Annotated in this window: 206 protein-coding genes, 5 tRNA genes, 1 other RNA gene and 2 pseudogenes (2 of these 214 running past the window's edge); 94 read left to right on the top strand and 120 right to left on the bottom strand. The window is 72.7% G+C overall.

Going from position 1 to position 226,119, the window contains the following annotated elements:
* On the bottom strand, positions 1-832 hold the 5' portion of the coding sequence (locus tag V6U79_RS01590; RefSeq protein WP_334519142.1) for an ROK family transcriptional regulator. The gene continues 344 nt to the left of window position 1, outside the view; 832 of the gene's 1,176 nt are visible here — the first part of the coding sequence; it begins with the start codon at positions 830-832; its stop codon lies beyond the left edge, outside the window.
* A 153-nt stretch (positions 833-985) separates the two neighbouring features.
* On the opposite strand from V6U79_RS01590, the gene V6U79_RS01585 reads away from it, so the two are divergent.
* Positions 986-2,440: a glycoside hydrolase family 3 N-terminal domain-containing protein gene (locus V6U79_RS01585; protein ID WP_334613207.1), complete on the top strand. Its 1,455-nt coding sequence runs from the start codon at positions 986-988 to the stop codon at positions 2,438-2,440.
* A 334-nt stretch (positions 2,441-2,774) separates the two neighbouring features.
* Here the strand turns inward: V6U79_RS01585 and V6U79_RS01580 are convergent, their stop codons facing one another.
* On the bottom strand, positions 2,775-3,437 hold the full coding sequence (locus V6U79_RS01580; protein ID WP_334519148.1) for a GNAT family N-acetyltransferase: 663 nt from the start codon (positions 3,435-3,437) through the stop codon (positions 2,775-2,777).
* A gap of 206 nt (positions 3,438-3,643) precedes the next feature.
* Between V6U79_RS01580 and V6U79_RS01575 the strand changes: the two genes are divergently transcribed.
* Positions 3,644-3,844, top strand: coding sequence for a DNA repair protein (locus V6U79_RS01575; protein WP_334613206.1), 201 nt, complete (start codon positions 3,644-3,646; stop codon positions 3,842-3,844).
* Positions 3,845-4,001: 157 nt separating this feature from the next.
* Entirely contained in the window at positions 4,002-4,520 is a 519-nt protein-coding gene (locus V6U79_RS01570; RefSeq protein WP_334519154.1) for a hypothetical protein, read from the top strand.
* A gap of 49 nt (positions 4,521-4,569) precedes the next feature.
* On the opposite strand, the gene V6U79_RS01565 is transcribed toward V6U79_RS01570, so the two are convergent.
* Positions 4,570-5,310, bottom strand: coding sequence for a Clp protease N-terminal domain-containing protein (locus V6U79_RS01565; protein WP_334519157.1), 741 nt, complete (start codon positions 5,308-5,310; stop codon positions 4,570-4,572).
* A gap of 162 nt (positions 5,311-5,472) precedes the next feature.
* On the opposite strand from V6U79_RS01565, the gene V6U79_RS01560 reads away from it, so the two are divergent.
* Positions 5,473-6,324 (top strand): DUF72 domain-containing protein, encoded by an 852-nt coding sequence (locus V6U79_RS01560; protein WP_503629754.1) that lies wholly within the window; start codon positions 5,473-5,475, stop codon positions 6,322-6,324.
* Here the strand turns inward: V6U79_RS01560 and V6U79_RS01555 are convergent.
* The 5 genes from V6U79_RS01555 to V6U79_RS01535 form a co-directional block, all read right to left on the bottom strand.
* Complete coding sequence (locus V6U79_RS01555; protein WP_334613205.1) at positions 6,295-7,095, bottom strand: FkbM family methyltransferase; 801 nt, start codon at positions 7,093-7,095, stop codon at positions 6,295-6,297. The genes V6U79_RS01560 and V6U79_RS01555 overlap by 30 nt on opposite strands.
* 39 nt (positions 7,096-7,134) lie before the next feature.
* The gene (locus V6U79_RS01550) at positions 7,135-8,868 is read right to left on the bottom strand and encodes an alkaline phosphatase family protein (RefSeq protein ID WP_442933732.1); all 1,734 of its coding nucleotides are present in this window, start codon (positions 8,866-8,868) and stop codon (positions 7,135-7,137) included.
* Positions 8,869-8,918: 50 nt separating this feature from the next.
* Complete coding sequence (locus tag V6U79_RS01545; RefSeq protein WP_442933731.1) at positions 8,919-9,818, bottom strand: CDP-alcohol phosphatidyltransferase family protein; 900 nt, start codon at positions 9,816-9,818, stop codon at positions 8,919-8,921.
* 185 nt (positions 9,819-10,003) lie between these two features.
* Complete coding sequence (locus tag V6U79_RS01540) at positions 10,004-10,411, bottom strand: MmcQ/YjbR family DNA-binding protein (RefSeq protein WP_334613204.1); 408 nt, start codon at positions 10,409-10,411, stop codon at positions 10,004-10,006.
* Positions 10,412-10,466: 55 nt separating this feature from the next.
* Positions 10,467-11,717 carry an MFS transporter gene (locus tag V6U79_RS01535; RefSeq protein WP_334613203.1) on the bottom strand — a complete coding sequence of 417 codons (1,251 nt, stop codon included), beginning with the start codon at positions 11,715-11,717 and terminating at the stop codon, positions 10,467-10,469.
* 67 nt (positions 11,718-11,784) lie between these two features.
* Between V6U79_RS01535 and V6U79_RS01530 the strand changes: the two genes are divergently transcribed.
* Positions 11,785-12,819 carry a DUF5937 family protein gene (locus V6U79_RS01530; protein WP_334613201.1) on the top strand — a complete coding sequence of 345 codons (1,035 nt, stop codon included), beginning with the start codon at positions 11,785-11,787 and terminating at the stop codon, positions 12,817-12,819.
* A 172-nt stretch (positions 12,820-12,991) separates the two neighbouring features.
* Here V6U79_RS01530 and V6U79_RS01525 read toward each other — a convergent pair.
* The 3 genes from V6U79_RS01525 to V6U79_RS01515 form a co-directional block, all read right to left on the bottom strand.
* Positions 12,992-13,067: transfer RNA gene (locus V6U79_RS01525), tRNA-Lys, on the bottom strand.
* 272 nt (positions 13,068-13,339) lie between these two features.
* On the bottom strand, positions 13,340-14,176 hold the full coding sequence (locus V6U79_RS01520) for an alpha/beta fold hydrolase (RefSeq protein ID WP_334613199.1): 837 nt from the start codon (positions 14,174-14,176) through the stop codon (positions 13,340-13,342).
* Positions 14,177-14,541: 365 nt separating this feature from the next.
* A tRNA-Lys gene (locus V6U79_RS01515) sits at positions 14,542-14,614 on the bottom strand.
* A 185-nt stretch (positions 14,615-14,799) separates the two neighbouring features.
* Between V6U79_RS01515 and V6U79_RS01510 the strand changes: the two genes are divergently transcribed.
* Positions 14,800-16,062, top strand: coding sequence for a L,D-transpeptidase (locus V6U79_RS01510; RefSeq protein WP_334613197.1), 1,263 nt, complete (start codon positions 14,800-14,802; stop codon positions 16,060-16,062).
* 223 nt (positions 16,063-16,285) lie between these two features.
* Positions 16,286-17,572: a L,D-transpeptidase gene (locus V6U79_RS01505; protein WP_334519178.1), complete on the top strand. Its 1,287-nt coding sequence runs from the start codon at positions 16,286-16,288 to the stop codon at positions 17,570-17,572.
* A 53-nt stretch (positions 17,573-17,625) separates the two neighbouring features.
* Here V6U79_RS01505 and V6U79_RS01500 read toward each other — a convergent pair.
* Both V6U79_RS01500 and orn read right to left on the bottom strand, forming a co-directional pair.
* Positions 17,626-17,701, bottom strand: a tRNA-His gene (locus V6U79_RS01500).
* 114 nt (positions 17,702-17,815) lie between these two features.
* Positions 17,816-18,406 (bottom strand): oligoribonuclease, encoded by a 591-nt coding sequence (gene orn / locus V6U79_RS01495; protein WP_334613195.1) that lies wholly within the window; start codon positions 18,404-18,406, stop codon positions 17,816-17,818.
* Positions 18,407-18,480: 74 nt separating this feature from the next.
* Here orn and V6U79_RS01490 point away from each other — a divergent pair, with 74 nt between their 5' ends.
* Positions 18,481-19,725 carry a glycosyltransferase 87 family protein gene (locus V6U79_RS01490; RefSeq protein WP_334613194.1) on the top strand — a complete coding sequence of 415 codons (1,245 nt, stop codon included), beginning with the start codon at positions 18,481-18,483 and terminating at the stop codon, positions 19,723-19,725.
* 147 nt (positions 19,726-19,872) lie between these two features.
* Here V6U79_RS01490 and V6U79_RS29730 read toward each other — a convergent pair whose 3' ends face one another.
* From V6U79_RS29730 to V6U79_RS01470, 4 genes are all read right to left on the bottom strand, one after another.
* Positions 19,873-20,802, bottom strand: coding sequence for a hypothetical protein (locus V6U79_RS29730; RefSeq protein ID WP_442933730.1), 930 nt, complete (start codon positions 20,800-20,802; stop codon positions 19,873-19,875).
* 172 nt (positions 20,803-20,974) lie between these two features.
* Positions 20,975-21,703, bottom strand: coding sequence for a YcnI family copper-binding membrane protein (locus tag V6U79_RS01480; protein WP_334613193.1), 729 nt, complete (start codon positions 21,701-21,703; stop codon positions 20,975-20,977).
* A gap of 17 nt (positions 21,704-21,720) precedes the next feature.
* A complete protein-coding gene (locus V6U79_RS01475) occupies positions 21,721-23,385 on the bottom strand; it encodes a copper resistance CopC/CopD family protein (protein WP_334613192.1) in 1,665 nt (554 codons plus the stop codon).
* Positions 23,386-23,471: 86 nt separating this feature from the next.
* Complete coding sequence (locus tag V6U79_RS01470; RefSeq protein WP_334519195.1) at positions 23,472-24,116, bottom strand: zf-HC2 domain-containing protein; 645 nt, start codon at positions 24,114-24,116, stop codon at positions 23,472-23,474.
* Between the two features lie 108 nt (positions 24,117-24,224).
* Between V6U79_RS01470 and V6U79_RS01465 the strand changes: the two genes are divergently transcribed.
* From V6U79_RS01465 to V6U79_RS01450, 4 genes are read left to right on the top strand one after another with little or no spacing between them, the layout of a single operon-like run.
* Positions 24,225-24,815 (top strand): sigma-70 family RNA polymerase sigma factor, encoded by a 591-nt coding sequence (locus tag V6U79_RS01465; RefSeq protein WP_334613190.1) that lies wholly within the window; start codon positions 24,225-24,227, stop codon positions 24,813-24,815.
* A gap of 33 nt (positions 24,816-24,848) precedes the next feature.
* Positions 24,849-25,373, top strand: coding sequence for a MauE/DoxX family redox-associated membrane protein (locus tag V6U79_RS01460; RefSeq protein WP_334613189.1), 525 nt, complete (start codon positions 24,849-24,851; stop codon positions 25,371-25,373).
* Entirely contained in the window at positions 25,366-26,082 is a 717-nt protein-coding gene (locus V6U79_RS01455) for a DsbA family protein (RefSeq protein WP_334613187.1), read from the top strand. Before V6U79_RS01460 ends, V6U79_RS01455 begins: the two co-directional genes overlap by 8 nt.
* Entirely contained in the window at positions 26,079-27,176 is a 1,098-nt protein-coding gene (locus V6U79_RS01450; protein ID WP_442933729.1) for a hypothetical protein, read from the top strand. The genes V6U79_RS01455 and V6U79_RS01450 overlap by 4 nt, the downstream gene beginning before the upstream one ends.
* Positions 27,177-27,206: 30 nt before the next feature.
* Here the strand turns inward: V6U79_RS01450 and V6U79_RS01445 are convergent, their stop codons facing one another.
* Genes V6U79_RS01445 through V6U79_RS01430 form a run of 4 tightly spaced genes read right to left on the bottom strand, consistent with a single transcriptional unit; the run spans position 27,207 to position 29,862 of the window.
* Positions 27,207-27,977 carry an energy-coupling factor ABC transporter ATP-binding protein gene (locus V6U79_RS01445; protein ID WP_334519206.1) on the bottom strand — a complete coding sequence of 257 codons (771 nt, stop codon included), beginning with the start codon at positions 27,975-27,977 and terminating at the stop codon, positions 27,207-27,209.
* A complete protein-coding gene (gene cbiQ / locus V6U79_RS01440) occupies positions 27,974-28,744 on the bottom strand; it encodes a cobalt ECF transporter T component CbiQ (RefSeq protein WP_334519209.1) in 771 nt (256 codons plus the stop codon). Before cbiQ ends, V6U79_RS01445 begins: the two co-directional genes overlap by 4 nt.
* 15 nt (positions 28,745-28,759) lie before the next feature.
* Positions 28,760-29,149, bottom strand: a complete 390-nt coding sequence (locus V6U79_RS01435; RefSeq protein ID WP_334613186.1) for a PDGLE domain-containing protein — start codon at positions 29,147-29,149, stop codon at positions 28,760-28,762.
* Complete coding sequence (locus tag V6U79_RS01430; RefSeq protein WP_334519215.1) at positions 29,146-29,862, bottom strand: energy-coupling factor ABC transporter permease; 717 nt, start codon at positions 29,860-29,862, stop codon at positions 29,146-29,148. The genes V6U79_RS01435 and V6U79_RS01430 overlap by 4 nt, the downstream gene beginning before the upstream one ends.
* 123 nt (positions 29,863-29,985) lie before the next feature.
* Here V6U79_RS01430 and bcp point away from each other — a divergent pair, with 123 nt between their 5' ends.
* The 3 genes from bcp to V6U79_RS01415 all read left to right on the top strand — a co-directional run bounded on the left by bcp (position 29,986) and on the right by V6U79_RS01415 (position 31,219).
* Positions 29,986-30,462 (top strand): thioredoxin-dependent thiol peroxidase, encoded by a 477-nt coding sequence (gene bcp, locus V6U79_RS01425; RefSeq protein WP_334519218.1) that lies wholly within the window; start codon positions 29,986-29,988, stop codon positions 30,460-30,462.
* A gap of 87 nt (positions 30,463-30,549) precedes the next feature.
* A tRNA-Leu gene (locus V6U79_RS01420) sits at positions 30,550-30,635 on the top strand.
* A gap of 56 nt (positions 30,636-30,691) precedes the next feature.
* Entirely contained in the window at positions 30,692-31,219 is a 528-nt protein-coding gene (locus V6U79_RS01415) for a GNAT family N-acetyltransferase (protein WP_442933728.1), read from the top strand.
* Between the two features lie 56 nt (positions 31,220-31,275).
* Here V6U79_RS01415 and V6U79_RS01410 read toward each other — a convergent pair whose 3' ends face one another.
* The 3 genes from V6U79_RS01410 to V6U79_RS01400 all read right to left on the bottom strand — a co-directional run bounded on the left by V6U79_RS01410 (position 31,276) and on the right by V6U79_RS01400 (position 33,303).
* Entirely contained in the window at positions 31,276-31,587 is a 312-nt protein-coding gene (locus V6U79_RS01410; protein WP_334519221.1) for a hypothetical protein, read from the bottom strand.
* Between the two features lie 70 nt (positions 31,588-31,657).
* Entirely contained in the window at positions 31,658-32,473 is an 816-nt protein-coding gene (locus V6U79_RS01405; protein ID WP_334613184.1) for an MOSC domain-containing protein, read from the bottom strand.
* Positions 32,470-33,303: a class I SAM-dependent methyltransferase gene (locus tag V6U79_RS01400; RefSeq protein WP_334519227.1), complete on the bottom strand. Its 834-nt coding sequence runs from the start codon at positions 33,301-33,303 to the stop codon at positions 32,470-32,472. The genes V6U79_RS01405 and V6U79_RS01400 overlap by 4 nt, the downstream gene beginning before the upstream one ends.
* Positions 33,304-33,429: 126 nt before the next feature.
* Here V6U79_RS01400 and V6U79_RS01395 point away from each other — a divergent pair, with 126 nt between their 5' ends.
* From V6U79_RS01395 to V6U79_RS01345, 11 genes are all read left to right on the top strand, one after another.
* Entirely contained in the window at positions 33,430-34,506 is a 1,077-nt protein-coding gene (locus V6U79_RS01395; protein ID WP_334613182.1) for an LCP family protein, read from the top strand.
* A 112-nt stretch (positions 34,507-34,618) separates the two neighbouring features.
* Complete coding sequence (locus V6U79_RS01390; protein ID WP_334613180.1) at positions 34,619-36,061, top strand: sugar transferase; 1,443 nt, start codon at positions 34,619-34,621, stop codon at positions 36,059-36,061.
* Positions 36,062-36,120: 59 nt separating this feature from the next.
* Positions 36,121-37,254: a glycosyltransferase gene (locus V6U79_RS01385; RefSeq protein WP_334613178.1), complete on the top strand. Its 1,134-nt coding sequence runs from the start codon at positions 36,121-36,123 to the stop codon at positions 37,252-37,254.
* Positions 37,241-38,140, top strand: coding sequence for a glycosyltransferase family 2 protein (locus tag V6U79_RS01380; protein WP_334613177.1), 900 nt, complete (start codon positions 37,241-37,243; stop codon positions 38,138-38,140). The genes V6U79_RS01385 and V6U79_RS01380 overlap by 14 nt, the downstream gene beginning before the upstream one ends.
* Positions 38,137-39,378 (top strand): polysaccharide biosynthesis protein, encoded by a 1,242-nt coding sequence (locus tag V6U79_RS01375; RefSeq protein ID WP_334613175.1) that lies wholly within the window; start codon positions 38,137-38,139, stop codon positions 39,376-39,378. Before V6U79_RS01380 ends, V6U79_RS01375 begins: the two co-directional genes overlap by 4 nt.
* Positions 39,371-40,267 (top strand): glycosyltransferase family 2 protein, encoded by an 897-nt coding sequence (locus V6U79_RS01370; RefSeq protein WP_334613173.1) that lies wholly within the window; start codon positions 39,371-39,373, stop codon positions 40,265-40,267. The genes V6U79_RS01375 and V6U79_RS01370 overlap by 8 nt, the downstream gene beginning before the upstream one ends.
* 1 nt (position 40,268) lies before the next feature.
* A complete protein-coding gene (locus V6U79_RS01365; protein ID WP_334613172.1) occupies positions 40,269-41,414 on the top strand; it encodes a glycosyltransferase family 4 protein in 1,146 nt (381 codons plus the stop codon).
* Positions 41,411-42,781, top strand: a complete 1,371-nt coding sequence (locus V6U79_RS01360; RefSeq protein WP_334613170.1) for an O-antigen ligase family protein — start codon at positions 41,411-41,413, stop codon at positions 42,779-42,781. Before V6U79_RS01365 ends, V6U79_RS01360 begins: the two co-directional genes overlap by 4 nt.
* Positions 42,782-42,890: 109 nt before the next feature.
* Positions 42,891-44,324, top strand: coding sequence for a tyrosine-protein kinase domain-containing protein (locus V6U79_RS01355; protein ID WP_334519247.1), 1,434 nt, complete (start codon positions 42,891-42,893; stop codon positions 44,322-44,324).
* Positions 44,325-44,508: 184 nt separating this feature from the next.
* Entirely contained in the window at positions 44,509-45,780 is a 1,272-nt protein-coding gene (locus V6U79_RS01350) for a DUF1800 domain-containing protein (protein ID WP_334519250.1), read from the top strand.
* A 1-nt stretch (position 45,781) separates the two neighbouring features.
* Entirely contained in the window at positions 45,782-47,035 is a 1,254-nt protein-coding gene (locus V6U79_RS01345) for a DUF1501 domain-containing protein (RefSeq protein WP_334519253.1), read from the top strand.
* A gap of 42 nt (positions 47,036-47,077) precedes the next feature.
* Here V6U79_RS01345 and V6U79_RS01340 read toward each other — a convergent pair whose 3' ends face one another.
* The 3 genes from V6U79_RS01340 to V6U79_RS01330 all read right to left on the bottom strand — a co-directional run bounded on the left by V6U79_RS01340 (position 47,078) and on the right by V6U79_RS01330 (position 50,890).
* Positions 47,078-48,817, bottom strand: a complete 1,740-nt coding sequence (locus V6U79_RS01340) for a S1 family peptidase (protein WP_334519256.1) — start codon at positions 48,815-48,817, stop codon at positions 47,078-47,080.
* Between the two features lie 286 nt (positions 48,818-49,103).
* Positions 49,104-49,847, bottom strand: coding sequence for an SDR family NAD(P)-dependent oxidoreductase (locus tag V6U79_RS01335; protein WP_334519259.1), 744 nt, complete (start codon positions 49,845-49,847; stop codon positions 49,104-49,106).
* A 206-nt stretch (positions 49,848-50,053) separates the two neighbouring features.
* Positions 50,054-50,890 (bottom strand): LLM class flavin-dependent oxidoreductase, encoded by an 837-nt coding sequence (locus V6U79_RS01330; RefSeq protein ID WP_334519262.1) that lies wholly within the window; start codon positions 50,888-50,890, stop codon positions 50,054-50,056.
* A gap of 361 nt (positions 50,891-51,251) precedes the next feature.
* On the opposite strand from V6U79_RS01330, the gene V6U79_RS01325 reads away from it, so the two are divergent.
* The 7 genes from V6U79_RS01325 to V6U79_RS01295 all read left to right on the top strand — a co-directional run bounded on the left by V6U79_RS01325 (position 51,252) and on the right by V6U79_RS01295 (position 60,355).
* Positions 51,252-52,100 carry a MurR/RpiR family transcriptional regulator gene (locus tag V6U79_RS01325; RefSeq protein ID WP_334519265.1) on the top strand — a complete coding sequence of 283 codons (849 nt, stop codon included), beginning with the start codon at positions 51,252-51,254 and terminating at the stop codon, positions 52,098-52,100.
* Positions 52,101-52,112: 12 nt separating this feature from the next.
* Complete coding sequence (hutU, locus tag V6U79_RS01320) at positions 52,113-53,771, top strand: urocanate hydratase (RefSeq protein WP_334519267.1); 1,659 nt, start codon at positions 52,113-52,115, stop codon at positions 53,769-53,771.
* Positions 53,764-54,963, top strand: a complete 1,200-nt coding sequence (locus V6U79_RS01315) for an allantoate amidohydrolase (RefSeq protein ID WP_334519270.1) — start codon at positions 53,764-53,766, stop codon at positions 54,961-54,963. Before hutU ends, V6U79_RS01315 begins: the two co-directional genes overlap by 8 nt.
* Positions 54,960-56,312 (top strand): formimidoylglutamate deiminase, encoded by a 1,353-nt coding sequence (locus tag V6U79_RS01310; protein WP_334519291.1) that lies wholly within the window; start codon positions 54,960-54,962, stop codon positions 56,310-56,312. Before V6U79_RS01315 ends, V6U79_RS01310 begins: the two co-directional genes overlap by 4 nt.
* A 14-nt stretch (positions 56,313-56,326) precedes the next feature.
* Positions 56,327-57,514 (top strand): imidazolonepropionase, encoded by a 1,188-nt coding sequence (gene hutI / locus V6U79_RS01305; protein ID WP_334519294.1) that lies wholly within the window; start codon positions 56,327-56,329, stop codon positions 57,512-57,514.
* The gene (gene hutH / locus V6U79_RS01300; protein ID WP_334519272.1) at positions 57,502-59,040 is read left to right on the top strand and encodes a histidine ammonia-lyase; all 1,539 of its coding nucleotides are present in this window, start codon (positions 57,502-57,504) and stop codon (positions 59,038-59,040) included. The genes hutI and hutH overlap by 13 nt, the downstream gene beginning before the upstream one ends.
* 67 nt (positions 59,041-59,107) lie before the next feature.
* A complete protein-coding gene (locus V6U79_RS01295) occupies positions 59,108-60,355 on the top strand; it encodes a DUF6891 domain-containing protein (protein ID WP_334613169.1) in 1,248 nt (415 codons plus the stop codon).
* 33 nt (positions 60,356-60,388) lie between these two features.
* Here the strand turns inward: V6U79_RS01295 and rdgB are convergent, their stop codons facing one another.
* The 10 genes from rdgB to V6U79_RS01245 form a co-directional block, all read right to left on the bottom strand.
* A complete protein-coding gene (gene rdgB, locus V6U79_RS01290) occupies positions 60,389-61,003 on the bottom strand; it encodes an RdgB/HAM1 family non-canonical purine NTP pyrophosphatase (RefSeq protein WP_334519278.1) in 615 nt (204 codons plus the stop codon).
* Entirely contained in the window at positions 61,000-61,728 is a 729-nt protein-coding gene (gene rph, locus V6U79_RS01285) for a ribonuclease PH (RefSeq protein WP_334519281.1), read from the bottom strand. The genes rdgB and rph overlap by 4 nt, the downstream gene beginning before the upstream one ends.
* A 91-nt stretch (positions 61,729-61,819) precedes the next feature.
* Positions 61,820-62,626 carry a hypothetical protein gene (locus V6U79_RS01280; protein ID WP_334519284.1) on the bottom strand — a complete coding sequence of 269 codons (807 nt, stop codon included), beginning with the start codon at positions 62,624-62,626 and terminating at the stop codon, positions 61,820-61,822.
* A 42-nt stretch (positions 62,627-62,668) separates the two neighbouring features.
* Positions 62,669-63,415 (bottom strand): MBL fold metallo-hydrolase, encoded by a 747-nt coding sequence (locus V6U79_RS01275; protein WP_334519286.1) that lies wholly within the window; start codon positions 63,413-63,415, stop codon positions 62,669-62,671.
* 195 nt (positions 63,416-63,610) lie between these two features.
* Complete coding sequence (locus V6U79_RS01270) at positions 63,611-64,576, bottom strand: PLP-dependent cysteine synthase family protein (protein WP_334613168.1); 966 nt, start codon at positions 64,574-64,576, stop codon at positions 63,611-63,613.
* Positions 64,577-64,588: 12 nt separating this feature from the next.
* Entirely contained in the window at positions 64,589-64,933 is a 345-nt protein-coding gene (locus V6U79_RS01265) for a MoaD family protein (RefSeq protein ID WP_334519302.1), read from the bottom strand.
* 64 nt (positions 64,934-64,997) lie between these two features.
* Positions 64,998-65,486: a M67 family metallopeptidase gene (locus V6U79_RS01260; RefSeq protein WP_334519305.1), complete on the bottom strand. Its 489-nt coding sequence runs from the start codon at positions 65,484-65,486 to the stop codon at positions 64,998-65,000.
* Positions 65,487-65,540: 54 nt separating this feature from the next.
* Complete coding sequence (locus tag V6U79_RS01255; RefSeq protein ID WP_334519679.1) at positions 65,541-66,035, bottom strand: DUF2017 domain-containing protein; 495 nt, start codon at positions 66,033-66,035, stop codon at positions 65,541-65,543.
* Between the two features lie 121 nt (positions 66,036-66,156).
* Positions 66,157-66,447, bottom strand: coding sequence for an ATP-dependent Clp protease adapter ClpS (gene clpS, locus V6U79_RS01250; RefSeq protein WP_089010866.1), 291 nt, complete (start codon positions 66,445-66,447; stop codon positions 66,157-66,159).
* A 115-nt stretch (positions 66,448-66,562) separates the two neighbouring features.
* Complete coding sequence (locus tag V6U79_RS01245; RefSeq protein ID WP_334519312.1) at positions 66,563-68,125, bottom strand: P-loop NTPase family protein; 1,563 nt, start codon at positions 68,123-68,125, stop codon at positions 66,563-66,565.
* Between the two features lie 197 nt (positions 68,126-68,322).
* Between V6U79_RS01245 and V6U79_RS01240 the strand changes: the two genes are divergently transcribed.
* The 4 genes from V6U79_RS01240 to V6U79_RS01225 all read left to right on the top strand — a co-directional run bounded on the left by V6U79_RS01240 (position 68,323) and on the right by V6U79_RS01225 (position 74,222).
* Positions 68,323-71,001, top strand: a complete 2,679-nt coding sequence (locus tag V6U79_RS01240) for an ATP-binding protein (RefSeq protein WP_334519314.1) — start codon at positions 68,323-68,325, stop codon at positions 70,999-71,001.
* Between the two features lie 16 nt (positions 71,002-71,017).
* On the top strand, positions 71,018-72,304 hold the full coding sequence (locus V6U79_RS01235) for a nicotinate phosphoribosyltransferase (protein ID WP_334519317.1): 1,287 nt from the start codon (positions 71,018-71,020) through the stop codon (positions 72,302-72,304).
* Positions 72,305-72,326: 22 nt separating this feature from the next.
* Positions 72,327-72,893, top strand: a complete 567-nt coding sequence (locus tag V6U79_RS01230; RefSeq protein ID WP_334519320.1) for an isochorismatase family protein — start codon at positions 72,327-72,329, stop codon at positions 72,891-72,893.
* A 78-nt stretch (positions 72,894-72,971) separates the two neighbouring features.
* On the top strand, positions 72,972-74,222 hold the full coding sequence (locus V6U79_RS01225) for an MFS transporter (protein WP_334613166.1): 1,251 nt from the start codon (positions 72,972-72,974) through the stop codon (positions 74,220-74,222).
* A gap of 636 nt (positions 74,223-74,858) precedes the next feature.
* Here the strand turns inward: V6U79_RS01225 and ctaD are convergent.
* Both ctaD and V6U79_RS01215 read right to left on the bottom strand, forming a co-directional pair.
* Positions 74,859-76,616 (bottom strand): aa3-type cytochrome oxidase subunit I, encoded by a 1,758-nt coding sequence (ctaD, locus tag V6U79_RS01220; RefSeq protein ID WP_334519326.1) that lies wholly within the window; start codon positions 76,614-76,616, stop codon positions 74,859-74,861.
* Between the two features lie 129 nt (positions 76,617-76,745).
* On the bottom strand, positions 76,746-77,852 hold the full coding sequence (locus tag V6U79_RS01215) for an FAD-dependent monooxygenase (protein WP_334519329.1): 1,107 nt from the start codon (positions 77,850-77,852) through the stop codon (positions 76,746-76,748).
* 406 nt (positions 77,853-78,258) lie between these two features.
* On the opposite strand from V6U79_RS01215, the gene V6U79_RS01210 reads away from it, so the two are divergent.
* Entirely contained in the window at positions 78,259-79,386 is a 1,128-nt protein-coding gene (locus V6U79_RS01210) for a glycoside hydrolase family 12 protein (RefSeq protein ID WP_334519332.1), read from the top strand.
* 54 nt (positions 79,387-79,440) lie between these two features.
* Here V6U79_RS01210 and V6U79_RS01205 read toward each other — a convergent pair whose 3' ends face one another.
* From V6U79_RS01205 to V6U79_RS01195, 3 genes are all read right to left on the bottom strand, one after another.
* The gene (locus V6U79_RS01205; RefSeq protein ID WP_334519335.1) at positions 79,441-80,403 is read right to left on the bottom strand and encodes a golvesin C-terminal-like domain-containing protein; all 963 of its coding nucleotides are present in this window, start codon (positions 80,401-80,403) and stop codon (positions 79,441-79,443) included.
* Positions 80,403-80,558, bottom strand: coding sequence for a hypothetical protein (locus tag V6U79_RS01200; RefSeq protein WP_334519338.1), 156 nt, complete (start codon positions 80,556-80,558; stop codon positions 80,403-80,405). The genes V6U79_RS01205 and V6U79_RS01200 overlap by 1 nt, the downstream gene beginning before the upstream one ends.
* Positions 80,559-80,682: 124 nt before the next feature.
* Complete coding sequence (locus V6U79_RS01195; protein WP_334519341.1) at positions 80,683-81,471, bottom strand: aldo/keto reductase; 789 nt, start codon at positions 81,469-81,471, stop codon at positions 80,683-80,685.
* 86 nt (positions 81,472-81,557) lie between these two features.
* On the opposite strand from V6U79_RS01195, the gene V6U79_RS01190 reads away from it, so the two are divergent.
* Together V6U79_RS01190 and V6U79_RS01185 are read left to right on the top strand one after the other, a co-directional pair.
* Entirely contained in the window at positions 81,558-82,595 is a 1,038-nt protein-coding gene (locus tag V6U79_RS01190) for a DNA polymerase ligase N-terminal domain-containing protein (RefSeq protein ID WP_334519344.1), read from the top strand.
* 14 nt (positions 82,596-82,609) lie between these two features.
* On the top strand, positions 82,610-83,797 hold the full coding sequence (locus V6U79_RS01185; RefSeq protein ID WP_334519347.1) for a threonine synthase: 1,188 nt from the start codon (positions 82,610-82,612) through the stop codon (positions 83,795-83,797).
* A 39-nt stretch (positions 83,798-83,836) separates the two neighbouring features.
* Here V6U79_RS01185 and V6U79_RS01180 read toward each other — a convergent pair whose 3' ends face one another.
* From V6U79_RS01180 to V6U79_RS01170, 3 genes are all read right to left on the bottom strand, one after another.
* Positions 83,837-85,624, bottom strand: a complete 1,788-nt coding sequence (locus tag V6U79_RS01180) for a glycoside hydrolase family 15 protein (RefSeq protein ID WP_334519350.1) — start codon at positions 85,622-85,624, stop codon at positions 83,837-83,839.
* A gap of 58 nt (positions 85,625-85,682) precedes the next feature.
* A complete protein-coding gene (locus tag V6U79_RS01175; RefSeq protein WP_334519353.1) occupies positions 85,683-86,075 on the bottom strand; it encodes a cupin domain-containing protein in 393 nt (130 codons plus the stop codon).
* Positions 86,076-86,331: 256 nt separating this feature from the next.
* Positions 86,332-86,739 (bottom strand): hypothetical protein, encoded by a 408-nt coding sequence (locus V6U79_RS01170; RefSeq protein WP_334613164.1) that lies wholly within the window; start codon positions 86,737-86,739, stop codon positions 86,332-86,334.
* Between the two features lie 294 nt (positions 86,740-87,033).
* Here V6U79_RS01170 and V6U79_RS01165 point away from each other — a divergent pair, with 294 nt between their 5' ends.
* Positions 87,034-88,128 (top strand): beta family protein, encoded by a 1,095-nt coding sequence (locus tag V6U79_RS01165; RefSeq protein ID WP_334613162.1) that lies wholly within the window; start codon positions 87,034-87,036, stop codon positions 88,126-88,128.
* 1 nt (position 88,129) lies between these two features.
* Here the strand turns inward: V6U79_RS01165 and V6U79_RS01160 are convergent, their stop codons facing one another.
* On the bottom strand, positions 88,130-88,411 hold the full coding sequence (locus V6U79_RS01160; protein ID WP_334519361.1) for an iron-sulfur cluster assembly accessory protein: 282 nt from the start codon (positions 88,409-88,411) through the stop codon (positions 88,130-88,132).
* Positions 88,412-88,782: 371 nt separating this feature from the next.
* Between V6U79_RS01160 and dacB the strand changes: the two genes are divergently transcribed.
* A complete protein-coding gene (gene dacB, locus V6U79_RS01155) occupies positions 88,783-90,366 on the top strand; it encodes a D-alanyl-D-alanine carboxypeptidase/D-alanyl-D-alanine endopeptidase (RefSeq protein ID WP_334613160.1) in 1,584 nt (527 codons plus the stop codon).
* A 106-nt stretch (positions 90,367-90,472) separates the two neighbouring features.
* Here the strand turns inward: dacB and V6U79_RS01150 are convergent, their stop codons facing one another.
* The 4 genes from V6U79_RS01150 to V6U79_RS01135 all read right to left on the bottom strand — a co-directional run bounded on the left by V6U79_RS01150 (position 90,473) and on the right by V6U79_RS01135 (position 93,199).
* Positions 90,473-90,820, bottom strand: a complete 348-nt coding sequence (locus V6U79_RS01150) for a DUF1330 domain-containing protein (protein ID WP_334519367.1) — start codon at positions 90,818-90,820, stop codon at positions 90,473-90,475.
* 96 nt (positions 90,821-90,916) lie between these two features.
* Positions 90,917-91,354 (bottom strand): nitroreductase family deazaflavin-dependent oxidoreductase, encoded by a 438-nt coding sequence (locus tag V6U79_RS01145; protein WP_334519370.1) that lies wholly within the window; start codon positions 91,352-91,354, stop codon positions 90,917-90,919.
* 76 nt (positions 91,355-91,430) lie between these two features.
* Complete coding sequence (locus V6U79_RS01140) at positions 91,431-92,348, bottom strand: hypothetical protein (protein ID WP_334613159.1); 918 nt, start codon at positions 92,346-92,348, stop codon at positions 91,431-91,433.
* A gap of 257 nt (positions 92,349-92,605) precedes the next feature.
* The gene (locus tag V6U79_RS01135; RefSeq protein ID WP_334613158.1) at positions 92,606-93,199 is read right to left on the bottom strand and encodes a pentapeptide repeat-containing protein; all 594 of its coding nucleotides are present in this window, start codon (positions 93,197-93,199) and stop codon (positions 92,606-92,608) included.
* A gap of 79 nt (positions 93,200-93,278) precedes the next feature.
* On the opposite strand from V6U79_RS01135, the gene V6U79_RS01130 reads away from it, so the two are divergent.
* Complete coding sequence (locus V6U79_RS01130) at positions 93,279-94,511, top strand: serine hydrolase domain-containing protein (RefSeq protein WP_334613156.1); 1,233 nt, start codon at positions 93,279-93,281, stop codon at positions 94,509-94,511.
* A gap of 126 nt (positions 94,512-94,637) precedes the next feature.
* The gene (locus V6U79_RS01125; RefSeq protein ID WP_334613155.1) at positions 94,638-95,279 is read left to right on the top strand and encodes an NAD(P)-dependent oxidoreductase; all 642 of its coding nucleotides are present in this window, start codon (positions 94,638-94,640) and stop codon (positions 95,277-95,279) included.
* Positions 95,280-95,295: 16 nt separating this feature from the next.
* Here V6U79_RS01125 and V6U79_RS01120 read toward each other — a convergent pair whose 3' ends face one another.
* The gene (locus V6U79_RS01120; RefSeq protein WP_334613154.1) at positions 95,296-95,760 is read right to left on the bottom strand and encodes a PPOX class F420-dependent oxidoreductase; all 465 of its coding nucleotides are present in this window, start codon (positions 95,758-95,760) and stop codon (positions 95,296-95,298) included.
* 34 nt (positions 95,761-95,794) lie between these two features.
* Positions 95,795-96,433 carry a DUF6642 family protein gene (locus V6U79_RS01115; protein ID WP_334613153.1) on the bottom strand — a complete coding sequence of 213 codons (639 nt, stop codon included), beginning with the start codon at positions 96,431-96,433 and terminating at the stop codon, positions 95,795-95,797.
* A 319-nt stretch (positions 96,434-96,752) separates the two neighbouring features.
* On the opposite strand from V6U79_RS01115, the gene V6U79_RS01110 reads away from it, so the two are divergent.
* Complete coding sequence (locus V6U79_RS01110) at positions 96,753-97,538, top strand: D-Ala-D-Ala carboxypeptidase family metallohydrolase (protein ID WP_334613151.1); 786 nt, start codon at positions 96,753-96,755, stop codon at positions 97,536-97,538.
* Between the two features lie 97 nt (positions 97,539-97,635).
* Here the strand turns inward: V6U79_RS01110 and V6U79_RS01105 are convergent, their stop codons facing one another.
* From V6U79_RS01105 to V6U79_RS01090, 4 genes are all read right to left on the bottom strand, one after another.
* On the bottom strand, positions 97,636-98,031 hold the full coding sequence (locus V6U79_RS01105) for a hypothetical protein (protein ID WP_334613150.1): 396 nt from the start codon (positions 98,029-98,031) through the stop codon (positions 97,636-97,638).
* A gap of 143 nt (positions 98,032-98,174) precedes the next feature.
* The gene (locus V6U79_RS01100) at positions 98,175-98,441 is read right to left on the bottom strand and encodes a hypothetical protein (protein ID WP_334613149.1); all 267 of its coding nucleotides are present in this window, start codon (positions 98,439-98,441) and stop codon (positions 98,175-98,177) included.
* Positions 98,442-98,524: 83 nt separating this feature from the next.
* Positions 98,525-99,208 carry a response regulator gene (locus V6U79_RS01095; RefSeq protein WP_334613148.1) on the bottom strand — a complete coding sequence of 228 codons (684 nt, stop codon included), beginning with the start codon at positions 99,206-99,208 and terminating at the stop codon, positions 98,525-98,527.
* Entirely contained in the window at positions 99,205-100,446 is a 1,242-nt protein-coding gene (locus V6U79_RS01090) for a sensor histidine kinase (protein WP_334613146.1), read from the bottom strand. Before V6U79_RS01090 ends, V6U79_RS01095 begins: the two co-directional genes overlap by 4 nt.
* Before the next feature lie 132 nt (positions 100,447-100,578).
* Here V6U79_RS01090 and V6U79_RS01085 point away from each other — a divergent pair, with 132 nt between their 5' ends.
* The 7 genes from V6U79_RS01085 (at position 100,579) to V6U79_RS01055 (ending at position 106,670) form a co-directional block, all read left to right on the top strand.
* Positions 100,579-101,478 (top strand): ABC transporter ATP-binding protein, encoded by a 900-nt coding sequence (locus tag V6U79_RS01085; RefSeq protein WP_334519392.1) that lies wholly within the window; start codon positions 100,579-100,581, stop codon positions 101,476-101,478.
* Entirely contained in the window at positions 101,475-102,263 is a 789-nt protein-coding gene (locus V6U79_RS01080; RefSeq protein ID WP_334613145.1) for an ABC transporter permease, read from the top strand. Before V6U79_RS01085 ends, V6U79_RS01080 begins: the two co-directional genes overlap by 4 nt.
* Position 102,264: 1 nt before the next feature.
* Positions 102,265-102,990 carry a YqeB family protein gene (locus V6U79_RS01075; RefSeq protein ID WP_334613144.1) on the top strand — a complete coding sequence of 242 codons (726 nt, stop codon included), beginning with the start codon at positions 102,265-102,267 and terminating at the stop codon, positions 102,988-102,990.
* Positions 102,991-103,031: 41 nt separating this feature from the next.
* Positions 103,032-103,595, top strand: a complete 564-nt coding sequence (locus V6U79_RS01070; protein WP_334613143.1) for an SOUL family heme-binding protein — start codon at positions 103,032-103,034, stop codon at positions 103,593-103,595.
* A gap of 12 nt (positions 103,596-103,607) precedes the next feature.
* The gene (locus tag V6U79_RS01065; protein ID WP_334613142.1) at positions 103,608-105,086 is read left to right on the top strand and encodes an amino acid permease; all 1,479 of its coding nucleotides are present in this window, start codon (positions 103,608-103,610) and stop codon (positions 105,084-105,086) included.
* Positions 105,087-105,466: 380 nt separating this feature from the next.
* Positions 105,467-105,691 (top strand): TM2 domain-containing protein, encoded by a 225-nt coding sequence (locus tag V6U79_RS01060; RefSeq protein WP_334519405.1) that lies wholly within the window; start codon positions 105,467-105,469, stop codon positions 105,689-105,691.
* A gap of 127 nt (positions 105,692-105,818) precedes the next feature.
* On the top strand, positions 105,819-106,670 hold the full coding sequence (locus V6U79_RS01055) for an aldo/keto reductase (protein WP_334613140.1): 852 nt from the start codon (positions 105,819-105,821) through the stop codon (positions 106,668-106,670).
* A 68-nt stretch (positions 106,671-106,738) separates the two neighbouring features.
* On the opposite strand, the gene V6U79_RS01050 is transcribed toward V6U79_RS01055, so the two are convergent.
* Entirely contained in the window at positions 106,739-107,998 is a 1,260-nt protein-coding gene (locus V6U79_RS01050) for a hypothetical protein (RefSeq protein ID WP_334613138.1), read from the bottom strand.
* A 217-nt stretch (positions 107,999-108,215) separates the two neighbouring features.
* Here V6U79_RS01050 and V6U79_RS01045 point away from each other — a divergent pair, with 217 nt between their 5' ends.
* Both V6U79_RS01045 and V6U79_RS01040 read left to right on the top strand, forming a co-directional pair.
* The gene (locus V6U79_RS01045) at positions 108,216-109,805 is read left to right on the top strand and encodes an NAD(P)/FAD-dependent oxidoreductase (RefSeq protein ID WP_334613137.1); all 1,590 of its coding nucleotides are present in this window, start codon (positions 108,216-108,218) and stop codon (positions 109,803-109,805) included.
* A gap of 90 nt (positions 109,806-109,895) precedes the next feature.
* Positions 109,896-110,882 carry an aldo/keto reductase gene (locus tag V6U79_RS01040; RefSeq protein ID WP_334613136.1) on the top strand — a complete coding sequence of 329 codons (987 nt, stop codon included), beginning with the start codon at positions 109,896-109,898 and terminating at the stop codon, positions 110,880-110,882.
* Positions 110,883-110,892: 10 nt separating this feature from the next.
* Here the strand turns inward: V6U79_RS01040 and V6U79_RS01035 are convergent, their stop codons facing one another.
* Entirely contained in the window at positions 110,893-111,393 is a 501-nt protein-coding gene (locus tag V6U79_RS01035; protein ID WP_334613135.1) for a GNAT family N-acetyltransferase, read from the bottom strand.
* Between the two features lie 149 nt (positions 111,394-111,542).
* Here V6U79_RS01035 and V6U79_RS01030 point away from each other — a divergent pair, with 149 nt between their 5' ends.
* The 4 genes from V6U79_RS01030 (at position 111,543) to V6U79_RS01015 (ending at position 116,462) form a co-directional block, all read left to right on the top strand.
* Positions 111,543-112,196, top strand: coding sequence for an ankyrin repeat domain-containing protein (locus V6U79_RS01030; RefSeq protein ID WP_334613134.1), 654 nt, complete (start codon positions 111,543-111,545; stop codon positions 112,194-112,196).
* Positions 112,193-112,630: a hypothetical protein gene (locus V6U79_RS01025; protein ID WP_334613133.1), complete on the top strand. Its 438-nt coding sequence runs from the start codon at positions 112,193-112,195 to the stop codon at positions 112,628-112,630. The genes V6U79_RS01030 and V6U79_RS01025 overlap by 4 nt, the downstream gene beginning before the upstream one ends.
* Before the next feature lie 93 nt (positions 112,631-112,723).
* Positions 112,724-113,044, top strand: a complete 321-nt coding sequence (locus V6U79_RS01020) for a GYD domain-containing protein (protein ID WP_334613132.1) — start codon at positions 112,724-112,726, stop codon at positions 113,042-113,044.
* 274 nt (positions 113,045-113,318) lie between these two features.
* Positions 113,319-116,462: an NACHT domain-containing protein gene (locus V6U79_RS01015; protein ID WP_334613131.1), complete on the top strand. Its 3,144-nt coding sequence runs from the start codon at positions 113,319-113,321 to the stop codon at positions 116,460-116,462.
* Between the two features lie 137 nt (positions 116,463-116,599).
* On the opposite strand, the gene V6U79_RS01010 is transcribed toward V6U79_RS01015, so the two are convergent.
* Together V6U79_RS01010 and V6U79_RS01005 are read right to left on the bottom strand one after the other, a co-directional pair.
* Positions 116,600-116,725 carry a hypothetical protein gene (locus V6U79_RS01010; protein WP_334613129.1) on the bottom strand — a complete coding sequence of 42 codons (126 nt, stop codon included), beginning with the start codon at positions 116,723-116,725 and terminating at the stop codon, positions 116,600-116,602.
* 107 nt (positions 116,726-116,832) lie between these two features.
* The gene (locus tag V6U79_RS01005) at positions 116,833-118,569 is read right to left on the bottom strand and encodes an HNH endonuclease (protein ID WP_334613127.1); all 1,737 of its coding nucleotides are present in this window, start codon (positions 118,567-118,569) and stop codon (positions 116,833-116,835) included.
* A gap of 207 nt (positions 118,570-118,776) precedes the next feature.
* Here V6U79_RS01005 and V6U79_RS01000 point away from each other — a divergent pair, with 207 nt between their 5' ends.
* Positions 118,777-119,124 carry a VOC family protein gene (locus V6U79_RS01000; RefSeq protein WP_334613126.1) on the top strand — a complete coding sequence of 116 codons (348 nt, stop codon included), beginning with the start codon at positions 118,777-118,779 and terminating at the stop codon, positions 119,122-119,124.
* A 165-nt stretch (positions 119,125-119,289) separates the two neighbouring features.
* Here the strand turns inward: V6U79_RS01000 and V6U79_RS00995 are convergent, their stop codons facing one another.
* The gene (locus V6U79_RS00995; RefSeq protein ID WP_334613125.1) at positions 119,290-119,676 is read right to left on the bottom strand and encodes a GIY-YIG nuclease family protein; all 387 of its coding nucleotides are present in this window, start codon (positions 119,674-119,676) and stop codon (positions 119,290-119,292) included.
* 91 nt (positions 119,677-119,767) lie between these two features.
* Positions 119,768-120,325: pseudogene (locus V6U79_RS00990) on the bottom strand (AAA domain-containing protein); the annotation flags it as partial.
* A 119-nt stretch (positions 120,326-120,444) separates the two neighbouring features.
* On the opposite strand from V6U79_RS00990, the gene V6U79_RS00985 reads away from it, so the two are divergent.
* Entirely contained in the window at positions 120,445-122,826 is a 2,382-nt protein-coding gene (locus V6U79_RS00985) for a HelD family protein (protein ID WP_334613124.1), read from the top strand.
* Between the two features lie 73 nt (positions 122,827-122,899).
* Here V6U79_RS00985 and V6U79_RS29725 read toward each other — a convergent pair whose 3' ends face one another.
* Positions 122,900-123,160: an HNH endonuclease gene (locus tag V6U79_RS29725; RefSeq protein ID WP_442933727.1), complete on the bottom strand. Its 261-nt coding sequence runs from the start codon at positions 123,158-123,160 to the stop codon at positions 122,900-122,902.
* A 525-nt stretch (positions 123,161-123,685) separates the two neighbouring features.
* On the opposite strand from V6U79_RS29725, the gene V6U79_RS00980 reads away from it, so the two are divergent.
* Both V6U79_RS00980 and V6U79_RS00975 read left to right on the top strand, forming a co-directional pair.
* Entirely contained in the window at positions 123,686-124,612 is a 927-nt protein-coding gene (locus tag V6U79_RS00980; protein ID WP_334613123.1) for a ParA family protein, read from the top strand.
* Positions 124,613-125,008: a hypothetical protein gene (locus tag V6U79_RS00975; protein ID WP_334613122.1), complete on the top strand. Its 396-nt coding sequence runs from the start codon at positions 124,613-124,615 to the stop codon at positions 125,006-125,008.
* Between the two features lie 143 nt (positions 125,009-125,151).
* Here V6U79_RS00975 and V6U79_RS00970 read toward each other — a convergent pair whose 3' ends face one another.
* Positions 125,152-125,553 (bottom strand): hypothetical protein, encoded by a 402-nt coding sequence (locus tag V6U79_RS00970; RefSeq protein ID WP_334613121.1) that lies wholly within the window; start codon positions 125,551-125,553, stop codon positions 125,152-125,154.
* 295 nt (positions 125,554-125,848) lie between these two features.
* On the opposite strand from V6U79_RS00970, the gene V6U79_RS00965 reads away from it, so the two are divergent.
* Positions 125,849-126,415, top strand: coding sequence for a hypothetical protein (locus tag V6U79_RS00965; RefSeq protein WP_334613120.1), 567 nt, complete (start codon positions 125,849-125,851; stop codon positions 126,413-126,415).
* A 171-nt stretch (positions 126,416-126,586) separates the two neighbouring features.
* On the opposite strand, the gene V6U79_RS00960 is transcribed toward V6U79_RS00965, so the two are convergent.
* The 5 genes from V6U79_RS00960 to V6U79_RS00940 all read right to left on the bottom strand — a co-directional run bounded on the left by V6U79_RS00960 (position 126,587) and on the right by V6U79_RS00940 (position 131,117).
* Positions 126,587-127,216: a hypothetical protein gene (locus V6U79_RS00960; RefSeq protein WP_334613118.1), complete on the bottom strand. Its 630-nt coding sequence runs from the start codon at positions 127,214-127,216 to the stop codon at positions 126,587-126,589.
* Positions 127,217-128,052: 836 nt separating this feature from the next.
* On the bottom strand, positions 128,053-129,366 hold the full coding sequence (locus tag V6U79_RS00955) for an AAA domain-containing protein (RefSeq protein WP_334613115.1): 1,314 nt from the start codon (positions 129,364-129,366) through the stop codon (positions 128,053-128,055).
* A 34-nt stretch (positions 129,367-129,400) separates the two neighbouring features.
* A complete protein-coding gene (locus V6U79_RS00950; RefSeq protein WP_334613113.1) occupies positions 129,401-129,670 on the bottom strand; it encodes a hypothetical protein in 270 nt (89 codons plus the stop codon).
* Positions 129,667-130,908 carry an FAD-binding oxidoreductase gene (locus V6U79_RS00945; RefSeq protein ID WP_334613111.1) on the bottom strand — a complete coding sequence of 414 codons (1,242 nt, stop codon included), beginning with the start codon at positions 130,906-130,908 and terminating at the stop codon, positions 129,667-129,669. Before V6U79_RS00945 ends, V6U79_RS00950 begins: the two co-directional genes overlap by 4 nt.
* The gene (locus tag V6U79_RS00940) at positions 130,905-131,117 is read right to left on the bottom strand and encodes a hypothetical protein (protein WP_334613110.1); all 213 of its coding nucleotides are present in this window, start codon (positions 131,115-131,117) and stop codon (positions 130,905-130,907) included. Before V6U79_RS00940 ends, V6U79_RS00945 begins: the two co-directional genes overlap by 4 nt.
* Before the next feature lie 203 nt (positions 131,118-131,320).
* Here V6U79_RS00940 and V6U79_RS00935 point away from each other — a divergent pair, with 203 nt between their 5' ends.
* Positions 131,321-132,373, top strand: coding sequence for a DUF5919 domain-containing protein (locus V6U79_RS00935; protein ID WP_334613108.1), 1,053 nt, complete (start codon positions 131,321-131,323; stop codon positions 132,371-132,373).
* Positions 132,370-133,185: an inositol monophosphatase family protein gene (locus tag V6U79_RS00930; RefSeq protein ID WP_334613107.1), complete on the top strand. Its 816-nt coding sequence runs from the start codon at positions 132,370-132,372 to the stop codon at positions 133,183-133,185. The genes V6U79_RS00935 and V6U79_RS00930 overlap by 4 nt, the downstream gene beginning before the upstream one ends.
* A 193-nt stretch (positions 133,186-133,378) precedes the next feature.
* On the opposite strand, the gene V6U79_RS00925 is transcribed toward V6U79_RS00930, so the two are convergent.
* The gene (locus V6U79_RS00925) at positions 133,379-135,673 is read right to left on the bottom strand and encodes an NACHT domain-containing protein (protein ID WP_334613106.1); all 2,295 of its coding nucleotides are present in this window, start codon (positions 135,671-135,673) and stop codon (positions 133,379-133,381) included.
* Between the two features lie 755 nt (positions 135,674-136,428).
* On the opposite strand from V6U79_RS00925, the gene V6U79_RS00920 reads away from it, so the two are divergent.
* Positions 136,429-138,027, top strand: a complete 1,599-nt coding sequence (locus V6U79_RS00920) for a restriction endonuclease (RefSeq protein ID WP_334613105.1) — start codon at positions 136,429-136,431, stop codon at positions 138,025-138,027.
* Between the two features lie 3 nt (positions 138,028-138,030).
* Positions 138,031-141,105, top strand: a complete 3,075-nt coding sequence (locus V6U79_RS00915) for a DEAD/DEAH box helicase (protein ID WP_334613104.1) — start codon at positions 138,031-138,033, stop codon at positions 141,103-141,105.
* A gap of 1,031 nt (positions 141,106-142,136) precedes the next feature.
* Here the strand turns inward: V6U79_RS00915 and V6U79_RS00910 are convergent.
* On the bottom strand, positions 142,137-148,076 hold the full coding sequence (locus V6U79_RS00910; RefSeq protein WP_334613103.1) for a PDDEXK-like endonuclease domain-containing protein: 5,940 nt from the start codon (positions 148,074-148,076) through the stop codon (positions 142,137-142,139).
* A 345-nt stretch (positions 148,077-148,421) separates the two neighbouring features.
* Positions 148,422-149,753: a nicotinate phosphoribosyltransferase gene (locus V6U79_RS00905; RefSeq protein WP_334613102.1), complete on the bottom strand. Its 1,332-nt coding sequence runs from the start codon at positions 149,751-149,753 to the stop codon at positions 148,422-148,424.
* Between the two features lie 434 nt (positions 149,754-150,187).
* Between V6U79_RS00905 and V6U79_RS00900 the strand changes: the two genes are divergently transcribed.
* Positions 150,188-151,717, top strand: coding sequence for a SagB family peptide dehydrogenase (locus V6U79_RS00900; RefSeq protein ID WP_334613100.1), 1,530 nt, complete (start codon positions 150,188-150,190; stop codon positions 151,715-151,717).
* Here V6U79_RS00900 and V6U79_RS00895 read toward each other — a convergent pair.
* Positions 151,655-152,002: an MMPL family transporter gene (locus V6U79_RS00895; protein ID WP_334613099.1), complete on the bottom strand. Its 348-nt coding sequence runs from the start codon at positions 152,000-152,002 to the stop codon at positions 151,655-151,657. The genes V6U79_RS00900 and V6U79_RS00895 overlap by 63 nt on opposite strands.
* Here V6U79_RS00895 and V6U79_RS00890 point away from each other — a divergent pair.
* The gene (locus V6U79_RS00890; RefSeq protein WP_334613098.1) at positions 151,964-152,374 is read left to right on the top strand and encodes a hypothetical protein; all 411 of its coding nucleotides are present in this window, start codon (positions 151,964-151,966) and stop codon (positions 152,372-152,374) included. The two genes, V6U79_RS00895 and V6U79_RS00890, sit on opposite strands and share 39 nt — an antisense overlap.
* Positions 152,375-152,471: 97 nt before the next feature.
* Positions 152,472-152,840 carry a VOC family protein gene (locus tag V6U79_RS00885; protein WP_334613386.1) on the top strand — a complete coding sequence of 123 codons (369 nt, stop codon included), beginning with the start codon at positions 152,472-152,474 and terminating at the stop codon, positions 152,838-152,840.
* Positions 152,841-152,996: 156 nt separating this feature from the next.
* On the opposite strand, the gene V6U79_RS00880 is transcribed toward V6U79_RS00885, so the two are convergent.
* The 3 genes from V6U79_RS00880 to yidD all read right to left on the bottom strand — a co-directional run bounded on the left by V6U79_RS00880 (position 152,997) and on the right by yidD (position 155,092).
* The gene (locus tag V6U79_RS00880) at positions 152,997-153,296 is read right to left on the bottom strand and encodes a helix-turn-helix domain-containing protein (protein ID WP_334519514.1); all 300 of its coding nucleotides are present in this window, start codon (positions 153,294-153,296) and stop codon (positions 152,997-152,999) included.
* A 178-nt stretch (positions 153,297-153,474) separates the two neighbouring features.
* Positions 153,475-154,665, bottom strand: coding sequence for an aminoglycoside phosphotransferase family protein (locus V6U79_RS00875; RefSeq protein WP_334613097.1), 1,191 nt, complete (start codon positions 154,663-154,665; stop codon positions 153,475-153,477).
* A gap of 40 nt (positions 154,666-154,705) precedes the next feature.
* Positions 154,706-155,092 carry a membrane protein insertion efficiency factor YidD gene (gene yidD, locus V6U79_RS00870; protein ID WP_334613096.1) on the bottom strand — a complete coding sequence of 129 codons (387 nt, stop codon included), beginning with the start codon at positions 155,090-155,092 and terminating at the stop codon, positions 154,706-154,708.
* A 143-nt stretch (positions 155,093-155,235) separates the two neighbouring features.
* Here yidD and V6U79_RS00865 point away from each other — a divergent pair, with 143 nt between their 5' ends.
* On the top strand, positions 155,236-155,808 hold the full coding sequence (locus V6U79_RS00865) for a hypothetical protein (protein WP_334613095.1): 573 nt from the start codon (positions 155,236-155,238) through the stop codon (positions 155,806-155,808).
* A 59-nt stretch (positions 155,809-155,867) separates the two neighbouring features.
* Complete coding sequence (locus V6U79_RS00860; protein ID WP_334613094.1) at positions 155,868-156,290, top strand: VOC family protein; 423 nt, start codon at positions 155,868-155,870, stop codon at positions 156,288-156,290.
* Between the two features lies 1 nt (position 156,291).
* Here the strand turns inward: V6U79_RS00860 and V6U79_RS00855 are convergent, their stop codons facing one another.
* Positions 156,292-157,467 (bottom strand): hypothetical protein, encoded by a 1,176-nt coding sequence (locus V6U79_RS00855; protein ID WP_334613093.1) that lies wholly within the window; start codon positions 157,465-157,467, stop codon positions 156,292-156,294.
* A gap of 267 nt (positions 157,468-157,734) precedes the next feature.
* Here V6U79_RS00855 and V6U79_RS00850 point away from each other — a divergent pair, with 267 nt between their 5' ends.
* Together V6U79_RS00850 and V6U79_RS00845 are read left to right on the top strand one after the other, a co-directional pair.
* Entirely contained in the window at positions 157,735-159,273 is a 1,539-nt protein-coding gene (locus V6U79_RS00850) for a gluconokinase (RefSeq protein WP_334613092.1), read from the top strand.
* Between the two features lie 45 nt (positions 159,274-159,318).
* A complete protein-coding gene (locus V6U79_RS00845) occupies positions 159,319-160,842 on the top strand; it encodes a GntP family permease (RefSeq protein ID WP_334613091.1) in 1,524 nt (507 codons plus the stop codon).
* 19 nt (positions 160,843-160,861) lie between these two features.
* Here V6U79_RS00845 and V6U79_RS00840 read toward each other — a convergent pair whose 3' ends face one another.
* The 11 genes from V6U79_RS00840 to V6U79_RS00790 all read right to left on the bottom strand — a co-directional run bounded on the left by V6U79_RS00840 (position 160,862) and on the right by V6U79_RS00790 (position 173,164).
* A complete protein-coding gene (locus V6U79_RS00840) occupies positions 160,862-161,629 on the bottom strand; it encodes a hypothetical protein (protein WP_334613090.1) in 768 nt (255 codons plus the stop codon).
* Between the two features lie 116 nt (positions 161,630-161,745).
* Entirely contained in the window at positions 161,746-162,030 is a 285-nt protein-coding gene (locus V6U79_RS00835; RefSeq protein WP_334613089.1) for a putative quinol monooxygenase, read from the bottom strand.
* 73 nt (positions 162,031-162,103) lie between these two features.
* The gene (locus V6U79_RS00830) at positions 162,104-162,862 is read right to left on the bottom strand and encodes a MerR family transcriptional regulator (protein ID WP_334519545.1); all 759 of its coding nucleotides are present in this window, start codon (positions 162,860-162,862) and stop codon (positions 162,104-162,106) included.
* Positions 162,863-162,981: 119 nt separating this feature from the next.
* Positions 162,982-165,258 (bottom strand): putative bifunctional diguanylate cyclase/phosphodiesterase, encoded by a 2,277-nt coding sequence (locus V6U79_RS00825; RefSeq protein ID WP_334613088.1) that lies wholly within the window; start codon positions 165,256-165,258, stop codon positions 162,982-162,984.
* A gap of 119 nt (positions 165,259-165,377) precedes the next feature.
* Complete coding sequence (locus tag V6U79_RS00820; RefSeq protein ID WP_334613087.1) at positions 165,378-166,895, bottom strand: hypothetical protein; 1,518 nt, start codon at positions 166,893-166,895, stop codon at positions 165,378-165,380.
* 52 nt (positions 166,896-166,947) lie between these two features.
* On the bottom strand, positions 166,948-168,036 hold the full coding sequence (locus V6U79_RS00815; RefSeq protein ID WP_334613086.1) for a hypothetical protein: 1,089 nt from the start codon (positions 168,034-168,036) through the stop codon (positions 166,948-166,950).
* Positions 168,037-168,318: 282 nt separating this feature from the next.
* Positions 168,319-168,552, bottom strand: coding sequence for a zinc-ribbon domain-containing protein (locus V6U79_RS00810; protein WP_334519557.1), 234 nt, complete (start codon positions 168,550-168,552; stop codon positions 168,319-168,321).
* A 387-nt stretch (positions 168,553-168,939) separates the two neighbouring features.
* Entirely contained in the window at positions 168,940-169,794 is an 855-nt protein-coding gene (locus tag V6U79_RS00805) for an SRPBCC family protein (RefSeq protein WP_334613085.1), read from the bottom strand.
* The gene (locus tag V6U79_RS00800) at positions 169,787-170,347 is read right to left on the bottom strand and encodes a helix-turn-helix domain-containing protein (RefSeq protein ID WP_334519561.1); all 561 of its coding nucleotides are present in this window, start codon (positions 170,345-170,347) and stop codon (positions 169,787-169,789) included. Before V6U79_RS00800 ends, V6U79_RS00805 begins: the two co-directional genes overlap by 8 nt.
* 94 nt (positions 170,348-170,441) lie before the next feature.
* On the bottom strand, positions 170,442-171,785 hold the full coding sequence (locus tag V6U79_RS00795) for a class I SAM-dependent methyltransferase (RefSeq protein ID WP_334613084.1): 1,344 nt from the start codon (positions 171,783-171,785) through the stop codon (positions 170,442-170,444).
* Positions 171,782-173,164, bottom strand: a complete 1,383-nt coding sequence (locus V6U79_RS00790; protein WP_334613083.1) for an FAD-binding oxidoreductase — start codon at positions 173,162-173,164, stop codon at positions 171,782-171,784. Before V6U79_RS00790 ends, V6U79_RS00795 begins: the two co-directional genes overlap by 4 nt.
* Positions 173,165-173,258: 94 nt before the next feature.
* Here V6U79_RS00790 and V6U79_RS00785 point away from each other — a divergent pair, with 94 nt between their 5' ends.
* Genes V6U79_RS00785 through V6U79_RS00775 form a run of 3 tightly spaced genes read left to right on the top strand, consistent with a single transcriptional unit; the run spans position 173,259 to position 174,841 of the window.
* Positions 173,259-173,729: an aminoacyl-tRNA deacylase gene (locus V6U79_RS00785; protein WP_334613082.1), complete on the top strand. Its 471-nt coding sequence runs from the start codon at positions 173,259-173,261 to the stop codon at positions 173,727-173,729.
* Positions 173,730-173,781: 52 nt separating this feature from the next.
* Positions 173,782-174,066, top strand: coding sequence for a DUF427 domain-containing protein (locus V6U79_RS00780; protein WP_334613081.1), 285 nt, complete (start codon positions 173,782-173,784; stop codon positions 174,064-174,066).
* Between the two features lie 58 nt (positions 174,067-174,124).
* Positions 174,125-174,841, top strand: coding sequence for an RICIN domain-containing protein (locus V6U79_RS00775; protein ID WP_334613080.1), 717 nt, complete (start codon positions 174,125-174,127; stop codon positions 174,839-174,841).
* Positions 174,842-175,010: 169 nt separating this feature from the next.
* On the opposite strand, the gene V6U79_RS00770 is transcribed toward V6U79_RS00775, so the two are convergent.
* Positions 175,011-176,222 carry an MFS transporter gene (locus V6U79_RS00770; protein WP_334613079.1) on the bottom strand — a complete coding sequence of 404 codons (1,212 nt, stop codon included), beginning with the start codon at positions 176,220-176,222 and terminating at the stop codon, positions 175,011-175,013.
* A 55-nt stretch (positions 176,223-176,277) separates the two neighbouring features.
* Between V6U79_RS00770 and V6U79_RS00765 the strand changes: the two genes are divergently transcribed.
* On the top strand, positions 176,278-177,087 hold the full coding sequence (locus V6U79_RS00765) for an AraC family transcriptional regulator (protein WP_334613078.1): 810 nt from the start codon (positions 176,278-176,280) through the stop codon (positions 177,085-177,087).
* A gap of 18 nt (positions 177,088-177,105) precedes the next feature.
* On the opposite strand, the gene V6U79_RS00760 is transcribed toward V6U79_RS00765, so the two are convergent.
* From V6U79_RS00760 to V6U79_RS00735, 6 genes are all read right to left on the bottom strand, one after another.
* Complete coding sequence (locus V6U79_RS00760; RefSeq protein ID WP_334613077.1) at positions 177,106-178,182, bottom strand: FUSC family protein; 1,077 nt, start codon at positions 178,180-178,182, stop codon at positions 177,106-177,108.
* A gap of 12 nt (positions 178,183-178,194) precedes the next feature.
* Positions 178,195-178,707, bottom strand: a complete 513-nt coding sequence (locus V6U79_RS00755; RefSeq protein ID WP_334613076.1) for a hypothetical protein — start codon at positions 178,705-178,707, stop codon at positions 178,195-178,197.
* Between the two features lie 103 nt (positions 178,708-178,810).
* Positions 178,811-180,760, bottom strand: a complete 1,950-nt coding sequence (locus V6U79_RS00750) for a VWA domain-containing protein (protein WP_334613075.1) — start codon at positions 180,758-180,760, stop codon at positions 178,811-178,813.
* A gap of 2 nt (positions 180,761-180,762) precedes the next feature.
* Positions 180,763-182,247, bottom strand: a complete 1,485-nt coding sequence (locus tag V6U79_RS00745) for a magnesium chelatase ATPase subunit I (RefSeq protein ID WP_334519592.1) — start codon at positions 182,245-182,247, stop codon at positions 180,763-180,765.
* A 12-nt stretch (positions 182,248-182,259) separates the two neighbouring features.
* Complete coding sequence (locus V6U79_RS00740; protein WP_334613074.1) at positions 182,260-182,766, bottom strand: hemerythrin domain-containing protein; 507 nt, start codon at positions 182,764-182,766, stop codon at positions 182,260-182,262.
* A gap of 4 nt (positions 182,767-182,770) precedes the next feature.
* Positions 182,771-183,739, bottom strand: coding sequence for an aldo/keto reductase (locus tag V6U79_RS00735; protein ID WP_334519598.1), 969 nt, complete (start codon positions 183,737-183,739; stop codon positions 182,771-182,773).
* Positions 183,740-183,803: 64 nt separating this feature from the next.
* Between V6U79_RS00735 and mgrA the strand changes: the two genes are divergently transcribed.
* The gene (mgrA, locus tag V6U79_RS00730) at positions 183,804-184,799 is read left to right on the top strand and encodes an L-glyceraldehyde 3-phosphate reductase (RefSeq protein WP_334519601.1); all 996 of its coding nucleotides are present in this window, start codon (positions 183,804-183,806) and stop codon (positions 184,797-184,799) included.
* A 347-nt stretch (positions 184,800-185,146) separates the two neighbouring features.
* Here the strand turns inward: mgrA and V6U79_RS00725 are convergent.
* The 4 genes and pseudogenes from V6U79_RS00725 to V6U79_RS00710 all read right to left on the bottom strand — a co-directional run.
* A pseudogene (locus tag V6U79_RS00725) lies at positions 185,147-185,740 on the bottom strand (lytic polysaccharide monooxygenase); the annotation flags it as partial.
* Positions 185,741-185,880: 140 nt separating this feature from the next.
* Positions 185,881-186,663 (bottom strand): META domain-containing protein, encoded by a 783-nt coding sequence (locus V6U79_RS00720; protein WP_334613073.1) that lies wholly within the window; start codon positions 186,661-186,663, stop codon positions 185,881-185,883.
* Between the two features lie 421 nt (positions 186,664-187,084).
* Positions 187,085-187,157: transfer RNA gene (locus tag V6U79_RS00715), tRNA-Ala, on the bottom strand.
* 89 nt (positions 187,158-187,246) lie between these two features.
* Positions 187,247-187,837, bottom strand: a complete 591-nt coding sequence (locus V6U79_RS00710; protein WP_334613072.1) for a YqgE/AlgH family protein — start codon at positions 187,835-187,837, stop codon at positions 187,247-187,249.
* Between the two features lie 150 nt (positions 187,838-187,987).
* On the opposite strand from V6U79_RS00710, the gene V6U79_RS00705 reads away from it, so the two are divergent.
* Together V6U79_RS00705 and mdlC are read left to right on the top strand one after the other, a co-directional pair.
* Entirely contained in the window at positions 187,988-188,791 is an 804-nt protein-coding gene (locus V6U79_RS00705) for an S-methyl-5'-thioadenosine phosphorylase (protein WP_334613071.1), read from the top strand.
* 136 nt (positions 188,792-188,927) lie between these two features.
* Entirely contained in the window at positions 188,928-190,523 is a 1,596-nt protein-coding gene (gene mdlC / locus V6U79_RS00700; RefSeq protein ID WP_334613070.1) for a benzoylformate decarboxylase, read from the top strand.
* 3 nt (positions 190,524-190,526) lie between these two features.
* Here the strand turns inward: mdlC and V6U79_RS00695 are convergent, their stop codons facing one another.
* The 9 genes from V6U79_RS00695 to pruA form a co-directional block, all read right to left on the bottom strand.
* Positions 190,527-191,480, bottom strand: coding sequence for a hypothetical protein (locus tag V6U79_RS00695; RefSeq protein WP_334613069.1), 954 nt, complete (start codon positions 191,478-191,480; stop codon positions 190,527-190,529).
* 41 nt (positions 191,481-191,521) lie between these two features.
* A complete protein-coding gene (locus tag V6U79_RS00690) occupies positions 191,522-191,986 on the bottom strand; it encodes a hypothetical protein (protein WP_334613068.1) in 465 nt (154 codons plus the stop codon).
* Between the two features lie 191 nt (positions 191,987-192,177).
* Positions 192,178-192,553: a transfer-messenger RNA gene (ssrA, locus tag V6U79_RS00685) on the bottom strand.
* Between the two features lie 103 nt (positions 192,554-192,656).
* On the bottom strand, positions 192,657-193,136 hold the full coding sequence (gene smpB / locus V6U79_RS00680) for an SsrA-binding protein SmpB (protein ID WP_132233612.1): 480 nt from the start codon (positions 193,134-193,136) through the stop codon (positions 192,657-192,659).
* Positions 193,137-193,271: 135 nt separating this feature from the next.
* Positions 193,272-194,147, bottom strand: coding sequence for a permease-like cell division protein FtsX (ftsX, locus tag V6U79_RS00675; protein WP_334519619.1), 876 nt, complete (start codon positions 194,145-194,147; stop codon positions 193,272-193,274).
* Positions 194,148-194,214: 67 nt separating this feature from the next.
* On the bottom strand, positions 194,215-194,895 hold the full coding sequence (gene ftsE, locus V6U79_RS00670; RefSeq protein WP_109802316.1) for a cell division ATP-binding protein FtsE: 681 nt from the start codon (positions 194,893-194,895) through the stop codon (positions 194,215-194,217).
* 118 nt (positions 194,896-195,013) lie between these two features.
* Positions 195,014-196,135 carry a peptide chain release factor 2 gene (gene prfB / locus V6U79_RS00665; RefSeq protein WP_334519626.1) on the bottom strand — a complete coding sequence of 374 codons (1,122 nt, stop codon included), beginning with the start codon at positions 196,133-196,135 and terminating at the stop codon, positions 195,014-195,016.
* A gap of 138 nt (positions 196,136-196,273) precedes the next feature.
* Positions 196,274-196,789: a PadR family transcriptional regulator gene (locus V6U79_RS00660; protein ID WP_334519629.1), complete on the bottom strand. Its 516-nt coding sequence runs from the start codon at positions 196,787-196,789 to the stop codon at positions 196,274-196,276.
* A gap of 258 nt (positions 196,790-197,047) precedes the next feature.
* The gene (gene pruA / locus V6U79_RS00655; RefSeq protein WP_334519632.1) at positions 197,048-198,676 is read right to left on the bottom strand and encodes an L-glutamate gamma-semialdehyde dehydrogenase; all 1,629 of its coding nucleotides are present in this window, start codon (positions 198,674-198,676) and stop codon (positions 197,048-197,050) included.
* Positions 198,677-199,015: 339 nt separating this feature from the next.
* Here pruA and V6U79_RS00650 point away from each other — a divergent pair, with 339 nt between their 5' ends.
* Positions 199,016-200,041 (top strand): hypothetical protein, encoded by a 1,026-nt coding sequence (locus V6U79_RS00650; RefSeq protein WP_334519635.1) that lies wholly within the window; start codon positions 199,016-199,018, stop codon positions 200,039-200,041.
* A gap of 23 nt (positions 200,042-200,064) precedes the next feature.
* On the opposite strand, the gene V6U79_RS00645 is transcribed toward V6U79_RS00650, so the two are convergent.
* Complete coding sequence (locus tag V6U79_RS00645; protein ID WP_334519638.1) at positions 200,065-200,574, bottom strand: DUF6912 family protein; 510 nt, start codon at positions 200,572-200,574, stop codon at positions 200,065-200,067.
* Positions 200,575-200,756: 182 nt separating this feature from the next.
* On the opposite strand from V6U79_RS00645, the gene V6U79_RS00640 reads away from it, so the two are divergent.
* Together V6U79_RS00640 and V6U79_RS00635 are read left to right on the top strand one after the other, a co-directional pair.
* Complete coding sequence (locus V6U79_RS00640; RefSeq protein WP_334519641.1) at positions 200,757-200,984, top strand: helix-turn-helix domain-containing protein; 228 nt, start codon at positions 200,757-200,759, stop codon at positions 200,982-200,984.
* Between the two features lie 102 nt (positions 200,985-201,086).
* Positions 201,087-201,680, top strand: a complete 594-nt coding sequence (locus V6U79_RS00635) for an Rv3235 family protein (RefSeq protein WP_334613067.1) — start codon at positions 201,087-201,089, stop codon at positions 201,678-201,680.
* Between the two features lie 96 nt (positions 201,681-201,776).
* On the opposite strand, the gene secA is transcribed toward V6U79_RS00635, so the two are convergent.
* Positions 201,777-204,689, bottom strand: a complete 2,913-nt coding sequence (secA, locus tag V6U79_RS00630) for a preprotein translocase subunit SecA (protein WP_334613066.1) — start codon at positions 204,687-204,689, stop codon at positions 201,777-201,779.
* A 168-nt stretch (positions 204,690-204,857) separates the two neighbouring features.
* On the opposite strand from secA, the gene V6U79_RS00625 reads away from it, so the two are divergent.
* Positions 204,858-206,060 carry a GNAT family N-acetyltransferase gene (locus V6U79_RS00625; protein WP_334613065.1) on the top strand — a complete coding sequence of 401 codons (1,203 nt, stop codon included), beginning with the start codon at positions 204,858-204,860 and terminating at the stop codon, positions 206,058-206,060.
* Between the two features lie 120 nt (positions 206,061-206,180).
* Here the strand turns inward: V6U79_RS00625 and hpf are convergent, their stop codons facing one another.
* From hpf to mtrA, 5 genes are all read right to left on the bottom strand, one after another.
* Positions 206,181-206,819, bottom strand: a complete 639-nt coding sequence (gene hpf, locus V6U79_RS00620; protein ID WP_334519652.1) for a ribosome hibernation-promoting factor, HPF/YfiA family — start codon at positions 206,817-206,819, stop codon at positions 206,181-206,183.
* Between the two features lie 249 nt (positions 206,820-207,068).
* Positions 207,069-207,731: a ComF family protein gene (locus tag V6U79_RS00615; RefSeq protein ID WP_334519687.1), complete on the bottom strand. Its 663-nt coding sequence runs from the start codon at positions 207,729-207,731 to the stop codon at positions 207,069-207,071.
* Between the two features lie 49 nt (positions 207,732-207,780).
* The gene (locus tag V6U79_RS00610; RefSeq protein ID WP_334613064.1) at positions 207,781-209,604 is read right to left on the bottom strand and encodes an LpqB family beta-propeller domain-containing protein; all 1,824 of its coding nucleotides are present in this window, start codon (positions 209,602-209,604) and stop codon (positions 207,781-207,783) included.
* Positions 209,601-211,286, bottom strand: a complete 1,686-nt coding sequence (gene mtrB, locus V6U79_RS00605; protein WP_442933252.1) for an MtrAB system histidine kinase MtrB — start codon at positions 211,284-211,286, stop codon at positions 209,601-209,603. The genes V6U79_RS00610 and mtrB overlap by 4 nt, the downstream gene beginning before the upstream one ends.
* Before the next feature lie 84 nt (positions 211,287-211,370).
* Positions 211,371-212,060: an MtrAB system response regulator MtrA gene (gene mtrA / locus V6U79_RS00600; RefSeq protein ID WP_334519657.1), complete on the bottom strand. Its 690-nt coding sequence runs from the start codon at positions 212,058-212,060 to the stop codon at positions 211,371-211,373.
* Between the two features lie 220 nt (positions 212,061-212,280).
* Here mtrA and V6U79_RS00595 point away from each other — a divergent pair, with 220 nt between their 5' ends.
* The 5 genes from V6U79_RS00595 to V6U79_RS00575 are packed head-to-tail and all read left to right on the top strand — an operon-like array spanning position 212,281 to position 217,502.
* Positions 212,281-213,132: a hypothetical protein gene (locus V6U79_RS00595; protein WP_334613062.1), complete on the top strand. Its 852-nt coding sequence runs from the start codon at positions 212,281-212,283 to the stop codon at positions 213,130-213,132.
* Between the two features lie 2 nt (positions 213,133-213,134).
* Positions 213,135-213,821, top strand: coding sequence for a DUF4129 domain-containing protein (locus tag V6U79_RS00590; RefSeq protein ID WP_334613061.1), 687 nt, complete (start codon positions 213,135-213,137; stop codon positions 213,819-213,821).
* On the top strand, positions 213,818-215,212 hold the full coding sequence (locus V6U79_RS00585) for a DUF4350 domain-containing protein (RefSeq protein ID WP_334613060.1): 1,395 nt from the start codon (positions 213,818-213,820) through the stop codon (positions 215,210-215,212). The genes V6U79_RS00590 and V6U79_RS00585 overlap by 4 nt, the downstream gene beginning before the upstream one ends.
* 56 nt (positions 215,213-215,268) lie before the next feature.
* Positions 215,269-216,198 carry an AAA family ATPase gene (locus V6U79_RS00580; RefSeq protein WP_442933253.1) on the top strand — a complete coding sequence of 310 codons (930 nt, stop codon included), beginning with the start codon at positions 215,269-215,271 and terminating at the stop codon, positions 216,196-216,198.
* Positions 216,195-217,502, top strand: coding sequence for a DUF58 domain-containing protein (locus V6U79_RS00575; protein ID WP_334613059.1), 1,308 nt, complete (start codon positions 216,195-216,197; stop codon positions 217,500-217,502). The genes V6U79_RS00580 and V6U79_RS00575 overlap by 4 nt, the downstream gene beginning before the upstream one ends.
* Here V6U79_RS00575 and V6U79_RS00570 read toward each other — a convergent pair.
* Complete coding sequence (locus V6U79_RS00570; RefSeq protein ID WP_334613058.1) at positions 217,469-218,560, bottom strand: stage II sporulation protein M; 1,092 nt, start codon at positions 218,558-218,560, stop codon at positions 217,469-217,471. The two genes, V6U79_RS00575 and V6U79_RS00570, sit on opposite strands and share 34 nt — an antisense overlap.
* A 41-nt stretch (positions 218,561-218,601) precedes the next feature.
* On the opposite strand from V6U79_RS00570, the gene V6U79_RS00565 reads away from it, so the two are divergent.
* Together V6U79_RS00565 and V6U79_RS00560 are read left to right on the top strand one after the other, a co-directional pair.
* Positions 218,602-219,600, top strand: a complete 999-nt coding sequence (locus tag V6U79_RS00565) for an RDD family protein (RefSeq protein ID WP_334613057.1) — start codon at positions 218,602-218,604, stop codon at positions 219,598-219,600.
* A 314-nt stretch (positions 219,601-219,914) separates the two neighbouring features.
* Positions 219,915-220,067, top strand: coding sequence for a hypothetical protein (locus tag V6U79_RS00560; RefSeq protein WP_334519698.1), 153 nt, complete (start codon positions 219,915-219,917; stop codon positions 220,065-220,067).
* Positions 220,068-220,217: 150 nt separating this feature from the next.
* On the opposite strand, the gene V6U79_RS00555 is transcribed toward V6U79_RS00560, so the two are convergent.
* Together V6U79_RS00555 and V6U79_RS00550 are read right to left on the bottom strand one after the other, a co-directional pair.
* Positions 220,218-220,733 carry an allene oxide cyclase barrel-like domain-containing protein gene (locus tag V6U79_RS00555; protein WP_334519701.1) on the bottom strand — a complete coding sequence of 172 codons (516 nt, stop codon included), beginning with the start codon at positions 220,731-220,733 and terminating at the stop codon, positions 220,218-220,220.
* Between the two features lie 66 nt (positions 220,734-220,799).
* Positions 220,800-221,855 carry an alpha/beta fold hydrolase gene (locus tag V6U79_RS00550; RefSeq protein WP_334613056.1) on the bottom strand — a complete coding sequence of 352 codons (1,056 nt, stop codon included), beginning with the start codon at positions 221,853-221,855 and terminating at the stop codon, positions 220,800-220,802.
* Between the two features lie 266 nt (positions 221,856-222,121).
* Between V6U79_RS00550 and V6U79_RS00545 the strand changes: the two genes are divergently transcribed.
* On the top strand, positions 222,122-222,757 hold the full coding sequence (locus V6U79_RS00545) for a response regulator (protein WP_334519707.1): 636 nt from the start codon (positions 222,122-222,124) through the stop codon (positions 222,755-222,757).
* Entirely contained in the window at positions 222,754-223,908 is a 1,155-nt protein-coding gene (locus V6U79_RS00540; protein ID WP_334613055.1) for a sensor histidine kinase, read from the top strand. Before V6U79_RS00545 ends, V6U79_RS00540 begins: the two co-directional genes overlap by 4 nt.
* A 182-nt stretch (positions 223,909-224,090) precedes the next feature.
* Here V6U79_RS00540 and ahcY read toward each other — a convergent pair whose 3' ends face one another.
* Both ahcY and manA read right to left on the bottom strand, forming a co-directional pair.
* Complete coding sequence (gene ahcY, locus V6U79_RS00535; RefSeq protein ID WP_334519713.1) at positions 224,091-225,578, bottom strand: adenosylhomocysteinase; 1,488 nt, start codon at positions 225,576-225,578, stop codon at positions 224,091-224,093.
* Between the two features lie 313 nt (positions 225,579-225,891).
* Positions 225,892-226,119 carry the end of a mannose-6-phosphate isomerase, class I gene (manA, locus tag V6U79_RS00530; protein WP_334613054.1) on the bottom strand. The gene runs 951 nt beyond the window's last position, so only the last 228 of its 1,179 coding nucleotides appear in the window; the start codon falls outside the window, past its right edge; its stop codon occupies positions 225,892-225,894.

Raw genomic sequence — 226,119 nt, 5'->3', positions numbered from 1 at the left:
CGCGGGCCACCGCGCGGACCGCGTCCGCCCCGGCGAGCTGCTGGAAGGCCGGCTTGGCCCGGCGCGAGACGTCGCGGGGGATCGGCACGCCGGGCACCGGCAGGTAGCCGATCTCGCCGGCCGCGCCGCTGCTGCCGTGGTGCAGCCGGCCGCCCAGCATGATCGCCAGACCGACGCCGGCACCCACCCACACCAGCACGAAGTCCGTCATCCCCTGCGCCGCGCCGGACTGCGCCTCGGCGACCGCGGCCAGGTTGACGTCGTTCTCGAAGACGACCGGGGTGTGCAGGTCCTCGCGGAGGGCGGCGAGCAGGCCCCGGTGCCAGCGGGGCAGGTTGAAGGCGAAGGTGATGTCGCCGGTGCCCGGGTCCACCAGGCCCGGGGTGCCCAGCACCACCCGCCGTACGCTGTCAAGCCGCGCGCCGGCGCTGCTGGCGGCCTGCACCACCGCGTTGTGCACCACGCCGACCGGGTCGTCGGTGTCCCGGGTCGACTGCTCGACCCGACCGATGACCGCACCGGTGATGTCGGCGCAGGCGGCCACCACCCGTTCGGCGCCGACGTCGACGCCGACCACGTGCGCGCTGCCCGGCCGGACCGCGTAGAGCTGGGCGTTCGGGCCCCGCCCGCCGGCCTGCTCACCGACCCGGGTGACCAGCCCGCGCTCCTCCAGCCGCTCGACCAGCTGCGAGGCGGTGACCTTGGACAGGCCGGTCAGCTCACCGAGCCGGGCCCGGGTCAGCGGGCCGCGCTCCAGCAGCAGCTCCAGGGCCGCGCGGTCGTTGAGCGCCCGCAACAGGCGGGGGGTGCCGGGCAACCGGGTCGCACTCATGCCACGTCCTTAGTTTCCATCAACTTCGCCAACCGCAATCGACCTGCAGACGGGTGCCCGTAGCGTATCGGCCACCCTGCCCGGCGGAACTCGGACGACCCGGCCGCCGTGGTGCGACACTCGTGCCGTCCGGCACCGAAGGGGGAAATCATCGTGGGGCTGGATCCAGGACTGCGCCGCTTGGCGCTGGGCACGCTGCTCGCCGCGTACCCGGGGCCGGTGCCGCCGGGCTGGGCCGTCGACCTGGTCGCCGAGGGGCTGGCCGGGCACACCCTGTTCGGCACCAACGTGCACGACCCCGCCCAGGTGGCGGCGAGCACCGCCGCGCTGCGGGCCGGCCGGTCGGACGTGCTGGTCGCCATCGACGAGGAGGGTGGTGACGTCACCCGGCTGGCGCACGCCACCGGCAGCCCGTACCCGGGCAACGCCGCGCTCGGCGCGGTCGACGACCGGTCGCTCACCCGCCGGGTGTACGCGGCCATCGGCGCCGAGCTGGCCGCCCTGGGCATCACCGTCAACCTGGCCCCGACCGTGGACGTCAACACCGCCGACGAGAACCCGGTGATCGGGACCCGTTCGTTCGGCGCGGACCCCGTCCGGGTGGCCGCGCACTCCGCCGCCGCCGTCGAGGGCCTCCAGGCGGTCGGCGTCGCCGCCTGCGCGAAGCACTTCCCCGGCCACGGCGCCACCGTCGCCGACTCGCACCATGAGCTGCCGACCGTGGACGTCGCGCCGGAGCTGCTCCGGGAGCGCGACCTGCCGCCCTTCGCCGCGGTGATCGCCGCGGGCGCGCGAGCGATCATGACCGCGCACATCCGGGTCCCCGCGCTCACCGGGGACGGTCCGGCCACCTTCAGCCGGGCCGTCCTGGTCGACCTGCTCCGCCGGGAGTACGGCTTCACCGGCACGGTGATCACCGACGCGCTGGAGATGAAGGGCGCGGCGCTCGCCGCGGGCGGGGTCGGCCCGGCCGCCGTGCGGGCCCTGGCCGCCGGGGCGGACCTGCTCTGCATCGGCGCGAAGGTCGACGCCGGCCTGGTCGAGCACGTGGTCGCCGAGATCGTCGGCGCGATCACCGACGGCCGGCTCGACCGCGCCCGGGTCGAGGAGGCCGCCGGCCGCACCGCCGCGCTGGCCGCCTGGGTCCGACCCGCCGGCTCGCCGTCGGCCACCCTTTCCGACGCCCTCGGGTACGACGCCGCCCGCCTGGCGGTCCGCATCGAGGGCGACCTGATCGGCCTGGAGCGGCCGCTGGTGGTGCAGCTGCACGCCGCCTCCACCATCGCCGAGGGCCGGGTGCCGTGGGGTCTCGGTCCGCACCTCGACGGCCTGGAGGAGGTACGGATCGTCGCCACCGAGACCGATCCGGCGGCGCTGGGCCGGCTCGCCGAGGGCCGGCCGATCGTGGTGGTCGGGCGGCACCTGCACCGGCTGCCCGGCGGCGCGGCGCTGGTCGACGCGCTGGCCGCCGCGTACCCGGTGACCGTGGTGGAGATGGGCTGGCCGGGGCGGTGGCGGCCGACCGGGGTGCGGGCCTGGGTGACGACCTTCGGCGCGAGCCACGCCAACGGCCGCGCGGCGGCGGAGGCGCTCGGCCTGATCCGCTGAGTCGACGGGGGTCGGCTGCGGCGCGGTCAGCGCAGCCGACCCGCCCCGCTGGCGGCGGTCCCGTCCACGTCGGCTTCGGGAGCCAGGCTTGACCCGCACGCTGTGTCACCGACCGTCCTGGGCAGCCCTGGGCCGTTCCGCCGCAGCTCAAGTCCCCTTACGGACACTCCGAACCGGACGAACGCCTCTTGCCCTGCCGCCGATCCGTACGTAGCGTCACCGATATCGGGGTTCGCCGGCGCAGCGCCGGCCACGGAGGGACCTGGGGGAAGGCTGCGGACCGTGGATCCGGCCCGGGATCCACGGTCCGCGCCCTGCCGCACGGCGGCGGCGGTCAGGGCGGGTACACCCCGTACGAGCGCCAGCCGCGGTCCGGGAAGCCGGCCGCCTCCGCGACCCGGGCGGACGCCACGTTCGCCGGATCGTGCCGGTACGTCGGGACCGCGCCCTCGTCGAGCACGCGGCGGGCCGCCCGGGCGACCAGCGCCCGGGCCAGGCCCCGTCCCCGGGCCCGGGGCGCCGTCCCGACGGCCAGCTCGTGCCCGTGGGCGTCGTGCCGCTTGATCCCCACGCCGGCCAGGTAGCCACCGTCGGCGTCCCGGACCACCAGCACGGACCGGTCGAACAGGTGCAGCCAGGAGGGCAGCGCGGGGTCGGTCGGGTCGGTCCACTCCCCCACCTCGGGCAGCGGCGCCGGCGCCAGGCACCAGCGGAAGGTGTCGTCGAGGACGACCCAGTCCGGCTGGCCGACCGCGGCGGGCAGCGCCGCGAGCAGCGCCGCCTCCGGCCCCCGAGCCAACGCCCGGATGGCCTCGACCCGCTCCGGCGGCACCGAGAGGACGGTGCTGCCGCCGGCCTGCACGGCGATCGCCGGCCGCAGCCGCCCGTCCCACGCCGGTCGCCCACGCCGCCGCGAAGCGACCACGTGCAGGCCCGGGCCGGCCGGCCACTGGCCGAGCCAGGTGGCCAGATGCAGGTGGAGCCGGCGGTCGAGCACCGGGTCACCTCCCTCACCGCACGGGTACCGTCACCCCGACGTGATCACGGTACGCCGCAGCGGTCGGCGCGGCGCCCGGTTCGGTTCGAACCCGGCACGGGAGGGTAGACGTACCGAAGAGCGCCGATGTCACGGGAACCCGAGGCATCGACCGTGCGTCATATCTATTTCCATACATGTACAACTTTCTTTGGGACGGTATGGTCATGCCGAATCAGCCGAATGACCGGTACCAGCAGGACACCGAGCGGGCCTGGCAGGCGGCCGCAGCCGCCGAGCGGTTCCCCGCCCAGCCGCCGTACCGGGAGGCACGGACCGGACGCGACACGAACGCCGCGCTGTCGTGGAGCGACCTCAACAGCCTGCCGGCCGGCAGCACCTCCCGGCGCGGCCTCAAGGCCCGCTGACGCCGGGCGCCGACCGGCGCGCAGGGCCGGCACCGCCGTCGACCAGCTCCGGAGGAGGCGCCGACACACCCGGGGCGTCCAGCCGGGGCGTTCGCACAGGTGTCGGGTAGCTTCTTCTGGTCTGAAAACAGGCCGACGACAGGGGGAAGCTCCGCGCATGGGCAAGAAGACGATCCACGTCTCCGACTTCAGCGGCACGATCCTGGGAGCCGACGACGAGGTGGTCAAGGTCGTCGTACTGGAGCACCCGGACCTGGTGGCCGGGCCCGTGCAGCTGGACGCCACCGCGGTCGAGGTGGAGAACATCGACGACGCAGCGCTCGACGTGGCGGTGGTCGAGATCCACGACCGGCACGGCGGCGGCGAGCCGCGCCGGGTGGTGCTGACCGCGAGCGAGTTCGACGAGATGGCCACCGACGTGCCGATGGCGCAGTTGCTGAGGACGGCGGAGCGGGTGCGCCCGCCGAAGGCGCGCAAGAGCGCCGAGAAGATCGACTACGGCACGATCGAGCACGCCGGCAAGCCGCACCGGGGCCGGGTCACCGAGGAGGAGGCCCGGCTGGTGCGCGAGCAGCTCGACGAGGTCAACAAGCGCCTCGCCGACGCGGGCGTACGCCAGGTCGACCCGACCGACCCGGAGCACGCCGCCCGGTACGGCTTCCCCGCCGCGCCCTGACGGCCGGCACTTCCGAGGCCGTCGGCGCGGCACCGTCGCGCCGGCGGCCTCAGTCCTTCTCCACCCTCGCCCGGACTGCGGCCTGGATGGCCGCGGCGATCGCCGCCTCGGCGGCGTCCTTGTCGACACCGAGTCCGGTGAGCACCCCACCACCGTCCTCGTGCTCCAGCAGGGCCAGCAGGATGTGCTCGGTGCCGATGTAGTTGTGGCCCAGGCGCAACGCCTCCCGGAAGGTCAGCTCCAGCACCTTCTTCGCCGACGCGTCGTACGGGATCAGGGCCGGCACCTCGGCGCCGGACGACGGCGGCAGCGCATCCGTGGCGGCCTCCCGCACCCGCTCCAGCGACACGCCCGCCGCCACGATCACCCGCGCGGCGATCGCCTCCGGTTCGGCGAGCAGGCCCAGCAGGATGTGCTCGGGGCGGATCTCGCTGTGCCCGCCCGCGCGCGCCTCCTCCTGAGAGGCCATCACCACGTTGCGGGCCGGCAGGGTGAACCGGGCGAAGCCCTGCTGCGGGTCCAGCGGCGCGTCGGTGGACCGGGGGACGAAGCGCTTCTGCGCGGCCTGCTTGCTCACCCCCATGCTGCGGCCGATCTCGGTCCAGGAGGCGCCGGAGCGCCGGGCCTGGTCGACGAAGTGACCGATCAGGTGGTCGGCGACGTCGCCGAGGTGCTCGCCGACGACGACCGCGTCGGCGAGTTGGTCCAGGACGTCCGGGCGGGCCTTCTTGATGCCCTGGATCAGGTCGTCGAGGCGTACCGGGTTGCTCATCTGCGTGGGTTCCGTCATGCGTCAACCATAGGTTGACGAAGTCACCGCGTCAACCAACGGTTGACGGGACGCGACGGATGCCGGATCGGCGTCCGCCCCGTCCGGTACGGTCGGCGACCGAGGGTGGATCGGGCGCTCCTGGCGGGTGCGGCTCGTCCGGAGGGAGGAGGATCGGGGGTCATGCGCCTGCACGTCGGATGTGCGATGTGGACCCACCGGTCGTGGCAGGGCCGCCTGCTGGCCCATCCGCTCGCGGCTCACGAGCGCCTGCGGCACTACGCCGGCTGGTGCAACGCGGTGGAGGGGAACACGACCTTCTACGCCACCCCGGCCCGCGACACGGTGGCCTCCTGGGCGGAGCAGACCGACCCCGACTTCCGGTTCGTCCTCAAGCTGCCCAAGCTGATCACGCACGAACACCGTCTCGCCGACACCGGCGAGGCGCTCGGCACGTTCCTGGCCGCGATCGAGCCCCTCGGCCCCCGGGTGCACGCCCTCTGGATCCAGCTGCCGGGGTCGTTCGGTCCGGCCGACGTCGGCTCGCTCGCCCGTTTCCTCGGCCGGCTCCCCCGGTCCCACCGGTACGCCGTCGAGGTCCGCCACCCCGCCTTCTTCGACGACGGGCCCTCGGCACGGCTGCTCGAAGCGGCCCTCGCCACCGTTACCGCCGAGTGGGTCCCCTTCGACACCACGGCGTTCTTCGCCAACCCGCCGACCAGCGACGCGGAGCGGGAGGCCTGGACCAGGAAGCCGCGCATGCCGCTCCGGTCGGCCGCGCTGACCGACTGGCCGATCGTCCGCTACCTCGGCCGCGACGACACGGCGCGCACGGTCGAGGGCTGGCGGCACTGGGTCGACGTGGTCGTCGGGTGGCTGCGTGAGGGGCGCTCGCCGACGGTGTTCGTGCATACCCCGGACAACGCCGACGCGCCCGTGCTCGCCCGCCGGTTCCACGACGAGGTACGCGCGCGCGTGCCCCACCTCCAGCCGCTGCCCGAACCGCTACCGACCGAACCCCTGACCCTGTTCTGAGGCGGACACGCAGTACACGTCGCCGGAGTTGGCCTCGTGCGGCAGCGTACGCAGGTGGGCCGCCACGTCGGCCGCGGACATCCAGCGCTGGAACGTCATCGTCTTGTCGTCGCCCAACGCGACGTCGAAGCCGTCGAAGCCCAGCGCGGTCAGGCGATCGAGACACCGCTGGGCGACCGGGCGCGCGATCGTGGTGAACTCGAACGACAGGGCGGGCAACGGGCGGCTCAGGCCGGCCAGCACCGCGTCCTCGAACCCCTCCACGTCGATCTTGGCGAAGGCCGGCACGCCGTACCGCTTTACCAGCGCGTCGAAGGTGACGACCGGGACCTCGATCTCCGCGTCCCACACCTGACGCTCCCACCCGCCCGCGCCCTGCGCCGCCCGCACGAAGTGCGGGGAGGCGGTCGACACGGTGGGGTTGGCGGAGTTGACGTGGAACCGCACGCTTCCGGCGACCGCGCCGCAGGCCGCCTCGACCAGCGTCACCCGGTCGTCACCGGCGTAGATCGCGCGCAGGGCGCGCAGGCAGAGCGGCTGCGGCTCCACGGCGACGACCCGCGCCCCGAGGCGGCGGAAGCTGCCGATGTGGTCACCGATGTGGGAGCCGATGTCGAAGACGAGATCGCCGCTGGAGACGAAGCGGGAGTAGAAGGCGTCCATCCGCGCGTCGCGCTCGGGGTCGCCGTAGTAGACGTCCAGCGACCGGCGCAGGAGGGACAGGGCCGGATCGTTCCTGAGCGCCGCGATCCGGGTGCCGACAGTGTCCATGTCATCCAGTTCGTGAGGAGGGTGGGCGGTGGGTCGGGCTCACGGTCCGAAGGCGGTCAGGAACCGGTCCCGGAAGGCGTCCATCCGCCAGACCGGGGCCTGCGGGCCGGGCTTCAACCCGTCCTGCCAGCCCCACCCGGAGATCCGGTCCAGCACCGCCCGGTCCCGGGTGACGATCGTGACGGGTACGTCGCGGCTGGCGTTGTCGCCGGTGACGACCGGGGCGGGCTGGTGGTCGCCGAGGAAGACGAGGACCAGGTCGTCGTCGCCGTAGTTCTCCACGTAGGAGATCAGCGTGCTCAGCGTGTACTCGATGGACTTCCGGTAGTCCGCCCGGATCCGGCTGGTGCTGCGTCGCTTCTCACCCTTCGAGCGGCTGGCGGAGGCGTCGTCGTGGAAGACCGCGCCGTCACCGACGTCGGCCCAGTCGACCAACCGTGGCACGGGCGTCCAGGGTGAGTGGCTCGACACCAGCGCGATCTCCGACATCACCGCGCCGCCGTCCCGCCGCGCCCGCTCCCGGCGCTGCCAGCTGGACAGGGTGTACTGGTCGGGCGGCGTGCCGAAGCTGAACTTCGGGCCCCGGTACGCGAGCGCGCCGGCGTCGTAGAACCGGTCGTAGCCGTAGAAGGCCCCCTCCGGCCACGCCCTGGTGACGGCGGGCATCACGCCCACGGTCTGCCAGTCCGCCCGCCGGAAGGCGCCGCCCAGCGTCATCCGGTCGCTGGCCAGCAGGCTGCGGTGGCGCTGGTCGTTGTCGATCCAGAGGCCGGAGAGGAGCGTGGCGTGGGCCAGCCAGCTGCCGCCGCCGAAGGTCGGCGAGGTGAGGAAGCCGCTGCGCGCGGCGAAGCCGGCCGTGCGCAACCGGCTGGTCCCGTCGTCGAGGACCGCACCGACCTGCGGCGCGAACTCGGGGTCCTCGACCGCGTCCCGGCCGTAGCTCTCCACGAAGGCGATGACCACGTCCTTGCCGCGCAGCGCGGTCAACAGTTGGTCGCCCGGGGTGTCGCGGAACGGGTCGGCGCCGATCGCGGCGGCGAACTTCTTCCGGTCGGTGAGGCGCAGGCGCACCTGGAACCCGTGGCCGTTGGCCAGGGTCGTCGCCGACGTGTCGGCGACCGGCACGCCCGGAACCACCCGCACCCCGAACGCGGCGCAGACCACCCAGACCACCACCAGCGCCGCCACGAACCGGGTGGTGCCGGTGTGGTGCCGCACCACCAGGCGGCCCAGCCGCAGCACCGAGAGCGTGACCAGGACGGGCACGGCCACCGCGACCAGCGCCAGGGCGACCGCGGCACCGATCGCGCCGGACCGTCCGTACGACTCGGAGACGAAACCGAACGCCTCGTCGAGCAGCGCCCAGTCGAGCACCAGGTCGAACGCCCGACCGAGCGAGGCGGAGAACCCCAGGTCGAGCAGCTTCAGCACGCCCAGCAGGCCGAGGGCCACCCCGGCGAGCGTCGCGACCGCCCGCCGCCCGCGGGGTGGCAGGGCGAGGAGCAGGGCGACCAGCAGCAGCGCCTCCAGCGGGATCCGCACGAACGCCGCCGGCGTGAGCCGGGCGAAGTCGTACGGCGCGGTGAGCACGAGCAGCACGAGCAGCGCCGCCAGGACGGTCGTCAGCCCGGCCCAACCGGAGCGCCTGGTCCGGCCCGCGGCGCCGCTGTCGTCGTCGGGGGCATCGGCCGAGCCCCCGCCCGTCGGCAGGTCGTCCCGGACCGCCCGCCGTCCCTGGGTCGGTAGCCGACGTACCCGCGTCAAGAGCGACAACCTGAATTCCTTCCGGGTGATCCTGGGTGGTGCGGCTGGCGGGCGGCGGCTCAGTGCCGAGCCGCGGCGACCTTCGGGCGCTCGTGCCACGGCGGCTGCCCACCCGTCGATCCCGCGGCAATCCCGCCCCGCGCGGAGTCGGCACCGTGGCCGGCCAGCCTGCCCGGGTGCGTGCGGGGGTGGGACGTCGTGCCGGGATTTCTCGGGACGTGCGGTGTTCCCGGCTGGGCCGGGATGACCGGGCCGGCCGGGGCGAGGCGGGCGCGGCGGGTCGTCCACAGCCACCCGACGTCACGACCGAACGACTCGACGAGCAGCGCCAGCGCCACCACCAGCACGACGATCGTCAGCGGCCCGCCCAGCACATCCGCCATCGCGACCGTCAGCAGCACACCCTGGGTCGCCGCGACGACCTTACGCCAGTAGCGCGGTGGCAACGACCCACGCATCCACGCCAGCACCCAGCTCGCGGCGACGAAGGCGTACCGCATACCGCCGATGGCGAGCACCCAGCCGCCCGCCGACGGGGCCACGTGGACGCAGAGCACCAGCACGAGGAAGGAGTCGACCTCCATGTCGAAACGGGCGCCCAGCTCGCTGCTGGTTCCGGTACGCCGGGCCGTGTACCCGTCCACCCCGTCGAGCGCCAGCGCCACGGCGGTGAGGGCGACCATCAGCGCGATCGGCGCCGCCCGGTCGAACGACTCCACCACCAGCGCCGTCACGCCGCCGACGAGGATCGCCCGGCCGAGGGTCACCCGGTCGGCCGGGCTGAGACCGCGCGCACCCGACCGGGACAGGCCCCGGGCGAGCAGGGCGCACAGGACGATCCCGTACCCCAGCCCCGCCAACCACCCCGCCGGGCCGAGGCCGACCGTCGCGGCGAGCACCGCCAGTAGGACGGCCTGCACGAGCAGTCCGACGACCGGACCAGTTCGAACCGTGGGCATCGTGCCTCCGTGACTCTGATTGGCGACCCTGACAGTCAACACGGGAATTACGGCCGAAAGGTTCGTCCTGGACGCAGGTGAACCGGAGACGGATGGCTCGGGCAACACCCGGGCGAGCCGGAAGTCACCCCACTCCGGAGAGCCGACACCCATCTTCGGAGGTCGTCGGTGCTGGTCTCCTCGACCTACTGATCGACGCTGCTCAGCTCCGGGCTCACCGGACCGGTGCCTTCGTCGAGGTCGCCGAGGAGCGAGTCCGGGGCGCGCATGCGCCAGGCGTCGGTGACGAGTTCCGTCAGGCGACCGACGTCGACCTGGGCCAGCCGCAACATGACCAGGGGCACCCCGTCGTACGCGGGCGTGGTGAAGAAGACCTCGGGTTCGCCGAGGAGCAGCGCCTGCTTCTCCGCTTCGTCGCCGACGTACAGCACGGCGATGTCGGTCCGGATCAGGCGCGCCGCACCGGGCCTGCGCTCGGGGTAGGACCAGACGAATCCCTTGTCGGCGACCCGGAAGTCGAAGCCGTCACTGTCGATCTCGACCACGTGCGGCAGCGCCAGCGCCAGGCGGCGGACATCGTCGACGTCAGCCATGACGCCTGCTCCAGGACACCGCCACCCGCATACGCACAGGCTAACCGCTACCGATTCACCGTGGCGCGGCGGCGACCGGTGCCGGCTCTGCCGGGCCGGCCGGCAGCGCCACCATCGTCCGCAGCGGCGAGAAGAAGATCGGCACCCACGCCACGGCCATGCCGACGGTGCCGCACCACAGCGCGGCGCGCAGCGACACGTACTCTCCGACGAAACCGGCGAGCACCGAACCGATCGGCAGCGCGCCGGAGAGCACGAAACGCATGGTGGCGTTCATCCGGCCCAGCATCCGATCCGGGGTGATGGTCTGCCGGAAGCTGACCAGCAGCACGTTGTCGATCGAAGCCTTCGCCATCATCAACAGGTATGCCACCGCCGCGGCCCACAGCAAGACGCCCCGGTCGGCGAAGGGCAGCAGCAGGTAGGTGGGCGCCACGGCCGTCGCGGCGACCGCGAGGGTCCGGCCGTAGCCGAAGCGCAGGGAGAGTCGCCGGGCGGCCATTGTGCCCAGGACCGCGCCCACCCCGCCCACGGCGAAGAAGACGCCCACCAGTCCCTCCGGCAGGCGCAGTTCGCGGACGATCAGCAGCGGAACGATCACGACGATGATCGTGGAGGCCAGGTTGACCAGCGCCCCCGATGCGGCGACGGCGCGCAGGGCGGGCTGTCCGACGACGTAACGCAGGCCCTCACCGATCTCCCGCCAGAGGTGCCGCGGCCCGTCAGGTAGGGCGGGTGCCGGCTCCGGGCGGCGGATCAGGCACAGGCAGAGGAACGACCACAGGTACGTGACGGCGGTGGCGGCGATGGCGACCGGCGCCGTCAGCGCCTGTACGAGCGCACCGCCGGCACCCCGGCCGATGATCCGGGAGACCGCCTCGGTGCCAGCGAGGCGGGCGTTACCGGCCACCAGACGCTCGCGCCCGACCACCGTGGGCAGATAGCTCTGCGCCGCCACGTCCGAGAAGACCCGGCCCACGCCCACCAGGAAGGCGACGACGAAGAGCTGGGTCATCGTCAGCGCTTCCCACCACCATGCCAGCGGCACCCAGGCCAGCAGCAGGAACCGCGCGAGGTCGGCGCTGAGCAGGACGGGACGCCGACGCGCGCGGTCGACCCACACGCCGGCGGGCAGGCCGATCAGCAGGAAGGCCACGGTGGTGGCGGCGTTCAGCAGGCCGACCTGCTCCGGGCTGGCGTCCAGGACCACGATCGCCGCCAGCGGGAAAGCGATGTAGCTGATCTCGCTGCCGAGCCGACTCACCGCCGTGCTCGCGAAGAGCAGTTCGAAGTCTCGGTTCGCCATGCCGAGAGCTTGGTGCGACCGGCCGAACGGCTCGATAGATTCAGCGTGGGCTAAATCCAGGAGTGCGATGCTCACCATCGGGTTCTCGGCGTACGACCTCGCGGTCATGCGGTTCGCGTTCTCGCCGATGCAGGAGATCGTCGCGAGCGTCCGGGTGCTGAAGGATCCGGCGGCGCACGCCCTGCACGTGCCGTGGGTCAACCGGGTCGCGCCCCGGGTGGCCGCGGCGGCGGGGGCGTTCGACCTGCTCTTCGCCCTGGTGCCGGTGCCGAGCTGGTACATACCCGATTTCGTCACGCCCCCTCCGACGACGCCGGTTCCCGACCTGGAGACCGAGCTCGCGGATCTGCGCCGCACCGCGCCGGAGCGGGTGCGCGCCGACCTGGACCGGCTGGCGACGCTGCGCGATCCGGCGCGGCCGAGCGCGCCGGTCGCGCGGGACGTTCAGGTGCGGACGGACAATGCCGAGCTGCGCGCCTTGCGGGCCGACCCGAAGGCGGGCCTCGGTCGCCTTGCCGCTCAGATGAGCGACTACTGGGAGTTGGCCGTCAGCGAGCACTGGCCGCGGCTGCGCAGTCTGCTGGAGGGCGACGTGGTGCACCGGGCCCGGCGTCTGGCCGACGGTGGCCCCGCCGCCCTCTTCGCCGACCTCGCGCCGTCCGTGAGCTGGCGCGACGACCGGCTCTCGATCGCCCATCCGCGCTTCGTCGGCCACCGTCAGCTGGACGGCGAGGGTCTGCTGCTGGTCCCGTCGGCGTTCGTGTGGCCGACCGTCTTCTCCAGTACGTTGCCGCCCTGGCAGCCGACCCTGACCTACCCGGCACGCGGCGTCGCGACATTGTGGGAGAGGCGGGCCACCGCGGCCGCCCCGGCGCTGGAGCGGGTGATCGGGCGGTCGCGTACCCGGCTGCTGCTCGAGCTGGAGGCGCCCGCCTCCACCACGGAGCTGGCCTTCCGCACCGGGCTGACGCCGGGGGCGGTGTCGCAGCACCTGGGCCTGCTGCGCTCGGCCGGTCTGGTCGGCGCCGCACGCAGTGGTCGGCTGGTGCTGTACTTCAGAACGGAAGCGAGCGCCGTGCTGTTGACCGGAGTCCGGGTGTGACGCCGACCATGAGCCCGCATCGGGGCTGTCCGTGACAGCAGCACCGCCAGCCACCGACCACCGGTAGCCGAAGTCGCATCGCTCCCGAGCACTCGACGCGCACCGAGCCATCGCCACGGACGAAAAAGGGCTCTGGCCAGGTGGAAAACCACCAGGCCAGAGCCCTTGTTGCTGGTGCGCCGCCAGGGACTTGAACCCCGAACCCGCGGATTAAGAGTCCGCTGCTCTGCCAATTGAGCTAGCGGCGCTCGCTGACAACGGAGAGCACCATACCGAGCCCGCCACCCGGGCCTGCAACGGGGTCACCACCCGCCCGGGGGCAGCGCCTCCGGCATGGCGACCTCGGCACCGAACTGCCACATGACCATGCCCTTGCGCCCCGTGACCTGCCAGCTCGCACCAGGACCCAGTTGCTGATCAGTTGTCCGGAAACGGCGACGGCAGGGCGCTTCACCGCCCTGCCGTCGCAAACTGATCCGACAATCGAATTCGCGGCCCGCCAGTCGCGGCCGGTCTGCCGTTACGACTGAGCGGCGTCGCGGATCACCTTGGCCACCTGCTGAGGGTGGGAGATCATGACGACGTGCGACGCGCCGTCGACCGAGACAGTCTCCTTGGCGCCGGCGCGTTGTGCCATGAAGGCGTGGGTCTGGGCGGGAATGTTCTTGTCCAGGGTGCCGTAGATGAACCACGACGGCTTCGACTTCCATGCCGGCTCCGCCTGGAGCTTGTCGTTGATCGCCGCCTCGGTGACCGGGCGTTGGGTCGCCGCCATGATCTTGGCCTCTTCCTCGGAGACGTCAGCGGCGAACTGCTCCCGGAACTTGTCCTGCCTGATGTAGAGGTCCTTGCCTCCGCCGGGCAGCGGAGCGGGTGGCGCCAGGGCCTCCAGCAGCGTGCTGCCCGGGAACTTGCCGGACAGGGTCGCCGCGCTGTCGCCCTTCTCCGGCGCGAATCCGGCTACGTAGACCAGCGCTTTGACGTTCTGGTTGCCGGTGGCGGCGGCAGTGATGACCTGGCCGCCGTAGGAGTGTCCGACCAGCACGATCGGGCCCGGGATCGTCTTGAGCACGCTGGCGGTGTAGTCCGCGTCGCTCTTCACACCCCGCAAGGGGTTCGCGACCGCGACCACCGGGTAGCCGTCGTCCTTCAGTTGGTCGATGACCGGACTCCAGCTGGACGAGTCGGCGAAGGCTCCGTGCACCAGCACGACCGTGGGTTTGTCCTGCGGTCCTGCCGGCTGAGCGGCGTTCGCCGATGCGGTTTCGATCCCCACGGTGGAGGTCAGTGCCAGTACGGCCAGCACCGCCCAGAACAGTTGTCGAAAGGCGCGGTTCTGCTGCCTGCTTTTACGCATGCGACCACTCCTGAATTTCGCGCGACGGGCCGCCTCAGCCTCCCTGCTCCGCGTGCGGCTGTCGCTCGCACGGTGCTGTGGCCCGGCGGGGCGTCTGCCCCTGATTCACGTTACGCTCGCCAGCCTCGCTACGGGCCGTGACGGCGTACGTCCCCGACCGGTGCGGCGTAGCGGCCCTCGATCACCTCCACGTGCCGCCGATCTGCGAAGCACGTGGGGCTGGCGCAGGGGCCGGTCGTCGAGGCCACCGACCGGACGCACCTCGACCGGCGCCGCCGGCTGCACCCGCGCCGCCCACCACCGTCATGGACACGAAAAAGGCTCCGGCCGGTGGAGAACCACCAGGCCGGAGCCTTGATCACCTGTGCGCCGCCAGGGACTCGAACCCCGAACCCGCGGATTAAGAGTCCGCTGCTCTGCCAGTTGAGCTAGCGGCGCTCGTCGGCAACGGAGAGAACATTAGCACGGCCGCCGAGGGGCGTTCCAATCCGATACCCCCTCCCCTCTTCGGCCCCGCTTAAGGGACGAAAGCCCCAAAAAGCCACGCCGCCGGTCCGACGGGACCGATGCGGCCGCGGCCATGCGGCACGATGTCCGCCAGGCACGCGAGAGCAGAGGTGGGAATGGGCAGGTTCGCACGGGGCGGGGCGATGGTGGGCGTCCTGGCTCTGGTGGGGTCGCTGGCACTGAGCGGGTGCGGCGAGGGCAGGAAGAAGGCCGAGTTCGTCGGCGGTGGGGCGACCGCGGGCACCAGCGCGCCGCCGGCGTCCCCGTCGGGCGAACCGTCGCAGGCGGCGACCGCCGGGCTGACGGTCAGCCCGGCCGACGGCGCGAAGGGCAGGCCGGTCAGCACCGAGATCAGCGCGAAACTCCCCGACGGGGGGACGGTCTCCTCGGTCACCCTCACCGCCGACGGCGGCGACCGGGTCGAGGGCCGGATGCGGCGGGACGGCTCCTCGTGGGTGCCGTCGGCCCCGCTGAAGTACGACACCCGCTACACCGCCACGGTGACCGGCACCGGCTCCGGCGGGGAGACCCGCGCGGGCACCAGCACGTTCACCACGATGGCGAAGCCCAAGTCGATGATCAATTCTGGGCTCTACCTCTTCGACGACAAGTCGTACGGCGTGGCCATGCCGGTCGTCGTCGAGTTCCACCCGGGCATCCCGAAGAAGGACCGGGCCGCGGTGCAGAAGCGGATGTTCGTCCAGACCGACCCGCCGCAGCCGGGCGCCTGGCACTGGGTCTACAACGGCACCCAGGCCTACTACCGGGCCCCGCAGTACTGGAAGCCGGGCACCACGCTCGACGTCCGGATCGCGCTGGCCGGCATCCCGCTGAGCAACGGCCGCTACGGCAACGTCGACCGGTCCGCGACCGCGAAGATCGGCCGGTCCTTCGAGATGAAGGTCGACAACGCCACCAAGAAGATGGAGGTGCTCCAGGACGGCCGCCTGATCCGCACCCTGCCGGTCAGCCTGGGTAAGAAGAAGACCCCCTCCTCGAGCGGCACCCTGGTCGTGATGGAGAAGAAGGAGAAGACGGTCTTCGACACGATGGACTCGCCGGATCCGGAGAACCGGTACCGGGTGGACATCGACTTCGCCCAGCGGATTACCTGGGGCGGCGAGTACATCCACGCGGCCCCCTGGTCGGAGGGGCAGCAGGGCCGGCGGAACGTCTCGCACGGCTGCGTCAACGTCTCGATGGCGGCCGGCCGGTGGCTCTTCGAGCAGACCCGGGTCGGTGACCCGATCACCATCAAGGGCACCGAACGCAAGATCGCGCCGGGCAACGGCTGGACGGCGTGGAGCCTCACCTGGTCCGAGTTCGTCAAGGGCAGCGCCCTGCCGGTGCCCCCGGGCGGCTCCGGTCCACTGATCTGACGCCCCTCCGGGCCGGCGGTCACGTCGGCCCGGAGGTCGGCCGGATCTCGACCACGTCGCCGAGGCGCGACACCGGACCCGAGATCACCTCACAAAAGCCGCATTTTAGCGGCCGTCCCGCCGCATCGGGCGGGTGTCGCGGCTCACCTGTCGCAACCTGCCGGCGTGTCTGTGCGTCAGTGAGAGACGATGGGCCATCGGGGACCACGACTGTGAGGGAATCATGCGAGTTGTCCAGGACTGGTCGGGCCGGCGCATCGGTCGGCGTCGGGCGCTCGCGGCGGGCCTGCTCGCCGCGACGCTGGCCCTGACCGCCGCCTGCACCGGCTCCGACGGGAAGAAGCCGTCGGGTGGCCAGCCGGGCGGCGGCGAGAAGGGCCCGAAGGCCGTGGCCAGCATCACCGAGCCCGCCGCGGACGCCACCGACGTCCCGGCGTCCACCGGCATCACCTTCACCACGAAGGACGCCGAGAAGACCACCGTCGAGCTCAGGGACTCCGCGGGCGGGCCCGTCGAGGGTGCGCTCGCCGCGGACGGCGGGAGCTGGCTGCCCGCCGGGGCCCTGAAGTACGGCGAGAAGTACACCGCGACCGTGACGGCGACCGGCGACGACGGCAAGGTGGCCACGGCGACCAGCGCCTTCACCGTGATGGCGAAGCCGGGCAAGCAGGTGCGGGTCACCAGCTTCCTCGGCGACGGCCAGGTGGTGGGCGTGGGCATGCCGCTGATCGTGAAGTTCGACCGGGCCATCCCGAAGGACCACCGCGCCGACCTCCAGCGCCGGATGACGGTCACCTCCACCCCGGCCCAGGAGGGGATCTGGCACTGGGTCAGCCCCACCGAGGTCCGCTACCGGCCGAAGGAGTTCTGGCAGGCGGGCAGCACGGTGTCGTACAAGGTCCAAGCCGGCGGGCTGCCGCTGGGGGACGGCTGGTACGGCCGTTCCGACCTGACCGTGGACGTGAAGATCGGTCCGTCGCTGCTGATGACGGTCGACAACAGGACCAAGCGAATGACCGTGACGAAGGACGGTCGGCCGGTCAAGACGATCCCGGTCAGCCTGGGCAAGAAGAGCACCCCCTCGTCCAGCGGGACCATGGTGGTGATCGAGAAGCTGCGCAAGACGGTCTTCGACACCATGGAGGAGCTGGGCCCCGAGGAGGGGTACCGGACGAAGATCGACTATGCCCAGCGGCTCACCTGGGGCGGCGAGTTCATCCACGCCGCGCCCTGGTCCGAGGGGCAGCAGGGCAGCGTGAACGTCTCGCACGGCTGCGTGAACGTCTCGATGGCGGACGGGAAGTGGCTCTTCGAGAACACCCGGCTGGGCGACCCGGTCACCGTCAAGGGCACCGAGCGCAAGCTCCAGAACGGCAACGGCTGGACCGACTGGAACATGAGCTGGGAGGAGTACGTGAAGGGCAGCGCCCTGCCGTACGAGCCGCCGGCCGAGCCGAGCGCGGAGGCGACTCCCGGCAACGCCTCCCCCAGCGTCGAGCCCACCCCCTGACCGAGGCGGAAACGACGGAAGCCCCCTCCGCGAGGAGGGGGCTTCCGTCTGTCTGGGGTGACTGATGGGAATTGAACCCACGACAACCGGGACCACAACCCGGTGCTCTGCCAACTGAGCTACAGCCACCATGCCTTCCGCGCCGGTTACCCGGCCCGGGTGCGGACTAATAATAGCCACATCCCCGCCGGGCCCGTCCAGCGGGTTCCGCACCGCCCCACCGGGCGGGTGGCCGCCGCCGGGCTACAGCTGCGCGGCGATCGCCTTGGCCGCCTCCACGTCCGGCCCCGGCAGGGGTACGAACAGCGTGCGGCGGTAGTACTCCAGCTCCCGGATGCTCTCCCGGATGTCGGCCAGCGCCCGGTGGGCCAGCCCCTTCTGCGGCTGCCCGAAGTACACCCGGGGGTACCAGCGGCGGCAGAGTTCCTTGATCGAGGAGACGTCGATCATGCGGTAGTGCAGGTGCGCGTCGAGCCGCGGCATGTCCCGGGCGAGGAAGCCCCGGTCGGTGGCGATCGAGTTGCCGCACAGCGGCGCCGAGCGGGGGTCCTTGACGTGGCTGGTCACGTACTCCAGCACCCGGTCCTCGGCCTCGGCCAGGGTGACCGTGGAGCGCCGGACCTCCTCGGTCAGCCCGGACTTGCCGTGCATCGTGCGGACGATCTCCGGCATCGCCGCCAGGGCCGCCTCGTCGGCGTGGATGACCACGTCGACCCCCTCGCCGAGCACGTTGAGGTCGGGGTCGGTGACGAGCGCGGCGACCTCTATCAGCGCGTCCCGCCCGAGATCCAAGCCGGTCATCTCACAGTCGATCCAGACGAGAAGGTCAGCCACCGGGACAGACTACGCGCAGCCCCGGTGCTCGCGCCTCGGCACCGACGGCGGGGCGGACCGCTAGGGTTTCCTGCGTGCCAGCCGAATCCGTCGCGCCACCTGCCGTCGCCACCGACGACCAGCGGGGCCGTCTGGTCCGCCGGGTCGTGACGGTGCTGGCGCTGGCCGCCGTGCTGCCGGTGCTCTACCTGCCCGGCCTGAACCACAACTTCCTCGACCTCAAGATCTACATGAGTGCGATGGACTGGTGGCGGGCCGGCCATCCGCTCTACGACTACGTGCAGCCCGACCGCGTGCAGGGCGAGCTCTACTTCACCTATCCGCCCTTCAGCGCGCTGCTGCTGTGGCCGTTCGGGCTGCTGAAGCTCGGCGCCACCGTGGCGATCTTCACCCTGCTCACCGTGCTCGCCCTGGTGGTGACCACCCGCTGGCTGGTCGAGCCGGTGATCGCCCGTCACGGGCTGCCGCGGGTCTTCACGCTCACCGTGGCGGTGCTGCTGGTCTTCGCCGTGGAGAGCACCCGGGAGACCATCACCTTCGGCCAGATCAACATGCTGCTGGTGGTGCTGATCCTGGCCGACCTGCTCTTCGCCGTACCCGGCGGGAAGCGCTGGGGCGGCGTGGGCGTGGGCCTGGCGACGGCGCTCAAGCTCTTTCCCGGCATCTTCATCGTCTACCTGCTGGTGACCCGGCAGTGGCGGGCGGCGGTGGTGGCGAGCGTGACCGCGGCCGCCGCGACGCTGCTCGCGGCGGCGGTCGCCCCGCGGGCCTCCTGGCGGTTCTGGACCCATGAGCTGTGGGCCACCGACCGGGTCGGCCGGCCCGACTACACCGGCAACCAGTCGCTGTTCGGGCTGCTCAACCGGCTCACCGTGCCAGAGGAGCCGAGCCGGCTGCTCTGGCTGGCGCTGGTCGCCCTGGTCGCCGGGTACGGCCTCTGGCGGGCCGCCCGCGCCGCGCGGTCCGGCGACGCGCTCACCGGCCTGGCCCTCACCGGCCTGGTCGGCAGCCTGGTCAGCCCGATCACCTGGACCCACCACATCTACTGGTTCATCCCCGCCGTGGTGGTGCTGGTGGACGCGGCCCTGGACGCCGGCCGCGGCACCGCCGAGGAGCGTCGACTGCGCTGGTGGCTGTTCGTGCTCGCCGCCGTCACCACGGCCGCGGTCAGCTACGGCGTGCTGTCCTTCCAGGACTGGGGCGTGGCGCCAGTGCGTACCGACTCCCCGGCCGAGTTCCTGTTCCGCAACGAGTACGTGCTGCTCGCGCTGCTGCTGGTGGTGACGCTGCCGGTGCGACGGGCACCGCTGCGCGGATAAGTTGCGCCAAATGGACAGATGTTCCCGTCCGCGACGTACCGCGCTAATCTGGTCTCAACTACCTCGGGTGTCTCCTCTGGTAGCAGCACCGATCCCCCGGTGAGGACGGCCCTCCACGTCGGCAGCGTGGAGGGCCGTCCGCCGCGTTCAGTCCCCCGACTCCGGGCGGACCGGACGGGGTGTCTCCGGCGGATTCCGCGGCGGCCAGGGCGGCAGGTCGGCGAGGGTGGCCGGCCGGGTCGACGGTGCCGCGTCGATCGCGGCCCGGGACGGTTCGGCGCCCACCGACACCAGCTGCCGCTGCGACGGTGGCGAACGGCGCTCCCGCGCATCGACGCCCAGGCCGCTCAGCGAGCTGACCCCGAGCCGGCCGGCGAGCACCGGCACCTGGTCCGGCTCCACCACGAAGACCACCTCGCGCGGGCGCACCGGACGTAGCAGCACCAGTCCCGCCAGGGCGACCAGCAGCAGCCCACCGGCCAGCAGGCCCCAGCCGGCCGCGCGGAAGCCGTCGACGCGCAGCCCGGCACGCAGGTCCACGGCCAGCTCGCCCCGGCCGTCCGGACGCATCACCACCAGGCTCAACCCCCGCCCGGCCAGCTCGTCGGGGCTCCACTCCAGCGCGCCGATCCCCTCCCGTACCCAGAAGGGCTGGTCGACCGGGACGGTGCCGGCGGGCCCGGGGGCGGCGGTGGGCCCGGCGTCGGCCAGGCGGACCGGCAGCGGGCCCCGGGTCAACGCGACCCGGTCGACCGTGGTGTGCGGGACCGACGCGAGCCAGCGGCGCACCTCGTCGGCCGGGGCCAGGCCGACGAAGGCCGGACCGTCCGGGGTGCGGGCGGCCAGGCGCAGCCGCGCCGGGCCCACCCGCGCGAAGGGCGCGTCCGCGCGCAGCAGCGCGTCGACGTCGGGCACCACGACCGCCCGGCCGGCGGTGCGGACCGGCTCGACGCGGGCGCCGAAGGTGCCGTCGGCGTCCGCGTGCCGGGCGACCATCCAGAGGCCGCCCCCGGCCAGCAACGCCGGAATCCCGACGACCAAGAGCAGCATTCCGGCGAGCGCCCGCACGAACCGCATCCGTTCCGTCTCCTTCGGTGACCGGGTACCCGGCAGACCTTACCGACGGGACCGCCATGATCTGCGGATATCGGTGCGACCGGGGTGAGACGGCCGCCGGCCCGCCGGAGGTGGGTCCGTCGGGCCGGCGGGGCGGCGCGGGCCGGGCGGGCCGGGCCCACCGGCGTGCCGGTCAGTCCTTCGCGGCCGGATCCCGGCGGGTCCGGGCGAAGGCCAGCCCGCCGAGGAGCAGACCGGCCAGCCCGGCCACCAGACCGGCGATCGCCAGCCCGGTGGCGGCGCCGTCGGAGTCGTCGTCATCGTCGTCGGCCTCGACCTGGGCGCCCGGCGACGCCGCCGGGGTGGCGGAGGCCGGCCCGGCGGTGAGGGCCAGCACCGGGGCCGGGTTCTCCGGCTCCTCGCCGCCTCCGGTGGGCTCCTCGATCCAGCGCTGGATGTTGCCGTCGGAGTACGTCTGCAACGTCTTGAAGACCATCGTGTCGACCTTCGGCAGCGGTCCCATCGAGACCGGGAACTCCTGGAACTGGCCCGGCTTGACCGCGGCGTCGCCGGTGGCCGTCCAGGTCAGCTTCGACACCGCCTCGGTGAGCTGGCTGCCGTGCACCTCGATCGGCGGGTCGACCTTGCGCTTCTCCACCGCCACCGTCCACCCGGGCACCGGCATGGTGGACACCGAGCCGACCGGGGCGTTCTCCGGCAGCACCACCTCGACCTTGGTGGTCGACGCGGTGTCGCTCTCGTTCGGCACCCGGAAGGCGAAGCGACCGTAGCCGCCCTGCGTCGCGTCCTTCGGATTGACCGTGACGTGCGCCGAGGCGGGCCCGGCGAAGCCGAGCACGGCCGTGCTGACGGCGGTGAGGGCGAGGGCGGCGACGGTCGCGGAGCGCCGGAGACGGGTCATGTGCGGGAGAGCCCTTCTTATCTGATCGGCACGGTGGCGGTCACCGTGGCCTGGTCGATCTCGGAGATGCGGACGGTGAAGCGCAGCTGCCACTCCCCCGCCGCCGGAAGGTTGATCTCCCCGGTGGCGTGGTTGTCGGTCAGCGCCAGCAACGGGATCTCGATCGGTTCGATCCCCGCCGACGGCAGCGCCGCGGTGGCCTTCCACTCGGCCACCGGCTGCGGCCGGTTGTCCGTCGTGTACGCGTACATGTGCAGCGTGTTGTTGCCCCGCTCGGCCGGGTCCAGCTCGACCTGCAGGGAGTAGATCGGGCTGGTCAGCGTCGACGAGTAGTAGCCGCCGGTCGTGTCGGCCGCGGTGGCGGCGACGGTGCGGGCCGGCGGGGTCTGCACCAGGACCGACGTGACGCCCAGCACGATGGCGGTGATGGCCAGCTCGGCCCAGATGGCCCGGCGCACCGGCACCGGCCGCTGGGCGGCGGTCCGCCGCCGCACCAGCGCCCGGGAGTACGCGGCCACCGCGATCACCAGCGCGAAGAGCCCGATCTTGGCGAGCAGCAGCCGGCCGTAGGTGGTCTGCACCAGCGCGGGCACGCTGCCCACCTCGACCAGCCCCTGCACGGTGCCGGCCAGCAGCAGCGCCGCCACGGCCAGCGCCGCCCAGCGCGACCAGACCGGCAGGATCGCGCCCAGCTCCCGCTCGTCGGCGCGGCGCAGCAGGAAGACCGCGAGCATCACCAGCCCGCCCAGCCAGACCGCCATGCCGCCCAGGTGCACCGCGTCGACCACCACCGACACCGCCGGGGCGGGCGAGGCGGCCGGGTGGCCGGCCAGCGGCCAGGTGAACAGCGCCGCCCCGCCGAGGAGGGCCAGGATGAGCGCGTCGGTGCGGCCGACCGGCCCGGCGGTCAGCGGGCGGAGCAGGAACGCGACCGCCGCCAGCAGGCCCAGCCGGACCAGGTGCGCGGTGCCGTACGAGCTGCCGAAGACCTCACCGAAGCCCTCCCCGGTGACGTCGAACAACCCGCCACCCGCCGTGTACGGCACCTGCAACCACAGCTCGGCCAGGGTGGCGGCGGCCAGCAGGCCCAGACCGGCCCAGGCCAGCCGCGCCGGACCGCGCCGGGAGAGCCGCCGCGGCCAGAGGGCGGCGAGCACCAGCGCCGGCCCGACCACCAGCAGCAGCCCCACGTAGCCCAGGGACCGGGCCACCTTCATCGCGGTGTCCACCACGGGGTCGGCGCGGCTGTCCGAGCCGGAGTCGGTCGGCGGCGTCGACGGCGCGCCGACGGAGTACGTGAACGCGCCGGAGACCGGGTGGCTGTCGGCGGAGATCACCCGGTAGCTGACCAGGTAGGTGCCGCGCGGTCCGGCCGGGTCCACCGCGAGGGTCACCACGCCGCCCTCGAAGGTCGGTTCGCCCCGGTCGGCCCGGGAGCCGTCCGGCGCGATCACCCGGATCTTGCCGGGCACCTTGCGGACCGACTCGCTGAAGGTCAGCACCACCTCGGCCGGCCCGCTCGGCACCACGGCGGAGGCCTGCGGGCTGCTGCTGACCAGCACGGCGTGGGCACTGGCCGGGGTCGCCGGGGCGAGCAGCAGGGCGACCAGGGTGACCAGCAGGCCGGCCGCGGCGGCCAGCCGCCCGATCCGGCGACGATCGACGACGTTCATGCCGGCCATGCTCGCCGACGCGACACCCGTTCGGCGAACCGCCCCCGCGCGGACTCCCGACCCGCCACCTCCGCGGACGCCCGCCCGGGCCGGCCTCACCCGCGCCCCGCCGCGACAGCGGTGGACCACCGCCGGTCGGTGTCCCCGCTGACCCGGCCCAGGGCCCACAGCAGCCCCGCCTGCACCACGGCGGCCAGGTGGCCGACCTCGTGCACCAGGGCGGTGGTCGAGTTGGCGATGTCCACCACGCTGGTGCCGGCCAGGCAGACCGCGAGCACCAGCGCCACCGGCAGGAACGCCCGGGCGCGCTCCGGGCGCCACGCGGCCAGCGCGAACCCGACCGCGAGCGCGACGTCGAAGGAGGCCATCTCCCGGCTGGTGTGCGGGTCGGCCGCCACGCCCAGGCCGGCGAGCAGCAGCGGCAACGCCACGGCGAGCTGCGCGACCGCGGCCACCGCGACGGCGATCCGCAGCAGCTGGCGACGGGCCGCCCGGACGGCCGCCGGCGAACGGCCGGCGAGCACCGGGTCGGCGGCCACCGCCGCCAGCACCGAGGCGGTGAGGTCGGGCACCTCGACCACGCGGACCCGGGTGAGCCGGGTCACCTGCTCGGCCCGGGACAGCCAGGAACGGCAGCCGGGGCAGCCCTCCGTGTGGGCGTCCAGCGCCGGCGCCGGCACCTGCGGGTCCTCCCCGTCCAGCCGCGCCGACAGCGCCACGCGTACGTCGTCGCAGTTCATGAGGGGGTAGTCGGGTACGGGCGGGGAAAAGTTCCCGACGTGGGCGAGGCCATAGAAAGGGTCGAAGGACCCTGCCCACCCCCGGCACGCCGCGTAGCCTTCTCTGACGTGATCCCCGTCCCGCGCGACACCACCGCCGCCGGCCGCACCGGCACGTCGGACGGGGCTGCGCGGGAGTCGGCGACCCGGTGGGCGCTGGCCGCCCGGGACGGCGACCCGGTCGCCCAGGCCGCCTTCGTCCGGGCCACCCAGGCCGAGGTGTGGCGCTTCGCCGCCGCGCTGGTCGACCCGGACAGCGCCGACGACCTCACCCAGGAGACCTACCTGCGGGCCTTCCGGGCGCTGCCCGGCTTCGAGGGACGCTCCAGCGCGCGCACCTGGCTGCTCGGCATCGCCCGCCGGGCCTGCGCCGACCACCTGCGCACCGTGGTCCGCCGCCGGCGGCTGGACGAGCGGCTCGCCGCGAACGCCCACACCGACCGCCCGTACCCGGACCCGGCCGGGCAGCTCGGGGCCGCCGACCTGGTCCGCCGCCTCCCCGCCGACCGTCGCGGGGCGTTCGTGCTCACCCAACTGCTCGGCCTGTCCTACGCCGAGGCCGCCGCCGTGGAGGGGGTGCCGGTGGGCACCATCCGCTCCCGGGTGGCCCGCGCCCGCACCGATCTCGTCGACGCCGTCGACGCCGCGCTGGCCGGCTGACCGGTGGAACTTCCGGGCCGGACGGAGCGACCAATGACCGTGACCGTAGCGCGCACCCCGGTCGACCGCCGCCCCGCCCTCCGCCCCTGGCTCGGCACCGCCGCCCGGCTCGGCCTGGCCACGGTCTGGCTGGTCGCCGGCGCCACCAAGGTCGGCGACCTCGCCGCATCCGGGCGCGCGGTCGTCGCCTACCAGGTCATGCCATACGACGTGGCCACGGTGATCGGCGCGGCGCTGCCCTTCGTGGAGCTGGCGCTCGGGGTGATCCTGCTGCTGGGGCTGGCCACCCGGCTCGCCGCCGGGGTCTCCGCGGCGCTGCTGGTGGTCTTCGTCGCGGGCATCGCGTCGGCCTGGAGCCGCGGCCTGGCGATCGACTGCGGCTGCTTCGGCAGCGGCGGGCAGCTCGCCGCCGGGCAGTCCCCGAGCTACCTCCCGGAGATCCTCCGGGACCTGGGATTCCTGGCGCTGGCCGGATTCCTGCTGAGCTGGCCCCGCACCCCGTTCTCGGTGGACGGCTGGCTGGCGGGGGAACCACCCGTGGAGGACGAGGATGACTAGTCGCAAGGGGCAGCGGGACGCGGCCCGGGTGGTCCGCCAGCAGTTGGCCCGGGAGAAGCGGCGCAGGCGGACGCTCTGGGCGTCGGTGGCCGCGGTCGCGGTGCTGGTGATCGCCGGCCTGATCGGTTGGAGCGTCTGGTCCGGCCAGCGCGCCGACGAGTTCACCGCGCCGAAGGGCGCCAACGACGCCGGCACCGGCATCGTGCTCGGCTCCGGCCCGGTCACCATCGACCTGTACGAGGACTACCTCTGCCCCGCCTGCCAGCAGTTCCAGCAGGTCAGCGGCGCGACGATCGACCAGTTGGTCAGCGAGGGCAAGGCCCGGGTGGTCTTCCACCCGGTGGCCTACCTCAACCGCTACTCCACCACCGACTACAGCACCCGCTCGTCGGCCGCCGCCGGCTGCGCCGCCGAGGGCGGCAGGTTCAAGGAGTTCACCGACCGGCTCTTCGAACGGCAGCCGCGCGAGGGCGGCGCCGGGCTGAGCGACGACGAGCTGATCGAGATCGGCGCGGGGCTCGGCCTGGACCGGGACGACTTCGGGTCCTGCGTCCGGGAGGGGAGGTTCAAGCCGTGGACCGAACGGGTGACGGAGGACGCCAGCCGGTCCGGCGTCACCGGGACGCCCACCATCAAGGTCGACGGCAAGAACGTCGAGGACCGCTCCCCCGAGGGAATCAAGGCGGCGGTGGCGGCGGCCGGCCGATGATCCCTCTCCCCCTGCGGCGGGCCGGGCTGGTCCTCACCGCCGCGCTCCTCACCGTCCTCACCCTCGCCGCGCCGGCCGCCGCGCACGGCGCGGACGCCCCCGACGGCACCGACTACCGCACCGCGGTGACCGGGCTCACCCCGGCCCGGCCGGGGCTGACCGTGCGGGCCGTCGAGACGGGCGCCCGGCTGGAACTGGTCAACCACACCGGGCGGACCGTCGAGGTGATCGGCTACTCCGGGGAGCCGTACCTGCGGGTCGGGCCGGACGGGGTCTTCGAGAACACCCGCTCCCCGGCGACGTACCTGAACCGGACCCTGGCCGGGGCGACCACCCTGCCGCCCGAGGCCGACCCGGCCGCCGCGCCGCAGTGGCGCCGGGTCACGGACGACGACCGGGTGCGCTGGCACGACCAGCGCGCCCAGTGGCGGCAGCCGGGGCCGCCGGCCCGGGTCGCCGCCGACCCGACCCGGGAACACCGGGTCCGCGACTGGGTGGTCCCGCTCCGCGACGGCGCCGAGCCGCTGGAGGTCAGGGGCACCGTCGACTGGGTGCCGCCGCCGGACCCGTACCCGTGGTGGGTCGCCGCCGCGCTGGGTTTCCTGGTCGTCGGGGCGGCCGGCCTACTGCCGGCCGGCTCGGCGGCCGGGGTACGGGCGCTGGACGCGGTCGGGGCGGTGCTGGCGCTCGGCGGCGTGGCCGCCGTGACGCTGGTCGTCGGGCGGGAGCTGGACGCGGGCGCCGAGGGGCTCGGCGGGGTGCTCGCCGGGCTGCTGAGCGGGCAGATGTGGGCGCTGCTCACCGGGCTCGGCGCGCTCGCCGCGGGCGGCTACGCGCTGGCTCGCCGGCCGGCGGCGGACTTCGCGCTGGCGCTGGCCGGGGCCTGCCTGGCGCTCTTCGTCGGCGCGGCCAACACCGCCGTCCTCGCCCGCGCGGTGGTGCCCGTGCCGTGGCCGGCCACCGGGGCGCGGCTGCTGGTCACCCTGGTCCTCGCCGCCGGCGCCGGTGCGGTCGGCGCGGGCGTCCTACGCCTGCACGCCGCCGGCCGCACGACCCCCGCCACCATCCCGCACCCCGCCCCGACGCACACCTGACCGCTCACCACCCGCCCGCCCCGCCGGGGGTCAGGGGCGGGGGAGGGAGCGGGGGCTGAATCCGTAGGGAAGTTCGAGGCGATGGCGGGAGAGCAGGTCCGGATCCGTCAGGACGTCGAGGGTGGGGGCGTCGGCGACGATGCGGCCGGCGTCGAGGATGACCGCCCGGTCGCAGAGCTCGGCGGCGTACGGCAGGTCGTGTGTGACCATCAGCAGCGTCACCGGCAGGCCGCGCAGGATCTCCGCCAGCTCCCGCCGGGCGGCCGGGTCGAGGTTCGACGAGGGCTCGTCGAGCACCAGGATCTCCGGGCGCATGGCGAGCACCGTGGCGACCGCCACCCGACGGCGCTGCCCGAAGGAGAGGTGGTGCGGTGCCCGGTCCCGGTGCTCGCCCATCCCCACCGCCGCGAGGGCCTCGTCGACCCGCTCGGCCAGCTCCGCGCCGCGCAGCCCCAGGTTGGCCGGGCCGAACGCCACGTCCTCTGCGACGGTGGGCAGGAAGAGCTGGTCGTCCGGGTCCTGGAAGACGATGCCGACCCGGCGCCGGACCTCGGCCAGCTCGGCCCGGTCCCGGCTCACCGTCAACCCGCCGACGCTGACCGTCCCCGCCGTCGGGGTGAGGATGCCGTTGAGGTGCAGCACCAGCGTGGTCTTGCCGGCGCCGTTGGGACCGAGCAGGGCCACCCGCTCACCGCGCGGCACGGTCAGGTCCACCCCGTCGAGGGCGACGTGGCCGTCCGGGTAGGCGTACCGGACGCCACGGACGTCCAGCGAGGGAGCGGTCTGCACGTATCCGATCATGTCAGGACGACGGCGGTCGCGGCGATGGTGACCGCGACCAGCGGCACGGTGGCCGCGGCCAGCCACTGCCCGGCGGTGGCCGCGCCCGCGCCCTGCCAGACCGCCGGCATCCGCCCGGAGTATCCGCGCGACAGCATCGCCAGGTAGACCCGCTCCCCGCGCTCGAAGGCGCGCAGGAAGAGCGCGCCCACCCCCGCCGCGAAGCCGCGCAGCTGCCAGAGGAAACGCGGGTCGTCGCCGCGGGAGACCCGGGCCACCCGCATCCGGCGGGCCTCACCGACCAGGACGTCCAGGTAGCGCAGCATGAAGGTGGCGATCTGGGTGAGGATCTGCGGGCAGCGCAGCCGGTCCAGGCCGAGGATCAGGTCCCGGGTCGTCGTGGTCGCGGCCAGCAACAGCGACACGAGTACGCCGAGCGTGCCCTTGGCGACGATGTTCCACGCCCCGTACAGGCCGTCGACGGAGAGGCTCAGCCCGGCCAGCTCCGTCCGCTCCCCCGCGCCGAGGAAGGGCAACGCCACCGCGAAGAGCACGAACGGCAGCTCGATCATCGAGCGGAGCAGCAGCCAGCGGGCACCGACCCGGGCCAGCGCGGCGACCCCGGCGACCAGCAGCGCGTACCCACCGAAGGCCCAGAACGCCTCGCGCGGGGTGGCCACCACGGCGAGCGTGAAGAGCACCATCGCCGCGATCTTCACCTCGGGCGGCAGTCGGTGCACCGGGGAACCGGCATCCCGGTAGAGGACGTGCGCGTGCCCCGCGCCCATCGCCGTACCCCCGGCTCAGCCGACGTGGCCGGCGGGCCGCCGGTCCTCGCCGGTCGCCTCGGCGCCGGCCGGCGCGCGGCGGCGCAGCAGCCAGAAGGCGCCGCCGCCGATGGCGAAGGTGAGCAGCACCCCGACCACGCCGGAGAGCCCGGTGGAGAGGAAACCGTTGTCGATCCCACGCACGCCGTAGTCGGCCAGCGGGCTGTCGGCCAGCTCGTGGTCCTTCGCCTGCTGGGCCGGGCAGGAACCGCCGGTGATGCGGTCGTCGGCGTCGACGGTGCAGCCCTTGAGCAGCGAGGAGTCCAGTCCGTCGGGGTGCGCCGAGGCGTAGTTGCTGACCACTCCGGCCAGCAGGAGCGCGACCAGCAGGCCGACCGCGACGAAACCCCAGGAACGCTTCCTCACCGGACACCTCCGACAACCGGGACGGGCGCCGGCGTGGCCGGCTTCAGGGCGCGCAGCGCGTACACCAGGTCGGGACGCACCTTGGCGACGGTGACCACGGTGGTGGCGGTGATCAGGCCCTCGCCGACGCCGATCAGCAGGTGCGCGACGGCCATCGTGCCGGCCAGCCCGGTGATGTTGCCACCGAGGTCGGTGGTGCCGCCCAGCCAGTACTGCAGGACGAAGCCCTGGGCGGCGACCGCCACGCTCACCAGCGCGGAGACGAACGCGGTGACGCCCAGCCCGCCCGGGGTCCGCGGCAGCACCCGCAGCAGCAGCGCGATCAGCAGGTACGCCGCCGCGGTGCCGAGCAGGGCCATGTTGGTGATGTTCAGGCCGAGCATCGCCACGCCGCCGTCGCCGAAGACCAGCGCCTGGACGATCAGCACCACCGCCACGCAGAGCGCGCCCACCCACGGGCCGACCAGCAGGGCGGCGAGCGCGCCGCCGAGCAGGTGGCCGCTCACCCCGGCGGTGAAGATCGGGAAGTTGAGCATCTGCACGGCGAAGATGAAGGCGGCGACCAGGCCGGCCATCGGAGCCAGCCGGTCGTCCAGGTCGCGTCGGCCGCGCAGCACGCAGAAGGTCAGCGCGGCGAGCGCGACGGCCGCGAAGATCCCCGCCACGGGACCGTTGATGATCCCGTTCGAGATGTGCATCGCCAGGGTGTCCACACCGCGCAGCCTATTTCCCGGGCCTGGTTGTTGCCAAGGCATGGCAACAAGCATGGTGTTGATCACCATGTGGTCCGGCGCGGGCGGCCCGACGCCGGTCGGCCCGGCGGTAGGGTCTCTGCCATGACCGCGCCCGACCGCCTCACCCCCGGTGACCCCGCCCCCGAGTTCAGCCTGCCCACCGACACCGGCGAGACGCTCTCCCTGGCCGACCTGCGCGGCCGCCGGGTCATCCTGTACGCCTACCCGGCGGCGATGACGCCCGGCTGCACCAAGCAGGCGTGCGACTTCCGCGACTCTCTCGCCTCGCTCCAGGCCGCCGGCTACGCGGTGGTCGGCATCTCCCCCGACAAGCCGGAGAAGCTCGCCAAGTTCCGCGACCGCGACGCCATCACCTTCCCGCTCGTCGCCGACACCGACCGGTCGGTCCTCACCGCGTACGGCGCGTACGGCGAGAAGCAGCTGTACGGCAAGACCGTGACGGGGGTGATCCGCTCCACGTTCGTCATCGACCCGGACGGCAAGATCGAGCGGGCGCTCTACAACGTCAAGGCCACCGGCCACGTCGCGAAGCTGCGCCGCGACCTCGGCCTCGACTGAGGCGTCCCGCCGGGCCACTACCGTCGGCCCCCGCCGGGGGCGGGACTCCACACCGCTGCGGCCGGACGCTCTAGACTCAGCGGACCGGCGGGAGTGGCGGAACGGCAGACGCGGTAGGTTTAGGTCCTATTGTCCGAAAGGACGTGGGGGTTCGAATCCCCTCTCCCGCACCAGGCAGCGCTGTCGGGCGCGTCACGATCGCGGGCTCACGCCGCGCCGGTTCGCCAGGATGACCGGCGTGAGTCTGCGCTTCGTCCTCGACCCCGACCTCACCGCCGACCTGCGCGAGCGGATCATCGCCCTCTGGGTGGACGTCACCAACGCCGGCGGCGCGGTCGGCTTCGTCGCCCCGGTCACCGCCGCCGAGGTCCGCGCGGTCGCCGACGAGACCTTCGCCGACATCACCGACGGACCGGACCGGCTGCTGGTCGGGTACGACGGCGAGCGCCCGATCGGCGTACTGATCCTCGCGGACAACCGGTTCCGCCTGAAGTCGCACTGGGGCACCCTGAAGCGGGTGATGGTCCACCCGGACACCCAGGGCCGGGGCCACGGCGTCGCCCTGATGCGCGAGGCCGAACGGCGCGCCCCCGAACTGGGCTGGCAGGCGCTGCACGTCACGGTCCGGGGCGGGCTGGGCGTGGAGGAGTTCTACACCCGGCTCGGCTACCGCGAGGTGGGACGCCTGCCGGGCGCCCTGCGGCTGGCCGACGGCGACCACCGGGACGAGATCCTCATGTGGCGCGACCTCGCCTGACCCACCTTCGCGGCGGACCGCCCACCCGAGGGCGGCACCGCCCGCAGCGGAGTCGGTCAGCCGCGCCGACCGGCCAGCAGCCCGGACCCGACCACGGCCAGCGAGCGCAGCGGCTCGGCCGTCTCCGGGCGGGTACGCAGCAGGTCCTCCAGCCGGACCCGCCACCGGCCCGCCTCGATCGGGGCCCGGTCGACGCCCCCGGACACGCGGAGCCGGTCCCGGGTGTCGCGCAGGGCTCGCGCGCAGTCCGGGCCGAGCAGCCCGCCCAGCTCGGTGCCGAGCCAGCCGAGAAGCGCGTCGTCGTCGGCCGCGGCGACGATCAACCGGGCCATGTCCCAGGCCACGCGGGGTTGGTGGACGACCTGCATCTCGACTCCTCCGTCGGAGTGACCGTTGACACCATCATCGATGTCCGCGAGCCGGGTCGGCAAGCCCCGTTCAGCCGTCCACCGTGACCGGATCGCCGACGGCCACCACGCCGGGCGTCTCCGGCACCAGGTGCAGTCCGAAGAGGAGCTTCCGCCCGATGTTGCGGTGCCGGGCCAGGGTGCGCAGCGGCTCGCGGCCACGTACCCCCGTTTCCTGGTCGGTGGTGGTCACGACGCACCGGTCGCACGGCCCGGCGGCGCGGAACACCGCCGCGCCGACCCGCAGCCGCCGCCCGGCCCAGCCGTCCTCGGCCCAGGCGGGCGCGCCCTCGACCACCAGGTTGGAACGGAACCGGGTGATCGGGACGGGCTCCTCGCCGGCCTCGGCGAGCCAGTCGTTGAGCGCGTCGAGGGAGGCGGTGGCGGCCAGCAGCAGCGGGTACTCGTCGGCGAAGCTGACCTGGCCGCCGGTGTCGTGGGCGCGGTTGCCCGGGGCGAGGTGCCGGGCGGGGTGACGCAGGTGGACCAGGCGGACCGACCGGCCGAGCAGGGCGGTGAGCCAGTCGTCGGCCGCCGGGCCGGCGGGGACCGCGTCGACCGGCAGCCGGTTGCCGAAGACCCGTACCGCGACGGTGGCGTCGCCGCCCGGCTCGGCGACGTCGAGTTCGGGGCGGCCGGCGGCGGTCAGCACCAGGCCCCCGTCGCGCGGCACGGCGCGCAGCCGGACCAGCTCCGTGGTCTCCCGCTGGGTGACGCCGACGCCGTCGGCGTCGATGACCATCCAGCGCCGGTCGCCGGCCAGGCCCCACGGCTCGACCCGGGCGCCGTCGTGGTCGAGGCGGTGACACCCCTTGACCGGGTACGTGTGCACGGAGGCGAGCCTCACCAGGCGGCCCCGATCCCGTCCCCGGGGTACCAGTGCTCGCGTGGGGTCTCCCGGTAGGCGAGGAATCGCCGCCCGGTGCGCTCGGCGTGCTTGGCCAGCACGTCGGTGTGCGTGACGTTGTCGGTCAGCAGGAGCGCGCCCGGGGCGAGCTTCGGCTCCACCGCCTCGAACTCACGCTTCTCGTGGGCGCGGCTGTGGTCACTGTCGTGCAGGAACAGGTCGACCGGCCGGTCCAGGGCGGCGATCGAGGCGATGGAGTCCCCGATCACCAGGTCGACCACCTCCGACCAGGGCGCGGTGCGGGCCAGGTAGCCGGCCTCGGGGTTGATGTCCAGCGAGGTGACCCGGCCGGGGTGCCCCTCGGCGGCGTTGCGCAGCAGCGCGGCGGCCAGCACGCAGCTGCCCAGCCCCTTGTCGACGCCCGTCTCGACGACGTGCGCCGGGCGGGTGGCCCGGACGATGGCGTACCAGCCGACCCGGCGGGCGTACCGGACCTTCCGGTCGGCGAGGCCGCGGCGCGCGGCGCCGGCGGTGGCCCGCTCGATGTGGCCGCGCAGCGTGTCGTCGGACTCGATCTCCTCGACGTACGCGCGGACCTGTTTGACCGGGACGTCGCAGACGACGCTGACGAACCAGGCGAGGTGCTGGCGGCTGAGCGCGGTCAGGTCGTAGGTGTAGTTGTGGTGTTCCCGGGAGGTGACCAGCCATCGGGCGGAGGTGCGCAGCACCTTGGCGTCGTACCGGGCGACCCGGGCCAGCCGCTTGGGGAAGGCGGCCACCGGTGCGAGGCGGGTACGGGCGATGGCCCGGCGAAGCGTCGTTGCGTCCACACGAGCGTTCTACCAGGAGAAGCCGAACAGTGGCGAGGAAAGTTTCGATCCGCCGACCCGGCGGCCAGGATTGACCGGCCGGGCGAGGGTCCCCGCGGCCGAACGTGAATCAGTAGCATCGCGGCCATGTCCGATCGCCAGCGGCTCGCCGACCCCGAACCGCCCTCCGCCGGGTCCGAAGGGGACGGCGAAGCTGCCGGCCGGTCGTCGGCTCCGGCTCCGCGCCGCCGCCGCGGCCGGCGGATCGCCCTGATCGTGCTGCTGGCGCTGGCGCTGCTGGCCGGCGGGGGTGTCCTCGCGGGAAGCCTGTACTACCGCTCGGTCAACTCCTCGATCGACCGGGTCGACGCGTTCACCGGGGTGCCCGAGGAGTCCCGTCCGCAGGTGGTCGCCAAGGGCGCGATGAACATCATGATCCTGGGCAGCGACTCCCGCGACCCGGGGAACGCCGGGGGTTCCCGCAGCGACACCATCATCCTCGCCCACCTGCCGAAGGACCGGTCGAGCGCCCAGCTCATCTCGATCCCGCGCGACACCTGGACGCACGTCCCGCGCTCCAAGGAGGGCCGGGGCGGCCGTGCCGCCAAGATCAACGCGGCCTACGCGTGGGGCGGCGTGCCGCTGATGGTGCAGACGGTCGAGAAGTTCACCGGGGTCCGCGTCGACCACGTGGCGATGGTCGACTTCGCCGGCTTCAAGGAGATCGTCGACGCGCTGGGCGGCATCGAGGTCGACGTGGAGCGGAGCTTCACCTCCACCCACTCGCTCAACCCCGACGGCCGGCGCGAGTTCGTCAAGGGCCGGCAGACCATGGACGGGGCCGCCGCGCTGGACTACGCCCGCGAGCGCTACGCGTTCGCCGACGGCGACTTCGCCCGGATCAGGCACCAGCAGCAGGTCATCAAGGCGATCCTCGACAAGGCGGCCTCGGGCGGCACGCTGGGCAGCCCCACCAGGCTGAACTCGTTCGTCAAGGCCACGGCCGACGCGGTCGCGGTCGACAGGTCGATGTCGCTGGTGGACCTGGCGACGGAGCTGCGCCACCTGCGCGGCGGCAACCTCGGCTTCTACACCTGCCCGGTGAAGGGCACCGGCCGGGTGGGCAGCGAGAGCGTGGTGTTCCCGGACAACGCCAGGGCCCGGGAGTTGTTCGACGCGGTCCGCAGCGATTCGGTCGATCGGATCGCATCCGCCGGAAAATAGGACTTCCCTCTGCCCTGCCGGCTGTGGTGAATTGACCGAGACGATCGTATCCTTCGATCGCTCGGCGTCTCGCCCCGAACGGGCGCCGGGCCGTCACGGGGGAGAATCCACAATGTCCGGCCATCCGGCGACCAGAGATCCGGCTGCGATCACGACGCGGCCGCAACGGACGCACGCCGGTCTCGACACCACCGCGGTGCTGCCGTACGCGAGTTCCCGCGCCTCGGAGCGGACCCGCGGGTTGCGGGCCTGGATGCTGACCCTCCCGGTCGACCTCACCGCGCTGCTCGCTCCCCTGCTGCTGAGCCAGGACTACTGGCGCGGGACGCTGGCCAACGCCGCCCTCGCGGTGGCGGTCTTCACCACCGGCGGGCTCTACCGGGCCCGGCGTCACCTCAGCATCCTCGACGAGCTGCCCGCCCTCTGCGGACGCCTGCTGGCCTGCGGCGCGGTGGTGGCCATCATCGCGGCCTACCGCCACGACTCGGTGCCGTACGTCAGCGGGTTCATGCACGGCGTGGCGCTCTCCGCGGGGCTGGTGATCGTCGGCCGCGCCGGCACCAGGACGCTCACCATCGTGGCGCGCAAGCGCCGCTGGATGGAGCACAACGCCATCATCGTCGGCGGCGGCCCGATCGGCGCGGAGCTGGCCCGGCTGCTCCGCCGCTACCCCCAGTACGGCCTGCGCTTCGTCGGCTGCGTCGACGCGCCGTCGCGGCGGGACAACGGGCTGCCGCTGATCGGCACCCTCGACGAGTTGGAGCAGCTGGTCCGGCTGGTGGAGTGCGAGGTCCTGGTCATCGCCGACCCGGACTGTCCGGACGCGACGGTGATGGACTACCTCCTGCGTCCGGCCAGCGCCCGCTGTGACCTCTGGGCCGTTCCCCGCCTCTGGGGGTCCGGGTCACAGGGCGGATATCCCGACCACGTCGGCGCCTTCCCCATCGTGCGGATCGGTGACCTCACGCTCTCCGGTCCACGATGGGCGATCAAGCGGGCCTCGGACGTGGTGCTGGCCTCGCTCGCGCTGCTCGTGCTGAGCCCACTGCTCCTGCTCTGCGCGGTGGCGACGTTCCTCGACGGCGGTCGCGGGATCTTCTTCCGCCAGGAGCGGATCGGCCGGTACGGCAAGCCGTTCCAGGTCATCAAGTTCCGGTCGATGCGCCCGGCCGACGAGCACGAGTCGCAGACCACCTGGTCGATCGCGCACGACCGGCGGATCGGGCCGATCGGACGGTTCATGCGCCGTACGTCGCTGGACGAACTGCCGCAGCTGTGGAACATCCTGCGCGGCGAGATGAGCGTGGTCGGGCCGCGACCGGAGCGGCCGTACTTCGTGGAGAAGTTCTCGGCCGCGTACCCGGACTACCCGACGCGCCACCGGGTGCCGGTGGGGCTGACCGGGCTGGCGCAGGTCAGCGGCCTGCGTGGGGACACGCCCATCTCCGACCGGTCCCGGTTCGACAACTACTACGTCGAGAACTGGTCGCTGTGGCTGGACATCAGGATCGTGCTGCGTACGGTGGCGGAGGTCTTTCGGGGTGGCGGTCGTTGACCGGACCCGACCGCCGCCGCGAAGCCACAGCAGGTTCACCCGACAAGGAGTTCAAGGTGGTGAGCACGACCACGGGGCCCACCCCGCAGGCCGGTCAGCACGGGCTCGGCGCGCTGTCCGGCTCGTCCGTGGCGCTCGTCCACGAGTGGTTCGGCGCCACCGGCGGCTCGGAGCAGGTCTTCCGGAACATCGCCGGCCTGGTCCCGCACGCGGAGCGGTTCGTGCTGTGGAAGGACCGTGGCGTCGAGGAGCCGGGCCTGCGGGAGTCGTGGCTCGCCCGGACCCCGGTCCGGCACAGCAAGGCGCTGGCGCTTCCCCTGATGCCGATGACCTGGCGGACCCTCACCCGCCAGCGGTTCGACGTGGTCCTCTCGTCCAGCCACGCCTTCGCGCACACGGTGAAACTGGGGCCGCCCGAGACGACCCGGTATCTGAGCTACGTCCACGCGCCGGCCCGGTACCTCTGGAGCCCCGCCTTCGATGGCCGGGGCTCCAGCCCCCTGCTCGCCCTGCCACGACGCGCGCTCCAGGCCGTCGACGTCCGGTTCAGCCGGCACGTCCACAGCTACGCGGCCAACTCCCGCGAGGTGCAGGGGCGGATCCGCCACTACTGGCGACGCGACGCTGTCGTGATCAACCCGCCGGTGGACGTCGCCTTCTTCTCCTCCGCGCCGGCCGCCGACCGGGCCCAGCCTAGGGACTACCTGCTCGGCGTGGGCCGGTGGATCCCCTACAAGAAGTTCGACCTGATCATCGCGATCGCCGAGGCCGCCGGGCTGCCGGTGGTCATCGCCGGCTCCGGGCCGGAGGAGGTCAACCTGCGACGTCTCGCGGAGCGCGCCGACGTGCCCGTCACCATCGAGGTCAGGCCGAGCAGGGAACGGCTACGGCAGCTCTACTGGGGCGCCCGGGCCCTGCTCTTCCCGGTCCACGAGGACTTCGGCATCATCCCGGTCGAGGCGCAGGCGTGCGGCACGCCGGTCATCGGCATCAGTCGCGGCGGCCTGCTGGAGACGGTGGTCGACGGCGAGACGGGCTTCCTCGTCGACGCCACCGACCCGCGTGACTTCGCGGCGCTCACCGCGCGGGTCGGCGAGCTGCACCAGGACCGGATCGGCGCCAACGCCGCGAGGTTCTCCGAAGCGGCGTTCGCCGCGGCGTTCTCGGGGTGGGTGGCGGATGTCGTCGGGTAGCGGCGGCGGGGACGCCGCGGTGGGCACCCTCGGAATCGCCATCGTCAACTACCGGTCCGCCGACGACTGCGCGGGACTCGTCCGCTCGCTCGTCGCCCACCACACCGGTACCCGGCCACGGGTCGCCGTCGCGATCGTCGACAACAGCGACCAGCGGCGGGAACTCGAACCGGTGGCCGAGTTCGCGCGCCGGCACGGCCTGCTGGTCCGCGTGATCCACGGCCACGGCAACGTCGGCTACGCCGCGGGCAACAACCGGGCCGCGCGCTGGCTCCTCGAAGCGGGCGCCGACGTCGTCTGGGTCCTCAACCCGGACACCAGGATCACCGGCGGCGCCCTCGCGTCGGCACTTCAGGTGCGCCGGGCCGGCGACTGCGCGATCGGCGCCACGACCAGCGTCGACGCGGCCGGCGGCACCCGTCCCGACCTGGACACGCTCGACCTGTGGACCGGCCGCAGCGGGCAGCCGCCGGCCGGACCGTCGCGCACCCTGACCTACGTCGCCGGCCATTCCGTCCTGCTCACCCGCGCGGCGTTCGAGAAGCTGGACGGCTTCACCGAGGATTTCTTCCTCTTCTACGAGGAGGCGGACGTCGCGGTCCGGGCCGCCCGCCTCGGCATCCCGGTCACCGTGGTCGCCGATCTCCAGGTCGACCACGCCGGTGGCGGCGCGACCGGCGCGAGCCGGGACCTGCGGGCCAAGTCGCTCACCACGTACTTCCACGCCAGCCGCAGTTGCATGATCTTCTTCCGGAAGCACCACCGCCGGCGGCTTCCCCTGGCGGCGCTGGCCCGGCTCCTCTACGCGGGCCGGGCGCTGGTGGTGGCCGGCCCGAAGGCGGCGACCGCGGTCGTCCGGGGCACGGTCGCGGGACTGCTCGCATGACCCGGTCGGTGCGGGGTGCGGTCCGGCAGGTGACGGGCAGCGCCACCCTGATGTACGTCGCGGCGTTGGCGATGTCCGGCGTCGCCATCCTGCTCAGCGTCGCCCTCCCGCCGGCCGAACGCGGCCTGCTGGTGGCGACCACGACCAGCGCCGCCACCGGCGTGGCGGTCGGCGGGTTGTCGCTGGAGACGTTCCTGCTGGCGCAGGGCCGGCAGTGGCTGGACGAGCGGGCCGGGCGGCGCAGCCTGGTCCTCTACCTCGCCACCGTGCCCCTGACGGCGGTGCTGGCCTGGACCTTCGCGCGCTACGCGGAGGAGGCCGACCCGCGCATCGCCGCCGTCGGCGCGGCGTGCATCGCGGCGAGCAACGTCCCCGCCGCGGCGGGACTCACCCTCGGTGAGTTCCTGAGCGTCTACCGGTACCGCGCCGCCTTCGCCGCCATCGCGCCGGCGCTCTACGTGCTGCTGATCCTCGCCTCCGTCGAGGAGGCGGAGCTATGGTTGCTCGCCTGGCTGGGATGCCAGGCGCTGATGGCGTTGGCGCTGTGGACGACGCACGGGCCGTCGCTGGCCCCGCTGGCCCGACGGGCGTCACCTCCACGGGAACGGGTCGCCCGGCTGGGGCTGACCCACGCGGGGGCGGTGGCCCAGGTCTTCACCTACCGCTTCGACCAGCTGGCACTGGCCCGTCACCAGGGACCGGACGTGCTCGCCGTGTACTCGCTGGCCGTGGCGGCGATCGAGTTCACCCAGGCCGGCGCGGTCGTCGCGGCGCAGCGGACCCTCGGCGACCATGCGGACGGCTCGACCGACCGGCTGCGCGCGGTGCTGCGCCGGGCGTTGTACCTCGCCGCCGGCATGGGGGTGCTGGTCCTGGTCGGGCTGGCGGCGATCGGCGTGCTCACCAGCGGGTACGAGGCCGCCCTCCTGCTCGGCCTCGTGCTGGTGGCGCGCAGCATCGCGGTGACCTTCGGCAAGATCCTGAGCGCCCGGCTGGTCAACCTCGGCGGCGAACGCGCGACCGCGGTGATCGCCGCGGGCACCGCCGTGGTGGCGATCGGCGGATACTCGCTCACCGCCGCCGAGTTCGGGGCCGTGGGCGTCGCCCTCGTCTCCGTCGTGTTGTTCGCGCTGCACAGCACGGCCACCGCCGTCGTCCTCGGGAAGCGCTCCGCGGCGCGGCCCGCGCCGGACACCCCGACCGGGTCCATGAAGAGTGAGGTTGGCACCAGTGCCTGAAACAGTCGTCGCCGTCATCCTCAACTGGAACTGCGCGGACGACACCCTGCGCTGTCTCCGGGCGGTCCTCGACGGCAGCACCGCACTCGAGGTCGTCATCGTCGACAACGGTTCGAGCGACGACTCGGTCGAGAAGCTGGCGGGGGCGGCCGGGCCCGCCACCCTGCTGCGGCTCGACCGCAACCTGGGCTACGCGGGTGGCATGAACGCGGGCATCCGGGAGGCTCAGGCCCGGGGCGCCGACTGGGTCTGGCTGTTGAACGCGGACTGCGTGCCCCGGCCGGACGCGCTGGCCACCCTGCTCGGCCAGGCGGACCGGTTCGTGGTTGCGACGTCGTTGCAGACGACCTCCGCCGAGCCGAGCGATCCGAGCGCCGAACCCTACGTCGTCGCCGCCATGCTGCCGAAGGGCAAGGTCCGCCCGTTCCGCTGCGCCGGCTGCGCCGAGGGCGCCCACGAGGTGGACATGGTCACCGGCGCCGCGCTGCTGATGCGCCTGTCCTGGGTCGTCCGGGTCGGCCTGTTCGACGAGCGGTTCTTCCACTACAAGGAGGAGTTCGACCTGGTCCGGCGGATCAGCGTGGCGGGCGGCCGGATCGGGTTCGTGTGCGGTTCCGAGGTCTGGCACGAGCGGGGCGGCAGCCTCAGCGGATCCAGCCCCCGGGCCCGGTACTACCACCACCGCAACGAGCTCCTCTACGTGCGCAAGCACTATCCCCGTCCGCTGCGCAGGCTGCTGCTCGAGGAGCCGATCCACTACCGGAACCTGGCCCGGTCGCTGTGGCGGATCGCCGTCGGCGGCCGGGAGGGCAGACGCGCCTCGCTGGCCGTCCTGGCCGGGTACTGGGACGGCCTGCGGGGCGTGCACGGCCCCACCGAGAGGTTCTAGGGTGCACATCCTGTTCGTGAGCCACTCGGCGGACCTGATGGGCGCGGAGCGTTCGCTGATCGCGCTGGTGCGGGAGGCGGTCGAGGTCCGGGGCCACCGGGCCACCGTCTCGATACCGGCGGAGGGCCCGCTGCGGGCCGAACTCGTGCGGGTGGGCGCCGACGTGGTGGTCCTGCCGACCCGGCTGTGGATGGGACGGCGGCACACGCCGCTGGTCGGCCTGGTCCGCTCGGGACAGGCGGCGGCCTCCGTTCCCCGGTATCTGCGCTACCTGCGGCGGGTGGGACCGGACCTGGTCGTCACCAACTCGGCCGTCGTCCCGGCCGGCGCGATCGCCGCCCGGATGGCCGGGCTCCCCCACGTCTGGACGATCAGGGAGAGCCTGCTCACCAACCCGAGCCTGCGCTCCGCCGTACCGAGGGCGACGATCGCCCGGACGATCGCCGGCCTGGCGGACGGCATCGTCGCGATCTCGCAGTACGTCGCCGACCAGCTGCTGGCCGCGGCTCCCGCCGCCCGGGAGCGGCTGCGGGTGATCCCCCCGTCGGTCGCGCCCCTCGCCCGGGACCGGGTGGCCGAGGGTCGCCGTGGCCGGGCGAAGCTGGAGCGGCTCGTCCTGCTCGGGCGCTACACCCCCGAGAAGGGGCAGGCGGACGCCATCGAGGCGCTGGGGCGCTGCGCCAGGGCGGGACGGCCCCTGGCGCTGAAGCTGGCCGGGGTCGGTGACCCGGCCGCGCAGCGCGCACTCCGGGCGCTCGCCGAGGAGCACGGCGTCGGTCACCTCGTCGAGGTCACCGAGTGGACGGACGATCCGCACGCCCTCTACGCCGAGGCCGATGCGACCCTGATGCTGTCCCGCAACGAAGCGTACGGACGGGTGACGCTGGAGTCGCTCATGTCGGCGACGCCGGTGATCGGGTTCCGGGCGGGGGCCACCACCGAACTCCTCGCCGAAGGGGGCGGTGTGCTGGTGGAACCCGACGCCGAGGCGTTGGCGCGGACCCTGCTCTCCCTGGCCGGGGACGACGACGGCGTCGACCGGCTCACGTCCGCGGCGCTACGACGGGCGCACGAGTTGAACGCGGCCCCCTCGTCGGCGCCGGCGTTCGTCGCCCACCTCGAACAACTGCGGGCGAAGCTGTCGTGACCGGATCCGTGAGAACGTTCGGCCTGCCCGCCGTGCTGGCGGTGACGGTGGGGCTCCTGGCCGGCTGGCGGCCCGTCCTGCTGGGCGTCCTGGGGTTGGCCGCGCTGCTGCTCTGGGGGCTCGGGACCCCGTCCCGGTTGAACCACGCGCTCTTCGCGGTGCTGCTCCTCGTGCCGGTCACCGCCGATCCGGGCTACCCCACCAAACCCGTGTGGGTCGTCCTGCTGGCGGCGACGGCCATCGCCCTGTTCGGGCGCCTCCAGCGGTTCCACCCGGACGTCCCGCTGGCCTCCGTCGGGATGGCCGCCTTCGCCCTGCCGGCGGCGGGTCTCCTCGCCGCCCTGGCGCACTGGCGGGGACCGAAGGACCTGGTCTTCGCGCTCGCGCCGTTCGTCTGCTACGCCGTCATCGCCTGGCACGTGGTCGAGGAGGCACGGCAGGACCCGCCGGCGCTCAGGCGCCTGGCGAGGGCGTTCGCGTGGGCGGGGGTGCCGGTGGCGCTCCTCGCCATCCACCAGCGCGTGACCGGGACCTGGTTGGTCCTCGACGACCTGGCGACCAGCAACGCGTTCACCTCGTCCGCGGGCGAGGGCAGGTCGGTGGGCACGGTCGGCCACCCAATCGTCTACGGCACCTGGTGCATGATGTCGATGTGCGTCGCGATCGCCCTGCGCGGGCGGCTGTGGCAGGTGCCGTTCGCCGCCGGCGCGGTCGGCCTGCTGCTCTCCGGCTCCCGTAGCGCCTGGTTCGGGATCGCCGGTGCGGTCGTCGTCTGGTACCTCGCCCAGGAACGGAAGGTGACCCGCCGTGGTGTCGCTGTCCTGGCGGTCGGCGCCCTGGTCGGCGCGGGCCTGCTGGTGGTCCGTCCTGCCCCGGTCCGGAACGCGCTCGACATGGTCGACTCCCGGCTGTCCAACATGACCGGGTCGAGCTCGGCCACCGCCCGGTACAGCCGGTTCGACGCGGCGTGGTCCGGCCTGCGGGAGAGCTACGACACGGTGCTGTTCGGCCTGGGACCGGAGGCGCACGTCCGGTTCTTCCAGGAGGTCGGGATCGGCGACCACCTGGCGCAGACCTTCGACAACAGCTACCTCACCCTCTGGTACGACTTCGGGCTGCTCACCCTCCTGCCCTTCCTCGCCATACTGGTGGCCCTGCTGGTCCGGTCGAGGTCGACGGCGGCTCGGATGCTGGTCGTGGGGATCGCGGTGCAGATCTCCTTCTTCGACTTCTACCTGTGGCCGTGCGCCGTCGCCGTGCTGATCCTGGCGGCCGGCCTGGCCGTCGGCGAGGATCCGGGCGCGGCAGGGACGGCGGGGCGGGAGCCGCCGGCGCCGGCCGAGGCGCTGCTCGCCGGGGCGCGATGAGCAGCACCGCCGCGGGGAGCCCGGGATCGTCGGTGCGACCGGGCGCACGAACGTACGAGTCGGGCCCGGCCTCCGGTGGGCGGCCGGCCGAAGCGAGTGAGGATCAACAGTGAGGCTTTCGGACGGACTCCGGCCCGCCGACGCGGTCATCCCGGCGACGGACCCCCCGCCGCAGCGGCCGGGTCTGCGTGGCGTCGTCGACAGGTCGCGCTCGGCGGTCGGTCAGTGGACCCGGCTGACGCCCCGTCACCAGCTGCGGGCACTGCTCCGGTACCGCTGGGCGGTGCTCACGCTCGTCCTCCTCGGCGGGTTGGGCGGCGGCCTGGCCTCCGTGCTCCAGACCCCGGTCTACAAGGCGGACGTGCAGTTGTTCTTCTCGCCGAACTTCCCGACGAAGGACATCCGCCAGCTCGACACCGGCGGCAACTACATCCTGCAACGCGTCCGGTCGTACGCCGAGATCGGCAACAGTCCCGAGGTCGCCGCGACGGTGATCGACCGGCTGGACCTGCCGTACTCCCCGGAGGAGCTGACGGCACAGGTCGAGGTGACGGGGAAGGCCAGCACGGCGGTCCTGACCGTCGAGGTCGGCGATGCGGATCCCGAACGGGCCCGGGACATCGCCAACGCGATCGCGGACGAGTTCCCCGGCTACATCGGCCGGCTGGAGCGGCCGACCGGCGTCGACGCGCCGCCGGTCAAGGTGTCCGTCGTACGGCGGGCGACCACGCCACCGGCCCCGGACTCGCCGCGGCCGCTGACCAACGTCGGCCTCGGTCTCGCCGGTGGTCTGCTCGTGGCGGCGGCGTCGGCGCTCACGGCGTACGCCCGGGAGCGCGCCGTCCGGGACGCGGACCACGCCGCCGAGGTCGCGGGGCTGGCCCTGGTCGGGGTGGTCGACGCCGACCCGAAGGCGGCGCCCGTCATGGCGTGGGACGAGAACTCCGACCGGGCGGAAGCCTTCCGGCGGCTGCGGACGACGCTCCGGCTACAGGCGATCGGCGAACCGTCGACCAGCATCACGCTGCTCGGTGGCGCCGCCGGTGACGGTGGGGCCGGCACCGCCGCCGACCTGGCCATCGCGTGCGCCCGGGCCGGCGAGACCGTGGTGCTGGTGGACGCGAACCTGAGGAACCCCGAGGTCCACGAACTGTTCGCCGTCCCCAACGACACCGGCCTGGCCGACGTCCTCCGGGGCGGGGCGTCGGTCAGCGACGTGGCGGTCCACTGGCATCCGGATCTACCGCTCTTCGTCCTGCCCACCGGCCGGGTCGCACCGGAACCGCCCGAGCTGCTGCTGCGGCCCGACCGGCTGGCCGACCTGCTGGAGTCGTGTCGGCGGGACCAGGTCCTGGTCGTCATCAACGGTCCGCCGCTGCTGTTGGACGCGGAAGCGGAGACCCTGGTGACCGCCACGGACGCCACCGCGGTGCTGGCGCGGGTCGGCTCCACCCAGGTCGACCAGCTCGCCGCCACGGTGGGCGCGCTGCGCAGGTCCCGCGCGAACCTGCTCGGCCTGATCGTGGTCCGGCCGGCCGGATAGTGGGCGTCCGGGTCGGCGCCGTCGGGGGGCGTCCGGGCAGCCGCGGACGACGGCCCGACCCGGTTTCGGGGGGCCACCGCGAGCAGGAGGTCCGGCTAGAATGGGCGCGCCTGGCCCGGCGGGGCACAGTGGACGGCAGAGACCGGTCCTCGGGATCCCGCGACCTCCACGTAGGTTGACAACGATGAGCGATGACGTCGCGATGCTGTTGCGGCGGGCGGGCTTCGGCCCGACGGCGTCCGAGCTGGCGGCAGCGAAGAAGGCCGGTTACGCGGCGACCGTGTCGAGGTTGATGGCACCGGCCGGGCCGGACCGGGGCGCCGCCACCGCACCGATGCCGGATCTCGGCCGCGACCCCTTCGACGACCTGCCGAACCCGACCGCCGAGCAGCGGACCGCGGCGGAGGCGACCCGGCGGGTGCACACCAGCGCGCTCATGCGGTGGTGGCTGGACCGGCTGACGGCCGCCGACCACCAGGCCCACGAAAAGTTGATCTTCTTCTGGCACGGGCACTGGGCCACGTCGATCCGGAAGGTCGGCAGCCCCCAGTTCATGCTCGCGCAGCACCGGAAGATCCGCAGCTCGCCGACGATCGGGGTGATGGCGAGGAAGTTGGTCTCCGATCCCGCACTGGTCTACTGGCTCGACGGTCAACTCAACACCAGGGACGCACCCAACGAGAACCTCGCCCGCGAGCTGATGGAGTTGTTCCTGCTGGGCATCGGCAACTACACCGAGCGGGACGTGAAGGAGGCGGGCCGGGCGCTGACCGGCTGGAGGACCGATCTGGGTGTCCCGGAGACGGCCATCTTCTTTCCCGGCGTCCACGACGCCGGACCGAAGACGATCCTCGGCAGCACCGCCGACTTCGACGCCCACACGCTGGTCGACCTCCTGGCCCGGCAGCCGGCCTGCGCCCGGTTCATCGCGTCCCGCCTGTGGTTCCGGTACGGCTCCTCCACCGAGCCGATGGCCGGTTCCATCGAGCAGCGGATGAGGGCGGCGTTCCCCGTCGGCATGCGCATGCTGCGGGCCCTCTTCGAGGACGACGAGTTCCGGTCGGGTCGCCACCGGCTGGTGAAGCAGCCGGTGGAGTGGCTCGTCGGCGCGCTGCGGCAGTTGGGCATCCGACCCGCCCGCCTGCCGGAGGACACGTTGAACCGGATCCTGGCCGGGCTGGGCGGCCTGGGGCAGGTCCCCTTCGCCCCACCGAGCGTGGGCGGCTGGCCGAGCGGGACGGCGTGGCTGAATTCGGCCGCGGCGCAGGTCCGCCTGAACCTGGCGGACCTGCTCGCCGGTCTCGCCGAGATCGACCGCCTGACCGCCGAGGAGCTGGCGACCCTCCTCGCGGTCGAGACGTGGACGCCCCGGACCTACCTGGCCCTGAAGCAGGCGAGGAATCCGCGGCAGCTGCTGACCCTCGGGCTGGCGAGCCCGGAGTACCTGGTGATCTGAGATGGACTCGTTGACCCGACGCAGGTTCCTGCTCGCCTCGGCCGGCGCCGGCGGCGCCGCCGCGCTGGCCGCCGGGGGGTTGGGCCTGGCCGAACTGCTCGCCACCGCCGGCGACCCCGGGTCGGGAGCGGACGACGGCCTCGACAAGCTGGTCCTGGTCACCCTGTACGGGGGCAACGACGGCCTCAACACCGTCGTCCCGTACGCGGACGCGGCGTACCATTCCGCCCGCCCCGAGCTGGCGTACCCCCCCGAGCGGGTGCTGCGTCTCGACGACGCGCTCGGGCTGAATCCGGTGCTGACCGGCCTGAAGCGGCTCTGGGACGACCGGCGCCTGGCCGTGGTGCTCGGGGTCGGCTATCCCCGGCCCGACCGGAGCCACTTCCGGTCCATGGACATCTGGCAGACGGGGTCGCCGAAGCTGCCCCTGCCCACCGGCTGGGTGGGCCGCTGGCTCGACGGGACCGACGCCTCCGCCGAGGCGGCGGTCAGCTTCGAGCCGGTACTCCCGCCGCTGCTGGTGGGTGAGACGCGGGTGGGCGCGTGTGTGGCGGTCGGCGGGCTGGATCTCCCGGGCGGCATCGACGCCGAGATGGTCGCCGCGCTGGGGCGGCCCCAGGACGGCGAGTCGGCGCTCCAGGCCCGCGCGGCCCAGGCGCACCAGGAGTTCCTCCAGGTCAACCGGCTCGTCCACCAGGCGGAGCGGGGGGCCCCGTCCGCGACGGGCGAGCCGCCGCCCCTGCCGTCGACCGCGACCGGTGGCGGTAGCGCCCTGGCCGCGCAGCTCGCCCTGGTCGGCCGGTGCGTCGAGGCGGGCGTGCCCACCCGGGTCTACTCGGTGAGCCTGGGCGGATTCGACACGCACGCCAATGAGCGGGTCGGACAGGAGTGGTTGCTGAAGCAGCTCGATGAGGCGCTCGCCGCGTTCCTGGACCGGATGGCGAGGACTCCGGCGGGCCGGCGGGTGACCGTGGCGGTGTACAGCGAGTTCGGGCGCCGGGTCCGGGCGAACGCGTCGGACGGCACCGACCACGGCACGGCCGGTCCGCTCCTCGTGCTCGGCCCCGGGGTCGCCGGTGGCCTGTACGGCGAACAGCCGAGCCTGGTCGACCTGGACGACGGGGACCTCCGGGCGACGGTGGACTTCCGCGACGTCTTCGGCACGCTGCTCGACTCCGTGCTGAAGGCCGACCCGGCCCGGTACCTCAACGGCTATCAGCCGCGGTCGCTCCCGCTCCTGCGCGGCGGCCGGTAGCGGCGACGGACCGGCCCGGGTAACGGGCGGCCGGAGCGCGGCTCAGTCGCTCCCCTCGATCTTCAGGCGGTCCGCCGCGTTCTGCCGGTAGGTCCGCGCGACGAGGTTGGCGGGCGACCGGGCCGCGACGGTGTCGAGCCGGCTGATGGCCTCGGCGTACCGGCCGGCGAAGTAGTCGTCGAGCCCGCTGCGGTAGAGCCTGTCGGTGTCGCCGAGGCCGTCGGTGACCCCGGCTTCGCCGAGCATCGCGTCCAGGGTGGACGCCGGCACGACGAGACGGTTGGCCTTGTCGGGCAGCGTCTCGTCGTTGTCCAGGATGCCGACGACCCGGCCGTTGGTGTCGAGCACCGGTCCACCGCGGGAGTGGATCCCCACGTCGTCGTTGACCCGGGTCACGGCGACCGGCCCCAGGCTGCCCGCACCGGTCACGGTCACCCGCTTGGACGCGACGGTGTAGGCGGCGGTGAGGGGGTCCTTCTCGCCCGTGGCGTACCCGACCGAGAGCAGTGCCGTCCCTTCCGACAGGTCGGCCGACGTGTTCAGCTCGGCCACGGGCAGACCTTCCTGGGCGAGCTTGACGAGGGCGACGTTGCCCGCCTGCGGATCCCACGTCCGGACGATCTCGCCGGGAATCGCCGGACCCTCGGTGAGGTTGCCCCTGGCCACGTTGAGCTGTCCGAAGAGCCGGACGGCCGGTTCCTTCGCCGAGTCGATGCCGGTGAGGACGGTGGTCCTGAGCTGCCGCGCGACGTACTCGTCGAGTTTGCCGGGCTCGAGCTTCTTCTCCTGGATCAGGATCCGGCCCAGCGCGTAGAGGGCGTTCTGCCGCGGGGTGTCTCCGGTGGGCCGCACGCAGAAGCCGTTGGTGAGCACGTGGCCGGCGGGACTCACCACGAAACCGCTGCAACGGCGGTTGAAGGTGATCGGCGCCGCCCGCAGCGGCGTCCCGGTCTGCTTGTCCCGGAGGTATCCGGTGAAGACGACCTCCACGTAGACCAGGGACGGCGAGGCCACCGCGACAGCCCGCTCCTCCAGGGTGTACGGCGGCGGGGCGCCCTCGCCGTCGTCGGACCCGACCCAGACGGCCACGCCACCGGCGGCGGCGAGCACCACCAGCACCAGCGCGACGATCCCGAGCCAGAGCCCGGTACGGCGCCGGGGCGGCGGGGAGGGCTGGATCCGGCGGGCGGTGGAGGTCAGCGGGTCGTCCGGCGGGACGCTCACCGGCTGCGGGTAGGCCGGCGACACCGGCGGGCCCGACATCTGGTGCGGGGGTGTGGAGACCGGGTGGGGTGGGGCCGACACCGGGGGCGTGGAGACCGGGTGCGGGGGCGACGAGACCGGGGGCGTGGAGACCGGCTGCGGCGGGGCGGAGACCTGCGTCGGGTCGCCCTGCACCGCCCACGGCGCCGGCTGCGACTGCGGGGTCGTGGGCACCTGGAGCATCGCCACGGTGCTCTCCTCGGCCGGCTGGTCACTGTGGATCTCGTGGCCCAGGGCGAGGAAGAGCCGGTCGGCGCCGGGCCCGTCGGCGGGGTACGCCACCCAGGGCGCGGGCGCGGTGAAGTCGGCGGCCAGGTACGGCCCGCCGGCGCCGCCCGGGGCGGCCAGCGCGTCGGCCATCCCGGAGAAGGCCCGCCGCCAGGCCGGGTCCTCGGCCACCACGGGTTCGAGCACCGCGACGGTCACCAGCCGGTCCTGCCCGTCGACGGCCCACCAGGCCCTGCCCACCTGGCAGACGCCCATCACCTCGGTGAACCTGTACGGACCGTCCGGCTGCATGCCCACTCCTCTGCTCACCCGCCGAGCGGATACTACAGAGACGACGCTCGTGTCTCCGTCCGCCGACCGGGCCCCACCGCGGGCCGGTCTCGCCGAGAGTCATGAATCGGAGCGTGAGGGGCGAAGACCACTGGTGCTGCCGCGCGGCAGTGCGCGATCTGCCCAATCGAGAATGTCTGGCTCGCGACTCGAGCAACCGGCAAGAGGTACGGCCCGTCCCGGTAGGGCGGGCAGGGACGGGCCGTAGCTGTGCGTAAGGGTGGACCGGACGGCGGTCAGCCGATGATCAGATGGTGAAGCCGCCGTCGACGTTGACCGTCGCCCCGGTGATGTAACGCCCGTCCGGGCCGGCGAGGAACGCCACCGCGGCGGCCACGTCGGCTGGCTGCGCGTAGTGGCCGAGGGCGGTGAACCCGCTGATCGTCTCGGCATTCGGGCCGTCGGCCGGGTTCAGTTCGGTGTCCGTGGCCCCTGGGTTCACCAGATTCACGGTGATCGCCCTGCCGCCGAGTTCCCGTCCGAGAGCCTTGGTCAGGCCGATCAGCGCGGTCTTGCTCATCGCGTACAGCGAGAAGCCCGGGAAGACTGCCCGCTCGGCCACGTTGCTGCCGATGTTGATGATCCGCCCACCGGCCGACATGTGGCGCACCGCCGCCTGCGAGGCGACGAACGGCGCCCGAACGTTGACCGCGACGGTCTGTTCGAACGCTTCCAGGCTCAATTGCTCGAGCGGTCCGAGCAGGAACGCGCCGGCGTTGTTGACCAGGATGTCAAACCGATCCAGCTCACCCGCGACCCGGTCAACCGCGGCGACCACCGCCGCCGGGTCGGCACTGTCCGCCTGCACGGCGATCGCTCGCCGTCCCGCGGCCTCGATCTGGTCCACCACGTCGTCGGCGCGTTGCTGGTTGTGCTGGAACGTCAGCGCCACATCGGCGCCCTCCTCGGCCAGGCGCAACGCCACAGCAGCGCCAATGCCACGACCACCACCGGTAACCAGAGCTACCTTGCCGTCAAGTGCGTTGTTCATGACGCAAAGCCTGGTCGATACAGGCGCAGCCGTCCGGCGGTGATCGGACGTCGCGTTCGCGTCACCGGTACGGCCCACCTGCCCGGTGGCAACCACCCCCCCAGCGCACCGCCGACAACATCCTCCTCTGGCGACGTGCGTACACCCGGTTCAGCGGATAGGGCTGCCTCGGGGCGCCTTGCTCGCCAAGAAAGCATTGACGAATATCATGGCACCAGAGCGCGGACCTGTTGTGCGGTGAACCGCGTGAAGCCCTCGAGGTCGGGTTCGTCAGCGGTGGGTTGCAGGATCACGGCATCGGCTCCGGCGTCTCTGTAGCGGTTCACGACAGCGGCGATATCGGCGGCGCCACCGACTGCCGCTGTGTCTAACTTGTCGGACTCGCCCCAGAACTCCAGCTCACGGGCCATGCGCGTCTCGGCGTCGGGGCCGGTCGCCGCATGCACGTACACCGTGATGGCCTTGGCCATTGATTTGACGGCGGCCACCTCCTGCGGTGGCGTGCCGGCCGTCAGCAGGATCCCGTCGGCGACCTCGCATGCGAGAGCGCGCGTCTTGGGCCCGGTCGCACCGGCGTAGATTCGGGTCGTACCCGCCGGCGGGTAGTCCAGCTTGACCTTGTCGAGCCGAACGTAACGACCCGAGGTCGTGACCGTCTCGCCAGCCAGCAGCGCCTTCAACGCCTCGACGTGCTCGCGCAGCAGGGTCAGCGGCGAGCCGACCCGTGCACCGACCTGGCCCATCCACTCTTGAACGCCGTGGCCGAGGGTGAGCAGCACCCGGTCAGGGAAGAGCCTGTGTAGCGTGGCGGCCTCCATGCCGAGCACCGCGACGTTGCGAAACGGCACCGGCAGCAGGCCGATGCCCACTGCCAGGCGGTCGGTCCAGGCCAGGGCCGCGGCCGCGGTGGCGATGCCGCTTTCGAGAAAGCAGTCCTCCCAGAGCCACAGCTGTTCGAGGCCAGCCTCGTCGGCGGCGCGCGCGACGGACCGGAGGCGTTCGGGCGGGTTCTGCGGGCGGAATACCACACCGAGAGTCGTCATGACGGCCGAGCCTAGACCGCGCGGAGCCGCCACGGCGCCCGCTGCCGGTGCCGGTGCCGGTGCCGGTGCCGGTGCCCGAGGTTGCCGTCGAATACCCCGCGTCGGCCGTTGTCGCGGATGTTGCAGCACTTGAATGCACGAATCTGCCGCGGACAACGCGCGGGTCGGCGCCGATCGCCGTCTCGGTGCGCAGCAGCGCCGACTACTTTCGGTGACCGGCAGCAGCCCTGTTCTCCGCCACAACGCATGATCTTTCGGACATCGGATGCTACTTCCTTGATCAGGAGTTGCACCGTTCGTCTTACCGTCCCGCGTCTTCGCGACGGTTGCCTATGAAAGTTTTCATGCATAGAGTCACGGCATGAATGACGGAACTGTCGCCGCACCCCCTGACCGGGTGCTCGACCTGTTCCATGGCGTCCGGCTCACCCCCACCCAACGCCGCATCGCGCACTGCCTGGTGCAGCACGCCGCCGCCGCGGCGTACCTGTCCGCCGCCGAGGTGGCCGAACTCGCCGGGGTCAGCCAGCCCTCGGTGACCCGGTTCGCCATCGCGCTCGGGCACGACGGCTACCCCGCGCTGCGCCGCCGCCTGCGCGAGGTCACCGCCGGCGCGGACGGCGCCGCCGGCGACGGCAACGAGCTGCAACGGGCGGTCCGGGCCGAGATGGCCAACCTGGACCGGCTCGCCGGGCAGCTCGCCGACCGGGACCGGATCGCCACCGCCGGTCACCTGCTGGCGGCGAGTCGCCCCCTGCCGGTGCTGGGGCTGCGCGCCGCCGCGCCGCTGGCCGCGTACTTCGCCTACTTCGCCGCGAAGGTGCACCCGGACGTCCGGGTGCTCGACGACGGCGGCAGCCTGCTCACCGACCGGCTCGAACAGGCCGCCGCCGCCGGGGCGAGCGCCCTGCTCGCCTTCGTGCTCCCCCGCTACCCCCGGGAGACCTTCGAGGCGCTGCGCGAGGCCCGCGACGCCGGGCTGACCGTCGTGGCGATCACCGACTCCCCGGTGAGCCCGGCCACCGACTACGCCGAGGTGGTACTCCCCGCCGCCGTCGGCACCGACCTTGTCTTCGACCTGCACACCGCCCCGATGACCCTGGCCATGGTCGTGCTCCAGGCGATCTGCGACGCCTCCCCGGGCGACACGCAGGCCCGCCTGGAGGCGTTCGAGTCGTCCGCCGCCCGTCGCCAGTTGTTCCTCGGCTGAGAGGAGTACGAGATGCACCAGCCCGTCCGCGCCGCCCGCGGCACCGCACGCACCGCGAAGGGGTGGCCGCAGGAGGCCGCCCTGCGGATGCTGATGAACAACCTCGACCCGGAGGTGGCCGAGCGCCCCGACGACCTGGTCGTCTACGGCGGCACCGGAAAGGCGGCCCGGGACTGGCCGTCGTACCACGCGCTGGTCCGGACGCTGACCGAGCTGCGCGAGGACGAGACGATGCTGGTGCAGTCCGGCCGCCCGGTCGGCGTCATGCGCACCCACGAGTGGGCGCCCCGGGTGCTGCTGGCCAACTCCAACCTGGTCGGCGACTGGGCGACCTGGCCGGAGTTCCGCCGCCTGGAGCAGCTCGGCCTGACCATGTACGGGCAGATGACCGCCGGCTCGTGGATCTACATCGGCACCCAGGGCATCCTCCAGGGCACGTACGAGACGTTCGCGGCGGTCGCCGCGAAGCGCTTCGGCGGCACCCTGGCCGGGACGCTGACGCTGACCGCCGGCTGCGGCGGGATGGGCGGGGCGCAGCCCCTCGCGGTCACCATGAACGGCGGCGCCTGCCTGATCGTGGACGTGGACCGGACCCGGCTGGACCGCCGGGTGCACGACCGCTACCTGGACGAGGTGGCCGACTCCCTCGACGACGCGATCGAGCGGGTGCTCGCCGCCAAGCGGGACCGGCGGGCGCTCAGCGTCGGCGTGGTCGGCAACGCCGCGGTCGTCTTCCCCGAGCTGCTGGTGCGCGGCGTCGAGATCGACATCGTCACCGACCAGACCAGCGCGCACGACCCGCTGTCGTACCTGCCCGTCGGGGTGGAGCTGGCCGACGCCGCCGACTACGCGGCGGCGAAGCCGGCCGAGTTCACCGACCGGGCGCGGACCTCGATGGCGAAGCACGTCGAGGCGATGGTCGGCTTCCTCGACGCCGGCGCGGAGGTCTTCGACTACGGCAACTCCATCCGCGGCGAGGCCCAGCTCGCCGGGTACGAGCGCGCCTTCGACTTCCCCGGCTTCGTGCCGGCGTACATCCGGCCGCTGTTCTGCGAGGGCAAGGGCCCGTTCCGCTGGGCGGCGCTCTCCGGCGACCCGAAGGACATCGCCGCCACCGACCGGGCCATCCTGGAGCTGTTCCCGGAGAACGAGTCCCTGGCCCGGTGGATGCGGATGGCCGGGGAGCGGGTCGCCTTCCAGGGCCTGCCGGCGCGGATCTGCTGGCTCGGCTACGGCGAGCGGGACAAGGCCGGGGTGCGGTTCAACGAGATGGTCGCCTCCGGCGAGCTCTCCGCGCCGCTGGTGATCGGCCGGGACCACCTGGACTGCGGCAGCGTCGCCAGCCCGTACCGGGAGACCGAGGCGATGGCCGACGGCTCCGACGCGATCGCCGACTGGCCGCTGCTCAACGCCCTGGTCAACACCGCCAGCGGGGCTTCCTGGGTCTCCATCCACCACGGCGGCGGGGTGGGCATCGGCCGGTCGCTGCACGCCGGGCAGGTCTGCGTCGCCGACGGCACCGCGCTGGCCGGGCAGAAGATCGAGCGGGTGCTCACCAACGACCCGGCGATGGGCGTCATCCGGCACGTCGACGCCGGCTACGACGGCGCCCGCGAGGTCGCCGAGCGGACCGGCGTCCGGGTGCCCATGGCCGAGGGCCCGCATGAGTGATCTCGCGAGCCGGTTCCGGAAGCTGTGGGACGAGATCGCGCCGGTGGGGCGGGACGCCGGCAGCGGTGGCTACCTGCGCTACGCCCTGACCGAGCCGGAGCTGCGCCTGCGGGCCTGGTTCCGGGCGCAGGCCGACGAGCGCGGGATGCCGGTCACCGAGGACGGCAACGGCAACCTCTTCGCCTGGTGGGGTGACCCGCGGGCCGGGGACGCGGTGCTCACCGGCAGCCACTTCGACTCGGTGCCGCACGGCGGGGCGTACGACGGGCCGCTCGGCATCGTCAGCGCGTTCCTCGCCGTCGACGAGCTGCGTGGCGCGGGCGTCGCGCCGGCCCGGCCGGTGGCGGTGGCCGCGTTCGTGGAGGAGGAGGGGGCCCGCTTCGGCGTACCCTGCCTGGGGTCGCGGCTGCTCGCCGGGGAGATCGCGGTCGCCCGCGCGGCCGGGCTGCGCGACGCGGCCGGGGTGAGCTTCGCCGAGGCGCTGGGCGACCGGCCGGCGGGCGCCGACCCGGCGCTGCTGGGCCGGTTCGCGGCCTTCGTGGAGCTGCACGTGGAGCAGGGCCGCGCGCTGGTCGAGCAGGACGCGCCGGTCGCGGTCGCCAGCGCGATCTGGCCGCACGGCCGGTGGCGCTTCGACGTCCACGGCGAGGGCAACCACGCGGGTACGACCCGGATGGCCGACCGTCGCGATCCGATGCTGACGTACGCCTTCACGGTGCTGGCGGCGAACAAGGAGGCCCGGCTGCGGGGGGCGCACGCCACCGTCGGCCGGGTGTCGGTGGAGCCGAACGCCACCAACGCGATCCCGTCCCGGGTGACCGGGTGGCTGGACGCCCGGGCGGCCGAGCCGGAGACGCTGCGCGGGCTGGTCGAGGCGGTGCACGCCAAGGCGGCCGAGCGGGCCCGGCGCGACGGCACCGAGCTGACCCTCACCGAGGAGTCGGCGACCCCGCTGGTCGCCTTCGACGGCGGGCTGGCCGACCGGCTGGCCGCGCTGTTGGCGGCGCCGGTGCTGCCCACCGGGGCGGGGCACGACGCCGGGGTGCTCGCCGCGCACCTGCCCACCGCGATGCTCTTCGTGCGCAACCCGACCGGGGTGTCGCACTCCCCCGCCGAGTCCGCCTCCGACGACGACTGCGCCGCCGGAGTGACCGCCCTGGCCCGGGTGCTGGAGGAGCTGACATGCCGGTGAACCGTTGGCTGGCCGAGTACGCCTGGCTGCCCGAGCACGCCGAACCCACTCCCGACGTGCTGATCGAGACCGACGGCGGCCGGATCACCGCGATCGCCCCGCTGACCGCCGGGGGCCGGCCGGCCGCCGGCGTGGAGGTGCTGACCGACGCCGTACGGCTGCCGGGGCTCACCCTGCCCGGCCTGGCCAACGCCCACTCGCACGCCTTCCACCGGGCGCTGCGCGGCCGGACGCACGGCGGCCGGGGCGACTTCTGGAGCTGGCGGGACGGCATGTACGAGGTCGCCGCCCGGCTCGACCCGGACTCGTACCTGGCGCTGGCCCGGGCCACCTACGCCGAGATGGCGCTGGCCGGGATCACCTGCGTCGGCGAGTTCCACTACCTGCACCACGGCCCCGACGGCCGCCCGTACGACGACCCGAACGCGATGTCCGCCGCGCTGGTCGAGGCGGCGGCGCAGGCCGGCGTCCGGCTCACCCTGCTCGACGCCTGCTACCTGACCGCCACTGTGGACGGCGAGCCGCTGGCGGGGCCGCAGCGACGCTTCGGTGACGGGGACGCGGCGCGCTGGGCGGAGCGGGTCGGCGCCTTCCGGCCGGAGAACGACCACGCGCGGGTCGGTGCGGCGATCCACTCGGTCCGCGCCGTGCCGGCCGAGCAGCTCGCCACCGTCGCCAACCTCGCCGAGCGGGCCGGCGTGCCGCTGCACGTGCACCTCTCCGAACAGCCCGCCGAGAACGACGCCTGCCGGGCGGTGCACGGCTGCACCCCGACCCGGCTGCTGGCCGACCACGGGGCGCTCGGCCGGCACACCACCGCCGTGCACGCCACCCACCCCACCGGGGCCGACCTGGCGCTGCTCGGGGAGAGCCGGACCGGCGTCTGCCTCTGCCCGACCACCGAACGGGACCTCGCCGACGGCATCGGCCCGGCCCGGCGGATGGCCGAGGCGGGCAGCCCGCTCAGCCTGGGCAGCGACAGCCACGCCGTGGTCGACCTCTTCGAGGAGGCCCGGGCGGTGGAGCTGGACGAGCGGCTGCGCACCCGCAGGCGGGGGCACTTCAGCCCGGTCGAGCTGCTCACCGCCGCCACCGTCGCCGGGCACACCGCGCTGGGTTGGGCCGACGCCGGGCGGCTCGCCGTCGGCGACCGCGCCGACCTGGTCACCGTACGGCTGGACAGCGCCCGCACCGCCGGGGTGCCGCCGGTCGGGGCGTTCTTCGCCGCCACCGCCGCCGACGTGAGCCACGTGGTGGTCGACGGCCGGCCGGTCGTCGCCGAGGGCCGGCACCTGACCGTGGACGTGCCGGCCGAGCTGCGCACCTCCATCGAGCGGGTGACGGCGTGACCCCCGGCGACCCGATGCCGCACCGCGGCGGCAGCCTGCTGGTGGAGAACATCGGCGAGCTGGTCACCAACACCGCCTACGGCGAGGGCGGACCGCTGGGCATCCGGCGCGACGTCGCCCTGCTGGTCGAGGACGGCCTGGTCGCCTGGATCGGGCCGGGCCGGGACGCGCCGGCCGCCGACCGGCGGATCGACGCCGAGGGGGCGGCCGTGCTGCCCGGCTTCGTGGACAGCCACGCGCACCTGGTCTTCGCCGGGGACCGGGCCGCCGAGTTCGCCGCCCGGATGGCCGGCGAGCCGTACACCGGGGGCGGCATCCGCACCACGGTCGGCGCCACCCGGGCCGCCTCCGACGACGAGCTGCGGGCCACCGTGCGCCGGCTGCACGCCGAGGCGCTGCGGCAGGGCACCACCACCATCGAGATCAAGAGCGGGTACGGCCTCACCGTCGCCGACGAGGCCCGCTCGCTGCGGATCGCCGCGGAGGTCACCGGGGAGACCACCTTCCTGGGCGCGCACGTCGTGCCCGCCGAGTACGCCGACCGCCCCGACGACTACGTGGGACTGGTCTGCGGGCCGATGCTGGCCGCCGCCGCCCCGTACGCCCGCTGGATCGACGTGTTCTGCGAGCGGGGCGCCTTCGACGTCGACCACACCCGGGCCATCCTCACCTGCGGGCAGGCGGCCGGGCTGGGCGTCCGGGTGCACGCCAACCAGCTCGGCCCCGGCCCGGGCGTGCAGCTCGGGGTGGAACTCGGCGCGGCCAGCGTGGACCACTGCACCCACCTGACCGACGCCGACGTCGACGCGCTCGCCAGCTCGACGACGGTCGCCACCCTGCTGCCCGGGGCGGAGTTCTCCACCCGGTCGCCGTACCCGGACGCCCGCCGGCTGCTCGACGCCGGGGTGACCGTCGCGCTGGCCACCGACTGCAACCCCGGGTCGTCGTACACGTCGTCCATGCCGTTCTGCATCGCGCTCGCCGTACGCGAGATGCGGATGACCCCGGCGGAGGCGGTCTGGGCCGCCACCGCCGGCGGGGCCCGGGCGCTGCGCCGCGACGACGTCGGCGTGCTCACCCCCGGCGCCCGGGCCGACCTGATCGTCCTGGACGCCCCGTCCCACCTGCACCTGGCCTACCGGCCCGGTGTGCCACTGATCCGCCAGGTCCTGCACAACGGAGCGCCGCAATGTCGATCGTGACCATCCAGCCCACCGGGATCACCCCCGCCGACGTGCTCGCGGTCGCCCGCGGCACCGCCAAGGTCGTCCTCGCCCCGGCCACCGTCGACGCGATGACCACGAGCCGGTCCATCGTGGACGGCATCGAGGCCGCCGGCCGGCCCGTGTACGGCGTCTCCACCGGCTTCGGGGCGCTGGCGAACACCTTCGTCGCCCCGGAGCGCCGGGCCGAGCTCCAGCACGCGCTGATCCGCTCGCACGCCGCCGGGGTGGGCGCGCCCATGCCACGCGAGGTGGTCCGGGCGATGATGCTGCTGCGCGTCCGGTCGCTCGCGCTGGGCCATTCCGGGGTCCGCCCGCTCGTCGCCGAGGCGCTGGTGGACCTGCTCAACCACGACATCACCCCGTGGGTGCCGGAGCACGGCTCGCTCGGCGCCTCCGGCGACCTGGCCCCGCTGGCGCACTGCGCGCTGGCGCTGCTCGGCGAGGGCTGGGTGCTCGGCCCGGCCGGCGAGCGGACCGACGCCGCCGACGCGCTGCGCGAGGCCGGGCTGGCCCCGGTCGAGCTGGCCGCCAAGGAGGGGCTGGCCCTGATCAACGGCACCGACGGCATGCTCGGCATGCTGCTGCTCGCGATCCACGACGCCCGGCACCTGTTCACCATGGCCGACGTGACCGCCGCCCTCGCCATCGAGGCGATGCTCGGCTCCGAGCGGCCGTTCCTGCCCGAGCTGCACGCCATCCGGCCGCACCCCGGCCAGGCCACCTCGGCGGCGAACATCCACCGGCTGCTCCAGGACTCCCGGGTGATGGACTCGCACCGCGACGACCTGGCCCACGCGGTGCAGGACGCGTACTCGATGCGCTGCGCGCCGCAGGTGGCCGGCGCGGCCCGGGACACCCTCGACTTCGTCGAGACGGTCGCCGGGCGGGAGCTGCGGTCCGTGGTGGACAACCCGGTGGTGCTGCCGGACGGACGGGTCGAGTCGACCGGCAACTTCCACGGCGCGCCGCTCGGCTTCGCCGCCGACTACCTGGCCATCGCCGCCGCCGAGGTGGGCGCCATCGCCGAACGCCGGGTCGACCGGCTGCTCGACGTGGCCCGCAACCGGGAGCTGCCGGCGTTCCTCTCCCCCGACGCCGGGGTCAACTCCGGCCTGATGATCGCCCAGTACACCGCGGCGGGCATCGTCGCCGAGAACCGCCGGCTCGCCGCCCCCGCGTCGGTGGACTCGCTGCCCACCAGCGGCATGCAGGAGGACCACGTCTCGATGGGCTGGGCGGCGGCCAAGAAGCTGCGCACCGTGCTGGACAACCTGACCAGCCTGCTCGCGGTGGAGCTGCTGGCGGGCGTACGCGGACTCCAGCTGCGGGCGCCGCTTCAGCCGTCCCCGGCCGGACGGGCGGCGGTCGCGGCGCTCGGCGGGGCCGCCGGCGAGCCCGGGCCGGACGTCTTCCTCGCCCCGGTGATGGAGGCGGCCCGCGCCGTGCTGGCCGGCCCGGACCTGCGGGCGGCCATCGAGCGGGAGCTGGGCCCGCTCGGCTGAGCACCGGACCCGCCCTGCCGACCCGGGCCGACCGGACGGTTCGGCAGGGCGGGTCCACTGTCGGCCGGTGCTGCTAGCGTTCGCCGCCGTGGACACCGAGGAGCAGAAGCTCGACGAGCAGATCCGGGACTTCGTCGGGCGGCAGGTGGCGCTCGCCGAGCTTCCGGCCGCCGCGATCGTCACCCAGACGGTGGAGTACCTGGACCGCACCGACGAGCCGGACCGGGTCGCGGAGCTGGTGTGGCCGGTGGTGACCGAGGAGCTGACCCGGCACCTCGCGGCGCAGGCCCGCTGGCCGGAGGTGACCGACTGCGACCGGCTCACCGCGGCGTTCCGGGCGCTCACCGCCGCCGGCCTGGTCGCCCGGGAGAACTTCACCTGCTGCCAGAACTGCGGCCTGGACGAGATCGGCGCGGACGTGCCGCGCCCGATCGAACCGCGCGGCTACGCCTTCTACCACCAGCAGGACGCCGAGCGCGCCGTGGCCGGGTCGCCCGTCTTCATCGCCTACGGGCTGTTCGGGGGCCCGCCCTCGACGGAGATCGGCGAGGAGGTGGCGGCGGCGCTGCGGGCCGAGGGGCTGACCGTCCACTGGGACGGCGACGCCGACAGCCGGATCCAGGTGCCGATGGTGTGGCGCCGACGCCGGGTGGGCCGCCTCGCGGCCGTACCGCCCACGCCCGACGACGACGTCGAGGTTGACGTGGAGCTGCTCGGCGGCTGGACGGGGCCGCACGCCCCGGGGGACGGGCCGATGTCGGCCGGCCGGCTCACCGCGCTGCACCTGCCCTGGCTGCCGGCCGCCGTCCGGGTGCGGCTGAGCTGGTCGGGCCGGTCGGTGGAGGTCCGGCGGGAGGGCGACGCGCTGGTCGGTGCGTACGCCGACCCGGGCGGGTCTGAGCTGACCGTGGGCCGGCACGACGGCACGGAACTGGTCCGGCGGCTGCGCGGCCTGCCGCCGGGCACCGCGCCGGCCCCCGCGCCGGTGGGCTTCGTGGAGGTGACCGCTCAGCACGTCGCCGGCCTCGACGAGGACGTGCCAGTGGACCTGGCGGAGCTGCTGGTCCTGGTGCGGCGGATGCGCCCGCTCAGCCACGACTTCCTCACCTGCGTCGGCCGGTCCGGCGGGTGCGTGCAGACCACCTGGGAGCCGAAGGGGCTGTGGGTGGAGGAGCTGGACACCGAGGCGGCCGTCTCGGTGGGTCGGTTCGCGACCCTGGCCGAGGTGGAACAGGTGCTCACCACGCTGGCCGTGGAGGACCGGGTGGCCGTCCGGGAACTCGGTGGCGATCTCACCACCCTGCGCCACCGCTGACCGGGGGCCCGGCCAGCGGTGGCGCGGCAACAGTCAGGCCGGCGGCAGCACCTTGGCGACCAGCTTCGCCAGTTCGCGCAGCGCCTTGCCCCGGTGGCTGATGGCGTCCTTCTCCGCCGGGGTCAGCTCGGCGTTGGTCCGCTCCTGGCCGTCACCGAGGAAGATCGGGTCGTACCCGAAGCCACCCTCGCCGCGCGGCGCGCGCAGCAGCCGGCCGGCCTGGCGGCCGTCGACCAGGTGCTCCATGCCACCGGGCAGCACCAGCGCGACGGTGCAGACGAACGAGGCGGCGCGGTGGTCGTCGGGCACGTCGGCGATCTGGTCCAGCAGCAGCTGGAGGTTGGCCCGGTCGTCGCCGTGCCGGCCGGCCCAGCGGGCGCTGAACACCCCGGGCATGCCGTTGAGGGCGTCGACCGCGATGCCGGAGTCGTCACCGATGGTGGGCAGGCCGGTGCGGCGACACCCTTCCCGGGCCTTGATCAGCGCGTTCTCGCCGAAGGTGAGGCCGGTCTCGGGCAGCTCCGGATATTCCTCGACGTCGTCGAGCCCGACCAGGGCGATCCGGTGCGCGCCCAGCGCGCCGTCGAGGATCCGCTGCAACTCGATGAGCTTCTTGCGGTTACGGGTGGCGAGCAGGATCTTGTTCATGAGGTGAGTGCCTTCCGCTGCGCGTCGGCCAGCTCCAGACAGCCCAGCACGCCCAGGTCGAGCAGGGCATCGAGCTGCTGGCGGGAGAAGACGCCGTCCTCCCCCGTTCCCTGCACCTCGACGAAGTCGCCGGAGCCGGTGCAGATCACGTTCATGTCGACCTCGGCGGCCACGTCCTCGGTGTAGCAGAGGTCCAGCCGCGGCTCGCCGTCGATGATCCCGACGCTGACCGCCGCCACCGACCGGTGCATCACCTTCTCCGGCTTGCCGGCCAGCGACTTGCGGGCCGCCAGCCAGTTCACCGCGTCGTACAGCGCGACGTACGCGCCGGTGATCGCCGCCGTGCGGGTGCCGCCGTCGGCCTGGAGGACGTCGCAGTCGAGCACGATCGAGTTCTCGCCGAGCGCCTTCAGGTCGACGCTGGCTCGCAGGCTCCGGCCGATCAGCCGGGAGATCTCGTGGGTACGTCCACCGACGCGGCCCTTCACACTCTCCCGGTCCGAGCGGGTGTTGGTGGCCCGGGGCAGCATCGCGTACTCGGCGGTCACCCAGCCGAGCCCGGAGCCCTTGCGCCAGCGGGGCACCCCCTCGGTCACGCTGGCGGTGCAGAGCACCCGGGTGCCGCCGAACTCGACGAGCACCGAGCCCTCGGGGTGGGTGCTCCAGCCACGGGTCAGGGTCACCGGTCGGAGTTGGTCGGGCAGCCGCCCGTCAGGTCGCGCCATGCCTGCACCCTATGCGGTGCCCCGAGCCAACCGCCCCGGGGTGTCGGCACGCCGGCGCGCGGCGCGGTGCGACCTCCCGGTTCCGCGCCGGTCAGTCGTCTGCCGGCCGGACCTCGACGTCGAGGGCGAAGGTGCCGTCGTAGGCGCGCGGGCCGGGACGGGGCAGCAGGCCGAAGGTGGACACCTTCACCACGTGGTCGCCGACCCGCCAGGCCCAGACGCAGCGCGGGCCGGACGAGCCACCGCTGCCGAGGCAGCGGGCGACATCCTGGATGGTGACGGTCCGCTGGCCACTGTCGGCCATCCAGTGGTGGATGCTCTCGGCCAGGTTGACCGGGCAGACCCCCTTCTCGCAGACGATCGCCACCCGCCCGGTCACGCTCTTGGTCGCCTCGACCTCGGTCGGCTCGGAGCCGTTGAACCCCGACGGCACGCCCAGGTCGGCGTAGATCTCCTTGCGTTCCTGCATCTGCTGCCACGGGCGGACCCAACCGGCGTAGCCCAGACCGCCGCAGCAGAGGAACACCACCAGGACGAGGGAGAGCACCAGCCAGCGCGCGCCGCCGGAGCGGCGCGGCGGCGCCGGGTACGGGCCGGCCGGGTACCCCGGGTGGGGCGGGCCGGGCCGGAAACCGGGCGGACCGGGCGGCCCGGGTCGGAAGCCGGGCGGCGGCGGGGCGGCGGCGGAGGCGCCGGGAGCGGGCGGGAAGCCGGCCGGGGGTGCGGGCGCGGGGAAACCGGGCGCGGACGGGTAGCCGGGCGGCGGAACGGGTGCTGCGGAGGCCGACCCGGCCGGGGGCGCCGACATCGGCGGCGAGGGCCAGCCCGGCGCGGGGGGAACCGCGGGAGAGCCGGGCGGGTACCGGGGATCGGGGACGCCGTGGGAGGGGTCGGTCACCCGGGAGATCCTAGGGCGGCGGCACCGGCCGTGGGTGCCCGCTCAGATCTCGTACGCGGCCCCGGCCCGGACCACTTCCAACGGCCCGGCGTACGCGCCGGCGGCGGCCTCGACGGTGTGCGCCTCGCTGCCCCAGGCGACCACGAGGTGGGTCAGCAGCAACCGTCCGACCCCCGCCTTGGTGGCCGCCTCCCCGGCCTCCCGGCCGGTCAGGTGCAGGTCGGGCGGGTTCTCCGTGTCGTCCATGTAGCTGGCCTCGCAGAGGAAGACGTCGGCGTCCTGGGCCAGCCGCAGCAGCGCGTCGCAGGGCGCCGTGTCGGAGGAGTAGCAGAGCACCCGCCCGCCGTGCTCCAGCCGGACCCCGTACGTCTCGACGGGGTGGTTCATCCGGTCGACGGTGACGGTGAACGGGCCGATCGGGAAGGTGCCGGGTTGCAGGCCGTAGAACTGGTAGACGTCGTCGACCGTGCTGTCCTCCTGCCCGTACGCCGCGGCGAGCCGGTCCGGCGCGCCGGACGGGGCGTACACCGGCAGGGGCGGGTACGGGCCGTCCGGGGCGTACCGACGGACCACCACGTAGGAGACGGCGTCGAGGATGTGGTCGCAGTGCAGGTGGGTCAGGAGGATCGCGTCCGGGGCGTGCAGTCCCGCGTACCGCTGGAGGGTGGAGAGCGACCCGGAGCCGAAGTCGACCAGGAGCCGGAAGCCGTCCGCCTCGATCAGGTAGGCGGAGCAGGGCGACTCGGGGCCGGGAAAGCTGCCCGCGCAGCCGAGAACCGTCAACTTCATCCGGTCGCCCCGCAGTGACTCACCGTAGTCGACACGCCGATGTCGGCATCGCCGATGATCTCTACCGACGTGTACGCCACGCTGCGCAGCCTACGCTCAGCGACGGGGGGGCAAGAATCATCTGATGGAAGTTGTCACCAACGTGACACCCACCGGGCCGGCCGGCGTGCTCCGCCGACCGGCCCGGACCGGGCGTCAGGCCCAGAGCTGACCCTCGAGGGCGTCCTCGGCGTCGGCGAGGGTGCCGCCGTAGGCGCCGGTGGAGAGGTACTTCCAGCCGCCGTCGCAGACCACGAACGCCACGTCGGCACGGCGACCGTCGCGGACCGCCTCGTGCGCCACCGCCAGCGCGGCGTGCAGGATCGCCCCGGTGGAGAAGCCGGCGAAGATGCCCTCCACCTCCACCAGCTGCCGGGTACGCAGCACCGCGTCCCGGGTGCCGACGGAGAACCGCCGGGACAGCACGGTGGCGTCGTAGAGCTCCGGGACGTACCCCTCGTCGATGTTGCGCAGGCCGTAGACCAGTTCGCCGTAGCGGGGCTCGGCCGCGACGACCTGGATCCCGTCGACCTTCTCCCGCAGGTACCGGCCGGTGCCCATCAGGGTGCCGGTGGTGCCCAGGCCCGCCACGAAGTGGGTGATCGTGGGCAGGTCGTGCAGCAGCTCCGGCCCGGTCGTCTCGTAGTGCGCCCGGGCGTTCGCCTCGTTGCCGTACTGGTAGAGCATCACCCAGTCGGGGTGCTCGGCCGAGATCTGCTTCGCGGTGGCGACGGCCTGGTTGGAACCGCCGGCCGCCGGCGAAAAGATGATCTCCGCGCCGTACATCCGGAGCAGCTGCACCCGCTCGGTGGAGACGTTCTCCGGCATCACGCAGACCAGCCGGTAGCCCCGGAGCTTGGCCACCATGGCCAGCGAGATGCCGGTGTTGCCGCTGGTCGGCTCCAGAATGGTGTCACCGGGGCGGAGCCGGCCGGCCTCCTCGGCGGCGCGGACCATGAACAGGGCCGCCCGGTCCTTGATGCTGCCGGTCGGGTTCCGGTCCTCCAGCTTCGCCCAGAGCCGCACCGGCGGCGCCCCGTCGGGCACCGTCGGCGAGAGCCGGGGCAGCCCGACCAGGGGCGTGCCACCGCAGGCGTCGAGCAGGCTGTCGTACCGCGCCATGACGACCGCCGGTCAGCGGGCGTCGGCCGCGCGCCGCGAGACGGCGTGCGACGCGATGGCGGCCGCGGCGGCGAAGCCGAACGCGCCGCCGGCCACGGCCGGCAGGATGGTCACGCTGTCGCCGTCGTTGAGCTTGGCGTCCAGCGCGCCGAGGAAGCGGACGTCCTCGTCGTTGACGTAGACGTTGACGAAGCGGTGCAGCGCGCCGGCCTCGGTGACCAGCCGGGCCTTCAGGCCGGCGTGCCGGGAGTCCAGGTCGGTGAGCAGGTCGCCCAGGGTGTCCCCGGCGCCCTCGACGACCTTCGCGCCGCCGGTGTGACTGCGCAGGATGGTGGGGATGCGAACCTCGATGGCCATGGTGTCGTACTCCTTGATCGGGTGTGCCTCGGTGACGGGAGATGAAGTGCGCGGCGCTGAAGGGTCAGCGGCCGGAACACTCGTAGTCGACCGTCGCCGGGCTCTGCCCGAACATGTAGGACTGGACGGCGTGCGGGTCCACGGCCGCGTCCACGATCCGCACCGGCTCCTCGGTCACCACGCCGTCGACGATCCGGAAGGAGCGGATCTCCTCGGTGTCGGACTCCCGGGTGGAGACCAGCAGGTAGTGGGCCCCCGGCTCACCGGCGAAGGAGACGTCCGTGCGGGACGGGTACGCCTCCGTGGCGGTGTGCGAGTGGTAGATGACGACCGGTTCCTCGTCGCGGTCGTCCATCTCCCGCCAGACCCGTAGCTGCTCCATCGAGTCGAACTCGTAGAACGTCATCGAGCGGGCGGCGTTGTCCATCGGGATGTGCCGGGTGGGGGTGTCGCTGCCGGCGGGCCCGGCGACCACGCCGCACGCCTCGTCGGGGTGGTCCCGGCGCGCGTGGGCCACGATCGCGTCGACGATCGACCGGTCGATGCTCAGCACGCCGCCAGCCTAACGCCTGCCGGCGCTCCGAAGCGAAGTGGCGGCGGTCACCAATCAGTCGATCAGGGCGTTGAGCAGGGACTCCTGGAGATAACCCAGGTAGGCGTAGACCGACAGTTGGAACACCCGGGACGAGTTGGGGTCCTCGGCGACCGCGTCGTCGAGCTCCTCGCCGATGTCCGTGCCGTCCTTGATCTCCAGTCGGACGCCCATCGCCAGCCGGGCGTCGTTGAGCGCCCGCAGCCACGCCTCGGCCGCCTCCGCGTCGAGGCGTACCTCGCCCCCGTCGGAGTCCGGGAGCGCGGCGAGGATGGCGCCGGCCTGGTCGATCTTGGCGGTCTTGAGGTCGCCCTCGGTGTACCGGCGGAACTCGGCCGCGCCGGCCGGATCCTCCGGGTACGCGTCGGGGAAGAGCCGACCGACCACCGGATCGGTGTGGTCGAAGCCGTCGGTCAGCAGGCCGACCACCTCGGAGGCGACCTTGCGCAGCACCCGCACCTCGTCGGCGGCGAAGGTGGCGACGTAGCGGCCGGCCTGCTGGCGGAACATGCTCACGATGCCAGCCCCGTTCGCGACTGCGGGGCTCGCAACCCCGGCTCACTCCTCGCGCTCACCGGTGCCAGCCCCGTTCGCGACTGCGGGGCTCGCAACCCCGGCTCACTCCTCGCGCTCACGAGCGGTCCACCGTCGCCCACAGCCCGTACGCGTGCAGCTGCGACGCGTCGTGCTCCATCCGCTCCCGGGCGCCGCTGGACACGACGGCCCGACCCTTGTGGTGCACGTCCAGCATCAACTGCTCGGCCTTCTCCCGGCTGTATCCGAAGAGCTTCTGGAAAACCCAGGTCACGTACGTCATGAGGTTGACCGGGTCGTCCCAGACGATCGTCACCCACGGCCGGTCCGAGACCGGCACCTCGTCGGTGTCCGGCGTCTCGACCGGTGCAACCTGTGGAGCCGCCATGCCCCCCATCGTGCCACCGGATCCGGCGAACCGATGAACCGGAACGCCGGGGCGGCCGGGATCACCCTCCCGGGCCCAGCAGACCGGACGGCGCGACGACGGGACCACGCCGCCGTCAGGCAAGCAGGATGCCGTGGTCGAGCGCATCGGAGAGCACCGTGCCGAGCGAAAGACGGATCACCTCGAACCGCCGGGACACCTCCCGGGCCAGCTCCAGTTCGACCTCGCGCAGGGCCCGCTGGGCCCAGGACCGGGCGGCGTTCGGGTCGTCGTTGCCCGGGCTGCGCCAGTGCTGCCAGCACCCACCGGAGAGGGCGACGGCGACCGGCGGCAGCACCTCGGAGCGCTCCGCGCCGGGATGGCCGGCGAGGGCGTCGACCGCGCCGGGGCCGATCAGCTCGCCCACCCCGGCGGTGCTGGTGACCAGGAGCACCCGTTCCAGGTCGCCCCCGGCCGGGTGGTCGCTCAGCCCCCATCGGACCGCCGCGGCGAGGCGGCGGCGGACGCCCTCGGCCAGCGGTGCGCCGAAGATCCACGCCGCGGCGTCGTCGATGACGGCCCGGACCGCCTGGTCGAACTGCGCGGTGGCGAGCAGGGAGAGCGCCTCCATCTCCCGGTCGAGCAGCTGCGGCAGGCCGGCGCAGCCGACCCCGAACACGATCTCCTGGACCACCCGCAGGTGGGTGTTGGCCAGCTCCAGGGCGAGGTGCTGGCGGATGGTGCGGGCGCAGGAGCGGGTCTGCCGCTCCAGCCGCTCGGACCAGTCCCCCGGGTCGAGGTCGGGCGCCACGGTCACCCGGCCGTGGGCGCCGGGCAGCACGGGCGGTTGCAGGCTGGCCCGGCGCAACCCCTCGTCGGCCGCCCAGCCGACCAGGGCCCGGCGCAGGCCGGGGTGCTCCGCGCGGTGGACCGGGAACCAGCGGGCGCCGGCCAGGTCCGGCACGGCGGCGAGCAGTGCCGCCCGGTGCGCCTCGACGGTGACCGCCACCGGGTCCACGGCGGCGGCGGACGGCGACCCGTCCCGGGGCGGCGCGACGGACGCCTCCGTGTCCTCCGTCGTCGCCGCGCCGTCCGGGGTCGCCGCCCAGCCGCTCGCGCCGGGGGTGACCACGAAGAAGACCTCGACCGCCGCCCGGGCCACCTCGGCCAGCAGGTGCAGCTCGGCGGCGGTGAACGCCTGGTCGGCGCCGATCACGAAGAGCAGGGCGCCACCGCGGCCGACCGCGTCCAGCAGCACCCGGCCGCCGGCGACGCCGAGGCTGTCGGTGTCCGGCGTGTCGAGCACCGCGAAGTGGCGCAGCAGGGGTTCGGGCAGGCTCAGCTCGACCCGGCGCGGCGGGCGTGCCAGCGCGGGTCCGGCCGCCGCCTGGTCGGCGCCGTAGGAGTGCGGTTGGCGGTAGCCGGGCACGTACGCGGCCCGGGTCGCCACCCGGGCGTGCCGGACCAGCAGGCAGCTGCCGGTCGGCACGGCGAGCATGCCCGAGGAGGTGTTGAGCAGCGCGGCGAGCACCTCGCGCCGCGCCGCGCCGGCGGGCCCGGCGGCGACCACCGCGAGCGGCTCGTCCGGGGCGGGCTCGGTCACCCCGAGGCGGGTGGGCAGCGGGCCGCAGCGGGGCAGCGCGGCCGGGCCGGCGGCGTCGTCGGGCACGTCGACCCCGGGGAGTGGACCGGGCTTCATCGGCGCCTCCCGGTAGGGCGGGCGGCACGAGGCCGGCCGCGTGGTTTGTCCGGTGCTGGTCATCAGATGTCGGAAGGGTACGGTCGGTTTCCCTTCGGGACGGAACATTTCAAGTACTCACCGGTAACTCCGACATTACTCAACTTCAGAGCGTGACGCTGCCCCTGCGGACGGAATTCCGTCGATATGCTGCTGCGATGAGTCGGTGGGGCTTCGTCGGCCGAACGGAAGAGCTCAACCGTCTGCTGTCGGCGGTGAACGGGCCGGAGGGGCGCGGGCTCTTCCTCAGCGGCAGCGCCGGGGTCGGCAAGAGCCGCCTGCTCCGCGAGGGGGTGGCCGCCCTGCCCACCGAGCGGTACGCCATCTGGTCCGTCGCCGCCAGCGCCACCACCGCCGGGCTGCCCTTCGGCGGGCTGGCCCAGGTGCTCCCCGCCGAACAGCCCCAGGGCCTCACCCCCGCCGGCGTCCTGCGCTGGGCGGTGGAGGTGCTCCGCGAGCAGGCCGCCGGGCGGCGGATGGTGCTGGCCATCGACGACGCGCACCTGCTCGACCCGTCCTCGGCCGCGCTGGTCCACCTGCTCGCCCGGGCGGAGAACACCACCGTGCTGGGCACCCTGCGCAACGGCGAACAGATCCCGCTGCCGATCCGGGCGCTGTGGACCAACGACCTCGTCGAGCACGTCGAACTGGCCCCGATGGGGCAGGCCGAGACCACCGGACTGCTCGCCGCCATCCTCGACGGCCCGGTCGACGCCGGCTCCGCCGAGCGGCTGTTCCGGCTCTCCGCCGGCAACCCGCTGCTCCTGCGGGAGCTGGTGCTCGCCGCGGCCGGCAGCGGCGAGCTGGTCAGCACGTACGGGGTCTGGCGCTGGACCGGCCGGCTGGAGCTGGCCCCCAGCCTCACCGACCTGATCGACACCCGGGTGGGCGGGCTCGACGCCGGCGTCCGGGCCGTGGTGGAGCTGGTGGCGTTCGGCGAACCGCTCGGCCTGCACCTGGTCCAGCAGGCCGCCGACCCGGCGGACGTGGAGACGGCCGAGGAGCGGGGGCTGATCACCCTGGTCCACGACGACCGGCGACTCGACGTCCGGCTGGCGCACCCGCTCTACGGCGAGGTGCTGCGGCGCCGCTGCCCGGTCAGCCGGACCCGACGCCTCCAGGCCCGCCTCGCCGAGCTGCTGGAGGGGGTCGGCGCCCGCCGCCGGGGCGACCTGCTGCGGTTGGCCGTCTGGCGGCTCGACTCCGGCACCGCGCAGGACGCCACGCTGCTGCTCGGCGCGGCCGTGCAGGCGTTCACCCGGTACGACGTACCCCTGGCGACCCGGCTGGCCCGGGCGGCGCTGCACGCCGACGGCGGCTTCGACGCCGCGGAGCTGCTGGCCACCATCCTGATGTTCGCCGACCGGCCGGAGGAGGCGCTGCGGGTGCTCGACGCGGTGGCCGACGAGGTCGACTGCGACCGGCGGCGGGCCCGCTGGCTGACCGTGCGCGGCATGGTGAGCTACTGGGGGCTCAGCCGGCAGTCCACGGTGGACGAGATCGCCCGCGACGGCGACGAGCTGGCCGACCCTTGCGACCGGGCGCGGGTCCGGTCGTTCGAGGCGATCATGCGGCTGCACGGGTTGGACACCGCGACGGCGTTGCGGCTCGGTCGGTCGGTGCTGGACCGCCCGGCGGCCTGCGTGGCCGCCCGCGAGCTGGCCCGCTGCACCGTCGCCCATCTCGACGCGGCCCGGGGACGGTTCACCCGCAGCGCGTCGGCGATCGCCCGGGTCGAGGCGGAGGCGCCGCGCTGGCGCGCCGACATGCCCTACCTGCAACTCGCCATGGAGCTGGCCCGGGGCACCCGGCTGGCGCTCGCCGGGGACCTGGCCGGCATCGACGCGATCGTGGCCGACGAGTTCGCCGACCAGGCTGGCGCGGGTGACTTCCGACTCGGCACCGGCTACCTGGCGATCCTCCAGTCGTACGCGGCGCGGCTGCGCGGCCGCAGCGGTGAGGCGCTGCGGCTCAGCCTCGGCGCCTGCGCGGTGCTGGCCACCAGCCGGGTCTACGCCGGCCTGGCCCAGGCGGAGCGGGCCCAGGCGGCGGCGCTGCGCGGCGAGGCGGGGCACGCGGCGGAGGCGATGGCCGAGGCGGACAGCACCCACGCCCCCGGCATGGCGGTGCTCTACCCCTGGCTGGAGCAGGCCCGCGGCGCGGTGCTGGCAGCCTGCGGCGACCTGCCCGGCGCGGCGAAGCACCTGGCCGAGCTGGCCGACCGGCTGCGCGTCGACGGCTTCGCCGGGCACGAGGTGCTGATCCTGCACGACCTCGTACGGCTCGGTCAGGCGACCGCACCGGTCGGCCCGACCTGCACCGACGGCAGCCGGCGCACGGTGGCGCAGCGGCTGACCGAGCTCAGCGAGCGGGTCGACGGGGTGCTGCCACCGCTGCTCGCCCGGCACGCCCGCGCCACCGTCGCCGGGGACGGGCCCGGCCTGCTGGCGGTGGCCGACGAGTTCGCCGCGCTGGACCTGCCGGTCTGGGCGGCCGAGGCGGCCGCGACAGCCCTGACCGAGCTGCGCCGGGGGCGTTCCGTCCCGGCCGCCGCCGCGCACGAACGGCTCGGCGCGCTGTTGGGCAGCTGCGACCAGATCCGCACCCCGGCGCTGGCGGCGCTACGGCCGGCGCTGAGCGACCGGGAACTCCAGATCGCCGGACTGGCCGCCGAGGGGGTGACCAGTCGGGCCATCGCCGAGCGGCTCTTCCTGTCCGCGCGCACCGTCGACAACCACCTCCAGCGGGTCTACAGCAAGCTCGGCATCACCGGGCGGGCGGAGCTGCGGGCGGCGCTGCGGGCGATCCCGGGCCACGACGGCGGAGAGCCGGCGTGAACTCTAGGCTGGACCGGTGAGCACCCTTCGCCCCGCGTTGCTGACCGACCACTACGAGCTGACGATGGTCAGTGCCGCCCTGCGGGACGGCACCGCCGACCGGCACTGCGCCTTCGAGGTGTTCAGCCGGCGGCTGCCGGCCGGTCGCCGCTACGGGGTGGTCGCCGGCACCGGGCGGCTGGTGGAGCTGATCCGCGACTTCCGGTTCGCCCCGGACGAGGTGGACTTCCTGCGCCGCACCGGCGTGGTCGACGACCGGGCCGCCGAGTGGCTGGCCGACTACCGCTTCACCGGCGACGTCGACGGGTACGCCGAGGGGGAGCTGTTCTTCCCCGGCTCGCCGATCCTCACCGTCAGCGGCGGCTTCGCCGAGTGCGTGCTGCTGGAGACCCTGGTGCTGTCGGTGCTCAACCACGACTCGGCGGTGGCGGCCGCCGCCGCCCGCATGGTCACCGCCGCCCGCGGCCGTACGTTGATCGAGATGGGCTCCCGGCGGGCGCACGAGGAGGCGGCGGTCGCCGCGGCCCGGGCCGCCTACCTGGCCGGGTTCCGGTTCACCTCGAACCTCGCCGCCGGGCAGCGCTACGGCATCCCGACCGCCGGCACCGCCGCCCACGCGTTCACCCTGCTGCACGACGACGAGAAGGCCGCGTTCGCCTCGCAGGTCGCCACGCTGGGCAAGGAGACCACGCTGCTGGTCGACACGTACGACATCAGCCAGGGCATCCGCAACGCGATCGAGGTGGCCGGCCCGGAGCTGCGGGCCATCCGGATCGACTCCGGCGACCTGGCGGTGATCGCCCAGCAGTCCCGGGAGCTGCTCGACTCCCTCGGCGCCACCGAAACCAAGATCATCGTCTCGGGGGACCTCGACGAGTACGCCATCGCCGCACTCGCCGCCGAGCCCGTGGACATGTACGGCGCCGGGACGGCCGTGGTGACCGGCTCCGGCGCTCCCACCGCCGGCCTGGTCTACAAGCTGGTCGAGGTCAGCGGCCGGGCGGTGGTCAAGCGCTCGGAGCAGAAGGCCACCATCGGCGGCCGCAAGGTCGCCGTCCGCCGGCACAAGCCGACCGGCACCGCCACCGAGGAGATCGTGGTGCCCCAGGGCGTGCCGGACCGGCGGCCGAACGACCGACTGCTCCAGCGCTCCTTCATGGTCGACGGCGAGCCGGTGGCGCTGCCCTCCCTCGACGAGTCCCGGGAACACCTGCGGCAGTGCCTGATCTCGATCCCGTGGGAGGGCCTGAAGCTCTCCGACGGGGACCCGGCCATCCCGGTGACCGTCGTCCCCGCCGCCTGATCATCTGAGAGGAGCCACGCCGATGGGCAACGCCTTGATCATCGTGGACGTGCAGAACGACTTCTGCGAGGGCGGATCCCTCGCCGTCGCCGGTGGCGCCGCCGTCGCCGCCAACATCTCCCGGCTGCTCGCCGCCGAGCCGGACCGCTGGGACCACGTGGTGGCGACCAAGGACTACCACATCGACCCGGGAGCGCACTTCGGCGATCCGCCCGACTACGTCGAGTCCTGGCCGGCGCACTGCGTCGTCGGCACCGCCGGCTCCGAGTTCCACCCCGACCTGGACACCGGACGGGTGGAGGCGATCTTCCACAAGGGCGAACACGCGGCCGCGTACTCCGGCTTCGAGGGGCACGCCGACGACGGCGAGTGCCTCGCCGACTGGCTGCGCCGGCACGACGTGGACCGGGTGGAGCTGGTCGGCATCGCCACGGACCACTGCGTACGGGCCACCGCGCTGGACGCCGCCCGGGAGGGTTTCGCCACCACCGTGCTGCTCGACCACACCGCCGCCGTGGCGCCGAGCACCCTGGACGTGGCGCTGCGGGCCATGGCGGGAGCCGGGGTGACCATGCGGGGGAAGCTGTGATCAGGGACGCTTGACCCGCTATTCGCTTGCCGATGTCGTACCCCGGGTCGAAGATGGCCGCCGGAGGTACGGACCATCGTGAACTTGACGCCTTACCGGCAGGCGCTCGCCCTGCCTGGGCTCCGGCCGTTGCTGCTGGTGTCCGTGCTGGCCCGCATCCCGCTCACCGCGACCGGGGTGACGCTCACCTTCTACGTCGTGCAGGACCTCGGCCGCGGCTACGGCGCCGCCGGTCTGGTGGGCGCGGCGATCACGGTGGGCGCCGCGATCGGCGGCCCGCTGCTCGGCCGGCTGGTGGACCGGCGCGGACTGCGCCCGGTGCTGGTGCTGACCGGCGTCGCCGAGGCGATCTTCTGGTCGACCGCGCCGGCCCTGTCCTACCCGCTGCTGCTGCCGGCGGCGTTCCTGGCCGGCAGCCTCGCCCTTCCGATCTTCTCGGTGATCCGCCAGTCGATCGCCGCGCTCGTCCCAGCGGAACGCCGCCGGCCGGCGTACGCGCTGGACTCGATGACGGTCGAGCTGTCGTTCATGGTCGGCCCGGCCCTCGCCACGGTGGCCGTCACCGCTATCTCCGCCCGCACCACGCTCTACCTGGTCGGCGCCGGGATCGTCGCGGCCGGGGTGGGGCTGTGGCTGCTCAACCCGCCGGTCCGGGGGGCCGAGGAGGCGGCGGCGCCGCAGCGCCGGGTGCCCCGCCTGGAGTGGCTCACCCCGCGCCTGCTCGCGGTGCTGGCCGTCAGCACCGCCGCGACCCTCGTCCTGGGCGGCACCGACGTCGCCGTGATCGCGGTGCTGCGGGAGAGCGGTGAGGTCGGCTGGACCGGCGTCGTACTCGCCATGTGGGCGGTCGCCTCGCTGGTGGGCGGCTTCGCCTACGGCGCGGTCAGCCGCTCCTTCTCCCCGCTGGCGCTGATGGCCGCGCTCGCGCTCTGCACGATCCCGGTCGGGCTGGGCGGCGAGCACTGGTGGCTGCTCTGCCTGGCCCTGGTCCCGGCCGGCGCGCTCTGCGCCCCCACCCTCGCGGCCACCTCCGACGCGGTCAGCCGCCTCGCCCCGGCCGGCGCGCGCGGCGAGGCGATGGGCCTGCACGGGTCGGCCATCACGGTCGGCATCGCGGTGGGCGCCCCGCTGGCCGGCGCGGTGATCGACGCCTCGGTCCCGCTCTGGGGGTTCGCGGTCACCGGCGCGATCGGGCTGCTGGTCGCGCTCGCGGTGCTCCCGGTCGAACTGCGTCACCGCCGCGAACACGCCGCCGACGCCGCGTCGGCCACGCCCCCCACCACCCCGGCCGAGCCCGCCACCACAGACCTGGCCCCTGTCACCACCTGACCGGGTTGGCCCCACCGCAGCCGCAACCCCGCCCGGCGCTCCACCCGGCCTTGCGGTGCCCCTCAGCGAGTGCCGGTCCGTCCGGTGCGTGTCGCGGAGGCGGCGGGCCGGGGGAGCGACTGGTTCCGGGCACTCGGCCCGCCGATCGGGAGCCACCGGGGTGTCGCAGAGGCTTTAGAGCTGATGTCGTAGACGAATCACCGGCGGGGCCAGTGGCCGGCGACGGTCGGTCCCACCCGTGATCCGTTGACGACATCAGCTCTAAAGCGAGGCCCGACAGCGCCTTCCTGACATCGTCACTCCCCGGTGAGGGAGGGCGGCGGCGGTCACGGGCCCCTCGAACCACGAACCTCCGGGTCGGCCAACCACTCAGGCGACGGCTATGCCCTCGAGGATCGCCGGTGGTCGCCCCTTCAGAGAGCGACGAAGTCCGACCGCACGCGGATCGACGACGGCGCACCGCGCTGACCACGGGGGCTCGGCCCGCCAGGAACGGCGACGGGCACCGAACCCGATGGGGCGCGGCCCGTCCGCAACGGCGGCGGGCACCGTACGCCGGTGGGGTGCGGTCCACGCGGAACGGCGACGGGCGCCGTACCCCGGTGGGGTGCGGCGCCCGTCGGTCGGACGTCAGCGTCAGCGCTGGTCGAGATTCCCTGCGGTGTCCTCCTGGTAGCTGGCGCCACCGCTGGACTCGCTGGTGAGCGGCTTGGCGCCACCCTCCGGCGGGCCGGCGAGGCTCTGGCCGGCCGCCAGCTCGGGGAACTTGTGGTCGAAGGCCGGCCGCTCGGAGCGGATCCGCGGCATCCGGTCGAAGTTGCGCAGCGGGGGCGGCGAGGTGGTCGCCCACTCCAGCGAGTTGCCGTGACCCCACGGGTCGTCGACCTCGACCACCGGGCCGGTCTTGTACGACTTCCAGCAGTTCCAGATGAACGGCAGGGTCGAGATACCGGTGATGAACGCGCCGATCGTGGAGATCGTGTTCAGCGTGGTGAAGCCGTCGCCGGGCAGGTAGTCGACGTACCGCCGGGGCATGCCCTCGTTGCCCAGCCAGTGCTGGATCAGGAAGGTGGTGTGGAAGCCGATCATGGTGAGCCAGAAGTGAATCTTGCCCAGCCGCTCGTCGAGCATCCGGCCGAACATCTTCGGGAACCAGAAGTAGATGCCGCCGAAGACGGCGAACACGATCGTGCCGAAGAGCACGTAGTGGAAGTGCGCCACCACGAAGTACGAGTCGTGCAGGTGGAAGTCGAGCGGCGGGCTGGCCAGCAGCACGCCGGTCAGGCCACCGAAGAGGAAGGTCACCAGGAAGCCGACCGCGAAGAGCATCGGCGTCTCGAAGGTGATCTGGCCCCGCCACATGGTGCCGATCCAGTTGAAGAACTTCATACCGGTGGGCACGGCGATCAGGTAGCTCAGGAAGCTGAAGAACGGCAGCAGCACCTGGCCGGTGGAGAACATGTGGTGCGCCCAGACGCTCATCGACAGGGCGGCGATGGCGATGGTCGCGGCCACCAGGCCCTTGTAACCGAAGATCGGCTTCCGGGAGAAGACCGGGATGATCTCGGTGATGATGCCGAAGAACGGCAGCGCGATGATGTAGACCTCGGGGTGCCCGAAGAACCAGAACAGGTGCTGCCAGAGCATCGGTCCGCCGGTGGCGGGGTCGTACACGTGGGCGCCCATCAGCCGGTCCGCGGCGAGCGCGAAGAGCGCGGCGGCCAGCAGCGGGAAGACCAGGATCGCCAGCAGGCTGGTGACCAGCATGTTCCACGTGAAGATCGGCATCCGGAACATGGTCATGCCGGGCGCGCGCAGGGTCAGGATCGTGGTGATCAGGTTGACCGCGCCGAGGATGGTGCCCAGACCGGAGATGGCCAGACCCACCACCCACATGTTGGCGCCGACGCCCGGGGAGTGCTCGACCGTGCTCAGCGGGGTGTAGGCGGTCCAGCCGAAGTCGGCCGCGCCACCCGGGCTGATGAAGCCGGCCGTCGCCATCGTGCCGCCGAACAGGTACAGCCAGTAGGCGAAGGCGTTCAGCCGCGGGAAGGAGACGTCCGGGGCACCGATCTGCAGCGGCACCACGTAGTTCGCGAAGGCGAACACGATCGGCGTCGCGAAGAAGAGCAGCATGATCGTGCCGTGCATGGTGAACAGCTGGTTGTACTGCTCGGGCGACAGGAACTGCAGGCCCGGCCGCGCCAGCTCGGCACGCATGATCAGGGCCATCAGGCCACCGACCATGAAGAACACGAACGCGGTGACCATGTACATGATCCCGATCTGCTTCGCGTCCGTGGTGCGCAGCAGCCGCGCGATGGCCGACCCCTTGACCGGCTCTCGGACCGGCCATGGCCGGGTCACGACCGGCTTGGGTGCGACGGTGGTCACGAATGGCCTCCGGTTCTCGGTTGTCCCGCTCGGCACGCGCTTCTATCTGCGAGCCGTCATCCGCAAGGAGGATAGTCCCCGGCAGGTGGGTGCGCCGCTCGGGGTGGTGGGGCAGGATGGAGGACCGCTCTACAGCGGGTCGACCAGCAGCCGGTAGTGCTCCCGGAAGATCCGGTCGCCGCGCCCGCGCAGCAGCGGGTCGCGCAGCGCCGGCGGCACGTCCCGGGTCCGGTCGCGGTCCCGGGTCCGGTCCCGCACCCATCGGGTACGCGGACGACGGCGACTCTCGTACGCCACCAGCGCCGCCTCGACGCTGCCGGCCGCCCGGAGCGACTCGGCGAGCACCACCGCGTCCTCCAGCGCCATCGCGGCGCCCTGGGACAGGGTGGGCGCGGTGGCGTGCGCGGCGTCGCCGACCAGCAGCACCCGGCCGCGGTACCAGCGTCCCAGCTCCACCTCGTCGGTGAGCCCCACCTGCACGTCGTGCAGCGCGTCCAGCACCGCCGGCACCGGGCCGCCGTAGTCGCCGAAGAGCTCGACCAGCCGGGCGCGCGGGTCGGCGGGGGCGACGGTGCCCGCCTCGTCGGCGTAGCAGTAGAGCCGCCCGGCGCCGATCGGCACCACGAGGAAGCCGGCGCGCCGGCCGAGCAGGGCCGTCCAGTCGGCGATGTCCGGGCCGTCGCGGACCACGCCCCGGTAGACGACCTGACCGGCGGGGCGGGCGGGACCGCCGAGCGCGGCCAGCGCGCGGACCGCCGAGCGGGGACCGTCGGCCCCGATGAGCAGGTCGTACTCCCCGCCGGTGCCGTCGGTGAAGGTGACGCCGACCGTGTCGGGCAGCAGCTCCACCGCGCTCACCTCGGCACCGTGCCGGACGGCTCCACCGGCGCCGCTGAGCAGCACCTGGTAGAGGTCGCGGTGGGGCAGCGCGCGGCACTGGCCCACCCCGCCCCAGAGCGCGTCGAGATCCACCTCACAGAGCGGCTCGCCGGCCGCGTCGAGGAAGCGCTGGCGGTGGATCACCTGACCGAACCGGCGGAGCGGGCCGTCCAGGTCGAGCCGGCGCATCGCCCGGTCGGCGTTGCCGGGCAGGTAGAGGCCGGTGTCGACCAGCTCGTTCGGGGGCAGCTTCTCGGTGACGTCCGGCCGGAGGCCCACCAACCGCAGCGCCCGGGCCACGGCCAGGCCGGCGATGCCCGCGCCGACGACGAGGATGCGCAGGGGGGAGCCACCCATGGTGGTGTACGCCTCCGGAGGGGGTTCGGCACGCGTTGGAGGCAAGACACTACTCGCCGCGATCGACGCATGGTAGGGCTGATCGGCCCGGCGCGAACGATCCTCGGACCCGGGCCGGTGATCGCGTACGGCATTCGCGTCTCCAGCCGGTCGACCACCCCTCGGCCGAGCCGCTGATCCCGCGCGCCTCCTGGCTGAGCTGGGGCTTCGCCTCGGCGCGACGGGCCCGCCGACCCGCCGCGCGGACGTCGCCCGGGGCCGGCCACGACGGGGTGGCGGCGGTTCCATCGAGCCGGACCGATTGCGCTCGTGTTGCAGACATGTAAATGTGTCGAATGAGATGGGAGCGCTCCCGCCGCTATCTCCGGCACGTCCGGCGCCCCCACGCCGAAGTCGAAGGAGCATGATGAGACGTCCACTCCGGGCCATCGTCGCGGCCGGCCTGCTGGCCGCCGGGTCGCTGGTCGCCGTCGCGCTCGGCGGCACCGCCTCCGCCGACACGCAGATCTGCGAGCAGTTCGGCTCCACCGTGATCCAGAACCGGTACGTGGTGCAGAACAACCGCTGGGGCACCACCGCCCAGCAGTGCATCAACGTCACCAGCACCGGCTTCGAGATCACCACCCAGAACGGCAGCAACCCCACCAACGGCGCCCCCACCGCGTACCCGTCGGTCTTCCTCGGCTGCCACTACACCAACTGCTCCCCCGGCACCAACCTGCCGATCCAGGTGAGCCAGATCAGCAGCGCCGACAGCAGCATCTCCTACCGGTACGTCAGCGGGGCCACCTACAACGCCTCGTACGACATCTGGCTCGACCCGACCCCGAAGAAGGACGGGGTCAACCAGATGGAGATCATGATCTGGCTCAACCGGCAGGGCCCGATCCAGCCCATCGGCTCGCGGGTCGGCACCACCACGCTGGCCGGCCGCAGCTGGGAGGTCTGGCAGGGCAGCAACGGCTCCAACAACGTCATCTCGTACGTCGCGCCGTCGCCGATCGCGAGCCTGAACTTCAGCGTGCTCGACTTCATCACCGACGTACGCAACCGCGGGGCGATCACCAACAGCTGGTACCTGACCAGCATCCAGGCCGGCTTCGAGCCGTGGCAGGGCGGCGCCGGTCTCGGGGTGACCTCCTTCTCGGCCAGCGTCAACGGCGGCGGCACCCCGCCCCCGACCACCCCGCCGACCACCCCGCCGCCGTCCGGCACCGCCTGCTCGGTGAGGTACTCGCCGGCCAGCGTCTGGAACAGCGGCTTCACGGCCGACGTGGTGGTCACCAACACCGGCTCCGGCACGGTCAACGGTTGGGCGCTCACCTACCAGCTGCCCGCCGGGCAGCAGGTGACCAACGCCTGGAACGCCACGGTGACCCAGAGCGGGACCGCGGTAACGGCGCGGAACGTCAGCTACAACGGCACCCTCGCACCGGGCGCCTCGACCAGCTTCGGCTACCAGGGGACGCTGAGCGGCGCGTACTCCTCGCCGACCAGCTTCTCGCTCAACGGCGTCGCCTGCTCGCGCGCCTGAACCTCGACGGCGAGCGGGGCGCGGCCCGCAAGGCCGCGCCCCGCTCCCGTCCGGTCAGATCCGGGTGAGCCGGACGGCGTCGGCGATGACCAGGCCGGCGGCGGAACTCCACCGGCTGACCGCCACCCGGTTGGCGTCCCCCGCCGGCAGCGTGAAGGTGCCCAGCGTGCGCCACTGGGCGCCGGTGGCCCGCTGGTCGACGTAGACCGTCCGGTTCCCCGTGGTGGTGGCGACGATGTACGGGGTCGCGCTGTTGTAGCCGGAGTTCGCTGGCCACCACGCCTCCACCCGGTAGTCGGCGGTCGCCGGGACGTTGAACCGGTACCAGGCGGCGTCGCTGGCCGCGACCGGGTCCGCGTAGCGGTAGTCGGCGCCGTAACGCTGCCCGGAGAACGACGAGACGCCCCAGTTGGCGCTGGCGGTGAAGCGGCCGGCGGTGGCGTTGTCCACCACCGCGCTCCACGTCGTCCCGCCGGCCATCTTCGCGGCGACGTCGGCGCGCATCACGTTCAGGTCGATGAAGGACGGGTCGATCTTGCCGCTGGTGCTGGTCTCCCGGTGCCCCCGGGCGTGGCTGGCGTCCCGGCCCAGCCGCGTGAGCACGGCGGCGGTGGCGGCGATCGACGCGTTGTACTGCGCCGTGGTCATCTCCTGGTTCACCCCGTTGTAGTCGATCTCCCACCCGACCATCAGGGTGTTGCCGTCGCCGGCCGGGATCGGTCCGCTGCCGCCGCTGACGCCCGCGTGGTTGCACCGGCCGGCGGAGATGACGTGGAAGACGCCGTGGTAGTCGACGAGGGCCTGGCAGAGCGGGCCGGGCAGGTCGGACCGGCCGTTGATGCAGATGTTCAACGCCGGGTGCGGGTTGGTGGCGCTGGAGGTGGCCGCCGTGTGGTGCCAGAGCACGCCGATCGGGTTGAAGTCGCCGGGGCGCATCCGGTTGAGCCAGTCACCCTCGACGACGACCTGCACGCCCGCGGCCCGGAGCACGTCGACCAGCCAGGGAATGGTCGCCATCAGGAGTTCCCGAGCAGGTCGGCGAGGCACTCGACGCGGGGCGCGGCGGCCGCGGGGGCGGGCCGGGCGGTGACGGTGGTCAGCGCGGCGGCCAGCAGGGCCGGGATGCCGAGGACGCCTCGGCGCCGCAGACGGGTGGTGCGGGACGTGGCCATGGCGCTCCTTCAGTGCGACGGGTCCACCAGGGATCGACGACGATGGTGACGGCACGTTATACCGTCACGAGCGTCTATGTCGATACCCTTCAATCCCAATCTCGCGACTGAAGGAAACCTGCGGTCAGGTGTTGCCGAGGGCGTCGATGTCGCGCATCTCCTCCATGGTCAGCGAGAAGTGCCAGATGTCGAAGTTCGCGCGGATCCGGTCCGGGGTGACCGACTTGGGGATCACCACGGTCTCGTGGTCGATGTGCCAGCGGAGCACCACCTGGGCCGGGGAGACGCCGTGCGCGGCGGCGATCCGGCCCAGCACCGGTTCGGTCAGGTCGCTGGTCTTGAACGGGCTGTACCCCTCCAGCACGACACCCCGGTCCCGGTGTTCGACGTGCCGCCGCCGGTCGTACAGCGAGGGGCTCCACCGGATCTGGTTGACCGCCGGGCTCTCCTCGGTGGCCTGGATCAGCTCGTCGATCAGCGCGGTGCCGTAGTTGCTCACCCCGACCGCCCGGGTGAGGCCCGCGTCGCGGGCGGCGAGCAGCTCCCGCCACATCGGGATGCTGTCCGACGGCGACGAGGGCGGCCAGTGGATCAGCCAGAGGTCGACGTGGTCGGTGCCGAGGGCCCGCAGGCTCGCCTCGATCGTCTCCCGCTCCCGCCCCACCCGGTCCGGCGGCAGCTTGGTGGTGATGAAGACGTCCTCCCGGCGCAGGCCGCTCTCCGCGACCGCCCGGCCCACCTCCTCCTCGTTGCCGTACATGGTGGCGGTGTCGATGTGCCGGTAGCCGGCGTCGAGGGCGGCCAGCACGGCGTCGTACCCGGCCTGGCCGGTGGCCTGCCAGGTGCCGAAGCCGAGCAGCGGCATCCGCACGTCCCCGGGGAGCAGTGCGGCGGGGTGGTCAGCGTTCTCCATACCGCCGGTTCTACCCGTGATCGTCGGCGACATGCCCCGGAACCGGGCAACCGGCGGGTCGGGGCGGATTGCCGGAGAATGCGGGTGTGACGGACCCGTTGGAGGAGTACCGGCGCAAGCGGGACGCGGCCCGCACCCCGGAGCCGGTGCCGCCGCGGCCCCCGCGCCGGCCGAGGAAGGCCGGGCAGGCCCGGTTCGTCATCCAGCAGCACCACGCCCGGAGCCTGCACTGGGACCTGCGGCTGGAGCACGAGGGAGTGCTCGCCTCCTGGGCGGTGCCGCGTGGACTGCCCCGGGACAGCGGACGCAACCACCTCGCCGTGCACACCGAGGACCACCCGATGGAGTACCTCGACTTCCACGGCGAGATCCCCGCCGGCGAGTACGGCGGCGGCCGGATGACCATCCACGACCGGGGCACCTACCAGTGCGAGAAGTGGCAGGACGACGAGGTGGTCGTGGTGCTGGCCGGGGAGCGGACCCGGGGCCGGTACGTGCTCTTCGCCACCGGCGGCCGGGACTGGATGGTCCGCCGCACCGACCCGCCGCCGCCCGGCTGGACCAGCATGCCGGAGCTCCTCGCGCCGATGCGCCCCACCCCCGCGGCGAAGCTGCCCCGGGACCAGGCCGCCTGGGGATACGAGCTGCGCTGGGACGGGGTCCGGGCGATGGCGTACGTCTCCGGCGGCCGGCTGCGGCTGCTGGACGCCGACGGCGGGGAGATCACCGGGGCGTACCCGTGGCTGCGGGAGCTGGCCGAGACCCTCGCGCCCGTCGAGGCGGTGCTCGACGGCGTGCTGGTCCGGATCGACCGGGCCGGCCGGGTGCGCCCGGCGCGCGGCGGCCGGGCCGCCCCGGACGCCCAGTTCCTCCTCGTCGACCTGCTCTGGCTGGAGGGCGTAAGCAGCGTCGACGTGCCGTACGCGCAGCGCCGCGAGCTGCTCGACGGTCTGGCGCCGACCGGCCCGCACTGGCAGACTCCGCCGTGGTTCCCCGGCACCGGAGCCGAGGCGCTGGAAGCCGCCCGGGGGCAGGGGCTGCCCGGGGTGGTGGCGAAGCGGCTGGACTCGGTCTACGAGCCGGGTCGACGCAGCCGGCGCTGGCTGAGCATCGACGCGACCTGACGGCGAGGAGCATCGTGTACCTGACCCACCTGGAGTGCCCACGCTGCGGACGGGAACACGACGCCGGCGAGCCGGCCAACCTCTGCGGGTGCGGGTCGCCGCTGCTGGCCCGCTACGACCTGGCGGCGGTGGCGAAGGCGGTGACCCCGGAGCGGTTCGGCCTGCGCCCGGCCGACCTGTGGCGCTACCGGGAGGTGCTGCCGGTGGCCGACGAGCGGCACGTCACCACGTTGGGCGAGGGCTGGACGCCGCTGCTGCGCGCCCCGGCGTACGGCCACGAGATCGGCATCCCGGACCTGCTGGTCAAGGACGAGGGGTTGACCCCGACCGGGTCGTTCAAGGCGCGCGGCGCGGCGGTCGGCGTGAGCCGGGCCCGGGAGCTGGGCGTCGAGCGGATCGCCATGCCCACCAACGGCAACGCGGGCGCGGCCTGGGCGACGTACGCGGCCCGGGCCGGCCTGGGCGCGACCATCGTCATGCCGCTGGACGCGCCGAGCATCTGCCGCCGGGAGTGCCTCGCCGCCGGGGCGGACCTGCGCCTGGTGGACGGGTTGATCAGCGACGCCGGCACGTGGGTGGCGGAGCTGGTCGCCGGCTCCGGCGGCACGGTCTTCGACGCCGGCACGTTGCGCGAGCCGTACCGGCTGGAGGGCAAGAAGACCATGGGGTACGAGATCGCCGAGCAGCTCGGCTGGCTGGTGCCCGACGTGATCATCTACCCGACCGGTGGTGGGGTGGGGCTGATCGGCATCCACAAGGCGATGCACGAGCTGCGGGAGCTGGGCTGGATCGGGGACAAGCTGCCCCGGCTGGTGGCGGTGCAGTCCACCGGCTGCGCCCCGATCGTGCGGGCGTTCGCCGCCGGCGAGGAGCGGGCGCGGCCGTGGGCGGACGCGCACACCATCGCCTTCGGCATCACCGTGCCGGCCCCGCTCGGCGACGAGCTGATCCTGTCGGCGCTGCGGGAGAGCAGCGGGACGGCGCTGGCCGTGGACGACGCGGAGATCCTGACCGACCTGCGGGACTTCGCCGCCCGGGAGGGCCTGCTGCTCTGCCCGGAGGGGGCGGCCTGCCTGACCGCCGCCCGGCACCTGCGGGCCGGCGGCTGGATCCGGGCCGGTGAGCGGGTGGTGGTGTTGAACACCGGAGCGGGGCTGAAGTACCCGGAGACGGTGGACGTCTCCGGGGTACCCGTGCTCTGACCCGCCGGCACCTCCGCGACCGTGCGGTCGGCGCGGCCCTCAGAAGGCCGCCGGGTCGGTGAGCCGCCACGCCGCGTTGATCAGTCCGATGTGGGAGAGCGCCTGTGGGGTGTTCCCCAGCTGCCCGCCGGTGGCCAGGTCCACCTGCTCGGCGAAGAGGCCGACGTCGTTGGCGTGCCCCAGCACCTGCTCGAACAGCCGGGTGGCCCGCTCCGACTCCCCCGCCATGACCAGGCACTCCACCAGCCAGAACGAGCAGAGCACGAAGCCGGCCGGGTCGGTGTTCCAGCGCCGCACCAGCCCGTCGGCGGTGCCCAGCTCCCGCTCCACCGCCTCGATGGTGGAGCGCATCCGGGGGTCGGTGGCCGGCAGGAAGCCCACCACCGGTAGCAGGAGCGCCGAGGCGTCCAGCTCCGCCGACCCGAACGCCCCGGTGTACGCGCCGATCCGCTCGTTCCAGCTCTCCCGCAGCACGGTCGCCCGGATCTCGTCGCGGATCGCCGCCCACCGGCGCGGGTCGGCCCGGCCGCCCAGCCGGGGCGCGAGCTCGACCGCCCGGGCCAGCGCCAACCAGCAGTGCACCTTGGACGACAGGTGGTGCCGCTCGGCGTCCCGGATCTCCCACATCCCCCGGTCCGGTAGCCGCCAGGTGGTGGCGACCTGCTCGGCCAGCCCGACCACCATCTCCCGCAACTCCTCCTCGAAGGTGTCGCCCAGGTACTCGTGCAGCCGCCAGACCGCCGAGAGCACCTCGCCGGGCACGTCGAGCTGGCGCTGCCGCCACGCGTCGTTGCCGATGCGCACCGGCGGGCTGCCGGCGTAGCCGCGCAGGTGCTCCAGCTCGTGCTCGGAGATGTCCCGCTCCCCCTCCAGCCCGAAGAGCACCGGCACCGGGGGGTCACCGATCCGGCCGATCGACCGGGCCGCCCAGGCGAAGAGCCGGTTGGCCTCGGCCGGGCAGGCGGCCACCCAGAGCGCGCGCATCGTCATCGCGAAGTCGCGCAGCCAGGAGTAGCGGTAGTCGTAGTTGCGGTCGCCGCCGCACCGCTCCGGCAGCGAGGTGGTCAGCGCGGCGGCGACCGCGCCGCTGCGGGCGTACGTCAGGCCGGTGAGCACGGTGGCGCTGTGCCGGACCTGCTCGGCGTACCGGCCGTCGTAGTGGTGGGCCTCCCGGTACGCCTCCCACGCCCGTGTCGTCTCGTCGAGCGCGCTCACCGGGTCCAGCCGCGCCGGCGGCTCCCCGTGCACCGCCCCGTAGGCCAGGTCGAAGCCGATGGTCTGGCCGGCGCTCACCTCGAAGTCGTGCCGGACCCGGCTCCCGCCGTCGGGCCGCAGGGTCAGCCCGGTGCCGCGCAGGGTCAGCTCGACCGGTCCGGCGGCGGCCAGCACCCCGCCGCCGGACCGCTCGTGCAGGTACGGGGTGAGCAGGCCGTACTCGGGTCGCGGCGCGAAGTCCAGCCGCATCCGGACCCGGCCGCTGAGCCCTTCGACCACCCGCAGCAGCACCGCCGGCGAGTTCATGCCCAGCTGGTGGGCGCGGGCGCCCAGCTCGGCGGCGAGCGCGTCGGTGACGGCGACGCTCCCCTCCGGCGTGTGGTGCACGGTGCGCAGCACCAGCGTGTCCGGCCGGTACGCCCGCTCCACCCGGGCCGGGGCCAGCGGCGCCAGGCGCCAGTGCCCGGCGGCCGGGTCGACCACCCGACCGAAGACCGAGGGCGAGTCGAAGCGGTCCGGGCACCACCAGTCGATCGAGCCGTCCCTGCCGACGAGCGCGCCGGAGCGGCAGTCGGAGAGGAACCCGTAGTCGGAGATCGCCGGCTGTTCCACCCGCTCCGGGTACCCGGGGCGGGTGGATTCAGGCCGGGCTTCGCCCGCGACCCGAGCGTCAGGAGGTGGGCGGCTCGTCCTCGCCGGCCGCCTCCGCGGCGTCGGCCTCCTCCTTGGTCCGGTGCACCACCTGGTCGGCGTGCTCGGGCGGGCCGTAGACGGTGTAGAGGACCAGCGGGTTCGGCCCGGTGTTGACGAAGTTGTGCTTCGTCCCGGCCGGTACGACCACCAGGTCGCCCTGGACGACCTCCTTCGTCTCCCCCGCGACCCGGGCCTCGCCGGTGCCGCTGACGAAGGTCAGGATCTGGTCGATCCCCTCGTGGACCTCCTCACCGATCTCGCCGCCCGGCGGAATGGTCATGATCACCAGCTGGGTCTTCTCGCCGGTCCACAGCACCCGGCGGAAGTCCGGGCTCTTCTGGGCGACGGTCGCGATCGTGAAATGCTCCATGACGCGCTCATACCCGGCGTGGGCCCGGCTCACGCCGAGACTCGCAGATGGTGGAATTCCCCACGTGCGCCAGGTTTGGCCCCCATCCCAGCGGGCATCGAGCCAACGACCGGCGCGGGACGCCGGTCGAGCCAGGTCCCCGCTGGCGTACTGCCCGATGGCTGCGGTGGTGGGAGACGGCCGGAGCGCGGCGACGGACGACCCGAGGGTCGTGCGGCGCCGTGCGCCCGTGTACGGGGCCGCGCACCGCCACCGGTCAGGCCAGCACCGCCAGGTGGAAGGGCCGGTCGGCCGCGCTGCCGTCGGCGGCGTACGTCTTCACGAAGACCCCGTTCGGGATGCCGGTACGCCCTACCACGGCGAGCCAGCCGTTCGGCGCGACCCCGGCGCTGCCGGCCAGGCCGATGGTGCCGAGGTAGCCGCCGGCGGTGACGTCCTGGTCGAAGATCACCTGGTACATCCCGGTGGCGAGCCGGGTGGCGGAGGTCGCCCCGAGCCCGCGGGCCAGGGTCCCGTTGGCGTCGACCACGGCGTAGAGCGCCCGGGCGGAGCTGGGCAGACCGGCGGGCCGGCAGGTGGATAGCTGAGCGTCGGCCAGGTTGAGGTCGTCCCTGTCAGGGGCGGGCTGGGTGCCCGGCCGCCGGCGCGAGCTGGTGCTGGACATGGTGCTCCTCCGATGCTGGCCGGTGGGCCGGGCAGCGATGAGGCGGTGCGGATGATCGACGATGGTCGACCCTTGCCTGTCGAAACTATGCCGTCCACGGGCCGGCAACCAATCGACCGGCTGTCCGCTAGCCGACAAATGACGCTCCTGACCTGCGGAAACACCTCGGCCAGCGCCGGTGTGGCGAGCCGGGGCACCGACCGACCCGCCGATCCCCACGCCTGCGGCACAACGGGTTTCGCGTTTCGGCCGTTCGTCCCTGTCACGATGCTGAATGCGTGGCTAGATTGAAGTATGGTGCCCGCCCACGGGGGCCGAACGGCGGAACCGGTCTACCGCCCCATCCTCGTCGCCCGGCGGGGCGAGCTGGAGGCGTTGGGCCACGTCGACAGCGCCGCCGCTGGGCTGCTCGCTCCGGTCCTCGAATGTTCCACCGTCGACGCCTGCCTGCTCGACCTCCTCGGCCGGCTGCCGGCCGGGATGGTGCCGGCCGTCGACGTCTCCGCCTTGCCGGACGCGCCGGAGACCGAACTGGTCCGCTGGGGCGTACCGGTGGTGCCGGTGATCGGCCTCGCCGAGAGCGACCGGCGGCTGGTCGCGCACGGGGTCGCGGCGCAGGCGTACGCCCGGGGCGCGGTGGTGCGGTTGCGGGCCGGGCAGGACCGCGCGGGCCCGGACGCCACCACCGCCGCCGTCGAACGGATCTGGCGCTACGCCCGGCTGGTGCCGGAGCAGTGCGACCTGCTCATCGACGCCGGGGACGTGTGCTGCCCGGCCGACCTGCGGGTGGCCGGGCCACGGGCGCGGCGGCTGGTGGACTGGGGCCGCCGGCACTCCTGGCGGTCGGTGACCGTGGCGTCCGGCGGGATGCCGCCGACGCTGTCCCGGCTCCCCGTCGACGAGCCGGTGCGCCTGGACCGGTGGGACTGGCTGCTCTGGCAGCGCCTCGCCGAGCTCGGCGTCGGGTACGGCGACTACGGCGTCGGCCCCGCGCTGGCCGGCGGTGACGGGCCGGCCGACCGGCTGCCCACCGTCCGCTACACCACCGACGGCGCCTGGTGGGTCTACCGCTGGTCCCGGCGGGGCGGGCGGGGCGACGAGCGGGTCGCCGACCTGTGCCGGACGCTGGTGGCCGCCCCGCACTGGCCGGCGGTCGGGGCGGGCTTCTCCTGGGGCGACCACGAGCTGTCGCGGCGGGCCCGTCGGGGGGCCGGCGCCGGTTCGCCGTCGAACTGGACGGCGTGGAGCACCTCCCACCACCTGGCGCACGTGCTGGAGGCGTTGACCCGCCCGGCCGGGGACCAGCGCCCCGGGCCGTGGCGGGGCGAGGACGAAGGCGGGCGTTCCGGCCGGCCGCACCGGGGCGGCGAGAGCCGGCGGGCCGGCTGAGTCACTCCTTCTCGGTGAAGCCGAACTGCACCACGCCCTCGTCGTCGACGGTCGCGTCGACGGAGGTGTCGTTGAGCAGTTCGGCGGCGTCGGCGTCGAGGAAGATCCGGGCGCCCTGGTTGTCGACCACCTGGTCGCCCTGCACCGGCTCGGGAACCAGCTCGATGGTGAGCGATCCGGCCTCCGCGTCGGCGGCGATGCGCAGCCCGCCGTCCTCGGCGACGTCCTGCTGGTTGGCGAGATCGCGGATCACGAGCACGGCGTTGTCGGTCATTTTCAGCATGGCGGAACCTCTCGTTCTCTCGGGATCGGGACGTCGCGCGACGGTCGGAAAGCGCGCACCTGACGGCGAATCGGTCATCGCCCGGCGATCCGGGGCGCGTCCCAGCGCCCCTCACGACCCACGGTGCCCGCTCTCCGGGCCCCCGTCAAATAGAGCAGAATCTGTCGGCCGCCCGGGACTGCTTCACGTTTTCGCTCCTCAACGACCTGGCCGTCCTTACCCTGAGCGCATGGACGACGCCCGGGGGCGGAGGCCGGCCCGGCGCGGCCCGCGCCACCGGGCCGGGCCGGAGGCGCCCCCCACGGGGGCGAGGTAAAAAACCTTCGGCGCAAGGGCTTGCCTGGAGGAAACCTCCGTGGCAGCGTCAGCACATGCATCGTCGTCTCTTTACCAGGACGCTCGCGCTGGTGGTGCTCAGCGCCACCGCGGCCGCCGCCGGCGCGCCTCCCGCCACCGCCGAGTCCCCGACCCCGGCCGCCACCCGGCTGCACGCCACGATCGACGCGATCCTCGCCGACGCCCGGCTCGCCGGCGCGCAGGCCGGGGTGGTCGTGGTGGACACCGGCACCGGCGAGACCCTCTACGACCGCAACGGCGACCGCCGGCTGGTACCCGCCTCCAACACCAAGCTGCTCACCTCGACCGCGGCGCTGGAACTGCTCGGTCCGGGGCACCGGTTCACCACCGACGTGAGCACCGACGGCACCCGCCGCGCCGGCCTGGTCTCCGGCAACCTCTACCTGCGTGGGGGCGGCGACCCGACGATGCTCGCCGCCGACTACGACGCGCTCGCCGCCCGGGTGGCGGCCGACGGCGTACGGGTGGTCACCGGCAACCTGGTCGCCGACGACACCCGGTACGACCGCACCCGGCTCGGGCCGGACTGGACCTGGGACGACGAGTCCTACTACTACGCCGCGCAGGTCTCCGCGCTGACCGTCGCGCCGGACACCGACTACGACGCCGGCACCGTCATCGTGCGGGCCGCCCCGGCCGCCACCGCCGGCCTGCCGCCGGTGGTCACCATGACCCCGCCCAACGGGTACGTCCGCATCGACAACCGCGCCGAGACGGTCGCCGAGGGCGAGACGACGATCTCGTTCGAGCGGGAGCACGGCACCAACACGGTGGTGGTCACCGGCCGGATCGCCGTCGACGACACCCCCACCAGCGACTGGATGACGGTGTGGGAGCCGACCGGCTACGCCGCCGACATCTTCCGTACGGCGCTGCGCCGGCACGGGGTCCGGGTGCTGGGGCGCACGGTGCTCGGCCGAGCCACGCCGGAGAGCGCGGCGAGCGTCGCCCGGCACGACTCGATGCCCCTCGCCGAGCTGATGGTGCCCTTCCTGAAGCTCTCCAACAACGGCCACGCCGAGGTGCTGACCAAGGAGATCGGCCGGGTCATCTCCGGCTCCGGCACCTGGCCGGCGGGGCTCACCGCGATCAGCGAGTACGTCGCCGACACCGGCATGGACACCGGCACCCTGCGGCAGCGGGACGGCTCCGGACTCTCCCGGCGCAACCTCATCCCGCCAGCCGAGTTCGTCGGCCTGCTCGCCGCGGTCCGCGCCGAACCCTGGTTCGACACCTGGTACGCGGCCCTCCCGATCGCCGGCAACAGCGACCGCTTCGTCGGCGGCACGCTGCGCAGCCGGATGCGGGGCACCCCGGCGGCGAACAACGTGCGCGCCAAGACGGGCAGCCTGACCGGGGTCTCCGGCCTCTCCGGCTACGTCACCGACGCCGACGGCCGGGTGCTGGCCTTCTCCGTCGTGCTCAACAACTATCTCGCCTCGTCGGTGAAGGGGCTGGAGGACCAGATCGCCATCGCGCTGGCGTCGTACACGGAGAAGGACGTGAGCACGGCGCGGGTGGCGCCGCCGGTGGCGCCGGAGTCGCCGCGGACGCCCGAGGGCCGGGAGTGCTCCTGGGTGAAGCCGATCGTCTGCTGACCGGTGACGGGGCCCCGCGCGCGGGGCCCCGTCACCGACGGTGGTCCGGCCGGCCCGCCGGCTGGTCGGGGGGGCCGAGCACGGCGACGGCCGGTCGGGTGACCGGTCAGCCGGCGGCGGTCGCCGCGCGCAGCTGGGCCGCCGTGCGGGCGGCGTCGTAGTCCGGCCCGACCCCCGGCACGATGATCGCGGAGCCCTCGATGTGCCGCAGGCGCAGCGGGAGGATCTCCCGGTACGCCGGGGAGGCGTACCAGGCGCGGGCCCGCTCCACGTCCGGGAACTCGATGATCACCACGGTGCCCGGGAAGTCACCCTCGAGGACCTCCACGTCGGCCCCGTGCACCCGGAACCGCCCCTGGTAGGGATCCAGCGTGGACTGGATCCGCTCGATGTACTCCAGGACGTCGTCGTTGATCTGTGGCGTGCGCAGGTGCGCGAGCGCGAAAGCGGGCACCGGTCCTCCCCGTGGGCGCCTCGACCCGGCGGTCCGGGCCGCTGGGGAGAAGTCTGCCGGATCGGAGCGGCCGGCGTCCATCGCCCACCCACCCGGTCAGACCCGCTCCAGCACCACCACCGGGAGCTCCCGGTCGGTCTTCGTCTGGTACTCGTCGTACGCCGGCCAGATGTCGGACATCGTCCGCCACATCCGCGGCTTTTCCTCCGGCCCGGCGGTGCGCGCCCGGGCGGTGAAGGTCTCCGCGCCCACCTGCACCTCGACCTCGGGGTGGGCGAGCAGGTTCAGGTACCAGGCCGGGTGCTGCGGGGCGCCGCCCTGCGAGCCGACCAGCAGGTAGGCGTCGCCGTCGCGGCCGTAGATCAGCGCGGTGCGGCGCAGCTTGCCGCTCTTGCGCCCCCGGGTGGTCAGCAGCAGCGTGAAGACGCCCGGCCGCCACTCGTGCCCCTGGGCGCCGCCGGTCTCGACGTACCGTCGGATGTGGTCGGCCACCCAGGCCTGGGGACTGTCCAACACCTGCTCGCTGGTCGACATCGCCTGCCTCCTGCCGCTCGTGGCCGCCGTCGCGCCCACGCTACTCCGGCGTCGGGCCGGTCACCCGACGATCCGGTCAGCGCAGCGCGGCGGCCTGGAGGCCGACGTTGCCGCAGCCGCCGAAGGTCTGCTCGACGGTCCAGTCGATGAGCAGGCGGGTGCCCTTCGGCGCCCGGAACCGGATGACGAACTGGACGGTGTGGCTGGTGTGCGGATCCTCCAACCGCAGCGTCCGGGCCGGGCCGCCGCCGGAGAGGCGCACGTCCAGCCGGCTCCGGGCCATCCACAGCCCGGCGTAGACGTGTACGGTGCGCAGCTCACCGCTCCCGGCCACCGAGAGGGCGAAGCCGTTGCCGTCGCCGCAGGTGGTGACCCCGGTCGCGGTGGAGCCGACCGCCGTGGTGGGCGTGCCGTCACGCCAGCCGACGTACTCGGGGTTGGCGTCGAAGCCCTCGCGCGCGCCCCGGCCACCCTGGTCCCGGATCTCCCCCGAGCCGCCCCGCTTGCGGACCAGCGAGCCCGGACCGCTGAGCCCCCAGTGCACCCAGTCGCGGGCGCCGACCGTGCTCAGGTCCACCATGGGCGGCACGTCGGCCCGGCTGACGGTGAGCACCGGCGTGACCGGCTGCGCGCTGGCAGACGGTGGCGTGGGGGTCGACGGCGTCGGCGTGGGCGACGGCGGCCGCTGCCGGGGCCGCAGCCCGGGTGAGGCGACGCCGGCCCCGGCGGGCTCGCCCGGACCGGGGGGTCGTCCGGCGGCCGTGGGCGCGCCGGCCGGCAGCACCATGCCCTCGCGCGGTTCGGGCCCGGAATCGGTGCCGAGGTACGCGATCAGGGCGGCGAGACAGGCGGCGGCGGTCAGCCCCTCCACCGCCGAGCGGCGGCGGCGCCGGCTACGGGCGATCCGGCGCATGGCGCTGCGGGTTTGCTCGGGCCCGGGCGCCCCGGTGGTGGCTGCCCGGCCGCCCGGCCGGCCCCGCTCGTCCTGGGTCACTCTTCTCCGCTCCCCCTGCTCGACGTTCGCCGACCGCCCGGCAGGTACGAGTCGCGACGCGAGCCCGTCCCACGTTTTCATCCGCCGCGCGTCCTGCGCCATATGTGAGGCGCTGGGCTTTTCCAGACTGTTACTTCGTGGTAGCAATGGAAACTTTCCTGCCGGTGATCGAAGATCACCCGCAGCGCCGCAGCATCTTCGCAAAAGATCGGCGTGGCCAGGATGGACGGCGGAACCGGGCCCCGCAGCGGGCCCGGTCAGCGGACCTCGAAGCCGAGCGCTCCGGCCAGCACCACCGCCTGCACCGCGTCGATCACCGCCCCGGCGCGCTCGACCGTCGTCGGGTCCAGCGCGGTCAGGTCGCTGCCCCGCAGGTCGGCCCCGGTGAACCGGACCCCGTCCAGCTGCGCGCCGGAGAGATCCACCTCGGCCACGGTCGCGCCGGTCAGGTTGGCCCCGGTCAGCTCCACCTCCCGCATCCGCACCCCGCTGAAGCTCACCCCGCGCAGGTCGGCGCCGGGCAGCGCGACGAAGGACCAGTCCCCACCGGTCACCCGCAGCGGACGCAGGTCGCACTGCTCGAAGGTGCTGCCCACCAGCTTGCAGCCGACGAACTCAGCCTCGAAGAGATTGCACCGCCGGAACGCGCACCGGGTGAAGGCCGAGTCGACGTGCCGGGAGGCGTTGAAGGCCACGTTGCCGAACGAGCACTCCGTGAAGGACGCGCCCCGGCTCACCGCCTCGGTGAGGTCGACGTGCTGGAAGGCGCAGCGGACGAAGTGCCGGTCGGCCAGCTCCTCGGCGTACCAGTCGTCGTGGCGGAACGTGGTGTCCTCGATGGTCTCCGGCATCGCCCCACACTATTCGCGGCCACCGACGGTGGCGGTCCGCCCTTCCGCCGGTGGAGTACCGGCTAGTAGGTTCGGCGGGGTGAGCGTGGCACGCAGCACCGACCCGGACCTGATCGGCTTCGACCCCGCGCGGCTCGCGCGCATCGACGAACACTTCGGACGCTACGTCGACGACGGGCGCCTCGCCGGCTGGCAGGTGGTGGTCACCCGCCGCGGCGAGATCGCGCACTCCTCCACCTACGGCATGCGCGACGTCGAGGCCGGCGCGCCGGTGGAGCGGGACACGCTCTGGCGGATCTACTCGATGACCAAGCCGATCACCTCCGTCGCGGCGATGATGCTGTGGGAGGAGGGGCGCTTCGAGCTGAACGACCCGATCAGCCGCTGGCTGACGGAGTTCGCCGACGTCCGGGTCTTCGACAAGGGTTCCGCGCTCAAGCCGTACACGGTGCCGGCGGTCGAGCCCATCCGGGTCTGGCACCTGCTCACCCACACCTCCGGCCTGACCTACGGCTTCGCGCAGACCTCCGTGGTCGACGCCCTCTACCGGGCCGCCGGCTACGACCTGGGCGTGCCGCCCGGACTGGACCTCGCCGGCGCCTGCGCCGGGATGGCCCGGCTGCCCCTGATGTTCCAGCCCGGCACCGGCTGGAACTACGGCGTCTCCACCGACGTGCTGGGCCGGCTGGTCGAGGTGGTCTCCGGGCAGACCCTCGACAGCTTCTTCACCGAGCGGATCCTCGCCCCGCTGGGCATGACCGACACCCGCTGGTGGGTCGAGGAGCATGACGCCAAGCGGCTCGCCGCGCTCTACACCCCGCACCCGGCCACCGGCCAGGCGGTCCGCGCCGACCGGATCGGCGCCTTCGCGCTGACCCGCCCCGACTGCCTCTCCGGCGGGGGTGGGCTGGTCTCCACCGCCGCCGACTACCACCGGTTCACCCAGATGCTGCTGCGCGGCGGCGAGCTGGCCGGCGTACGACTGCTCGCGCCGCGCACCGTGCGCTACATGACCCGCAACCACCTGCCGGGCGGGGGTGACCTGGCCTCGTTCGAGCCGGAGGGCTTCGCCGAGACGGTGCTGGACGGCATCGGCTTCGGCCTGGGCTTCGCGGTGGTGCAGGACCCGGTGCCGGCGCGGGTGCCCAGCAGCGTCGGCGAGTACTACTGGGGTGGCCTGGCCAGCACCGCGTTCTGGGTGGACCCGGTGGAGGAGATCACCGCGCTGCTCTTCACCCAGCTGATGCCGTCGAGCACCTACCCGCTGCGCTCGCAGCTGCGCCAGCTGGTCTACTCCGCGCTGATCGACTGAGGCGTTCCGCCGACGGGCGGCGGGGCCGGTCCATAGCCTGGACGGCATGAGCGAGCGCAGCGAGCGAATCGTCAGGCTCAGCGCGGTGCTGCCTCATGGCGGCACGGAGCGCGGCGGAGTGCCGGCATGAGCAACGTCGTGGTGTACGGCGCCGGGGGCACCGCGGGCTCGCGGATCGTCGGCGAGGCGGTCGATCGGGGGCACCGGGTCACCGCGGCGGTCCGCCGCCCCGAGTCGGTCACCTGGCTGCCGCCCGGGGTGAAGGTGGTGACCGGGGACGCGACCTCCCCGCAGAGCGTCGCCGAGCTGGCCCCGGAGGCGGACGTGATGGTGGTGACCATCGGCGGTGGCGAGCGGGCGCTCTGGCGGAACGCGGCGGAGAACCTGATCACCGTGCTGCGGGACGTGCCGAACCCGCCCCGGATCATCCACGTCGGGGGTGGGGCCACCCTGCTCACGCCGGGTGGCACCCCCTACCTCGAGGAGCCGGACTTCCCGGAGCGGTACCGGGACGCGGCGCTCGGCCAGGCCGACGCGCTGGCCCTCTACCGCTCCTCGGCCGACGGGCTGACCTGGACGTACCTCTCCCCGCCCCCGATGGAGTTCCACCCGGGTGAGCGGACCGGGCGCTACCGCACCGGCACCGACCACCCGGTCACCGACGATCAGGGCCGGGCGGTGCTCAGCTACGAGGACCTGGCGGTGGCGATCGTCGACGAGATCGAGAACCCGCGCTTCGAGAACATGCGCTTCACCGCCGCGTACTGACCCCCGGCGAGGCGGGTCAGTCGGCCAGCCGGGCCGGGAAACCGCCGGTGGCGATCGGGCCCCAGGACTCGACGGTGATGCGGATCAGCGACTTGCCCTGGGCCACCATCGCCCGCCGGTACTCGTCCCAGTCCGGGTGCTCGCCGGAGATGCTGCGGAAGTACTCGACCAGCGGCTCCACCGCCTCCGGCAGGTCGAGCACCTCGGCCACGCCGTCGACCTGCACCCACGGGCCGTCCCAGTCGTCGGAGAGCACGCAGGCGGAGACCCGCGGGTCCCGGCGGATGTTGACCACCTTGGCCCGCTCCGGGTAGGTGGAGATCACCAGTCGGCCCTCGGCGTCGACGCCGCAGGCGACCGGGGAGGACTGCGGGCGGCCGTCGGAGCGGGTGGTCATCAGCACGACCCTGTGCCGGGGGCGGATGAAATCGATCAGGGCGTCCCGGTCGACCCGGGTGTTGCGCGCGATGGTCCGTGCCATCCCCCGGTTCTACCAGGCCGTCAGCCGGTGGGCCTCAGCGGGAACGGCCGGCGACCCGGCCGGGGGCGGCCTGGGCGGGGACCCGGTGGCGGGCCGTCGGCCGCCAGGCCCGGCCGTTGGCGTAGATCACCCGGAACCCGAGGTACGCCGCGAGCGGCGCCCAGTGCGCGGAGCCCATCCGCAGCTCGGCCGCGTTGTGCCGGTGCCCGTTGGCGAGCACGTCGAGCAGCACCGTCTCGAAGGCCGCCGACTCGACCCAGTCCACGTCGCGGGTGAAGCCGCAGATCAGCGCCGCCCCGGTCACGTCGAGGAACTCGCGCAGCGCGGCGTCGGGGGCGCGCAGCACCGAACAGCTGCCGAAGTAGAGCCGCCGCCCCTCGCACCGGCCGGCCATCCGCTCGGCCACGTCCGCCAGCTCCACGGAGTCCCAGTCGGTGAGGCAGAGCCGGCTCGGTTCGCCGTGCATGGCGAAGAACCCGACCCGGTAGTCGGCGTACTGCTTGAGCAGCCACCGGTCGACGAAGTAGAACAGCTCGTCCCGGGCAGCGGCGTCCTTGTGGATGAACCGGATCCGGCCCGCCCGTTCCAGCAGTTCGAGGGTGGGCAGGACGGAGCTGCGCTCGTTGAGGTCCCGATGCCACTGCCCCTCAACGCAGAAGACGCCACGCGCCACGTCCACCTCCCCGTCACCCGCCGGCGCAGACGTTACCGGTCCCGGGTCACGAACCGACGTCACCCTCAGTGGGCGCCTCAGGCGGTTCGGGTCACTTCGCGCCCGTCGTCCGTCGCGCTCCGCCCCGTGCCCTCTCGTGCCGAATGACCAGGTCGCAATTCACCGTAATTAACGGCCAACGCCCAGAGACACGCGATCGTGAGGACAATTCTCATTAACCGCCACCAACCCGCCCGGGAACTGTCAGGGTGGAAGCCGCAGGACGTCCCGGTCGATGTCCTGATCCCACCCCAATCGCTCTCCTATCGGGAGGACTTCCGTGCGCATGAACACCCTCACGCGGGCGATCGTCGCGTTCGCCCTGGCCCTGCCCGGAGCCGCGATCGCCACGGTGGTCGCCGCGCCAGCGGCCCAGGCCGACGGCTGCTACACCTGGCAGCGCACCCTCAGCCAGGGGCGCTCCGGCGACGACGTCCGCCAACTGCAGATCCGCGTCGCCGGCTGGGCCGGCGCCGGCGGGATCGTCCGCGTCGACGGACGGTTCGGCCCGGAGACCGCCGCCGCGGTCCGGCGCTTCCAGTCGGCGTACGGGCTGCGCAGCGACGGCGTCGCCGGGCGGCAGACCTTCGACAAGATCTACCAGTTGCAGGACAACGACTGCACGCCGGCGCACTTCAGCTACCGCGAGATGGACGACAACTGCGGCCGGAGCGGGTGGAGCGGGGGCCCACTGTCGGCCGACCGGACGAGGGAGAACGCGCTGCGCACCATGTGGAAGCTGGAGGCGCTGCGCCACAGCCTCGGCGACCGGCCGCTCTACGTCACCAGCGGCTTCCGAAGCAGCGACTGCAATCGCCGGGTCGGCGGCGCGTCCGACAGCCAGCACCTCTACGGCAACGCCGCGGACCTGACCTCCCGGGACAGGTCGCTGTGCCAGGTCGCCCGCGCCGCGCGCAACCACGGGTTCAGCGGCATCTACGGCCCCGGCTACCCGGACCACGACAGCCACGTCCACGTGGACTCGCGGCGGGAGAACAACGACGACCGGACGGCGAACCGGACCAGCTGGTCCGCACCCGACTGCGGGGTCGGCGCCGGCGACTGAGCCGGGACGCGTCGACGCCGGCCCGGCCGGGGGATCGGATCCCCCGGGCCGGGCCGGCGTCGTGGCACCCGGCAGAGTCCGGCGGACGTACCTCCGCTCAGCTCGCCCGGGGCCAACGCGGCGCGGTGGCGGGGGGCGCCACCGGCCGGCCGGGCCCGCCGGGCCGGATGGCGGGCCGCATTCCCGGGGCGACGACGCGACCGGTCTGGCCGCGCGTCGCCACGGGCCGGTCGGTGCGCGCGGCGCCCGAGGAGGTGTAGGGGAACGGGAACGGCACGTGCACGAACGGGTTGCCGTGCCGGATCAGGGCCTCGATCTGGCGCTCGTTGAGCCCGTGGGTCTCCAGCACCCGCCGCCCCCAGCGGTGCAGCCGGCAGGGGTACGAGGCGCCGTCGTTGCGGCACAGCGGCCCGTTCGGCCACTCCTCCGCCGCGTGCACCACCACCGCCCGGACCGCGAGCCGGACGTCCTCGGGCGTCAGCGGCGCCGGCATTGGCACCTCGCCCAGAATCTGATCGATGGGATCCGTCGACTGCTCACCAACTCGCACGGCAGGCCTCCCGCAGTTCGGCAGCGTCGCGGCTGATCGCCGCAGCACATCCTCAGCCAGTGGTACGGCCCGCACCGGGCGAAAGTTCAATCCCGCCACGCGGTGAGAAGGTCCTCCGGGGACAGCACCCGCACCCCCTCCACCACCGTCCCGCTGCGCGAGACGGCGACCAGCTCGTCGGTGCCGGGCAGCCGGGACCGGTGCACCACCAGCCGTCCCAGGTCGTGCGCGTCGAAGGGACGGCTCTCCAGCCATTTCACCGAGCCGACGAAGGTGATCCGCCGGGCCACCGGTTCCCGGTCCGCGCCGACCAGGTCGATCCCCGGCAGGCGCGGTCCGAGGAAGGCTGTCATTCTTGGTGCAACCAAAATTGACAGTATCCCCGGCGGCAGGTCCCGTCAGCGCGCCACGGGCTGCCACGCCGGTTCGGGCGGGCTCAGACCAGGCCGGCGTCGTGGACCAGCAGCGCCACCTGGACCCGGTTGTTCAACTCCAGCTTCGCCAGCAGCCGCGACACGTACGCCTTCACCGTGGCCACGCTCATGAACAGCTCCGCGGAGATCTCTGCGTTGCTGCGACCCCGCCCGAGCGCGACCGCGACCTCCCGCTCCCGCACGGTCAACCCGTCCAGCAGCCGCACCGCCCGGACCTGCCGGGGGTCCGGCGCGGGCGCCGCCGACCCGGCCGTGACGTGGCTGATCAGCGTGCGGGTCACCGTCGGCGACAGGGTGGCCTCCCCCGCGGCGACCCGGCGCACCGCCTGGACGATCTCGGCCGGCGGGGTGTCCTTGAGCAGGAAGCCGCCCGCGCCGGCCCGCAACGCCCGCAGCACCTGCTCGTCGGCGTCGAAGGTGGTCAGCACCAGCACCTCGGGCGGGTGCGGCAACGCCCGCAGCGCCTCCGTCGCGGCCAGGCCGTCCACCCGGGGCATCCGGATGTCCATCAGCACCACGTCCGGGGCGTACGCCGCGACGGCGGCGGGCACCTCGTCGCCGTCGGCGGCCTCCCCGACCACCAGCAGGTCCGGCACCCCGCCGAGGATCATCGACAGCCCGGCCCGGACCAGCGCGTCGTCATCGACGATCAGCACCCGGACCGGGGCCCGCTCCCCGCCGCTCACGCCACCGGCCAGGGCAGCCAGGCGGCCAGCCGGAAGTCGCCCCGGGCGTCCCGGCCGTGCTCCAGCCGGCCACCGGCGAGGCTGACCCGCTCGGCGACCCCCACCAGACCGGTCCCGGCGCCGGGGATCGTCGACCCCTCGCCGACCGGCCACGGGTTGCGGATCTCCACGGCGAGTCCCTCCCCCGGCCCACCGGCGAGCCCGACGGAGACCAGCGCCCCCGGGGCGTGCTTGCGGGCGTTGGTCAGCCCCTCCTGCACGATCCGGTAGGCGCTGCGCGCGACCGCCGCGGGCACCGTCCCGGGCTCGACGACCAGGTCCTCGACGCCCACCCGCATGCCGGCCGCCCGGGACTCCGCCACCAGGGCCGGCACGTCGGCGAGGGTCGGCTGCGGACGTTCCGGGGTGGCCGTCTCCCCGTCACCGGTCTCCGCGCGGAGCACGCCGATCACCTCGCGCAGGTCCTGGAGCGCGGCGTGCGCGCTGGCCCGGATCACCCCGGCCGCCCGGGCGACCTCGTCGGCGGGCGCGTCGGGGCGGAACTCCAGCGCCCCGGCGTGCAGGCTGAGCAGGGAGATTCGGTGCGCCAGCACGTCGTGCATCTCCCGGGCGATGCGGGTGCGTTCGAGCTGCCGGGCCTGGGCGACCCGGAGCTGCTGCTCGGCCTCGGCGCGGTCGGCGCGGTCCCGCAACGACAACACCAGCTGGCGCCGGGCCCGGACGAACAACGCCCAGGCCAGCACCGCGCCGATGAGGACGACCGTCAGGATCGCCGACGGCAGGAACGGCAGCGCCGGGTCGGGCCGGATCATCGTGTAGATCGGCACGGAGAGCAGGTTGAAGGCGGCCAGCGCGCCCGCCACCGGTAGCGGCCGGTGCACCACCACGGTGCACAGGATGATCACCAGGGCCACCGCGGAGGTGACCGAGAAGATCGCCAGGGGCAGGCTGGCCACGGCCAGCCCGACCGGCCAGCGCCGGCGCAGCCAGAGCGCGGCGGTGAGCCCGACACCGGCCACCAGGTCGACCTCGTTGAGCCAGGACGGCCCGGCGTTCAGCGCGAACTCCGGGTCGGGGCTGACCGAGTCGCCGAAGCTGATCAGCACCCAGCTCAGGGAGAACAGGAAGGCGGCGGTGTCCACCAGCCAGTCCCGCGGCGTACGGCGGATCACCCGGGCCGCCGGGGTCAGGGCCCCCGGCAGCAGCCAGGGATGATCGGGTACGACGACGCTGGTCACCCGTCCATGCTAGGGAGCCGGTCAGCGCGCCGACACCTACCAAAGTCGAGGTCCGGCGCTAGACCGAGGTAGGGGCGGCTCTCGACCGCCGGCCGCAGCGGACAGCCGGGTGGCGCCGGCAGGCTCATCGCCATGATCACGGTCGAACACCTCACCAAGCGGTACGGCCCACAGACCGCCGTCGACGACGTCTCGTTCCACTGCGAGCCCGGGACGGTGACCGGCTTCCTCGGCCCGAACGGCGCCGGCAAGTCCACCACCATGCGGATGATCTGCGGCCTGACCCCGCCGACGTCCGGCGGGGCCACGATCGCCGGGCGGCCCTACCGGCAGCTGCCCAACCCCGGCCGCGAGATCGGCGTGCTGCTCGACGCCTCGGCACAGCACTCGGGGCGGACCGGTCGGGAGGCGCTGGCCCTGGCCGCGCGCACCATGGGCGTCGACCGGGGCCAGGTCGCCGCCAAGCTCGACCTGGTCGGGTTGAACGCGACGGCGGCGAAGCGGCGGGTCGGGGCGTACTCCCTCGGGATGCGGCAGCGGCTCGGCCTGGCGCTGGCGCTGCTGGGCGACCCCCGGGTGCTGGTCCTGGACGAGCCGGCCAACGGCCTCGACCCGGAGGGCATCTTCTGGATGCGCGGCCTGCTGCGCGACTTCGCCGACCGGGGCGGCACCGTGCTGCTCTCCTCGCACCTGCTGCGCGAGGTGGAGGCGATCGCCGACCGGCTGGTGGTGATCGGCGGCGGCCGGGTGGTCGCCCAGGGCGGCAAGGACGAGCTGCTCGCCGGCACCGGCACCCTGGTCCGGGCCCGCGACCCGCACGCCCTGCGCTCGGCGCTGGAGCGGGCCGCCCTGGACGCCACCGCCGGCGCCGACGGCGGATACGTGGTGCACGCCGAACCCGGCGCCGTCGGGCAGGCCGCCGCCGACGCCGGTCTGGTCCTGACCGAGCTGCGTCCGGCCGGCAGCCGCGGCCTCGAACAGCTCTTCCTCACCCTCACCGCCGGCGCGTCGACGAAGGAAGCCGTGAAATGACCACCACCATGACCCCACCGTCCGCCGCGACCCGGCCCCGCCCGGAGGTGCCCGGCCCGTCGCTGGCCCGGCTGACCGGGGTGGAGCTGCGCAAGCTCGCCGACACCCGGGCCGGCCTCTGGCTGCTGATCGCCATCGGCCTGATCGCCGCCGTCATCGTCACCGTGCAGCTCTTCGTCCTCGACGACGCCGACCAGACCTTCCGGGAGTTCTTCGCCCCGTCGCTGCTGCCCGTCGGGCTGCTGCTGCCGGTGCTGGGCATCCTCTCCATCACCGGCGAGTGGTCCCAGCGCACCGCGTTGACCACCTTCGCCCTGGTGCCGCGCCGGGAACGCGTGGTGGTCGCCAAGCTCGCCGCGATGGTGCTGGCCGCGCTGGCGTCGCTGGCGGTGAGCCTCGCCGTCGCCGCCGCCGGCACCCTGATCGCCCGGTCCACCGGCGGGGCGGGCACCTGGAACTTCGAATGGCAGATGGTGACCCACGCCGCCGTGTTCCAGCTCGCCAACGTGCTGATGGGGGCGGCGTTCGGACTGCTGCTGCTCAACACGCCCCTGGCGATCGTGGCCTATCTGCTGCTGCCCGCCGTGTGGACGATCCTCTCCTCGTTGATCTCGGCGCTGCGCGGCCCGGCCCGCTGGCTGGACACCTCGGTGACCATGGAGCCGCTGATGGGCCCCGAGGTGACCGCCGGGCAGTGGGGCCGGATGGCGGTGTCGCTGCTGGTCTGGCTGGTCGTGCCGCTGGTCGCCGGTCTGGTGCGCACCCTGCGGCGCGAGGTGTCCTGAGGTGCCCGCGCAACGGCCCGGCGCCGCCACCGTGGTCGGTGGCGGCGCCGGGGAACTGGTGGTGATGTGGGTCGGCTTCCCGCTGCTCGGCGCCGGGGCCGGCTGGGCGCTCACGGAGGTGTCCGGCTGGCTGGCCGGGCTGCGCTGGGTGCCGTGGCAGGGCCTGTTCGAACTGGTGGACGGCCTGCCCGACGGGCGGGCCATCGCCGGTGCGGTGGCGCTGGGCGCGCTGCTCGGACTCTTCGTCGCGCACCTCGGCACCCGGGAGCGGCTCATCGTCACCGTGGACCGGTCGGGGGTGCGGCTGCACCGCGACGGCACCGACCGGGACGTGCCGCGCCGGTCGGTCAGCGCGGTCTTCACCGACCGGAACGATCTGGTCGTGCTCGGCGCCGGCGGCGAGGAGTTGGTCCGGGAGAAGTCGGACCTCAGCCGGCGGCGGTTGCGCGACGCCTTCGACACCCACGGCTGGCCGTGGACGGAGGCCGACCCGCACCGGGACGCGTACCGGCGGTGGGTGGAGGGGCTGCCCGGGCTGCCGGCCGGGGCGGACGCGCTGCTGCGCGCCCGGCAGCGCGCGATCGAGTCCGACCGGCGCGGTGACGCCCTCGACCTGCGCGCCGAGCTGGCCCGGCTCGGTGTGGTGCTGCGCGACGAGGAGAAACGCCAGTACTGGCGGCTGGTCCCGGTGGCGCTTCCCGGGGAGGAAACCCCCGACGGGCGGTAGCGTGAGGAGGCGAGAAGAGCCCCAGCCGCCGGGAGCGTGCCATGACGGAGCAGCAGCGGTACCGGGTGGTGGCGAAGCACCCCGGTTTCGAGCTGCGCCGTTACCCGGCCCACCTGGTCGCCGAGATGCGGGTGACCGGGGGCCTGGTCGAGGCCGGCAACGAGGCGTTCCAGCCGCTGGCGGCGTACATCTCGGGCGCCAACCGGGTCCGGCGCAAGGTCGGCATGACCGCGCCGGTGGTGCAGGAGCCCGCCGAGCCGCAGAAGATCGCCATGACCTCCCCGGTGGTGCAGGAGGAGGGCGACCGGCCCGACTGCTGGCTGGTGCGGTTCGTGCTGCCGGCGGAGCTCACCCCGGGCACCGCGCCCGAGCCGGAGGACGACCGGATCGTCATCCGGGAGATCCCCGCCCAGCTCGCCGCGGCGGTCCGCTTCTCCGGGCGGTGGACGGAGACGGCGTTCGGCCAGCGGGCCACCGCGCTGGGCCGGGCGGTCACCGCCGCCGGGCTCCAACCGACCGGCGCCATCCGGTACGCGCGCTTCGACCCGCCGTGGAAGCCGTGGTTCCTGCGCCGCAACGAGGTCGTACTCCCGGTCGTCGAGTGAGAGGGGACGTCCATGACCTCCAGTCCCGGCGGGATCTTCCGCCGCAAGCCGGTCGACGAGATCGTCGACGAGACCGAGGGAGCGCTGTCCCGCTCCCTCGGGCTGTGGCAGCTGACCGCGATCGGGATCGGCGGCATCATCGGCGCCGGCATCTTCGCCCTCGCCGGGGCGGTGGCCAGTGAGACCGCCGGCCCGGCCGTGCTGGTGTCGTTCCTGATCGCGGGCCTGGCCAGCGCGGCGGCGGCGCTGTCGTACGCCGAGTTCGCCGGCATGATCCCGAAGGCCGGCTCCGCCTACACCTACGGCTACGCGGTGCTGGGCGAGGCGGTGGGCTGGTTCATCGGCTGGGACCTGCTGCTGGAGTACACCGCGATCGTGGCGGTGGTGGCGATCGGCATCTCCGGCTACTTCGGCTTCCTCGTCGGTGAGCTGGGTCTCGAGCTGCCGGCCTGGATGCTCGGCGCGCCGGGCACCGGCGAGGGACGGGTGGTCGACCTCTTCGCCGTGCTGCTCTGCCTGCTCATCGCGTACCTGCTCACCCTCGGCATCAAGACGGCCGCCCGCTTCGAGACGTTCGTGGTCGGCTTGAAGGTCGCCGTGGTGGTGCTGGTGATCGTGGTCGGCTTCTTCCACGTGAAGACCGCGAACTACTCGCCGTTCTTCCCGTTCGGCGTCGGCGGCGCGATCACCGGCGCGGCCACCGTCTTCTTCGCCGTCTTCGGGTACGACGCGATGAGCACCGCCGCCGAGGAGTCGAAGGACGCCCGCCGGCACATGCCCAAGGCGATCATCTGGTCGCTGGTCATCTCGATGGTGCTGTACGTGCTCGCCACGCTGGTGCTCACCGGGATGCAGAACTACCGGGAGATCGACCCGGAGAGCGGCTTCTCCTCCGCGTTCGCCTCGGTGGGCCTCTCCGGCCTGGCCAGCGTCATCGCGGTGGGCGCGATCATCGGCATCCTGACGGTGATGTTCACCTTCATGCTCGGCGTGACCCGGGTCTGGTTCTCGATGAGCCGGGACGGCCTGCTGCCGGCCTGGTTCGCCAAGGTCCACCCGGTACGCCGGGTGCCGGTCCGGGTCACCTGGATCGTCGGGGTGGGCTCGGCGCTCATCGCCGGGTTCCTGCCGATCCGCGAGGCGGCGGAGCTGACCAACATCGGCATCCTGCTGGCCTTCGTGGTGGTCTGCATCGCGGTGATCGTGCTGCGCTACCGCCGCCCGGACGCGCCGCGCACGTTCCGGCTGCCGGGCATGCCGGTGGTGCCGGCGCTGGGCGCGCTCTTCTCGGTCTGGCTGATCACCTTCCTGGCCCCGGAGACCTGGCTGCGGTTCGCGCTCTGGTTCGTGATCGGCGCGGTCATCTACGCCCTGTACGGCTACCGGCGGTCGGCGCTGGCCGACCGGAGCCCGTCGGGCCCGTCCGGGCCGTCCGGGCCGTCCGGGCCTCGGGGCGGGTCTTCGGGCGGGGGGCCCGGGTCGACCCGCTGACGAGCATCCTTTCCGCACCAGCTCTGCCCCGGCACGCTCCCGCACCAGCGTCTCCCCAATCAGGGGTTACGTCGAACGGCGGCTGCTCACCGGAGCCCGGGAAACCGAACACCGGAACGAGCGTGATACCTCAGAGGCATATTGATGCCCCTGAGGTATCACGCTTCACCGGGCAGGTGTCGAATCAGGACGGCGGGGAGTGGCCACGACCGTGGCGGGAAGCCGCTGCGCGCTCAAAGCGAACTGACCAGGGGGACGCCGCGCGCCGCATCGGTCCGGACCTGCTCATCCGTACGGTCGATCATGCTTTTCCTGATCTTGCCTCCGGTGGTGCCCCTCGATACGCTCCCGCGGCTGTCTCCACCTGTGAAAGGACCATAGTGACCGTTCCCGTTGCCACGACCCAGAAGTCCTGGCTCGTCACCCTGCTGCTCTGCTTCTTCCTCGGCACGCTCGGCGTGCACCGGTTCTACACCGGGAAGATCGGCACCGGCGTCCTCCAGCTGATCACCCTCGGCGCCTTCGGCATCTGGACCCTGATCGACTTCATCCTGATCCTGATCGGCTCGTTCAAGGACAAGCAGGGCCAGCCGCTCGCCAAGTGACACCAGCGTCGGGACGGGGCCGGGATCGTGACGATCCCGGCCCCGCCGCCGTCGCGGTCGGCTCCGGCTTGTCGCAGATCACCGGGTCGGGTCGTGAGGAGCCGGCACGACCGGGTATGTGAGCCGGATGGCGAACACGATTCCCGACATCACCCTCAACGACGGCAACACGATCCCGCAGCTCGGCTTCGGGGTGTTCCAGATCGAGCCGAAGGAGACCGTTGAGGCGGTCGGCCGGGCGCTGGAGCTCGGCTACCGGCACATCGACACCGCCCAGATGTACGGCAACGAGGCGGAGGTCGGCCAGGCGATCCGCACCTCCGGGCTGGACCGCGGCGAGGTCTTCGTGACCAGCAAGCTCAACAACGGCTTCCACCGGCCGGACGACGCCCGCAGGGCCTTCGACTCCACGCTGGCCGCGTTGAAGATGGACTACGTCGACCTGTTCCTGATCCACTGGCCGCTGCCGACCCTCTACGACGGCGACTTCGTCTCCACCTGGAAGACGCTGGAGGAGTTCCAGCGCGACGGCCGAGCACAGTCGATCGGCGTGTCGAACTTCCAGGTCGCCCACCTGGAGCGGCTGGCCGCCGAGGCGGACCTGGTGCCCGCGGTCAACCAGATCGAGGTGCACCCGTACTTCGGCAACGAGGAGGTGCGGGCCTACGGCAGGACGCACAACATCCTCACCGAGGCGTGGTCGCCGATCGCCCAGGGCAAGGTGCTGGACGACCCGACCATCGTCGACGTCGCCCAGCAACTGGGCCGCACCCCCGCCCAGGTCACGCTCCGCTGGCACGTGCAGCGCGGCGACATCGTCTTCCCGAAGTCGGTCACGCCGCAGCGGATCGAGGAGAACCTGCACATCTTCGACTTCACCCTCGACGACGCGATGATGGAGCGGATCACCGGGCTGGACCGGGGCGAGGCGGGGCGGCAGGGCCCGAACCCGGACGAGTTCGACTACGTCCCGCGCTGACCCGCGGCGCGACGGATCGGGGGTAGGGGCCCACGACGGGCCCCTCCCCCGCGTGCCGCGCACCGGCCTCAGATGATGAAGTGGGTCCAGTAGGCCAGCCAGACCACGAAGAGGCCCCCCTGGAGCAGTGCCAGGGTGGCGCCGAGCCAGGCGTCGGCCGTGGCGTTCCTGGCCCAGCGGGCCAGGACCAGCCCGACCGGGAAGGCGGCCAGCAGGTAGCGCAGCAGGCTCTTGTACACCGGCGGGCCCATCGACAGCGGCGCCAGCACCATCAGCAGGGCGTACACGACGTAGGGCGCCCCGAGCCGCCGGGCACCGGCGAGCACCACCGCCAGGAGTACGACGGCGAACCAGACCCGCGCGGCGTCCCGCGTCTCCACCCCGGTCAGGCCGTTCCAGATCACCGGCACCGGATTCTGCACCCGGATGCCCCAGCCCTTCTCCTGGGCGTGCTTGTAGGCGAACCAGTCGCCGCCCCGCCACCGGCAGAACGCCATGAAGGTGAGCCAGCCCGCCGGGATCAGCGTCAGCGGCCAGCCCGTCCGGACGTACCCCCACAGGCTCCGCGGGTCGAGCCGGTAGCGGTGCTGGCGCAGCAGGACCAGGGCCAGCGGAACAGCGACCAGGAAACCCACCGAGCGGCTGAGCCCGAGGAAGTAGCCCAGCACCCCGACGGTCACCCAGCGCCGCTGCTCGGCGTAGTAGAAGGTGGCCAGGGCCAGGCAGAGGAAGAGCGACTCGGTCAACGCCGCCTGGAACAGGAACGCGGTGGGCAGCAGCACCAGGTAGCGGGTGAACCGGCGGGCCGAGGCGTCGTCGCCGAGCAGCTTCTCGCCCAGCGCCGTGGCGTACCAGAGCAGCAGCAGGAAGGCCACGTTGCTGATCAGCAGCAGCGCCATGGCGGTGTCGCCGCCCAGCACCCACGCCACCGGCCGGGCCAGGAACGGGAAGAGCAGCGGGAAGGCGAAGTCGTTCCAGGCCCCGTCGAGCGGCTCCCGGGCCAGATGGTCGTAGAGCAGCGCGTCCCAGGCGAACCACATCGAGATCGACCGGTGCGACGAGATCGCCTCCTGGTCGGCGCGCATGTTGGCCTCGTCGGCCGGTGGCGCGGCGGGCGCCCCGTCCCAGGCGGAGAGGGCGATCACGCCGACGAGGGCGAGCACGACCTTCGCGCCGACGAAGAGCGCGAGGACGTACCGCCAGCGGGCGGGCACCCGCGCGATCAGGGCTCCGGTCCGGCTCCGCGCCGCGCGGACGCGCTCGCGCACCCCCGCCCGACCGGCGGGCGCGCGCCGGTCACCTGCGGTGTCCCGTGACCTGTCGACCATGCGGCGCATCCCCGGGGGGTCGGACCCGAACCGGCGGCCCAGGGCCGCGGAGCTGACCACCGGTCATCCCCTTTCCGCGCCCGCTGACACCTGCCGGTTCCCAGAAGGTCACTCCGGCCGGCATCATCAGGAGTACCGGGACGCCGGACGTGAGATGTCGCGGAGACCGGGTAACCGCGCCTCCTCCACAGGACCCCCAGGGCAGGAGCGGAACAGGATGGACGAGCGTCACGGCACCGTGGTCATCGGCGCCGGCCCCGCGGGGCTGACCGCCGCGTACGAGCTGCTCCGGCACGGCGAAACGGTGCGGGTCTTCGAGGCCGACGACGTGGTGGGCGGCATCAGCCGTACCGTCGAGCGCGACGGTTGGCGCTTCGACATCGGCGGGCACCGGTTCTTCACCAAGGTCGGTCGGGTCGAGGATTTCTGGCACGAGATCCTGCCCGACGAGGAGTTCCTGCTCCGTCCCCGGATGAGCCGGATCTTCTACCGCGGCGCGCTCTACGACTACCCGCTCAACGCCAGCAACGCCCTGCGCAACCTCGGCGTCCGCGAGGCGGCCCGCTGCATGGGCTCGTACGCCCGGGCCCGGTTGCGCCCGCCGAAGGACCAGTCGCACTTCGAGGGCTGGGTGTCCGCGCGGTTCGGCTGGCGGCTGTACTCGATCTTCTTCAAGACGTACACCGAGAAGGTCTGGGGGATGCCGGCGGACCAGTTGCAGGCCGACTGGGCCGCCCAGCGGATCAAGAACATGTCGCTCTCCACGGCGGTGCTGAACGCCCTGCTGCCGCGCCGCAACCGCAAGGACGTCACCAGCCTGATCGAGGAGTTCCAGTACCCGAAGTTCGGCCCCGGCATGATGTGGGAGCGCTGCACCGAGGAGGTCCGCCGGCGCGGCGGCGAGGTGACCACCGGCACCTGGGTGACGGCGGTGCACCGCGAGGACGGGCGGGCCGTGGCGGTCAGCGTCGACGGCCCGGAAGGCGAGCGCCGGGTCCCCGCCGACCACGTGATCTCCTCGATGCCGATCTCCGAGCTGGTGGCCGCGGTGCGACCGGCGGCCCCGGCCGAGGTGGCGGCCTGCGCCGCCGACCTGCGCTACCGGGACTTCCTGACCGTGGCGCTGGTGGTGCCGGCCGAGTTCTCCTTCCCGGACAACTGGATCTACGTGCACGACCCGGCCGTCAACGTGGGCCGGATCCAGAACTTCGGCTCCTGGTCGCCGTACCTGGTCAAGGACGGCCGTACCTGCCTGGGGCTGGAGTACTTCGTCTTTGAGGACGACGAGACGTGGCGGACCTCGGACGCCGACCTCGTCGCGCTGGCCACCGCCGAGCTGGAGAAGCTCGGCCTGGTCCGGCCCGGCGCCGTGGAGAGCGGCTACGTGGTGCGGATGCCGAAGGCGTACCCGGTCTACGACGAGCGCTACCAGCACAACGTCGACACCATCCGGGCCTGGCTGGCGCGGGAGCTGCCCAACGTGCACCCGGTCGGGCGCAACGGGATGCACCGCTACAACAACCAGGACCACTCGATGATGACGGCGATGCTGACCGCCGAGAACATCGCCCACGGCGCCGGCCACGACGTCTGGTCGGTCAACGTCGAGCAGGACTACCACGAGCAGAGCAGCGACCAGCCCGCCGACGGCCGGCGGGGCACCGGCCGGGACGCCCCCATCGTGCCGGGCCGCACCGTCGGCGCGGCACCCACCGGCGGCGCGGCGCCCGCCAGCGGCACGGCACCCACCGGCGACGCGGCGGGCGCGGGCAGCCGGGCGGACCGGCGGCCGACCGGGGTGAACTGAGCCCTCGGCCAGCCCCTTGACCTGGAGTGCACTCCAGGGTCCACAGTGGGCTGCGCAAGCTCGGCGAACGGCCGGGCGGAGGGGAGCCCCATGCGGTACCGCACGATCGGCACGGACCCGCGGACCCGGCGGGAGGTGAGCGTGCTCAGCCTCGGCGCGATGCTCTTCGGCACCGCCACCGACGAAGCCACCTCGTACGCGATCCTGGACCGCTACGTGGAGGCCGGCGGCACCTTCGTCGACACCTCGAACAACTACGCGTTCTGGCTGAACGGCACGCAGGGCGGGGAGAGCGAGGAGCTGCTCGGCCGCTGGCGGCGCAGCCGGGGCGTCGAGGACGAGATCGTCGTGGCCACCAAGCTGGGGGCGCGTCCGCTCGACCCCGGCACGAGCTACCTCGACAACGCCGAAGGGCTGTCGGCGAAGGTGATCCGGGAGTCGGCGCAGCGCAGCCGGGACCGACTCGGCATGGCGAAGCTGGACCTGCTCTACGCCCACATCGAGGACCGCACGGTGCCGATCGAGGAAACCGTGACGGCCTTCGCCGAGCTGGTGGCGGAGGGCACCGTCGGGCTGCTGGGGGTGAGCAACCACCGGGCCTGGCGAGTGGAACGGGCCCGGGCCATCGCCGCCGCGGCCGGGCTGCCCGGGTACGAGGTGCTCCAGTACCACCACACCTACCTCGAGCGGCGCGTCGACCTGCCCAGCGAACTGGACCCGGACGGCGACCCGGGCTCGATCGGTGGTGACCTGGCCAGCTACCTGCGCGCCGAGCCCTCGCTGACCCTGGTCGCGTACTCGCCGCTGGTGAAGGGTGCCTACACCCGGCCGGACAAGCCGTTCGGCCCGGAGTACGACCTGCCGAGCGCCCCCGGCCGGCTGGCCGCGCTGCGGGAGGTGGCCGGGCAGACCGGGGCGACGGTCAACCAGGTGGTGCTGGCGTGGCTGCTGGGCGGCGACGTGCCGGCGATCCCGCTGGTCGGAGCCGCCTCGGTGGCCCAGTTGAACGAGAGCCTCGAGGCGGTGGACCTGGAGCTGACGGCCGAGCAACGGGCCCGACTGGACGGGGTGCGCTGAGCGGTGACGATCAGGCAGTCAGGTCGAGCCGCCAGTCGTTGGAGCGCATCAGCTGCCCCGGCGGATATTCGAACTCGGTCTCGCCGAGCAGGGTGAAGCCGGCCTTGCGGCAGACCGCGTTCGAGGCTGGGTTGTCCACCGACGGGTAGGCGTGGGCGTACCGGTGGTGGCGCTCGGCGCGGGCCTCGGCCACCACGGCGCGGACCGCCGCGGTGGCCAGGCCCCGCCCCTGGTGCTCCGGGAGGATCGCCCAGCCCATCTCGTAGACCTGTTCGTCGTGCCAGATCCGCTCCCAGTAGCCGACGGTGCCCACCTTCACCCCGTCGGGCAGCGCCACGCTGAACATGAAGCCGCTGCGGGGGCCGGGCCCGCGCAGGTAGCGCTCGTGCCGGGCGAGCACCTCCTCGTCGGTCTCCGGGCCGCCGGTGTGGTGGCGGACCTCCGGCGCGTTGAGCCGTTCGAGCAGGTCCAGGTCGCTCTCGTCCCAGCGTGCGATGTGGACTGCGGTCATCCGTCTCTCCCGTCGTCGGCGCTCACTGAAGCAACCGCCCCCGACGACGACCTGATATTCCATTGATCGGTTGAACTTCGTGCCGCTACCGGTGGAGCCCGGCAGCGACGGGGTGGCCAGGTCCGGCGGCACCGGCCAGAATGATCTTCGTGTCGTTTCAGTGGGACGGGATCACGAAGAGCAGCTCCGTGGCGGACTGGGTGATCGAGCGGCGGACCGCCCTCGCCGACCGGGCCCGGGCGTACGACTGGCCCGGGCTGTTCGAGCTGCTCGGCCAGGACACGAACGTGAACTGGATCAACGCCGCCCGCCTCGACGGCCGATCCTGGTACGCCCCGCTGCACCAGGCCGCCCACGCCGGCGCGCCGGTCGAGGTGGCGCGGCGCCTGGTCGAGCTGGGCGCCTGGCGGGCCCTGCGCACCGCCGGCGGCGAACGGCCGCTGGACATCGCGCTCCGCCTGGGCCACGACCACCTGCGCGAGGTCCTGACACCACCCCGCCTGGTCGAGGTGCACGACTGGGAACTGGAGATGATCCAGGAGCTCTTCCACGGCCTGATCCGCTCCCGGGCCGGCCGCCTCGTCGACCGGGAGGCGTTGCGCCTGCCCGAGCTGGAGGTGCTGCTGGAGACACCCGGTCACGGAACGGTCTTCACCATCCCCGGCTTCTACGGCGGCTTCCACTTCACCCTGCACGCCGGCGACGGCCCGACCCGCCTGACGACGGAGATCTGGCAACGGATGGGCGGCAGCGACGGCGACCAGCACGAGATCACCCGCGACGAGATCAAGGCGCTGGGATGACCCTCTCCCACGTGGAACTCGCCTCGGGTCGCCTCCTGCGACTGCGCGAGGTGCGCATGCGGTCGACGTACGGGGGCCTGCTCGAGGGCTACCCGTGCAAGCGGCTCAACGACAGGATTCTCAGCGGAGTCGACAGCATGGCGCGCAGGACGTGGCCGGGCACGCCGGTCCAGGTGATCGAGCCGGTGCGCACCCGGCCCGACGGTGACGCGACGGAGGGGCTGCCGTTCGGCCCGCTGGAGCGGCTGCCCAGTGTGATCGTGGCGGGGTGGTTCACCTCGGAGCCGGTCGATCCGGCCCTCGACGCCGTCCTGTGCCACTCCCGCCTGGCGGTGGTCTGGTTCCAGGACGACGCGGTGCTGCCCGCCGGCCAGGCGGCCGGCGCCTTCGGCGAGGTCGACTGGGACGCGTACGCGCTGGACGAGGAGCGCTGAACGCGCGACGGCCACGATCGGCGGATGACTAGCCACCCTCGAGGTGGGTACCCGCGCTGAACCTGTCCAACGAAACCGGAGGTCGGTGTCGACATGCCCAGATTCCTGCTGAAGTCGACCTACACCGTCGACGGACTCAAGGGGTTGGCCAAGGACGGCGGGACCAAGCGCGCCGAGGTCGTCCGGAAGACGATCGAAGCGAGCGGTGGGCGGATGGAGTCGATGCACTTCTCGTTCGACGAGGACGACACCTACGTGTTGTGTGAACTGCCGGACCACAAGACGGCCGCCGCGCTGGCCATCGCGATCCGGGCGGCGGGCGGTCTGAGGGTGCGGATGACCCCGGTGCTGACGGCCGAGGAGGTCGACGAGGCGACCCGGGTGAAGTCCTCCTACCAGCCCCCGGGTGCCTGATCCGCTGAACAGTTGGGGCCGCCGCGAAAATTGCCGGAACCGATGCTGGCCTGCGGAAACCGGCACTAGCGTTGGCCGGGAAGGGGAGCCAGGCGCCTCCGTCCGGTAGCCGACCATGTCGATCATGGGGGTGTCCATGCGCGGGCCGAGACGTGGTCCGGTCTGGGTCGCTGCGCTGTGGCTACGTCAGCGCCGGCGCAGGTGGCGTACCCGACACGAACGCCGGATCGAGCGAAGCCGCCGCCGACGGACGGACCAGCGCCCCGACCACCGGATGGACTGGCGGCACCACCGCGGGCTGCGGTGGGCGATCATCGGCACCGCCTCGATACTCGTGCTGTGGACCATCTACTCGCTGTTCCTGGTGGTCCTCAACACCGAGCCCGCTTTCCTCCGCATGTCCCAGTGGTGCGCGGGAGAGCCGCCGAGGTCGTACTACTGCGGGCAGGTGGAGGGCTTCGTCAAGGGTCCGCTGGTCCTGGCGCTGGGCCTCGCGGTCTTTCTCTTCTGGCGGTATCTCCGGGTACGCCGCTGGTACGACCACAATGCCCTGCGCAACCGCCGGATGGTGATACCCACCGCCGAAGGCGACATCAGCCGGATCGACGTCGTCGGTCGGGACGAACTGTGCGAACTGATGATCCAGCGGCTCCGCGACGAGGGCAGCCGCCGTCCGCTGCTGCTGGTGGGCGGCATCGGCACCGGCAAGACGACGACCCTGGTCCGCCTCGCGGAGATGCTGATGGCCACCAACGTGGTACCCATCGGCATCGACCTGCGCACCGTCACGGATCCGGAGAAGCTGAACTTCCACCAGCTCGCCCAGGCCCAGTTCCAGCGCACCATCGACACCCAACTGCACGCCGCCGGCGAGGCCGACAAGATGTGGCGGCGGCTCTGGCTGGAGAACCGCCTCGTGGTGCTCGCCGACGGCCTGGAAGAGGTGCTCGCCGACACCGCCCAGCCCGCCGACCGGGACAGCGTGCTGAGGGAGGCCGTCCGGGGCGCGATCCGCGAGCGTCTCCCCCTGGTGATCGCGTCGCGCCCCGCCGATCCGCTGCGCGGGCTGGATGCGCTGCTGCTGCAACTGGAGCCGCTCGCCCAGGGCTCCGCCCTGGAGTACGTGCAGAGCCGCAGCCGCCGCTGGGACGTGGGACAGCGGTCGGACCGCATCGCCGGGCTGGTCAAGGACGCCGACGTGGCCGACTCACCGTTCTACCTGCGGGTCATCGGCCAGCTCCACGAGGTCGACCGCCTCGACCGCGTCGAGCCAACGGGCCAGGGCAGATCGGCACTGCGCTGGAGCCTACTGGAGGAGTGGTACGGCGCCACCGTCGCCGGAGACCTGTACGAGGACTACGGCATGCCGCAGACCGAACGCGCCGACGCGATCGAGGTGCTCTCCGCGCTCGCCTGCATCGGGTTGCGCGACAATCAGCCGTCGGTGCGCACCACCGACCTCACCGGCGCCGACGGCACGAAGGACGCCGGCCGCCAGTGGATCCTGGCCGAACTCCGAGCCCGGCTGCGCAAGCTCAGCGCCGACAACCCGCAGGACATCGGCCTCGCCGAAACCACCGGGGACGCGCTCAACATCGTGGTGAAGCGGCAGGACGGGGTGCGCTTCCAGCACGGGGTGATCCAGGCGTACCTCGGCTCGCGCTTCCTCACCGCCGCCCTGCGCGACGGCGCCTTCCTCGACCGGGCCTTCATCCGCAACCACGGGCCCGGACGGGAAATGCTCTCCGCCCTCACCCTCTACAGCCGCAGCGGCGGGGTGTTCGAACAGCTGGACGGTCGGCGCAAGCCTCCCTCGCGTAAGGAGAAGCTGCACCGCCTCCGTGACGCGGTCCGGCAGACCGCGAAACTCCGCACGGGCGTCCAGGACGCGGACGTCACCCGGAACCGGTCGATCACCCTGGTCCACCGGCTCTGCGACGCGGCGACCGGGACACGGAACCGCACCCGGGCGCTGGAGATGTTCGCGGCCGCGCTGGAGATGGACGCCGCCACCGGGCACACAGTCCACCGGAAACTGGCCAACGCCATCCGCGACGCCTGGCCCACCTACCAGGGAGACGGCTCGGTCACCGACCGCCCCCTCGAAGACGCCAAGATCGCCCTCGTGCACCGGTACGGCGACGCCGCCCGGCAGCTCAGGGACCGGCCCCCGGAGGCCACCGGGTCCCGGGGGCAGCGGCCCGAGCCGCAGTACCGGCAACTGTTCCAGATGACGGCCGACGAGTCCTCGTACCTGCCCCGGCTGGGCGCGGCTCGCGAGATCGCCAGCGGCGGCAACGCCGCCATCCGCGCGCTACGCGATCTGCTCGACGACCCACCCGAGGCGGCTGACAGCACGGGCCAGGAACGCCTGGAGGAGTTGCGGACATGGATCGCGCCGTCGCTGTTCCTCTTCACCGAGGCCGAGCACGCCCCCGGCGAACCGGACTGGCGGGGCATGGCCCGGAAGACCCTGCAGCGGTGGGTGCACCGGCTGGCCACCGACGCCTCGGACGGGACCCACGTCCACGAACTCACGCTCGCGCAGGGGTTCCGGCTGGCCGCCAACTGCCGCGCGTATCCGGCGCACCGCAGCATCCTCATCGAGGAAGCCGAGAAGGCGCTGCGGTACTCCCGATCCTGGTACTCGCACCTGGTACTCATCCAGGCCCTCACCCTGCTGGCCCTGCCCCGGGATCCCGGCGAGACACTGCGCGAGCGGGGTCACGGTTCGGACCCGCGCGGGCTGGTCGACTTCTGGACCTCCATCGCCGGGGGCGGCCACAACGCCCCACAGCCCGGCAGCGGTACGGCCCACCCGCTCGTCCTCGCGGCCGCGGACCTGTGCGTCGAAGCGCTCATCGACCGCCACCCGGAGCGGCACTGCTGGGCGGACGAGCGGGTGGTCGTCGGGCAGGTGGGGGCCGTCAGCCCTCAGCCCGCCGTCCGCCGGCTCCAGAACTCCTGGCTACCGCCGGCGCACGGCTGGGGCGTGCTGCAACCACGGGCGCAGCGGCTGCTGGCCGACGTGATGCTGCTGCTCAACCTCGCCGACCGGGGACAGGACAATGCCGAGCGGGCGCGTCGGCTCAGCCGGGCCAGCCGGGCCGAACTGCCCCCGTGCCTCACCATCGACCGCAGCGCCATGCGGGTCACCCTGAGCCGCCGCCAGGCCCACGACGTCCAACCCGGCTCCACCTGCATCGACGACTGCCCGTTCCGGCTGTGCCCGCTGCCGCCGAAGGGAGACGAGTTGCCGTACCAGATGGACGAGGTTTTCTGCGCCCACCAGATCGACCTTGTCGGGCACGGGTTCCGGTCACCTGCGCGGGCGGAGTGGCAGGCGGTCAACCGGGAGGATCTGCGGACGTTCTGGCGGGAGATGTCCGAGCGTATGGCACCTGCCTGGCGGAAGTGAGCGGTGCTCCGGGGGGCCGCTAGCCCGGGCTCGACCTGGGCGACAGCGACGAGGCGCCCACTACCGCAGAGCCGCTGCGGCTGTCACAGCGGAAGGATCGTCTTACCAGCGCTGGCCTACGGTATCCGCGGCGGCACTCACCGCTCCTCAGCTGACTGGCGGAGCAGGTGCCCGACGAGGCTGTCCGGGTCGCTGGCGCCGATCGCCGTCAGTGCCACCGTGAGCACCGGTCCGATGACGGCGGCAAGGCCGCCGAGCAGCACCGCCCGTTCGGGGCCGGTGGTCGCCCGGATGAGCAGCGTCGAGAGCGCCGCTGCCGGAGCCCGGCGTGCCGCCCGTCACCGGGCGGCCCCGCCGAGCATGAAGACGGTCAGCCGATGCCGGCCACCGTCCGGCGGTGGATGGAAAGGGCGTCCGGATCGGGACGGTCGACGGTACGGGCCGGAGGCCGGAGCTGCTCACCGTGCCACGGGGCGTAATGCAGCGCGGTCGGCTTGACCTGTACGCGCAACTGCTCGTCGATCCAGATCAGTCCGCGGTCGAAGAGGTTGTGCAGGTCGGCGCGGAGCAGCAGGCCGTTGCTGACGCGGTTGGTGGCCGGCCCGTCGTACGGGGAGATGTGCGCGGCCTGGAGGGCGGCCTCGGTGTCGCAGCCGGTGATCGCGCATCGCCCGCCGTACGCCTTGATCAGCTTGCGGCGGAAGTCGGCCTGGCCCTGCCGGGCGGTGACCTCGGCCAGTCGACGGCGGCGGCCCTCCGGCACATCGTCCGGCTCCGGCGCCCGACGCTGGTCGAGCGCATCGGCGAGACGCTCGGCCTCCTCCGGCTGCAGCCCGCGCACGCTGCGGACCGCATTGATCGGCACACCCGGCACGGCTGCCTGGTCGGACATGAGGTGCCGGGTCAGGTCGTCGTCCCACCGGATCGACACCCGCCACTCAAGCTCGTCACCGGCGGCCTGCTGGTACGGGTCACCCCAGGCGACGCCGGCGGCGACGATGCGACCGACGGGCTCGGTGGCGTACGCCCAGATCCGGTCGCCCGCGGCGATCTGGTGGTAGCCGGAGGCGAGCCGCCAGTCGACCACGTCATCGGTGGTGGCGAAGTAGTCCCATACGTTGCGCTCCTCACCCCACAGGTCACTACGCTCGTTGACCGGGTAGATCCAGTCACTGGTCCGGCTGGTTCGGCCGAGCACCTCGTCAACGAGCCGGCGGTGGTGACCCCGGCCGTGGATCGTGCGGGACAGCAGCAGTGACGCGGCGAGGGCGCGCGCCGCTGCGCCGAACCGCTCGTCGGCGAACGCCGCGATCAGCTCGTCGTACCGACCGGCGATTCGCTCCTGGTCCTCGCCGCCGTCCACGTAATCCGACGGCTCCCGTCGTAGCCCCGGGAACGCCTTCCGGAACGACCGTCGGGACCAGTGCCGGTCGAGCATCGACCTGCGGACGATCACGAATCCCCCGGGCAGCGGGTCGACCGCCGGGTCGTCCGGCTCGTGCAGGACGAAGGTTTCCATCGTCTTCATCGAGACCGCGGAGAGCCGTGCGGGGTTGGTCCGGGTGCTCGGCAGGCAGGACAGCGCCCAGTGCCGGCGCTCGGTGCCCGCCGGGTCGGGCACGGCAATGTCGAGGTAGGCGCGGTTGGCGGCCACCACCGCGGTGAAGTACGGGCCGGCTGCGAGCCGCTCGAACCGGCTATCGCCGGCCGGCGTCGCCCGCCGCTGTCCCGGAAGCTGCCGGTTGAAGCGGGGGCTCACCCGTTGAAGCAGCGCATCCTTCAGCCCTTCCGGGTCGTCGGTCTCCCACCACCGGATCTCACATCGGTTCAGCCGCTCGGCAATCTCGACAGTCGTGGCCTGGTGGCCCAGATCGTGGTCCAGCTCCTGCCCGACCTGGTCGTGCAGCACGGAGGAGTTCCGGTTGCCGGTCAGGTGCTGTCGCATCCGGTCGCGCAGCTCCCGCCCGGTGAAGCCCACGTAAATGATCTCAGCGCCGTCGAGGACGACGTGCACTCCGGGCGTCCGGGGCGCGGCGGCGATGGTCTCCATCGTGTACGGCTGCGCGGGGGTGAAGTGGGCGAGCAGTTCTTCGAGGATGTCGATCATGGCCGGACGTTACCGAGGCGCACGCCGGCGCGGCGTCCCCCGAAATCACCAGGCAACAGGACTTGCTTGGACTGCGGCGGACTACGTCCCGCGCAGGTGCGCGACATCGTCTGGTTCGCCCGGCTCCCTACCAGCCCCCGGGCACCTGATCGGCTCGTCCACCGCGCCGGCTTGCCGACCCGATTGCCGGACGCGGACAATCCGACCATGCCGGTCACTCGCGTGGTACCCGACCTGGAATCCCGTTCGCTGCCGGAGGCCGTGGCGTTCTACACGGAGGTGACCGGTCTGCAGGTCGTGATGGACCATGGCTGGATCGTGACGCTCGCGGACGCGGGCCGGCCGGAGGTGCAGCTGAACCTCATGACCCACGACGCGACGGCCCCGGTCGTACCGGTGGCCTCCATCGAGGTCGAGGACGTGGACGCCGCGTACGCCGCGGCCCGCAGGTCCGGCGCCGAGATCGTGTACGAGCTGACCGACGAGCCGTGGGGCGTACGACGGTTCTTCGTCCGCGACCCGGACGGGCACGTCGTGAACGTCCTGTCCCACTGACCAGCCGGTCCCTGCACCAGCGGGAGATGGTCGCGGCCGCTTTGGAGCTGATGACTTCAACGACTCAGGCGGTTAAGCCGCGTCACCTCGAGCGGGGTGCCGGGCAACAGCATTCCGGGTCAGCGGATGCCGACCGGCGTGCAGGGCGGTGGGGTCCGCGTCCGATCAGCGGGGCCGGGGCATCTGCCGGTTGAAGCGCGGCGTAAGGGCGAGCACCAGGGCCTCCTTCTCGGCCTCCGGATTCTCGGTCTCCTTCCAGCGGACGACGCACCGGCTCAGCCAGTGGGCGATGTCGCTGGCCGTCGCCACCGGCCCCGTACGGTCGAGTTCCTGGCCGATCTGGTCGTGCAGCACCGACGAGCCGCGGTTGCCGGTCAGGTGCTGGCGCAGGCGGTCCCGTAGGTTCCCGGTGCGCCCGACGTAGATGACGGTGTCACCCGCGAGGACCACGTGGACGCCGGCCGCGCGGGGCGCGCTCTCCGCCGTGTCCATCGTGTACGGCAGGGCGGGTGTGAAGCCGGCGAGCAGGTCGCCGTAGGCGGTCTCGGTCATCCCCGGACGGTATCGAGGAAGCGGCTCTCCGGCATCCCCGCCGGTCTTCACCGACTGCGGCATCTGGCCCGCCGGGCCGACTCGACGGTGACTACGACGCGCCCAGGTGCGCGAGCATCGTCTGGTTCGCCACCCAGCCGTCCGGAAACTTGACCGGCACGTCGAGGTGCACCGACTCGGTCGACGGGTGCGCGTCCAGCAGCTCCCCGATGCCCGCCCGCGCCACCACGATGCAGGCGTGCCGGTGTCGGGAGGTCAACACGCAGAGCCGCCCCGACTCCAGGTGGAATGTCGTCGCGTCCCGCCGCCCGGAGAGCGGGTGCAGCACGATCGTCACGTCGTATTCGCGGCCCTGGAGCCGGTTGGCGGTGTCGACGGTGATGCCCGCCCCGGCCTCGCCGAGGTGGGCACGGATGGCGGCGACCTGGTCGCGGTGCGCGGCCCCGACGGCGATCCGGTCCGCGGTGACCGGCGTGCCGGCCGGCGCTTGCTCGGAGACGGCAACCGCTCCCCGGCGCAGCACCCGCAGGGCGAGGGCGGCGCACGCCGACGCCGCCTCGGCGTCGGTGCGCAGGGTGTGCCGGGCCGGCAGTTCGTGCAGCGCCCAGCCGGTCGTCGCGGCCAGCTCCACCGCCGCGTCTAGGCCGTCGAACGGGTGGCACCCGGTGCGGCGATGGAGCCTTCAGCCTGCGGTAGTCCGAAGGTTCACCTCCGACAAGCGATTGGCCGAGCGACACCGGCTGTAACGCCCCATATCGTCAGGACGCCTTGCAGTACAGCCGGAACGGCGCCAAGCCGACCGTCCCGATGCTGGCAGGTACCGCATCGACGATTGGCCACGGGGAGATCGACATGGACGTGCTCTCGGAGGAGCTCCGTCGCGAGCAGAAATACTTCGACGCGGCATGGGATCACCGGGAGCGGATGCGTAGTGCCCTGAGCCTCGCGCCGGGAGCCGCAGCCAACAGCGGCGCTGCCACCCGCATCAAGCAGGACACCCAGGCCCGGCTCGATCGCATCGGTGGGTCGGATGAGCCTGTCGCCTTCGGCCGGATGGACGACGAGGGCGGCGAGCGCTTTTACATCGGCCACCATGCGATCTTCGACGACGACGCCGAGCTCCTCGTCATGAACTGGCAGGCGCCGGCGGCGGCTCGCTACTACGAGGCCAGTCACGCCGATCCCAGAAGCCTGCGCCTTAAGCGCACCTACGACTGCTCCATGAACCGGATCGTCTCGTTCAGCGACACTGTTTTCGCTCAGCTCGCCGAGGCGGTCGAGGAGCTGGAGGCGTACGAGGAGATCAGCGACGCCCTGCTCAGCGACTTGGATAGCAACCGCACCGGCACGATGCGGGACATCGTCCGGACGATCCAAGCCTCGCAGTTCGACCTGATCCGCGCTGATGCCGATCAGCTGACGATCATCCAGGGCGGCCCCGGAACCGGCAAGACGGCCATCGCCCTGCATCGAATCTCCTGGCTGTTGTTCAACAGCCTTGGGCACCTGACCGCGGACGACATCCTGATGGTCGGGCCCAGCCCGACCTTCACCCGCTACACGCGGCTGGTGCTGCCGAGCCTCGGCGAAACCAGCGTCACCCAGGTCGACGTACATCAGCTGCACCCGCCGGTGAAGCGGGGCCGCCAAGATGATGCGGCCGCCGTCAAGCTGAAGGGCGACGGCCGGATGGCCGGACTGGTCCGGCGGGCACTTTACGGCCGGGTGGGCCCGGCAGAGGGCCAGCAGTGGGTCGAGGTGCAGATTGGGAATCGCACGTTAAGCCTTTCCGGAGAGGAGCTGAAGCCGCTGGTCACCCGGGCTCGCGCGAGCGCCGGCACCTACTCCGAACGGCGGCAGCTGTTCCGGGATCTGTTGACTCAGCTCGTCGGCTCCCGGGTGCGGATGGATCGCAGCCGTCTGCGCCTCGCACTCGACCCGGTGATGGACCGGCTCTGGCCGTCCTACACGCCCGCGTCGTTCCTACGCGAGCTCTACGGCTCCCGGGACCGGCTCATCGCCGCTGCCGGGGACGAGTTCACCGCACGAGAGGTGTCCGTACTGCACCGACGGCCGGCCGAACGGCTCTCGGACGAGACGTGGAGCGATGCCGACCTCGCAGTGCTCGACGAACTCGACCATCTGATCAACGGCGTCAAGGCCGCTTACCTGCACGTCGTGGTGGACGAGGCGCAGGACCTATCTCCCATGCAACTCCGCGCGATCGCGCGCCGGTCCCGCAACGGCTCGATGACCGTGGTCGGGGACATCGCGCAGTCGACCGGGCACTGGGCGCGCGACGACTGGGATGACCTGCTGGACCACCTGCCGGCGGAGCTGCCCCACGTGCTGGAAGAGCTGCACTACGGCTACCGGGTCCCCCGGCAGGTCTTCGACCTCGCGGCCAAGCTCCTGCCGATCGCCGCGCCGGAAGTCGAAGCACCCCAGGTCGTGCGGGAGGGTCCGGCGGATCCGGCCATCCACCGGGTGGAGGACGAGGATGAGCGGGCCTCGACGGCGGTCCGGGTGGCCATGGACCACGCCTCACATGGTCGGTCCGTGGCCATCATCTGCCCGGAGTCCGGCCGGGCGGACATCGAGCGGCAGCTGACCGTCAGGGATGTCGTCTGGCGGGCGGCCTCCGCCGGCGATCTGGGCCCGGGTGTGAACGTCGTCAGCCCCCAGGAATCCAAGGGGCTCGAGTTCGACGCGATCGTGGTCGTGGAGCCGGACGACATCATCGCCGAGGACGAGCGGGGCCACCGGCTGCTCTATGTCGCCCTCACCCGGACGACGAGATACCTCGACATCGTCTGCTTCCACCTGCCGGCGGATCTGAGCGACGGTTCCGACGACACCGCACCGGAACCCGCCTCGGACGAGGCCGCACCGGAAGGTCGCACCCCCGCAGACGTGCCCGTCACTGTCAACGAGCCTCAGAGCCGACGACTTCCGGACCAGTCGGTCGCCGCCCTCACCGGGCGGAACATGGCCAGCAACCCACAGCTGTCACCGCGCCCGGTCTCGCGGCGTTTCGTCGACCTCGGGGCGGAAGAGGTCGTGGCGCTGCTCAGGGAGACGGTCGCACCGAGCCTTTGGCAGGCGGTACTCAGCCGGGCCGGCGAGCTGCTCGATCAGGAGCAGGGCTGACGTCCGCTGGTTCTTATGGGGATACCCGCCGTATTGCTTCGCTTCGGTGGCGGACCAACGCTTCCTTGTCCGATCAGTCGTCGGTGGGCGGAAGCGAAAGACGCCGGCCGTCCAGCTCGGCGTAGTGATCCAACCCAGTGGCCACCCGCACGCGGTAGGACCCGTCGATCCAAAGATAGCCCCGGTCAAAAAGATTGTGCAGGTCGGCGCGGAGCAGTAGACGTTCGTGACTCGATTGGTGGCGGGTCCGTCGTACGGGGATGTGAGCCGCCTGGAGCACAGCCTCCACGTCGCAGCCGGTGATGGCGCACCGCGGACGCGTCGGGAACGGCAACCTTCAGGTAAGCCCGGTTCGCAGCCACCACGGCGGAGTAGTACGGGCCGGCCATCAACCGTTCGAACTGGCCCTTGCCGCCGTGCTCGTCACGCATCTCACCGACTCCTCATCCGCCCCAGGGCTCGACAGCTTGCGACTTACCGCGTGGCCGAGAAGCGTGATGGTAGTGAATCTTCGGACCGGGCACCGCCCCGCCAGGTCCGGCTCGTGAGGATCGGTCCAATCATCCGACCAGCGACGGCCGGGGTAGGCAGCGCTGATCGACCGGCCGGTTCGGGAGCAGGTCCGACTGGGGGCAGCACCCTGCGACATGACGACAGCCGACGGAGCAAAAGGTCTACCCCCAAGGCATCCGCACCCCCGTACAAACAGCCCGGTTAGGAGCCCGGCAATTGGGTCTTTCCTCGACCAGACATGAAAGGGTAAGATCGACCGACGTTGGCCTGGCGAGCTGGGGGCGAACCCGTCACGTCAACCGGGGCGCTTGATTCCAGTTGGAACAAGCTAGAGCGGAGGACACGCATGAAGACCGTCTCGATCATCAATTACAAGGGCGGCGTTGGAAAGACTACCTTAACTGCAAACCTAGGCGCCGAATTAGCTTTTCGAGGCAAGAAGGTTCTCCTCATTGACCTTGACCCGCAAGCCAGCCTCACATTCTCCCTCTTCACGCCAGAGTTTTGGACGAAGAGACTGGCCGACAAGAGAACCATTAAACAGTGGTACGACTCTTACGATGCGGGCGCTCAACCTCTCAGGTTGAACACCCTAATTACCGAGCCCGATCGCGTCAAACAGAACGGCACGAGCTTGAACGGCGGGGCCCTTCATCTTATCCCGTCCCATCTTGGGCTAATCAACGTCGACCTGGAGTTAGCTGCCGAGCTCGGCGGGTCAAGCCTCAAGCAATCCAAGATGAAGTTCCTGCGCGTGCACCGAAGATTGGCTGAAGGGCTGGCCGAACCGGAGCTCTCCGACTATGACGTAGCTTTAATCGACTGCCCGCCGAACTTCAATGTGGTTACCAAGACGGCGATTGTGGCCAGTGATAGCATCTTGATTCCCGCCAAGGCGGATTACCTGTCAACGCTGGGGATTGACTATCTCATCCGAAGCCTAGATGAGCTAGTTAGCGGGTACAATGACTATGCGAAGCTCGAATCCGGTGAGTACGCCGAAAGCATCGACCCCGAAATTTTGGGTGTCGTATTTACAATGCTTCAGATGTACGGTGGGCAACCCATATCCGCCCTCCGCCCATACATTCGGCAGACGAAACAACTTGGAGTCGCAGTATTCGATTCTTTCATTCGCGAAAACAAGACATTTTTCACGGATGCGCCCCGCAATGGAATTCCCGTGGTACTCCGCAGCGAACCAAATTTCAGCCAAATAGTTGCAGAACTTGAGTCGCTAGTGAGCGAGTTTGAGGGCAGGGTGGGATTGTAAGTGACTACCGATGCCGCGCTCCAAATCTTAAAGGTCGTCACGAGCTTTCTGCGCAACCTGTCTGGAGAAGAAATAGAGCGACTCGTTAACGGCAGTTCAACTTTGGCAATTGTGCCCCGCGCTGGCGCCCGACCGGGCAGCGAGAGGGTGACGTTTGATCAGGCGGACATCGACAAGGTGCGCGCCGACCTCATGACGATGGGCAGCCGAGAAGAGGGTTTGGCGTATCTGGAGCAACTTAAGCTCACTCGAAATGCGTTGCACGCTCTGACCGCCGCGTTTGACCTGCCTGTTCGGAAGACGGACAAAGTCGAGGACCTCAGAAACAACCTGATCGAGGCGACAATTGGCTTCCGGCTCCGCTCCCATGCGATTCGAGAACATCCGACGTCGTAAGGGTCAGCCGTTAGATTGCATCTTCAGCGCGATTCGCCTCTCCTCTTAGACTCCGGGGCAGGCAGGGGGCGTTAACCGTGAGCGCCTTGGGACAGAGGACGAGCACGTAGTCCAGCGGCTGCCGGGCAGAGGCTGCTTCATGATCAAGCCGGCTTCGATGCTCTTACCGACGCCGACGCCGACGTCGTCGGCGAGGAGCAGCCGCGGCTCGTCGGCGCGGGCGAGGCGCAGGAGCGGCCGGAACTGGACCGGCACGTACTTGATCCGTGCTGCCGCAGCGAATAGACGTGATCGGTGAGCGGGTGACTGAGCCGGGCGGCGACCAGCCGGGCTCGGAACTCCTCAGGAGACAGGCCGGCAGTCGTCGCCTCCTGGTGCGCCGCCACGAGCACCAGCTGGTCCTCTGCGTACTCGCGCATGCTTCCCGCTTCGTGAAAGACGCGGTAGCGGCCGAACCCGTCGACGCTCTGCATGATCTGGATGACGGGTCCGACTCGACTGGGGTCGGCTTGAACGGCGACGATGTCACCGACGTTGAATCCCATGCGCGCCCCTCGAACTCGCCCCCACACGGCTGACCTCGATCGCCGCCTCGCTCGATTGCTGAGAGCATAGGCACGCTTCCGCCCCGTTGACCGGCCCGCTCAACCGGAACGACATCGATCTGCGCCGAAGGGGCGGAGCTCAGGGAGGCCTTTGCCGGAAGGACAAGGCAAGGATCGACTCGTACGGTCGATCTTTACGCCGACCTGCGGTCGCAGTCTGGGGAGGACGGCCGGATGAAGTCGAGAAGAGTCAGCCTGCTGGATCCTCGGGCTGGATTCATCGTTCGATGCGGCGATGACCTTCGTGCAGTCAACCCTGCAGAACATCAACGCCGGGAGTGACGAGCCGATCGTGGACATCGACTTCGTTCGCACACGTGACCCGGACACGGTGCTCTCCGCCTTCACCGCACCGTGCGACGTCCTGCACGTCATGGCCCACGGCGACCATAGCGTGACCCCGAGCTTCACCAGTTCCGACGGCAAGGTGACGGTTTCGCTCGAGACGCTCGGCGAGGTCGCGGCGGATCGAGGACAGGGCATCTCGGCGGGTGCCATCATCGCGGACGGGTGCAGGACAGGCACCGGCGTGTGGCAGAAGGCGGTGCGGGACTGCCTCCAGGGCGACGTGACATACATCGGCACTTCCGCCCTGATCGGCTGGCACGAGAGCGGGGTCTTCTGCTCCGCGTTCTACGGTGCCCTCCTCCGCAACCGGGGCAAGGGCATGCGCCCGGCGGATCAGGCCCGGGACGCCGCGGAACGCGCCATCGAGGCGTACAAGCTGCTGACCGACAGGGCCTGCCCTTTCCGGGTGATGACCCTGGGGCCGAGCAGGAGGGCCCGCATCCTGCTCCCTTGACCCGGCCACTGCACGACAACTCACAGGCGACACCCCGCGATCGGTGTGTGAACCCCCCGGCGGGTGGCGCCACCACAGCTTCGGCCCGAGCCGGCCAGGCGCGCGTCGGCGGCGGCTTCCATGGGCGTACGGCCGGGCGGGAGTCGGACTCGTGCCCCCTGGCTAGCCCGTTCAGAGCGGCTGGCCGGTCGACACCGCCCGGCCGAGCACCTGGTCGGCGAGCTGGTAGTTGTGGTGCCGGGCGTTGTTGGTGATACCTACAAGGAGCGAGGCCGCCAGCTCGCGGGCGGCGACAGCGAACGGCTCCTCGGCGAGGGCTGCGATCAGCTCGTCATACCAGCCACAGATCCTGACCTGGTCGTCACCGGCATCCTGGTAGGGCCGACTCCGATCAAAGGTCAGGTGAGGGTTGAGCTCCTCGACGCCCTGCCCCGAGCGGGCGTACCGGTGCAGGACCGATTCGCGAACCACCATGAACCCGTGGACGGCAGTGTCATCCTCGGGCTCCTCGTGCCGAAGCAGGACGAAGACTTCCATCCGCTTCATGCTCACGGTCGAGAGCCGACGTCCCCCGTTGGTGCCAGGCAAGCAGGACAAGACCCAGTGATCGCGTTCGGTCGCCGCCAGGTGGGGCACGGCGGCCCGAAGGTATGCCTGGTTGGCCGAGACGACCTGCGCGAAGTAGGGATCGGCCGCGAGCCTGGCGAACTTCTCCTGCTTCTTCGGGTCGGCGCGCATCTCCGCTTCGAGGCCCACTGGGGGCGGCACCGGGGCGGTCCGGTCAGTCTGAGGGTAGGTCATTTGGACACTGTAGACATCGGCGGCGGTGAGACGTTTCCGCCGAAGAGAGGCTTCGCACCTACCGGTGGTGCCGCGCCGCCGCCTGGGCGGCTTGCCAGCCGGGAAGGGCGTTCTTGTTCAACTGGTTCCGGCTCGCGCCCGGGCGAGCTGAGGGGACCGCTCCCCCCGACAGTCTCGACGGAGCCGTTTCAGGGTATGGAGATCAATCTGCGCCGAAGGTCGGAGGACGGAGGACGGAGCCGGTCCGGCTCGCGGCAGTCGGCAACGCTCCGCTATTCGCCACCGTCCCCGGGGCGTGGCTTCGGCACCTGCCGGTTGAAGCGCGGTTTGAAGGCGACGACGAGGGCTTCCTTCCGTACCCTCCGGGTTGTCGGTCTCCTGCCAGCGAACCTCGCACCGGCCCAGCCAGTCGGCGATGTCGGCGGCCGACGCCACGTTGCCTGGGGTGTCGAGAGCTTGGCCGACCTGGTCGTGCAGCACCGACGAGTCGCGGTTGCCGTTCAGGTGCTGCCGGAGGCGATCCCGCAGACCCCGCCTGGTCCGGCCGACATAGATGACCTCACCGCCGTCGAGGACCACGTGCACGCCAGCGGCGTGGGGAGCTTCGGCGACGGTCTCCATGGTGTACGGCTGGGGATCCGTGAAGCGGGCCAGCGGGTCGTCGTGCAAAGTGTCGGGCATGCCCGGAGGCTACCGGCGTGGATCCTCGTCCGTGGCTCCGCACGAGCCGCCGTGGTCGTCGCGGCGTCGGCAGCGGCCGGCCCCGTCGAGCCTGGCGTCACACCAGATTCGGGTACCCAGGAACTGCGGACCGTGCGCGGACGCCCGGTCGCGCGCTACGTGCCGCCGAGATGGGTGAGCATCGTCTGGTTCGCCACCCAGCCGTCCGGAAACTTGACCGGCACGTCGAGGTGCACCGACTCGGTCGACGGGTGCGCGTCCAGCAGCTCCCCGATGCCCGCCCGCGCCACCACGATGCAGGCGTGCCGGTGTCGGGAGGTCAACACGCAGAGCCGCCCCGACTCCAGGTGGAATGTCGTCGCGTCCCGCCGCCCGGAGAGCGGGTGCAGCACGATCGTCACGTCGTATTCGCGGCCCTGGAGCCGGTTGGCGGTGTCGACGGTGATGCCCGCCCCGGCCTCGCCGAGGTGGGCACGGATGGCGGCGACCTGGTCGCGGTGCGCGGCCCCGACGGCGATCCGGTCCGCGGTGACCGGCGTGCCGGCCGGCGCTTGCTCGGAGACGGCAACCGCTCCCCGGCGCAGCACCCGCAGGGCGAGGGCGGCGCACGCCGACGCCGCCTCGGCGTCGGTGCGCAGGGTGTGCCGGGCCGGCAGTTCGTGCAGCGCCCAGCCGGTCGTCGCGGCCAGCTCCACCGCCGCGTCGAGGTCGTCGCCCGGTCCGGGTTCGGTCAACGCCAGCGCCCGGTCGGCCGGGCCGGTGCCGGCGCGGAACCCGGTGAACGGGTAGAACGCCGCCGCGACCACCGGCGCCGCCGACGCGGGCAGCCGCCACGACACCGGCAGGCGGTGCACTGGCAGCTCCGGGTTGTGCCGCAGCAGCACCGCCACCGCGGCCTGCATCGGATCCCAGGTCAGGCCCGTCCAGCGCGCGGTCTCGACCGTGGAGAACGGGTCGAGCTGCCCCGGGTCCCCCACGAACAGCGCCCGCTCGAACCTGCCGGCCACGCGCAACAGGGCGTCCGACCGCATCTGGTACGCCTCGTCGACGATCGCCCACGGCCAGGAGCCCTCGGTCACCGTGGCCCACTTGGCGGCCGTACCGACGATGACGGCCGGGCCGCCGAGACCGGCGACCTTGGCGGCGACCTTGACCGTGTCGTGGGCCTTGACCCGCTCGGAGGGCTGGTAGTCGGCGGCGGAGAGGCGGCCCAGGCGCAGGTCGGGCGCCTTGCGGGCGAGCCGGTCGATGAGGTCGTCGACCTGCTCGTTGGTCTGCGCGATGATGATCAGCGGCTCGCCGACGGCGGCCAGTTCGACGGCGGCGCGGACGACGAGGGTGGACTTGCCGGCACCGGGCGGGGAGTCGACGACCACGCCGCGGTGCTGGCCGGAGCGCAGGTCGGCCAGGACGGCAGAGATCACCCGCTCCGCCTCGACGGCGGGTGGCAGGTCCAGACCGGCGAGCATCGACGTCACCTCCCGAAACGGCGTCCCCGGGACCCTACCTCCGGCCACCGTCACTCCCGCGCCGCGCCGCCCGATCGGACTGCCAGCTCCGCAGCGCGTTCTTGATCCGCCGGTTCTCCTCCCGGACGACCTCGAGCTGGCGGTTCCGCTCCCCCAACTCGTGGGCGAGCCGGTGCAGGAGCAGGTCGACATCGTCCACCCGGTAACCGCGCCGGCCGCGCCCGGCAAGCGGCAACGACAGGCCCACGATCCGCTCCGGGGTGAGCCGACCGGTGAGGGAGTTGCGGCTGCGGTAGACGGTCATCGCCACGGGATCCGCTCCGGCAGGTGGATGCGCGCGGCGGGCACCCCGGCGGCGAGCAGCCGCAGCCGCGACCCGGCCAGCATCGCCGGCGGCCCGCACAGGTACACCTCCTGCTGCCCCAGGTGGTCCAGGGCCACGGTGAGCGCGTCACCTCGCTCCCCCGGCTCGGCGAGCGGGTCTTGGGAGAAGGCCGGTACGACGGTCAGCCAGTCGTGGGCGCACTGAAGCTTGTCGAGGGCGATCGCGTCGTACAGGTCGGCGACGGTGCGGGCACCGACGACCAGGATCACCCGGCGGCCGTCCGGGGCGGCGGCCACCTGCTCGACCAGGGCGCGCAGCGGCGCCAGGCCGGTGCCGCCGGCCACCAGCAGCAGGTCACCGTCCCGCAGGTGGAGCCCGGTGTCGACGGGCGGGCCGAGCCAGAGCAGCTCGCCGGGGCGTACCTCCTGGACCAGGCTGGTGGAGACGGACCCGGCGGGGAGCGCGCGGACGTGCAGCTCGAGGGTGCCGTCCGGGCGCGGCGCGTTCGCCGGGCAGAGCCAGCGCCACCGGCCGGGTCGGCGCGGCGTGCACACCGGCACCGCCTGGCCGGGCCGAAACGGCAGCCGCCGCCACGGCCGCACGGTGAGGATGGCGAGGCCGTCACCCGCTCGGTCGTGGTCGAGCACCTCGACCGGCCACCAGGCCGGGCCGTCACCCACCCGGTCGGCGGCCCACTGGACCAGCCGCCACGCCCTTTCCCACCCTTTGCTGGCTCCCAACGCCTTCTGAAGGGTGGCGGCGTGCGTTGGACGTAGGCCGTAACGACGGTACGCGCGGCCGAGCACCGCCAGCAGCGCCAGCCGGCCGGCCCGGTCGTCGCCACGGGTCATGAGGCGTGCCAGCGCGGCGTGGACCAGGGGTGCCTCCCGCCCCGGCAGCAGGCCCGGGCAGCGGACCTCTACTGCCGCCCAGAACTGGTCGGCGCTTACGGCCGGGCTTGCGGCTGACGGCTCGTCACTCGCTTGCAGCAGCCGAGCCAGGTAGTTGAGTGCGCGCCGGTGCTGCGCCTCGGACCAGCCCAGGCCGCCCCACCCCCCGAGCAGAGTTCCGCCGCCGGGCGCGGTCGTGAGCGACCGTGCCAGGTGCGCCGTCAGCCGGTCCCGATCCACCCCAACCAGGTACGGGGACAGCTCAGCGTCGGCCGCCAGCAGACTCAGCCAGTGGGCGAGGCCCTCGTGTACCTCCGGCTCGGTCACGCTATCTGCTCCTCGGTGAGGCCGGTGACGGCGAGGGTGGCGCGGCCACAGCGGGCCAGGCGGCACGGGTACGGGACGCGTTCGCTGCGGCAGAGCAGGCCGTGCGGCCAGCTCTCCGGGACGTGGACGCGGACCGCCCGTGCGGCGAGGACCAGGTCCTCGTCGGTGACCGGGGTGAGGACGGGGAAATCGGCGAGTACGGCGGACATGGGTGGGCGCCTCCGGCGTCGTGGTGCGTGGAGTGGCGCCGGGGCGGGCGGGGACGGTTGTCGTCGTTCGGGTCGACGCGGCCGGAGCCCGGCACCCGCCCCGGGCCATGCATCCACCCTGGTCAGACCGCCGTTGAGGCAACATGACTACGGAATGCACCTCCGCGGTAACTGCACTGCACCTGCCGGCGTTAGGCTGCCCAATGACCGATCTCGACGTGATCGAAGGCGGCACGATGACGACCGTGCAACGGTGGACCGGCCGGGAAACACGAGCGCTGCGCCAAGCCCTACGAATGAGCATCCGGAACTTCTCGGCGCACCTGGGCGTTGCTGAGCGGACCGTGTCAAAGTGGGAGGCCGGGCAGGATGGCGTTCGCCCGCGTCCCGAAATGCAGGCCGCACTCGACACGGCGCTAGGCAAGGCGGGCACCGACGTTCGCGACCGGTTTGTCGCGGCGCTCCACGTCGGCGAGGCACTGCCACCGGCCGGCGCGACTCGGTCGGACCTCGGGGCGGTGGCGCATCAGCGGAGGGGTGCTGTCCGGGTCGCTGCCGGGCTGGCCCCTGACCGTTTCGCCGAGGTGCTGGGGTCGCCCCTCGGCTGGCGACCCAACGCCGAGGCGGTGCTGCGTTGGGAGACCAGCGAGACGCCACCGGGAGACGTGATGCTCGCGCTCGATGCGTCGGGCCAAGGCCCAGTCCCGCCATCCTCTGATGGCCTCGCCGGCCTGACGGCGGTCTACCCCAGCCGGTCTCAGCTCTCCGCGCGCCTTCCCGCCGACCAGCTCCTCGACGGTGCCCAGGATATTCGGGCGGTTGGCCTGTCCCTCAACATGCTCTGCCAGGACTACGCCGACCGGCGCTGGAACGGCCTTTTGGAGAACGGCGCTCACGTTCGCTGCCTGTTCCTCGACCCCGCCGGCTCGGCTATCCAGGCTTGGGAGGTGGAGGAAGGCTTCGCGCCCGGGCAACTGTCGGCGCTGACCAAGCTCAACGTCGAGACGCTGCTTCGGGTCCGCGACCGGCTTCCCGCCGACCTGCGGGACAGCATGGGGCTGGCGACGTACGACGAGACGCTTCGCTTCAATATCGTGCTCGTGGACGATCTGTGTGTGGCGCAGCCCTACCTGACGGAGAGCCGTGGAGTGGACTCCCCCGCCTTCGTCATCCGCCGAGACCCGCAAGGCATTGGGCTGTACCCGGTGTTCGAGCAGGTCTTCGAGTCGCAGTGGCAGCGCGGGCGGCAGCTGTGAGCGAATACCGGGAGCTGCTGCCCATCGCAGTCGAGGCCGTGAACCGCGCCGCGGAGGCGATGCGGCACCGGTCCCCAGGCGCGTTGACGGTGAAGGGCGACCGCGACTTCGCCTCGGAGATGGACTACGCGATCGAACGCGACATGCGGGCGTTCCTGGGGGCTGAAACGCCTGAGATCGGATTCCTCGGCGAGGAGGAAGGGCGCACCGGCTCGGCCGAGATGCAGTGGGTCCTCGATCCGATCGACGGCACGGCGAACTTCGTTCGCGGTCTGCCCCTGTGCGCCGTCTCGCTCGCGCTCGTTCGGCGGAGTGAAGGGATACTGGGCGTGATCGACCTGCCCTTCCTCCGGTCGCGCTACACCGCCGTCAGGGGCGACGTCGCCTCCGCGAACGGCGCCGAGATTAGAGTCCGTAGCACCAGCAACCTGAGCGATGCGATCGTCGCCATCGGGGACTACGCCGTGGGCCCGGAAGCCGAGGCCAAGAACCAGCTGCGCCTCGCCCTGACGGCCGAGCTCGCGAGTGAGGTGCAGCGCGTGCGTATGACGGGAAGCGCGGCGATCGACCTGGCCTGGCTCGCCGAGGGCAGGCTGGACGCGGCGTTGACCCTGTCCAACCATGCATGGGATATGGCGGCGGGCGTCGTCATTGCGCGAGAGGCAGGAGCGGTCATCCTCGACGAGAACGGTACGGGCCACGATGTCAGCTCGGCCGTCACGCTAGCGGTCGCGCCTGCCCTTTCCGAGGCTGTGCTCCGGCTCTATAGGAGGGCCGCCGGCACGGTCGAAGCCCTCTGCGAACCTGGTTGACAACGGATGGCCGTAGGCGAGCTGCCGGCGGGTGGCCGACTGGCAGGAGCAGGGAGGGTGGCAGACAAGCCACACCCCGAGTTAACGTGAACCATCCCTTACCCTATTCGAAATGCCGACGCTGACGGCACTGTAATGAGCCATAACCCGCAAACGCCGGTCATCGACCACCTGCAAATAAGGTAAGGGCAGTTCAGCGCAAATTGGCGAGATTGAAGGTTTGGGGAGCCGCGAGAAACCTTGCAACGGCTGCCCTGCGCGATTTCACCGGCAAAATTAGATCGTCACCCTTGCCGGAAGCTCGAGCGATATATCCGGCCGACAGCAAGGAAGCGGTTACCTGAGGGACTGCGGCTCTATCAACCAACGGCACACCCCTAACCAGAGCAGATTCCTTCCTCCCCGACCCTGCATAAACCTTTTTCAGCACCACCAAGGCCAAGCGCTCACCGGCACCAATCTGCAACTGCAAAATCCCAGCCGTAGTGTTAGCAGGGGACGACATCTCCACGATATCGGAGCCGCTAAAATGACCTTGCAGCTGATCAGGAACCTGCGACCACCCGTCCAAGCGACCGATCAAGCAATCTTGGAAAGTGGGAATATCCGACTCGCCATCCACCTCGGTCGCGTCGACAACTTCTATTACACAGCTCTTGAAGGTACTCCCAGACAGGTACCCCTTCTCCGCAGGTAGCAGCACTTCCGGTATGAGCACTCCATCGATGAACGGCGCCAGTTCTGCCTGAGGATTGACCGCCATAAAATCCGCCGCCAAAACGACGTCCAGCAGAACGGCATCGAAGTGCCCCTCGTTCATTCTCTTACTGATGACAGCAGAGGTCACACCCGGATCAAACCCGGCCTCCTCTAAGTCAATTGCGGCAACCCCGCTTGCCAGCCGGCCCAGATTCGAAGTCCACGTTACTCCGCCCGACAGAGGATGTCCAGAATATGGCGAACTGATGTATGCGCTTAGATCTAAGCCGTACGCAGCGGCGGCGAGTGAAGAGTCGACGAAGCGCCGACCTTCGGCTGCCTTACCAGGAGCCCCGTCATTGGGCATGCTGGCAAGGCCAGGCAGCCGGAGAAGAAGTTGAAGGCCCTCTTCATCAGCCTCGTATCCGCAGACTTCACGGAAGGCCGACCGCATATCGTCGATCGATATCGTGCCGAGGTCCTCTTCCGCCCCTCGAGCCAGGGTTGCAGTCCGCGCAATTAACGCTCGAATCGACTCACGGGTCACCGAGCTAAGCCGATCCGCTTCACGGGCGGCAACAAGGTCAAGAACACGCCACCAAGCCGAGAAGACGCTCTTGGACTGATCCGCTACCTGACCGATCAAGTCATTCTGAATAAGGAATTTAAGCAACAGCGGCTTCGCTGGAATCCATTCCGGAAGCGCTATTTCCGTACCCAATAGAGAGAAAATCTGTTCATCATTAAAGTCCTGCAGCTCAAAGAGCTGCCCTCGCTCGAGGGCCAGACTTTCCAAGAGCTCGCCGGGGCTCGAGAAATACTGGGGCCTACCGGCAAGAACGATTCCGCACTCATCCGGCGTCTCGGCGATAAGCCGACGCACAGCCTCCAGCGCCTGCCACCGGACTTGTTTGAGGTCTCTGGCACCCCCAACCCATCGAGACGGGACGAGTTCGTCAAAGCCATCCAGGAGTAGGGTGCAGTTGCCCGCCCTCCACGCAGCTACGAGACTATTCGGTTCATTGAACCCAATATCCTCCGCGTGACGCCAAAGAACCTCTCGAGGCGTGCGAAGACCGTAGCCGTCTCTAAGATTGAGGTGAAGCGGAAACCGGTGTTCGGACGGCGCCTTGAAGTACTTCTTCCGCATTCGCTCGAATAGCTGCCTAAGGGCTTCGCTCTTGCCCGAACCATAGTCCGCCGTAATAACTATGCGTTGCCCTTGATTGCTTGCATCCATAACTTCCGATATTGAAACGCACCCCCCGTCGACCCTTCGGACTAAAGTAGGCTCAACATACGTCGTCCGATACAAAGAAAGGGTCGCGTTCACCGCGGGCAACTGATAGCCGGACGACCCGAAGGGGGCATCTCGCCGCAGCGCCAGATATTTCTCAGTGTCGATTAAAAGTCGACGCAGCGAGACAAGGCTTAGACATTTGATGGGCAAACGCGCATGACCGGCAACTCGGTCTACGGCCTGCCGCTGCTCCGCCGTCGGCTCGCTAGCAGTTACAACAAAGCCCTGAGCCATCTTGTAGTAGTTTTCAGGCTGAGCAATTAGATGCTGTAGAACATCTTTGATTTTCTCGGCGTCCTTTACTGCCTTTGCCTTTTCTTGAGACACCGTGAACTCAAATGCAACGATTGACTTATCGTCCATGAATACGCCGTCATGCTCTCTGCCTCTGAACATGACTGCACCCTGCGTATGGGATGGATCGTAAATAGCTCGTGCGATAGCTAGGGCGCGTTGCTCGAACTCATGCCCATTGTCAGATAGCTTCATCGCGCCCTCCCCAGAGGTTAGAAATCTTGATCTAGACCGCAGGCGGAACGTTGTCGCGTCCCGCCGTCCTGGCATTGGGGTGCCAGGCAGAGCTGGTCGCGGTGTGCCGCCTGGGCGGCGATCCGCTCAAGGCTGAACCACGCACCGGTCGGCGCATGCTCGGAGATACCGAACGCTCGCGGTGCAACACCCAGCGACAAGTGGTGCGCGCCCACTCCGCCTTTGTGTACGGCGCGCACGATGGGCCAAACTGGCAGCTCATACAGCGGGCAGCCATACGACTGCGGACAGCTCCACCGCCGCGTGATGACGTCCCGGCCCGGCTCCCCACCTCCCCACTGGCGGTCCCCGGACAGTACCGGCAAGAGTCCTGCGAGCGGGACCCCCAACAATTCGGCCGTTCAGGTGCTGCTTTCTGGCCTGTCTGCACTGTCAATAGCCCCAGCCGTTGACATTGCCGGGAGCAACCGAAACTCACACGAGCCGCATCGCCCCAGCTCAGGCGGCTACTCAGCCTCCCTCGGCGTCGACCCCGAGCCGCCGCACAACTGGTGCCACGGGCGCAGTGGCCTCCATCTGTGCCATCGATGTGAGCAGGAACTGTCCGAGATCCGACATCGAACCTCGGCGAAATCTGAGCAGGTCGGACAGCCTCCGGTGTGGGTTCGGCCCCGCCAAGTCAGGCAGGGTGCCCGACGCCATGCTCACTGGCTATGGTGTCGACTCCGCACCCCTTATGACTTCAGAGGACTGACGTGGGAATCCTCAAGGAGATGCAGCGGGCTCACGCGCGACAGGTCCGCGCCCAGAAGCAGGCCCAAGCCGCCGCGTACCGGCATCAACAGCAGCTCCGCCGTGAAGCCGAGCGCACCATGAGGGCAGTCCAGCGCGCAGCCGCCGCTGATGAACGGGAGCGCAAGCGGCTGTACGTCGAGGCACGCGTCGCCGAGGTAGCGGCGGACAACTCCGACCTCCAGGCGCACCTCGAGGAGCTGGACAACCTTCTGGCGGCGACCCTGGACGTCGACGACCACATCGATTTTCGGCGACTACGCAAGTCGACGACGCATCCACCCTTCAACCCGGGCGCCCTTGGCACTCCCCTGCCGCCCCCAGACTGGCGACGGTTTGAGCCGCCGGCTCCCACAGGTCTCGGAAAGATGTTCGGCGGACAGGCTAAATACCAGCATCAGTTGGCAGGAGCCCAGCAGGCATTCGCGAAGGCGCAGACTCAACACGCGGTAGCCGAAGCGGACCGTCAGCGACGACTCTCGGCCGCCTACCAGAGCTACCAGCAGCACTGCGCCACGCTGGACGCGGAGGTCAACGCACACAACGCCGAGGTCGATCGGTTCGCGGCAGCGGTCGCCGCGGCAAACCCAGTAGCGGTGGTTGAGTACTTCGCCATGGTGCTGGGCAACTCCGTCTACCCCGACGACTTCCCCCAGCACTACCGGCTGGCATACGTCCCGGAGTCTCATCAGCTGGTCGTGGAGTACCATCTTCCGACCGTGGACGTAATTCCCGCCGTAAGGGAGTACCGCTACGTCAAGGCCCGGGATGAGATCACCACGGCGGCTCGGCCGGCGAAGGAGATCAGGGAGCGGTACGGGAACCTCGTGTCGCAGGTCACCCTACGGACCGTGCACGAGCTGTTTGAGGCCGACGGTTCGGGGCTGGTCGAGACGATTGTCTTCAACGGCATCGTCGACACGACCGATCCGCGTACCGGCGAGGCTGTACAACCATGCCTCGTGACGTTACGGACCACTCGTAACGTCTTCACAGAGCTCAATCTACGAAAGGTCGAGCCTACCGCCTGCCTCCAGGGCCTCAACGCCTCAGTCTCGAAGCGCCCAGCGGAACTCGCGCCTGTGCGCCCCGTTCTAGAATTCGATATGGTCGACAAACGGTTCGTGGATGAGGTCGACGTGCTGGCCGACCTCGATCAGCGGCCGAACCTGCTCAAGCTGACGCCAACCGAGTTCGAGAGCCTCATCCAGAATCTCTTCACCAAGATGGGCCTGGACACGAAGCAGACCCGCCCCTCCCGGGATGGCGGGGTCGACTGCGTTGCATTCGATCCTCGGCCAATTTTCGGCGGCAAGGTCGTCATCCAGGCCAAACGCTACCGGAACACGGTCGATGTTTCGTCGGTGCGCGACCTGTTCGGTACCCTCCAAAACGAGGGAGGCTCAAAGGGCATCCTCGTCACAACCAGTGGATACGGACCGGCATCGTACGAGTTCGCTTCCGGGAAGCCGTTGGAGCTCATCGACGGTTCCAACCTGCTCTATCTGCTTGCCGAGCACGCCGGAGTGAAGGCGCGAATCGACCCCAGCGAGCTGGACTAATCCGTGACTGATCTCGACCTGGGCATCTACGAGCACCTGATCACCGGCGAACTGGCCGAGCGGCTCCAGCACGTCGACCCTGCCCTGGTCCTGCAGGTCAAGCTCGACCCAGCCGACGCGCACGACGTCCTCGCCCGGCACATCGCGGCCCTCGCCCGGCGGGCCCTACTCGCCATCCCCGGCGGCGACGACAAGCTCGCCCGCCAGGTCGAGGTGGCCAACCGAATCGCCGAGAGCATCGCAGCGGTCGAGCCCCGCGCGGTCGGCGTTGACGACCAGGTTGCCGACGCCAAGCACCTGCTGCACGCCATCGCGGCCCCACCGACTCCGCCTGCCGGACCAGCCTTCCCGCAACGCCCCACCACCCCGCTCTCCACCGGCGCCCTGCTGGTCAACGGCCGCCATCAACCGCGGATCGGCCACGAGGTCACCCACGAGATGGCGTCGGCCGAGAGCGTCGACCTGCTCTGCGCGTTCATCAAGTGGCACGGCCTGCGCCTCATCGAGCCCGCCATCCGCGAGCTGATCGACCGCGGCGGCAACCTCCGCGTCATCACCACCACCTACATGGGCGCCACCGATCAGCGTGCCCTCGACCGGCTCGCCGAGCTGGGTGCCAAGGTCAAGGTCTCCTACGAGACCAGGACCACCCGCCTACACGCCAAGGCGTGGCTGTTCCGCCGCAACAACGGCACCACCACCGCCTACGTCGGCTCGTCGAACCTGTCGAAGTCGGCCCTGGTCGACGGCGTGGAGTGGAACGTAAGAGTCGCGAACCTGGAGCAGCCGCACGTCATCGACACCTTCACCGCAACGTTCGAGGACTACTGGAACGACCCGGCGTTCGAGGCGTACGACCCAACGACGGATGGCGAGCGGCTCCGCCACGCGTTGCGCGGGGAGCGGGCCGGTGAGGCCCCGACGGAGATCGCGAACCTGGAGGTCCGGCCGTACGGGTATCAGCGGGAGATCCTGGACGACCTCACCGCCGAGCGTGAGGTTCACGGGCGGTGGCGGAACCTGGTGGTGATGGCGACCGGCACCGGCAAGACGGTGGTCGCCGCCCTCGACTACCGGCGGCTGCACCGGGACAAGCGCGTGGACTCGCTGCTCTTCGTCGCGCATCAGGAGCAGATCCTGCGGCAGAGCCGGTCGACGTTCCGGCAGGTGATGGGAGACGGCAGCTTCGGCGAGACGCTGGTCGGCGGCGCGAAGCCGACGCAGTGGCGGCACGTCTTCGCCTCCATTCAGTCGCTGCACCGGCAGGAGATCGACCCGGAGCTGTTCGACATGGTGATCGTGGACGAGTTCCACCACGCGGAGGCACCGACGTACGCCCGGCTGTTGGAGCGGCTGCGGCCGCGCGTACTCCTGGGGCTGACGGCGACCCCCGACCGGGCCGACGGCGGCGACGTGCGGCGGTGGTTCGACGGCCATGCGGCCGTTGAGCTGCACCTGCGGGAGGCGTTGGAGCGGCAGTTGTTGGTGCCGTTCCACTACTTCGGGCTGCACGACGACGTGGACCTGTCCCAGTTGCAGTGGAAGCGCGGGCAGGGTTACGACCCGGCGGAGCTGGACGGCCTCTACACCGGCAACCAGGCGCGGGCGCGGATGGTGCTGCGAGCCGCCCGGGACCTCGTTGACCTGGGGCGGATGCGGGCCCTCGGGTTCTGCGTGAGCATCGGGCACGCCCAGTTCATGGCGGACTGGTTCAGCCAGCAGGGCGTACCCTCTGCGGCGGTGACCTCGAAGGTCGACGCCGCGGGCCGGCAGGTGCTGATTCGGGACTTCAAGGCTGGCAAGCTGCGGGTGCTCTTCACCGTGGACTTGTTCAACGAAGGCGTCGACCTGCCGATGGTCGACACGATCCTGATGCTGCGCCCCACCGAGAGCGCGACGATCTTCCTTCAGCAGCTCGGCCGTGGTCTGCGCCTGGACGACGACAAGGCCTGCCTGACCGTGCTGGACTTCATCGGCGGGCAGCACGCCAACTTCCGGTTCGACCTCCGGTGGCGGGCGCTGACCGGGGTCAGCCGCCGAGAGGTGTACGACACGGTCGCGCAGGACTTCCCGTCCCTGCCGAGCGGATGCCACGTCGAGCTGGACCGGGTGGCGAAGGAGGTCGTGCTCCGCAACCTGGAGAAGGCGGTCCCGTCGTCGAAGAACAGCATGGTCGCCGAGCTGCGCCAGCTCGGTGACGTGACCCTCGCGGAGTTCCTGCGGGACACCGGCCTGGAGATCGAGGACGTGTACCGGTCGGCGACGCTCGGCGGGTGGACCGGGCTGCGGCGGCTCGCTCGGGTGGAGACGTCCGTGCCGGGGCCGGACGACCGGGAGTTGGGACGGGCGATCGGCCGCATGCTGCACACCGACGACCCGGAGCGGCTGGCGCTGTGGGAACAGGTGGTGGCGGGCAGACTGGTGACCGGCGGGCGGCTGCTGGACATGCTGCACTTCAGCCTATGGGGGCCGAACGTGCCGCTGTCGGAGCGGGACGCGCGGCTGGCGCGGCTTTGGGCGGAACCGGCGCGATGTGCCGAGCTACGCCAGGTCGCCGAGGTGCTGCGGGATCGGATTCACCGGGTCACCGAGCCGGTCGGGCTCGGCAAGGTGCCGCTGCGGGTGCATGCCCGGTACAGCCGCAACGAGGCGTGCGCGGCCTTCGGGATGCCGAACCCAGGGTCGCTGCGCGAAGGCGTGAAGTGGCTTGAGTCAGAGCAGGCGGACCTGTTCTTCGTCACGCTGGTCAAGTCGGAGCAGCACTACTCCCCCACGACCATGTACGCCGACCGGGCCATCACCGAGACGCTGTTTCAATGGGAGTCGCAGAGCACCACGTCGTCGGCGTCGGCGACCGGGCAGCGGTACATCCACCACGCGTCGCAGGGGTCGACGGTGCACCTGTTCGTGCGGGAGACGAAGGTCGCGGAAGGAGCGTTGGGCGTGCCGGCGTACCTGTACGCCGGGCCGATGACGTACCGGCGGCACAGCGGGGATCGACCGATGCGCATCGAATGGGAGTTGGCGCACCCGCTCCCCGCTGACCTCTATGCCGCTGCCCGAGCCATCGCGGCGTAAGCAGCAAGTCAGCTCCTGTGCCGCTTAAGCAGCGGCACGGGAGCTAGGAACAGCGGCAGGTGCCAAGGACCGAAGGGCGCACCCCGCACGAGGGGCAGATGTCCGCAGGAGGCAGGGACGCCGCTCGTGGCGAAGGGCTGAGAGCCCCCACAGCTAGACGGTTGCTCTTCGGTGACGGGGATACCCGGCCCGGCCGCGAGGCAGGTGTAGGGCTCATACCCAACGCCTTCCGCACGTCTACCTCGTTGCAGGTGGGCCAGCCCCGACGCTGAAGCCGGCGCACCATCCCCGCCAAGCTCAACGCGGGGTCATGCGCGGCTAAGTCGCGAGCGGCTCTTGCGAAGGCGCGCAGTCGTCGACCGGTCATGGCAGGACGCTGTTCACTTATTGCTGCCTTCGTCCGGACCGGCTGCGGGCCGCGGGACGGGGTTGCCTTGCTGGGTGCGCTGCGGCTCTTCTGCGGCGCAGTGGGGGTCGGATGAGCTTTCAGCGCCCGGTCGACGGCTTTCGAGTCGACGAAGGTCCAGCCGTTTTGGCGGAGCCGTTTCGCGATTCCCTTAGGGCCGATGTTCGGTATTTGCGCTCGAACGCTATGGGCAGCGTCTGCGACTTCACGCTCGGAAGGGCGGGTGACCCGCTTCGCCTTGGCGGTCGCGCCTATCGCGGGCCGCCGCTGGCCTGCTGCGCTTCTCGGCGTCGCGCGCGGCAGCACACCCGGGCGTTGGGCTGCGGACGACGAGACGACTCGATCGAGCCATACATCGGGAGTACGGTCGGGACGGTCGTCGTTCTCCCAGTCGTACCCGGGCAGTTCCGAATCGCGGCCTTCGGCATTGGCGTAGAAGTCGCCGATGCCTCTTCTTCCCACCATCGCCACCCCCCGAGATCTGACGAGTCCACGTCGCACAACGACGCACTTGGAATGGTCAGATTGTTCGCCGGCGCTGCCGCCGTCAGAACCTTCGATCAGTCAACAGTCCTGACCGAACGGCGGCTGGTAATCGCTGGGTCGGCGACGGCAGACAGCGGCGTTAGGTAGTGGTGTGCGACGACGCGTCCACCACCCGGCTGCTGGCGATCGCCAGCTCCTCCTCGGTGAACAGCGTCCGGAACCGCGGCCGGATCACCACCGCCTCCGCCGTCAGGTCCACCCGCCCCCGCTCCCACAGCGCCGTGAACCCGTCCGACACCACCGGGTGGTGCAGCAACTGCCGGGCAGTCGCCAGGCCACCCTTCTCCGTCACCATCCGCAGCAGCAGCGCCGCGTGGTAGTGCGCCTCGTCGCGGGCCCGCTCGTAGGTGCGCACCATCGCCTCGTGGAAGGCCGCCTCCAACGCCCGCCGGTCCGCCGTCTCGGTCTCCGGCTCGTCCGGCAACTCCTCACGGTCGTAGGCGCGCGCCATCGCCCGCCGTAGCGACTCCTCCAGCGCGGGCCCGTCCGCCGCCTCCCGCGCCGCTGGCACCGGGGCGACCGACACGACGGTGGTAGCTGAGGCAGCCGGCACAGCGACGGCGGGCCCAACGGTGGCCGGGGCGTCGCCGCCGGTGAGCCGCAGCAGCCGGGTGACGCTGCGGAACCGGACGGCGGCCGGGCTGCCCGTCGGGAAGTACTGCACCAGCCCGGCGTGCCGGCCTCGGCTGTCCTCCACCGGCATGTCCCGCTTCATCGAGGCGGCGCCGATGATGGCCTTCGCCTCGTGCGGGCGTACCCAGCAGACCAGCCGCGCGCCGGTCGGGTGGGCCCGCTCGACGCGAACGTTCGCCCGATACTTGCGGGCTTCGGGGGACGCGCTGTCGTAGTAGCGCGCCCAGCCGAGCACCTTGCCCTCGTACCGGATCGGCACGTCACGGCAGTGCTGGTAGCTGTCCATCGCGGCCACCGCCTCGTAGGGCCGCAGCCACGCCACATTGCGGTAACCGACGGGCACGGGCACCGAACCCTCGTCCGTCACTTGTGCTGGCTCGTTGGCTGCGCGCGCCGCCGTGACCACCGCAGGCATGGCCGCCGCTGCTATGACATTCGACAGCTCGATCGCCGCAGGCGCCTGGCCGTCTCCGCTGGCAGTCGGCGCCGGCCGGACAAACTCGACCGTGGCGGGCGTCGGAGAAGCCGTCGGTACGGCGGGCGGTTCCGTCTTCTCGGTCGGGTCACTCGTTGCGGTAATGGACGGGACCGCGGCGGTGGGATCGGCGGGCTGGCTTGAAGCCTCGCCCTCCCTCCATCCCGCGGCGGCGTCCGGCTCGTCGGCCGCGCGCGCCGCCGTGACCACCGCGGGCATGGCCGCCGCCGGTATGACCCTCGACGGCACGACCACCGGACGCGCCTGGTCCTCGTCGCTCCCCATCGACACAGGGTTGGGGGGCAGCGGCGACCGGACAGGCTCGACGGCGGCGGGCGGGACGCTCGGCGGTACGGTCGCCTCGAAATTCTGCGCCACCTCGTCGGGAGCGCTGGCGGAAGGAGCGTCCGGCAGGGGCGCCGCCACCGCCGACGGTTCGACTTTGTCCCACCTCACTGTGACGTCCGGCTCAACCTCCCATACCGCTGGTAGTCGCGCAGAGTTCCGGTCAGCCGACGGACTGGCATCGCGCAGCGGATCCGCTGCGGCGGTGGAAGCAGGCGGGGAAAAGAGCCGACCAGAGGCCGGCACCGCTTCGACGATTTCCGAGTCGATGACCGGTGCGGCCGTTGAGGACGCAGCCCCGATGCCCAGCTCCTCGATCCGCTGCCACAGCGGCTCCATCGCCGCCTCCGGATCCCGGCTGAACACACTCCCCCGGATCCGGACGAAGACGCAGTTGCCGACCCGCTCCAGCACCGCCTGGCGGCGCATGTCGCTCTCCCACTGCTCAGGCCCGTGGTACGCGTCGCCGTCGCATTCGATGGCGAGGCGACGGCCGTCGGGGGCGGGCAGCACGAAGTCGATCCGGTAGCTGCCGATGCGGAACTGCGGCAGCGGTCGGTAGCCGCGGAGCAGGATGCGACGCAGCACCTCGCGTTCGAAGTCGCTGTCGCAGCGCTTCTCCAGGTCGTCGTACGCCTCGTCGGCAACGGTGACGTTCTGGCAGTAGGTGAGCAGCAGACCGCGGGCGTCGTCCTCGCGCATGTCGGCGGGTTGCACGGAGTGGAAGACCCAGAGCTGGTCGCGGGCCCGGGAGGCGGCGACGTTGACCCGGCGGTGGTGGTCGCGTTTGGTGAACGCCGACACGGGCCCCTGGTGCGGGGAGACGACCAGGGAGACCAGCACGATGTCGCGTTCGTCGCCCTGGAAGGTGTACGAGTCACCGACGCGCAGTCGGCGGCGTTCCATCTCCTCCTCGCCGACGGTCTCGCGGAGCCGCGTGAGCAGGTAGAGGGCCTGGCCGCTGGTGCTGAGCAGGCTGACCACGCCGATGGTCCGGCCGGCGTACGCGGGGTCGTCGACGATCGCGGCGACCCGGGCGACCAGGGCCTCGGCCTCGGCGACGTTGACGTTGCCGTAGGTGGTCAGGTCCTGCCGGATGCCCTCGGGCACGTGGACGGCAATCACCGGGTCGCCGATGCCGGCGGGGCGGTCGGTGCGCAGCGGCTCGATCTCGCCGCCGTAGTAGGTCTGGCTGGAGAAGCCGATGATGGCCGGCACGGAGCGGAAGTGCTCGGTGAGCAGGATGCGTTCCGGCGAGCGGCGGACCGCGTGGTCGTAGAGGCTGCTCTCCGGGTCGAAGTGCTCAGCGGACGGCACGTCGACCAGGTGCGAGTTGATCATGCCGGTGACGGTGCCGACGAACGACAGCTGCGGACCGATCTGCTGGTCGTCGCCGACGACCACGGCCCGCTCGGCGAGGCTGAGGATGGGCAGCGAGAACATGTCCGCCTGGGACGCCTCGTCGACGATGACCACGTCGAAGTGGGCGCCACCGGCGAACTGTTCGATGGCCCGGTCCACGGACATGACCCAGACCGGTACGGCGTCCACCGCCGCGCTCATCGCCCGCTGGGCGTGGGCCTGCCACAGGGCGGCGTTCTTCCCCGTACCCTTTCCGATCTTGCGCAGGGCGGTGGTCCAGTCGGCGAGCGCCGCGCGGCGGCGGTCGTCGAGGGCCTTGGAGACCTCCAGCCAGGAGGAGGCGACGACGAGTTCCTGGGTGAGGCGGCGGATCCGTTCCCGGATCTGCTCGACGCGCCGGCCGAGGGCGACCGGGTCGACGCTGCCGACCACGGTGTCGAACCAGGTCTGCGCCTGCCGCCACTGCCAGCGGTGCAGGCAGTCCATGCCGTTGTCGGTGAGCGTGGGCGCGGTGCCGTCGTCGATGCTGGCCGCCCACGCGGGCGCGGCCTCCCGCAGCCGGGCCGACAGCTCCCGGAAGCGTTGCGCGTCGGGGCGCAACGCGGCGAGCCGGCGCACCTCGTCGAGGTACGAGTCCCAGCGGTCGAGGTCGGCGCTCTGCCGGCTGAGGTCGAGCAGCCGCCACAGCTCGCTGGCGTCCGTACCCGACATGCCGGCCTGGAGCGCGGCGGCGAGGTCGCGTTCGGCGGCGACCAGCCGGTCGTGGGCGAAGACGGCCGCGCAGCGGGCGACCAGGTCGATGAGGACGGTCAGCCGCCGCGTGTCGACGGTTGCCGCGATGGTGGGGAGCAGCCCGCGGAGCGTGGCGTGCAGCGCCGGCCAGCGGCGGCGGTCCCAGTCGAGCGCGGCCTCGGCCTCGGCGAGCAGCCGCCCGGCCCACGTCTCGGGGCTGCCGGCGGGGACGGTGAGCTCGAGCGGAGCCGTCCACTCCTGCCAGCGGGTGGTCAGCTCCTGGCGCAGCCGCTGTCGGGTGACGTAGGCGACGACGATGTCGACGTCGTCGGCGGCGCGCAGGATCTCGCCGTCGATGCGGCAGTCGGCGGCGAGCCGGGCCAGGGTGCCCTGGAAGAGCCGGTTGACGCCCTTCCCCGCGGCGAAGCGTTGCCGCAGCTCGCCGAGCTGCGCGAGCAGGCGGCGGGGTTCGGTCAAGTGGGCGTCGGGCACGGTGACCTGGTGGCCGGCGATGACCCGGGTGGCGGCGGTGAGTTCGCCCAGGGCCCGCTGGCAGGCCTCGACGTGGTCGTGCCACATCTGCTGCCAGTTGGGGTCGGCCTGGAGCAGGGTGCCGAGCCGGTCGGTCCAGGAGCCCTCGCGGGCGGCGAGCATGGTCAACGCCTCGCGCAGCTGCGTGGCGAGGTCGTCGAGGGGCTGCGGGCCGAAGGCACGGACCTGCGGCAGGGCGATGCCGGCGGCGGCGAGCTGGTGGAGCTCCCGGACCGCCTCGTCCAGTCGCCGTCGGTCGGCCAGGATGGCCGCGGCCGCTGGCAGGTCGGCGGCGGTCGGCAGGTCGCGCAGCGCCTGCACCCGGTCCTGCCGTTCGGTACGCCGGGCGATGTCGAGCAGCTCGGTGAACTCCTCGGCGCTCAGCGGCGCGTCGAGGTGCGGTGGCAGGTCGTCGGGGATGCCGCCGTAGCGGTCGGCGCGTTCGCGTAGCCAGACCCCGACGTCGCTCGGGAAGAGCCGGATGCCGTCGATCTCATGGTGGACGGCCTCGTTCTCGGCCATGGTGCGCAGGCCGCCGAGGGCCTGGCCCAGGTCGCGTTCGGCCTGTTCGAGCTGGCGGCGCAGCCGGTCCACCCGCTGCTGTTCGCCCCGCTTGTCCAGGGTCGCCCCGCGGTCGGAGAGTTCGCGGGCGGCCAGCTGGAGCTGCACGAGCTGGTCGGTGGAGCGGCCGAGCACGGCCAGGCAGAGCGACTGGATCTCCTGCGGCAGCCCGTCGCGCAGGACCCGCAGCGGGTCTTCCTTCTGCGCGACCACCAGCACCCGCTTGCCGTGTGCCATCAGGTGGCAGATGAGGTTGCGGATGGTGTGGGTCTTGCCGGTGCCGGGTGGTCCCTGCACGGCGACGTTGCGGTGCTGGGCGAGCCGGCGGGCGATCGACTCCTGCGCCTCGTTGGTGGGCAGCGGCATGAGCAGGCGCTCGCCCAGCGGCGTCCACCGCTCCGGCTGGTCCTGCGGCATCCGCAGCTTGCTGGGTTCGTGGGCGAGGATCGCCGCCAGCGCGCCGATGCTGGCGTCGTCGCCGGCGAGCAGCCGGGCGCGCAGCTGTTCCAGGAAGCGGCGCAGCATCCGCTGCCGGGGCCGGGTGAAGAGCACACCGGTGTCGTGCACGTGGGCGCCGGCGGGGGCGGGCTGGTCCGCGTCCCGGACGACCGGGTCCTGGCCGAGTCGACGCAGCGCGCGTTCGAGGAACTCCCGGCGGGTGAACTCGTCCCACACGTCGAGGTCGAGCTGGCCGCCGGAGCCGGCGAGGGCGAGCAGCTGGCCGAGGTAACGCTCGTCGAGCCCGCTGAGCGGGTCGGTCTGCAACCGGGCCGCGCCCTGCGGTACCACCGTGACCAGGGACCGGTCGGCGTCGAACTCGATCGCCACCGGGGTGACGACCAGCGGGTAGTGCACGCGGTGGCCGGCGACCTCGGTCCGGAGGACGCCGTGGCCCCAGACCAGTTCATCGGTGGCGGCGTTCATGTCGACCCGGTGCTTCAGGTCGAACAGGCTGCGGTGCAGCTGGCGTACCTCCTCGGTCCGCCGGGCCTGCTCGGCCCAGGGCCGCCACTCCTGCTCACGCCACGCCGCGAACCGGGCGCGGATCGGCTCGGTCTCCTCCGGCCGGCCCACCAGGCGCGGCTCCGTGGCGTAGCCGATCGGCTCGGACAGGTACGGCGCGAACTGCGCGGGCGTCCGCAGGGGACGCGCCGGTGCCGGCAGCCCCACCCGCAGCCAGCTGGCGCCGTCGGCGGAGACGCCGACCTCGCAGGCCGGATGGTCGGGGAACGCGTGCTGCCAAAAGGCGCCGACGGTGGGCACCGTCCGGGCCGGCTTCTCCATCTGCGCCCGCACGGCCATCAGGTAGTCGACCAGCGAGGTGGCCCGATCGAGGATCAGCGAGGGCGACTCGACCGGCGTCGTGGAGCGGGACAGCATGAATCACCTTCGGTAGCTTGGAGCAGGGTGGGATCCGGTGACGGTCTGACAGACCCTCACCTGGCCCCCACCACTTCCCGCCTCCCCATTGGCGGTTCCCGCACCCTACCTGCACCGGTCCTGCCGCCAAGCCCCCCAATCCGGCGGAACTTCAGCCGGTCCGGCGGTCTGATCGGGAGCACATGTACTGGCCGAGCCCCGCAGACCCGCCCACGCCGCGCACCCGCGGGCGTCGGCGTCCAACGACCTCCGCCGCGCCCTGAAATTCAAGAGTGAACAGGCGCTGGTTGCCGTGTCCAACTGCTGCGTTGGCCACCGGCCCGACGAGTCCGGCCGGCGCGGCTGTCAGTAGGTCGCGCCCCGCGCCACCTGCGCGGCCACCCGCTCATGCAGCGCGGCGAGGGCCGGGCTGACGGTGGCGGTGAGCGGCGCCGGGTCCGCCAGCCGGCGCGCCGGCTCCGGTAGCCAGGCTAGGTCCGCGTCGAACCGGCCCCGCGCGGCGCGTACCTCACCGGCCGGGTCGGCGCCGTCCAGGCGACGGCCGCCGCGCATGACCGGCACGAGCAGCGGCTCGTGGTCGCCCGGTGGGGGTTCGTCGCGCAGCCCCACCACGTCGCCGCTCGCGCCGGTGGGATCACGGAAGACCTGCTTGGGACCGGGCAGGGTGGCCTTGCCGGGTGACAGCTTGAGCACCGGCCGGTCGCCGACGGCCACCAGCTTGTAGGCGCTGTCCAGGGACGGCGCGTCGAAGGAGACGCCCATGCGGGTGCCGACGCCGTACGCGTCGATCGGTGCGCCCGCGGCGACGAGCGCCGCGATGGCGTCCTCGTCGAGGCTGCCGCTGGCCACGATCTGGGCCCGGGTGAGCCCGGCGCCGTCGAGGATCGCGCGGGTCTGCACGGCCAGCGTGGCGAGATCTCCGGAGTCGAGCCGCACGCCCACCGGGCCGGTCAGTCCCAGCTCCGCGATGACCTCGACGGCGGCTCGCACTCCGGCGGGCGTGTCGTAGGTGTCGACGAGGAACACCGGGTTCGTGGGGAAATCGGTCGCGAACGCGCGGAACGCGGCACGCTCGTCGGGGAACGCCTCGACGTACGAGTGGGCCATCGTCCCGGACGGCGGCAGTCCGTAGCGTCGAGCGGCCTCGACGTCGCTGGTCGCGGCGAAGCCGGCGATCGCGGACGCCCGGGCCACGGCCGCGCCGGCCTCGATCCCGTGCGTGCGACGGAACGCGAAGTCGACCAGCTGCGCGTCGCCGGCGGCGAGGCGGCATCGGGCGGCCTTGCTCGCCACCGTGGTGTGAAAGGTGATCAGGTTCAGCACGCCGGTCTCCACCAGCTGCGCCTCGGCGATCGGCGCGGTGACCTCCAGCAGCGGTTCGTCGGCGAACACCACCCGGCCCTCCGGTACGGCCCAGACGTCACCGGTGAACCGCAGCCCCGCCAGCGCCGCCTCGTCGAGCCCGACGGTGTCGCGCAGATAGCCGAGTTCGCCCTCGTCGAACGCGAAGCCCTCCAGGAACGCCAGCGCCTCGGCCAGCCCGGCGGCCACCAGGAAGCCACGCTGCGGCGGCAGGCGGCGGACGAACAGGCTGAACGTCGCGCGCTCCACCATGTCCCGGCGCAGGTAGCTGGCCGCCATCCGCAGCTCGTACAGGTCGGTACGCAGCCCGGTCACGGTTCCTCCATCGGCACTGGGCAAGGTCGACGGGCCGGTGGCCTCGTGGTGACGCCGTCCCGTCGGGTCCGGGGTGGACGCCGCGCCCGGGACGGTGGGACAGGAACTCGACGCGTGACCGCGGCGCGGCCTGCCCAGCCGCTCCACCAGTTCACCGCCGAGCGAGGCCGTCACACCGGCCAGGACGGTGCCGCGAAGCCGCAGATCAGGGCCAGGGGCGTCCGACTCCCGGCCTTCCGCGGACGCCCGAGCCAGCACACCGCGAACAGCAGTTGGGCGCGGGTACCCCTTCCGGTCGCCGGTACACCTGACGGCGGTGAACACGCCGGCCGGCCGCCTCGCCGGGGTCTGCTCACTCCTGACCGATCAGACTGTCGAGGGCGACGGTGGGAACGGCAGGGCCTACGCCGGGCGCCGGCGGGTATGGGCGGCTGATGCACACCGGCGAGGTGACCCGGCTCTACCACCACGAGACGAACCAGTGTCGCGGCGACCGGCCGCCGGGTGTCCCGGGTTTCGTCCCGATGGACCCGAGCAACCGTCCCCAGCCCTTCAAACGCCATCTTGGGGCGCCGGTGCACCCCCTCCCCCGCGACCTGCCGCCGACCGGGGCGCCGGCCGCGGTGACCCTGTCCGGACGGGTACCGCCGAGCGACCCGACCATCGACGGCGAACTCCTCGCCCGGCTGCTGTTCTACTCGGCCGGCGTCACCCGAACCGCCGGAGACAACCTCTGGTTCCGGGCCGCCCCCTCCGCCGGCAACCTCCACCCCCTCGAGGTGTACGCGGTGGCCGGCGAGGTGGCCGGGCTCGACGCCGGGCTGTACCACTTCGCGCCGGAGGTGTTCGGCCTGGAGGCACTCGCCGCCGGGGACCACCGCCGGGCGCTGGCCGACGCCACCGCCGACCCGGACGTCGCGGCCAGCCCGCTCGCCCTCATCGTCACCGGCCTCCCGTGGCGCACCGCGTGGAAGTACGCCGAACGGGGCTGGCGGCACGTCTACTGGGACACCGGGACGATGCTGGCGAATCTGCTCGCCGTCGCCGAAGGCCACGGGCTACCCGTGCGGGTACGGCTGGGCTTCGTCGATGCCGCCGTGTCCCGCCTGCTCGGCGTCGACGGCGTGACGGAGTTCCCGGTGGCCGTGATCACCTGCGGTCGGCCCACCGCCGCCGCCGAACCGGTCGAGCTACCGCCGCCGCAGTTCCCGCCGACGCCGCTCTCCCCCGCGCCGGTCGACTTCCCGCTGGCCATCCGGGTGCAGCAGGCCGGTGAACTCACCACGGGCGACGACGTGACGGGCTGGCGGACTGCCGCCGTCGCGGGCCTGCCCCGCGCCACCGACACCGTCGACGCGCCGGTTGGGGCCGGCAGCGAGCCGATCGAGTCGGTCATCCTGCGCCGCGGCTCCACCCGGCGCATGCGCCACCAACTCGCCCCCGCCGAGCTCCTGCACTGGGCGATGGCTGCGGCGACCCGAGCGGTCCCCGCCGACGCGATCCCGAGCGGGACCACCCTGCTCTCCCACGAGGTCGCGGTTCACGCGGTGCACGGCACTGAGCCGGGCCTGTACCAGCGGGTCGACGGCCCGCCGCAGCTGCGCCGGTCGGCGCCGGAGCCCGAGGTACGTACGTTGAGCCAGGGGCTCTGCCTCGACCAGCCGCTCGGTGGCGACTCGGCGTACACCGACTTCGCCTGCGCCGATCTGGACCAGGTGCTCGACGGGTACGGCGAGCGCGGGTACCGGGTCGCCCAGTTCGAGGCGGGGGTGGCGGCCGGCCGCCTGCAACTGGCCGCCTTCACCCTCGGTCACGGCGGCACCGGCCTGACGTTCTGCGACCAGGACGTCTCGGAGGCGTTCGACACCCGTGCGGCCTGCATGCTCGCCGTCGCCATCGGGCTACCCGCCTACCGGCCGAAACCGGGCGGCCCGCCCGGCCGGCCCCGGCGGATCACCCGCTGACCGGTCCCGCTGGTGCTGGCTGTCCCGGCCCGGACCGTGGCAGGTGCTCCACATCGGCGCGAGGAGGCTGCGCAGCAGCGGCGCGAGGATGGGCGCGATCAGGCCGGCCCCCACCGGCAGGATCACCGACGGGTCGCGGTTGTTCGCCGAGTTGATGTCCGCGAAGATCGCGGTGGGTCCGCCGACCACCGCGCGGGCGCCGGGCGGGGCTGCCGCGTGCAGAAGGTTCGCAACGGAGGCGACAGCATGGACCGCGACGACTCGCTGCGCCGCTACGGCCTCCACCCCGCCCCCGCCGACCTCGACGCCATCCGCGTCCTCCTGGTCGAGCAGATCGAGCGGGAGTACGACGACGAAGGCGACCGGGACCTGATGCGCCTGTGCTGCTCCCAGCTCTTCCACGCCGGCGAGCTGCGCGACGTACTGCTGATCTGGGAGGCCAAGGGGTCCAGTTTCGACGCCCACTGCACCATCGACGCCCAGCTGCTGTGCGGCGCCGGCCTCGCTGAGACGAAGGCCTACCTGGCAGCCGAGGGTTCCGACGCCGCCGCCGACGCCCTGGAGTGGCTGACCGGCTGCGATGAAGCCGGCGACTTCACCCGCTTCACCGTCGAGCGGTACGCGCGGAGCGAGGCGAGCCACTACCTCCCCGGCTGACCTGCGCCCCAGGGCCAGGCCGGGGAACCGCCGGGCCCGGACTGTCGGTGGGCAGGCCTAGCCTGTGGCCATCGACCAACCGCAGGAGGACCGCAGCATGCTCGACCACCTCGGCATCCAAGCCCGCGACATCCCCAGCAGCAGCACCTTCTACGACACGGTCCTGGCGCCGCTGGGCGCGCGCCGGCTGATGCAGTTCGGCGACGTGATCGGCTACGGCGTCGACCGGCCGGACTTCTGGCTCAGCCCCACGACGTCCCCCGGCAACGCCCGCGAGTCGCACATCGCCTTCGCCGCGCCGGACCGGGCCGCCGTGCACGCCTTCCACGATGCCGCGGTGGAGGCCGGCGCGGAGGTGTTGCACGCGCCCCGCCTCTGGCCGGAGTACCACCCGACCTACTACGGCGCCTTCGTCCGCGACCCGGACGGCAATAACGTCGAGGCGGTCTGCCACGCCCCCGAGTGACCAGCAGGTGCTGCCGCCCATCGCCCGTCCCGACCTGCCCGAGATCCCGCTCGCCCGGGAGGACCTCATCGCGGCCCTTCACCTCGGCACCGGCTCTGTTGATGTGGGTGCACCCGTCCGAGGATGGCGACGGCTGGCGGTGAGTGGGGGCAGGGCTCAGGCCGCGTCTGCGTCGGGGGTGAAGCGAACGTCGAGCCTCATGTTGAGGGCTCGGGCAAGGCGTTCCAGGACCGGCAGGGTCGGCACCGTTCCGCCGGCCTCGAACCGCGCCACGGCGGACTGCGTCATGCCAGCGGCCCGCGCCAGCTCGCTCTGGCTCCAGCCGATGTGCTCCCGCAGGTGGCGCACCTCCTGGCCGAGTTCAAAGGCGATGCGGGTCGCCTCGTAGGACTCCGCCGCACCCGGCTCGGCCATCCGGCGGTCGCGCAGGTCGTTCCAGTCGACGCGGTCACTCATTGCTCTGCCTCCTCGTGCACGATGTGCCGCTCCGCCACGCACCGGTCGAGCGCCCGGCGAGCACGCTCGACCTCTCGGTCCTCCCGCATTGGCGTCTTGCGGAACAACGAGCCATAGCATCAATGCTATGGCTCTGCGAAGTCAGATCCGACATTCCTCGCCCCGCGTGTCACGCCGCCTAAAAGTGAGCTACTCCGGGGCGGTGGTTGCACGGGCTGCGGGACCGCTCGGCTGCCGCCCGCTCCAGGCACTCCGGCACGTCCGCGACGTGGTAGACCCGCTCGCTCGGCTCGATTCCCGCCAGGAACGTCGCGTACACCGCCGCCAGCCGCAGCCACGCGACCGGTCGCAGCAGCTCAGCGGCCCGCTCCGGCGCGCAGCCCGGCGCACTGCCCCGCCACCGCGCCGACCACGCCTCCACCAGCGCGGAAGCAGAGGCGGAGTCCAGGCCGAGGGTCAGCTCCAGGATGTCGAAGGCGGGGTGCCCGACGAACGAGTCTCCCCAGTCGATGACCACACGCCGTTCCCCGTCGCCCCGGACGTTGCCGGGGTGCAGGTCCCCGTGCACGAGGGTGTCCGGCAGCCCGCACCGCGCCACCTCCGCCAGCCGCGCCTCCAGCCCGTCGAGCACAGCGGCGGCGGCGTGGGGAGCGAGCGCGGAACGGATCCATGCGGCGAGGGCATCGCCGCGCAGGTCCGGCACGCCCGCCGCCACCAGCTCGGCGACGGCGGGCGCGGCGCGTACCTGGAGGGCGTGGTGGTCGGCGGCGATGGCCTGCCGCTCGGCCAGGTCGGCGCCGTAGCGGTCCTCCCCCGGCACGTGGTCGAGCAGCATCCGCCCGTCGCCGTCGTCGGCCAGCAGCGTCGGCGTGCGCCCCGGCGCGACCGCGGCGAGCCGGCGCAGCACCGCCGCCTCGTGCCGGAAGAACCCCGGCACCTGCTTGAGCCAGGTCGTGCCGCCCGGCCCGTCGAGCCGCCAGATCGCCGACAGGTTCCAGGTGCGCTGCTGCGTCACCCGGGTCGTCGGCCGGTCGAGCCGGTCGAGCTGCGCCGTGGCCCAGGCCAGGCTCGCCGCGGGTCCGCCCGGCTGCGCCCAGGGCGCGCGCAGCGGATGCGGCGCGAGGTCCGCCGCCACCGGCACCAGGGGTACGGGCACCGGCCCGGCCGCCTCCGCCAGGTAGGTGACCGCGCCCCCGGGTTGCCGGGGCAGCTCGCTGGTGAGCAGCCGCAGCACCGTCCCCTCGACCGGCGCGCCCGCCACGACATCCGCGGCCTCCGGCCACCAGGGCGTCGGCACCTCGTACGGGGGTAGGGCGCCGAGCAGCCGGCCGGCGGGGTCGACGAGGACCAGGGTCACGGTGCGGGGCACGCCCGGCACGGTAGCGCCGGGGCGCACCCCCGGCGACCGGTTATCGCACCGGGTCGTGGATGCCCCGGGGCACCCACGGCTTGCAGCGGCGCAGCCGGTCCGCCGCCATCCGCCCACCGACCGCCAGCCCGTACCGCTCCACGGCCGTGAGGCCGTACGCGCTGCACGTCGGGGTGTAGCGGCACTGGCCGGGCCAGCGGTGCGACAGCCACCGACGGTAGCCGAGGATCGCCGCCCGGCCGGCCCGGTCGACGACCGGTGCCCGGCTGACCCGGGCGGTGGCCGCGCCGAGGGTGAGCAGGAAGGAGAAGAGCCCGAAGTCGCAGCAGTCCGGCCCGTCGCAGAAGTCGCAGTCGACGGTGCAGTTGTCGCAGCGGTCCCGCTTCTTCTTGCGCCGCTTGCGCCTGAAGTGGATCACGCCGTACATGGTGGAGCAGGCTCGCCACCCGGCGGCCGCCGCACCCCGACACGCGGCGCGGCGGCGACCCCGGTGGTGGTCGGGGCGACGTCCGGGGACGGCTACAGGAAGACCCCGATGAATGAAGGCCCGACCCCTGCCAGCCTGGGCGAATGACCGCCACCGATACCCGCACGACCGCGACCCCAACCGTGCGAGGCGCCGCGCTCGCCGCCCCGCTCCTCCTGTTCGCCTACGGCATCTGCCGGTGGATCGACGGCTTCGACGGCGACCGCCACAACGGCCCGGCCTGGGACATCGGGCACACCCTCTTCCTGCTCGGCATCGTCGGCTTCGCCGTGCTGGCGGTCGCCCTGCGCCGGGTGTTCCTGTCAGCGGCAGGCCGGCAGTCCGGCGGATGGCGGATCGCCGTCGAGGTGGCGACCGCGGCGACGCTGCTGGGAGCCGCCGCGTTCGGATGGGTGATTGTCGGTGACCTGTTCGAGCCGGTGGCCGACACCGTGCCGGACCCGGTGTTCGACGCCGGGCCGGTGTTGTTCCAGCTCGGCCTGCTCACGCTGCTGGTGCGGGCGGTCACGGTACGGCTGCTGCCGGCCTGGGCGCCGGTACTGGTCCTGGTCGGCTTCGTCGCCCTCGCCGTCGACCTGGACCTGCTGCCGGTGGGCGCGGCGCTCGTCGCCGTCGGCCTGCTCCCGCTGGCCCTCGGCGTCCGCCGAGGCCGCTGAACGGACCGACCCCGGTAGGGGCAGACGACGTGACCCATCCCGGCGGTACGGTCCGGGGCATGGAGCAGCGGATCAGCCTGGTCACCCTCGGGGTCGCCGACCTCCCCCGCGCCCGCGCCTTCTACGAGGCGCTCGGCTGGCGGGGTCAGGAGGTCGAGGAGACCGTCTTCTTCCAGGCCGGTGGCCTGGCCCTGGTGTTGTGGGGCCGGGAGAAGCTGGCCGCCGACGCCGGCGTGCCGGACACCGATCCCGGCGGGATGACCCTGGCGCAGAACGTCCGTTCCCCCGCCGAGGTGGACGACGTGCTGGCCACGGCGGTGCGGGCGGGCGCGCGGCTGACCCGACCGGCGGCGGAGACCTTCTACGGCGGGTACGCCGGCTGCTTCACCGACCCGGACGGGCACGTCTGGGAGATCGCCTTCAACCCGGGCTTCCCGCTCGCCGACGACGGCACGCTCACGCTGCCCGACTTCGCCGCCTGAGTCACCGCCCCGGCGCGGTGTGCACGATGCGGCGCACGCCCCGATGGCCGGCGCACGCGGCCGGGCGGCCGCCGGTCAGGCTGACCTGCCCGTCGCGGCACTGCACCAGGTAGCCGCGGCCGGCCCAGAAGTCCTGCACGCAGTCGAAGAAGTCGCAGATCCGGTGGTCGGGCTGGCGGACCCGCCGACCCTCGGCGCAGTAGTCGTACCCCAGGGGGTTGGCCGGTGCGCCGCAGAGCCGGTCGCGCTCCGGGGCCGGCTGGGTCGTCGGACGTCGCGGTGCCGGCGACGCGGCCGACGCCCGCCGGGGCGCCGGCGACGCCGACGGCGCGGGCTTCGGGCGGGGCGCAACGAGCTGGACCGGCGCGGCGGCGGGGGTGGCCGCGGCGGCGACCTCCGCGGCGGTGGTGACCGGTGGGTCGGAGTCGAGGAGCACCGCCGGCACGACCAGGGCCAGCGCGGCGGCGACGGCGACGGTGCGCCGACCACCGGGCAGCCGGGTGACGAACCGGGCCTGGGCGGGGGTGGCGATCGCCGGCCGGAACGGCCGGGTCTGGGCGTGCTCGGCGATCAGTTCGTCGAGCTGCGCGACGACCGTGGCCCGCTGCTCGATGGCGTCGGCGAAGGCCAGCGTGAGGAGGAAGCGGAACTCGGCGGCGGCGGTGGCCGGCAGCAGCAGCCCGGAGGCCTGCCGCCGGTCCAGGACCTGGATCAGCGTCACCGGCGCCGCCGGGTCGTGGGACAGGCCGGTCATCTTCCCGTACGCCCAGTCGCGCCGGCCCCGCCCGCCGAGCAGCACGAGCCGGCGGTTGGTGACGACGGCGATGCCGGCGTCGGTGGCCTTGACCCCGTCGGGGAGGCGGTGGTGCAGCGGCGCCCCGTCGGCCTCGACGGTCAGGTCCGGGGCGGGCAGCACCGCGGTGTGCCGGACCTCGACCAGTTGCGCGGCGGGCAGGGTCCAGAGGACCAGCTCGCCGGGGGTGAGTTCCAGCGGCAGTCCGGCGCCCGCCGCCACCGACCCGTGCAGGTCGACGGCGAGGGCACGGAGCCGCCGCAGTTCGTCGTCTCGTCGTCGCCAGGCCCGCTCGGCGTCGCGGTACGTCCGCTGTCGCCGCTCGTTCTGCTTGCGTGCCCAGGTGTAGCGCCAGGTGGAACCCGTCGAATCAGTTTCTGCCACGCCGACTCCTCCGTCGCGCGAGCCACCAACCGGGGTGTCACCCCTTCAACGGCTTCCGCGAGTCCGGCGGACATGCCGAACCGGGCGAATCACCCGATCGGCGGAGCGATTCGGACGATAGTCCTATATCGCTGCGTCGATTCGCGTTCGGTGCCGGTGGTGGCGAGGGATCGCCCGGTGCGCCGTGCGGGGTGCGGGAACCGTGGGTAACGTCAGCCGCAGCCGAGGGCGACGAGGCAGCTCGGCGCGGACCGAGGAGGTGCACCGGTGGACGAGCCCGTCGTGCTCGGCGTCGACATCGGCACCACCAGCACCAAGGTCGTCGCGTACGACACCGGAGGCGACCGGCTCGCCCACCACTCGGTCGGCTATCCGCTGGAGGATCCGCACCCGGGCTGGGCCGAGCAGGATCCGCAGCTGATCTTCGACGCGGTCGTCGAGTGCCTGCGTACCGTGGCCGGCGAGCTGCCCGGCCCGGTGGCCGGGCTGTCGTTCAGCACCGCGATGCACAGCCTGATCGGCCTGGACCCCGACGGCGTCCCGCTGACCCCGTCGTTGACCTGGGCCGACTCCCGGTCCAGCGCGCAGGCGGAGCGGCTGCGCGCCATGCCGTCCGGGCTGGTCCTGCACCGGCGCACCGGCACCCCGGTGCATCCGATGGCACCGCTGCCGAAGCTGGTCTGGTACGCCGAGCAGGAGCCGATGCTCTTCGCGCGGGTCGCGCACTGGGTCGGCATCAAGGACTGGGTGCTGCTGCGGCTGACCGGCGCGCTGGTCACCGACCACTCGGTGGCCTCCGCCACCGGGCTGATGGACATCCAGCGGCTGGCCTGGGACCCCGAGGCGCTGAGTATCGCCGGGATCACCGCGGAGCAGCTGCCCCGGCTGGTCACCACCACCACCGTGCTGCCCGGCCTGACTCCGGCGGCCGCCGCGGCGACCGGGCTGCCCGCCGACATCCCGGTGGTGGTCGGCGCGGGCGACGGGCCGCTGGCCAACCTGGGTCTCGGCGCGGTGAAGCCCGGCGTGGTGGCCTGCTCGATCGGCACCTCCGGCGCGATGCGGGTGGCCGTGGAACGGCCCGCCGTCGACCCGCTCGGCGGGGTGTTCTGCTACGCCCTGACCGAGGACCGTTGGGTGGTCGGCGGGGCGATCAACAACGGCGGCATCGTGCTCCAGTGGGCGGGCGACGCGCTCGCCCCGGAGCTGGGTGAGCACTCCGAGGAGGAGCTGCTCGCCCTGGCCGAACGCGCCCCGGTCGGGTCCGGCGGGCTGATCATGCTGCCGTACCTGCTGAGCGAGCGGGCGCCGCACTGGAGCGCGCTGCCCCGCGGGGCGTACGTCGGGTTGACCCACGGCCACCGGCGTGAGCACCTGGTCCGGGCGGCGCTGGAGGGGGTGTGCCAGCAGCTCGCCCTGGTGCTGGCGTCGGTCCGGGCGGCCGGCAACGAGGTGCGCGAGATCCGGGCCAGCGGCGGCTTCGCCCGCAGTCCGCTGTGGCGGCAGATGCTCGCCGACGCGCTCGGCATGCCGGTGCGCTTCCCCGCCGGGCACGAGGGTTCCAGCTTCGGGGCGGCGCTGCTGGGCATGCAGGCGCTCGGCCTGATCCCCTCCATCGAGGTCGCCGCCGACCTGGTGGAGATCGACGAGACGATCCATCCCGACCCGGCCGCCGCCGCCACCTACGCCGCCCTGCTCCCGCTCTTCTCCGAGCTGTACGACGCCCTGGTGCCCACGTTCATCTCGCTGCGACGGCTGGCCCCCGGGCTACCGCCTGAGCCGACCCCGCGCGCCTCCCCCATGTGATCGCCCGTCCCCCGTCACGTACGCCTACCGAAGGTCGTGATAGCCGTGGTCACTCTGCTCGCCGCACCGGCCGAACCGCTCACCGACGCCGGTGACGCCCAACTGATCGTCGCGGCGTTGCTGGGCATCGCCGCGGTGGTGCTCCTCATCGCCTGGGGCAAGGTCCACCCGTTCCTGTCGCTGATCCTCGGCGCGGCCGTGCTGGGCGTGGTCGCCGGCGTGACCCCCGAGGCGATCGTCAAATCGTTCAGCGGCGGGGTGGGCTCCACCGTGGGCGGGGTGGGCCTGCTGATCGCGCTCGGCGCCATGATCGGCGGCCTGCTCGCCGAGAGCGGGGGCGCGGACAGCATCGTCGAACGGGTGGTCGGCCGGGTCTCCGGCCGGGCCCTGCCCTGGGCGATGGCGGGGGTGGCCTCGCTGATCGGCCTGCCGCTCTTCTTCGAGGTCGGCGTGGTGCTGCTGGTGCCGATCGTGCTGCTGGTCTCGCTGCGGGTGGACGTACCGCTGATGAAGATCGGCATCCCGGCGCTGGCCGGCCTGTCGGTGCTGCACGGTCTCGTGCCGCCGCACCCCGGCCCGCTGGTCGCGATCGACGCCCTCGGCGCCGACCTCGGCCAGACCCTCGCGCTGGGCCTGCTGGTCGCCATCCCGACGGTGATCGTCGCCGGTCCGGTCTTCGGCAACTTCATCGCCCGCTACGTGCCCGCCACCGTGCCGGAGGCGTTGCTGCCCACCCGCCGGCCGATCTCGGTCGCCGGCGGGCGGGGGTCGGCGGGCACCGGACGCGGCCCGGCCGACGCCGACGGCGACCTGGTCAACTCCGACGACCTGGTCAACCCGGGCACCGGCCACCCCGGCGCGCCGATCGACGAGGCCGGCACCGAGGCGGTGCGGGCGCGCCGCTCCCCCGCCCTGTGGGCCGCGGTCGTCACCGTCCTGCTGCCGGTGGTGCTGATGCTGCTGCGGGCGATCGGCGAGCTGTTCCTGGCCGAGGGCACCGGAGGACGCAAGGCGTTGGACATCGTCGGCACCCCGATCGTCGCCCTGCTGGCCGGGGTCATCTTCGCGATGATCTTCCTGGGTTACCGGACCGGGTTCAGTCGTACCCAGGTTTCCGGTTTCCTCGGCGGGTCGCTGCCGCCCATCGCCGGCATCCTGCTGATCGTCGCGGCCGGTGGCGGCTTCAAGCAGGTGCTGGTCGACGCCGGCGTGGGCAGCCTGGTGGCGGACGCCGCCGAGGGCGCGAACCTCTCGCCGCTGCTGCTGGGCTGGCTGGTGGCCGTCGGCATCCGGGTGGCGACCGGCTCGGCGACCGTCGCCACCATCACCGCGGCGGGCATCGTCGCGCCGCTCGCGGCGACCCTCCAGGGGCCGGAGGTGGCGCTGCTGGCGCTGGCCATCGGCTGCGGGTCGCTCTTCTTCTCGCACGTCAACGACGCCGGCTTCTGGCTGGTCAAGGAGTACTTCGGGCTGACCGTCGGGCAGACCATCAAGAGCTGGTCGGTGATGGAAACCATCATCTCGGTGGTTGGCTTCCTCGGCGTGCTGGTGCTGGACCTGTTCCTGTAGCGCCCCGGGCCGGACGGGGTCAGGCGCCGGGGATGTTGGCCGGCGGGTCCTCGCCGATCAGCTCCGCCGCCGGCTGCTCCGCCGGCACCGGCAGGCCGAAGTCGGCGTACGCCAGGTCGAGCGCCGAGGCCCGACCCTTCTCGCCGGGCAGCTCGATCCGGTAGTGCACCAGCCGACCCTGCTCGTCCACGCGGGCGGTGAAAGGCACGGCGCCCGCGCCGGCGCCGAGCACCCCGCCGACGCCCGCACCCAGGACGGCGGCGCTGTCGCGCAGGTCGAGGGTGCCGGCGTACGCGCGCTCGCCGGCGCGTCGGACGTCGGCCGACGCGCGCAGCGTGCTCGCCACCCGGGTGGTGTCCAGGCCGTTGCGCCGGGCCGTCGCCGCCGCGCCGACGTGCCACCAGGTACGCCCGTCCCAGGCCGGTACCCGGCGGTCCGGGGCGGTGACCTTCACGTAGACCTCCGGGCCGGTGGTCAGTCGTTCGATGGTCACCGTGCCGTTCGGCACCGCCAGCACGGTGGTCTCCAGGCCCCGGCGGCCCTTCGGGTCCCAGACCAGGGTGGTGCCGTCCCCGCCACTGCCGGAGCCGAGTTTCAACCGGTAGCTCTGCTGGTCGACCTTCGCCGCCGCGTCGGCCAGGACGGTGGCCGGGTCGGCGTCGGCGGCCGGACCGGTCGGGCTCGGGATGGGGGTCGGCTCGTCGCCGCCCTTCGCCGTGCAGCCGCCGGTGGCGGCGAGGACGGCGGCGAGGAGCGCGCCGGTCACGGTCAGCTTCGGGTGCTTCACGGACTTCTCCCGGCGTGGGGGTGCGCCCGCCGGCCGAGCCGATCGACGCTGATGACAGTACGGTCCGGCCAGCCTAGCCGGGACACCCGCGGGTGTCCCGGCGCGGCGGGCACCGGTCAGGGCGCCTGCACGTCGGAGATCGGGTACCGGTGCACCTCCGCGCCGCGGATCGCCGCGGCCTGCTCGTCGGCCGGGCCGGAGCCACGGAAGTCGAGCAGCTGCGGTTCGGACTCCCAGCGCTCGTACACGTTGATCCGGCCCGGCTCGACCAGGTCCGCGCCGATCGCGAAGTCGACGCAACCCGGCGCGGACCGGGCCTGCCGGACCACCTCCACACAGGAGGCCAGGTAGGCGTCCCGCCCGGCCGGGTCGACGTAGAGACTGCCGGCGACGATGAGCACTGGTGACCTCCGGGGGTGTGCCTGACAGGACGGACGCGCCTGTCAGGCATACCACCCGAGGCCGACAACCGGGTCAGGCGCGGCTGATCGCGTTGGCGTGGATCGCCTCGCTCAGGTACGCCGCCAGCCCCGGCGCGATCTTCTCGTAGTACTCGGTGAAGCGCGGGTCGGCCAGGTACATGTCGGCCAGCCCGGTGTGCATCTCGTACGAGCAGTCGTAGAACCAGCGGACGATGATCTGCCGGTGCTCCTCGGCCAGCGCCATCGCCTCCGGCGAGTCGGCCGGCGCACCGGAGGCCAGCACCGCGGTGAGTCGCCGCGCCCAGTCCTCGTTCTCCGCCTTGTGCCGCAGCCAGTCCTCCTTCGAGTAACCGGCCACCCGCCGGTTCGACTCCCGGTACGCGTCGGTGTCACCCCAGCGCTGCTCGGCCTCCTCGGCGTGCGCGTCCGGGTCGAAGTCGCCGAAGACCTCGAACCGCTCCTCGGGGGTCAGTTGAACGCCCATCCTTCTCGCCTCCATCGCGAGCTCGATCGCCGCGACCATCTCCTGCAACTTCCCGATCCGCCCGGTCAGCAGCTCGCGCTGCCGGCGCAGGTGCGCCGCCGGGTCGGCGGCCGGGTCGTCGAGGATCGCCGCGATCTCATCCAGCGGGAACCCCAGCTCCCGGTAGTAGCGGATCAACTGCAACCGCTCCAGGTCCGCGTCGTCGTAGCGGCGGTAGCCCGCCGCGGTGCGGCCACTCGGCGAGAGCAACCCGATCTCGTCGTAGTGGTGCAGCGTCCGGACCGTCACCCGGCCCGCCTTCGCCACCTGTCCCACCGTGTACGCCATGGTTCCCTCCCTTCCGCGACCAAGGCTCCCGCCTGCCGTTGCGTGAGGGTCAAGCCCGATTCTGCGACCCCGGCCACCCCGCCCGCACCGATCCCGCACTCCCCGATCGGGTCGGTCGGTCAGACCGGGGCGGAGGTCGGGCGCAGCGCGGCCAGGTCGCCGGGGCGGCCGTACCGGTAGCCCTGGCCGTGCCGGCAGCCGATCGCGGTGACCGCCGCGTGCTGCCCCTCGGTCTCCACCCCCTCGGCCACCACCACCAGGTCGAACGCGGCGGCCAGCCGGGTCACCATCTCCACCGTCGCGTACGCCCGCGGATCGGCCTCGATCCGGGACACGAACGAGCGGTCGATCTTCAGCTCGGTGGCCGGGATGCGGTGCAGGTAGCTCAACGACGAGTAGCCGGTGCCGAAGTCGTCGATGGCGATCCGGATGCCCAGCTCGCGCAGCTGGCGCAGCCGCTCCAGCACCGCCTCGGTGCCGTCGATCAGGGCCGACTCGGTCAGCTCCAGGGTCAGCGCCCGGGGCGCCAGGCCGGCGCCGGCGACGGCCTCGGAGACCGTGGCGATCAGGTCGGGACGGCGCAGGTGCGCGGCGGCGATGTTCACCGCCACGGTCGCCTCCGGCGCCCACTGCCGCCACGTCGCGGCGGCCCGGCACGCCTCGTGGATCACCCAGCGGTCGATCGGGACGATCAGCCCGGTCTCCTCGGCCAGCGGCAGGAACGCCGCCGGCCGCAGGGTGCCCAGCCGGGGATGGCGCCAGCGCACCAGGGCCTCGGCGCTGCACACCGCCCCGGTGGCCAGGTCGACGATGGGTTGGAACTCCAGGACCAACTGGCCCTCGTCGACCGCCCGGCGCAGCTCGGCGATCAGCTCGGCCCGCGTCACCGCCGACTCGCGCAGCGCCGGCGTGCAGGTCCGGTACGCGGACTTGCCGGCGGCCTTGGCCGCGTACATGGCGATGTCGGCGTCGCGGAGCAGGTCGGTGTGGGAGGTGTGCTGCGGGCCGTACTCGGCGATGCCGATGCTGGCCGACGGACGCACCCCCAGGTCGTCCTCGCCGGGCAGCGGTTGCAGGGCGGCCAGCAGTCGCTGCGCCAGCCGTTCCGGCGGGACCGGCCGGTTGTCGACCAGCACGGCGAACTCGTCGCCGCCGAGCCGGGCGATCGTCCCGTCGCGGCCGACGGCCCGGCGCATCCGCTCGGCGATGCTGGTCAGCAGGCTGTCCCCGGTGGCGTGCCCGAACCGGTCGTTGACCTGCTTGAAGCCGTCCAGGTCGAGCAGCAGCACGGCGACCGGTGGGCCGTCGCGCAGCGCCCGGCGCAGCTGCCGGTTGAACATCAGCCGGTTCGGCAGCCCGGTGAGCTGGTCGGCGTAGGCCAGCCGGCGCAGCCGGGCGACCAGCCGCAGGTTCTCGTTCGCGGCGAGCCCCTGGCGCAGGGCGAGCATGCCGAGCAGCGTCATCATGCCGACGAAGACCAGGTGCGGGGTCTGCCCGGTGGGCCGGCGGGCCAGCACCACCGCGACGATCGCGCCACCGACCGGCAGGTACGGCAGGGTCACCCGCCACCAGGGCAGCGGCGGCGGGTCGGCGGGTTCGTCCGCCTCGTCGTGGTCGGGCGGGGGCGGGCGGGTGGCGGCGACGCCGATCAGCAGGTAGCTCAGCGGCCAGCAGACGTCGATCGGGTGGCCCGGGGCGTAGCTGGCGTGCGCGACGAGCGAGACGTAGACCGTGTCCGCCCCGGCGCGGATCGCCAGGCTCACCCCGATCAGGGTCAGCGGCCGCCACACCGGGCGGGCCGGTCCGGCCACCGCCACCAGGATGGTCAGCTGCATCAGGTCGAACATCGGGTAGAGCAGGCCGTAGGTGCGCAGCGGGTCGGCGAGGTCGGCGGCGGCGACGTCCCGGAACACCACCACCCAGCCGATCGGGATCAGGGCCAGGGCGACGATCGCCCCGTCGAGGAGCGTCCGGGCCCGGCCGACCGCGCTGAGCGGCGCGGAGAGCGAGCAGAGCAGCGCGGCGGTGCCGGTGACGATGCCGGCGGTGAAGACGACCCCGACCAGCGGGGTGTGCGGCAACTCGTGCCCGTCGAGCCGGTCGACCGTCCAGAGGGTGCGGCCCACGGCGGCGAGGCCCATGGTCAGCGCGAGCAGCGTCCAGAACCGGCGCACCGCCACGGGCTGCCGGCGCGCCGCGTCGGCGCAGGTGGCCGTCGCCCAGGCCGCCACCGCGACCGCGCCCAGGTCGCTGGCCAGGGCCGCGTCGGGCAGCTCCGCGACCAGCCAGACCGCTTCGGCGAGGACCACCAGCGCCGCGGCGACCGCGGCCGCCCGACGGGTACGCGACGGCCGGGGCGGCACGACGACCTCGCGGCGGACGTCCTGGGGCAGCACGGTGATCGCTCCGGCTTCTTTGCTGGGCGCACCTCGACGGGTGGGGACCGGTCACGGACGACAACCATCAGAGCCTAGTCAGCGCCCTCACACCCCGCCAGGGCCGATCGACCCTGGCGTCAGGCCCACTCCTCGACCGGATCGCCGTCGACCACGGCCGGCGCGTCGTCGGCCCGCGCCAGCGGCGGGCCACCGTGCGTCCACGGGGTCTCCTCCGGCGCGGGAAACGCCCCCGCCGGCATGAACGCGTCCGACAGGGTGGTCCAGCAGAGCCGCTCCCCCACCTCGGGGACGCTGCCCGGCGGCGCGGTCAACCCCCGGCCCATCCCGCCGGAGAGCTCCAGCACCACCTCGGTCTTCCCGTCGGCGGCCGGAGTGAGGAAGACCACCTTCGCCTTCTGCGCGGGCCGGGCCGGCGACCACAGCGTCGCACCGACCGGCACCAGCACCGGTTCGGTGGTGACCACCTGGATCCGGGGCCGCAGCACCGGCCGCCGACCGCTGTCGTCGACCCGCTTCGCGTCGGCCAGGGTCACCTCACCGACGAACGCCTCCCCGGTCAGCCGGTGCTCCGCCATGACCAGGGGGTCGTCGTAGGCGCGCTGCACCGCGTACGAGGTCAGGGCGCGTTCCAGCCGGTGCAGCCGCTGGGCGGCGACCACCGCCCCGTCCCGTCGCGGCTGCGGCCCGCCGCCGGAGTCCACGTGCTCGGCGTGACCGGTGAACGCGTCCTTGTCGCCGTCCCACCGGCCGGCCACCCGGGCCCCGGGCGGCAGGGCCCGCAGCAACCCGACGCCGCGCCACATCAGCTCCCAGGTGGGCGCGAGCTGGTCGCGCAGCACCCGCTCCAGCTCCGCGTACGCCCCGGCGAGCGCGTCGGGGTCGTCGGCGCTGTCGGCGTACGCGGCGATGGCCGGGGCGAGCACCCGGTTGTCGAAGTCCGGGTCGGTGGCCGGTCCGGCCGGCGGGCAGCGCGCCGGGTCCTCGGCCCGGGCCGCGGCCTCGACCCCCGTCAGCCCGGGCGGCGGGTCGATCCAGCCGAGCAGGGCGGGCAAATGCAGGTCCTCCACCGCGCTCTGCCCGGTGGCCCAGTGCAGGGTCAGCGCGTCGGTCATCGCCACCAGCGCCGCCGAGCCGGGGTGCTCGGCCCGCTCGGCGAAGAACGTCAGCCACCGCCCGAGCAGCGGCACCGTCGGGTGCACCGGATGGTCGCCGTCCGGCCGGCGGAACCGGGTGGAGCGCCCGAGCAGCCGCAGGAAGCCGACCCCCGCCGGGTTGGGCACCAGCAGCTGCGGCGCGTCGACGTACCGGTGGCGGACGTCCCGGCCCCGGTCCACCGGCACCGCCTCGGAGACGCCCCGGAACTCCTCCAGGTACGGCAGCACGATCGCGGCCAGCTCGGCGGCGAACCGGTAGCGCTGGTCCCGGTTGCGGGGCTGCGGCACGATCAGCAGCCGCGCCTCGTCTGCCGCGGCGCCCACCAGCGCGGCGAGCGGGGCGTTGGCCTCGCCGGCCATGGCCAGCGGCACCAGCACCAGCGGCCGCTCCGCCAGGTGCAGGTGACGAACGGTGGCCACCGGCTGGGCCACCCCGGCGGCGAGCGCCTGCGCCTTCGCCAGCGCGCGGAGGGTGGTCATGCGGGCCTCCGGATCGGTGCGGCCGGCGCGCGGCGGGGCGCGCGGAGCGTACTCATGCGGGGTCGCCGGTGAGGGCGTCGGCGCGCAGGCGGGCCGCGGCCCGCAACAGCGCGGCGGCCTCCGCCTGCTCCGGCGCGGGTGTGCGCTCGCCGGCGGCCAGCGCCAGCACCTCGTCCACCGCGTCGATGCCGCCGAGCGCCTCCCGGACCGGCCGGCCCAGCGCCCCGGTCCGGCCCCGCGCCTCGTCCCGGCAGAAGTACGCCAGCTCGCAGCTGGCCAGGCACTCCGGGGCGTAGCGGGCCTCGACCCGGCGCAGCGCGGCGACCAGCGTCGCCGGGTCGGCCGTCGGGTCGGCGGTGAAGTCCGCTCCGACGGCGTCGAGCAGGCCGTCCAGCCGGGCCATCCGGTCCAGTTGGCGGCGCAGCGCCAGCAACTGCTTGCGCACGTCGATCAGGCTGGCCACCGGCTGGTTGGCGAAATCGCGCGGGCAGACCAGCACCACGTCGTGCGAGACCAGCTCCTCCGGGTGGCCCTCGGCGGACAGCAGCTCGCGCAGCGCCAGCACGTAGACGGCGGACTGGATGGCGGCGGCGGCGACCTTGGCCGGGTCGGCCTGGCCGTCGATCACCGGAAACGACTTGATCTCCACGACGTGGAAGCGGCCGGCGAGCCGTGCGGCGACCAGGTCCGGTTCCAGGTGCACCCGCTGCCCGGCGACGTCCAACCCGAGCAGCGGATGGTCGAAGAGCGCCGCCTCCGGCCCGCCGGCGGTCAGCGCGGCCCGGGACCGCTCGTGCCGGTCGGGCAGGCCGTCCGCGCCCCCCAGATCGGTCCAGCTCGCCCGCTCCGGCACCGGTACGCCCAACCGCTCGGCGACCAGCCGCAGCAGCTCCACGCCGCCGTCGGCCTTCACCCGCGCCTCGAACGCGTTGCCCCGGCCGATGGCGAACCGGGACTGCCCGAAGCGGGCCGGGAAGCCGATCCGCTCGGCCAGCCTCGGCTTGTCCACGCCCGCGCCGTCCAGCACGGCCCGCCGGGTGCAGCCGGGGTTACCGGTCAGCGCGGCGATGGTCCGGGCGTTGTGCCGCTTCGGCGGGACGTCGCCGCGGATCTGGGCCAGGCGCTGCGCGGTGCTCGTCACGACAGGCCACGATAGTCGGCCGACCGACAACCGCACGGCCGGCGGCGCCGCGTCGGCTCCGGCCAACGGCGGTGCGCGGCTGGAAGATCACAGGGTCAGCGGTCCGCCGACCGGTTCCAGGGGGAGCGGGGCGACTCGGCCCCGGCGAGCGGCCGTCGGCGACGGCGGTGCCGGCGCCGGCCCGGGGCGCACGGCGGGCGGGAAACGGTGTGCACCGGGGCCGGGGCCGGCGCGACCGGTTCCCGACCGATCAGCCAGCAGAGGAAACGGGCCATCGGCGGATCAGCCGACCGGGAGGCGACGGGCCTCGTCGGCGGAGATCCCGTACTCCGCGCCGCAGAACGAGCACTGCTGCACGTAGCGGGTGCGTACCGGGATGAGGGGGATGAAGAAGAGGGTGAACTTCGTCGACCGGCGGGTGATCACCTGCGCGGCCTGGTTGCGACAGTTGCGGCAGACCGCGGTGACCACGCCCGACCGGTCGACCTTGGTGCGGAAGCCAAAGATGAAGAACATCGACCGGCAGTACCCAACCGGGCGCGATTAATCACCTCTGATCTCGTTTTCACCTGCACGGGTGCGGGAACCAAAGCTGCTCGCCGCTTCGGAACCGGAGGCGACAGGCCACGGTCCCGAGCCGGTGGTGCGGAAGGCTGAACACCTCGTCGGGATGGCTGTGGACTCCTGGGGCCGAGGGGTCGGTGTCGGTCCTTTAGAGCTGATGACGAAAACGAATCAGACCGACCGCCGAGACGGACCAGTGGTGGCTGAATCGTTTACGTCATCAGCTCTACAGGGTGCTCAACAACAGTCAGCCAGACGCGTCAGGCCGAACCGGGCCGAGCCCATCCGAGCCGCGCCCGCCGGCACCGGGTTGAAACGGTGCCGGCGAGGCTGGCGCGGTCAGGCTCCGGACGGGATCTCGGCGGGCAGCCAGATCGGCTGCCAGTCGGCCTCCTCGTTGAAGCGGCGCAGCTCGTAGAGGCCCGACACCACGCCGCTCCACGCGCCGTACGGCGGGTTGGCCTCGTCGAAGCCGCTCTGCACGAAGGTCAGCTTCGTCTTCCCGTCCGACTCGGCCAGCTCCCAGGTGCTGACGCCGATGGGTCCCCAGTCCACGGAGAGCTTCCGGCCGGGCTCCAGGTCGACGACCTTGGCCGCGTTGCCGGCCTCGAATCCGCCCATGGCGTAGCGGCCACCGACCCAGGGCTCGATCCCGATCGGGTAGCCGAACCAGGCGCTGGCCTGCTCGGAGTCGGTCAGCGACTGCCACACCCTGTCCGCCGCGGCGCCGATCAGCAGCTCACCGCGCAGGTCTGCGGCGGTGAAGTCGGTCTTCGGCAGCAGCGGGCGACCGTCCAGGTGGGAGGCGAGGTTGGCAATGGAGAGGCTCCACCAGGTCTGGAGCACGCCGCGGATGCTGCTGCCGCTCATCGCCTCGGCGAAGTCGAAGTGGCTCTGGGTGAGGGTCAGCACGGTCGACTCCGGCCCGTCGGGCGTCAGCCGTATCTCGCTGGTGGTCTCCACGCCGTCGAGCAGCCAGGCGAAGCGCAGCGTCTCGTCGTCGACGTGCAGCAGGCGCTGGTGCGGGGCGTCGCCCTCCGGGGTGAAGCGCCCCCAGAACTCGTACCGGTGCGGCAGCTCGACCTCGACGTGCTCGGCGAACCACGCGCGCAGCTCGACCGGGTCGGTCAGCGCCCGGCGGACGGCGTCGATCGGCGCGGCGAGACGGGCTCCCAGCTTCATCGGTTCAGTCACGGTCGCTCTCCTTGGGATAACAGGCCACGGCGAGCTTGAAGGCGTCTCCCTCGGCGCCCCCGTAGCGGGTGAACAGGTCCTGCAGCGTCGACTGCAGGTCGTGCAGGAACTCCTGCCGGCGCTCGGCCGGCACGCGGATCTCACCGGAGACCCCGATCGAGGGCAGCTCCGGCGCGCTCCGGTCGAGCGCCGCGACGTCCGCCTGGACCTCCTCCATCAGGTCGAGCAGGTAGCCCAGGCTCAGCTCGTCGCGGGCCCGGCGCAGCCCGCCGATCCGCCCGACCAGCCGCGGCGAGAGCCAGTACGACCGGGCGGCGGCCTGGTAGATGCCCTCGCTGATGCCGCGCACCCGGCGCTCGGACACCCGCTCGACCAGGCCGGCCGCGACCAGCTGCTTGACGTGGTAGTAGACCCGCTGCGGGGTCTGCTCCAGGCGGGCGGCGACCTCGGTGCAGGTGCGGGGGTCGGCCAGTTGCCGCAGCACCTCGACACGCTGCGGCTTGAGCAGGGCTTCGGCCTGCTCGATCTGCTCCAGGTACAGGACGTCTCTCATGGCAAAAACAAGCTTGTACGTACAAAACTTCTTTGTCAACGGGTTCGACGAAGGCCGCGCCGGTGCGGCGCGGCCTTCGTCGGAAGAGTGCGGGTCAGGGCGTCCAGTCCGGCCGCAGCGGGTACGACGCCGCCCCGTCCGGTCCGTTGTGGGTCGCCAGCACCTGGTGCAACTGGATGCCGTTGCGCTCGAACGCCATCCGCGAACCGGCCATGTAGAGGCCCCAGACGCGCGCCCTCCCCTGCCCCACCTCACGGACGCAGAAGTCCCAGTGCTCCACCAGGTTGCGGCACCAGGCGGCCAGGGTCAGCGCGTAGTGCTGGCGCAGGTTCTCCTCGTGGTGCACCTCCAGCCCGGCGTCGTGCACCTCGCCGATCAGCCGCCCCGGCCCGGCCAGCTCGCCGTCGGGGAAGACGTACCGGTCGATGAACGCGCCGGAACGGTGCGGGGCGCGGTTGTCGGCCCGGGTGATGCAGTGGTTGAGCAGCCGACCGCCCGGGCGCAGCCGGTCGCGCAGCGCCCGGAAGTAGGCGGGGTAGTTGCGCACCCCGATGTGCTCGGTCAACCCGATCGAGGAGATCGCGTCGAAGTGCTGCTGCGGGGCGTCGCGGTAGTCCAGGTGGCGCACCTCGGCCAGCCCGGTCAGCCCCTCCCGCTCGATCGCCGCCTGCGCCCACTGCGCCTGGGCCTTCGACAGGGTCACCCCGAGCGCCCGCACGCCGTACTCCCGGGCCGCATGGCGGACCATGCCGCCCCAGCCGCAGCCGACGTCGAGCAGCCGCATCCCGGGCCGGAGCGCGAGCTTGCCGGCGACCAGGTCGTACTTGGCGGCCTGGGCCTGCTCCAGGGTGTCGTCCGGGCTGCGGTAGACCGCGCAGGTGTACGTCATCGACGGGCCGAGCACCTTCTCGTAGAAGGCGTTCGAGACGTCGTAGTGGTGCGAGATGGCGGTGCTGTCCCGCGACCGGGAGTGCCGCAACCCGTTCATCACCCGCCGCCAGCGCGGCTGCGCCTCCTGCGGCGGGGGCGGCGGGGGCAGCAGCCGCTCCCAGCCCAGCCCGCGCACCAGGTTCAGCCCCTCGGCCATCGACGGCGTACGCAGTCGCAGCTCGTCCTTGAGCACCCGCAACGCCTCGTACGGGTCGCCGGGGGGCACGCCGTCCAGCCGGAGGTCGCCGCTGACGTACGCCCGGGCCATGCCCAGGTCACCCGGGGCGGTGAGCAGGTACGTCAGGCCGCGCTCGGAGCAGATGGAGAGCGTGATGCCGCTGTCGGCCGGGCCGAGCACGCTGCCGTCGTACCCGGTGACCCGCACCGGGAGGTCGCCGGTGGTCAGCGCGCGGACGACGTCCGCGACGGTCGGGCCCGTACGCCGGCCCCCCGGCGGTGGTGTGGCGGGGGAACTGCTCGCCCCCTGTTCTCGGTCGGTCAGGCTCATTTCCGTGCAACCGCCTTCTCGTAGAGTCCGGTGAGCCGGTGATCCGGGTCGTAGCGGTCCTTGACGGCACGCCAGGTCTCCCCGCCGTAGAGCCGGTCGAAGGCCGCTCGGTCGTAGTACGCGTCCGAGTAGAGCGACTTGTGCCCGCCCGCCTCCGACACCGCCCGCTCGATCGAGCGGTTCACGTCGCCGTCCGCCGCGCCCTCGGCGATGGGCACGCTCCCCCAGAAGCCGATGTTGACGTAGCTCTGCCCGGGCCGGAGCGGATACAGCGGCCAGGTCCGCGCCGAGCCGGGCCCGGACGGCTCACGCAGCCGCAGCGGGCAGAGCCAGACCGGGGTCATCCCGACGTGCTCGGCGAACCAGCGCAGGAAGTCGGCCGTCCCGTCGAGCGGGATCTCCACGTCCTGCACCACCCGTTCCCGGGCCGGTCGGCCCCGCCAGCGGTCCACCCGGGCGGCCACCTGGTGCCGGTGCTCGAACCGGACCAGGCGGTGGTAGACGTCGCTGCGCCGCCAGCGGGCCGGCCAGAGCCGGCGGACCACCGGATGCTGCACGCCGAACGCCGACGAGCACCAGAACCAGTCGGTGTCCCAGCGCCAGAGGTAGTGGTAGGTGCTCAACGCGTCGTGGGTGCGCTCGCGCAGCGAGCGGTAGTAGATCGCCTGGCCGGTGTAGTCGCTCAGCGGCGGCGCGTCGTCGGTGAAGGTGCCGAGCACCAGGTACGCCTCGCCGGGGCTGAACATCACCCCGTCCATGGCGTCGACGGGCTGCCCGTCCCACTGGCCCTTGGCGATCACCTCGCCGATCGCGTCGGTGAGCTCCTCCAACCGGGTGAAGCGGACGTTGCGCAGGGCCACCGCGTGGCACACCGGTTGGAGCTCGATGCGCAGCCGGGTGGCGTAGCCGAGGCTGCCCAGCGAGTTGGGGAAGGTGACGAAGAGGTCGGCGTGCGGGCCGTCGGGCCGGGCGGTGACGATCTCGTTGGCGCCGGTGAGCACGTCGAGTTCGCGCACCGACTCGTGCGGCAGGCCGTTGTGGAACGAGGTGGACTCGATGCCGAGCCCGGTGACCGCACCGCCCAGGGTGATCGTTCGCAGCTGCGGCACCACCAGCGGCATCAGTCCGTGCCGGAGGGTGGCGTCGACGAGGTCCTCGTAGGTGCACATGCCCTGCACGTCGGCGGTGCGGGCGTGCGGGTCGACGGCGAGCACCCCGTCGAGGCCGGAGACGTCCAGCCCCGGCGAGCCGGTGGCCGTCCGGGGACGGAACAGGTTGGACGTGCGCTTGGCGAGGCGGACGGGTTGGCCCGGGGGCACGGCGGAGTACGACCGCCGCAGCGTGTCCACCGCCTGTTCATGATCACGCAGCGCGCGCATGAGATCACTTTACGCGCCGGAGGCACTTCTCGTGGGATGTCCACGGTGGCCTTTTCGCATCCAGGATCCGACACTCCGCGTTACCGTGGCGGGCATGTCGTCGCCCGCCCTCGCCGCCCTGGACGCCGCCGGCCTGCCGTACCGGGTAATCCGGCACGGGCCGGTGCGCAGCCTCGCCGAGGCGGCCGCCGCCCGCGGCGTGGCGGTCCCCGACGTGGTCAAGACGATCGTGGTCCGCCGCGGCCCGGACGACCACGTCTTCGTCCTCACCCCCGGCGACCGGGTGATCTCGTGGCCCCGGCTGCGGGCGCTGCTCGGCGTCAACCGGCTCTCCATGCCCGACGCCGAGGCGGCCCGCGCGGCCACCGGCTACGAGCGCGGCACCATCACCCCGTTCGGCGCCAGCACCGCCTGGCCGGTCGTCGCCGACGAGCGGCTGCGCGGCCGGGAGATCACCCTCGGCGCGGGCGAACCCGGCACCGCCGTCGCGCTGGCCGCCGACGCGGCGATCACGACGCTCGGGGCGACCGTCGCCGACGTGACCGACCCGGAGCCGTCCCGCTGAGCCGCCGGCCGTTCGGTGGTCGCGGCGGCGCGCGCGGCATAGCGTGGAGCCCATGCCGAAAGCCGTCTGGAACGACCTGATCATCGCCGAGAGCGACGACACCATCGTGGTGGAGGGCAACCACTACTTCCCCCGGTCCGCCCTGCGCAACGACCTGATCACCGAGTCCGGCACCCACACGTTCTGCCCGTGGAAGGGCACCGCCTCCTACTACACCCTGGAGCACGACGGCCGGACCAGCCCGGACGCCGTCTGGTACTACCCGGAGCCGAAGCCCGAGGCGGAGATGGTCCGCGACCGGGTGGCGTTCTGGAAGGACGTCACGGTCGTCGACTGAACCACCTCGGGTCCGGGGCGGCTGGCCGTCCGCCCGGTCCGTGGGTCAGGATGCCCACATGTCCGTCCCCGACGCACGCCACGATCCGGCCGGCACCGTCTACGGCTCCGGCCGCACCCCCCGCTCCCGGCTGCCCCGGGACCCGCTGATGCGGGTCGCGCTCGCCACCGGCCTGGTCGGTGTACTCCTGGGGGTCTTCTTCGCGACCGGGGTGCTCGGTGGCGGCGACGACCAGCCGGTGGTGCCGGCGGTGGCCGCGGCCGCGCCGCCCACCGAGGAACCGGTGCCGGAGGTGCCCGAGGTGGCCCCGACCCCGGCGGCGCCCTCGCCGACCGCGGCGCCCGCCACCCCGCCCGCGCCGGCGGCGGGGCCGAAGGTGTTCCGCGCGGTCGTCTCGGGACTCTGCCTGGGCACCGACGACGAGGACGAGAAGGCCAAGGCGGAGCTGGCCGCCTGCACCGGCGGGCCGGAGCAGCAGTGGGTGGCCAACCCGGTCGCCCCGGACCTGTTCACCCTCACCAACACCGCGTACCGGCAGTGCCTGGACGTCGAGGGCGGCGGCACCGACGACGGCGCGAAGCTCCAGCAGTTCGGCTGCCACGGGCAGGCCAACCAGCAGTGGCGGCTGACCCCGGTCGGCACCGGCCCGGTGCTGCTCGTCGCGGTGCACTCCGGCAAGTGCGCTGAGGTCAAGGACGGCGGCACCGAGGCGGGCGACGAGTTGTGGCAGGTTCCCTGCACCGGCGCGGCCCAGCAGCAGTGGACCGTCGGCTGACCGGTCGGCCCCGGTAGCTCCAGGCCCGCGCGGTGGGCGCCGCCACCGGCACCGGCACCGCCGCCGCCCTGCGCCAGCAACCGCACACACGCATCGGCGTCTCCCCTCGACCTACCGCCGCCCCTGACGCACCGGACACCAGCGGCCTGCCCGGAAGGCGCCGCGGCGCTCACCCGCCGGAGGTCGCCCGTCCGTCGCGTGCCGTCGGGTCGTGCAGCCCGATGGTGAGCAGGACGGCGGCGGCCGAGCAGAGCAGGAGCGTGGTGAGCGCCGCCTGGAGGGTGGTGCGGTCGGCGAGCGTACCGATCAGCGGGGCGGCCAGCCCGCCGACGCTCACCGCCAGGCCGAGGGTGACGCCGCTGGCCGTACCGATCCGGTTGGGCAGGTAGTCCTGGCCGAGGGTGACGTGCAGGGAGAAGGGCACGTTGAGGGCGACCGCCGTCCAGGCCGCGCCGAGCAGCAGCCAGTGCCTGGGGGCGAACAGCAGGACCAGCAGGCCCGGGACGGTGGCCAGGTAGGCGACGCGCATGATCCGTACCCGGCTGTGCCGCTCGGCCAGCCGGCCACCCCACAGGGTGCCCAGCACGCCGGCGGCGAAGAACGTGAGCAGGACCGCCTGTCCGGTGTGCGGACCGGCGGACAGTCGTTGCTGGGTGAACAGGACGAGGAAGGTCGAGATACCGAAGGCGATGATCGACCGCGCCATGATGACCGCGCTGAGCCGCAGGAACGGACGCCACTGGTCGGGGCCCGCGGGCGCTCCGGCAGACGCCGGCGGCCCGGCGGCGCGGGGTCGACGCAGCGCCGGCAGGGCGTACCCGGTCACCACGGCCATGACCAGGGCGGGCACGGCCAGCAGTGGGGTGGCCGCGACGCCACCCGACTCGACGACCAGGGGGACGAGCAGCGGGGCGGCGGTGAACCCCAGGGTGCCGGCGACGGAGAACCAGCTCATCGCCACGTGACTGCCGGCGCTCGCGGCCCGCGCGGCGCGGGCGGCCTCCGGGTGGTAGGCCGCGACGCCGAGTCCGGAAAGGGCGACCGCCAACCAGGTCAGCAGGTAGGACTCGCCGAGCCCGGACAGGCCGATGCCCAACCCGGCCAGCGCCAGTCCGTACGGGATCAGGCGGGGCACCGGCCGCCGGTCGGTCAGCATGCCGAACAGCGGCTGCGCCAGGGAGGAGAGCAGCGTCGCGGCGAGGGTGATGCCCGCGGCGGCGGCGTAGTCGTAGTGCCGGGCGAGGGCCAGGTACGGGATCAGCGCCGGCACGGCGCCCTGATAGAGGTCGTCGACCGCGTGCCCGACGCAGAGCACCCACCGGGCGCGGGTGATGCCGCGATCGAGCGGGACGGTCGACGGCTGGTCGGTTCGCAGAGCCACCGCCACAGCATCGCCGGGCCGTTTCACCGCCGGAAACCCGTAATAGGGTCGGGTGATGCCGGTCTCCCGCCACACGCACCTCGCCGCGGTGCACGACCTGCCCCGCAGCGGGACGATCGACTGGCACCAGCACGAGCAGCCGCAACTGGTCTACGCGGCCTCGGGGATTTTGACGGTCACCACGGCGGTCGGCGCGTGGGTGGTGCCCGCACCGACCCGGGCGGTCTGGATTCCCGCCGGCGTCACGCACGCCCACCGGGCCGACCGCGCGGCCCAGCTGCACACCCTGCTGCTGCCGCACCACGACGGCGCGCCGACCGACCCGACGATGCTCTGGGTCAGCCCGCTGATGCGGGAGGTCATCCAGCGGCTGACCACGACCACTCCGACCGGGCGACGACGCGACCGGCTGGTGGCGGTCCTGCTGGACGAACTGCACGACGAGGGCGTCGCGCCGCTGCTCATACCGCCGCCCCGGGACGGGCGCCTGCAACGGCTGCTGGCCGGGCTCACCGCGAATCCGGCCCAGGTCCGATCGCTCGACGACGTGGCGGTGGAGCTGGGCACCAGCGCCCGTACCCTGTCCCGGCTGTGCCGCGAGCAACTCGGCCTGACCTACCCCCAGCTCCGCAACCGCGTACGGCTGCTGCACGCACTCGTCCTCCTCGCCGACGGTGCGACCGTCACCAGCGTCAGCTACGCCTGCGGCTGGGACAAGCCCAGCAGTTTCATCGACGCGTTCCGCACCTCCCTCGGTGCCACACCGGGGGCGTTCCGGCGGGCCCAGCCGGGAGGCCGGTCGTTCCCCGGTGACCGTCGCCGGCACCGGCCGGCCGGCCGCACCGCCCCGGGTCCGCTGCCCTAGCGTCGAGCCGGCCCGGGGTCAGGGCGACGGGTCGGAGGCGGCGGTGCGCAGGCGGTGCAGCGCGGCGAGTGCGTCGCTGAGGTGGACCTCGGTCGCCGGGGACGGCTCGGGGTGGGGCGAGATGCCGGGATGCGGCCGGCCTCCGGGCTGGTCGCTCGGTTCGCCCGACATGGACAACAGCGGATGGTCGGCCAGCTCCGTCAACCCGTCGGCCAGCTCGGTCAACCGGGTCGGCAGCCGCCCCGGCATGGGCGTGGGATCGGACGCGAGCAGGGCCTGCACGTCGTCGCAGAGCAGCAGGACGGCGGCGCCGAGCACGTCGATGTCGTCGAGGGGCCGGTTGACCCGCCGTAGATGGGCGGCCCTGCGGCGCCCGCGCACGGTCCGACCACTCACCCGCCGGGCCGCCATCCGCGCCTGGGTGAGGGCGCCGAGCCGGGCGTGCGCGTCGCGCGCGTCCTCGCAGGCGGTGCCCGCCCGCTCCGGTGCGCCCGTGTGCAACGACTCGGCCGCGATGCGCAGCGCCGCACCGAAATCCCGCAGGATCTCCCGGACCGGGGCGGTGACCAGCTTCACCGGGTCGGGCGTGAAGAGCACCTGACTGCCGACCAGACCGATCGCGCCACCGACCGCGGCGTCGAGGACGTAGTCCGTGGGCGAACTCGCCGACCCCACCGCCACCACGATCAGCACGGCCCCACCGGACTGGATGTAGGTCAACGGCCGCGGGTCGACGAGCGCGGCCAGGGTCATGGACAGGGCGATCGCTGGCGCGATCAGCCAGACCTCGTTGCCCGCGTCGAGGGCGCGCACCACCGTCCCGACCAGGACACCGCTCAGCACCCCGACGAACAGGTCGAGGGCCTGCCGCGCTCGTCCGCCCATCCCCGCGGTCAGGCAGATCAGCGACGCGGTGGCGGCGAAGATCGGGCTCTCATGGTCGAAGACCGTCTGGGCGATCCACCACGCCGCGCCGGCGAGCAGCGCGGACTGGGCGATCATCGGCGCCGCCACCCGCATCCGGTGCCGGAACAGGCCCGGTCCGACCATGTCCAACTCCGACCGGCGGGCCTCGGCCCAGCGGCGCAGATTCACCGGACCGGTCGGCTACGCCGGGAGGGACCGGTCGACGGCCGGACGGTCGGCGGTGACCGGCTCGGCGGATCGCATGACCCGCAGCTGGGCCAGGTGCTTGGGCAGGTGGACGCGGGTGTGCAGGTCGAGCGTGCGGGACCAGGGCAGCGGGCCGTCGACCACCAGGTCGTAGCCCTCCCGCAGGTGGGTCTCCACCGAGGTGTCCGCCGTCGGGCCGAGGCGGTCGACCAGCGCGCAGAGCTTCTGACTGGTGGCGCGCAGCAGGGTGGCCAGCCCGGCCAGCCCGCCGCACTCGGCGACCAGCGCGTCCAGCTCCGGCCGGTGGACGCCCGCCAGGTCGTAGAAGGCGTACGGCGAGCCGGCGAGCACGGCCTCGGTGGCCTCGCTCATCAGCTCGTCGTTGACGGCGAGGTGCGCCACGAGCTGCTCGGCACTGAGCTGCCCGGTCCCCGGCGGCCCGAACCCACCCGCTTCCACCTCGGCGAGCAGCTCCTCGTAGACCCGCCGCAACTCCCCACTCTCCATCCCCCCAGTCAACCCCGCCCACCGGCGTCGATCAGGGAGTTTTGGTGCCCGGATCACCCGGACGGGCGGCTTTCCTCCCCCCATAACCGAATGATCGACGAGGTCAGCGGGAGGTGCGGGTGCGGAGGTAGTCGCTGACCACGTACTCGCCGAGGTCGGACGGGTCGGGGGTGAACATGCGCCCCTTGGAGCGGCGGGCCACCGCGTCGACGAAGCGGCGCAGCCCGGGGTCGTCACCGAGCAGGAAGAGGTTGAGCGTGGTGCCGTGCCGGGTCAGGCGGTCCACCTCACGGATGGTCGCCTCGATCGTCTCCGGCAGCGGCGGCCAGTGGAACTGGGACTCCCCGCCGTCCGGGTCGAGGTGCGCGGTCGGCTCCCCGTCGGTGACCACCAGCACCACCGGCTCGGCGTCCGGATGCCGGCGCAGGTGCCGGCCGGCGAGCCGCAGCGCGTGCTGGAGGTTGGTGCCCTGCTGAAGGTCCGGCTCCACCGCCGCCAGCTCCTGCTGGGTCAGCGGCATCGCCTCCCGGCCGAAGCCGACGATCTGCAGGGCGTCCTGCGGGAACCGGGTCGCCACCAGGTGCGACAGCGCGAGCGCCGTCTGCTTCATCGGCCCCCACCGACCCTGCGAGATCATCGAGTACGAGAGGTCGACGCAGAGCACCACCGCCGCCGACGCCCGGCGCTCGGTCTCCACCACCTCGAAGTCCTCGACGGCGAGCTGGAGCGGGACCGTCGGGCCGGCCCGGCGCACCGCCCGGGTGAGGGTGCGGACCACGTCGAGGGGCTGCTCGTCGCCGTACTCCCAGGGTCGTGACCCGCCGCTGACCTCGCCCGCCGCACCCGCCGTACGCAGGTCGTGCTGGCCGCGCGGCCCGGCGGTCAGGTCCGCGAAGACCCGCCGCAGCGCGGTGCCGGCGAGCCGGCGCAACGCCTTCGGGCTCAGCGTCAACCCGTCCGCGTCCCGGCTCACCCAACCCTGCCGGCGCAGCTCCCGCTCCAGCTCCCGCAGCCGGCGCACGTCGTCGGCGGCGTCGCGGCCCAGCGTCCGGGCCACCGCGTCGACGTCCACGTCGTCCAGCGTGGCGCCCGGGTGTTCCTGGTCGAGGGCGTCCAGCAGCTCGTCCAGCTCGGCGATCTCGCCAAGCGCGGCGGTCGCCTCGCCGTAGCCGAGCGGCTGGTCACCCCGGACCCGCTCGCCCCGCTGCCAGCCCAGGTCGGGGCGGAGCGAGCGCAGGTGCGCGTCGAGCGCCGACAGCTCACCGGCCAACCGCTCGCCCAGCGACTGCCGCATCAGGCCGGCCAGCTCCGCGCGCTGCCGGTCCGACAGCGACCGCATCAGCCGCTCCCCGGCCGCCGCCCGCCGGGCCAGCACGTCGACCAGTTCGTCGACGCTGCGCGGCTGCTCCGGGAAGAACTCGCCGTGCCGGCGCATGAACTCGGCGAACGCGTCGGTGGTGTCCTCGGCGCGGGCGTGCCGGGCCAGCAGGTCGTTCAGGTCGCGCATCATCTCGCCGAGCTGCCGCTGGACGGCCGGGTCGGCGGTCGCGCGGGCCGCGTCCCGCAGCCCGGCGAAGCGCTGTTCGAGCACCTCGCCGCGGAGGCCGTCGAGGATCCGCTGGTACGTCCGCCGCGCCTCGTCGCTGGCCCACCGGTACCCGGCCAGCTCCTCGACGGCGCGGGCGGTGGAGCGGGGCAGGTTGTCCAGCACCGCCTCGGCGAAGCGCGCGTCGTCGCCGTCGCGCCCCCGCAGCTCGTCCCGTTCGGCCGCCAGGGCCTGGTCGAGCAGGGCCCGGGACCGGGTCACCGCGCCGTCCAGGTCACCCCGGCGCAGCGCCTCGCGGCGCAGCCGGCGGGCCCGGGCGGCCAGGTCGTCCAGGCCGCCGCGGCCCTGCGGACCCCGGCGCAGCAGGTCGCGCAGCGCCTCCCGCAGGCTGCCGCCGGCCAGCACCTCCGCACCGACCGCGTCGACGGCGGCGCGCACGTCGTACGGCGGGGCCAGCGGGTCGGGGCCGCCGCGCCACTGGCCGTAGCGGAACCGGTTGCCGGCCATCGTCAGCCCCGGCCGCCGTAGACCGTGCGGCCCGATTCGGTGACGTCCTTGCCGAGCCGGCGGGTCAGGTGCAGCCCCTCCAGGACGAACTCGACGCCGGCGGCCGCCTCGTCGGGGGTGGGCGCGTCGCCCATGCCGAGCCGGTCGAGCACCTTGGCCAGCCCCGGCACCGTGCCGACCTGACGCATCAGCTCGGCGGAGGAGACCAGCTCACCGGTCTCGATCACGGTGCCCTCGGCGACCAGCTCGGTGAAGCCGGAGAGGTCCAGCCCGGCCAGCCGGGCGCGGAAGGTCTCGGCGGTGGCCGTGCGCAGCAGGTGGGCGAGGATCTCGCTCTCCCGCCCCTCCTCGCCGCTCTCGAACTCGACCTTCCCCCGCAGCGTCGACGTGACCGACACCGCGTCGCCCACCCGCGCCACGGCGGCGGCGCGGAAGGGCTCCCCGTCGGCACGAGCATCCCCGGCCGGACCCGGGCCGGCGGCGAGCAGGCCGGCGCGGCGCAACGCGGCGGCGGCGACGGTCTCGGCGGCGGCGATGGCGAAGCGGGCGGAGACCCCGGAGCGCGGGTCCACCGACGGGGACTCCCGCACCGCGCGGGCGAACCGCGCGAGGACCTCCAGCACGTGCTCCGGCACCTCGGCGACCAGGTCGGCCTCCTGCCGGATCAGCGCCAGCTCCAGGTCGAGGTCGGCCGGGTAGTGGGTACGGATCTCCGCGCCGAACCGGTCCTTGAGCGGGGTGATGATCCGGCCCCGGTTGGTGTAGTCCTCCGGGTTGGCGCTGGCCACCAGGAGCAGGTCCAGGGGCAGCCGCAGCTGGTAGCCGCGAACCTGGATGTCCCGCTCCTCCAGCACGTTGAGCAGCGCCACCTGGATCCGTTCGGCCAGGTCGGGCAGCTCGTTGACCGCGAAGACGCCCCGGTTGGTGCGCGGCACCAGTCCGAAGTGGATGGTCTCCGGGTCGCCGAGGGTGCGCCCCTGCGCCAGCCGGATCGGGTCGACGTCGCCGATCAGGTCCCCGACGCTGGTGTCCGGGGTGGCCAGCTTCTCGCCGTACCGCATCGACCGGTGCAGCCAGCCGACCGCCAGGTCGTCACCGGCCTCGGCGACCAGCGCGCGGGACGCCGGGGTGAGCGGGTGCATCGGGTGCTCGTTGAGCACCGAGCCGGGGATCACCGGGGTCCACTCGTCGAGCAGCGCCACCAGCGACCGGATCAGCCGGGTCTTGCCCTGGCCCCGCTCACCGAGCAGCACCATGTCGTGGCCGGCGAGCAGCGCCCGCTCGACCTCCGGCAGGACGGTGTCGTCGTAGCCGACGATGCCGGGGAAGCGGTCGGCGCCGGAGCGCATCCGGGCCAGGAGGTTGTCGCGGAGTTCCTGCTTGACGGTGCGGTGCCGGTACCCGGAGGCGCGCAGCTCGCCGAGCGTGCCGGGCAGGTCGGCGGGCGGGACCGGGTGAACCTGGTTGGGCGCAGTCACCCGACCCACGCTAGCTCAGGTTCAGCGCGGGCTCCGGTGCTCCTCGACGTACCTCTGCGGGTCCTTGTCGGCGAAGCGCAGGTTGCGGCCGTTCTTGTGCTCACCGTGGAAGGTCAGCCAGCGCGCCCCCAGCTCGGCGCGGAGCTCGACGCCGGCGTGCCGGCGGAAGTCCGGCAGCGCCTCGTCCTCCTCCTCGGCGAGGTGTTCGCTGTTCTCCCGGCGGGCCTGCCACACCGCGGCCCACCACTCGTCGGAGCCGACCGGGTGCAGCTTGGAGGTGGCGATGGCGTCCCGGATCTTGTTGTGGTCGCCGATCGCGTCCTCGGTCTCCTCCACGCCGTCGTCGCCGTGCCGGACCAGGTACGGGTAGAGGATCGCCTCCTCCGCCTCGGCGTGGATCTCCAGTTGCAGGGCGAGCGCCTCCCAGACGGCCAGCAGCTCCGCCTCGTCGCGGGCGTCGTCGAGCCGGGCGAAGCCGCGCCGGAAGGCGGCGTGGTCGTCCATGATCAGTGCGGTGATGTCGTCCATGGGCTCACCTTCCCGCGCGGGCGCGGATCAGCTTCGGCACCGCGGCCAGGCCGGTGACCGGGCGGAACCGCCGGGCCGCGCCGGCCAGGGCGGCGTACTCGTCGTCGGTCAGGTCGATCTCGGCGGCGGCCGCGTTGCGTTCCATCTGCTCCACGCTGGACGCGCCGGGGATGGCCACCACGTTCGGGCGGTGCAACAGGTAGGCCAGGGCGATCTGGCTGGGAGTGGCGGCGTGCGCGTCGGCCACCTCGCGCAGCGTGCCGAGGAGCGCGGCGCCGCGTTCCAGGTTCTCCGGCAGGAAGTACGGGTTGGCCCGGCGCACCGCCCCGCTCGGCGGGTGCGCGGCGTCGTACCGGCCGGAGAGGAAGCCCTGCGCGAGCGGGCTGTACGCGATGACGATCCGGCCGGCCCGCTCCGCGTACGGAATGAGGTCCTCCTCCGGGGCACGGTCGACCAGGCTGTAGCGGACCTGGTTGCTGAGCACCCGGCGGCCCAGCGCGGCCTCGGCGAAGCGCCAGCGACGCAGCGGGTAGTTGCTGACCCCGACCTCGGCGACCAGGCCGACGTCCTGCAGGGCGCGCATGCCGCGCATGGTGTGGGTGTCGGCCACCACCGGGTTGGGCTGGTGCACCTGGTAGAGGTCGATGCCGGTGACGCCGAGCCGGGCCGCCGAGGCGACCGCCCGCTGCTGCACCACCGGGGCGATCGGCAGCACCGGGAAGACCTTGCTGGCGACGACGACCTTCTCCCGGTCGTCACCGAGCGCGGCGCCGAGGATCCGCTCGCTGCGGCCGAAGCCGTACACCTCGGCGGTGTCGAAGAGGGTGACGCCGAGGTCGAGCGCGCGCCGGACGATCTCCGCGGCCCGGCGCTCGTAGTCGGGGCCGTAACCCCACTCCTTCGAGCCGAACTGCCAGGTGCCGAGGCCGATCTTCGAAACGGGCTTGGGGGTGTCGAGCGGGACGAAGCGCATGCGCTCGAAGCTACCCCCGGCGTCCGCGGTGCACGCCGGTTCGCGCCCGACCGGCGTTAGGCTCATGATCGTGACCTACCTCGCCGCGGACGACCGCTACGACCAGATGACCTACCGACGCAGCGGGCGCAGCGGGCTGCGGCTGCCCGCCATCTCGCTCGGCCTGTGGCACAACTTCGGGCCGGACCGGCCCTTCGACCGGCAGCGGGACATCGTCCGACGCGCCTTCGACCTCGGGGTCACCCACTTCGATCTGGCCAACAACTACGGGCCGCCCCCCGGCAGCGCCGAGGAGAACTTCGGCCGGCTGCTGGCGACGGACCTGAAGCCGTACCGGGACGAGCTGGTCATCTCCAGCAAGGCCGGCTACCTGATGTGGCCCGGCCCGTACGGCGAGTGGGGTTCGCGCAAGTACCTGATCTCCTCGCTGGACCAGTCGCTGCGCCGGATGGGCCTGGACTACGTCGACGTCTTCTACTCGCACCGGTTCGACCCGGACACCCCGCTGGAGGAGACGATGGGCGCGCTCGACGCCATCGTCCGCTCCGGCCGGGCGCTCTACGTGGGCGTCTCCAACTACGACTCGGAGCAGACCGCCCGGGCCGCGGCGATCCTGCGGGACCTGGGCACCCCGCTGCTGATCAACCAGCCGTCGTACTCGATGCTCAACCGCTGGACCGAGGAGGACGGCCTGCTGGACACGCTGGCGGAGGTCGGTGCGGGCTGCATCGCGTACAGCCCGCTCGCCCAGGGCCTGCTCACCGACCGCTACCTCGGCGGCATCCCGGAGGACTCCCGGGTGCGCACCAGCATCTTCCTCGACGAGAGCGACGTGACCGAGGAGAAGCTCGCCACCATCCGGGGGCTGGGCAAGGTCGCCGAGGGGCGCGGCCAGACGCTGGCTCAGCTCGCGCTCGCCTGGGCGCTGCGCGACCCCCGGATGACCAGCCTGATCATCGGGGCGAGCAGCGTCGCCCAGTTGGAGGGGAACGTCGCCGCGGTGCGCAACCTCGACTTCACCGCCGACGAGCTGGCCGAGATCGACCGCCTGCTCGGCTGACGCCCACCCCGGGCCGTGACGCGGCGCTGGCCCGCGCGGTGGTTGCGCACCTCGCAGGGACGCCCCGGGGGTACGGCGCCCGCCCGGCGCAGCCGCATCCCGACCATGGCGGCCAGCAGCGCGGTCACCGCGACCGCCGCGCCCACCACCAGCGGCAGGTTGTCGCCGCCGAGGTGGGTCACCGAGGCCACCGGTACGCCGGCGCCCTCGACCGGCCCGGCCGTCAACGCCGGCACGCCGCCGGTGGAGGGCACCGCCTCCGCCTTCGGCGGTGTCGTGGTGGAGGGGCGCGCGGTCGGGGTGGCGCCGGCCGACCCGGCCGACGGGCGGAACACCACGTCGGAGCAGGAGTAGTAGCTGTCCGGGGTGTCGGAGTTCTGCCACACGGTGTAGATCAGGTGCCGGCCGGTCAGCCCGCTCGGCAGCCGCCCCGGGATCTGGTACGAGCCGTTGCGCAGCGGCGGGTCGGTCACCGTCAGGAACGGGCGTGGGGCGATGTCCTCCCAGGTCAGCCGGTGCTCCGGGTCGTAGCCCGGGACCGTGGCGTAGAGCCGGAACGTGCCCTTGTGCGGGATGGTGCCCCGGTAGCGGAAGGTGAACTTCGCCCCGCCGGTCACCTCGGTCGCCGGCCAGTCCGTGCGCGGCAGGTCCAACCCCCGGTACGCCGACAGCCCGCCACTGCACAGCTCCCCGTCGGGGATCCGCTGCCGGTCCCGGCCCTTGACGCCGAAGACCCGGATGTTGTCCCACTCGCGTACCGCCGCGCCGGCCGAGACGGCGGCCCGGCAGACCGGCGTCGCGGCGTGCGGACCCTCCGGACCGCAGGCCACCGAGCGGCTCAGCGGGCTGGTCGGCGCGCCGTGCGCGGCGGCGGGCGCCGGGGTGAGCAGGACGGTCGCGGCGACGGCCGCGACGGCGGCGAGCACTCGGCGTACGGTCATGAGTTTGACCTCCCGCGCACTGGTACGGGCGGGAGGCGAGAAAGGTTCGACACCCCGCCCGCACTTCGTCCGCGACCTCCTCGTCAGGCGAGCGGCAACTCAAGGCCCGGTGCTAGACGTCGTTTTTACGATCGGCCGCCTCATCTGTCGCGCTGCAGCCGACCGATCTCCCCGCCCTGGGCGTCGAGGAGCACGAGCACGTCGCCGTCCAGCCCTGCCCGCGAGGCATTGGAGAGCCAGAACCCGACCGAGAGGTTGTCACAACCGATCAACGTGCTGGGTCCGCTGGTGGCGAGCAGGTCGCCTGCCGGTCCGGCGACCCATCGCCCTCCCTCACCGTTGCAGCCGTCGGAACCGCGCCATTCGCCGTCGTCGCGCAGCTCCACGTGCGGCCGCTCGGGCCTGGGGCTACTCGTCGGAACGTCCATGGGCACCCATCGACCGAGCAGGGTGTCACGGCGCGCTGGCGTCAGGCCCGCCGGCAGCGCGGCAGCCGGCGCGAAGGCACGCCGGACCTCGTCGGTGACCACGGGCGGCTCCGCCAGGGACGGCAACAGGTTCGGCCCGGGGGTGGGCTTCGCGCCGGGCAGCAACCTGGCGACGGGCCCGCCCCGGTCATCGAGCAGAACGGGGCTACCGCCCTCCACACGGAAGGCGCTGGCCCGACGCAGCCAGGCGGGAGTGGCCCCAGCACCGGGCCGGCATCCCGGGCCGTCGTGGGAGGCCGAATATCCGGAGGTGTCGGCGACGAACAGGCCGTTGACATTGGCCCGCCACGTTCCCATCAACACACCGCAGCGGACGAACAGCAGCAGGCCGTCGTGCGTGTCGGGTGCGAGCCGCAGAATGTCGCCCGCGCCTTCGTCGACCTCCGCCACCTTCCAGGCGCCGATCAGCGCGACAGGATCCGCCTGCGGCGACACAGCCGACGCAGATCCCGTACCAGCGGCCTGGGACCTACCCGGAGCCGCTGCCTCCGGCCCGACCCGCTCACCGCAGCCCCCGAGCACTATCCCGACCGCCACGACAGCTGTCAGGTACCTGCTTCCGCGCATCTTTGTCTCCCGTCGCAACGACCGCCGGGCAGTTGAGCGGCCCGAACCCTCAGGCAATTGGACGAGCAACCGCGGTCACCAGTTCCCCCACCCGGACATCCCGCCCAGATCGGCGTCATCGAGGGCCATCTGCAGCCACGTCATCCCCACTCAGCCCGTCCGGGCTGGCGACGCGATGGGGACGTGCTGTGGGGCGAGGAACAGTAGCTGCGGCTACCTGCTCGGCTACTGTCGCCGCCAGGAACGACGAAGGGCGTCCGTCATGTCTGACGGACGCCCTTCGCAAGGGTGGAGCCGAGGGGACTCGAACCCCTGACCCCCACACTGCCAGTGTGGTGCGCTACCAGCTGCGCCACGGCCCCTTGCCTTCGTCCCGGTCACCCGGGCACGCAGAGAACTATACACACGCCGGTCGGCATGGTCATCTCGCGGGGGTACCCCCCGATCGGGGTCAGTTCAACGCCACGTCCGGGGGAAAATGCGCCACCGCCGCCATGATCCCGCCCTGCCGGCGCAGCACCATCTGCCAGAGGTCGTCCGGCCGGTCGACGAAGGCGTCACCGGGCAGCGCGTCGAAGACGAACCAGGACCCGTCCTCGATCTCCTGTTCCAGCTGACCGGTGCCCCAGCCGGAGTAACCGGCGAAGACCCGGATGCCGCCGATGCCGTCGCGCAGCCTCTCCGGGTCGGCCGACAGGTCGACGGTGCCCACCGCGCCGGAGATCTGCTGGAAGCCCTTCAGCCGCCGCATCGGGTGCCGCATCCGGGCCAGGCAGATCGCCGAGTCCGGCTGCACCGGACCGCCCTCGAAGAGCACCGCGGGGTGGCGGGCCAGGTCGCTCCAGTCGCCCAGCACGTCGGCGACGGGCACCTCGGTCGCCCGGTTGAGCACGACGCCGAGCGCCCCACCGGCTTCGTGGGCGACCAGCAGCACCACCGTGCGGTCGAAGTTCGGATCCTTGAGGGCCGGAGTCGCGACCAGTAACCGCCCGGTCATCGACTCGATGGCTCGACCGCCGATCGCCTGTCCCTCCTCCTGCATGTCGGACACCGTCAGCCGCGCGCCGGGCCCGGGAACCGGGTGCCGTCGATCATCCGTGCTGTCACCGCCATGCCTGGCACCATAGCCTGCACCCGGGGCGCTGGCTAAGGTCTGACCGGCGGGTGATCGAGCAGGATCGAGGGAGGCACGATGGGTCCGACGGCGGACATCGCGGTGATCGGCGGCTCGGGGCTCTACGCGCTCCTCGACGGCGCCACCGAACACGTGGTCGACACGCCCTACGGGGCCCCCTCCGACCCGGTCACCATCGCCGAGGTGGGCGGTCGTCCGGTGGCCTTCCTCCCCCGCCACGGCCGGGACCACCGGTATCCGCCGCACCTGATCCCGTACCGGGCCAACCTCTGGGCGCTGCGCTCGCTCGGGGTGCGCCAGGTGCTCGCCCCGTGCGCGGTCGGCGGGCTCCGCCCCGAGCTGGGCCCGGGCACGTTCGTGGTGCCGGACCAGTTGATCGACCGCACCAGCGGCCGTGCCCAGACCTACTACGACCGGGGCGCGGTGCACGTGCCCTTCGGCGACCCGTACTGCCCGGTCGGGCGGCGGACGCTGCTGACCGCCGCGGCCGGCCGGGACGTGCCGGCGGTGGACGGCGGCACGGTGGTGGTGGTGGAGGGCCCGCGCTTCTCCACCCGCGCCGAGTCCCGCTGGTTCGCCTCGATGGGCGGCACGGTGGTCAACATGACCGGCCACCCGGAGGCGGTGCTGGCCCGGGAACTGGCCCTCTGCTACACCTCGATCGCGCTCGTCACCGACCTGGACGCCGGCGTCGAGGCCGGGCAGTCGGTGACCCAGGAGGAGGTGTTCCGGGTCTTCGCGGAGAACACCGACCGGCTGCGCGGGGTGCTGCTGGACGCGCTGGCCGCGCTGCCGGCCGACCGGGACTGCCCCTGCGGGCACGCCTTGGACGGCATCAAGACGCCCTTCCCGCTGCCCTGACCGGCGCACCATTCGCCCGGTGAGCCGGAAAGCACCCGAGTCGTCCGTCCCGCCCCGATAGATTCGGCAGGTCGGGGACGGTCCACCGGGCCGTGCCGGCGGAGCGGCACGGGCCGGGACACGGAGGCGGGGGACGATGGCGACCGTCCGGGACACCACCTACGACCTGCTCCGCGCCCTGGATCTGACCACCGTGTTCGGCAATCCCGGCTCGACCGAGGAGCCGTTCCTGCAGGACTTCCCGGCGGACTTCCAGTACGTCCACGCCCTGCACGAGGCGTCGGCGGTGGCCATGGCCGACGGGTACGCCCAGGCCAGCGGCCGACCCGCGCACGTCAACCTGCACACCGCCCCGGGCACCGGCAACGGCATGGGCAACCTCGTCACCGCCTGGCACAACCGGACCCCGCTGATCGTCACCGCCGGCCAGCAGAGCCGGGAGATGCTGCTGATGGAGCCCCGGCTGGCCAGCCGGCACCCGACCGAGCTGCCCCAGCCGTACGTGAAGTGGACCCACGAGCCGGTCCGCGCGCAGGACGTCCCCGGGGCGGTGATGCGGGCGTACGCGACGGCGGCCCAACCACCGACGGGCCCGGTCTTCCTCTCCCTGCCGTTGGACGACTGGGACCAGCCGGCGGACCCGCCACCTCAGGTCCGCACGGTGGCCACCCGGTTCGCCCCCGACCCGGAGCGGCTGCGGGAGTTCGCCACGGTGCTGGCCGGCAGCCGCTCCCCGGTGCTGGTGCTCGGCGCGGCCGTGGACCGGGCCGGGGCCTGGCCGGTGGCGGTGGCGGTGGCCGAGCGGCTCGCCGCGCCGGTCTGGTCGGCGCCGGCGCCGGAGCGGGCCGCCTTCCCCGAGCACCACCCGCACTACCGGGGGGTGCTGCCCTTCGCGATGGCCCCGCTGGCGGAGAAGCTGAGCGGGCACGACACCGTGCTGGTGGTGGGCGCGCCGGTGTTCCGGTACTACCCGCACGTGCCCGGCGACCACCTGCCGGAGGGGGCCCGGCTGCTGCACGTCACGGACGACTCCGAGGAGGCGGCCCGCGCCCCGGTCGGCGACAGCCTGCTCGGCGACGCGGGGCTCACCCTGGCCGCCCTGCTGGACCTGCTGCCGGCCGCCGACCGGCCGCCACCCGAGCCACGGCCGGCGCCGGCCCCGCCCGAGCCGGAGGACCCACCGAGCGCGGACGCGCTCTTCGCCGCGCTGGCCGCGCACTGGCCGACCGACGGGATCCTGGTGCAGGAGTCGCCGTCCAACCTGGCCGCGCTGCGCCGCCGGCTGCCGATCACCCGGCCGGCGTCGTACTTCACCATGGCCAGCGGTGGCCTCGGGTACGGCCTGCCGGCGGCGGTGGGGATCGCCCTGGCCGAGCGGGACGCCGGGCGACGCCGGCCGGTGGTCGCGGTGATCGGGGACGGCTCGTTCCACTACTCGGTGCAGGCGCTCTGGACCGCCGCGCGGCTGCGGCTGCCGCTGGTGGTGCTGGTACCGGTCAACCAGCAGTACGCGATCCTCAAGTCGTTCGCCGACTTCAAGCACACGCCCGGGGTACCCGGCCTGGAGCTGCCCGGGCTGGACATCACCGCGATCGCCCGCGGCTACGGCTGCGAGACCCGGGTGGTCGCCGGCTCCGAGGAGCTGGGGGACGCGCTGGCCGGCGCGTTGCGGGCCGACGGACCGACGGTGCTGCCGGCCCCGATCAGCACCGACGTGCCGCGCATCCTCTGACGCTCAACGACGCTGCTGGGTGAGGACCCGGCCGGTCAGCACGTCGAGCACCGGCCGGGCGCCCAGCGGGGCCTTCAGGGTGACCGTGACCGGCTCCATCTTGAGCAGGTCGATGCAGGCGCCGGTGGCGCGGACCACGCCCCCACCGACCACCACCGCGTTGTCGTGCTCCTGCACCAGCGGGGTGGTCCCGGTGTCGCAGGCGCCGACGCCGAGCGCGTAGGTCAACTTCGCCCCGTCCACCGTCTGGACGTGCTGGGCGCCCACCACGCCGTCCGGGCCCGGCCGGGCCGGCGCGGTCGGCTCGGGCAGCGGGGTGACCGACTGCGGCGCCACCGCGACGCGGGCCACCGGAGCGGTCAGCTCCGCCACGGTGAACAGCCAGGCCGGCACCGCGGCGACGCCCCGGCTGGTACGCACCTCGGCGCTGCCCAGCTTCACGGCGGTGACGGTGAGCGGGATGCAGGCGCTGGTGACCGGGCTGGACACCGAACCGTCCGGGCCGGGCTCGACCGTCGGGCGGGGCTGTCTCGGCCGTCCCTCGCACGGCGGCGGGTCACCCTGGTCGAGCTGCCGGTACGCCTCCGCGGCGCTGACCAGCGGCACGGTCAGCGTGCCGTCCGGGAAGCGGATCGCGCCGTCGGCCGGCCGGGCGGACGGCAGCTCGACCTGGTCCCGGTACCACCCGGCCAGGAAGGCCTGCTCGGTCTCGGCGGTGAAACCCGGATCGCCGACCAGCACCGTCGGGGCCTCCAGCGGCACGTATCCGGTCGACCAGGCGGCGGCGGGGCGCCAGCCCTCCGCCACCTCCACGGCCCGCTGCTCGAACGCCTCCCAGCGATGGTCGGCGCCGTCGCCGGACGAGCCTCCGCCGGCGACCCGGCCGGAACCGGCGGGTGCACAGCCGGCAGCGATCAGCACGAGGGGCAGGCCCAGCAGAGCGATGAGTCGACGCATGCCGGTTGGACGCCACCCACCGCCGACCGGTTCCCGTCCGGTCAGGTCTCCCCACCGAGGTCGGTCTGGTACGCCTGCCAGAGCAGGTCCGCGCCACGCTGCCGGTGCCGGGCCAGGGCCCGCAGCAGCTCGTCGGTGCGCCGGCGCAGCTCCTCGGCGCACACCCCCGGCGCCTCGACGGCGTCCCGCAGGTCGGCGAGCGCCGCGATGATGGCCGTGTGCTCCCTGGTGAGCAGCCGTACGCCACGGTGCAGCCGGGGCGCCTGGGCGAGCACCTCGGCGTAGAGGCCGCCCGGCCCCTCGGTGACCCGGACGTGCTCGGCGAAGCCCCGGCGCACCGGGGTGAGGTGGACGATGACCCGCTCCCGCCAGCGCGGCTGGTTGGGAGCTACGGCGAGTGCCCGGGCCAGGGCGTACAGGTCGCCCGAGGGGCCGGGCCGGCGGGCCGCGGGCGGGCGGACCGTCGGTGGGACGACGGACGGCTGCTGGATCGGACCGGTGGCCATGGGCACCTCCCGCACTGCTGAGCTACCGCGTACAGCGATGGTGAACCCGTCGGTGGTCGCTGTCCAGGGGCTGCCGGCGGCTCATTCGCCCCAGCGGCACCAGTGGTCCCACCAGCATCAACGGGCCCGGGCGCGGGGCCGGAAACCACTGTGCGCCCCGGTCCAGGTGGACCGGGGCGCACAGTTCGAGGTGGTGGAGGTGCCGGGAATCGAACCCGGGTCCTTCGCCGGTTTGTCAGGGCTTCTCCGAGCGCAGCTCGCTGTGCCTCTACTCGGCCCCACCGCTCACGCGAGCAAGTTGGTGTGACGGGCCCAGTCGCTGATTAATCTCGCCGCACGGACCCCGCGACCGGGTCCGGTTGGCCAGCCTTCTAGCTGATGCCGGCTAACTGGGTCGAAGGCGCTCCCAGGCCGACAGACTCACTACTCGCCTCAGGCGGCGAGAGCGAAGTCAGCGCGATTGTTCTTGGCGCTTATTGGTTTCCGACGACCGATTCTCGAGACGACGTCGGCTTCCTCGGCTCGCTTCCCCTGTCGCTGCGTACGAAGTCGAAACCAGTCACCCCCTCGACGGGCCGCCTTGTGGCGGCACTGACAAGCCTAACGCCTGCCGCAACGGGTTTCATCCCGAGCCCCCGGCCGGCGTGCCGACCGGGACGTATGCGACAAATCAGTCGTCCATGCCCTTGCCGCGCCGGCCCGCCACCCGGGCGATCTCCCGGTCGGCGTCCCGCTTGGCCAGGTCCTGGCGCTTGTCGTAAGACTTCTTACCCTTGGCCAGGGCGATTTCCACCTTGGCCCAGCCGTCGGAGAAGTAGACCTGCAGGGGGACCATGGTCAGGCCACCCTCGCGGGTCTTGCCGATCAGCCGGTCGATCTCCAGCCGCTTGAGCAGCAGCTTGCGGGTACGCCGGGGCTCGTGGTTGGTCCACGTGCCCTGGGTGTACTCGGGAATGTGCATCCCGTGCAGGTACAGCTCGCCGTCGCGCTCCTGGGCGAACGCGTCGACCAGTGAGGCCCGCCCGGCCCGCAGCGACTTCACCTCGGTGCCGGTCAACGCCATGCCCGCCTCGTACGTGTCGAGGATGGCGTAGTCGTGACGCGCCTTCTTGTTGGAGGCGACCACCTTGCGACCCTTTTCCCGTGGCATCGGCGCCACCCCCTTCCGTGTGACCCGCGGCCGGTGTCACCGGCCCGGGGCGGAGATCATGCTACCCGAACGACAAGGGCCCTCCCGCGCCGTTTATTCCTGGCGCGGAAGGGCCCTTGCGGAGAGCCGACGTGACTAGACCCGCAGGTAGAAGCGGAGCGTGATCCACGCGGTGATCGCGCTGATCAGGCAGCCCACCCCGGCCATCAGCGGGAACACCAGGAAGATGTCCGACCACTCGATCGGCGAGAGCAGCCCCTCCAGGGCCTTCAGCGACCCGCTGAACAGGAACGTCTTCGCGCCGATCAGGGCCACCAGGCCCAGCAGGGAGCCGATCAGACCGGCGACCACGGCCTCCAGCACGAACGGCGCCTGGATGAACCAGTTCGACGCGCCGACCAGCTTCATGACCGCCACCTCACGCCGCTTGCTGTACGCGGCGACCTGGATGGTGTTGGCGACCAGCAGCAGCGCGGCGAAGGCCATCACGGTGGCGGCACCCAGCGCGATGTTCTGGATCGCGGTCAGGACGTTGAAGATCTGGTCGAGCAGCTTGCTCTGGTCGACGATCTCGTCGACCCCCTCGGTGTCCTTGTACTGGTTGTAGATGTCCCGGTACTGCTCGGGATTGACCAGCTTGATCCGGAACGACTCGGGCAGCTGGTCGGCCTTGACGGCGTTCACCAGGTCGGGGGCGTCCTGGTACATCTCCTGGAAGCGCTTGTACGCCTCGTCCTTGTTGACGTACACGACCTCCTTGACCAGGGGGTCGCCCTTCAACTTGGCGTCCAGGCCGTCACGCTGCTCGGCGCTGACGTCGGTCGCCAGGAAGATGGAGACCTGAACGTTCTCGTAGTAGAGGTCCTTCATGTCGCCGACCTGCTGGTACAGCAGGCCACTGGCGCCGAGCATGGTCAGCGACACCGCCATCGTGATGATCATCGCGATGGTCATCGTGACGTTGCGCCACAGTCCGACCAGTACCTCGGACAGGACGTATTTCATCCGCATCGGGTGTTCCTCCGGCTCTCCGGCATGAGGTGTTCGTCAGGGTGTACGGCAGGGGCGGAGCGCCGGCTCACCCGTAGACGCCGCGGGCCTGGTCGCGCACGATGCGGCCGCTCTCGATCTCGACGACGCGGCGGCGCATCTGGTTCACGATGTTGGAATCGTGCGTGACCATCACGACGGTCGTGCCGGTGCGGTTGATCCGGTCCAGCAGGCGCATGATCTCGATCGAGGTGTCCGGGTCCAGGTTTCCGGTCGGCTCGTCCGCCAGCAGGATCAGCGGGCGGTTCACGAACGCCCGGGCGACGGCGACCCGCTGCTGCTCACCACCGGAGAGCTCGTGCGGGTAGCGGTGCTCCTTGCCACCGAGCCCGACCAGCTCCAGCACCTCCGGCACGACCCGGCGGGCGACCGCCTTGGTCTTGCCGATCACCTCGAGGGCGAACGCCACGTTCTCGTACGCGGTGCGGTTGGGCAGCAGCCGGAAGTCCTGGAAGACGCAGCCGATCGAACGCCGGAAGTGGGGTCGCTTCCAGGAGCGCATCGAGGTGACGTCCTTGCCGTTCACGACGACCCGGCCCTTGTTGGGGCTGACCTCGTGCAGCAGCATTTTGATGATCGTGGACTTGCCGGAGCCGGATGGACCGATGAAGAAGACGAACTCGCCCTTCTCGATCGAGACGGACACGTTGTCGAGCGAAGGCCGGGACGCCTTCGGGTACGTCTTCGTCACTTGCTCAAGCTGAATCACGGGTGGTGAGTCTACGCGGTGTAACCGCTGAGCCAAGTCCCACGCCCCACCTGAGCGAGGCGCGTCGTCGATTCCCCCGGTCACCAGAGGACCGACGACGCGCTCCGCCCACAGTCGATCACGCAGCGTCGTTGGCGAGCTGCTGCTGCTTGCGCCAACGGATACCGGCCTCGATGAAGCTGTCCAACTCGCCGTCGAAGACCGAGGACGGATTGCCGGTCTCCTGCTCGGTTCGGAGATCCTTCACCATCTGATACGGGTGCAGGACGTACGAGCGCATCTGGTCGCCCCACGAGCCGGCGGCGTCGGTCTTCAGGCCCGCCATCTTGGCCTGCTCCTCCTGGCGCTTGCGCTCCAGCAGCCGGGCCTGGAGCACGCGCAGCGCGGAGGCCTTGTTCTGGAGCTGCGACTTCTCGTTCTGGCAGGTCACCACGATGCCGGTCGGGATGTGGGTGATCCGCACCGCCGAGTCGGTGGTGTTGACGCTCTGTCCACCCGGGCCGGACGAGCGGTAGACGTCGATCCGCATCTCGTTCTCGGGAATCTCGATGCTGTCGGTCTGCTCCACCACCGGCAGCACCTCGACCCCGGCGAAGCTGGTCTGCCGGCGCCCCTGGTTGTCGAAGGGGCTGATCCGCACCAGTCGGTGGGTGCCCGACTCGACGCTGAGCGTGCCGTAGGCGTACGGGACCTTGACGGTGAAGGTGGCGGACTTGAGACCGGCCTCCTCCGCGTACGAGGTCTCGTAGACCTCGGTGGGGTAGCCGTGCCGCTCCGCCCAGCGCAGGTACATCCGCAGCAGCATCTCGGCGAAGTCCGCCGCGTCCACGCCCCCGGCGCCGGCCCGGATGGCGACCAGCGCCTCCCGGGAGTCGTACTCGCCGGAGAGCAGGGTGCGGACCTCCATCTCCTGGATGGCCTTGGTCAGGCCGGCGATCTCGGTCTCGACCTCGGTCAGCACCCCCGGGTCGGACTCGGCCTCGGCCAGCTCCAGCAGGACCCCGGCGTCGTCGAGGCGGGAGCGCAGGCTGCCCAGCTTGCTGATCTCACCGTTGACGTACGACAGCTGCGAGGTCACCTGCTGCGCCTTCGCCTGGTCGTCCCAGAGGTCGGGCGCGGAGGCCTGCTCCTCGAGCCGGGCCTTCTCCTCGTGCAGCCGGTCCAGATTGAGGACGGCCTCGATGTTCTTGAGGGTCGCGTCGAGGTCCTTGAGCTGTTCGGCGTAATCGGCAGCAGTCACGACAGACAAGCGTACTGCGAGGGCGAGGAGTGAGCTTGCGAGCCCCGCAGTTCACGAGCCAAGAATCTCAGCGAGGGCGAGGAGTGAGCTTGCGAGCCCCGCAGTTCACGAGCCAAGAAATCTCCGCGAGGGCCCGGATCAACCCACCGGGGCGGATTTCAGCCAGGACAGGGCGGCCTTGTGGTACGCCACAGCGAACTCCAGCGCGCTGGCGTCGTACGGGTCGCCTTCCTTCTTGGCGTTCTTGACCTGCTCCCGGACCCGCGCCAGGGCCTCGGTGTGGTACTCGTTCGCCGAGGCCTGGAGGTTCTTCAGCTGGCTGGCCGAGTGCAGGCTGCCGAAGGCGATCCGCAGGGCGATCGGGTTGCGGATGGTGTCCCGCCCCGGATCCTCCGCCAGCCAGCGGGAGAACGTCCGCTTCCCGGACGCGGTGATCGCGTACGGCTGGCTCATCCGCGGTCCGGGCTTGCCCAGCCGCACGAAACCCCGCTCGGCCAGCACCGGCAACTCGCGGTAGACCTGGCTGCGGGTCATCGACCAGTACGGCGCCAGTCGGCGCTCGGCGGCGGCCATCAACTGGCCGCCTGTCATCGGGCCCTCGTGCAGCAGGCCCAGGAGGGCCGCCGCGGTGGGGTTGACTCCGGATTCCGCCATGCCCTCTAAGCTGCCACTTTGCCGTCGCAGCGTCCAGGAAATCCGGATTTGCCACCCGGCAGGATTTCCAATGTGCACTGTCGGCGGACGACAGTGCTGCCAGGAGCGTCGATGCCTGGTCGCCGTCCGGCGGGTCGCCCGAGCCGGACGGCTCGACCGACCGGCCCGCACAGCCGACCCGACGAAGCGCCGCCGCCCGGGGCGGAGGACCGGCGGCCCCGGGCCCCCGCCTCGTCGGCAGGGGCCCGGGCGCACCCGTCAGCCCATGTGGGGGTAGGTGTGGTCGGTCGGCGGGACGAACGTCTCCTTGAGCGTGCGCGGCGACAGCCAGCGGACCAGGTTGAGCCAGGAGCCGGCCTTGTCGTTGGTGCCGCTGGCCCGGGCGCCGCCGAAGGGCTGCTGCCCGACCACCGCGCCGGTCGGCTTGTCGTTGATGTAGAAGTTGCCGGCCGCGTAACGCATCTTCTCGGCCACCGCCTCGACCACCCGGCGGTCGTTGGCGAAGATCGAGCCGGTCAGCGCGTACGGGGCGATCGACTCGGCCTGGTGGACCACGTCGTCGAAGCGGGCGTCGTCGAAGACGTGCACCCCCAGGATCGGGCCGAAGTACTCCGTGGTGAACGTCTCGTGCGCGGCGTCGGTGCACTCGAACAGGGTCGGCCGGACGAAGTAGCCGACCGAGTCGTCGGCGGTCCCACCGGCGAGGATCCGGCAGGTGTCGTCGTCGGAGATCAGCTCCAGCGCGGCGGTGTGCCGGCTGAACGCCTTCTCGTCGATCACCGCGCCACCAAAGTTGCTGAAGTCGGTGACGTCGCCGTAGGTCAGCGAGTCCGTGGTGGCGGCCAGCCGGTCGCGCAGCCCACCCTCCCAGAGCGAGCGCGGCACGTACGCCCGCGAGGCGGCCGAGCACTTCTGACCCTGGTACTCGTACGCGCCCCGGATCAGGGCGGTGTGCAGGGCGTCGACGTCGGCGCTGCTGTGCGCGACCACGAAGTCCTTGCCGCCGGTCTCGCCGACCAGGCGCGGGTAGCCCCGGTAGCCGGCGATGTTCTCGCCGACGGTCCGCCACAGGTGCTGGAAGACCTTGGTGGAGCCGGTGAAGTGGATGCCGGCCAGGTCCGGGTCGGCGAGCACGACGTCGGAGACCTCCTCGCCGCGCCCGGTGACCATGTTGATCACGCCCGGGGGCAGGCCGGCCGCCTCGAAGAGCCGCATGGTGAAGTGCGCGGCGAACTGCTGGGTCGGGCCCGGCTTCCAGACCACGGTGTTGCCGAGCAGGGCCGGGGCCGAGGGCAGGTTGCCGGCGATCGCGGTGAAGTTGAACGGGGTGACCGCGTAGACGAAGCCCTCCAGCGGGCGGTGGTCGAACCGGTTCCACACCCCCGGCGACGACACCGGCTGCTCCTCGAGCAGCCGCCGGGCGAAGTGCACGTTGAACCGGAGGAAGTCGATGAACTCGCAGGCCGAGTCGATCTCCGCCTGGATCACGGTCTTGGACTGGCCGAGCATGGTGGCGGCGTTCAGGGTGTCCCGCCACGGGCCGGCGAGCAGCTCGGCGGCGCGCAGGAAGATCGCGGCCCGCTCCTCGAACGGCAGCGCGCGCCACATCGGCGCGGCGTCCTTGGCGGCCTTGACCGCGGCGCGGGCGTCGGAGTGGTTGGCGTGGCCGGTGACACCGAGCACGTGGGCGTGCTTGTGCGGCTGGACGACGTCGATCGACTGGCCGCCGGCCATCCGCTGCTCGCCGGCGATCGTCATCGGCAGCTCGATGCGCTCGGCGGCCAGCTCGGTCAGCCGCTTCCGGAGCCGCTCCCGGTCGGCGCTGCCCGGCTCGTAGGTGCGTACCGGCTCGTTGCGCGGCTCGGGTACGGAGAACACGGCGTCCATCACAGGCTCCTGTGCGATCTCGACGGCGGTGGCGAAATCGGACCCGCGGGCACCGACCGGACGGCCGGACGCCGGACGCCGCCCGGGTGAACGGTACGGCGGCGGGACCTCGGCCGATTCTCCCATGCCCCCTTCCCGACGCTGACGCGCCGCCCGTCCGGAAACCATTGAATGAGAAGCCTGAGGCCCCGCTCGGCGCGGATCCGTACCCGGATGTCGCCTTTCGCCGAAGGAAAGCAGGGCGGCGTCGGCGGGAACCGATGCCCGGGCGGGCGCGTACGCTGGGTTGCCGGTGATGTGCCCGCCCGCGCCCGCGGGCGAGACGTCGAAGGGGAGACGATGAGCAACCAGCCCGGCAGCCCGACGGCCGCGGAGCCGGACCAGCCGGACACCGCCGAGCCCGCCGACCAGGCGCCGCCGTCGGCGGCCCCCGGCCGGCCGACTGGCGCGCCGGGCACCGGTGTGCTGGCGCTGCTGGCGGTCGGCTGGCTCGCGGCGATGCTCTGGTCCACCCGGGAGGCGATCAACTCGGCGGCGGCCGGCGTCACCGCGATCAGCCTCTCCGCCTTCGCCCTGCCCGGGGTGATCTCGGCCGCACTGGTGGCCGGCGCCGCGGTCGCGCTGGCCGTGGCCGAGCCGCTCGCCCGGCGCAGCGACCGGGCCACCCTGCGGTTCGTGGGGGCCGTCGGCACCGGCCTGCTGGTCGGCCTCGGCACGGCCGTCGCGGTCAACCTCACCTACGCCGACAACGCGACGACCAACACGATCGCCGGTACCAGCGCCGCGGCGGCCATCATCGGCGGCGCCCTCGCCGGTGCCCGCAACGCCGCCCCCGTCGGCGCGATCGTCGCCGCCTCCCTGGGCACGCTGCTCTTCGTGGTGGCGTTCAGCCGGGCCCGGGACCCGCTCTTCGACCTCTTCGGCGCGGACGGCTCCCAGGCGTCGCTGTTCGACGCCGCCAAGTGGGTGTCGCGCACCGAGTCACTGCTCGCCGGCCTGCTCGCCGGCCTGCTCGCCTTCGCCTATCTGACCTGGGCCCGCCGTCGTGCGGTCCGGCGTGATCCGGCGACACCCGCGCTCCGCTGGCCGGCGTACCTGCTGGCCGGGGCCGGGCCCGGGCTGCTCCTGCTGCTCGCCGAGGTGGTCATCCGGATCGGTGGCCGGACGCTGCTCGACCTGGCCGGCGCGCTCAGCGAGGCGGACGCGGTGGCCCAGACCAGCCTGGGCATCTCCCGGCTGGACAACGGCATCTGGGTGCTCTTCGTGGGCGCGCTCACCGCGCTCGTCGCCTTCGGCCGCACCCTCGGTCCGACCCCCCGCGACGACGACGAGCCGGAGCCGGCCGGAGACGCGACCGGGCGCTGAGTTCCGGGCCGGCCGGCGGCCGGTCAGGAGGCGGCGCGCAGCAGCAGGTCCAGCTCGGAGGGGTCGTACCACTCCAGTTCGTGGTCCTCGGCCCCGTCGACGGTGAACTGCGCGTCGGGATCGCCGGCGAGCGCCTCGGCGACCACCTCGGCGGCGGCGGCGACGTCGTCGACCGCCTCGGCCCCGTCGACGTGCAGCGCGGCGACCGCCGACGCGGGCACCGCGGCGGTGAGTCGCACCGTGCTGGAGCCCAGCTCACCCTCGGCCCGGGCCACCGCCGCCGGGGGCAGGTCGACCGAGACCACCACCCGCCGCCGGGGCGCGGCCGGGTCCTCTCGCAGCAGGCGCAGGGCGTCCTGGGCGGCCCGGGTGAAGGCCACGTACTCCAGCTCCTCCTCGTCGCCCTCGGCGTACCACTCCCGCAGGGCGGGGGTGACCGCGTGCCCCTCCGGGGCCGACAGGCCCTGCTCCCGCAGCCGGGCCAGCATCGGCACGGTCGCCGGCACGTACACCCGGACCAGCTCGTCGCTCACCGTCGTTCCCCCGATCGCTCACGGACCGGCAGGTCGCCCGGTCCCGGCCGATCATGCCGTACGTCGAGTCCGTCATGCACCGCGCACCGCCGCGGTGGAAGGCGCCGCACCGTCCGTCGGGGTGGGCGGTGTCGGTCGACGGTGGCAAACTGAGCCGAACGACGCCAACCCCGGGGGTTTCCGTGGAGCCGAGGTTTCTCCTGCTCTCCGACGTGGCCGCCGAGCTGAACGTGTCGGACTCGCAGGTCTACCACATGGTGCGCAGCGGCGAGCTGCCCGCGATCAAGATCGGCGGACGTGGCCAGTGGCGCGTGGAGCGCGCCCGGCTGGAGGAGTACATCGAGCGCAAGTACGCCGAAACCGCCGAGTGGGTGCGCGGCAACCCGCTGACCGACCGCGACCCCGAGTAGCCGAACAGCCCCGTCAGCCATTGACGGCGGGCTCTGTCGTGCCCGAAAATCGGTCCCTGTCGGAGGCAAACGAAAGCAAACGCAAGGAATGAGGGCTGAGTGATGGCCGACATCCGCCGCCGCCCCGGGCCGTCCCGCCCACCGATCCGCCTGCGGCCCGCACCGGTCAGCGACCCACCGTTCGTGGACGAGTCACCGGATCTCTGGCCCCGCCCGACCGGTCAGCTCGCCCTCGACCTCTCCGGGCCGGACCAGCAGCCCGCCGGCCGCCCGCCCGGCCGCCGCGACGGACCGGGGACGCGGCCGGGATCGATCCGGCCGTCGTCCCGGCCGCCGGCCGTCGCCCTGGCCACCGCGACGCCCGAGGCCACCCGCGCGGCACAGCGGTTCGTCGGCACCTGCCTGGAGATCCTCAACGGCTACCGCCCGCCCGGGCAGCTCCGCTCCCTGATCGCACCGGCGCACTCGACCGAGGTGAGCGAGGAGCTGGCGCGGGCGCTGCACCGCACCGGCCCGGTCCGCCGCCGCTCCACGCGTCCCACCGTGCACCTGCGGCGGCTGCGGGTCTGCGAACCACGGGCGGCGGCGGTCGAGGTGGCCGCCGTGGTCGCCGGCGCCGGCCGGACGTGGGCGATGGCGCTGCGCCTGGAACACCGCCGGGGCAACTGGCTCTGCACGACACTCCAGGTCCTCTGACCCGCCAGCGTCACCGGGTGGGACGGGTCGAGCCGCGGTCCCGGACGGGACCGCGGCTCGATCGGCACGCGGTGGGGCGCACGCGCCCCGGGAGGGTCAGGCGCCGCCGTTGGGCGCGCCGTGGCAGCGCTTGTACTTGCGGCCGGAGCCGCACGGGCAGGGCGCGTTGCGGGACGGGCCGGACTCGGCGTCCGCGCCGGGCGTCGCCCGCCGGGCGGTGCTCGCCGCGAAGGCCTGACCGCTCGCGCCCGGCGCGGCGGCGGGGCGACGCGCGGCGGCGGGAGAGCCGGACGCGGCCGGCCGGACCGGCGTCTCGGTACGCCCGACGCCGAGCGTCGGCGGCTCCTCCTCCGGCCGCTGGAGGGCGACCGCACCCGCGCCGGCCTCACCGTCGATCGTCGGGGCGGAGTATTGCAGGCCCTGCTGCTGCGGCGCCCGGTTGAGGCCCTTGGCGCGGATCTCCACCGGCTTCTCCAGCAGCTGGACCTCCTCGGGCTCCGCCTCCTGGACCTGCACCTCCAGGTTGTAGAGGAAGCCGACCGTCTCCTCCTTGATGCCGTCCATCATGGTGGCGAACATGTCGAAGCCCTCGCGCTGGTACTCGATGACCGGGTCGCGCTGGGCGTACGCCCGCAGGCTGATGCCCTCCTGGAGGTAGTCCATCTCGTAGAGGTGCTCACGCCACTTGCGGTCGATGACCTGGAGCAGCACCATCCGCTCCAGCTGGCGCACCGCCTCCTCGCCGAGGCTCTCCTCACGCCGGTCGTACGCCGCGTGCGCGTCGTCCCTGAGGCGGGCGAGCAGGAAGTCCTGGTCGATGCCGGCGCGGGCGCCGACCTCCTCCTCCAGCTCCTCGATGGTGACGCCCACCGGGTAGAGCTGCTTGAGGCTGGACCAGAGCTGCTCCAGGTCCCAGTCCTCGGCGTACCCGTCGCTGGTCGCGCCGACGACGTACGCGGTGACGACGTCGTCGATCATGTTGCGGACCTGGTCGGAGAGGTCCTCGCCGTTGAGCACGCGCAGCCGCTCGGCGTAGATCACCTGACGCTGCTTGTTGAGCACCTCGTCGTACTTCAGGACGTTCTTGCGGATCTCGGCGTTCTGGCCCTCGATCTGGGCCTGGGCGCTCTTGATCTGGCGGGTGACCATCTTCGACTCGATGGGCACGTCCTCCGGGATGTTGAAGCGCTCCATCACCGCCTCGACCGCACCGGCCCGGAAGCGCTTCATCAGCTCGTCCTGGAGGGAGAGGTAGAAGCGCGACTCGCCCGGGTCACCCTGCCGGCCGGCCCGACCGCGCAGCTGGTTGTCGATCCGGCGGGACTCGTGCCGCTCGGTGCCCAGCACGTACAGACCGCCGGCGGCGGCGACCTCCTCCGCCTCGGCCTCGCAGGCCTGCTTCCAGGTGGGCAGGACCTCCTCCATCGCCTTGGCGTACTCCTCCTCCTGCTCCACCGGGTCGAGGCCGCGCTGGCGCAGCTCGTTGGCGGCGAGGAACTCGGCGTTGCCGCCGAGCAGGATGTCGGTGCCCCGGCCGGCCATGTTGGTGGCGACGGTGACCGCGCCCTTGCGGCCGGCCTGGGCGACGATCTCCGCCTCGCGGGCGTGGAACTTGGCGTTCAGCACCGAGTGCGGGATGCCGCGGCGACGCAGCAGCTGGGAGAGGATCTCGGAGTTTTCCACCGAGACGGTGCCGACCAGCACCGGCTGGCCGGCCTGGTGCCGCTCGGCGATGTCCTCGATGACCGCGTTGAACTTGGCCTTCTCGGTCTTGTAGATGACGTCGGCCCGGTCCAGCCGGACCATCGGCCGGTGCGTCGGGATGGACACGACGCCGACCTTGTAGACCTTGTTGAACTCGCCCGCCTCGGTCTGGGCGGTACCGGTCATGCCGGAGAGCTTCTCGTAGAGGCGGAAGTAGTTCTGGAGGGTGATGGTGGCCAGGGTCTGGTTCTCCTGCTTGATCTCCACCCCCTCCTTGGCCTCGATCGCCTGGTGCATGCCCTCGTTGTAGCGACGGCCGTGCAGGATGCGGCCGGTGAACTCGTCGACGATCAGGACCTCACCGTCGCTGACGATGTAGTCCTTGTCGCGCTTGAAGAGCTCCTTGGCCTTGAGGGCGTTGTTGAGGTAGCCGACCAGCGGGGTGTTCACCGACTCGTAGAGGTTGTCGATGCCGAGCCGGTCCTCGACCTTGGCCACGCCGCGCTCGGTCACCGCGATGGTGCGCTTGGCGTAGTCGACCTCGTAGTCGCCCTCGCCGTCCTTGCCGGCCTGGAGCCGGGCCACCACCCCGGCGAACTCCGAGTACCAGCGGGCGGAGTGCTCGGCCGGGCCGGAGATGATCAGCGGCGTGCGCGCCTCGTCGATGAGGATCGAGTCGACCTCGTCGACCACGGCGAAGTTGTGGCCGCGCTGGACCAGCTCGTCCCGCGACCAGGCCATGTTGTCGCGCAGGTAGTCGAAGCCGAACTCGTTGTTGGTGCCGTAGGTGATGTCGCACTCGTACGCGGCGCGGTGCTCGGCGGCCGGCCGGTTGGGCAGCACCACGCCGACGGTGAGGCCGAGGAACTCGTGCACCCGGCCCATCCAGGCGGCGTCGCGCTGGGCCAGGTAGTCGTTGACCGTGACCACGTGCACGCCCTTGCCGGAGAGCGCGTTGAGGTAGACCGCCATGACCGAGGTCAGGGTCTTGCCCTCACCGGTCTTCATCTCGGCGATGTTGCCGAAGTGCAGCGCCGCGCCGCCCATCACCTGGACGTCGTACGGGCGCTGGCCGAGCACCCGGGCGGCCGCCTCGCGAACCGTGGCGAACGCCTCCGGCAGCAGGTCGTCGAGGGTCTCACCGTCGGCGAGCCGCTCACGGTACTGCTCGGTCAGACCCCGCAGCTCCTCGTCGGTGAGGTTGACGTAGTCGTCCTCGATCGAGTTGACGGCGGCGGCGATGGCCTTGAGCCGACGCACCATACGGCCCTCGCCCGCGCGGAGGACCTTTTCCAGAATCGACACGGATCAACGCTCCCCTAGACAGTCTCGAACCATCGTAGGCGCTCCATCGGCGTGATGGTCACTGGTGGCGTCGGTCCGGCCCGGCGAAACCGACAAATCGCGCCAGCGGTGCCTCCGCCGGCGAGAATCCGGTTACGCCCACCGCGAACGGTCCGGCACGATGGCGCGATGGAGCCTGCGGAGATCACCGAGGACGGCCTGCTGCTGCGCCCCTGGCGGGCGAGCGACGCGGACGCCGTGCACCGCGCCTGCCAGGACCCGGACATCCAGCGCTGGACCACCGTACCGCGCCCGTACCTGCCGGAACACGCCCACGGTTTCGTCACCGACGTCAGCGCGTCGGCCTGGTCGCACGGCACCGGGGCGCCCTTCGCGGTCTGTGACGCCGGCACCGGCGAGCTGCTCGGCTCCTGCGGCCTGGTCACCATCGACCGCGCCCACGACACGGGCGAGATCGGCTACTGGACCGCCCCCTGGGCGCGCGGGCGGGGCGTCACCGTCCGGGCCACCCGGGCCGTCGCCCGGTGGGCCTTCGAGACGGTGAAGCTGCGCCGGCTGATCTGGCAGGCCGAGATCGGCAACCACGCCTCCCGCCTGGTCGCGCTGCGCGCCGGCTTCCGGGTCGAGGGCGAGCTGCGGCTGGCCCAGCCGGTGGCCGGCGGACGATCCGAGGGCTGGATCGGCTCCCTGCTTCCCGGCGAGGTGCCCGCCCCCGGGGAACCGGGCCCGGCCGGTCCCGGCACGCTGGCGGCCCGCCGGGCCGCCGTCTTCGGCCGGCCGCAACCGGTCCTCTTCGCCACCGCCGGGGAGACCGAGCTGCGGCTGCGCCCGATGGAGGAGCGCGACCTGGACGCGGTCGTGGCCACCTGCCGGGACACCGAGACGGTCCGCTGGACCACCGTGCCGCACCCGTACCAGCCGGCTGACGCCGAGTGGTACCTCGACCACTGCCGGGCCGCCTGGGCGCGCGGCACCAGCGCGTGCTTCGTGCTCGCCGACGTCGACGACAGCTACGCCGGCAGCATCGACCTGCGGCTGAGCCCGGCCGATCCGCTCCTGGCCGACGTGGGTTTCATGACCGCGCCGCACGCCCGGGGCCGCGGCTACCTGCCGGCCGCGCTGGCCGCGCTCACCGCCTGGGGTGTCACCACCCTCGGTCTGGCCCGGATCGAGTGGCGGGCCAACGTCGGCAACACCGCGTCCCGTCGGGTCGCGGAGAAGGCCGGCTTCACCTTCGAGGGCACCGCCCGCAACGCCCTTCAGCACCGGGGCGACCGGACCGACGCCTGGGTGGGCGCGCTGCTCGCCGAGGACCTGGTCGCGCCCGCGCCCGAACCGAGCGGCGCGGAGCCGCCGGCTGCGGCGAGCTGACCGGGCCGGAGCCGGCGGGCGCACGAAAGCGGTGCGGCCGGCCGGCAACGCGCGTCGGCCACGGAGCCCGGGCGGTGGTCCCGCCCGGCTCCGTGACCGGCTGCGAGGGGTGGTCAGCGATCAGATGTCGAGCGAGATGATGCCGTAGTCGTACGCGTGCCGGCGGTAGACGACGCTGGGCCGACCTGTCTCCTTGTCGTGGAACAGGTAGAAGTCGTGCCCGACGAGCTCCATCTGGAACAGCGCGTCGTCGACCGTCATCGGCTCCGCGGGGTGCACCTTCGCCCGGGCGATGTGCCAGGGCTGGTCGTCGTACTCGTCGGCCGGTTCCTCGTCGCGCTCGGCCACCGCGGTGGCGGTGCCGGCCGGGCGGGCGGCGAGCTCGGCCACCGGCAGGTCGGCCACCGGCAGGCCGGCGGTGGCGGCGGCGACGGAGAGCGGCGCGTGCCGTCCCCGGTGCACGCGGCGCCGGTCGGCCGCCCGGCGCAGCCGGGTGTCGAGCTTGGCGATGGCGGCGTCCAGCGCGCTGTAGAAGTCGCTCGTGCACGCCTCGGCCCGGATCACCGGGCCACGGGAAACGCAGGTGATCTCGACGCGCTGGCAGGTGTCGGACTGGCGCGGATTGCGCTCGTGGAACAACTCCACATCGACACGAATGAGTTTGTGATCGTAGCGTTCGATTTTGGCCAGTTTCTCAGCTACGTGCACCCGGTAATGGTCCGGCACTTCGACGTTTCGGCCCTTGACCACGATGTCCACGTGACCTCCCTTTTTCGGATGGTCGTCTGATCTTCGAACCCGGTCGACCGACCTCGGGGAGTTCCCGGTGGGCGTCGACCGGTCAGGTACGGCTACGCCTCCTTCCACCGTCGGGGGTGAATGTGGGACCTCCTACCCCCGACACGAAAACGCTAACTCCTGTTCGCCCGACAGTCACCCCCGGTCGCAGATAACGATCACAAATTTTCGCACCTCATACACCAAGGGGTGAAACGGAAACACGAAGCGTCACCAACGGTGCCGCTTTTGCGTTGCGGCGAGCACCGCCGTGACCTTTGGCGTCATTCCCGCGGCGAGCAAAGTCCGGCTGACGGCCGCAAGGGTGACGCCGGTGGTGACGATGTCGTCGAGCACCACCACCGTCCGACCGGCGGCGTCCCGCCCGGGCCGTCCGCCCCGCGTCCGGAACGCCGACGCCGCGGCGGCCGCCCGACCGGCGCGGTCCAACGTCACCGAGTCGGCCCGGGGCGACGCCCGCAGCGGGCGGGCCGTGCGCACGTCCCACCCGGCCCGCCGCAGCCGGGCCGCGGCGTGCCCGGCCAACCGGGCCAGGTGGTCGCCGTACCGGGCCCGGGCCGCCGCCGCGGTGTCCGGCACCGGCACCAGCAGCACCGGCCGGGCCTCGCCCACCGCCCCGGCCACCACCTCCGCCAGCAGCGCGCCCAGTGGCCGGGCCAGACCGTGCCGGCCCCGTTCCTTGTACGCCAGCAGCGCCTGGCGCAACGCGCCGGCGTACGGGCCTAGGGCGTGACAGGGCGGCAGGTCCGGCGGGGCGGGGGTGGGCCGTACCGGCCCGGGGCGCAGCGCCGCCAGCTCGCCGGCGCAGGCCGGACAGAAGCCGCGACGGGTCGCCGGAGCACCGCCGCAGCCGGCGCACCGGGCCGGCAGCACCAGATCGGTCAGGTCCGCCCAGAGCCCGCCGACGTCCCGCACGAGCCGCTCAGAACAGGAAGAAGGGCGCGGTCGGGCTGCCCGGCCGGACGCCCGCCGCCGGTGAAGCGGCCCGCACCTGGTCGCGACGGATGGTGTCGACCAACGGGTAGCGGTAGGCGACGCCGTTCGCCTCGTACATGATCGGCACGCCGGGCAACGGGCGCACCGGGTTCGTCGGGTACGTCGAGAGGTGGGTCACCCGGGCGCCCACGTCGGCCACCAGCGCCGTTTCCAGCGACCCGTCGACGCTGACCTCGTAGACCGCGGGACGCCCGGCCGTGCCGGCCAGGACCAGCGCGTTCTCCCCCGCCCACTCCACCGCCGACAGCTCCGTCAGCGAGGTCGGCACCCGCCGGACCAACCCCGGCGAGGCCACCCCGCCGTCCAGGTTCACCGCGGCCACGTAGAGCAGGCCACCGATGATCAGGGCGATCCGGTGCCCGTCCAGCGAGGCCGCGACCGCGGTCACCGGGCCGGAGACGTTCAGCGGCACCGGGAACATCCGGGCCCGGTGGTCGAAGCGGTAGAGCCGGCTGTCGGCCACCACCAGCCCGAACGGCTGGTCGGCGCCGAGGGAGCGCAGCCAGGCCGGCCGGCCGATCTGGCCGAACGTCTGCGAGCCCGGGTGCAGCACCGGCACCGGGTCGGCGCCGACCCCGGCGGTCAGCCGCTGCCGGCCGCCCGGCGCGGTCACCACCAGGGCGGCGAGGAGCTTGTCCTCCGCGCGGCTGACGCTCGCGGTGACCACGTCGCGATTGGCCGCCTCCGCCACCGGCACCGTGCCGCCCGGCTCGTCCGGGAAGGCCAGCGCGTGGATCGCGCCGTTGTAGACGGTGAAGCGCTGCGGACTCTCAGGCAGCGGGTAGAGCGGCTGGGCGAGGCGGTGCCGGTCCACGTCGTCGATGCGCACCCGGGACTGGTTGCGGGTGGTGATCTGGAGCTGCCCGTCCAGCTCCGGCAGCGACCAGGCGAGCTGGATGCCGAGCTTCTCCAACTTGCTCTTGTCGTCACCGGGCAGGTCGACGGTCACCTCCCAGCGATCGTCCGTCTCGACCGCGTTGTTGATCAGGGCGGTGCCGCTGGGCAGCCGGCTGACGCCGGTGCTGAGCCACTCCGACGGGCCGCCGACGAGCCACTTGACCACCTCGCTGACCAACCGCTCGTCCGGGACGACCAGCGGCAGGTAGCGCTGGTCGGCGACCAGACGGGTCTGGTCGGAGTTCCAGAAGTAGACGGGGCGGGTCTGGTAGTACTGTCGCAGCGCCCGGTCGCTGAGGAGCAGCACGTTGGGCGGGTCGACGACGTAGAAACCCGACCCGCCGGCGCCCTCCTGCCCGGCGCCGCGCAGCGAGAACCGGTACTCCGTCTCGGCGACCACCGGCGGGCCGAGCACGCCGTCGGCCCGCAGCTGGCCGATCTGCTGCACCCTCAGCCGGACGGTGAACAGGCCGCTGGCGTTCTCCGTGATGACCGGCTTCTCGCTCAGCCGGACCACGTTGACGGTGGTCTCCTTGCCCGGCTTCTTCTGCAACCGGTCGTTGCTCTCCGGCGCGATGAACAGCCGCACCCGCGCGTACGCCCCGTCCGGCTCCCCCGCCGCGGCGGCCAGGAAGTTGTTGACGAACGCCTCCCGGTCGCTCCCGCTGGCCGTCCGGGACGGCGGCTCGTCCCGGCGGAAGCTGGACGAGCCCGCCTCCGCCGCCGGCCCGGACCCGTCGACCTTGACCTCGGAGTTCTCCGGGATGCCGCAACCGGCCGGCGCGAGGGCCAGCAGCGCGGCGCAGAGCGCGCCCGCCACGGTCCGCCGCCGACCCGGTCCCCGCAGCCTCATGAACGCGCCTCCGCCCGGTCGTCGTCAGTGGCCGGGCGGCCCGGACCGATGGCCAGCGCACCCTCGTCGCCCGGCCCGATGGCCAGCAGCTCGCCGTGGCGGGGGCCGCCGAAGGGCAGGGTGGCGTCGGCCGGCACCAGGCGCAGCGGTGAGGTGGTGAGCCGGTCCCCGGCGCGGGCCGGCAGGGTGAGCCGGAACTGGGCGCCCTGGCCGGGCGCGCCCCACGCCTCCAGCCAGCCGCCGTGCAGTCGGGAGTCCTCCAGGCTGATCGACAGGCCGAGCCCGGTGCCGCCGGTCTGCCGGGCCCGGGACGGGTCGGCCCGCCAGAACCGGTTGAAGACCAGCTTCTCCTCCCCCGGCTTGAGCCCGACGCCGTGGTCGCGCACGGTGATCGCGACGGCGGTCTGGTCCATGCCGAGGGTGATCAGCACCGGCTTGGCCTCGCCGTGCTCGACCGCGTTGCCGACCAGGTTGCGCAGCACCCGCTCGACCCGGCGCGGGTCCACCTCGGCGATCACCGGGGTGGACGGCACGTCCAGCTCGATGGTCACGCCCACCCGCTCGGCGAGGCCGGCCAGCCGGTCGGCGACCCGGTGCACCACCGGCACCAGGTCGGTCGGCTCGGCGTCGAGCATGGCGAAGCCGGCGTCGAAGCGGCTGATCTCCAGCAGGTCGGTGAGCAACTCCTCGAACCGGTCCAGCTCGGCCTGGAGCAGCTCGGCGCTGCGGGCGACCGCCGGGTCGAACTCGTCGCGCTCGGCGAAGATCAGGTCGGCGGCCATCCGTACCGTGGTCAGCGGGGTGCGCAGCTCGTGCGACACGTCCGAGGTGAACCGGCGCTGGAGGCGGGACATCTCCTCCAGCCGCAGGATCTGCCGCTGGAGGTTGGTCGCCATCTGGTTGAAGGAGGCGGCGAGCAGGGCCAGGTCGTCCTCGCCGTTGACCACCATCCGCTGGTCGAGCAGGCCGGCGGAGAGCCGCTGCGCCGTCCGGGCGGCCACCCGGACCGGGGTCACCACCAGCCGGGTCACCAGCGCCGCGAGCAGCCCGAGCAGCAGCACCAGGGCCACCCCGGTGGCCAGCACGGTGGCCCGGGCGTCGACGGCGGTGGCGTCCTGCCGGTCCAGTGGCACGAGGTAGTAGAGCTCCACCTGACCGAACTGGGTCGGCACCGGCGAGCCGTACACCAGGTACTTCGTCCTGGCCCCGGTGAGCCGGCCGGTGCGGATCTGGTGGGCCACCTTGCCTTCGGCGACGGCCGCCCGCAGCTCCCGGCTGATCAGCGGTCGGACGTCGACCGCCGGCGAGGTCCGGGTCTCGATGATGCCCGCGTAGTTGTCGGCGGTGATCGCCACGACGACCCCGCTGGTCTGTTGCGGGTCACCCCCGGCCAGGTAGTTGACCGTGCCCTCGATGGTGTCCTGGAGCTGGGCGTCCTGCGCCTGGCTGTACAGGTTGAACTGCTTGGCCGCGTAGTCGCTGCCGTTGCGCAGCCGCAGCAGCACGTCGGTCTCGGCGTTCTCCAGCAGGATGCTGGTGATCTTGTCGGCGATCACGTACGCGGAGCCACCGACCAGCAGGCTGGACGCCACCAGCGTGATGCTGACCACCCGGACCTGCAACGAGCGGCGCCAGGTCTGGTGCAGGCCGGCGCCGAACCGGACGAACCGGCCGGCCAGCACACGCCCCAGCACCCGCGCGGCGGAACGCCAGCCGGCGGGGTGCTCGGGGGGTGGGTTCGAGGAGCTGGCCACAGTGCGACCAGGCTATCCGGTACCCGCCTTGTAGCCCACGCCCCGCACGGTCAGGATGATTTCCGGCCGCTCCGGATCCGGCTCGATCTTGGCGCGCAACCGCTGCACGTGCACGTTGACCAGGCGGGTGTCCGCCGCGTGCCGGTAGCCCCAGACCTGCTCCAGCAGCACCTCGCGGGTGAAGACCTGGCGTGGCTTGCGGGCGAGCGCGACCAGCAGGTCGAACTCCAGCGGGGTCAGCTTCACCTCCTCGCCGTCCCGGCTGACGGTGTGCGCCGGCACGTCGATGGTGATCTGGTTGCCGGGCGGCCCGATGGTCAGCATCTCCGGGGCGACGTCCTCGCCGCGGCGCAGCCGGGCCCGCATCCGGGCGACCAGCTCCTTGGGCTTGAACGGCTTGACCACGTAGTCGTCCGCGCCGGACTCCAGCCCGAGCACCACGTCCACGGTGTCGCTCTTGGCGGTCAGCATCACGATCGGCACGCCGGACTCGGTCCGGATCGCCCGGGCCACGTCGATACCGCTCATTCCGGGCAGCATCAGGTCGAGCAGGACGATGTCGGGCCGGTTGTCCCGGAACGCGGCGATTGCCCGTTCCCCGTCGGCGACGAAGGAGGGCAGGAAGCCCTCGCTGCGCAGGACGATGCCGAGCATCTCGGCGAGCGCGGGGTCGTCGTCGACCACCAGTACCCGGGCTCTCATGGGATTTATGTTTCCATCCCCGTTCAGTCTCGGTGGGATCGGCGTCACCCGGCACGGTACTGCGGTGGGTGGCGTCAACGCACGTTCCGACGCGGAAGATCGGCGGCGGAGCGGCCGGCACCGACCGCGCGGCGTGCGGGTCCACCCGATCGGACCGGGCGTGTCACCATGATCCCCGGGCGCCCGCCGCCCGCCCCCACCACCCCGTTCAGGAGTACGCGTGCCCGACGTCGGCCCGACCGCGGTGCTCCCGAGGCGCCCGCTCACCGTCGGCGAGCTGCTCGACTCCGCCGTCCTGCTGCTGCGCGGCCACGGCCGGCTGCTGATTCCGCTGGCCGCCGTCCTGGCCGTCGGCGAGCAGCTCCTGCTCTACCCGCTGCGGCTGCTCACCGACGTGGTGCCGCCGATCTGGTGGACCGAGTGGGGCGCGTTCGGCGGCTGGTGGGTGCTGCTCGCGGTGGGCGCCGGGACCGAGGCGGTGGTCGTCACCCTGCTCGGCGCCCCCGCCGCCCGGGCCGCCGGCGCGGCCCTGCTGGGCCGCCGGGCCGGCGTACGCGAACTGCTCCGTCCCGCCGGGGTCCGGTGGGGCGCCGCCCTGCTCCTCGCGCCGGTGGTGGGCCTGCTCGTCGCGCTGGCCGCGCTCCTCGGACCGCTCTGGATCGTCGGGTACGGCCTGCACGGGTCGGTGGCGCCGGCGCTGGTGCTGGACCGGGTGCCGGCCGGGCAGGTCCTGTCCCGCTCCGCGCGGATCGCCGTCCGGGGCGGGGGGCGGGTCGGCAACGTCCGGGTGCTGGGCTACCTGGGCTGGTGGATCCTGCGGGTCGGGGTGGCGCTCGGCCTCTTCTACGGCGTCGACCGGCTCGACCTGGTCGACCTCACCGACCCGGCGGTGGCCCCGGTCGCCGCCATGGTGGTCTGGGCCGCGGTGAACAGCGTCGCCTATCCGGCGTTGGCCTGCCTGGACGCGGTGACCCACCTGGACGCCCGGATGCGCGCCGAAGGGCTGGACATCCGCCTCTCCCGGGCGCCGGCCGGCACCCCGGAGCCCGCCCTGCTGGCGGCCGACCGGTGAGCGTGAGCCGGTGGTGGACCGAGGCGGTGGCCGCGCTCGGTGACGTCGTACCGCTGCCGCTGGCGGCGGTACTGCTGCTGGGCGTCGCGATCCTCGCCGCGCTGGCCTGGTACCACTTCCCGGCCTGGGTGCCGCGCCGCCTGCCCCGGGTCCGTCTCCCCCGCATGCGCCTCCCCCGGGTCCGGCGGCGCGCGCTCCGCCGGCCCCGGCTGCGGTGGCCGAGGCTACGGCTGCGGTGGCCGAGGCTGCGGCTGCGGTGGCCCCGGTGGCGGCGACGGGTACGCCGTACCGACCGCCGCCCGGTCGAGACCCCCCGACCGCCGCGCCCCCGGGTGAGCGACGACACCGCCGGGCCGGTCGCCCCGGCGGTCTCCCTCGCCGACCGGCTCGCCGCCGAGGGCCGGTTCGCCGAGGCCGTCCGGGAACGGCTGCGCGGGATGGTCCGGGCGCTGGTCGCGTCCCGCGCCGTCGAGCAGCGCCCCGGCATGACCGTCACCGAGCTGACCACGGCGGCGGCCCGCAGCCGTCCACCGGTCGACCCGACCCTGCGCGCGGCCGGCGCGATCTTCTCCGAACTCTGGTACGCCCAGCGTCCCGCCTCGGCCGAGCACGACCGGCGGATGCGGGAACTCGCCGACGAGCTGGACCGGGTGCTCGCCGGCCACCCCGAGGACGGTGCCGCCCGATGACCGCCACCGCCACCGCCACCGCCGCGCCGGCCGCCCGCCCGGCCCGCCGCCGTCGCCGGCACCGGGTGCTCATCCCCCTCGCGCTGGCTGCCGCGCTGTTCACCGGCACCCTGATCGCCCACGCGATGGACCAGCCCGACCCGACCGACCGCGGTTTCCTCTCCCCGGTCGCCGCCGGTGACGACGGGGGCAGCCGGCTCGCCGAGGCGCTGCGGGCGCAGGGCGTCACCGTGCAGCGGGAGACGGACCTCCTGCCGGCCCTGATCGCGCTCGACGACCGGCCCGCCACGCTCTTCGTGCCGGCGCCGGAGCTGCTGCACCAGGACACCGTCCACGCGCTGGGCGAACTGCCGGCCGGTCGCCGGCTGGTCCTGGTCGACCCGTCCCGCCGGGTGCTGGAGTCGGCCGGGATTCCGCTGGTGCCGACCGACCGGCGTTGGGCCACCCGGGCCGTCGGCCCCGCCGCCGGCGGCCGGGCCTGTCCGCTGCCGGAGGCCGTGCGGGCCGGCACCGCCGCCGCCGAGCGGCAGCGCTACGCCGCCGCGCCCGACCGCTCGGTCCTTCTCGACCGCTGCTACGCCGACGGCCTGGTCCGCCTGCCCGGCGACGTCGTGGTGATCGGCGCCAGCGACCCGTTCCGCAACGAGCGGATCGGCGAGCACGGCAACCGGGCCCTGGCCACCGGGCTGCTCGGCGGGTCGGGTCGGGTGGTCTGGCTCGACCTGGACGGCCCCGCGCCGCCCCCGCGCGTCGGCACCGGAAGCAGCGGCCCACCCGCCTGGTCCCCCACCCCGGACGACCGCACCACCCCGGGCGGCACCGCCGATTCCACGGGCGGGGGCGACGGCTCCGGCGAACCGGGCGACGGCGGCGAGGGCAGCGCCGGTGAGCGCGAGGGCGAACAGTCCGAGCAGGCCCAGCGGCCCGACCCGGCGAATCCGCTCTGGGCCGCCTTCCCCGCCTGGTTCTGGGCGCTGCTGGTGCAGCTCGCGCTCGCGGCGCTGCTGGTGGTGCTCTGGCGCGCCCGCCGGCTCGGCCCGCCGGTCACCGAGCCCCTGCCCGTCCGGGTCCGCTCCGCAGAGACCGTCCTCGGCCGGGCCCGGCTGTACCGCCGCGCCCACGCCCACGCCGCAGCGGCCGGGACGCTGCGCGCGGCCGCCCTGGACCGGCTGCGGACCCGGCTCCAACTGCCCGCCACCACACCGCAGGCCGAGGTCGCCGGGCGGGTCGCCGCAAGGGCCGGCGACCCGCCGGAGGAGATCCGGGAGCTGCTGTACGGCGCGGAGCCGGGCTCCGACGCCGAGCTGCTGGCGCTGGCCCGGTCTCTGGACCGGCTGACCCGTACGGTGACCGCGCACCCCGACCACCCGACCGAAGGAGACCACCGGTGACCCGACCCGCCACGACCGCCGAGACGACGGCCGGCCCGGAGGACGCCCGGGCCGCCCTGCACCGGCTGCGCGCCGAGGTGGCGAAGGCGGTCGTCGGGCAGGACGCCGTGGTCACCGGGTTGGTGATCGCGCTGCTCTGCCGCGGCCACGTCCTGCTGGAGGGCGTACCCGGGGTGGCCAAGACGCTGCTGATCCGCACCGTCGCGGCGGCGCTGGACCTGGGCTCGAAGCGGGTCCAGTTCACCCCCGACCTGATGCCCGGCGACGTCACCGGGTCGCTGATCTTCGACCCGCACACCGCCGCGTTCACCTTCCGGGAAGGTCCGGTCTTCACCAACCTGCTGCTCGCCGACGAGATCAACCGGACGCCGCCGAAGACCCAGTCGGCGCTGCTGGAGGTGATGGAGGAGCGCCAGGTCTCCGTCGAGGGCGCCCGCCGGGCGCTGCCCGACCCGTTCATCGTGGCCGCCACCCAGAACCCCGTCGAGTACGAGGGCACCTATCCGCTGCCCGAGGCGCAGTTGGACCGGTTCCTGCTCAAGCTGACGGTGCCGCTGCCCAACCGGGACGAGGAGCTGGGGGTGCTGCGCGCGCACCACGCCGGCTTCGACCCGCGCGACCTGGCCGCCGCCGGCGTACGGCCGGTGGCCAACGCCGCCGACCTGGCGGCGGCCCGCGCCGCGGTGGGCCGGGTGCACGTGGCCGAGCCGGTGCTCGGCTACATCGTGGACCTGTGCCGGGCCACCCGGGCCACCCCGGCGCTGGAGCTGGGCGCCTCGCCCCGGGGCGCGACGGCGCTGCTCAACACGGCGAAGGCGTGGGCCTGGCTGGCCGGCCGGGACCACGTCACCCCGGACGACGTGAAGGCCACCGCCCGGCCGACGCTGCGGCACCGGCTGCGGCTGCGACCCGAGGTCGAGCTGGAGGGCGTCGGGGTGGACACGGTGCTGGACACGGTGCTGGCCACCGTGCCGACGCCGCGATGACCTGGCGGGCGGCCGTCCTGCTGCTGGCGGGCGCGCTGACCCTGCCGGCCTGGCCGGCGCCGTTCGTCGGGGTCGCGGTGATGACCGGCGCCGTGCTGCTGCTCTGCGCCGTGGACTGGGCGCTGGCCGCACCGCTGCACGCGGTGACCGCCGGCCGCGACGGCGACCGGACGGTACGCCTCGGCGACACCGCCACGGTGACGCTGCGCCTGACCAACACCTCCCCCCGGACGCTCCGCGCCCAGGTGCGCGACGCCTGGGTGCCCTCGGCGGGAGCCCGGCCGGACGTACCACCGGACCGGCCGGTGCGGGTCGGGCCCGGCGGCGTCGCGGCGCTGCCCACCCGGTTGACCCCCACCCGGCGCGGTGACCGGCCGGCGGTGGCCCTGGCGGTGCGGTCGCTGGGCCCGCTGGGGCTGGCGTTCCGGCAGCGGGCGGGGCGGCCCGCCGTGCCGGCCTGGACGCTGCGGGTGCTGCCCCGCTTCGACTCCCGGCGGCACCTGCCGGAGAAGCTCTCCCGGCTGCGGGTGATCGACGGCATGCAGGTGAGCCGGGGCCGGGGGCAGGGCACCGAGTTCGACACGCTGCGCGAGTACGTGGTCGGCGACGACGTCCGGTCGATCGACTGGCGGGCCAGCGCCCGCCGGTCCGACGTGCTGGTGCGTACCTGGCGGCCGGAGCGGGACCGGCGGCTGGTCTGCGTGCTGGACACCGGCCGGACCTCGGCCGTGCGGGTCGGCGACGAGCCCCGGCTGGACACCGCGATCGACGCCGCGCTGCTGCTCACCGCGCTGGCCACCCGGGCCGGGGACCGGGTGGACCTGATCGCCGCGGACGCCGCGATCCGGGCCACCGTGACCGGCAGCCGCCCGGCCCTGCTCAATCGGGTGGTGACCGCGCTGGCGCCGCTGCAACCGGCGCTGGTGGAGACGGACTTCGCGCTGGTCGTCGGGGAGATCCTGCGCCGGGAGCGGCAGCGCAGCCTGGTGGTGCTCTTCACCGCCCTGGAGGCGGGCGCGCTCGGCGAGGGGCTGCTGCCGGTGCTGCCCCGGCTCGCCGCCCGGCACCGGGTGGTGGTGGCGGCCGTGCACGACCCGGTGCTCACCCGGCTGACCGCCGCGGCCCCGGTCGGGCGCGCGGACGTGTACGCGGCGGCGGCGGCCTGGCGGGCGCTGGCCGAACGGGACCGCGTCCGCACCGCCCTGGCCCGCTACGGCGTCACGGTGGTCGACGCTCCCGCCGACCGCCTCGCCCCCACCCTCGCCGACACCTACCTCCGGCTGAAGGCCCTCGGCCAACTCTGACCCGACTCCGACTCCGGCCCGGGTGTCGTGAGGGTGGGTGGGTGCCAGGCGCGGGCCGGGTCGGTGGAGGGCCAGAGCTCGGCCAGCCAGGGGTCGACGCGTTCGACGGCGGCCGACTCGGCGGCGACCGCGCGACGGCCCAGGACCACCACGTACCCGAGGAAGGCCAGCCAGACCGCGGCTCCGAGCCCCACCCGCAGCACGACCGGCACGGGCGCCGGCGTCACGAACGCCTCCACCAGCGCGGCGACCGCGAAGAGCCCGACCAGGCCCACCGCGACCAGCACCGCCGAGCGGCCCGCCTCGGCGACCGCCCGGCCCCGGCTCAGCTGCGGCGGCGGGGCGATCCAGGCCCAGGCGGTACGCAGGCCCACCCCGGCGGCGACGAAGACCCCGGTCAACTCCAGCAGGCCGTGCGGGGTGATCAGGCCGAAGAAGACGTCCGCCCGGCCGTAGGAGACCATCACCCCGCCGACCACGCCGACGTTGAGCGCGTTCTCCCAGAGCAGGTAGAACACCGGCACCACCAGCACCCCGGAGGCCAGGCACTGCGCGGCGATCCAGGCGTTGTGGGTCCACAGGTGGAAGGCGAAGGTCGGCGCGGCGAACTCGGTGTAGTAGCCGGCGAAGCCGGAGTCCACCAGATCGGCGGCCGCCTCCGGGCCGATGAACGCCGCCGCGGTGTTCGGGTTGTCCGCGACGTACCAGATGAGGAAGCCGCTGAGCAGGCTGAACCCGGTCGCCACGGCACACCACCAGGGCCAGGCGCGGTAGACGGCGGCCGGGAAGCCGACGGTGAGGAACCGGCCGACCGCGGCCACCGACGGCCGGCGTCGCCCGGTGATCCGGGCCCGCGCCCGGAGCACCAACTGGGAGAGGCGGGTGACCAGCGCCGGATCGGGCAGGCGGCTGGCCAGCACGGAGAGGTGGGTGGCCGCGCGCTGGTAGAGCGCGATCAGCTCGTCGATCTCGTCGGCGTCGAGCCGTCGCCGGTCGCAGAGCTGTTCCAGCCGACGCCACTCGTGCCCGTGCTCGGCGACGTACGCGTCGAGATCCACTGGTCCTCCCCCGTCCGGCGCCCATAGTGTTCACTGTCCGGGTGAGAGCGCAACCTCCGGTGCCCGCCGCGACGGCCGACCGCGCCACCGGCTGGGCGGACGCCGGTCTGGTCAGCGGCGAGGCGGTACGGCTGGACGTCCGGGCCGCCCGGCTGGGCTCGCGGGTGCTGGCGTTGCTGCTCGACATCCTGGTGCAGGCGGTCACGGCGGTGCTGCTGCTGGGCGTGCTGATCCCGCTGTCGCTGCTCCTGCTGCCCGACCTCGTGGTGGACCAGGCCCTGGAGAACGGCCTGCGCACCGCCGGCCTGGTGCTCCTGCTGGTCGGCTACCCGGTGCTCTGCGAACGCTTCAACCACGGCCGCACGGTCGGCAAGATGGCCGTCGGGCTGCGGGTGGTCGGTGCGGACGGTGGGCCGGTCGGGCTGCGGCAGTCGCTCATGCGGGCGCTGGTCGGGGTCGCCGTGGAGTGGCCGGGGCTGGTGCTGCCCCTGCTGAGCTGGGTGGCGGGCGTGGCGGTGATGCTGACCGACCCGCGTGGGCGGCGGCTGGGCGACCTGGTGGCCGGCACCATGGTCGTGCACACCCGCGCCACGCAGCCCTGGCGCCCCGCCCCGATGATCATCCCGCCCCTGGTCCCCTGGGCGGTCACCCTCGACCTGACCCGGCTGGACGACGCGCTGGCGCTGGCCGTGCGGCAGTACCTGACCCGGGAGCGGCAGCTCGTCGAGCCGTCCCGGACCCGCCTGGCCGGCGGGTTGTGGCAGGAGGTGGCCGCGGTGACGGCCCCGCCGCCGCCGGCCGGCGTACCGGAGTACCTGCTGCTGGCGGCGGTGCTGGCCGAACGGAACCGGCGCGGCGCGCTCCAGCTGCGGCGTACCCGCGCGGTCACCGCGACGCTCTGGCCCGAGCTGGCCCCGGCACCGCCCGCCGGCTCCGCGCCGGAGCCGGCGCCCGTGCCGGCGGGCCTGCGCCCGGCGGTCCCGGCCGCCCGCTCCGGCACCCCCGCCCCGGTACGCCCCGGAGCCCCCGACCACCCCTGACGGGCGGCCCGGGGGGGGTCGGCCAGCGGACGCCTCGATGGCCGCAGTCCGGGTGACCCGCCCGTCGGTCCGCTCCCCGGTGGTCCGCGGCATGGAAGTGGCATGGCAGGATCAGTCCACCCTTGAGCGAGGCGCACTATGACCACTTCCATCGTCGAACCGGCCGGTCCGCCGTCGCCGGTGACCTGCAGCCCGCCGCCTACACGGACGTCCGGCCCATCACCCGGCCGCGCACCGGGTGGGTCGGCGGCGACCCGGCCGGACGTGGCCCGGTGCCGCCCGCACCCGACCCCCCGCCTCGTCGGGCACCGGGCATGAGGAGCCTGCTGCCGTGGCTGGCGGTGCTGGCGCTGGTCGTGCTCCTCAGCGAGCTGCGGATGCGCCCGCTGGCCGTCGCGGTGTCGCTCGCCTGGCTGGCCTGGTGCGTCTGGACGTGGATCCGCCCCACCCGCCGCCCACCCCGCTGAGCCGGCCGAATCCAGCGCCGGACACGCACGCCCGACGCCGCCCGGCCCACCTGCTACGCGAGGTGGTCTGGCCGCCTCGCGTTCTCGGACCGGCTCGGCCCGTCCACCCGGCCGAGCCGGTCCGACCACGATCGGTTCGGTAACCGGCCGTCAGCGCTTCAGATGAACCGTGAAGTGCCGCTCCGTTTCACCAGCCGGAACGGTGCGAACGAAGCCCTGGGCGTTGCGGTAGTCGCCCGAACCGCCGGTGATGCCGACATCGACAGATGAGGGGGCCGGCAGGTGGAGCAGAGCCTGCGCGGCGAACTGTCCCTCGGGCAGAGAGAACGTGCCCACGCACTGCAGCGCGGCCGGGTCGACACTGGTGTACGTGCAGACCACACTGTGATCGCCGACCTTCTTGCCGTCACGGTAGAGGTCTTCGTGGACGACGCGCTGGTCCCCCAGACTGACTCCCTCCTGGCCCAGATCGAGATCTGCGATCGCGGTCTGCTTGCCGACCAACTCGAAGGCCTGTGTGCGCTCCTCAACCACCGGGGCGATGGTGAAGCTCGACGTGTCGGCCGAGGCCGACGGGGCGAGGGCGACGGCACCGACGATCGCAGCGGCCACTCCGGTGACCGCACTCAGATAACGCAACCTGGTGTTCTTCAGCGCATTCGACATGTTGCTGCTCCATTCCTCAGGATGTGTCGCTCTCGTGGCCAGCAAGGTGGAGAACCTCGCCGCTGGTCAGAACCGGTCGACGTCGAGAACGGCTCGGGCGAACGCCTCGGGTGCCTCCTGTGGCACGTTGTGGCCGATGCCCTTGAGTGTCCGGTGGTCATAGGGTCCGGTGAACTTGTCCCGGTAGGCCACGCCGTCGCCGGCCGGGGTGAAGGGGTCCAACTCCCCGTCGAGGGTGATGGTGGGCACGGCGATGGCGGGCGCAGCCGCGAGGCGCGCCTCGAGCCCGTCGTAGCGGGGGTCGCCCTCGGCCAGGCCCAGCCGCCAGCGGTAGTTGTGGATCACGATGGGAACGTGGTCGGGGTTGTCGAATGCCGCCGCCGTGCGATCGAAGGTGGCGTCGCCGAAGTTCCACGTCGGGGAAACGTTGCGCCAGATGAGCTTCGCGAAATCGCGCCGGTACTTCTCGTAGCCCAGCGCACCGCGTTCGGTGGCGAAGTAGTACTGGTACCACCATGCCCACTCGGCCGCCGGGGGCAGCGGCAGCTTGTTCTTCTCCCGGTTGGTGATGAGGTAGCCGGTCACGGAGACCAGGGCCTTGCACCGGTTCGGCCAGAGTGCGGCAATGATGTCGGCGGTCCGCGATCCCCAGTCGAAGCCTCCGAGCACGGCCTTCCTGATCCTCAGCGCGTCCATGAGGGCGATGATGTCGAGGGCGACCACCGACTGCTGCGCGTTGCGGAACGTATCGGGTGAGAGAAAGCTCGTGGTGCCGTGTCCGCGCAGGTAGGGAATGATGACTCGGTAGCCCTCAGCCGCCAGTAGGGGCGCGACGCCCACGTAGCTGTGGATGTCGTACGGCCACCCGTGCAGGAGGATGACGACCGGTCCGCGGGCCGGACCGACTTCGGCGTAGCCGACGGTGAGTTCGCCGGCCTTGACCTGTTTCAGCGTCGGGAAGGTGCCGTGGCCCGTGTCTGGTGTCGGCGCCGTCTTCTCGGCGCCGGGCCCGGACGGCGGGGCCGCTGCCGCCGGGAAGCGGCTCAGGCCGATCAGGGATGCCGCAGCCGTTCCGGCTGCGCCAGCGCCGAGGACCTTGCCGAAGGTGCGCCTGTCCATCATCTGTGAACCGTTCTGTCCGTGTCGACCGACCCGGGCGCTGCACACCCGGCCGTGAGTTCTGACCACCAATCGTGGTGTTCTGACGTCTGGAATGCCTCAGGGTCTGTCCGCAGAGATGCTTCGGGTTTCCCGCACCCGCCGCTATGGCACCTGTCGCTTCAGGTCCCACCCATCGCTGCACCGCTTCCCGGGGCCCGGACCGGGCCGGCCTCACGGAGTACCTTTGCTCCCATGACTGCCGACCGCGCTGCGTTGGGGGTGGAGACGTGTCGCGCCATACCGTGGTGATCGCTGACGATCACCCCGTGGTCCGTGCGGGCATGCGGGTGCTCTTGTCCCAGGACGAGGCGTTCGAGATCGTCGCCGAAAGCTCCACGGTGCCGGAAACCGTACAGACCGTGACACAGCACCAGCCTTCCGTGCTGGTGCTGGACCTCACCCTGGCCGGCCGATCCAGCCTGCCCTCGATCCCCGACCTGCTCGCCGCGTCACCGGGTACCCGGATTCTGGTCCTCACGATGCAGGAGGATCCCGCGTTCGCCCGCGCGGCCCTGCGGATCGGGGCGGCCGGTTACCTGCTCAAGGAAGCGGCGGCGGAGGAACTGGTCGGTGCGGCTCGTCAGGTCATCAAGGGAGCCACATACCTTCAACCCGCCATGGGCGCCCGACTGGCCACCGCGGACGCCGGCGCTCCCGGCACCGATGGGGACGCCTCTTTGACGGCGCGCGAGCTTCAGGTCCTCTCGCTGCTCGCCCTGGGCCACACCAACCAGGAGATCGCCCAACGTCTCTACGTGTCCGTTCGGACAGTGGAGACCCACCGCGCCAAGGTTCGGGACAAGCTCGGGACCGAGACACGGGCGGAACTCATCGCCGCGGCTCGCGAGCACGGGCTGGGATGAACAGCACGCTGCGAGCCAAGGCCGGCCCGGTCACGGAGGTTACCGGCGCCGCGCTGCTCGCCATCGCCTTCGCGGTCGAGCTCCTCCAGCAGCAGCCTGTCTGGGTGATGAGGTTCTCCCTCGGCGCAGCCGTCGGCCTGATCATCGCAGCGGCACTCAGCACCGCCGTCCGGCGGGCCTGGTTGGCGGCCCTGTGCGGGCTCGCACTCGTACTCGCCGTGGCACAGCTGGCTCGCATGACCGACGAGCCGCTCGTCAACGGCCTGAACATCGTGCCTCTCCTGCTGATCGGCGGCGCCGCCATGCTGGGCCGCAGTGCGGTGTCGCGCCGGCACAGTCTCGCGCGGGAGCGGGCTCAGGCCCGTAGCGACGGCGAGGAACGCGAACGTCGGCGCTGGGCCCGTGAGTTGCACGACGAGACCCTTCAAGAGCTGGTCGCTGTGCAGCTCGTCCTGGCCTCCGCCGGCACCGGCCAGTCCGCCACGAACGAGGCCATCGACCAGGCGCGGAGTCTGATCGCGAACCAGATCACATCCTTGCGGCACCTGATCGTGGAAATGCGGCCCTACGCCCTCGACCAGCTCGGACTCGCGCCGGCTCTGGAGACGCTGTGCCGCCGTACGAAGGAAATTGTGGGGCTCGACGCGGAACTGCGCGTCGGCGCGGAGTGGAGCCGGCTCGAGGACGAGTTGTCACCGGAGGCCCAGGCCCACATCTACCGCATCGTGCAGGAAGCGGTGAACAACGCGGCCAAGCACGCCCAGGCGAGGCACCTTCTCGTGGAACTGGACAGCGACGACCGCACGATCAGCGTGACGATCAGGGACAACGGCCGCGGGATGGCCCGGCAGCCGGCCATCCCGGTCGAGCGGTCGGAGCTCCGCACGATGGTCTCCACCGGCACCGGGCTGCCCGCCATGCGCGAGCGCGGCCACCTGCTGAACGGGCACCTCACCGTTGATTCCGCCCCCGGAGGCGGAACCTGCGTCACCCTCCTGATACCCCGTCATGCCGAGCGCCGCTCCAGGTGGCGGGAGTTTTCACCTTCCCCCGTGCTCGGAATGCCCGGTTCTGCGACCGGGACGGCGTCCCTGCACAGTGCCCTTCTCAAGCTGATCAAGCAGCCCCGGGCGAGCGTGTCCGACCATTGAACCGGTCCATGCCCGCCTTGCCGCCCGCAACTCGGGCCGAATGCCCCGAATCAGCGCTCCGGTAAGCCCGTCCGTCACGCACGTGATGGTGCGGGGCCGTATCGCCGCGCCGGGCGGGCCGCGTACGCGAAGAAGGACCGGGTCGGCCGCACGGCGGCCGACCCGGTCCTTCTTCGGGGAACTCAGTAGCGGTAGTGCTCCGGCTTGAACGGGCCCTCGACGGAGACGCCGAGGTACGACGCCTGCTCCTTGGTCAGCTGGGTCAGCTTCGCGCCGAGCGCGTCCAGGTGCAGCCGGGCGACCTTCTCGTCCAGCGCCTTCGGGAGCACGTACACGCCGATCGGGTACTCCTCGGTCTTGGTGTACAGCTCGATCTGGGCGATGGTCTGGTTGGAGAACGAGTTCGACATCACGAAGCTCGGGTGCCCGGTGGCGTTGCCCAGGTTCAGCAGGCGGCCCTCGGAGAGCACGATGATGGCGTGACCGTCGGCGAACTTCCAGAGGTCGACCTGCGGCTTGATGTTGACCCGCTCGACGTCCGGACGCTTCGCCAGGCCGGCCATGTCGATCTCGTTGTCGAAGTGGCCGATGTTGCCGACGATGGCCTGGTGCTTCATCCGGGCCATGTGCTCGTTGGTGATGACGTCGTAGCAGCCGGTCGCGGTGATGAAGATGTCGGCCTGCTCGACCACGTCGTCCAGGGTGGCGACCTGGTAGCCGTCCATCGCCGCCTGGAGCGCGCAGATCGGGTCGACCTCGGTCACCACGACCCGGGCGCCCTGGCCGCGCAGCGACTCCGCGCAGCCCTTGCCCACGTCGCCGTAGCCCATGACGACGGCCATCTTGCCGCCGATCAGCACGTCGGTGGCCCGGTTGATGCCGTCGATCAGCGAGTGGCGGCAGCCGTACTTGTTGTCGAACTTGCTCTTGGTCACCGAGTCGTTGACGTTGATGGCCGGGAAGAGCAGGGTGCCGGCGCGGTGCATCTCGTAGAGCCGGTGCACGCCGGTGGTGGTCTCCTCGGTGACCCCCTTGATCCCCGAGGCGATCCGGGTCCAGCGCTGGCCGTCCTCGGCGAGCGAGCGGTGCAGCAGCCCGAGGATGACCGCGTACTCCTCGGAGTCGGCGGACTCGACCGGCGGGACGACCCCCGCCTTCTCGAACTCGACGCCCTTGTGGACGAGCAGGGTGGCGTCACCGCCGTCGTCGAGGATCATGTTGGGGCCGTGGCCGTCGGGCCAGGTGAGCACCTGCTCGGTGCACCACCAGTACTCCTCCAGGCTCTCGCCCTTCCAGGCGTACACCGGGACGCCGGCGGGCGCCTCGGGGGTGCCGGTCGGGCCGACCACGATCGCCGCGGCGGCGTGGTCCTGGGTGGAGAAGATGTTGCAGGACGCCCAACGGACCTGGGCGCCGAGCGCGACCAGGGTCTCGATCAGGACGGCGGTCTGGATGGTCATGTGCAGCGAGCCGGTGACGCGGGCGCCGGCGAGGGGCTGGGCGTCGGCGAACTCGCGACGGATCGCCATCAGGCCGGGCATCTCGTGCTCGGCGAGCTGGATCTCCTTGCGCCCGAACTCGGCGAGCGACAGATCCGCCACCTTGTAGTCGCCCTCGGCGAGGGTGCTCGGCCGCGCGCCGCTGGTGGACGCCGGGAGGGTGCTGGTCATGAAGGCTCCTGTCGAACGATGTGCTGCGCGACCTTCCACCTTACGCGCGCGCCGTAGCGCCGCTCCGCGCGGCCGTGGGCAGCGCACGGGGCGGTCGGTGGTGGACGGTCTCCCGCCCACACGCCGGCCGCCCCGCGCATCCCCCCGGTTTGGTTTCCCCCGCGCGCCGCCGGACCTTCGTCGCGACAACGCTGCGTACCCATAGAGTCACACTCCGCTAGGGGCATGTCAAGCTATTTCGGAAGAATCGGACTCGTGGCGGACGCACGGCTGCCCGCGTCGACCCGATGGAGAGCCTCGCGCAGTGGCGCGTTCAGCCGAGCTGCTGACCGGACGGACCGCAGGTGGCGACGTACGCCTCCCCCTCGCCGGAGAAGACCAGCGGCTCCGCCGTCGCCGTGCCGATCGCGGCCTGCCCCGGCCCCAGCGTGACGGTGCCCGCCCCGTCGTCCACGGTGAGCTTGCCGGCGCGGCAGAGCACCACCCGGGGCCCGGGCAGCGGCAACGGGACCGCCGGGCCGCCCGGCTCCACCGTCACCCG

This window comes from Micromonospora psammae (assembly GCF_036902725.1).
Taxonomy (GTDB): domain Bacteria; phylum Actinomycetota; class Actinomycetes; order Mycobacteriales; family Micromonosporaceae; genus Micromonospora.
Note: the sequence above shows the minus strand (reverse complement) of the source record. Positions and strands in the feature narration are given on the sequence as shown.

What these genes read in the sequence shown, in the direction of transcription:
- clpS (WP_089010866.1), bottom strand. Translation starts at nt 66,447, where the DNA reads ATGGCGGCTCCACAGGTTGCACCGGTCGAGACGCCGGACACCGACGAG.
- dacB (WP_334613160.1), top strand. Translation starts at nt 88,783, where the DNA reads ATGCATCGTCGTCTCTTTACCAGGACGCTCGCGCTGGTGGTGCTCAGC.
- V6U79_RS00785 (WP_334613082.1), top strand. Translation starts at nt 173,259, where the DNA reads ATGTCGTCGCCCGCCCTCGCCGCCCTGGACGCCGCCGGCCTGCCGTAC.
- V6U79_RS01340 (WP_334519256.1), bottom strand. Translation starts at nt 48,817, where the DNA reads ATGCAGCCGGACGGTCCGTACAGGTTCACCGAGGTGATGGGCGTCTGC.
- V6U79_RS01015 (WP_334613131.1), top strand. Translation starts at nt 113,319, where the DNA reads ATGGACTGGCGGCACCACCGCGGGCTGCGGTGGGCGATCATCGGCACC.
- V6U79_RS01380 (WP_334613177.1), top strand. Translation starts at nt 37,241, where the DNA reads ATGTCGTCGGGTAGCGGCGGCGGGGACGCCGCGGTGGGCACCCTCGGA.
- V6U79_RS01215 (WP_334519329.1), bottom strand. Translation starts at nt 77,852, where the DNA reads ATGGGTGGCTCCCCCCTGCGCATCCTCGTCGTCGGCGCGGGCATCGCC.
- V6U79_RS01470 (WP_334519195.1), bottom strand. Translation starts at nt 24,116, where the DNA reads ATGAACTGCGACGACGTACGCGTGGCGCTGTCGGCGCGGCTGGACGGG.
- V6U79_RS00750 (WP_334613075.1), bottom strand. Translation starts at nt 180,760, where the DNA reads ATGGCCGGCAACCGGTTCCGCTACGGCCAGTGGCGCGGCGGCCCCGAC.
- V6U79_RS01175 (WP_334519353.1), bottom strand. Translation starts at nt 86,075, where the DNA reads ATGGAGCATTTCACGATCGCGACCGTCGCCCAGAAGAGCCCGGACTTC.
- V6U79_RS00795 (WP_334613084.1), bottom strand. Translation starts at nt 171,785, where the DNA reads ATGAGCCTGACCGACCGAGAACAGGGGGCGAGCAGTTCCCCCGCCACA.
- V6U79_RS01255 (WP_334519679.1), bottom strand. Translation starts at nt 66,035, where the DNA reads ATGTTCCGCCAGCAGGCCGGCCGCTACGTCGCCACCTTCGCCGCCGAC.
- V6U79_RS01390 (WP_334613180.1), top strand. Translation starts at nt 34,619, where the DNA reads ATGTCCGGCCATCCGGCGACCAGAGATCCGGCTGCGATCACGACGCGG.
- mtrA (WP_334519657.1), bottom strand. Translation starts at nt 212,060, where the DNA reads ATGAGAGCCCGGGTACTGGTGGTCGACGACGACCCCGCGCTCGCCGAG.
- V6U79_RS01445 (WP_334519206.1), bottom strand. Translation starts at nt 27,977, where the DNA reads ATGATCGGATACGTGCAGACCGCTCCCTCGCTGGACGTCCGTGGCGTC.
- cbiQ (WP_334519209.1), bottom strand. Translation starts at nt 28,744, where the DNA reads ATGGGCGCGGGGCACGCGCACGTCCTCTACCGGGATGCCGGTTCCCCG.
- V6U79_RS01460 (WP_334613189.1), top strand. Translation starts at nt 24,849, where the DNA reads ATGACCGTGACCGTAGCGCGCACCCCGGTCGACCGCCGCCCCGCCCTC.
- V6U79_RS00735 (WP_334519598.1), bottom strand. Translation starts at nt 183,739, where the DNA reads ATGCGCTTCGTCCCGCTCGACACCCCCAAGCCCGTTTCGAAGATCGGC.
- V6U79_RS01575 (WP_334613206.1), top strand. Translation starts at nt 3,644, where the DNA reads ATGCCGAATCAGCCGAATGACCGGTACCAGCAGGACACCGAGCGGGCC.
- V6U79_RS00575 (WP_334613059.1), top strand. Translation starts at nt 216,195, where the DNA reads ATGACCTGGCGGGCGGCCGTCCTGCTGCTGGCGGGCGCGCTGACCCTG.
- V6U79_RS01230 (WP_334519320.1), top strand. Translation starts at nt 72,327, where the DNA reads ATGGGCAACGCCTTGATCATCGTGGACGTGCAGAACGACTTCTGCGAG.
- V6U79_RS01040 (WP_334613136.1), top strand. Translation starts at nt 109,896, where the DNA reads ATGCGGTACCGCACGATCGGCACGGACCCGCGGACCCGGCGGGAGGTG.
- V6U79_RS01205 (WP_334519335.1), bottom strand. Translation starts at nt 80,403, where the DNA reads ATGGCGACCATTCCCTGGCTGGTCGACGTGCTCCGGGCCGCGGGCGTG.
- V6U79_RS00910 (WP_334613103.1), bottom strand. Translation starts at nt 148,076, where the DNA reads ATGCTGTCCCGCTCCACGACGCCGGTCGAGTCGCCCTCGCTGATCCTC.
- mgrA (WP_334519601.1), top strand. Translation starts at nt 183,804, where the DNA reads ATGATCGTGACCTACCTCGCCGCGGACGACCGCTACGACCAGATGACC.
- rph (WP_334519281.1), bottom strand. Translation starts at nt 61,728, where the DNA reads ATGGCGCGACCTGACGGGCGGCTGCCCGACCAACTCCGACCGGTGACC.
- V6U79_RS01270 (WP_334613168.1), bottom strand. Translation starts at nt 64,576, where the DNA reads ATGGCGCGGTACGACAGCCTGCTCGACGCCTGCGGTGGCACGCCCCTG.
- ahcY (WP_334519713.1), bottom strand. Translation starts at nt 225,578, where the DNA reads ATGACCAGCACCCTCCCGGCGTCCACCAGCGGCGCGCGGCCGAGCACC.
- V6U79_RS01100 (WP_334613149.1), bottom strand. Translation starts at nt 98,441, where the DNA reads ATGACAGCCTTCCTCGGACCGCGCCTGCCGGGGATCGACCTGGTCGGC.
- V6U79_RS00965 (WP_334613120.1), top strand. Translation starts at nt 125,849, where the DNA reads ATGACCTTCGTGCAGTCAACCCTGCAGAACATCAACGCCGGGAGTGAC.
- V6U79_RS01510 (WP_334613197.1), top strand. Translation starts at nt 14,800, where the DNA reads ATGGGCAGGTTCGCACGGGGCGGGGCGATGGTGGGCGTCCTGGCTCTG.
- V6U79_RS01145 (WP_334519370.1), bottom strand. Translation starts at nt 91,354, where the DNA reads ATGTCGACCAGCGAGCAGGTGTTGGACAGTCCCCAGGCCTGGGTGGCC.
- V6U79_RS01265 (WP_334519302.1), bottom strand. Translation starts at nt 64,933, where the DNA reads ATGGCCATCGAGGTTCGCATCCCCACCATCCTGCGCAGTCACACCGGC.
- V6U79_RS00585 (WP_334613060.1), top strand. Translation starts at nt 213,818, where the DNA reads ATGACCGCCACCGCCACCGCCACCGCCGCGCCGGCCGCCCGCCCGGCC.
- V6U79_RS00650 (WP_334519635.1), top strand. Translation starts at nt 199,016, where the DNA reads ATGAGCAACCAGCCCGGCAGCCCGACGGCCGCGGAGCCGGACCAGCCG.
- V6U79_RS01135 (WP_334613158.1), bottom strand. Translation starts at nt 93,199, where the DNA reads ATGCCGGAGACCATCGAGGACACCACGTTCCGCCACGACGACTGGTAC.
- V6U79_RS00940 (WP_334613110.1), bottom strand. Translation starts at nt 131,117, where the DNA reads ATGTCCGCCGTACTCGCCGATTTCCCCGTCCTCACCCCGGTCACCGAC.
- V6U79_RS00755 (WP_334613076.1), bottom strand. Translation starts at nt 178,707, where the DNA reads ATGGAGAGTGGGGAGTTGCGGCGGGTCTACGAGGAGCTGCTCGCCGAG.
- V6U79_RS00635 (WP_334613067.1), top strand. Translation starts at nt 201,087, where the DNA reads ATGGCCGACATCCGCCGCCGCCCCGGGCCGTCCCGCCCACCGATCCGC.
- V6U79_RS00800 (WP_334519561.1), bottom strand. Translation starts at nt 170,347, where the DNA reads ATGAGAGACGTCCTGTACCTGGAGCAGATCGAGCAGGCCGAAGCCCTG.
- V6U79_RS00980 (WP_334613123.1), top strand. Translation starts at nt 123,686, where the DNA reads ATGAAGACCGTCTCGATCATCAATTACAAGGGCGGCGTTGGAAAGACT.
- V6U79_RS01535 (WP_334613203.1), bottom strand. Translation starts at nt 11,717, where the DNA reads ATGGCGAACCGAGACTTCGAACTGCTCTTCGCGAGCACGGCGGTGAGT.
- V6U79_RS00705 (WP_334613071.1), top strand. Translation starts at nt 187,988, where the DNA reads ATGGGTCCGACGGCGGACATCGCGGTGATCGGCGGCTCGGGGCTCTAC.
- V6U79_RS01560 (WP_503629754.1), top strand. Translation starts at nt 5,473, where the DNA reads ATGCGCCTGCACGTCGGATGTGCGATGTGGACCCACCGGTCGTGGCAG.
- V6U79_RS00955 (WP_334613115.1), bottom strand. Translation starts at nt 129,366, where the DNA reads ATGCTCGCCGGTCTGGACCTGCCACCCGCCGTCGAGGCGGAGCGGGTG.
- V6U79_RS01055 (WP_334613140.1), top strand. Translation starts at nt 105,819, where the DNA reads ATGGCGAACACGATTCCCGACATCACCCTCAACGACGGCAACACGATC.
- V6U79_RS01045 (WP_334613137.1), top strand. Translation starts at nt 108,216, where the DNA reads ATGGACGAGCGTCACGGCACCGTGGTCATCGGCGCCGGCCCCGCGGGG.
- pruA (WP_334519632.1), bottom strand. Translation starts at nt 198,676, where the DNA reads ATGGACGCCGTGTTCTCCGTACCCGAGCCGCGCAACGAGCCGGTACGC.
- hutI (WP_334519294.1), top strand. Translation starts at nt 56,327, where the DNA reads ATGCCGCACCGCGGCGGCAGCCTGCTGGTGGAGAACATCGGCGAGCTG.
- V6U79_RS00880 (WP_334519514.1), bottom strand. Translation starts at nt 153,296, where the DNA reads ATGAGTGACCGCGTCGACTGGAACGACCTGCGCGACCGCCGGATGGCC.
- V6U79_RS00660 (WP_334519629.1), bottom strand. Translation starts at nt 196,789, where the DNA reads ATGGCGGAATCCGGAGTCAACCCCACCGCGGCGGCCCTCCTGGGCCTG.
- V6U79_RS01570 (WP_334519154.1), top strand. Translation starts at nt 4,002, where the DNA reads ATGGGCAAGAAGACGATCCACGTCTCCGACTTCAGCGGCACGATCCTG.
- V6U79_RS01415 (WP_442933728.1), top strand. Translation starts at nt 30,692, where the DNA reads ATGACCGGCGTGAGTCTGCGCTTCGTCCTCGACCCCGACCTCACCGCC.
- V6U79_RS00885 (WP_334613386.1), top strand. Translation starts at nt 152,472, where the DNA reads ATGCTCGACCACCTCGGCATCCAAGCCCGCGACATCCCCAGCAGCAGC.
- hutH (WP_334519272.1), top strand. Translation starts at nt 57,502, where the DNA reads ATGTCGATCGTGACCATCCAGCCCACCGGGATCACCCCCGCCGACGTG.
- V6U79_RS01335 (WP_334519259.1), bottom strand. Translation starts at nt 49,847, where the DNA reads ATGAACAACGCACTTGACGGCAAGGTAGCTCTGGTTACCGGTGGTGGT.
- V6U79_RS01085 (WP_334519392.1), top strand. Translation starts at nt 100,579, where the DNA reads ATGATCACGGTCGAACACCTCACCAAGCGGTACGGCCCACAGACCGCC.
- V6U79_RS01050 (WP_334613138.1), bottom strand. Translation starts at nt 107,998, where the DNA reads ATGGTCGACAGGTCACGGGACACCGCAGGTGACCGGCGCGCGCCCGCC.
- V6U79_RS01275 (WP_334519286.1), bottom strand. Translation starts at nt 63,415, where the DNA reads ATGAAGTTGACGGTTCTCGGCTGCGCGGGCAGCTTTCCCGGCCCCGAG.
- V6U79_RS01065 (WP_334613142.1), top strand. Translation starts at nt 103,608, where the DNA reads ATGACCTCCAGTCCCGGCGGGATCTTCCGCCGCAAGCCGGTCGACGAG.
- V6U79_RS01330 (WP_334519262.1), bottom strand. Translation starts at nt 50,890, where the DNA reads ATGACGACTCTCGGTGTGGTATTCCGCCCGCAGAACCCGCCCGAACGC.
- ftsX (WP_334519619.1), bottom strand. Translation starts at nt 194,147, where the DNA reads ATGCGGATGAAATACGTCCTGTCCGAGGTACTGGTCGGACTGTGGCGC.
- V6U79_RS00890 (WP_334613098.1), top strand. Translation starts at nt 151,964, where the DNA reads ATGGACCGCGACGACTCGCTGCGCCGCTACGGCCTCCACCCCGCCCCC.
- V6U79_RS00765 (WP_334613078.1), top strand. Translation starts at nt 176,278, where the DNA reads ATGCCGGTCTCCCGCCACACGCACCTCGCCGCGGTGCACGACCTGCCC.
- V6U79_RS01070 (WP_334613143.1), top strand. Translation starts at nt 103,032, where the DNA reads ATGACGGAGCAGCAGCGGTACCGGGTGGTGGCGAAGCACCCCGGTTTC.
- V6U79_RS00790 (WP_334613083.1), bottom strand. Translation starts at nt 173,164, where the DNA reads ATGCGCGCGCTGCGTGATCATGAACAGGCGGTGGACACGCTGCGGCGG.
- V6U79_RS01025 (WP_334613133.1), top strand. Translation starts at nt 112,193, where the DNA reads ATGACCCTCTCCCACGTGGAACTCGCCTCGGGTCGCCTCCTGCGACTG.
- V6U79_RS01480 (WP_334613193.1), bottom strand. Translation starts at nt 21,703, where the DNA reads ATGACCCGTCTCCGGCGCTCCGCGACCGTCGCCGCCCTCGCCCTCACC.
- V6U79_RS00830 (WP_334519545.1), bottom strand. Translation starts at nt 162,862, where the DNA reads ATGGCGTACACGGTGGGACAGGTGGCGAAGGCGGGCCGGGTGACGGTC.
- V6U79_RS00540 (WP_334613055.1), top strand. Translation starts at nt 222,754, where the DNA reads ATGAACAGCACGCTGCGAGCCAAGGCCGGCCCGGTCACGGAGGTTACC.
- V6U79_RS00775 (WP_334613080.1), top strand. Translation starts at nt 174,125, where the DNA reads ATGTCCGTCCCCGACGCACGCCACGATCCGGCCGGCACCGTCTACGGC.
- V6U79_RS00560 (WP_334519698.1), top strand. Translation starts at nt 219,915, where the DNA reads ATGAGGAGCCTGCTGCCGTGGCTGGCGGTGCTGGCGCTGGTCGTGCTC.
- V6U79_RS01520 (WP_334613199.1), bottom strand. Translation starts at nt 14,176, where the DNA reads ATGCGTAAAAGCAGGCAGCAGAACCGCGCCTTTCGACAACTGTTCTGG.
- V6U79_RS00995 (WP_334613125.1), bottom strand. Translation starts at nt 119,676, where the DNA reads ATGACCGAGACCGCCTACGGCGACCTGCTCGCCGGCTTCACACCCGCC.
- rdgB (WP_334519278.1), bottom strand. Translation starts at nt 61,003, where the DNA reads ATGAACAAGATCCTGCTCGCCACCCGTAACCGCAAGAAGCTCATCGAG.
- V6U79_RS01410 (WP_334519221.1), bottom strand. Translation starts at nt 31,587, where the DNA reads ATGCAGGTCGTCCACCAACCCCGCGTGGCCTGGGACATGGCCCGGTTG.
- V6U79_RS01325 (WP_334519265.1), top strand. Translation starts at nt 51,252, where the DNA reads ATGAATGACGGAACTGTCGCCGCACCCCCTGACCGGGTGCTCGACCTG.
- V6U79_RS01080 (WP_334613145.1), top strand. Translation starts at nt 101,475, where the DNA reads ATGACCACCACCATGACCCCACCGTCCGCCGCGACCCGGCCCCGCCCG.
- V6U79_RS01455 (WP_334613187.1), top strand. Translation starts at nt 25,366, where the DNA reads ATGACTAGTCGCAAGGGGCAGCGGGACGCGGCCCGGGTGGTCCGCCAG.
- V6U79_RS01240 (WP_334519314.1), top strand. Translation starts at nt 68,323, where the DNA reads ATGAGTCGGTGGGGCTTCGTCGGCCGAACGGAAGAGCTCAACCGTCTG.
- smpB (WP_132233612.1), bottom strand. Translation starts at nt 193,136, where the DNA reads ATGCCACGGGAAAAGGGTCGCAAGGTGGTCGCCTCCAACAAGAAGGCG.
- V6U79_RS00610 (WP_334613064.1), bottom strand. Translation starts at nt 209,604, where the DNA reads ATGAGGCTGCGGGGACCGGGTCGGCGGCGGACCGTGGCGGGCGCGCTC.
- V6U79_RS01545 (WP_442933731.1), bottom strand. Translation starts at nt 9,818, where the DNA reads ATGCCCACGGTTCGAACTGGTCCGGTCGTCGGACTGCTCGTGCAGGCC.
- V6U79_RS01345 (WP_334519253.1), top strand. Translation starts at nt 45,782, where the DNA reads ATGGACTCGTTGACCCGACGCAGGTTCCTGCTCGCCTCGGCCGGCGCC.
- V6U79_RS00950 (WP_334613113.1), bottom strand. Translation starts at nt 129,670, where the DNA reads ATGACCGTCTACCGCAGCCGCAACTCCCTCACCGGTCGGCTCACCCCG.
- V6U79_RS00865 (WP_334613095.1), top strand. Translation starts at nt 155,236, where the DNA reads ATGACCGCCACCGATACCCGCACGACCGCGACCCCAACCGTGCGAGGC.
- V6U79_RS01530 (WP_334613201.1), top strand. Translation starts at nt 11,785, where the DNA reads ATGCTCACCATCGGGTTCTCGGCGTACGACCTCGCGGTCATGCGGTTC.
- V6U79_RS00925 (WP_334613106.1), bottom strand. Translation starts at nt 135,673, where the DNA reads ATGAAGCTATCTGACAATGGGCATGAGTTCGAGCAACGCGCCCTAGCT.
- V6U79_RS01555 (WP_334613205.1), bottom strand. Translation starts at nt 7,095, where the DNA reads ATGGACACTGTCGGCACCCGGATCGCGGCGCTCAGGAACGATCCGGCC.
- V6U79_RS01125 (WP_334613155.1), top strand. Translation starts at nt 94,638, where the DNA reads ATGAGCAACGTCGTGGTGTACGGCGCCGGGGGCACCGCGGGCTCGCGG.
- V6U79_RS01195 (WP_334519341.1), bottom strand. Translation starts at nt 81,471, where the DNA reads ATGGAGAACGCTGACCACCCCGCCGCACTGCTCCCCGGGGACGTGCGG.
- V6U79_RS01005 (WP_334613127.1), bottom strand. Translation starts at nt 118,569, where the DNA reads ATGATCGACATCCTCGAAGAACTGCTCGCCCACTTCACCCCCGCGCAG.
- V6U79_RS00820 (WP_334613087.1), bottom strand. Translation starts at nt 166,895, where the DNA reads ATGACCACCCTCCGCGCGCTGGCGAAGGCGCAGGCGCTCGCCGCCGGG.
- V6U79_RS01160 (WP_334519361.1), bottom strand. Translation starts at nt 88,411, where the DNA reads ATGCTGAAAATGACCGACAACGCCGTGCTCGTGATCCGCGATCTCGCC.
- V6U79_RS01170 (WP_334613164.1), bottom strand. Translation starts at nt 86,739, where the DNA reads ATGTCCAGCACCAGCTCGCGCCGGCGGCCGGGCACCCAGCCCGCCCCT.
- V6U79_RS00550 (WP_334613056.1), bottom strand. Translation starts at nt 221,855, where the DNA reads ATGATGGACAGGCGCACCTTCGGCAAGGTCCTCGGCGCTGGCGCAGCC.
- V6U79_RS01375 (WP_334613175.1), top strand. Translation starts at nt 38,137, where the DNA reads ATGACCCGGTCGGTGCGGGGTGCGGTCCGGCAGGTGACGGGCAGCGCC.
- bcp (WP_334519218.1), top strand. Translation starts at nt 29,986, where the DNA reads ATGACCGCGCCCGACCGCCTCACCCCCGGTGACCCCGCCCCCGAGTTC.
- V6U79_RS00900 (WP_334613100.1), top strand. Translation starts at nt 150,188, where the DNA reads ATGCACACCGGCGAGGTGACCCGGCTCTACCACCACGAGACGAACCAG.
- V6U79_RS01475 (WP_334613192.1), bottom strand. Translation starts at nt 23,385, where the DNA reads ATGGCCGGCATGAACGTCGTCGATCGTCGCCGGATCGGGCGGCTGGCC.
- V6U79_RS01505 (WP_334519178.1), top strand. Translation starts at nt 16,286, where the DNA reads ATGCGAGTTGTCCAGGACTGGTCGGGCCGGCGCATCGGTCGGCGTCGG.
- V6U79_RS01035 (WP_334613135.1), bottom strand. Translation starts at nt 111,393, where the DNA reads ATGACCGCAGTCCACATCGCACGCTGGGACGAGAGCGACCTGGACCTG.
- V6U79_RS00935 (WP_334613108.1), top strand. Translation starts at nt 131,321, where the DNA reads ATGACCGATCTCGACGTGATCGAAGGCGGCACGATGACGACCGTGCAA.
- V6U79_RS00690 (WP_334613068.1), bottom strand. Translation starts at nt 191,986, where the DNA reads ATGGCCACCGGTCCGATCCAGCAGCCGTCCGTCGTCCCACCGACGGTC.
- V6U79_RS29730 (WP_442933730.1), bottom strand. Translation starts at nt 20,802, where the DNA reads ATGCGGTTCGTGCGGGCGCTCGCCGGAATGCTGCTCTTGGTCGTCGGG.
- V6U79_RS01450 (WP_442933729.1), top strand. Translation starts at nt 26,079, where the DNA reads ATGATCCCTCTCCCCCTGCGGCGGGCCGGGCTGGTCCTCACCGCCGCG.
- V6U79_RS01315 (WP_334519270.1), top strand. Translation starts at nt 53,764, where the DNA reads ATGAGTGATCTCGCGAGCCGGTTCCGGAAGCTGTGGGACGAGATCGCG.
- V6U79_RS01395 (WP_334613182.1), top strand. Translation starts at nt 33,430, where the DNA reads ATGTCCGATCGCCAGCGGCTCGCCGACCCCGAACCGCCCTCCGCCGGG.
- V6U79_RS01245 (WP_334519312.1), bottom strand. Translation starts at nt 68,125, where the DNA reads ATGAAGCCCGGTCCACTCCCCGGGGTCGACGTGCCCGACGACGCCGCC.
- hutU (WP_334519267.1), top strand. Translation starts at nt 52,113, where the DNA reads ATGCACCAGCCCGTCCGCGCCGCCCGCGGCACCGCACGCACCGCGAAG.
- V6U79_RS00970 (WP_334613121.1), bottom strand. Translation starts at nt 125,553, where the DNA reads ATGGGATTCAACGTCGGTGACATCGTCGCCGTTCAAGCCGACCCCAGT.
- V6U79_RS01105 (WP_334613150.1), bottom strand. Translation starts at nt 98,031, where the DNA reads ATGCCGGCGCCGCTGACGCCCGAGGACGTCCGGCTCGCGGTCCGGGCG.
- V6U79_RS00810 (WP_334519557.1), bottom strand. Translation starts at nt 168,552, where the DNA reads ATGTTCTTCATCTTTGGCTTCCGCACCAAGGTCGACCGGTCGGGCGTG.
- V6U79_RS01565 (WP_334519157.1), bottom strand. Translation starts at nt 5,310, where the DNA reads ATGACGGAACCCACGCAGATGAGCAACCCGGTACGCCTCGACGACCTG.
- V6U79_RS00780 (WP_334613081.1), top strand. Translation starts at nt 173,782, where the DNA reads ATGCCGAAAGCCGTCTGGAACGACCTGATCATCGCCGAGAGCGACGAC.
- V6U79_RS01210 (WP_334519332.1), top strand. Translation starts at nt 78,259, where the DNA reads ATGAGACGTCCACTCCGGGCCATCGTCGCGGCCGGCCTGCTGGCCGCC.
- V6U79_RS00860 (WP_334613094.1), top strand. Translation starts at nt 155,868, where the DNA reads ATGGAGCAGCGGATCAGCCTGGTCACCCTCGGGGTCGCCGACCTCCCC.
- V6U79_RS01540 (WP_334613204.1), bottom strand. Translation starts at nt 10,411, where the DNA reads ATGGCTGACGTCGACGATGTCCGCCGCCTGGCGCTGGCGCTGCCGCAC.
- V6U79_RS01200 (WP_334519338.1), bottom strand. Translation starts at nt 80,558, where the DNA reads ATGGCCACGTCCCGCACCACCCGTCTGCGGCGCCGAGGCGTCCTCGGC.
- V6U79_RS00960 (WP_334613118.1), bottom strand. Translation starts at nt 127,216, where the DNA reads ATGACCTACCCTCAGACTGACCGGACCGCCCCGGTGCCGCCCCCAGTG.
- V6U79_RS00625 (WP_334613065.1), top strand. Translation starts at nt 204,858, where the DNA reads ATGGAGCCTGCGGAGATCACCGAGGACGGCCTGCTGCTGCGCCCCTGG.
- V6U79_RS01000 (WP_334613126.1), top strand. Translation starts at nt 118,777, where the DNA reads ATGCCGGTCACTCGCGTGGTACCCGACCTGGAATCCCGTTCGCTGCCG.
- V6U79_RS01350 (WP_334519250.1), top strand. Translation starts at nt 44,509, where the DNA reads ATGAGCGATGACGTCGCGATGCTGTTGCGGCGGGCGGGCTTCGGCCCG.
- V6U79_RS01020 (WP_334613132.1), top strand. Translation starts at nt 112,724, where the DNA reads ATGCCCAGATTCCTGCTGAAGTCGACCTACACCGTCGACGGACTCAAG.
- V6U79_RS00695 (WP_334613069.1), bottom strand. Translation starts at nt 191,480, where the DNA reads ATGCGTCGACTCATCGCTCTGCTGGGCCTGCCCCTCGTGCTGATCGCT.
- V6U79_RS01120 (WP_334613154.1), bottom strand. Translation starts at nt 95,760, where the DNA reads ATGGCACGGACCATCGCGCGCAACACCCGGGTCGACCGGGACGCCCTG.
- mdlC (WP_334613070.1), top strand. Translation starts at nt 188,928, where the DNA reads ATGGCGACCGTCCGGGACACCACCTACGACCTGCTCCGCGCCCTGGAT.
- V6U79_RS01165 (WP_334613162.1), top strand. Translation starts at nt 87,034, where the DNA reads ATGGTGCCCGCCCACGGGGGCCGAACGGCGGAACCGGTCTACCGCCCC.
- V6U79_RS00710 (WP_334613072.1), bottom strand. Translation starts at nt 187,837, where the DNA reads ATGCAGGAGGAGGGACAGGCGATCGGCGGTCGAGCCATCGAGTCGATG.
- V6U79_RS00740 (WP_334613074.1), bottom strand. Translation starts at nt 182,766, where the DNA reads ATGGACGACATCACCGCACTGATCATGGACGACCACGCCGCCTTCCGG.
- yidD (WP_334613096.1), bottom strand. Translation starts at nt 155,092, where the DNA reads ATGTACGGCGTGATCCACTTCAGGCGCAAGCGGCGCAAGAAGAAGCGG.
- V6U79_RS00555 (WP_334519701.1), bottom strand. Translation starts at nt 220,733, where the DNA reads ATGTCGAATGCGCTGAAGAACACCAGGTTGCGTTATCTGAGTGCGGTC.